Source organism: Tunturiibacter gelidiferens (assembly GCF_051013345.1).
GTDB lineage: Bacteria > Acidobacteriota > Terriglobia > Terriglobales > Acidobacteriaceae > Edaphobacter > Edaphobacter gelidiferens_A.
Genome location: NZ_CP132939.1, coordinates 1,660,203 through 1,890,888, shown reverse-complemented (window position 1 = coordinate 1,890,888; position 230,686 = coordinate 1,660,203). Strand labels below are relative to the sequence as shown.

Annotated in this window: 214 protein-coding genes, 6 tRNA genes, 1 other RNA gene and 20 pseudogenes (2 of these 241 only partly in view); 123 read left to right on the top strand and 118 right to left on the bottom strand. The window is 57.2% G+C overall.

What is annotated here, in order from left to right:
• On the bottom strand, window positions 1-1,852 hold the 5' portion of the coding sequence (locus tag RBB80_RS09385; RefSeq protein WP_433967950.1) for an MMPL family transporter. It extends 101 nt beyond the left edge of the window; only the first 1,852 of its 1,953 coding nucleotides appear in the window; the start codon lies at window positions 1,850-1,852; its stop codon lies beyond the left edge, outside the window.
• 250 nt (window positions 1,853-2,102) lie between these two features.
• Between RBB80_RS09385 and RBB80_RS09380 the strand changes: the two genes are divergently transcribed.
• A complete protein-coding gene (locus RBB80_RS09380) occupies window positions 2,103-2,525 on the top strand; it encodes a hypothetical protein (protein WP_433967949.1) in 423 nt (140 codons plus the stop codon).
• Between the two features lie 203 nt (window positions 2,526-2,728).
• Here RBB80_RS09380 and RBB80_RS09375 read toward each other — a convergent pair whose 3' ends face one another.
• The 3 genes from RBB80_RS09375 to RBB80_RS09365 are packed head-to-tail and all read right to left on the bottom strand — an operon-like array spanning window position 2,729 to window position 6,023.
• Window positions 2,729-3,238, bottom strand: coding sequence for a hypothetical protein (locus RBB80_RS09375; protein WP_433967948.1), 510 nt, complete (start codon window positions 3,236-3,238; stop codon window positions 2,729-2,731).
• Between the two features lie 8 nt (window positions 3,239-3,246).
• Window positions 3,247-3,837 carry an SDR family oxidoreductase gene (locus RBB80_RS09370; protein ID WP_433967947.1) on the bottom strand — a complete coding sequence of 197 codons (591 nt, stop codon included), beginning with the start codon at window positions 3,835-3,837 and terminating at the stop codon, window positions 3,247-3,249.
• The gene (locus RBB80_RS09365) at window positions 3,834-6,023 is read right to left on the bottom strand and encodes a fatty acyl-AMP ligase (RefSeq protein ID WP_433967946.1); all 2,190 of its coding nucleotides are present in this window, start codon (window positions 6,021-6,023) and stop codon (window positions 3,834-3,836) included. The genes RBB80_RS09370 and RBB80_RS09365 overlap by 4 nt, the downstream gene beginning before the upstream one ends.
• Before the next feature lie 423 nt (window positions 6,024-6,446).
• On the opposite strand from RBB80_RS09365, the gene RBB80_RS09360 reads away from it, so the two are divergent.
• The 4 genes from RBB80_RS09360 (at window position 6,447) to RBB80_RS09345 (ending at window position 11,119) form a co-directional block, all read left to right on the top strand.
• The gene (locus tag RBB80_RS09360; RefSeq protein ID WP_433967945.1) at window positions 6,447-7,589 is read left to right on the top strand and encodes a fatty acid desaturase family protein; all 1,143 of its coding nucleotides are present in this window, start codon (window positions 6,447-6,449) and stop codon (window positions 7,587-7,589) included.
• 173 nt (window positions 7,590-7,762) lie between these two features.
• The gene (locus RBB80_RS09355) at window positions 7,763-9,082 is read left to right on the top strand and encodes a cytochrome P450 (protein ID WP_433967944.1); all 1,320 of its coding nucleotides are present in this window, start codon (window positions 7,763-7,765) and stop codon (window positions 9,080-9,082) included.
• 52 nt (window positions 9,083-9,134) lie between these two features.
• A complete protein-coding gene (locus RBB80_RS09350; protein ID WP_433967943.1) occupies window positions 9,135-9,500 on the top strand; it encodes a copper resistance CopC family protein in 366 nt (121 codons plus the stop codon).
• Between the two features lie 11 nt (window positions 9,501-9,511).
• Window positions 9,512-11,119, top strand: a complete 1,608-nt coding sequence (locus RBB80_RS09345) for a copper resistance D family protein (RefSeq protein WP_433967942.1) — start codon at window positions 9,512-9,514, stop codon at window positions 11,117-11,119.
• A 48-nt stretch (window positions 11,120-11,167) separates the two neighbouring features.
• Here RBB80_RS09345 and RBB80_RS09340 read toward each other — a convergent pair whose 3' ends face one another.
• From RBB80_RS09340 to RBB80_RS09330, 3 genes are all read right to left on the bottom strand, one after another.
• Entirely contained in the window at window positions 11,168-12,178 is a 1,011-nt protein-coding gene (locus RBB80_RS09340) for a threonine/serine ThrE exporter family protein (protein WP_433967941.1), read from the bottom strand.
• Window positions 12,179-12,201: 23 nt separating this feature from the next.
• Window positions 12,202-12,420 (bottom strand): hypothetical protein, encoded by a 219-nt coding sequence (locus RBB80_RS09335; RefSeq protein WP_433967940.1) that lies wholly within the window; start codon window positions 12,418-12,420, stop codon window positions 12,202-12,204.
• A 278-nt stretch (window positions 12,421-12,698) separates the two neighbouring features.
• Window positions 12,699-13,031, bottom strand: coding sequence for a c-type cytochrome (locus RBB80_RS09330; RefSeq protein WP_433967939.1), 333 nt, complete (start codon window positions 13,029-13,031; stop codon window positions 12,699-12,701).
• A gap of 527 nt (window positions 13,032-13,558) precedes the next feature.
• Between RBB80_RS09330 and RBB80_RS09325 the strand changes: the two genes are divergently transcribed.
• From RBB80_RS09325 to RBB80_RS09315, 3 genes are all read left to right on the top strand, one after another.
• Entirely contained in the window at window positions 13,559-13,720 is a 162-nt protein-coding gene (locus RBB80_RS09325; RefSeq protein ID WP_433967938.1) for a hypothetical protein, read from the top strand.
• 251 nt (window positions 13,721-13,971) lie between these two features.
• Complete coding sequence (locus tag RBB80_RS09320) at window positions 13,972-14,466, top strand: hypothetical protein (protein WP_433967937.1); 495 nt, start codon at window positions 13,972-13,974, stop codon at window positions 14,464-14,466.
• 360 nt (window positions 14,467-14,826) lie between these two features.
• On the top strand, window positions 14,827-15,846 hold the full coding sequence (locus RBB80_RS09315) for an MBL fold metallo-hydrolase (RefSeq protein ID WP_433967936.1): 1,020 nt from the start codon (window positions 14,827-14,829) through the stop codon (window positions 15,844-15,846).
• A gap of 307 nt (window positions 15,847-16,153) precedes the next feature.
• Here the strand turns inward: RBB80_RS09315 and RBB80_RS09310 are convergent, their stop codons facing one another.
• The 5 genes from RBB80_RS09310 to RBB80_RS09290 all read right to left on the bottom strand — a co-directional run bounded on the left by RBB80_RS09310 (window position 16,154) and on the right by RBB80_RS09290 (window position 20,564).
• On the bottom strand, window positions 16,154-17,356 hold the full coding sequence (locus tag RBB80_RS09310) for an aminotransferase class V-fold PLP-dependent enzyme (protein WP_433967935.1): 1,203 nt from the start codon (window positions 17,354-17,356) through the stop codon (window positions 16,154-16,156).
• The gene (locus tag RBB80_RS09305) at window positions 17,353-18,207 is read right to left on the bottom strand and encodes a tryptophan 2,3-dioxygenase (RefSeq protein ID WP_433967934.1); all 855 of its coding nucleotides are present in this window, start codon (window positions 18,205-18,207) and stop codon (window positions 17,353-17,355) included. The genes RBB80_RS09310 and RBB80_RS09305 overlap by 4 nt, the downstream gene beginning before the upstream one ends.
• A 155-nt stretch (window positions 18,208-18,362) precedes the next feature.
• A complete protein-coding gene (locus RBB80_RS09300) occupies window positions 18,363-18,728 on the bottom strand; it encodes a hypothetical protein (protein ID WP_433967933.1) in 366 nt (121 codons plus the stop codon).
• 5 nt (window positions 18,729-18,733) lie between these two features.
• Window positions 18,734-19,438: a VWA domain-containing protein gene (locus RBB80_RS09295; protein WP_433967932.1), complete on the bottom strand. Its 705-nt coding sequence runs from the start codon at window positions 19,436-19,438 to the stop codon at window positions 18,734-18,736.
• Window positions 19,439-19,445: 7 nt separating this feature from the next.
• The gene (locus tag RBB80_RS09290; protein WP_433967931.1) at window positions 19,446-20,564 is read right to left on the bottom strand and encodes a hypothetical protein; all 1,119 of its coding nucleotides are present in this window, start codon (window positions 20,562-20,564) and stop codon (window positions 19,446-19,448) included.
• Between the two features lie 281 nt (window positions 20,565-20,845).
• Here RBB80_RS09290 and RBB80_RS09285 point away from each other — a divergent pair, with 281 nt between their 5' ends.
• The gene (locus tag RBB80_RS09285) at window positions 20,846-21,250 is read left to right on the top strand and encodes a hypothetical protein (RefSeq protein ID WP_433967930.1); all 405 of its coding nucleotides are present in this window, start codon (window positions 20,846-20,848) and stop codon (window positions 21,248-21,250) included.
• Between the two features lie 449 nt (window positions 21,251-21,699).
• On the opposite strand, the gene RBB80_RS09280 is transcribed toward RBB80_RS09285, so the two are convergent.
• From RBB80_RS09280 to RBB80_RS09265, 4 genes are all read right to left on the bottom strand, one after another.
• Complete coding sequence (locus RBB80_RS09280; RefSeq protein WP_433967929.1) at window positions 21,700-22,407, bottom strand: hypothetical protein; 708 nt, start codon at window positions 22,405-22,407, stop codon at window positions 21,700-21,702.
• A gap of 1,028 nt (window positions 22,408-23,435) precedes the next feature.
• Window positions 23,436-24,035 (bottom strand): fibronectin type III-like domain-contianing protein, encoded by a 600-nt coding sequence (locus tag RBB80_RS09275; RefSeq protein WP_433967928.1) that lies wholly within the window; start codon window positions 24,033-24,035, stop codon window positions 23,436-23,438.
• Window positions 23,950-25,875 carry a glycoside hydrolase family 3 C-terminal domain-containing protein gene (locus tag RBB80_RS09270; RefSeq protein ID WP_433967927.1) on the bottom strand — a complete coding sequence of 642 codons (1,926 nt, stop codon included), beginning with the start codon at window positions 25,873-25,875 and terminating at the stop codon, window positions 23,950-23,952. The genes RBB80_RS09275 and RBB80_RS09270 overlap by 86 nt, the downstream gene beginning before the upstream one ends.
• A 345-nt stretch (window positions 25,876-26,220) precedes the next feature.
• The gene (locus RBB80_RS09265) at window positions 26,221-29,472 is read right to left on the bottom strand and encodes a carboxypeptidase regulatory-like domain-containing protein (protein ID WP_433967926.1); all 3,252 of its coding nucleotides are present in this window, start codon (window positions 29,470-29,472) and stop codon (window positions 26,221-26,223) included.
• A gap of 685 nt (window positions 29,473-30,157) precedes the next feature.
• Here RBB80_RS09265 and cysD point away from each other — a divergent pair.
• The 10 genes from cysD to RBB80_RS09215 all read left to right on the top strand — a co-directional run bounded on the left by cysD (window position 30,158) and on the right by RBB80_RS09215 (window position 36,566).
• A complete protein-coding gene (cysD, locus tag RBB80_RS09260) occupies window positions 30,158-31,069 on the top strand; it encodes a sulfate adenylyltransferase subunit CysD (RefSeq protein WP_433967925.1) in 912 nt (303 codons plus the stop codon).
• Complete coding sequence (cysN, locus tag RBB80_RS09255) at window positions 31,070-32,743, top strand: sulfate adenylyltransferase subunit CysN (protein ID WP_433967924.1); 1,674 nt, start codon at window positions 31,070-31,072, stop codon at window positions 32,741-32,743. It abuts the gene before it with no gap.
• A 3-nt stretch (window positions 32,744-32,746) separates the two neighbouring features.
• The gene (locus tag RBB80_RS09250) at window positions 32,747-33,508 is read left to right on the top strand and encodes a phosphoadenylyl-sulfate reductase (protein ID WP_433967923.1); all 762 of its coding nucleotides are present in this window, start codon (window positions 32,747-32,749) and stop codon (window positions 33,506-33,508) included.
• Window positions 33,509-33,541: 33 nt separating this feature from the next.
• Window positions 33,542-33,955, top strand: a complete 414-nt coding sequence (locus RBB80_RS09245; protein WP_433967922.1) for a TSUP family transporter — start codon at window positions 33,542-33,544, stop codon at window positions 33,953-33,955.
• Window positions 33,955-34,305: a TSUP family transporter gene (locus tag RBB80_RS09240; protein ID WP_433967921.1), complete on the top strand. Its 351-nt coding sequence runs from the start codon at window positions 33,955-33,957 to the stop codon at window positions 34,303-34,305. The genes RBB80_RS09245 and RBB80_RS09240 overlap by 1 nt, the downstream gene beginning before the upstream one ends.
• A 132-nt stretch (window positions 34,306-34,437) precedes the next feature.
• Window positions 34,438-35,217, top strand: a complete 780-nt coding sequence (locus RBB80_RS09235; RefSeq protein ID WP_433967920.1) for an ATP-binding cassette domain-containing protein — start codon at window positions 34,438-34,440, stop codon at window positions 35,215-35,217.
• A gap of 62 nt (window positions 35,218-35,279) precedes the next feature.
• Entirely contained in the window at window positions 35,280-35,780 is a 501-nt protein-coding gene (locus tag RBB80_RS09230) for a sulfite exporter TauE/SafE family protein (protein ID WP_433967919.1), read from the top strand.
• Window positions 35,723-36,058: a sulfite exporter TauE/SafE family protein gene (locus RBB80_RS09225; RefSeq protein WP_433967918.1), complete on the top strand. Its 336-nt coding sequence runs from the start codon at window positions 35,723-35,725 to the stop codon at window positions 36,056-36,058. Before RBB80_RS09230 ends, RBB80_RS09225 begins: the two co-directional genes overlap by 58 nt.
• A 71-nt stretch (window positions 36,059-36,129) precedes the next feature.
• Window positions 36,130-36,405 (top strand): gamma-butyrobetaine hydroxylase-like domain-containing protein, encoded by a 276-nt coding sequence (locus RBB80_RS09220; protein WP_433967917.1) that lies wholly within the window; start codon window positions 36,130-36,132, stop codon window positions 36,403-36,405.
• A complete protein-coding gene (locus tag RBB80_RS09215; RefSeq protein ID WP_433969588.1) occupies window positions 36,294-36,566 on the top strand; it encodes a gamma-butyrobetaine hydroxylase-like domain-containing protein in 273 nt (90 codons plus the stop codon). The genes RBB80_RS09220 and RBB80_RS09215 overlap by 112 nt, the downstream gene beginning before the upstream one ends.
• A 90-nt stretch (window positions 36,567-36,656) precedes the next feature.
• Here RBB80_RS09215 and RBB80_RS09210 read toward each other — a convergent pair whose 3' ends face one another.
• On the bottom strand, window positions 36,657-37,211 hold the full coding sequence (locus RBB80_RS09210) for a TIGR00730 family Rossman fold protein (protein WP_433967916.1): 555 nt from the start codon (window positions 37,209-37,211) through the stop codon (window positions 36,657-36,659).
• Window positions 37,212-37,361: 150 nt separating this feature from the next.
• The gene (locus RBB80_RS09205; protein WP_433967915.1) at window positions 37,362-37,706 is read right to left on the bottom strand and encodes a hypothetical protein; all 345 of its coding nucleotides are present in this window, start codon (window positions 37,704-37,706) and stop codon (window positions 37,362-37,364) included.
• A gap of 296 nt (window positions 37,707-38,002) precedes the next feature.
• On the opposite strand from RBB80_RS09205, the pseudogene RBB80_RS09200 reads away from it, so the two are divergent.
• The 9 genes and pseudogenes from RBB80_RS09200 (at window position 38,003) to RBB80_RS09160 (ending at window position 47,722) form a co-directional block, all read left to right on the top strand.
• A pseudogene (locus tag RBB80_RS09200) lies at window positions 38,003-40,785 on the top strand (ATP-dependent helicase).
• Window positions 40,786-40,827: 42 nt separating this feature from the next.
• Window positions 40,828-40,983 (top strand): hypothetical protein, encoded by a 156-nt coding sequence (locus RBB80_RS09195; RefSeq protein ID WP_179636514.1) that lies wholly within the window; start codon window positions 40,828-40,830, stop codon window positions 40,981-40,983.
• 199 nt (window positions 40,984-41,182) lie between these two features.
• Window positions 41,183-42,664, top strand: coding sequence for an amino acid permease (locus tag RBB80_RS09190; protein WP_433967914.1), 1,482 nt, complete (start codon window positions 41,183-41,185; stop codon window positions 42,662-42,664).
• 44 nt (window positions 42,665-42,708) lie between these two features.
• Complete coding sequence (gene add, locus RBB80_RS09185) at window positions 42,709-43,749, top strand: adenosine deaminase (RefSeq protein WP_433967913.1); 1,041 nt, start codon at window positions 42,709-42,711, stop codon at window positions 43,747-43,749.
• A 604-nt stretch (window positions 43,750-44,353) separates the two neighbouring features.
• Window positions 44,354-45,607, top strand: coding sequence for an RNA polymerase sigma factor (locus RBB80_RS09180; RefSeq protein WP_433967912.1), 1,254 nt, complete (start codon window positions 44,354-44,356; stop codon window positions 45,605-45,607).
• A gap of 136 nt (window positions 45,608-45,743) precedes the next feature.
• The gene (locus tag RBB80_RS09175; RefSeq protein WP_433967911.1) at window positions 45,744-46,328 is read left to right on the top strand and encodes a YciI family protein; all 585 of its coding nucleotides are present in this window, start codon (window positions 45,744-45,746) and stop codon (window positions 46,326-46,328) included.
• 138 nt (window positions 46,329-46,466) lie between these two features.
• Window positions 46,467-46,895 carry a hypothetical protein gene (locus tag RBB80_RS09170; protein ID WP_433967910.1) on the top strand — a complete coding sequence of 143 codons (429 nt, stop codon included), beginning with the start codon at window positions 46,467-46,469 and terminating at the stop codon, window positions 46,893-46,895.
• Window positions 46,892-47,194, top strand: coding sequence for a hypothetical protein (locus tag RBB80_RS09165; RefSeq protein WP_433967909.1), 303 nt, complete (start codon window positions 46,892-46,894; stop codon window positions 47,192-47,194). Before RBB80_RS09170 ends, RBB80_RS09165 begins: the two co-directional genes overlap by 4 nt.
• A 117-nt stretch (window positions 47,195-47,311) precedes the next feature.
• Window positions 47,312-47,722 (top strand): YciI family protein, encoded by a 411-nt coding sequence (locus tag RBB80_RS09160; RefSeq protein ID WP_433967908.1) that lies wholly within the window; start codon window positions 47,312-47,314, stop codon window positions 47,720-47,722.
• A gap of 61 nt (window positions 47,723-47,783) precedes the next feature.
• Here RBB80_RS09160 and RBB80_RS09155 read toward each other — a convergent pair whose 3' ends face one another.
• The 13 genes and pseudogenes from RBB80_RS09155 to RBB80_RS09095 all read right to left on the bottom strand — a co-directional run bounded on the left by RBB80_RS09155 (window position 47,784) and on the right by RBB80_RS09095 (window position 58,798).
• Entirely contained in the window at window positions 47,784-49,349 is a 1,566-nt protein-coding gene (locus RBB80_RS09155; RefSeq protein ID WP_433967907.1) for an alpha/beta hydrolase, read from the bottom strand.
• A gap of 224 nt (window positions 49,350-49,573) precedes the next feature.
• Window positions 49,574-52,273: an AMP-binding protein gene (locus RBB80_RS09150; protein ID WP_433967906.1), complete on the bottom strand. Its 2,700-nt coding sequence runs from the start codon at window positions 52,271-52,273 to the stop codon at window positions 49,574-49,576.
• Between the two features lie 199 nt (window positions 52,274-52,472).
• Window positions 52,473-53,057, bottom strand: a complete 585-nt coding sequence (locus RBB80_RS09145; protein WP_433967905.1) for a hypothetical protein — start codon at window positions 53,055-53,057, stop codon at window positions 52,473-52,475.
• A 107-nt stretch (window positions 53,058-53,164) separates the two neighbouring features.
• Window positions 53,165-54,196 carry a YncE family protein gene (locus tag RBB80_RS09140; protein ID WP_433967904.1) on the bottom strand — a complete coding sequence of 344 codons (1,032 nt, stop codon included), beginning with the start codon at window positions 54,194-54,196 and terminating at the stop codon, window positions 53,165-53,167.
• Window positions 54,197-54,227: 31 nt separating this feature from the next.
• Complete coding sequence (locus RBB80_RS09135) at window positions 54,228-54,620, bottom strand: VWA domain-containing protein (protein ID WP_433969587.1); 393 nt, start codon at window positions 54,618-54,620, stop codon at window positions 54,228-54,230.
• 95 nt (window positions 54,621-54,715) lie between these two features.
• Window positions 54,716-55,030, bottom strand: a pseudogene (locus RBB80_RS09130) (VWA domain-containing protein); the annotation flags it as partial.
• Between the two features lie 47 nt (window positions 55,031-55,077).
• Window positions 55,078-55,707, bottom strand: a complete 630-nt coding sequence (locus tag RBB80_RS09125) for a pseudouridine synthase (RefSeq protein WP_433967903.1) — start codon at window positions 55,705-55,707, stop codon at window positions 55,078-55,080.
• A complete protein-coding gene (locus tag RBB80_RS09120) occupies window positions 55,704-55,904 on the bottom strand; it encodes a pseudouridine synthase (protein WP_433969586.1) in 201 nt (66 codons plus the stop codon). Before RBB80_RS09120 ends, RBB80_RS09125 begins: the two co-directional genes overlap by 4 nt.
• A gap of 127 nt (window positions 55,905-56,031) precedes the next feature.
• On the bottom strand, window positions 56,032-56,472 hold the full coding sequence (locus tag RBB80_RS09115) for a S4 domain-containing protein (RefSeq protein WP_433967902.1): 441 nt from the start codon (window positions 56,470-56,472) through the stop codon (window positions 56,032-56,034).
• Window positions 56,462-57,292 carry a prolipoprotein diacylglyceryl transferase family protein gene (locus tag RBB80_RS09110; RefSeq protein WP_433967901.1) on the bottom strand — a complete coding sequence of 277 codons (831 nt, stop codon included), beginning with the start codon at window positions 57,290-57,292 and terminating at the stop codon, window positions 56,462-56,464. The genes RBB80_RS09115 and RBB80_RS09110 overlap by 11 nt, the downstream gene beginning before the upstream one ends.
• A gap of 122 nt (window positions 57,293-57,414) precedes the next feature.
• Window positions 57,415-57,600, bottom strand: a non-coding RNA gene (gene ssrS / locus RBB80_RS09105) — 6S RNA.
• A gap of 206 nt (window positions 57,601-57,806) precedes the next feature.
• On the bottom strand, window positions 57,807-58,487 hold the full coding sequence (locus tag RBB80_RS09100; protein WP_433967900.1) for a class I SAM-dependent methyltransferase: 681 nt from the start codon (window positions 58,485-58,487) through the stop codon (window positions 57,807-57,809).
• A gap of 65 nt (window positions 58,488-58,552) precedes the next feature.
• Window positions 58,553-58,798, bottom strand: coding sequence for a cell division protein ZapA (locus RBB80_RS09095; RefSeq protein ID WP_433969585.1), 246 nt, complete (start codon window positions 58,796-58,798; stop codon window positions 58,553-58,555).
• Here RBB80_RS09095 and RBB80_RS09090 point away from each other — a divergent pair.
• A complete protein-coding gene (locus RBB80_RS09090) occupies window positions 58,745-58,963 on the top strand; it encodes a hypothetical protein (RefSeq protein WP_433967899.1) in 219 nt (72 codons plus the stop codon). The genes RBB80_RS09095 and RBB80_RS09090 overlap by 54 nt on opposite strands.
• On the opposite strand, the gene RBB80_RS09085 is transcribed toward RBB80_RS09090, so the two are convergent.
• The 4 genes and pseudogenes from RBB80_RS09085 to RBB80_RS09070 all read right to left on the bottom strand — a co-directional run.
• The gene (locus RBB80_RS09085; protein ID WP_433967898.1) at window positions 58,960-59,229 is read right to left on the bottom strand and encodes a hypothetical protein; all 270 of its coding nucleotides are present in this window, start codon (window positions 59,227-59,229) and stop codon (window positions 58,960-58,962) included. The two genes, RBB80_RS09090 and RBB80_RS09085, sit on opposite strands and share 4 nt — an antisense overlap.
• Before the next feature lie 499 nt (window positions 59,230-59,728).
• Window positions 59,729-59,971, bottom strand: a pseudogene (locus RBB80_RS09080) (phenylalanine--tRNA ligase subunit beta); the annotation flags it as partial.
• A 167-nt stretch (window positions 59,972-60,138) separates the two neighbouring features.
• Window positions 60,139-60,639, bottom strand: a pseudogene (locus RBB80_RS09075) (hypothetical protein); the annotation flags it as partial.
• 469 nt (window positions 60,640-61,108) lie between these two features.
• Window positions 61,109-61,860, bottom strand: a pseudogene (locus RBB80_RS09070) (phenylalanine--tRNA ligase beta subunit-related protein); the annotation flags it as partial.
• Window positions 61,861-62,377: 517 nt separating this feature from the next.
• Here RBB80_RS09070 and RBB80_RS09065 point away from each other — a divergent pair.
• The 5 genes from RBB80_RS09065 (at window position 62,378) to RBB80_RS09045 (ending at window position 65,089) form a co-directional block, all read left to right on the top strand.
• Window positions 62,378-62,749 carry a hypothetical protein gene (locus tag RBB80_RS09065; RefSeq protein WP_433967897.1) on the top strand — a complete coding sequence of 124 codons (372 nt, stop codon included), beginning with the start codon at window positions 62,378-62,380 and terminating at the stop codon, window positions 62,747-62,749.
• A gap of 1 nt (window position 62,750) precedes the next feature.
• A complete protein-coding gene (locus tag RBB80_RS09060) occupies window positions 62,751-63,014 on the top strand; it encodes a hypothetical protein (RefSeq protein WP_433967896.1) in 264 nt (87 codons plus the stop codon).
• 93 nt (window positions 63,015-63,107) lie between these two features.
• Complete coding sequence (locus tag RBB80_RS09055) at window positions 63,108-64,160, top strand: YncE family protein (RefSeq protein ID WP_433967895.1); 1,053 nt, start codon at window positions 63,108-63,110, stop codon at window positions 64,158-64,160.
• Entirely contained in the window at window positions 64,157-64,408 is a 252-nt protein-coding gene (locus tag RBB80_RS09050; protein ID WP_433967894.1) for a hypothetical protein, read from the top strand. Before RBB80_RS09055 ends, RBB80_RS09050 begins: the two co-directional genes overlap by 4 nt.
• A gap of 66 nt (window positions 64,409-64,474) precedes the next feature.
• Window positions 64,475-65,089 (top strand): alpha/beta hydrolase, encoded by a 615-nt coding sequence (locus tag RBB80_RS09045; protein WP_433967893.1) that lies wholly within the window; start codon window positions 64,475-64,477, stop codon window positions 65,087-65,089.
• A 93-nt stretch (window positions 65,090-65,182) separates the two neighbouring features.
• Here RBB80_RS09045 and RBB80_RS09040 read toward each other — a convergent pair whose 3' ends face one another.
• Window positions 65,183-65,350: a hypothetical protein gene (locus RBB80_RS09040; protein ID WP_433970149.1), complete on the bottom strand. Its 168-nt coding sequence runs from the start codon at window positions 65,348-65,350 to the stop codon at window positions 65,183-65,185.
• Between the two features lie 73 nt (window positions 65,351-65,423).
• Window positions 65,424-65,651 (bottom strand): annotated as a pseudogene (locus RBB80_RS09035) (hypothetical protein); the annotation flags it as partial.
• Window positions 65,652-65,853: 202 nt separating this feature from the next.
• Here RBB80_RS09035 and RBB80_RS09030 point away from each other — a divergent pair.
• Together RBB80_RS09030 and RBB80_RS09025 are read left to right on the top strand one after the other, a co-directional pair.
• Window positions 65,854-66,209, top strand: a pseudogene (locus tag RBB80_RS09030) (phage holin family protein).
• Between the two features lie 53 nt (window positions 66,210-66,262).
• Window positions 66,263-67,024, top strand: a complete 762-nt coding sequence (locus RBB80_RS09025; protein WP_433967892.1) for a hypothetical protein — start codon at window positions 66,263-66,265, stop codon at window positions 67,022-67,024.
• Window positions 67,025-67,179: 155 nt separating this feature from the next.
• On the opposite strand, the gene RBB80_RS09020 is transcribed toward RBB80_RS09025, so the two are convergent.
• The 3 genes from RBB80_RS09020 to RBB80_RS09010 form a co-directional block, all read right to left on the bottom strand.
• On the bottom strand, window positions 67,180-67,728 hold the full coding sequence (locus tag RBB80_RS09020) for a hypothetical protein (protein WP_433967891.1): 549 nt from the start codon (window positions 67,726-67,728) through the stop codon (window positions 67,180-67,182).
• Window positions 67,729-68,015: 287 nt separating this feature from the next.
• Window positions 68,016-68,810 (bottom strand): phytanoyl-CoA dioxygenase family protein, encoded by a 795-nt coding sequence (locus tag RBB80_RS09015; RefSeq protein WP_433969583.1) that lies wholly within the window; start codon window positions 68,808-68,810, stop codon window positions 68,016-68,018.
• Between the two features lie 290 nt (window positions 68,811-69,100).
• A complete protein-coding gene (locus RBB80_RS09010) occupies window positions 69,101-69,685 on the bottom strand; it encodes a hypothetical protein (RefSeq protein ID WP_433967890.1) in 585 nt (194 codons plus the stop codon).
• A 22-nt stretch (window positions 69,686-69,707) separates the two neighbouring features.
• Between RBB80_RS09010 and RBB80_RS09005 the strand changes: the two genes are divergently transcribed.
• The gene (locus RBB80_RS09005; protein ID WP_433967889.1) at window positions 69,708-70,562 is read left to right on the top strand and encodes a helix-turn-helix domain-containing protein; all 855 of its coding nucleotides are present in this window, start codon (window positions 69,708-69,710) and stop codon (window positions 70,560-70,562) included.
• 120 nt (window positions 70,563-70,682) lie between these two features.
• On the opposite strand, the pseudogene pheS reads toward RBB80_RS09005, so the two are convergent.
• The 3 genes and pseudogenes from pheS to RBB80_RS08990 all read right to left on the bottom strand — a co-directional run bounded on the left by pheS (window position 70,683) and on the right by RBB80_RS08990 (window position 72,204).
• Window positions 70,683-71,793: pseudogene (gene pheS, locus RBB80_RS09000) on the bottom strand (phenylalanine--tRNA ligase subunit alpha).
• A gap of 9 nt (window positions 71,794-71,802) precedes the next feature.
• Window positions 71,803-72,018 (bottom strand): type II toxin-antitoxin system HicB family antitoxin, encoded by a 216-nt coding sequence (locus tag RBB80_RS08995; protein WP_433967888.1) that lies wholly within the window; start codon window positions 72,016-72,018, stop codon window positions 71,803-71,805.
• Window positions 72,015-72,204 (bottom strand): annotated as a pseudogene (locus RBB80_RS08990) (type II toxin-antitoxin system HicA family toxin). Before RBB80_RS08990 ends, RBB80_RS08995 begins: the two are co-directional and overlap by 4 nt.
• 155 nt (window positions 72,205-72,359) lie before the next feature.
• On the opposite strand from RBB80_RS08990, the gene RBB80_RS08985 reads away from it, so the two are divergent.
• On the top strand, window positions 72,360-72,761 hold the full coding sequence (locus RBB80_RS08985) for a hypothetical protein (protein ID WP_433967887.1): 402 nt from the start codon (window positions 72,360-72,362) through the stop codon (window positions 72,759-72,761).
• 8 nt (window positions 72,762-72,769) lie between these two features.
• Window positions 72,770-73,003, top strand: a complete 234-nt coding sequence (locus RBB80_RS08980) for a helix-turn-helix transcriptional regulator (protein WP_433967886.1) — start codon at window positions 72,770-72,772, stop codon at window positions 73,001-73,003.
• A gap of 42 nt (window positions 73,004-73,045) precedes the next feature.
• Here the strand turns inward: RBB80_RS08980 and RBB80_RS08975 are convergent, their stop codons facing one another.
• Window positions 73,046-73,462 (bottom strand): CRISPR-associated protein Cas5, encoded by a 417-nt coding sequence (locus RBB80_RS08975; protein WP_433967885.1) that lies wholly within the window; start codon window positions 73,460-73,462, stop codon window positions 73,046-73,048.
• A 107-nt stretch (window positions 73,463-73,569) separates the two neighbouring features.
• Complete coding sequence (locus tag RBB80_RS08970) at window positions 73,570-74,910, bottom strand: UbiA family prenyltransferase (RefSeq protein ID WP_433967884.1); 1,341 nt, start codon at window positions 74,908-74,910, stop codon at window positions 73,570-73,572.
• 337 nt (window positions 74,911-75,247) lie between these two features.
• Between RBB80_RS08970 and RBB80_RS08965 the strand changes: the two genes are divergently transcribed.
• The 4 genes and pseudogenes from RBB80_RS08965 to RBB80_RS08950 all read left to right on the top strand — a co-directional run bounded on the left by RBB80_RS08965 (window position 75,248) and on the right by RBB80_RS08950 (window position 83,137).
• A complete protein-coding gene (locus RBB80_RS08965; RefSeq protein ID WP_433967883.1) occupies window positions 75,248-76,633 on the top strand; it encodes an efflux RND transporter periplasmic adaptor subunit in 1,386 nt (461 codons plus the stop codon).
• Window positions 76,630-79,786: pseudogene (locus RBB80_RS08960) on the top strand (multidrug efflux RND transporter permease subunit). Before RBB80_RS08965 ends, RBB80_RS08960 begins: the two are co-directional and overlap by 4 nt.
• A gap of 19 nt (window positions 79,787-79,805) precedes the next feature.
• Window positions 79,806-82,997, top strand: a complete 3,192-nt coding sequence (locus RBB80_RS08955; protein WP_433967882.1) for an efflux RND transporter permease subunit — start codon at window positions 79,806-79,808, stop codon at window positions 82,995-82,997.
• A complete protein-coding gene (locus RBB80_RS08950; RefSeq protein ID WP_433967881.1) occupies window positions 82,958-83,137 on the top strand; it encodes an efflux RND transporter permease subunit in 180 nt (59 codons plus the stop codon). The genes RBB80_RS08955 and RBB80_RS08950 overlap by 40 nt, the downstream gene beginning before the upstream one ends.
• A gap of 217 nt (window positions 83,138-83,354) precedes the next feature.
• On the opposite strand, the gene glgP is transcribed toward RBB80_RS08950, so the two are convergent.
• The 5 genes from glgP to RBB80_RS08925 form a co-directional block, all read right to left on the bottom strand.
• Window positions 83,355-84,623 (bottom strand): alpha-glucan family phosphorylase, encoded by a 1,269-nt coding sequence (glgP, locus tag RBB80_RS08945; RefSeq protein WP_433969581.1) that lies wholly within the window; start codon window positions 84,621-84,623, stop codon window positions 83,355-83,357.
• A gap of 832 nt (window positions 84,624-85,455) precedes the next feature.
• On the bottom strand, window positions 85,456-86,823 hold the full coding sequence (locus tag RBB80_RS08940) for a pyridoxal phosphate-dependent decarboxylase family protein (protein ID WP_433967880.1): 1,368 nt from the start codon (window positions 86,821-86,823) through the stop codon (window positions 85,456-85,458).
• 10 nt (window positions 86,824-86,833) lie between these two features.
• Window positions 86,834-87,133, bottom strand: a complete 300-nt coding sequence (locus RBB80_RS08935) for a hypothetical protein (RefSeq protein WP_433967879.1) — start codon at window positions 87,131-87,133, stop codon at window positions 86,834-86,836.
• 283 nt (window positions 87,134-87,416) lie between these two features.
• Window positions 87,417-87,734, bottom strand: a complete 318-nt coding sequence (locus tag RBB80_RS08930; RefSeq protein WP_433967878.1) for a hypothetical protein — start codon at window positions 87,732-87,734, stop codon at window positions 87,417-87,419.
• Window positions 87,735-88,140: 406 nt separating this feature from the next.
• Window positions 88,141-89,685: an adenosine deaminase family protein gene (locus RBB80_RS08925; protein WP_433967877.1), complete on the bottom strand. Its 1,545-nt coding sequence runs from the start codon at window positions 89,683-89,685 to the stop codon at window positions 88,141-88,143.
• Between the two features lie 320 nt (window positions 89,686-90,005).
• Here RBB80_RS08925 and RBB80_RS08920 point away from each other — a divergent pair.
• The 3 genes from RBB80_RS08920 (at window position 90,006) to RBB80_RS08910 (ending at window position 91,410) form a co-directional block, all read left to right on the top strand.
• Window positions 90,006-90,080 (top strand) — tRNA-Phe (locus tag RBB80_RS08920).
• A gap of 326 nt (window positions 90,081-90,406) precedes the next feature.
• Window positions 90,407-91,252 (top strand): tyrosine-type recombinase/integrase, encoded by an 846-nt coding sequence (locus RBB80_RS08915; RefSeq protein WP_433967876.1) that lies wholly within the window; start codon window positions 90,407-90,409, stop codon window positions 91,250-91,252.
• Window positions 91,253-91,263: 11 nt separating this feature from the next.
• Complete coding sequence (locus tag RBB80_RS08910) at window positions 91,264-91,410, top strand: hypothetical protein (protein WP_433967875.1); 147 nt, start codon at window positions 91,264-91,266, stop codon at window positions 91,408-91,410.
• A gap of 497 nt (window positions 91,411-91,907) precedes the next feature.
• Here RBB80_RS08910 and RBB80_RS08905 read toward each other — a convergent pair whose 3' ends face one another.
• From RBB80_RS08905 to RBB80_RS08895, 3 genes are all read right to left on the bottom strand, one after another.
• A complete protein-coding gene (locus RBB80_RS08905) occupies window positions 91,908-92,984 on the bottom strand; it encodes a tetratricopeptide repeat protein (RefSeq protein WP_433967874.1) in 1,077 nt (358 codons plus the stop codon).
• Window positions 92,985-92,991: 7 nt separating this feature from the next.
• On the bottom strand, window positions 92,992-94,074 hold the full coding sequence (locus RBB80_RS08900) for a protein kinase domain-containing protein (protein ID WP_433967873.1): 1,083 nt from the start codon (window positions 94,072-94,074) through the stop codon (window positions 92,992-92,994).
• Window positions 94,075-94,677: 603 nt separating this feature from the next.
• The gene (locus RBB80_RS08895) at window positions 94,678-96,123 is read right to left on the bottom strand and encodes a tannase/feruloyl esterase family alpha/beta hydrolase (protein ID WP_433969580.1); all 1,446 of its coding nucleotides are present in this window, start codon (window positions 96,121-96,123) and stop codon (window positions 94,678-94,680) included.
• Window positions 96,124-96,691: 568 nt separating this feature from the next.
• Here RBB80_RS08895 and RBB80_RS08890 point away from each other — a divergent pair.
• Window positions 96,692-96,946, top strand: coding sequence for a hypothetical protein (locus RBB80_RS08890; RefSeq protein ID WP_433967872.1), 255 nt, complete (start codon window positions 96,692-96,694; stop codon window positions 96,944-96,946).
• 358 nt (window positions 96,947-97,304) lie between these two features.
• Here RBB80_RS08890 and RBB80_RS08885 read toward each other — a convergent pair whose 3' ends face one another.
• A complete protein-coding gene (locus RBB80_RS08885; protein WP_433967871.1) occupies window positions 97,305-97,994 on the bottom strand; it encodes a retropepsin-like aspartic protease in 690 nt (229 codons plus the stop codon).
• A gap of 88 nt (window positions 97,995-98,082) precedes the next feature.
• On the opposite strand from RBB80_RS08885, the pseudogene RBB80_RS08880 reads away from it, so the two are divergent.
• The 17 genes and pseudogenes from RBB80_RS08880 to RBB80_RS08800 form a co-directional block, all read left to right on the top strand.
• A pseudogene (locus RBB80_RS08880) lies at window positions 98,083-98,379 on the top strand (winged helix-turn-helix domain-containing protein); the annotation flags it as partial.
• Between the two features lie 261 nt (window positions 98,380-98,640).
• Window positions 98,641-100,476, top strand: coding sequence for a hypothetical protein (locus RBB80_RS08875; protein ID WP_433967870.1), 1,836 nt, complete (start codon window positions 98,641-98,643; stop codon window positions 100,474-100,476).
• Between the two features lie 1,206 nt (window positions 100,477-101,682).
• Complete coding sequence (locus RBB80_RS08870; RefSeq protein ID WP_433967869.1) at window positions 101,683-101,901, top strand: hypothetical protein; 219 nt, start codon at window positions 101,683-101,685, stop codon at window positions 101,899-101,901.
• Between the two features lie 291 nt (window positions 101,902-102,192).
• Window positions 102,193-103,397, top strand: a pseudogene (locus tag RBB80_RS08865) (aldehyde dehydrogenase family protein).
• 1,341 nt (window positions 103,398-104,738) lie between these two features.
• A complete protein-coding gene (ndhC, locus tag RBB80_RS08860; RefSeq protein WP_433967868.1) occupies window positions 104,739-105,113 on the top strand; it encodes an NADH-quinone oxidoreductase subunit A in 375 nt (124 codons plus the stop codon).
• A 16-nt stretch (window positions 105,114-105,129) separates the two neighbouring features.
• Entirely contained in the window at window positions 105,130-105,768 is a 639-nt protein-coding gene (locus RBB80_RS08855; protein WP_433967867.1) for a NuoB/complex I 20 kDa subunit family protein, read from the top strand.
• 17 nt (window positions 105,769-105,785) lie between these two features.
• Entirely contained in the window at window positions 105,786-107,531 is a 1,746-nt protein-coding gene (gene nuoC / locus RBB80_RS08850; protein WP_433967866.1) for an NADH-quinone oxidoreductase subunit C/D, read from the top strand.
• A gap of 26 nt (window positions 107,532-107,557) precedes the next feature.
• On the top strand, window positions 107,558-108,022 hold the full coding sequence (gene nuoE / locus RBB80_RS08845; RefSeq protein ID WP_433967865.1) for an NADH-quinone oxidoreductase subunit NuoE: 465 nt from the start codon (window positions 107,558-107,560) through the stop codon (window positions 108,020-108,022).
• Between the two features lie 8 nt (window positions 108,023-108,030).
• The gene (gene nuoF, locus RBB80_RS08840) at window positions 108,031-109,302 is read left to right on the top strand and encodes an NADH-quinone oxidoreductase subunit NuoF (RefSeq protein WP_433967864.1); all 1,272 of its coding nucleotides are present in this window, start codon (window positions 108,031-108,033) and stop codon (window positions 109,300-109,302) included.
• Entirely contained in the window at window positions 109,299-112,013 is a 2,715-nt protein-coding gene (gene nuoG / locus RBB80_RS08835) for an NADH-quinone oxidoreductase subunit NuoG (protein ID WP_433967863.1), read from the top strand. The genes nuoF and nuoG overlap by 4 nt, the downstream gene beginning before the upstream one ends.
• Complete coding sequence (nuoH, locus tag RBB80_RS08830; protein WP_433967862.1) at window positions 112,010-112,963, top strand: NADH-quinone oxidoreductase subunit NuoH; 954 nt, start codon at window positions 112,010-112,012, stop codon at window positions 112,961-112,963. Before nuoG ends, nuoH begins: the two co-directional genes overlap by 4 nt.
• A gap of 12 nt (window positions 112,964-112,975) precedes the next feature.
• Window positions 112,976-113,491, top strand: coding sequence for an NADH-quinone oxidoreductase subunit NuoI (gene nuoI, locus RBB80_RS08825; RefSeq protein WP_433967861.1), 516 nt, complete (start codon window positions 112,976-112,978; stop codon window positions 113,489-113,491).
• A gap of 9 nt (window positions 113,492-113,500) precedes the next feature.
• On the top strand, window positions 113,501-114,121 hold the full coding sequence (nuoJ, locus tag RBB80_RS08820; RefSeq protein WP_433967860.1) for an NADH-quinone oxidoreductase subunit J: 621 nt from the start codon (window positions 113,501-113,503) through the stop codon (window positions 114,119-114,121).
• Entirely contained in the window at window positions 114,009-114,317 is a 309-nt protein-coding gene (gene nuoK / locus RBB80_RS08815) for an NADH-quinone oxidoreductase subunit NuoK (protein WP_433967859.1), read from the top strand. The genes nuoJ and nuoK overlap by 113 nt, the downstream gene beginning before the upstream one ends.
• Before the next feature lies 1 nt (window position 114,318).
• Window positions 114,319-116,193: an NADH-quinone oxidoreductase subunit L gene (gene nuoL, locus RBB80_RS08810; protein ID WP_433967858.1), complete on the top strand. Its 1,875-nt coding sequence runs from the start codon at window positions 114,319-114,321 to the stop codon at window positions 116,191-116,193.
• A 9-nt stretch (window positions 116,194-116,202) separates the two neighbouring features.
• On the top strand, window positions 116,203-117,699 hold the full coding sequence (nuoM, locus tag RBB80_RS08805; RefSeq protein WP_433967857.1) for an NADH-quinone oxidoreductase subunit M: 1,497 nt from the start codon (window positions 116,203-116,205) through the stop codon (window positions 117,697-117,699).
• 3 nt (window positions 117,700-117,702) lie between these two features.
• On the top strand, window positions 117,703-119,151 hold the full coding sequence (locus RBB80_RS08800) for an NADH-quinone oxidoreductase subunit N (protein WP_433967856.1): 1,449 nt from the start codon (window positions 117,703-117,705) through the stop codon (window positions 119,149-119,151).
• A 14-nt stretch (window positions 119,152-119,165) separates the two neighbouring features.
• Here RBB80_RS08800 and RBB80_RS08795 read toward each other — a convergent pair whose 3' ends face one another.
• Window positions 119,166-119,615 (bottom strand): CBS domain-containing protein, encoded by a 450-nt coding sequence (locus RBB80_RS08795; RefSeq protein ID WP_433967855.1) that lies wholly within the window; start codon window positions 119,613-119,615, stop codon window positions 119,166-119,168.
• Between the two features lie 515 nt (window positions 119,616-120,130).
• On the opposite strand from RBB80_RS08795, the gene RBB80_RS08790 reads away from it, so the two are divergent.
• Both RBB80_RS08790 and RBB80_RS08785 read left to right on the top strand, forming a co-directional pair.
• Window positions 120,131-120,430 (top strand): hypothetical protein, encoded by a 300-nt coding sequence (locus tag RBB80_RS08790; protein WP_433967854.1) that lies wholly within the window; start codon window positions 120,131-120,133, stop codon window positions 120,428-120,430.
• Window positions 120,430-120,879 (top strand): type II toxin-antitoxin system VapC family toxin, encoded by a 450-nt coding sequence (locus RBB80_RS08785; RefSeq protein WP_433967853.1) that lies wholly within the window; start codon window positions 120,430-120,432, stop codon window positions 120,877-120,879. Before RBB80_RS08790 ends, RBB80_RS08785 begins: the two co-directional genes overlap by 1 nt.
• Before the next feature lie 48 nt (window positions 120,880-120,927).
• Here the strand turns inward: RBB80_RS08785 and RBB80_RS08780 are convergent, their stop codons facing one another.
• From RBB80_RS08780 to RBB80_RS08765, 4 genes are all read right to left on the bottom strand, one after another.
• On the bottom strand, window positions 120,928-121,344 hold the full coding sequence (locus RBB80_RS08780; protein WP_433967852.1) for a hypothetical protein: 417 nt from the start codon (window positions 121,342-121,344) through the stop codon (window positions 120,928-120,930).
• Window positions 121,345-121,721: 377 nt separating this feature from the next.
• Window positions 121,722-121,856 carry a hypothetical protein gene (locus RBB80_RS08775; protein ID WP_433967851.1) on the bottom strand — a complete coding sequence of 45 codons (135 nt, stop codon included), beginning with the start codon at window positions 121,854-121,856 and terminating at the stop codon, window positions 121,722-121,724.
• Between the two features lie 925 nt (window positions 121,857-122,781).
• Window positions 122,782-122,858, bottom strand: a tRNA-Pro gene (locus RBB80_RS08770).
• Between the two features lie 38 nt (window positions 122,859-122,896).
• Window positions 122,897-123,439 (bottom strand): DUF4112 domain-containing protein, encoded by a 543-nt coding sequence (locus RBB80_RS08765; RefSeq protein ID WP_433967850.1) that lies wholly within the window; start codon window positions 123,437-123,439, stop codon window positions 122,897-122,899.
• Between the two features lie 65 nt (window positions 123,440-123,504).
• Here RBB80_RS08765 and RBB80_RS08760 point away from each other — a divergent pair.
• The 5 genes from RBB80_RS08760 to RBB80_RS08740 all read left to right on the top strand — a co-directional run bounded on the left by RBB80_RS08760 (window position 123,505) and on the right by RBB80_RS08740 (window position 126,201).
• Window positions 123,505-123,579 (top strand) — tRNA-His (locus RBB80_RS08760).
• 32 nt (window positions 123,580-123,611) lie between these two features.
• Window positions 123,612-124,412 carry a DUF72 domain-containing protein gene (locus RBB80_RS08755; RefSeq protein WP_433967849.1) on the top strand — a complete coding sequence of 267 codons (801 nt, stop codon included), beginning with the start codon at window positions 123,612-123,614 and terminating at the stop codon, window positions 124,410-124,412.
• Window positions 124,409-125,449 carry a YheT family hydrolase gene (locus tag RBB80_RS08750; RefSeq protein WP_433967848.1) on the top strand — a complete coding sequence of 347 codons (1,041 nt, stop codon included), beginning with the start codon at window positions 124,409-124,411 and terminating at the stop codon, window positions 125,447-125,449. Before RBB80_RS08755 ends, RBB80_RS08750 begins: the two co-directional genes overlap by 4 nt.
• 11 nt (window positions 125,450-125,460) lie before the next feature.
• The gene (locus RBB80_RS08745; protein ID WP_433967847.1) at window positions 125,461-126,060 is read left to right on the top strand and encodes a hypothetical protein; all 600 of its coding nucleotides are present in this window, start codon (window positions 125,461-125,463) and stop codon (window positions 126,058-126,060) included.
• 64 nt (window positions 126,061-126,124) lie between these two features.
• Window positions 126,125-126,201 (top strand) — tRNA-Arg (locus RBB80_RS08740).
• A gap of 25 nt (window positions 126,202-126,226) precedes the next feature.
• On the opposite strand, the gene RBB80_RS08735 is transcribed toward RBB80_RS08740, so the two are convergent.
• From RBB80_RS08735 to RBB80_RS08695, 9 genes are all read right to left on the bottom strand, one after another.
• Window positions 126,227-127,402 (bottom strand): MFS transporter, encoded by a 1,176-nt coding sequence (locus tag RBB80_RS08735; RefSeq protein WP_433967846.1) that lies wholly within the window; start codon window positions 127,400-127,402, stop codon window positions 126,227-126,229.
• Window positions 127,403-127,533: 131 nt separating this feature from the next.
• Window positions 127,534-128,700, bottom strand: a complete 1,167-nt coding sequence (locus tag RBB80_RS08730; RefSeq protein WP_433967845.1) for an acyl-CoA dehydrogenase — start codon at window positions 128,698-128,700, stop codon at window positions 127,534-127,536.
• A gap of 129 nt (window positions 128,701-128,829) precedes the next feature.
• Complete coding sequence (locus RBB80_RS08725; RefSeq protein WP_433967844.1) at window positions 128,830-129,492, bottom strand: tetratricopeptide repeat protein; 663 nt, start codon at window positions 129,490-129,492, stop codon at window positions 128,830-128,832.
• Window positions 129,471-129,737: a MerR family transcriptional regulator gene (locus RBB80_RS08720; protein ID WP_433967843.1), complete on the bottom strand. Its 267-nt coding sequence runs from the start codon at window positions 129,735-129,737 to the stop codon at window positions 129,471-129,473. Before RBB80_RS08720 ends, RBB80_RS08725 begins: the two co-directional genes overlap by 22 nt.
• A gap of 203 nt (window positions 129,738-129,940) precedes the next feature.
• Window positions 129,941-130,609, bottom strand: a complete 669-nt coding sequence (locus RBB80_RS08715; RefSeq protein ID WP_433967842.1) for a PspA/IM30 family protein — start codon at window positions 130,607-130,609, stop codon at window positions 129,941-129,943.
• A 64-nt stretch (window positions 130,610-130,673) separates the two neighbouring features.
• Window positions 130,674-132,092 (bottom strand): flotillin family protein, encoded by a 1,419-nt coding sequence (locus tag RBB80_RS08710; RefSeq protein ID WP_433967841.1) that lies wholly within the window; start codon window positions 132,090-132,092, stop codon window positions 130,674-130,676.
• Window positions 132,093-132,212: 120 nt separating this feature from the next.
• The gene (locus RBB80_RS08705) at window positions 132,213-132,794 is read right to left on the bottom strand and encodes a hypothetical protein (protein ID WP_433967840.1); all 582 of its coding nucleotides are present in this window, start codon (window positions 132,792-132,794) and stop codon (window positions 132,213-132,215) included.
• Window position 132,795: 1 nt separating this feature from the next.
• Window positions 132,796-133,350: a helix-turn-helix domain-containing protein gene (locus tag RBB80_RS08700; RefSeq protein ID WP_433967839.1), complete on the bottom strand. Its 555-nt coding sequence runs from the start codon at window positions 133,348-133,350 to the stop codon at window positions 132,796-132,798.
• 198 nt (window positions 133,351-133,548) lie between these two features.
• Window positions 133,549-133,923: a hypothetical protein gene (locus tag RBB80_RS08695; protein ID WP_433967838.1), complete on the bottom strand. Its 375-nt coding sequence runs from the start codon at window positions 133,921-133,923 to the stop codon at window positions 133,549-133,551.
• 236 nt (window positions 133,924-134,159) lie between these two features.
• Here RBB80_RS08695 and RBB80_RS08690 point away from each other — a divergent pair, with 236 nt between their 5' ends.
• The gene (locus RBB80_RS08690) at window positions 134,160-135,620 is read left to right on the top strand and encodes a PP2C family protein-serine/threonine phosphatase (protein WP_433967837.1); all 1,461 of its coding nucleotides are present in this window, start codon (window positions 134,160-134,162) and stop codon (window positions 135,618-135,620) included.
• Here RBB80_RS08690 and RBB80_RS08685 read toward each other — a convergent pair whose 3' ends face one another.
• The 4 genes from RBB80_RS08685 to RBB80_RS08670 form a co-directional block, all read right to left on the bottom strand.
• Window positions 135,621-136,106, bottom strand: coding sequence for a hypothetical protein (locus RBB80_RS08685; protein WP_433967836.1), 486 nt, complete (start codon window positions 136,104-136,106; stop codon window positions 135,621-135,623). It abuts the gene before it with no gap.
• A gap of 757 nt (window positions 136,107-136,863) precedes the next feature.
• Window positions 136,864-138,090 carry a Gfo/Idh/MocA family protein gene (locus RBB80_RS08680; protein WP_433967835.1) on the bottom strand — a complete coding sequence of 409 codons (1,227 nt, stop codon included), beginning with the start codon at window positions 138,088-138,090 and terminating at the stop codon, window positions 136,864-136,866.
• Between the two features lie 78 nt (window positions 138,091-138,168).
• On the bottom strand, window positions 138,169-138,942 hold the full coding sequence (locus RBB80_RS08675) for a hypothetical protein (RefSeq protein ID WP_433967834.1): 774 nt from the start codon (window positions 138,940-138,942) through the stop codon (window positions 138,169-138,171).
• Window positions 138,943-139,207: 265 nt separating this feature from the next.
• On the bottom strand, window positions 139,208-139,375 hold the full coding sequence (locus RBB80_RS08670; RefSeq protein ID WP_433967833.1) for a hypothetical protein: 168 nt from the start codon (window positions 139,373-139,375) through the stop codon (window positions 139,208-139,210).
• A 1,007-nt stretch (window positions 139,376-140,382) separates the two neighbouring features.
• Between RBB80_RS08670 and RBB80_RS08665 the strand changes: the two genes are divergently transcribed.
• The 6 genes from RBB80_RS08665 to RBB80_RS08640 all read left to right on the top strand — a co-directional run bounded on the left by RBB80_RS08665 (window position 140,383) and on the right by RBB80_RS08640 (window position 145,050).
• Window positions 140,383-140,637: a cupin domain-containing protein gene (locus tag RBB80_RS08665; RefSeq protein ID WP_433967832.1), complete on the top strand. Its 255-nt coding sequence runs from the start codon at window positions 140,383-140,385 to the stop codon at window positions 140,635-140,637.
• A gap of 23 nt (window positions 140,638-140,660) precedes the next feature.
• Window positions 140,661-141,428, top strand: coding sequence for an SDR family NAD(P)-dependent oxidoreductase (locus RBB80_RS08660; RefSeq protein WP_433967831.1), 768 nt, complete (start codon window positions 140,661-140,663; stop codon window positions 141,426-141,428).
• Between the two features lie 137 nt (window positions 141,429-141,565).
• Window positions 141,566-141,946: a DUF2255 family protein gene (locus tag RBB80_RS08655; RefSeq protein WP_433967830.1), complete on the top strand. Its 381-nt coding sequence runs from the start codon at window positions 141,566-141,568 to the stop codon at window positions 141,944-141,946.
• 67 nt (window positions 141,947-142,013) lie between these two features.
• Window positions 142,014-142,418: a (R)-mandelonitrile lyase gene (locus RBB80_RS08650; RefSeq protein ID WP_433967829.1), complete on the top strand. Its 405-nt coding sequence runs from the start codon at window positions 142,014-142,016 to the stop codon at window positions 142,416-142,418.
• A 742-nt stretch (window positions 142,419-143,160) separates the two neighbouring features.
• Window positions 143,161-144,150: an aldo/keto reductase gene (locus RBB80_RS08645; RefSeq protein WP_433967828.1), complete on the top strand. Its 990-nt coding sequence runs from the start codon at window positions 143,161-143,163 to the stop codon at window positions 144,148-144,150.
• A 3-nt stretch (window positions 144,151-144,153) separates the two neighbouring features.
• Window positions 144,154-145,050 carry an aldo/keto reductase gene (locus RBB80_RS08640; RefSeq protein WP_433967827.1) on the top strand — a complete coding sequence of 299 codons (897 nt, stop codon included), beginning with the start codon at window positions 144,154-144,156 and terminating at the stop codon, window positions 145,048-145,050.
• Between the two features lie 351 nt (window positions 145,051-145,401).
• On the opposite strand, the gene RBB80_RS08635 is transcribed toward RBB80_RS08640, so the two are convergent.
• The 3 genes from RBB80_RS08635 to RBB80_RS08625 form a co-directional block, all read right to left on the bottom strand.
• Window positions 145,402-145,734 (bottom strand): hypothetical protein, encoded by a 333-nt coding sequence (locus RBB80_RS08635; protein WP_433967826.1) that lies wholly within the window; start codon window positions 145,732-145,734, stop codon window positions 145,402-145,404.
• The gene (locus RBB80_RS08630; RefSeq protein WP_433967825.1) at window positions 145,710-145,961 is read right to left on the bottom strand and encodes a TetR/AcrR family transcriptional regulator; all 252 of its coding nucleotides are present in this window, start codon (window positions 145,959-145,961) and stop codon (window positions 145,710-145,712) included. Before RBB80_RS08630 ends, RBB80_RS08635 begins: the two co-directional genes overlap by 25 nt.
• Window positions 145,962-146,458: 497 nt before the next feature.
• On the bottom strand, window positions 146,459-146,848 hold the full coding sequence (locus tag RBB80_RS08625; RefSeq protein WP_433967824.1) for a hypothetical protein: 390 nt from the start codon (window positions 146,846-146,848) through the stop codon (window positions 146,459-146,461).
• A 70-nt stretch (window positions 146,849-146,918) separates the two neighbouring features.
• Here RBB80_RS08625 and RBB80_RS08620 point away from each other — a divergent pair.
• Both RBB80_RS08620 and RBB80_RS08615 read left to right on the top strand, forming a co-directional pair.
• Window positions 146,919-148,582, top strand: a pseudogene (locus RBB80_RS08620) (DHA2 family efflux MFS transporter permease subunit).
• A 117-nt stretch (window positions 148,583-148,699) separates the two neighbouring features.
• Window positions 148,700-148,984 carry a hypothetical protein gene (locus tag RBB80_RS08615; protein ID WP_433967823.1) on the top strand — a complete coding sequence of 95 codons (285 nt, stop codon included), beginning with the start codon at window positions 148,700-148,702 and terminating at the stop codon, window positions 148,982-148,984.
• A gap of 218 nt (window positions 148,985-149,202) precedes the next feature.
• Here RBB80_RS08615 and RBB80_RS08610 read toward each other — a convergent pair whose 3' ends face one another.
• Complete coding sequence (locus RBB80_RS08610; RefSeq protein WP_433967822.1) at window positions 149,203-150,246, bottom strand: hypothetical protein; 1,044 nt, start codon at window positions 150,244-150,246, stop codon at window positions 149,203-149,205.
• Between the two features lie 114 nt (window positions 150,247-150,360).
• Here RBB80_RS08610 and RBB80_RS08605 point away from each other — a divergent pair.
• The 3 genes and pseudogenes from RBB80_RS08605 to RBB80_RS08595 form a co-directional block, all read left to right on the top strand.
• A pseudogene (locus RBB80_RS08605) lies at window positions 150,361-150,496 on the top strand (transposase); the annotation flags it as partial.
• Window positions 150,492-150,671, top strand: a complete 180-nt coding sequence (locus tag RBB80_RS08600; protein ID WP_433970148.1) for a hypothetical protein — start codon at window positions 150,492-150,494, stop codon at window positions 150,669-150,671. The pseudogene RBB80_RS08605 and the gene RBB80_RS08600, both read left to right, overlap by 5 nt.
• A gap of 397 nt (window positions 150,672-151,068) precedes the next feature.
• On the top strand, window positions 151,069-151,245 hold the full coding sequence (locus tag RBB80_RS08595) for a tyrosine-type recombinase/integrase (protein ID WP_433967821.1): 177 nt from the start codon (window positions 151,069-151,071) through the stop codon (window positions 151,243-151,245).
• Window positions 151,246-151,318: 73 nt separating this feature from the next.
• Here RBB80_RS08595 and RBB80_RS08590 read toward each other — a convergent pair.
• Window positions 151,319-151,394, bottom strand: a tRNA-Thr gene (locus tag RBB80_RS08590).
• A 105-nt stretch (window positions 151,395-151,499) separates the two neighbouring features.
• Window positions 151,500-152,393, bottom strand: coding sequence for a LysR substrate-binding domain-containing protein (locus tag RBB80_RS08585; RefSeq protein ID WP_433967820.1), 894 nt, complete (start codon window positions 152,391-152,393; stop codon window positions 151,500-151,502).
• 260 nt (window positions 152,394-152,653) lie between these two features.
• Between RBB80_RS08585 and RBB80_RS08580 the strand changes: the two genes are divergently transcribed.
• Window positions 152,654-152,947 carry a PaaI family thioesterase gene (locus tag RBB80_RS08580; protein WP_433967819.1) on the top strand — a complete coding sequence of 98 codons (294 nt, stop codon included), beginning with the start codon at window positions 152,654-152,656 and terminating at the stop codon, window positions 152,945-152,947.
• Entirely contained in the window at window positions 152,922-153,413 is a 492-nt protein-coding gene (locus RBB80_RS08575) for a GNAT family N-acetyltransferase (RefSeq protein ID WP_433967818.1), read from the top strand. Before RBB80_RS08580 ends, RBB80_RS08575 begins: the two co-directional genes overlap by 26 nt.
• A gap of 685 nt (window positions 153,414-154,098) precedes the next feature.
• Here the strand turns inward: RBB80_RS08575 and RBB80_RS08570 are convergent.
• The 5 genes and pseudogenes from RBB80_RS08570 to RBB80_RS08550 form a co-directional block, all read right to left on the bottom strand.
• Window positions 154,099-154,836, bottom strand: coding sequence for a DUF6599 family protein (locus RBB80_RS08570; protein WP_433967817.1), 738 nt, complete (start codon window positions 154,834-154,836; stop codon window positions 154,099-154,101).
• Window positions 154,837-154,847: 11 nt separating this feature from the next.
• Window positions 154,848-155,174 carry a hypothetical protein gene (locus RBB80_RS08565; RefSeq protein WP_433967816.1) on the bottom strand — a complete coding sequence of 109 codons (327 nt, stop codon included), beginning with the start codon at window positions 155,172-155,174 and terminating at the stop codon, window positions 154,848-154,850.
• A 125-nt stretch (window positions 155,175-155,299) separates the two neighbouring features.
• A complete protein-coding gene (gene fliB, locus RBB80_RS08560) occupies window positions 155,300-156,562 on the bottom strand; it encodes a flagellin lysine-N-methylase (RefSeq protein ID WP_433967815.1) in 1,263 nt (420 codons plus the stop codon).
• Window positions 156,563-157,191: 629 nt separating this feature from the next.
• Complete coding sequence (locus RBB80_RS08555; RefSeq protein WP_433969579.1) at window positions 157,192-157,803, bottom strand: N-acetylmuramoyl-L-alanine amidase family protein; 612 nt, start codon at window positions 157,801-157,803, stop codon at window positions 157,192-157,194.
• Between the two features lie 620 nt (window positions 157,804-158,423).
• Window positions 158,424-158,639 (bottom strand): annotated as a pseudogene (locus RBB80_RS08550) (AMIN domain-containing protein); the annotation flags it as partial.
• Window positions 158,640-159,618: 979 nt separating this feature from the next.
• Here RBB80_RS08550 and RBB80_RS08545 point away from each other — a divergent pair.
• The 3 genes and pseudogenes from RBB80_RS08545 (at window position 159,619) to RBB80_RS08535 (ending at window position 162,156) form a co-directional block, all read left to right on the top strand.
• Window positions 159,619-159,861, top strand: a complete 243-nt coding sequence (locus RBB80_RS08545) for a hypothetical protein (RefSeq protein WP_433967814.1) — start codon at window positions 159,619-159,621, stop codon at window positions 159,859-159,861.
• Between the two features lie 203 nt (window positions 159,862-160,064).
• Window positions 160,065-160,709: pseudogene (locus tag RBB80_RS08540) on the top strand (metal-dependent transcriptional regulator); the annotation flags it as partial.
• A 109-nt stretch (window positions 160,710-160,818) separates the two neighbouring features.
• Window positions 160,819-162,156, top strand: a complete 1,338-nt coding sequence (locus RBB80_RS08535; RefSeq protein WP_433967813.1) for an Nramp family divalent metal transporter — start codon at window positions 160,819-160,821, stop codon at window positions 162,154-162,156.
• 109 nt (window positions 162,157-162,265) lie between these two features.
• On the opposite strand, the pseudogene alaS reads toward RBB80_RS08535, so the two are convergent.
• The 3 genes and pseudogenes from alaS to RBB80_RS08520 all read right to left on the bottom strand — a co-directional run bounded on the left by alaS (window position 162,266) and on the right by RBB80_RS08520 (window position 166,632).
• A pseudogene (gene alaS, locus RBB80_RS08530) lies at window positions 162,266-165,167 on the bottom strand (alanine--tRNA ligase).
• Between the two features lie 30 nt (window positions 165,168-165,197).
• A complete protein-coding gene (locus RBB80_RS08525) occupies window positions 165,198-165,611 on the bottom strand; it encodes a methyltransferase family protein (RefSeq protein ID WP_433967812.1) in 414 nt (137 codons plus the stop codon).
• A 178-nt stretch (window positions 165,612-165,789) separates the two neighbouring features.
• Entirely contained in the window at window positions 165,790-166,632 is an 843-nt protein-coding gene (locus tag RBB80_RS08520; RefSeq protein WP_433967811.1) for a hypothetical protein, read from the bottom strand.
• Window positions 166,633-166,710: 78 nt separating this feature from the next.
• Here RBB80_RS08520 and RBB80_RS08515 point away from each other — a divergent pair, with 78 nt between their 5' ends.
• Both RBB80_RS08515 and RBB80_RS08510 read left to right on the top strand, forming a co-directional pair.
• On the top strand, window positions 166,711-166,902 hold the full coding sequence (locus tag RBB80_RS08515) for a hypothetical protein (protein ID WP_433967810.1): 192 nt from the start codon (window positions 166,711-166,713) through the stop codon (window positions 166,900-166,902).
• Window positions 166,903-167,025: 123 nt separating this feature from the next.
• The gene (locus RBB80_RS08510; protein ID WP_433967809.1) at window positions 167,026-167,328 is read left to right on the top strand and encodes an RNA-binding S4 domain-containing protein; all 303 of its coding nucleotides are present in this window, start codon (window positions 167,026-167,028) and stop codon (window positions 167,326-167,328) included.
• Between the two features lie 184 nt (window positions 167,329-167,512).
• Here the strand turns inward: RBB80_RS08510 and RBB80_RS08505 are convergent, their stop codons facing one another.
• The 7 genes from RBB80_RS08505 to RBB80_RS08475 form a co-directional block, all read right to left on the bottom strand.
• A complete protein-coding gene (locus RBB80_RS08505; RefSeq protein ID WP_433967808.1) occupies window positions 167,513-168,133 on the bottom strand; it encodes a regulatory protein RecX in 621 nt (206 codons plus the stop codon).
• Window positions 168,134-168,169: 36 nt separating this feature from the next.
• Window positions 168,170-169,786: a S9 family peptidase gene (locus RBB80_RS08500; RefSeq protein ID WP_433967807.1), complete on the bottom strand. Its 1,617-nt coding sequence runs from the start codon at window positions 169,784-169,786 to the stop codon at window positions 168,170-168,172.
• Complete coding sequence (locus tag RBB80_RS08495; protein WP_433967806.1) at window positions 169,783-170,001, bottom strand: hypothetical protein; 219 nt, start codon at window positions 169,999-170,001, stop codon at window positions 169,783-169,785. Before RBB80_RS08495 ends, RBB80_RS08500 begins: the two co-directional genes overlap by 4 nt.
• Window positions 170,001-170,513 carry a hypothetical protein gene (locus RBB80_RS08490; protein WP_433967805.1) on the bottom strand — a complete coding sequence of 171 codons (513 nt, stop codon included), beginning with the start codon at window positions 170,511-170,513 and terminating at the stop codon, window positions 170,001-170,003. Before RBB80_RS08490 ends, RBB80_RS08495 begins: the two co-directional genes overlap by 1 nt.
• Window positions 170,514-170,575: 62 nt before the next feature.
• On the bottom strand, window positions 170,576-171,121 hold the full coding sequence (locus RBB80_RS08485) for a hypothetical protein (RefSeq protein ID WP_433967804.1): 546 nt from the start codon (window positions 171,119-171,121) through the stop codon (window positions 170,576-170,578).
• Window positions 171,122-171,247: 126 nt separating this feature from the next.
• Window positions 171,248-172,549 carry a sensor histidine kinase gene (locus tag RBB80_RS08480; RefSeq protein WP_433967803.1) on the bottom strand — a complete coding sequence of 434 codons (1,302 nt, stop codon included), beginning with the start codon at window positions 172,547-172,549 and terminating at the stop codon, window positions 171,248-171,250.
• Window positions 172,537-172,854, bottom strand: a complete 318-nt coding sequence (locus RBB80_RS08475; protein ID WP_433967802.1) for a hypothetical protein — start codon at window positions 172,852-172,854, stop codon at window positions 172,537-172,539. The genes RBB80_RS08480 and RBB80_RS08475 overlap by 13 nt, the downstream gene beginning before the upstream one ends.
• Window positions 172,855-173,140: 286 nt before the next feature.
• On the opposite strand from RBB80_RS08475, the gene RBB80_RS08470 reads away from it, so the two are divergent.
• The 4 genes from RBB80_RS08470 (at window position 173,141) to RBB80_RS08455 (ending at window position 175,992) form a co-directional block, all read left to right on the top strand.
• Window positions 173,141-173,896, top strand: coding sequence for a hypothetical protein (locus RBB80_RS08470; protein WP_433967801.1), 756 nt, complete (start codon window positions 173,141-173,143; stop codon window positions 173,894-173,896).
• 361 nt (window positions 173,897-174,257) lie between these two features.
• Window positions 174,258-174,884: a hypothetical protein gene (locus tag RBB80_RS08465; RefSeq protein ID WP_433967800.1), complete on the top strand. Its 627-nt coding sequence runs from the start codon at window positions 174,258-174,260 to the stop codon at window positions 174,882-174,884.
• Window positions 174,856-175,062, top strand: a complete 207-nt coding sequence (locus tag RBB80_RS08460) for a hypothetical protein (protein ID WP_433967799.1) — start codon at window positions 174,856-174,858, stop codon at window positions 175,060-175,062. The genes RBB80_RS08465 and RBB80_RS08460 overlap by 29 nt, the downstream gene beginning before the upstream one ends.
• A 183-nt stretch (window positions 175,063-175,245) precedes the next feature.
• Window positions 175,246-175,992, top strand: coding sequence for a hypothetical protein (locus RBB80_RS08455; protein ID WP_433967798.1), 747 nt, complete (start codon window positions 175,246-175,248; stop codon window positions 175,990-175,992).
• A gap of 349 nt (window positions 175,993-176,341) precedes the next feature.
• Here RBB80_RS08455 and RBB80_RS08450 read toward each other — a convergent pair whose 3' ends face one another.
• From RBB80_RS08450 to RBB80_RS08435, 4 genes are all read right to left on the bottom strand, one after another.
• The gene (locus tag RBB80_RS08450; RefSeq protein WP_433967797.1) at window positions 176,342-176,545 is read right to left on the bottom strand and encodes a hypothetical protein; all 204 of its coding nucleotides are present in this window, start codon (window positions 176,543-176,545) and stop codon (window positions 176,342-176,344) included.
• Window positions 176,546-176,795: 250 nt separating this feature from the next.
• Window positions 176,796-177,113, bottom strand: coding sequence for a hypothetical protein (locus tag RBB80_RS08445; RefSeq protein WP_433967796.1), 318 nt, complete (start codon window positions 177,111-177,113; stop codon window positions 176,796-176,798).
• A gap of 697 nt (window positions 177,114-177,810) precedes the next feature.
• The gene (locus tag RBB80_RS08440; protein ID WP_433969577.1) at window positions 177,811-178,470 is read right to left on the bottom strand and encodes an HNH endonuclease; all 660 of its coding nucleotides are present in this window, start codon (window positions 178,468-178,470) and stop codon (window positions 177,811-177,813) included.
• Window positions 178,471-178,538: 68 nt separating this feature from the next.
• Window positions 178,539-179,450 (bottom strand): ComF family protein, encoded by a 912-nt coding sequence (locus RBB80_RS08435; RefSeq protein WP_433967795.1) that lies wholly within the window; start codon window positions 179,448-179,450, stop codon window positions 178,539-178,541.
• 1,223 nt (window positions 179,451-180,673) lie between these two features.
• Here RBB80_RS08435 and RBB80_RS08430 point away from each other — a divergent pair.
• Both RBB80_RS08430 and RBB80_RS08425 read left to right on the top strand, forming a co-directional pair.
• On the top strand, window positions 180,674-183,046 hold the full coding sequence (locus RBB80_RS08430) for an OPT family oligopeptide transporter (RefSeq protein ID WP_433967794.1): 2,373 nt from the start codon (window positions 180,674-180,676) through the stop codon (window positions 183,044-183,046).
• A gap of 302 nt (window positions 183,047-183,348) precedes the next feature.
• On the top strand, window positions 183,349-183,813 hold the full coding sequence (locus RBB80_RS08425) for a hypothetical protein (RefSeq protein ID WP_433967793.1): 465 nt from the start codon (window positions 183,349-183,351) through the stop codon (window positions 183,811-183,813).
• 357 nt (window positions 183,814-184,170) lie between these two features.
• On the opposite strand, the gene RBB80_RS08420 is transcribed toward RBB80_RS08425, so the two are convergent.
• Complete coding sequence (locus RBB80_RS08420; RefSeq protein ID WP_433967792.1) at window positions 184,171-184,896, bottom strand: carboxypeptidase-like regulatory domain-containing protein; 726 nt, start codon at window positions 184,894-184,896, stop codon at window positions 184,171-184,173.
• Between the two features lie 258 nt (window positions 184,897-185,154).
• On the opposite strand from RBB80_RS08420, the gene RBB80_RS08415 reads away from it, so the two are divergent.
• The 3 genes from RBB80_RS08415 to RBB80_RS08405 all read left to right on the top strand — a co-directional run bounded on the left by RBB80_RS08415 (window position 185,155) and on the right by RBB80_RS08405 (window position 187,113).
• Window positions 185,155-185,625, top strand: a complete 471-nt coding sequence (locus RBB80_RS08415) for a MarR family winged helix-turn-helix transcriptional regulator (RefSeq protein ID WP_433967791.1) — start codon at window positions 185,155-185,157, stop codon at window positions 185,623-185,625.
• A 71-nt stretch (window positions 185,626-185,696) separates the two neighbouring features.
• Window positions 185,697-186,401, top strand: coding sequence for a pirin family protein (locus RBB80_RS08410; RefSeq protein WP_433967790.1), 705 nt, complete (start codon window positions 185,697-185,699; stop codon window positions 186,399-186,401).
• Window positions 186,402-186,534: 133 nt separating this feature from the next.
• Complete coding sequence (locus tag RBB80_RS08405) at window positions 186,535-187,113, top strand: YceI family protein (RefSeq protein WP_433967789.1); 579 nt, start codon at window positions 186,535-186,537, stop codon at window positions 187,111-187,113.
• 66 nt (window positions 187,114-187,179) lie between these two features.
• On the opposite strand, the gene RBB80_RS08400 is transcribed toward RBB80_RS08405, so the two are convergent.
• Window positions 187,180-187,584 (bottom strand): response regulator, encoded by a 405-nt coding sequence (locus tag RBB80_RS08400; protein ID WP_433967788.1) that lies wholly within the window; start codon window positions 187,582-187,584, stop codon window positions 187,180-187,182.
• Window positions 187,585-187,655: 71 nt separating this feature from the next.
• The gene (locus RBB80_RS08395) at window positions 187,656-188,564 is read right to left on the bottom strand and encodes a LysR family transcriptional regulator (RefSeq protein WP_433967787.1); all 909 of its coding nucleotides are present in this window, start codon (window positions 188,562-188,564) and stop codon (window positions 187,656-187,658) included.
• Window positions 188,565-188,703: 139 nt separating this feature from the next.
• Here RBB80_RS08395 and RBB80_RS08390 point away from each other — a divergent pair.
• From RBB80_RS08390 to RBB80_RS08380, 3 genes and pseudogenes are all read left to right on the top strand, one after another.
• A pseudogene (locus RBB80_RS08390) lies at window positions 188,704-191,882 on the top strand (efflux RND transporter permease subunit).
• 28 nt (window positions 191,883-191,910) lie between these two features.
• The gene (locus RBB80_RS08385; RefSeq protein WP_433967786.1) at window positions 191,911-193,170 is read left to right on the top strand and encodes an efflux RND transporter periplasmic adaptor subunit; all 1,260 of its coding nucleotides are present in this window, start codon (window positions 191,911-191,913) and stop codon (window positions 193,168-193,170) included.
• Complete coding sequence (locus tag RBB80_RS08380) at window positions 193,167-194,621, top strand: efflux transporter outer membrane subunit (protein WP_433967784.1); 1,455 nt, start codon at window positions 193,167-193,169, stop codon at window positions 194,619-194,621. The genes RBB80_RS08385 and RBB80_RS08380 overlap by 4 nt, the downstream gene beginning before the upstream one ends.
• Before the next feature lie 16 nt (window positions 194,622-194,637).
• Here the strand turns inward: RBB80_RS08380 and RBB80_RS08375 are convergent, their stop codons facing one another.
• Window positions 194,638-196,089 carry an ATP-binding protein gene (locus tag RBB80_RS08375; protein ID WP_433967782.1) on the bottom strand — a complete coding sequence of 484 codons (1,452 nt, stop codon included), beginning with the start codon at window positions 196,087-196,089 and terminating at the stop codon, window positions 194,638-194,640.
• 17 nt (window positions 196,090-196,106) lie between these two features.
• On the opposite strand from RBB80_RS08375, the gene RBB80_RS08370 reads away from it, so the two are divergent.
• Both RBB80_RS08370 and RBB80_RS08365 read left to right on the top strand, forming a co-directional pair.
• Complete coding sequence (locus RBB80_RS08370; protein WP_433967781.1) at window positions 196,107-197,261, top strand: histidine kinase; 1,155 nt, start codon at window positions 196,107-196,109, stop codon at window positions 197,259-197,261.
• Window positions 197,258-197,977 carry a response regulator transcription factor gene (locus tag RBB80_RS08365; RefSeq protein WP_433967779.1) on the top strand — a complete coding sequence of 240 codons (720 nt, stop codon included), beginning with the start codon at window positions 197,258-197,260 and terminating at the stop codon, window positions 197,975-197,977. Before RBB80_RS08370 ends, RBB80_RS08365 begins: the two co-directional genes overlap by 4 nt.
• On the opposite strand, the gene RBB80_RS08360 is transcribed toward RBB80_RS08365, so the two are convergent.
• A complete protein-coding gene (locus RBB80_RS08360) occupies window positions 197,978-198,949 on the bottom strand; it encodes a diacylglycerol/lipid kinase family protein (protein WP_433967776.1) in 972 nt (323 codons plus the stop codon).
• Window positions 198,950-199,096: 147 nt separating this feature from the next.
• Between RBB80_RS08360 and RBB80_RS08355 the strand changes: the two genes are divergently transcribed.
• Complete coding sequence (locus RBB80_RS08355) at window positions 199,097-199,771, top strand: DUF4339 domain-containing protein (RefSeq protein ID WP_433967774.1); 675 nt, start codon at window positions 199,097-199,099, stop codon at window positions 199,769-199,771.
• A 47-nt stretch (window positions 199,772-199,818) separates the two neighbouring features.
• Window positions 199,819-200,172 (top strand): DUF2752 domain-containing protein, encoded by a 354-nt coding sequence (locus RBB80_RS08350; protein WP_433969575.1) that lies wholly within the window; start codon window positions 199,819-199,821, stop codon window positions 200,170-200,172.
• 66 nt (window positions 200,173-200,238) lie between these two features.
• Here the strand turns inward: RBB80_RS08350 and RBB80_RS08345 are convergent.
• Window positions 200,239-200,768: pseudogene (locus RBB80_RS08345) on the bottom strand (bactofilin family protein).
• A 325-nt stretch (window positions 200,769-201,093) separates the two neighbouring features.
• Here RBB80_RS08345 and RBB80_RS08340 point away from each other — a divergent pair.
• From RBB80_RS08340 to RBB80_RS08330, 3 genes are all read left to right on the top strand, one after another.
• On the top strand, window positions 201,094-201,825 hold the full coding sequence (locus RBB80_RS08340) for a hypothetical protein (protein ID WP_433967772.1): 732 nt from the start codon (window positions 201,094-201,096) through the stop codon (window positions 201,823-201,825).
• 45 nt (window positions 201,826-201,870) lie between these two features.
• Window positions 201,871-202,080 carry a hypothetical protein gene (locus RBB80_RS08335; protein WP_433967770.1) on the top strand — a complete coding sequence of 70 codons (210 nt, stop codon included), beginning with the start codon at window positions 201,871-201,873 and terminating at the stop codon, window positions 202,078-202,080.
• Window positions 202,081-202,244: 164 nt separating this feature from the next.
• A complete protein-coding gene (locus RBB80_RS08330) occupies window positions 202,245-203,939 on the top strand; it encodes a SulP family inorganic anion transporter (protein ID WP_433967768.1) in 1,695 nt (564 codons plus the stop codon).
• Here RBB80_RS08330 and RBB80_RS08325 read toward each other — a convergent pair.
• A complete protein-coding gene (locus RBB80_RS08325) occupies window positions 203,929-204,381 on the bottom strand; it encodes a CBS domain-containing protein (protein ID WP_433967766.1) in 453 nt (150 codons plus the stop codon). The two genes, RBB80_RS08330 and RBB80_RS08325, sit on opposite strands and share 11 nt — an antisense overlap.
• Window positions 204,382-204,473: 92 nt before the next feature.
• Between RBB80_RS08325 and RBB80_RS08320 the strand changes: the two genes are divergently transcribed.
• On the top strand, window positions 204,474-205,163 hold the full coding sequence (locus RBB80_RS08320; RefSeq protein WP_433967764.1) for an FmdE family protein: 690 nt from the start codon (window positions 204,474-204,476) through the stop codon (window positions 205,161-205,163).
• 30 nt (window positions 205,164-205,193) lie between these two features.
• Here the strand turns inward: RBB80_RS08320 and RBB80_RS08315 are convergent, their stop codons facing one another.
• Window positions 205,194-205,472 (bottom strand): hypothetical protein, encoded by a 279-nt coding sequence (locus RBB80_RS08315; RefSeq protein WP_433967762.1) that lies wholly within the window; start codon window positions 205,470-205,472, stop codon window positions 205,194-205,196.
• Window positions 205,473-205,600: 128 nt separating this feature from the next.
• On the opposite strand from RBB80_RS08315, the gene RBB80_RS08310 reads away from it, so the two are divergent.
• The 4 genes from RBB80_RS08310 (at window position 205,601) to RBB80_RS08295 (ending at window position 210,775) form a co-directional block, all read left to right on the top strand.
• A complete protein-coding gene (locus tag RBB80_RS08310; protein ID WP_433967761.1) occupies window positions 205,601-206,380 on the top strand; it encodes a CHAD domain-containing protein in 780 nt (259 codons plus the stop codon).
• A 359-nt stretch (window positions 206,381-206,739) separates the two neighbouring features.
• Window positions 206,740-207,900 carry a YeiH family protein gene (locus RBB80_RS08305; protein WP_433967760.1) on the top strand — a complete coding sequence of 387 codons (1,161 nt, stop codon included), beginning with the start codon at window positions 206,740-206,742 and terminating at the stop codon, window positions 207,898-207,900.
• 174 nt (window positions 207,901-208,074) lie between these two features.
• A complete protein-coding gene (locus tag RBB80_RS08300; protein WP_433967759.1) occupies window positions 208,075-210,174 on the top strand; it encodes a capsule assembly Wzi family protein in 2,100 nt (699 codons plus the stop codon).
• Window positions 210,175-210,220: 46 nt separating this feature from the next.
• Entirely contained in the window at window positions 210,221-210,775 is a 555-nt protein-coding gene (locus tag RBB80_RS08295) for a capsule assembly Wzi family protein (RefSeq protein ID WP_433969574.1), read from the top strand.
• 71 nt (window positions 210,776-210,846) lie between these two features.
• Here the strand turns inward: RBB80_RS08295 and RBB80_RS08290 are convergent, their stop codons facing one another.
• From RBB80_RS08290 to RBB80_RS08260, 7 genes are all read right to left on the bottom strand, one after another.
• Window positions 210,847-211,752: a glycosyltransferase family 2 protein gene (locus tag RBB80_RS08290; RefSeq protein ID WP_433967758.1), complete on the bottom strand. Its 906-nt coding sequence runs from the start codon at window positions 211,750-211,752 to the stop codon at window positions 210,847-210,849.
• A 209-nt stretch (window positions 211,753-211,961) separates the two neighbouring features.
• A complete protein-coding gene (locus RBB80_RS08285; protein WP_433967757.1) occupies window positions 211,962-213,308 on the bottom strand; it encodes an SLBB domain-containing protein in 1,347 nt (448 codons plus the stop codon).
• A complete protein-coding gene (locus RBB80_RS08280) occupies window positions 213,305-214,741 on the bottom strand; it encodes an SLBB domain-containing protein (RefSeq protein ID WP_433967756.1) in 1,437 nt (478 codons plus the stop codon). The genes RBB80_RS08285 and RBB80_RS08280 overlap by 4 nt, the downstream gene beginning before the upstream one ends.
• Window positions 214,742-214,985: 244 nt before the next feature.
• Window positions 214,986-216,443 carry an Asp-tRNA(Asn)/Glu-tRNA(Gln) amidotransferase subunit GatA gene (gene gatA / locus RBB80_RS08275; protein WP_433969573.1) on the bottom strand — a complete coding sequence of 486 codons (1,458 nt, stop codon included), beginning with the start codon at window positions 216,441-216,443 and terminating at the stop codon, window positions 214,986-214,988.
• A gap of 11 nt (window positions 216,444-216,454) precedes the next feature.
• Entirely contained in the window at window positions 216,455-216,781 is a 327-nt protein-coding gene (gene gatC / locus RBB80_RS08270; protein WP_433967755.1) for an Asp-tRNA(Asn)/Glu-tRNA(Gln) amidotransferase subunit GatC, read from the bottom strand.
• Window positions 216,778-217,071: a DciA family protein gene (locus RBB80_RS08265; RefSeq protein ID WP_433967754.1), complete on the bottom strand. Its 294-nt coding sequence runs from the start codon at window positions 217,069-217,071 to the stop codon at window positions 216,778-216,780. Before RBB80_RS08265 ends, gatC begins: the two co-directional genes overlap by 4 nt.
• A 257-nt stretch (window positions 217,072-217,328) precedes the next feature.
• Window positions 217,329-218,069, bottom strand: coding sequence for a sugar transferase (locus tag RBB80_RS08260; RefSeq protein ID WP_433967753.1), 741 nt, complete (start codon window positions 218,067-218,069; stop codon window positions 217,329-217,331).
• Window positions 218,070-218,459: 390 nt separating this feature from the next.
• Between RBB80_RS08260 and rfbC the strand changes: the two genes are divergently transcribed.
• A complete protein-coding gene (gene rfbC, locus RBB80_RS08255) occupies window positions 218,460-219,047 on the top strand; it encodes a dTDP-4-dehydrorhamnose 3,5-epimerase (protein WP_433967752.1) in 588 nt (195 codons plus the stop codon).
• A 119-nt stretch (window positions 219,048-219,166) separates the two neighbouring features.
• Here rfbC and RBB80_RS08250 read toward each other — a convergent pair whose 3' ends face one another.
• The 4 genes and pseudogenes from RBB80_RS08250 to rfbB all read right to left on the bottom strand — a co-directional run bounded on the left by RBB80_RS08250 (window position 219,167) and on the right by rfbB (window position 222,669).
• Window positions 219,167-219,712: a D-glycero-alpha-D-manno-heptose-1,7-bisphosphate 7-phosphatase gene (locus RBB80_RS08250; protein WP_433967751.1), complete on the bottom strand. Its 546-nt coding sequence runs from the start codon at window positions 219,710-219,712 to the stop codon at window positions 219,167-219,169.
• Window positions 219,709-220,634: pseudogene (rfbD, locus tag RBB80_RS08245) on the bottom strand (dTDP-4-dehydrorhamnose reductase). Before rfbD ends, RBB80_RS08250 begins: the two are co-directional and overlap by 4 nt.
• A complete protein-coding gene (gene rfbA / locus RBB80_RS08240) occupies window positions 220,634-221,509 on the bottom strand; it encodes a glucose-1-phosphate thymidylyltransferase RfbA (RefSeq protein ID WP_433967749.1) in 876 nt (291 codons plus the stop codon). Before rfbA ends, rfbD begins: the two are co-directional and overlap by 1 nt.
• Window positions 221,506-222,669: a dTDP-glucose 4,6-dehydratase gene (rfbB, locus tag RBB80_RS08235; RefSeq protein WP_433967747.1), complete on the bottom strand. Its 1,164-nt coding sequence runs from the start codon at window positions 222,667-222,669 to the stop codon at window positions 221,506-221,508. The genes rfbA and rfbB overlap by 4 nt, the downstream gene beginning before the upstream one ends.
• 315 nt (window positions 222,670-222,984) lie before the next feature.
• On the opposite strand from rfbB, the gene RBB80_RS08230 reads away from it, so the two are divergent.
• The 5 genes from RBB80_RS08230 (at window position 222,985) to RBB80_RS08210 (ending at window position 225,422) form a co-directional block, all read left to right on the top strand.
• A complete protein-coding gene (locus RBB80_RS08230; protein ID WP_433967745.1) occupies window positions 222,985-223,209 on the top strand; it encodes a hypothetical protein in 225 nt (74 codons plus the stop codon).
• Window positions 223,210-223,444: 235 nt separating this feature from the next.
• On the top strand, window positions 223,445-223,867 hold the full coding sequence (locus tag RBB80_RS08225; RefSeq protein WP_433967744.1) for a hypothetical protein: 423 nt from the start codon (window positions 223,445-223,447) through the stop codon (window positions 223,865-223,867).
• Complete coding sequence (locus RBB80_RS08220) at window positions 223,855-224,592, top strand: PP2C family protein-serine/threonine phosphatase (protein ID WP_433967742.1); 738 nt, start codon at window positions 223,855-223,857, stop codon at window positions 224,590-224,592. Before RBB80_RS08225 ends, RBB80_RS08220 begins: the two co-directional genes overlap by 13 nt.
• A gap of 8 nt (window positions 224,593-224,600) precedes the next feature.
• Window positions 224,601-225,026: an ATP-binding protein gene (locus RBB80_RS08215; RefSeq protein ID WP_433967740.1), complete on the top strand. Its 426-nt coding sequence runs from the start codon at window positions 224,601-224,603 to the stop codon at window positions 225,024-225,026.
• Window positions 225,027-225,056: 30 nt separating this feature from the next.
• Complete coding sequence (locus tag RBB80_RS08210; RefSeq protein WP_433967738.1) at window positions 225,057-225,422, top strand: STAS domain-containing protein; 366 nt, start codon at window positions 225,057-225,059, stop codon at window positions 225,420-225,422.
• 48 nt (window positions 225,423-225,470) lie between these two features.
• Here RBB80_RS08210 and RBB80_RS08205 read toward each other — a convergent pair whose 3' ends face one another.
• A complete protein-coding gene (locus tag RBB80_RS08205; protein ID WP_433967736.1) occupies window positions 225,471-227,537 on the bottom strand; it encodes a SpoIIE family protein phosphatase in 2,067 nt (688 codons plus the stop codon).
• A 521-nt stretch (window positions 227,538-228,058) separates the two neighbouring features.
• On the bottom strand, window positions 228,059-228,736 hold the full coding sequence (locus RBB80_RS08200) for a hypothetical protein (protein ID WP_433967734.1): 678 nt from the start codon (window positions 228,734-228,736) through the stop codon (window positions 228,059-228,061).
• Between the two features lie 712 nt (window positions 228,737-229,448).
• Between RBB80_RS08200 and RBB80_RS08195 the strand changes: the two genes are divergently transcribed.
• The 3 genes from RBB80_RS08195 to RBB80_RS08185 form a co-directional block, all read left to right on the top strand.
• A tRNA-Ile gene (locus RBB80_RS08195) sits at window positions 229,449-229,524 on the top strand.
• 336 nt (window positions 229,525-229,860) lie between these two features.
• A complete protein-coding gene (locus RBB80_RS08190) occupies window positions 229,861-230,628 on the top strand; it encodes a tyrosine-type recombinase/integrase (protein WP_433967733.1) in 768 nt (255 codons plus the stop codon).
• Window positions 230,544-230,686: the 5' portion of a tyrosine-type recombinase/integrase gene (locus RBB80_RS08185; protein WP_433967731.1), read on the top strand. Its footprint extends 73 nt past the window's final position; 143 of the gene's 216 nt are visible here — the first part of the coding sequence; it begins with the start codon at window positions 230,544-230,546; its stop codon lies off the right edge, out of view. Before RBB80_RS08190 ends, RBB80_RS08185 begins: the two co-directional genes overlap by 85 nt.

The window sequence follows — 230,686 nt, the reverse complement described above, 5'->3', positions numbered from 1 at the left end:
AGACCAGGACGAGGGCTCCGAAGGAAGCTGCAACCGAGAGCAGATTCAGGGCAATGGCCTTCACGGCGGCGAAGAGTGATCGGAAGCCGGCCAGAAGTGCCAGGAGCGTCGCCACTACAACCATCGTCATTACGGACACGAAGCGGTCTGTAACAATCGTCTGATAATCGGCATTGAGCGCGGGGATGCCGCCGATTCGGAGTCTCGCTCCAGGCACTCCGGTGAGAGCTGCGGCGCCGGTCTTGCGGAGTTCCCGCACCCAGTCGACCTGATCGCGTAAGGAAACCGAAGTGGCGGGCAGCACCTCAAGCAGCGCCGCTTGCCCGTCACCACTTAGAAAGGTGCGTCGTGTTTCGCGCGAAAGGTCGGTCAGGGAGGCGCGGTTGTGCTCGGCAATGGTTGAGATAGAGATGACGCGGGCGCAACGGGGGTCGCTCGCGAGGCGTTGGCTGAGGCGATCGAGCGCGTTCCATCCAGCGTCTGTTTGTGCAATAGAGACCCCTGGCAGTTCGAGAATGATGCGCATCGAATAGACGATTCCGGCGCGGTCCATCTGCTCGAGCGTGTGCAGCGCATGGACCGATTCCGCCGACTCTGGAAGCCAGTTCCCTGTAGGGACGCTGGTATTCAGGTGCTTGGCTTGCCAGGCGAGTAGAAGCATGGGGGCTCCTGCCACAATCAGGGCGAGAAAGGGATGGGCGACGATGACCTTGCCCCAGCCCCTCCAGCGGTTTCCTGTACGTGCGGCCCGCTGCGCATCAAGTTTCGGAGTAAACGGCATCCGGCCAAGATCAATTCGCGCGCCGAGCAACGCCAACGCCGCTGGGACGAGAGTATTCGTGAGCAATACGCTGATTGCGGCAACCAGGAATCCTGCGATACCGATGGAACGGATCTCGCTGATGGGAACCGTCAAGAGTGCTAAGAATCCGATGGCTACCGTGGATGCTGAAATCAAGAGCGTGCGACCCGCCTGACGTGCCGCCACGACCGAGGCTGCGGATGCGCTGTGGCCTGCGGAGATGGCCTCCCGGAAGCGGCTGACCATGAGGAGCGCGTAGTCGATTCCCAAGCCAAGCCCAAGCATGGTGGCCAGATTCTGGACCAGAATGGACAAGTGCCAGTGGTGGGCCAGCAGCCCGGTAATCGCCAGAGTGGCCGCGATGGCAAGCTGGCCGACGGCTAATGGAATCAGGGCGGCGACCAAGCTCCCAAAGGCAACCAGCAGGAGTGCCAGGGTCGCAGGAATGACCAGACTTTCGCCGCGTCGCACATCGTCGGCGCTTGCTTTGCGAATGTCGAAGTTCAGTGGAAGCTCGCCCGTCAGTTCGAGCTTTACCGCCGGGTAACGGCCACGCAATTGGCTGGCGAGAGAGTTTGCCCGTGCGTGAAGCTTTGGAACAAACGACTCCACTGGGCCCTCGGTCGAGGACAAGCCGATCAAGACGAAGGTTCCGCCGCCTTTGCCCAGGAAGATCGGATCGCGCAGCTCGAGGTGGGAGACGACTCCGGATACGCCGGGTTCCGCTTTGAGTGCCGCCACAATGGTTGCTAACGCTTGCCCGCCTTCCTCCGAATCCGCGGGTGGAAGTCCCTGGATGACCAGGACGACGCGGTCAACGAATGGCGAACGAAAACGACTGGCCAACTCCTGCCGGACACTCTCCGCTTCGCTGCCTTCGACATGGGTTGCCGTCTCCAGATGGCGCTCGGCGTGAAAAGAAAATGGAAGAAGCGCAATGGCGGTGACAAGAACTACCCCGGCCACCCAGAAACGGCGCACATGCATGAGACCCATGATGTCATACAAAATAGTCGCCAGGTAAGGTGATATGGCATACTCCGATGGCATCAAAATTCTTGGGAGCTGGAATCCAGGTGCCCGACGCCAATCCAACCCGGCTTTCTCAGTCTGCTAAATTGGTTTCGTCAGATTAGGAGGATCAATTCTCAACTTCGTTTTGCTCGCACTGCTTGCCGCCTCCTCATCGGGAGCCGCTGATCCTCGCATTGGCTCCTGGACGCTCGTCTCCGCGCAGTCTAGCCTGAACCCTCCGGACAGGCTCTCCGTCACAGATCTCCATGACGCGGTACACGTGGTCATGTCTGGTCAGACTCATCTCGATTTCACGGCAAAATCGGGCGGACACAACACACCCGTTCCGGGCAATCCGGCGTTCAACCAAGTCGAACTGCGCAGGATCGATAAGAAGCAGGCCGAGGTGAAGGAAAAGAAGGATGGGGTTGCCGTGGCGACGGTTCGCGAGAAGCTCTCGAAGGATGGGAACGAGCTGACAATCACGACTGCGAGCACGGGCCATGCTGACCAGATCACAGTATGGAACCGGACCGGAGGCGCGAAGGTCGGCCGCGACTTACTCGCCGGCGAGTGGACGCAGGATCTCGGAAAGACTCGTATGCGGCAAGGGCTGGCGCTGAAGATTGAGCCGGACGGAAACGGTGCAGTCCGTTTTTGGGTGATTTCAGCTACACCGCCCGTTTCGATGGGAAGCAGTACGATCTGAAAAACTCCCGCAACGATACCGTGACGCTCGATCTCGTCGATTCTCATACGGTGGATTCAATTTACCGGCGGGACGATCAATTGACCCAAAAGGATCGGTGGGTAGTTTCGCCTGACGGGCAGCACATGACGCTAACCACCGCGGGCTCGTTGGAAACCGGCCAGCACCTAACCGAGAAGATGGTGTTCAAAAAGCAGTAGCGGTTATGCATCTGTGAAGGCGAGTGGTTCAGCGAGCGATGACGCAGTGCTGAGCTCACGCGCCGCAACCGAAATGATCCCCTTGCGGTGCATGAATTTCAAAATGCCGCCGACTGTATCCTCAAGTGACGGATCCGCAATGCCCCACGTAGAGGCATCGCGAGCCTCTTGATAGGAGGAACTCTCATAGCGCTTGAACTCCATCGCGGAGATGTTGTCCACCGAGCCAACCAGAAAATCCAGCAGAGGAAAGAGTAGATCTTCCTTCCGGCATCTCCGGATCAGTTCGGGAACGAACTCCGAAATGCTGAATATTTCGAACTGCCGCCCGGTCGACTTGGTAATGAGCCCGGTAATATCCAGCATGTTCGCATAATCGTCCCGCACCACATGGTAAGTTTTGTTCGCCGTACCAGGAGTAGTCGAGATGGCAACGATATTGTTGGCCACAATGTCGGCCGGAACGAAACTGACCTGGTTGAGAGCGTCGACTCCAATGCCGTGATTGACCATGAACGCCACTAAGCGAACGGCGATATCAAAGTTGTTGCCTCCCCCGTAACCGAGGGGCTGACGAGAGCGGGCCGGAAGATGCGAGTGGATAGTCCCCGGCTGCGCGCGTCTGCGACCACTTGTTCTGCTACCCATTTGGACTGGCTGTATCCGAAATCAAGAAGCTCCATCTTCTTGTTGAAGTCGGTCTCATACAGGACTGATTTGACAGCCCATCCGAACACGAAGGTAGTCGAGACGTAGTTGAATTCTTTGGACCTTCCTTCGAACGCCAGTCTCAAGACCTCATTGGTTCCCATCACGTTCGCGTCACGCATGCGGTCGTAGTTGAACAAGTAGTTCACGGTCGCGCCGTTGTGGAACACTGTGTCGATTTCACTGGCGAGGAAATCCCAGACGTCCTGCGTCAGGCCGAGCATTGGCTGCCCCAGATCGCCGCAGATGGGAATGACGCGAGCCTCAAACGTCTGCATCAGCCTTGCGGGGCAGGGCCCCATTGTTTCCATCGCCGCCCGCAATCGTTGCCTGCCTTGCACTTCGTCGGACGACCTGACCAGAACATAGATCTTCGCCCGCGTCTGTTCCAGCAGGCTCTTCATGAGGAACGGTCCGATGAAACCGGTGCCCCCGTCAGCAGCACATGATTCGGGACTGGTATCTGGGGCAAAGATGCAGGTACGGGAGGGTTGAAGATGAGATTTCTATCGTTGCTCATCATCTCTTTTTCCGCTGCACGCTGGCCATCGCGGAAAGCCGCCAAGGAATGACGCAGGTGAACCAGCGCCTCTTCAGGCGCACTCTCCAACTGTTCCGCCAGTCGAAACAGATCAGCTACGCTGACTTGCTGAATGACTCCGATGTCGACCTGCCGCGCCAGCATGTCTGCGCCTTTTTCCTTCAGGAGCTCCTTAAGCTCATGCATGAACACCACGAGATCCAGGGAGTCCAGCCCTGCTTCTACCAGGTTGTACGACTCCATGCCTGTCAGGTTGTACCGGGCCTTCAACTCGTCGAACGACGACTGCACGCCCGAGCCGGACTCGCACGACCCGGCGTCCTTCTCCCGCGAAAACTCGGAGAGAACGGTGAACCCACCTTCCAGCCACATGTGTTTGGTCTTATGGCGCATGATCTTGCCCGAACTCGTTCTCGGGATCGCGCGAGGTGCTATGAAGGAGATCAACGCCACTTCCACGTTGAGGTAATTGCGGACCGCGGCGGCAATCTTTAGCGCATCCGGAAGAGACTTAGGATTCTTCACTTCGGCCACAATTGCCAGCGCAGGCTCGCTGTCTTCGTGAATCTGGAACGCAGCGACGCAATTGTTCCGGATCAGGCCCGACGCTCGCTCCACGACGTTCTCGATATCCTGCGGATAATGGTTTTGCCCGCGGAGGATAATCATGTCCTTGATGCGGCCACAGACGAAGAGTTCTCCGTCGTGGAAGAATCCCATATCGCCGGTCCTGAGGTAGCCGTCGTCATAGGGGCTATCATCCACGAGCCGTGCACGAAACTGTTTCAGTGTCAGTTCCGGATTGTTCCAGTAACCCAAACACTTACCGCGTCCTGCGATCCAGATCTCACCGATGTGACCGGGCTTCAGAGCGACGTGTTGTTCCGGATCGACGATCTTGACGTCCATACCCGCGAGTGGAGTTCCGCAGCTGACAATCTGTGTTGCTCCGTCGATCTCCGAGACCTCTGTCGTCATGCGCGCCTTACCCAGCGCGAGGGCACGCTTGTTGACAGACACGATCGTGCGGCCGCCGAGTGAAACCGCGAGAGTATTCTCAGCGAGTCCGAAGGCGGCATAAAAGCTCTCTGAATTCAATCCGTAAGGTTCAAACGCCTCCAGAAAACGCGTGAAAGTATCCGCTTTCACGGGTTCCGCAGCACACATCAACACCCGGAGGGAGCTGAGATCGCACTCTTTCAGGCTCTCCTTGGAGAGTCTTCCGGCGCGAAGGCAATAGTCATAAGCGAAGTTGGGAGCCGCCGTCGCCGTGGCCCGGTAGGCTGTGATCGTATCGAACCACAGGATCGGCCGCTGAATGAAGTCCATGGAAGAGAAGCCGTAGGTGGTTCCGCCTCTCAGCGCAGGATAGAGGTAGCAGCCGATCAGACCCATATCGTGATACTGCGGGAGCCAGGATACGACGACCGGGTCAGAATGGTCGATCACGAGCGGACAGGTGTCGAGGATGTTTTCGTGCGTCACCATCACACCCTTGGGCTCCATCGTCGACCCCGACGTGTACTGGAGAAACAGGACCTGCGAAGTGTCGAAGAAAGGTTCGTTCGGAATCCTGTCTACGAACTCTTCGGTGACAATCCACGGGAGACCAGAGATGTAGTCGACGTCGACACCGGATGCCGAGACCCCACTTCGGGTGAGATTTGTCTTCAGCGACGCGTGGTAGTCTGCGCTGGTTAAGATCCCGGACGCCTGGCAATCCTTGGCGATGTGGACCATCTTGTAAAGTGCGCTCTGGAAGCCACGAGAGCTCGGAGGATATACCGGCACGGGGATCAGTCCGGCGCGCACGCAACCGAAGAACGCGCAGATCATCTCGAGCCCCGGCGGGTAGGCGAGCAGAAGCCGATCCTGCGATGCGAAACCACCTTCCCTGAGCAGGTGACCGGCGATTGCCTTCGTGCGCTCAATGAAAGACGCATACGAATAACACTCGATTGGGTTGCCGTTCAGGTCGAGATACGAATACAGGAGCTTGTGTGGGTGTTCCTCTCCCAGCCTATCCAGTTGATCTAAGATCGACGCCATAAGAGATCAGCAATACCCCCGAGGTTGAATAGCAAAACTCAGTACGCAAAAGACTAAAAACTTTTCGCTGCTCCCCAGTGTCCTGGTCAGGTGAAATATGACTGAGTCTCGGAGTGCGGAATTACAGTATGGCCGAATGTGAGAACAAAGACATAAACATTCTCTGCCTTGGCATCGTTCGATCCGGTTGCTTTATGTTAGCAGAGCTACCAAGCAATGCGGCAAGTCTCTGATTTCAGGATGGAGGCACGCCCCAAACCGGCTACCCCCGACCTAAATTCGCTTGATTGTCGTCGGATCTTCACGCTACTATGAAGTTTCGACACTGTCGGTGGTGGCCCACAGATATGTTGCTGCTCAAGGCCTTCCGATGCAACCAACCGGGATGCGCCGGGCAGACTAAACAGGATTGTGGAGGCTCCGGTGACGTCTGGCAACGAAGAAGCGGTGATCAGCCTGAAGCCGGAGATAGAGGATCTGGTACCACCTGAGGCCTGGCCACGGCAGTCCATGGGCGATCCGGCCGGTCCGTCTTCCTTCCCGAAGGTCCTACGCCGCCGACTCGACAGATTTTTTGCGGAACAGAAGCTTTCTCCTAAGGCCGACCGCACCATGTGGGTCAAGATCGCCGCGGGTCTCACGGTACTGGCAGGCAGTTGGATAGCCCTCTACGCGCTGAAGCCGGACTCGTGGAAGTTTTTTGCCCTCTATGCTTTGAGCGGTCTCGCCCAGACTTTCCTTCTGCTGAATATCGCCCATGACAGCAACCACAACGCTATTTCGTCTGTGCCGTCCATAAACAAGATCCTGAACTATGTCTTCGATGTTTGTGGAATCAACTCGTACATGTGGCGCATCCTCCATCATCGAGGCCACCACTCCTGCATCAATGTCCACGGTGAAGACGACGCGCTTACGGGACGGAGCATCTTTCGATTTACGCCCCATGAACCGCGCGCGCGCCTGCATCGGTTCCAGCACATCTATGCGCTCTTTTTTTACGCGATGTTCTCCCTGGACTATGTTTTCGTCAGGGACTTTGAGAGCTTCTTCTTCCCGTCCCACGACTATCTGAAACGCGACCGGCATCCGCTGCGGGAATACGTCATCCTCTTCGCGGGGAAGGCGTTCTACCTGACGTACATGCTCATTTTGCCAGTGGCGGTGCTCGGGAGATCGCCTCTGCTGGTCGCCGGGGCATTCGTGCTGGTCCATTTGATCATCGGGTTGACCGTATCGCTGGTATTCCAAACGACGCATACTGTCGACACAACGTACTTTCCTTCAAACCGCAGCGAGTTTGATAACGGCGTTTATCACATCTTCGCGACAACGGCCGATTATGCAACGGGCAACCCGGTCGTAGGCTGGCTCACGGGCGGTCTCAACCACCACATCGCGCATCATCTGTGCCCTTTCGTGTGCCACACCCACTATGCTCCGCTGACCCGGATTGTGAAGGAGACCGCCGAGGAGTTTGGCGTTCCCTATCGGCAGCATCGCACCATGACCCGGGCAATCTGGCATCATCTGATACTTTTGAAGCAACTGGGAAACGAAAACTAATTTTGAGCGTTTAGTCTTTTACCTATGGCTACCCGATCGCTTCAGGCAAACTACATGAAATTCCCCACTGTCCTACGCAGGTGTCTGGACCGCCATCTAGGCAGCGAGGTGTGACGTTGCCCACTCCAATACCCTCTGTCTCACGATCTCGTTCTTTTGCGGATTCGCGCGCCATGGCCGCCAATCCTGTGCAGGTGTTGTCAAAGTACACCGAACTCTTCGGCGACACATTCCAGTTTTATCTGGGTGGCATTAAAGAGGCCATCGTCACTACCAATCCCGCTGTCATTCAGCACGTCTTGAAGACGAATGCGGACAATTACCAGAAGTCCGAAATTCAAGTGAAGCGGATGGGCCACTTCCTGGGCAAAGGTCTTCTGACTACCCACGGGGAGCCCTGGAAAACACAGCGACGTCTTATCCAGAAGGGTTTCGACCGAAAGCAGCTTGAGGCTCTATCCGCGATCATGCAGGACTCCCTCGCCGAGTCGCTGCGGGACTTCGATAGACAAGTTCGTGTTGGCCCCGTCGACATCTACCCCCATCTGATGAAGATGACCTTCGCGATGGTCGCCCGTTCGCTTTTTGGCGCCAAGCTGAAGGACGAAGACATCGACGTCGTCAGCAATACGATCTGCACCGTCCAGGAATTTATAGTTCGGCAGACTCTTCAGCCCTACCTGAATCCGTGGTTTGAGGTCTCCGGTGAGTTGCGGAGACACGAGGAGATGCGGGCTCGCGCGGACGGCGTTCTTATGGAGTACATCAAGACACGCCGCCACCAGGCGCCCGGCACCGATCTGCTGCAGACCTTGATGGACGCCCGTTACAGTGACGGCGAAGGCATGAGTGATGAGCTGGTCCTGAGCGAGAGCATGCAACTCCTGGTCGCGGGCCATGAAACATCGTCGAACGCTCTATCGTGGCTTCTCTATCTCCTAAGCTCGCGTCCCGATTGTCTCGAGAGAGTACGGGAAGAGTTCCATTCCGTGCTCGGCGATGCGCCTCTGAGCTTCAGCGATGTTTCCAGGTTGCCCTTTACGACCCAGGTCATTCTGGAGGCGCTGCGCCTCTACCCACCGTTCTGGATGGTCGACCGCATGGCTGTCGCGGACGACCGCGTTGGCGATGTCGTAATACCCCGAGGATCTACGGTGATTGTGTTCGTGTACGGCGCGCATCATGCGCCGCGATACTGGGAGAACCCGGAGAGTTTCGAACCGGAGCGTTTTACCAAAGCGAACGAGAAGCTGATTACTCCCTTCACCCATCTGCCCTTCGGCGGCGGACCCCGGGGCTGTATCGGCGGTCACTACGCGATGCTGCAGATTCTTATGATTCTGAGCGATCTGCTTAGAAAGTACGACTTTCAGCTGATTCCAGGCCAGATGATTGAAGCGCGCCCTATGGTCATCCTACGGCCGAAGCACGGGATTCGCATGAGCTTCACGCAGGCAATCGCACGCACCGTCATGCAATCGTTTAGGGATTGAGTAATCGGGCCCAAGCACTTAGGGAGGGGACGATATGCGCAGGAACAGTCGGATGTTTACACCTTGTTCTGTAGCAGCGATCGTTGTTGCTTACGGTATCACGCTGTTTCTTCCCAGAGTTGCGTTGGCGCACGCCGTGTTGGTTAGCTCTCAGCCAGGCGTTAATAGTACCGTTTCAGGAACGGAGGTCGCCGTCCTCCTCAAGTACAACTCACGGGTCGACATAGAGCACTCAACTCTGACGCTGCTCGAGCCTGATGGAAAGGTGGAGAAGGTCGCCATCGAGAGCGAGCCCGAACCCGGTGTGCTGTCTGCCAAGTTGACCGGACTTGTCAAAGGGGCCTATGTATTGCGCTGGCAGGTGCTGGCAACGGATGGACACATCACGCGTGGTAAAGTTCCCTTCCAAGTAGAATAGAGGCCTCCCTCTTGATCTGGTTCTTGCGCGATATTGATCTGCTGAGTGTCTTAGCACGCGCGGCAACGCTGGCCTTCGAGGCGCTGCTCCTTGGAGGCGTTGCCTTTCTCCTGGCTGTGGTCCGCCCGGCGAGGGCAAGCGGGGCCGTCGAGGATCTTTGCCGCCGCGGTATCCGGATGGCGGCACTCGCGTTTGTGGTTGGACAATTGCTTCTGGTCTGCTTCTCTGGCGCCATCCTGATGAGCGGCTCTGATTTGACGTTCAGGGACGTGACGACTACCAGCTTCTTCCGCGCCGATCTCCTCGGAATCCTGTTCGCGATTGGACTCTGGATCTGCGCGCGATTCAAAAACAATATAGCGACGGTCGGGCTGTTTCCCTTAAGCCTGCTGCTGTTGGCGACAACCGTCTCTACCAGCCACGCGGCGGCCCGCATCGACCATCGCGTTCTGTTAGCGGTTCTTACGGCCGCACATCATCTCGGCACAGCGGCCTGGATTGGCGCAATGGCTTATCTTTTGACCTCCCTGGGCCGCGTCGAAGACTCGAGCGAGGCCCGGCAGTTGACTCAGCGTTACTCCAGGATGGCGCTGGCGGGTGCGGCGACGCTTGTGTTGGCCGGAGTAGGTATGGCTTGGTTTTACGTAGGATCGTGGAGCGGGATGTACACCACGGCCTACGGCATCATGCTGGCTGCCAAGATCTTTCTTTTGCTGGCGATGATTACGCTCGGCGCCGGAAATTGGTTTTTGGTTCGGCGGCTGGCCAGCGATCCCGAGCCTTTGCTGGTGCGGTTGCGCCGGGTCGTCGAGGCGGAGGTCTGTCTTGGGTTTCTCGCAGTGTTGACGGCGGCTTCGCTGACTGCACAGGCACCCGCGATCGATGTGAACGCTCAGGACCGGCTGACATCCCACGAAATCTACGTCCGCTTGCATCCGGAGACGCCGCGCATGAGCAGTCCCCCTTTGGCTGCGCTTGCTGCTCCGAGTTCACTTGCAGTGGCAGTCCAGGACAGTCAGTTCGTTGCCTCTGTCGGGAGCGACGACACCGACAGAGCATGGTCTGAGTACAACCATCACTGGGCAGGGTTGATCGTGCTCATCGCAGGGCTGCTGGCGCTTCTAAGCCGGCACCGCACGATGCGCTGGGCCCGCTTTTGGCCGCTGAGCTTTGCTGGTTTAGCGGTCTTCATCCTGTTGCGCGCTGACCCGGAAAACTGGCCTCTTGGCCCACGTCCCTTTTGGCAGAGTTTTGCAGCCCCCGACGTGCTGCAACATCGTGTAGGGGCGCTCCTGATCGTGGTCTTCGCCGCATTCGAATGTGCGGTGCAGGCAGGTAAGTTGCGAGCGCGGTGGGCAAGCTACGTTTTTCCGGCAATGTGTGCTCTCGGTGCTGCGCTGTTGTTGACACACGAACATTCGGCCAAGGACGTGAAGGAATCAATGCTTGCGGAGCTGAGCCACACCCCTGTTGCACTGCTTGGTATCACGGCGGGATGTAGCCGATGGCTAGAGCTGCGTTTACCCAGGAGCCGCATGGCCAGCATTACCAGCTACCTCTGGCCGCTATGCCTGGCACTGGTCGGCATCGTTCTGCTGAATTACCGCGAACTGCCATAACGGTTGTAAATCGCGTCGGGGAGTCTTGATCATTCCGGTGGCGTGACTTCACTTCAAAAGAGAAGATCGAGCACTCTCACTCAGGCGATCAATCACCAGCTTGGGAACGATGAGACCTAAGCTCATCGCTAAAATGATCGTGACGGCGGTCATGCCGTCAGCAACTGTCGCGCTTAGGAGCTCCGACGTCGGATGCGAGCCGCCGGCAAGTTGCACAACGCCGCTAGCCATCCTGAACAGGAAGACACCCGGAATCATCGATACGACCGAAGCGAAGCCGATGGCCGCAAACGGCATGTGCCAGCGGCGCGAAACTGGCGTAAGGATCAGCCCGACGACAAGACATGCGGCCATGGCGCCGGTCGCGGCGCTGGAACCAAATACAAAAATTGACCACCACCTTACAGCATGAGCCAGCATCCCAACGGCGACCGGCCACGCCAGCATGCGTAGCGGCGTGGAGAAGAAGACGCTGTACGCGAAGACAGCGACGCCGGCGGCGATCGTATCGAGCCACAAGGGTACGTCCCGGCTGGCTGGGTCTAAAGGAAAGGAGGCGCCAAGAAGGGCGAGTCCAAGCAACAGTCCGATTGAGATCGCCAAGGCCACGAGTCCCGCATAGATCAAGCGGGCGGTGCCCAGATCAAGGCGGCCCTTGATCAGATCCAATGCGCCGTTAAGCACATGCGGCCCTGGCACCAGGATCATGCAGGGGCAGACTGCGACAAGGCGCAGGGTTGAGCTCAACTGATACCGAACCGCCAGTGCGCCGATAACGCCAGCGAGCAACGAGGCGAGAAATGGTTGCACGAAAACGTTTGTGCCGTACTGAGCTAACTTGCGACGCAAGACGGCACCGGCACCCGCGCTTACGAAGATGAGGGCTGCCTCGGGCAGATGTTGGATTCCGAAGATGACCGCCAGGGCAACGGCGCCTGCCGCTGCGGCGAGCGTAAACAGCCATGTAGGCGCCGGGGACGCCTGTGAAATCGTCGTGATCGCCTCCGTTGCAGCAGCGAGCGCGATCCGGCCACCGCTGAGATCTTCTACCGCCCGCATCGTGGACGCCACGCGATCCATGTCTACACCGATAGGATCGGCCGCCACGGCGGCGAGAAGCCCAACATCCCCAGCCTTGGCCTGGAGTTGCAGCTCCCCCAGCGCGCGAAGATCTTGCCATGCAGCCCAACTATGTCGCCCACCCGCCCGGCCGCGTCCAGCGTCTGTTGCGTGGATTGACCATTCACGAACAGGACTCGAGCAAAGGCGAGGACAAGATCGCAACGCTCCTCGAAGTTCATACGGGCACCTCATTGCCATCATTCGAAAGTGGCAATTCGTTCTCTGATCCAGAAGCGAGTCACATTGAAAGATGAAGCCAACCCGAGGCGAGCCGAATCCGCTCGAACCTTGTGGAGGCCAGTGCTTGTTACGGACTATGGTCAAGGCAGCAGCCTACGTAACGCTTGACGATTTTCTTATAACCATACGCGGTCGAACTCATCTTGCATTGGCGGTGCAGGGCGGCTTGGTTGAGCACGATGTTTGTTGTCCAGGGCGTAATGCGCAATCTTCGATGCTACTTCGCCGAACCGCCATATACGGTCGGCTCACCGAGACTGCCGGCAGGCGGAAGGTGCCGAATGTAAAGCACGATGTGCCAAATATCGTCGTCGGAAAATTCCTTGTCAGAGGCAGGCATGCCGGAAGGAGAGATACCGTTCTTGATAATCCACCTCAGTTGCCCATCCGTATAGGCCTGAACCTCGGCGCTGGCAAGCGAGGGGATCGGCGGAGAGATCGACGCTGCGAAAGGCACGCCCGTATTCTGGCCATCAAGCCCGTGGCAAACCATGCAGTAGGAGGTAAAACTCTGTTTGCCGTCCTCGATATTCTCTGCACTCGCGGCCACTGGGTTGACGTCTTTTTTCCCCCAATCGTGACATGGTGCTTCGTCCAGTTGACGACATGAGTCTCCGCCGCGGACGGTGCGCTGACGCGGCATCCCGAAAGGCCAATCGACAAAATCGAGAGCAGACTCAGGGAAGGGAAACGAACCGGTCTCATCTCACTATTGAATCACATCACCCTCATCGTCATCGTTTTGTGTCCCACACCGCAGTAGACGCCACAGTCCGCCTTGAAATCGCCTGTCTGATCCGGCGTAAAGAGAACATCGTTAGACTCTCCGGCCTTCATCTTCGCATTCAGGTTGAGCACGTTGATGCGGAGACTATGCGGGAGTCGCCCGAGGTGGCAAAAGTGGATTGATGCGATAGAGAATTGCTATGGGAGTATTTTTTCTATGCACTAGATAAACGAATTCCATGTCGATCAAAAACCGATCAACCTTTGTTTTGATAGAAGGAAGCCAATTCAATCAGAACCTGTTCCTCTCCCATAAACCAGCGGGTGCTACGCGGAGTGTCTAGAACGATCATGAATTTAATCAATCATGGAAAAGCGAGCAGAGTCGGGTTTGCGATTGCGGCCAGCCTCATCGCCAGTGGACCGATGGCGGCTATCTCGTCACGAGGACAACAGGTGCTGCCGCCGGCAGCCACTACGTTACGGCCACCGAAGGTGGTTCGGACGGGGTGACGACCCCAGGCGTCGCTCGGCCACTCAGCGAACTCAGGCCAGAAACGATATACCCGGTTGAAGGTTCACCCGACTGGTCTGTGATGACCAGGGACTCGGTCTGGGTGTCAAGCGCGCGCGTAAATCACGTTGTGCAGCTACTTCCCTCAACCGGCAAACCGGGCCTTATCGCAACAGTGCAACGGCCCTGTTCCGGGCTCGCTTACGGCTGGGGGTCGGTGTGGGTTCCAAGCTGCGCAACGCATCAACTCGTGCGACTCGACGAAGCGACCGGCAAAGTGATAGCCGAGATTCCCGCAGACCCTGCAAACTCCGAAGGCGGTATCACGGTAGGCGATGGGTCCATTTGGATGGTCGTCAAGCCAGGCAAGTTGGTACGCGTTGACCCAAACACCAACGCGATCACCTCAACGCTTGAGCTGCCGACAGGTTCGGAGAATCCGGCCTTTGGGGATCGGTTTGTTTGGATCTCCTCCTTTGGTCACGATCAATTGCTGAAGATCGACCCGAAATCGAACAAAGTAATCGCAACGATCCAGGTCGGCCCGAAGCCACGCTTTCTTACGATTGGAGCAGGTTCGGTTTGGACGCTGAACCAGGGCGACGGAACCATCTCGCGGGTTGACATGAAGACTGACAAACTCGTCGCAACGATCGCATGCGGCATCCCCGGCGAGGGCGGAGAGATTACATTTGGCGCAGGTTCAGTATGGACGGCTCTGTTTGACTTCCCCTCACCCAGGTAGACGCCACGAAGAATCTTCCAGTTAAGCAATGGGCAGGCAAGGGCGGAGACGGCGTAAGGTTCGGGTTCGGTTCAGTGTGGCTTTCGAATTTGATGCAGGGTACCGTGTGGAGAATCTCTCCGGATCAAAGATGAAAGACCAGAAGGCACGCAACGATTGGCAATGGATTTCTCAGCGAGAATGTGCATTTTGCGCGAGCGTGCGCAGCCCAGGGATTTCATCCCTGGGGCCTGAACCGGAACATATCGAAGCATTCGTACTGAAGCACACCGCCCGGGATGCGCACCATATTCAGTGATGACTCCTTTTCGTGAGACGATCTATCTGCCTGTTCCACTATCAAGCTCTAGAATCGAGGTCATGATGTTTCGAGTTGCTCTGGCTGCAACGGCCCTGACCATTGCGCTGTCCCTCTCTTCTGGGTCCGTTCTGGCGCAGCTTCCGCAGCCAGATGGCGGCAACATTGAGCGAGGTGTTCTTCCTGCTCACTGGTTATCTCAGGAGCCGAAGTGCATGGAAATCCCCGAGTGGCAGGTCCATGAGTACAACCCGAACCTCTACATTCTCCGGCAGTCCCCTTGTACCGATTTTGAGAAACCCTTTATCTACCTCCTCTTCGGCAAGGATAAAGCCCTTCTCATGGACACCGGGTCGCGGAACGGCAACCTGGCGCCAGCGCTTCAACGAACAGTCAAGAACTGGCTCGCACGCAATGGGCGCACCAACATCCCGCTGATCGTGGTGCACTCTCATGAGCACGAAGACCACATCTGGGGCGACAAGGAGCTGCAGGCGATGAACAACCCCGCGATGCCGGTGACCTTCATCCCATCGGAGGTGGAAGCGACAAAGCGCTTCTACGGTATCGAACACTGGCCCACGGACATCGGACACGTAGACCTCGGCGACCGCATCATTGATCTCATTCCAATTCCCGGCCACAGCGCGGTGAGCGTCGCCCTTTACGACCGGAAAACGGCAGTCCTGCTCGCCGGAGACACCGTCTATCCAGGTCGACTCTACGTAGCAGACCTCCCTGCCTTCCAGGCCAGCGTGGAGAGGTTGATCAAATTCACCGAGGGCAAACCAGTCGCGCAGATCCTCGGCAATCACATCGAGCAGACCAGCACTCCGTATGTCGACTATCCGGTTGGCACCATGTACCAACCCAACGAACACGAACTTGCCCTCTCACGCGGCGCTCTGCTCGAGCTTGAGGATGCCCTGCTCTCCATGCACGGAACTCCAAGACGACTTGCGCTGCGGGACCTCTCCGTTTGGCCGGTCGGTTCAAACTTCATGAGCCCTGCAGAGGAAGCCCGATTCAAAATCCACGAAAAAGAAGAGAAAGACAAAATGTGGAACCACGCGCCTCAGTAGTAGGCGCAGCTAACCCAGCCCATTTACGCGAAATGGTGCGAGGCTGCGATATCAAAACGGGAACCCTGAAAATAAATGCGAAATCGATGGCGTACTTTTCGACCCTGGAAAACTGACCGCTGAAACACCATCTCCACCACGCATTCCACCACAACCACACCATCAAAACACCACATCCAAACACCTATTTTCGCCAAAATACCCAGCAAAAACCACCAAACCCAGCGCCAAAAAAATATCCCCAAACCCGCCGGTGCAAGGGTCCAAGCCGCCGACCTAAGGCTCGAACTGGCTCGGTAATTGTCGCTCAGACCGCAGCACGAATAGATGCCAGGGTCGCTGCCACTTCACGTAACGCACTATCTGGCGTGAGGTAGTCGGGTGAGAGCCTAAGCCGATTGCCGCGTGCATCTGTCGTAATGCCGCTGCGTTCGAGTGTCTCTGCAAGCGCCGCCGCCGCAGCGTCTTCTATCGTCAGGAAACCACCGTGTTGATCGTCCGCGCCCTCCGCTGTAATTCCAACATCCGCGAGATATCGTTTGAGGCGACTGAGACGGTCGACGCAATACGCCCGGATTCGCGTCACCCCCATCTGAAGAGCGAACTGCTGACCAGCCCGAGCCTGATAGTAGGTCAGGACTGGAGGAGTTGACTCGAGGAACGCATCTCCTCCATGCGCGAAGCGTGGTGGGTTGGGTCGATCGTAGAGAAAAGGTTGGTCTTTGGCGAACCACCCAATGTCGATCGGCTTCAGGTCATTGGAAAGAGCGTCCGGCGATATATAAAGGAAGGCCGCACCAGGGCCGCCACGCAGGTATTTGTAACTGCCCCCGATCATAAAGTCAGCCTTCATGTCTGCGACATTGACCGAGAAGACCCCGACGGAATGATAAGCATCCACGAGGAGACGAGCGCCCGCCTCATGGCAGTAGTCTGCGAGAAGATCAAGATCGGGCACGACCCGCCCGGTCATAAACATGACCTGAGAGATGACGACGAGATCCACACCACCATGAATCTTCTGCATCAGTTGTGAAAGATCGACACCGCCATCAGCCGCTTCGCAGGAGACAAACTGAAGGTTGATTCTTCCAACGGCTCCGTACTGCTTGAGGATCACATCGATTGAATCGAACTCTCCTGTCGTCGAGACGACTCGGGGAATACCGGGAAGTGCGTTGAGAACGGTTCGCAAGCCTTGTCCTGCTGAAGCCTTTGGGACCATACAGTCTGGCCTCGAAGCGCCAACGAGTTGAGCCAATCGCGCGCGATGCACATGCTCTTCTTCGAGCCAAGCGCCCCATGCCTCTCCAAGCTTAGTTTGCCAAAGGTGAAAGCCTTCGCGAAGATCCTCTTCCGTCTGATTGAGCGGACGGCCCAACGAGTGATTCGCCAAATAGATACCCGGTGCCGCGAGCGTGCCGGAGAAGAGCGGAAAAACATGATGGCGGAGAGTATCTTCTGTTAGCACACCTGGGCCTATCGCTGCGAGAGCATCTGCGAGACTCATTCCCGTGGTGCCTCGGTTCGCGAAGCAAGCAGTTCAGGAAAGAAGGTGAGCTCCAGCGCCTGGCGTAGAAAGCCTACGCCCGAGGAGCCGCCGGTACCGTGCCGAGAGCCGATGATGCGCTCGACCGTCTTGAGATGACGGAAGCGCCAGAGTTGGAAGTATTCCTCCACGTCCACCAACTTCTCGCACATCTCATACGCCACCCAATGTTGTTTTGGGTTCCGATATATATCGCGAAAGACTTCCACGAGAGCTTCATTCCTGCTGTGAGGCGTAGACCAGTTGCGATCGCGGCATTCGCCGGGAATGCGATAGCCGTGTCGAGCCAGATACCTCAAGAACTCGTCATAAAGGCTGGGAGCATTGAGGGTGCAAGTGAGATCCTCGTAGATCGCTGCATCATGCATGAACACTTTAATGTTGTCGAGGTTTTTATTGCCCAGGAGAAATTCCAGCTTGCGATACTGGAACGACTGAAATCCCGAAGCGCTTCCAAGAACGGATCGAAACTCCATATACTCCGACGGCGTCAGCGTTTCGAGGACAGACCACTGCTCGAAGAGTTGCATCTGGATGAGTTTTACGCGCGACAGAATTTTGAGGGTGGGTGGAAGTCTGTCACGGCGTATTTTGTCGATCGCGGCCGTAAGCTCGTGGATCACCAGCTTAATCCATAGCTCCGAAACCTGGTGCTGGACGATGAACAACATTTCATCATGATGCGGCGGCTGAGATAACGGTCGCTGTTGCGCAAGTAGGCCGTCAAGGGAAAGGTAACCCGAGTAGCTTAGTCTGTCGGAAAAGTCGCTTACGATGTCTGGTTCGACGGGACGTTGGTTGGAGTTTGTCATCTTCACCTACATACGAATACTAACTTCCCAGTGGAACAATTTGCGAGTGAAGGTAGGTGATGATGGCTACGCGTTGCGTATGGGATTGTTTCGTTGCAGAAGTACCCGTTAGAACTGGGATCTACGTAATAATTGCTGTTTCAGCTCCCACTGGATTATGGCGAAGCAGGATCCGGACCAGGCAACGGTAAATTGTCTGCAGACTGCGTCTGCTGAAGAAGGCGGTAACCATCCCGGGTCCGAATGTGATATTTTTGCAGATTTTTGCCAACGAGCTTTACCGTTATGGTGCGCCACCCGCGATTCGGATTGGGTTGTGGATAGTAGCTGAGAGTGTACAGATGAGCCAGGTCATCTCGAATGGAGGCAAAGGCCTGTTTCTCATCTCTCCAACTCTTCGAGAAATAGGCTTTACCGCCGGTGACTTTGCTCATTCGTTCAAAGACAGCTGTAGAAACTGGTTCATCTTCGGCTTGCTGAGTACTGATCATATAAATGATTGTTCCGGTGGATTGGGCCAATTCCGCTACATCCTCCGGTGGCACCAGGCTTGCATTGTCAGGACCATTAGAAAAGACGACGATAGCTTTTTTCCTGTCAAACGAGCGGCATCCTTTACCGTCAGCAAGAGGGAGTTATAGAGTGCAGCGTCATCACCGGCAACTGTATTGCGCACGCCACGTAAGGCTTGCGACCGGTCGGACGTAAGGGCAGATACGCGGGAAAGATCCCGACTGTAAGAATAAAGTGCGACCTTGCTAACGCCTTCAAGAGACCGGATGAAATCGGCGATGGAGTCCTGCGCGAATACGAATCCCCGATACATGTAGTTGCTGGTGTCGAAGAGAATAAAAACGTTGGCCCCCGCCGCCCATAAGTCTGGAGTCTTAACCTGATCTACCCCAGCTGACTTCTGCACTATCGTCACCGCACCTTTCCCTGCGTCCTGCGGAAGGCGGGCGCCCGACGGAGCAATGTCAATCAATCGCCTGGGTGGTTCGTTTCCCTCTTCGAAGGTGGCAGTTTTTTCGGGGATTTTATCCTCGGTGATAGAGAAGTCTTCCGGACTGAGACCGCTAACGTAGTTCCCCTTTCCGTCAGTTACGGCGATATTCAGTTGTACAAGCACGACGCTCACGCGAATGCGCGAAGTATCGTTTTGGGCGGCACCGGAGCCACCGCCGTAGAAGGGGAATGAAAGTAGCCAGAGAAATAGAAAATGTCGCTTCATATTCTTCCTAACGTGTGTTCGCATCGTTTTTCGCCTGCCCAGACATCGTAGAAGTGATATTGCTGCCTGGGAAACTGGCAGTTTTGCCTTGTCGAAACTCCTCTCCTGTTTCTTGAATGGCACGAAGGATTGCCGGCCAATCATCGGGCTCCGTGGCAAAGATCTTACTGATGGCACGTCGGCTCAGTTCTGGGACAAGGCTGTTCAGTGCCACAGGTGAATAACCCATCTCATCTGCAAGGCGAGCCCAATATAAGTTGCTGGACTCCCATGACTCTCCGAACAGGCGGCTGGAATAAGAGCCAAAGAAGGGAAAGGGTTTTACATTCAGCAGCTCGCAAGCGTTGGTTCGGGCCAGCGTCGGATGAGGCACGCCGAAGTCTCTCGATAGATGCTCCCAGCTTACTTCCACTGGATAGTGTCGTTGCAGCTCCTGAAGTTGTTGACTTGCGGGTCCCCAGGAACCGTTTTCTTCGGGAAACCTGGTGCCATACTCGGCAGCAAGGTAAGAGGTCTCGGCGGGCGTCATTCGCCGAAGCATCGCAGCCACATCCTCCGAACGAAACAGTGACAGTTGAACTCGTTCCAGTCGTTGCGACGTCAAACGATCAGAGAGGATGCCGACAACCCTCTCCCTGATCTGGGGATTTCCTGCAGACGCGGTCAATAACTCTTCTCCAGACTTCTGATAGAGGGTGACGGCATGAAGTTCAACCGGTGTCACTCTCCACCAGCGCGGCAGGGTTGCGCTAACCAAAAGTTCCGGCACTAAATCTTTCCAAATTAGTGCTTGTATGTTTTCTGGAGAGATGAAGTCCTGCTCCGTTGTTGCTAACGCGTAAGACAGATCAACTAAAGACCCAACCAGATACGCTCCGCCACCAGCAGGCGATCCTGCGCCCAACAGCATGGGAGCACTCCATAGTCGATCCGGGCTCTGTATCGAAACTCCGAGAAAGTCGTGCGAACGGACGAAGAGCGGATTATGGTGAAGCATTTGAGCGCCGGGGGGTTCATAGTACGCGTAGTTCAAACCAACCAGAGTGTCGCGCAAGAAGGGCGTGAGCTGGCCACGAGCTGTTTCAAGCTGAACGTGCGAACCGTGCTCTTTAATAACTTTGGTCAAATCCGTACGCACCTGTAGTTCCGCGTGATGGGCGGTATAGTTCGGAGGTGCCCAGCTGATCTTCTCACTGCTGGTGAAGATCGGGCGTGGCAGGTCAAATTCACGCAGTTCTGCCGCAAGTGGAAGCAGTGCGTCGCTCTTGCCTCTCCCCTGAGCGAGTTCCTTGAGACCGTCACTAAGAGCGAATAACGTGTCAAGGAGACCAGCCGCTGATCTTCCAGAACCGAATTGATTCTAGCGGCTAACGCGATATGCTCGCGTAGTCCGTCCGGGGTCACCTGATGAGGGCCAGCAAGCAACTCAACGAGATCTTCTTGAGAGGAGTCCGCCTTAGCGCCTGCCGCCAGCAGAAGTTCCTGGAGGGATTTCTGGGTACTGTCGAAGAGTTGTGTGGAGGAGGAGATCGTAGTGAATGGTTCGATCACTTTCTGCCAGGACGTGTTCAGTTCGCGCTCTGGAATTTGTCCTTGTCGGGCGAGGATCTGCCAGAGCCCGACAGTTGCCTGAAATGCTCCCAAGGCATTCCCACGCATTGTCTGGTTGGAGATTTTGTCGATTGCGTCCGTCGACCTCATGAAGCTGATAATGCCCGCTTCGTTCAAAGCTGGAAACTCAGCGAACATCAAGTACCAATTGTTCAGTTCTGCAAATCGATCAGCCAGTTGACGCACTCCTTCTGCGGATAAGTGATTCCCTGGCGGCCGTCCGCGGTCTAATTCACTCAATGTGAGATAAATCTGGAGCGGTCCGCTATTACTGTCTATCGAGGAAAGTGCGGTCATTGTTTCGAGCAACTGTTCTGGACGATTCCAGTTCCGGGCTCGTTTGACCCAGCTGCGAACAATTTTGGAGTCGGACTTTTGGAGAAGAATCTCTTTCCAAACTTCGAGATTTCCTGGCACGTAGGGATCGCCGTTAGACTCCCATTGAATGCGAGTAAACAGCACCAAAAGATCGGGTGCTCTCGGAAATACTCCTCGGACGGCATTGGTTCCGTTAGCCCCTTTCCGAAATACGTCGTAAAGTTCTTTTAGCCGCGGAGCTTCCGTAAGGTGTATTTGCTGCTTCCGACTGACACGTGACAAGGCATCATAGTAGGCAGCCAGCCAGCCGCTATCTTTGGCAAGCAAGTCGGTTATGAACTCCCCCGACGACGCTGGACTCGCGCCGACCAGCTCCTTCCAATCCGCGGAAGCACTCTCTCCCCGGGAACAATCACTCGTCCAGAGCGAACACATATCTGACTTCCATAAAAATCCAGGATGCTTCCAAACGGGAGCAGTTTCCTGAGACCAGGCGCATTCCGCAACGCGAGGGCCGTCTCGTCGTCTGTCTTAGCGAGGGCCCAGTAAAGGCGAGCTACAGAAGCGTCGCTGAGCAGCGCGTCTAGCAGACTGCCCGATCTTGACTTCGCACTTTGGCTTAGGCCAATCCAGTCGCTTTCGTGGAACAGCACCGGAACCCGAGATGCCGGATAGGGATAGGTAAAAGGTATCCCCTTCTGGAGAGATTCTTCGAGTTCAACCAGAGGAAAACCTGAATCGATGGTAAGAAAAGCTCTCTCCGGGTTTGCCGTCTCTAACGTGAAGTTTTTCTGACCACACCCTTCACGCAACCGATAACCAAGGATCTGGACCAGGGTGCCAGCGTCGTCACAACCGGCAACCCGGATCGTGCTGCTCGTTCCTGCCAGAACCTGCAGCTCTCTCGCCTGATTCACGTAACGATCAATCAAGATAAGAAATTCGGTCGGAGTGTTCTGCTGATAACCACGGAGATAGACGTTTCGGGCTAATAGGGCTAACACATCGTCTTCAGAGACCTTCTGGCTAATGCCCGCCATGCGGAGAAAAGATCGAAGAGGACCGGGGATTATGACATTATCCCTTTGAGAAGCCGACGCCTTTGTCGCGAGCGACTGAGTGTCCGACGGACCCGATAGGGCAGACGCCTGACTCGCGCTGCAGGGATGAGTCAGACAATAAACACTGAGACATAGCCATACCGCTGTGGGAATGGGCGATAGACGGAACGGGGACTTCATCGCTGGACACCTTCTAAGAACCGTGAAGAACTTATAGCGCCGATGAAACGGGTGTGACAACCAATCAAGGAACGAAGTCTAAATGAGTGGAAAACTAAGGACCGGCAGTCTACCGCGAACTCGGATTGATTTCACAGATACGCGATCTATCGGCTGTTCCCTTCGACGGGTGGGCGTGCCCTATCCGGTTTATGCCTCAACACCTCTGATCAAAAAGATTTACGGCATGCAGTGTTGGAGGGTACTGTACTACCTCTTTGCCGCCATTTGCCAGAGGAGAACAAACAAAATCCTAAAAAAGAATCCTTCAGAGGGAGACTCAGCTCCTGCATCGCCTGTCGCTGGCATCACGCTCTTCCAAGTTTCATATTTGGGTCTGCAGGATTGACCCGCAACGACATGTCCTGACACCAAGGGGAGCCTCGGGACGTCGACTTACGCGAATAAATCTCTTATTTTGTTATAGATATAAGATTCTGCCGTCGTTCCCAGGATTTAGGAAGCAATGGGGCTTTGCCTCAGTTATGAAAGACCGTTATCTAATACTGTGTCGATTCCTTTAATCGGCCTAATCGATTTAGCCGATTCAGCCGCACATTCAGAGTGTCTTGCTAGGATTACGCCGGAATGATGGGGAAAGACAATCTTGAGCCCGCAAAATTGGGGCTTCCGGTCTGATTGCCGACCCGAAGCTCCAATTCCGGTCTTGCGCAATCATGGCGCTGCTTTCATTACGCAGCCCACAACCGTGCACCGTCGCGACGAACGATTGCGGGCAGCGTTTCGACCGCGTTCAAGCCAATTTCTTGACGGCCTTGACAGGTCGACTAGTCGCTGACAGACGAGGTCAGAGACTTTTCAAGTTGGACTGTAATCTTCTGCTGGTTGTCTTGTGAGGAATCGCCCAAAGTCAGATCGTATGCTCCAGCGTCTGCCCGCCAGCTTGACGACTTGACATCGAAGTAACTAAAGCTGCGAGGGTCAAGGCTAAACGAGATGTGCCCTGTCTCGCCGGGTTGCAGAGCGATCCGTTCAAAACCTTTTAGTTCTTTTGCGGGGCGCTCTACCGTGGCTGAAGCCTGACCAACATACAGTTGGGCCACAGTAGCCCCTAAACGACTGCCTGTATTTGTGACATCGCACGTCACCGTGAGGTGACCGTCGGCCGAAGAAGTGCTTTTAAGCTTACTGAAAGAAAATGTCGTGTAGGAGAGACCGAATCCAAACGGGTACTGCGGCTCTACGTGATTATGCTCGTAGCCGCGATAACCTACGAAGATACCCTCTCGATAGACGATTTTGTTGGTGCCGGCATCCGGATAATAGTTGCGGTAACTGGGATTATCCGTGATCTTTTTCCCAGCTGATGGGCAGATGACCGGAAGGATTATCTTCTCCGAAAAGGAGGCGAGCCGCAGCGGTGCCACCCTCTTCCCCTGCATACCAAGTCTCGAAGATTCCCTGCACCTTATCTTTCCAGTTTGAAATATCGACACTGCCACCAGAGGTGATGAAGACGATCGTCTTCTTGCCGAGGGCGGCAATTTGCTGAATAAGCTCCTCCTGGCCGACGGGAAGCTCGAACGTGCGGTCTCCGCCTTCAGACTCTGATGATGCATTGAAACCCGCTGCGAGGATCACCGTGTCGGCGTGTGAAGCCATTTCGAGGGCATCTTTCTCTACGATCGTACTGAGAGGAGCAATGCCGACTCGCATGCCGGAGACAGAACCGAGTTGCTGGGAGAGTTGCTCCAAAACCACTTTATGCGGAGCCTGAGTGAGGTCCAGCGTTGTTTGGTTGAGGATGTATTTCGGGACCACGGAGCTATCGAAGACAACCGCGTCGTCCACTAGAAGCCGATATTTTCCATCGGTCTGGACGAAGATTGCGAACTTGCCGGCTTCGGCGGGGGTGTAATAACCGGTCCAACGGCTGCTGGTGGTCGTGCGCACGTAGGGAGATGCGCTCTTGTGGGAGGTAAGCGCATTCAGCTCTTGCTCTTCAGGTTCGCGGCGGGTGGATCCAGCAGTCAGCATTGCCGTCTCCGTGACGGTGCCAGTGACATCTCCTTCGAGGCTCGCCTTTGCGAAGGTGGTGTGCGTAACTCCCGGTATTGTGCCCTGCGAGTCGGTCGTAAAGCGTGTCAACCGTGACATCTGGTTGACGCTATGGATACCACGAGCGTAGAGAACTTTTGTCTGCGGGCCAACGAAATTACTTATGCCCACCAGGAGATTGGTGTTGGCGAAGCTGACTACCTCGCCGCTGCCACCACCGGTAGTGACGGTTTGGGTGGCCGTCGGTCCGATGACTGCGATCGTCTTGAGTACGGCTTTGTTAAGAGGAAGCGCGTTGTTGTCATTTTTGAGCAGGACTGCCCCTTCAAGCGCCGCCTGCAAAGAGGCCGCACGGCCATCGAGATTGTAACGGGGAATACTGGTGTCCATCTGTGGTCGGTCGAGCCAGCCGAAGTCGACTGCCACCCGGAGGATTCGGCGCACCTTCTCATCGATCTCAGCCTGAGTGATGGTGCCATCCTTCAGTAGCGGAAGTATCTTTTCTTTGGAGAGATAGACGCCAAAGGGCATCTCGAGATCAAGGCCGCCTTTGACAGCTGCAGCGGTGTCGTAGGTCGCGACCCAATCGGACATAATGACGCCTGGAAAGTGCCATTGATCCTTTGCGACGGTGATGTTAAGACGCCCGTTCTGCGTCATGTGCTCACCATTGGTGATGTTGTAGGAGTCCATGATTGCGCCTACTTTGGCAGTCTTCACGGCAGCCTCAAAGACGGGCATGTAGATCTCACGAAGTGTTCGTTCATCGATGATCGAGTCTGAATCGTGGCGAAGATACTCGGAGTTGTTACCCAGGTAGTGCTTGACCGTCGCCGACACACCTTCCTGCTGGACGCCTCGTATATAACCGACGGCGATCGCACTCGCCAGGAACGGATCCTCACCGAAGTATTCGAAGTTACGACCATTCATTGGCGCGCGATAGATGTTTACGCCTGGGCCGAGGAGAAAGGCCGCACCGCGAGAGCGTGAATCGCGGCCCAGTTGCTGGCCGACGCTGAGGGCGAGCGCCCTGTCCCACGAAGCCGCGAGACCAATGCCTGCGGCGTACGCAATAGTAGGTGCAGGGATGTGCGCACCCACAGGGCCGTCCGCCATTTGGAAGTAGGGGATACTCAATCGCGGAATGGAATGGGTCCGAAAAGGGGTGTCACCACCAATGAGATCGATTTTTTCATCGAGCGTCATCTTGGCAAGGAGATCGTCGACGCGCTTGTCGACAGCTTGCGGGTTGTTGCCAACGAACTGTGCAGAACTGGAAAGACTCGTCAGAAAGAGAGCGCCAACTGCGATGGCGTGGCATGTGAAAAGGGGCGGTTGCGCATGAACATTTCGAGGAGCTCCGGCCTAAGTGAATTGGTTCCAGCGGAAGTTTTTACGTTTCCAGCGGAAAGGGATTGACTGATTTATTCCCCCGGAGAAGTATATCTATAGATCCATCGCGATAGTTTCGCTGCTGTGGACCGCACAGCTCCAGTTCAGGATTGCCATCTTGCCTCGGTGTTCGGGCACTCTGTGAGAAACAGTTATGCCCTAAAAGATGACCTTGAGCGCGAGTTGGATCTGACGGCTGGTGGAGGCCGCGGTTACGACTCCGGCTGTAGGGCTTTGAACGGCGGCTGCGGCCTGATTGGCGACTGCGCCTTGAGTGGGCCCGCTTGTGTAAACAACTTCGTTGGGCGTCTGCAGGTTGGTGTGGTTGAGCACATTGAAGAATTCGGCGCGAAACTGGAGACGAGTTCTCTCCGTCAGGACGGTGGACTTTAGGAGAGAAAGATCCCAGTCGGCGTAGCCGGGACCGGTAAGAGTGTCGCGGCCAAGGTTCCCGATTGTGCCATATGCGGGTGCGGTAAAAGCGGTAGGGGAGAAGAATTGCGCCACGCGAGCAGAGGTGCTGCCACGAGCGTAAAGCCTCCCGTGGAAGCCGGGGTTGAGGTTGGGACGGACGGGGTTTCGGGTGTCACCTGAGCCGGTAGGGTTATAGCCCAGTTGAGGGCTGAAGGGAAATCCGGATTGGAGTGATGCGATGGTGCTGAGACTCCATCCAGATACCGCGTGGTTAACAAATGGCGACACGGTGGACAGGAGAAAGTGTCCACGGCCGACGGGCAGCTCGTAGGTGGCATTGAAGGCAGCGAGGTGGCGAATATCTGTCGCAGCGGGGCCGTAGTCAAGCGAAGGATTTGCCGGATAGGAGACAAATGCCGGAGTGTTGGCTGAAACACTCGTGTTCCAGGCAGAACCGTCGTCGAGATTCTTGGCGAAGGTGTAATTGGCTCGAAGTTGCAAGCCGTGTGCCAGATTGCGGCGAAGATCAACCTCGAGGGCGTTGTAGTTGCTGGAGCCGCCCGAGGTCCATGACGTGGTGTTGGCCACCAAAGGGTTCGCTTTGACTGTCGTAGGGTAGTAGATCGTTCCGGTCGAAGTGCCTGCAGGGCAGCTTGAGTTCGGAGAGCAGATGATGGAAGCGGGTTCGTTTTGATCCTCCGAAAGGATCTGGTGATAGCCGTGAGAACCTACGTATCCAACCGTGATTGAGGTTGCTTGATCGAGCTGCTGTTCGATGCTGAGTGCGTAGGAGACAACGCTCGGAGTCGAGATATCGGGTTGGACGTTAGAGGGAGAGATGAGCCCTGGAGCACCGCTGATCGGACTTGCGATAGGCACGTTCGAGTAAGAGAGAGTCGTGTTGTAGGGCGCGGCCTGGTCGAGGCGATAGTCGAGATTGTCGAGAAGTGAGTGGTGAAGGCCAACGCTGGAACGAAGCGAAGTTTTGCCATTGCCGAAGACATTCCATGCGACGCCGACGCGAGGTTCGGGAAGAATCTTCGCGCGGTTGTTCGACAGGGCCGAGGTTCCTGTGGTTGGAGTGGTATTGATGATGCCGTTGGTAAAGCCGTATTGCGAGGCACGACCGTGGGACTCGTTCCAGCCATTGGTGGATTCGAAGCGAATCCCGCCGCGAATCTCGAACACTGGCGTAAGTTGCCAGGTATCTTCGAGATAAACAGCGCTCATGAAGCTGCGCCAATTGAGCGGCGTGGGACTGGGCACCACGGTGAAGGTCTTGACAGTTCCCTGCAGGAAGGTAGCGAGTGAAGCGAAGGAGGCTTGGCCGTACTGGTTCTGGGCGAGATTATCGTTCGACTGAAGCGACTGAAGCCAAAGGCCGGCCTCAATCTGGTGCCGCGAGCGCGAATAGAAGACGTGGTCGTCGAAGGTGTAGAGATTGCGCGCTGTGGCATTGTTCGATCCAACGTTGGCACCGGCACCGGTGATCTGCGACGAGCCATTGGAGGCGGTCGAACCAGCGATCACGATAGCTCCGGTCGGCTTGCCCGCGAGGAAGCCGGGAGTGTCAGTCTGGATTGAAGAGGGAATATTGCCGAGGAAGAAAAAGCTGGCACGAGAGTAGCCAACACGAGCCGTATTTAGCAGGTGAGCGGAGAAGACGTGTTGCTCCTGGACGCTGACGACTTGTTCGCGAAGCGATTCGTTGATGAGCGATAAGGGGTTTTGCGTGGGCGTGTTGGCCGTGGAATCATCCACAGTGTAGACAGCAAAGAGGAGGTCGCGCGAGGTAAGGTTGGCATCGAAACGCGCGGTACCGAAGTCCTCGCGGATGTGTTGGGTGGGACTGGAGAAGGCTTCACCGATCCCGGTTGGGTTGCCCTTGGCGTCGAGTAGCTCTGGGCCGTTTTGTGCAGGCCAGAGGTTAAGCAAAGGCCGAACTCCGTTCGCGACGCCATAGTTCTTGCGAGGACCGCTCGGATTAGCCGGGTCCGGAAGCAGACCTTGTCGAGCCTGAGTGTCAGGGACAAGCGTGACGTCGGTGATCCCGAGATTCTGCCGGTAGCCTTCGTAGTTGCCAAAGAGAAAGAGCCGATTGGTGCGAATGGGGCCCCCGAGTGAGGCACCGTAGTTATTGCGCTGAAAGTTCGGGATGTGGGCCTGGTCGAAATAATTGCGTGCATCGAAGAACGAGTTACGAAGAAACTCGTACGCCGAACCGTGGACGTTATTAGTGCCCGAGGCCGTTACGATGGAGATCTGGGCTCCCTGACGCTTTCCATAACTTGCCGAGTACGTGTCACTGACGACATTGAACTCGCGTACCGCATCGACACCAAGAAGCTGACCGCTGGTGCCGCCCGGGGTGACGTTGATAAGCGACGCGCCGGTGTATTCGACGCCATTGAGCAGGTAGAGATTGTCCTGCGGGCGTCGACCAGAGATCGCAAACATACTACCCACGGAGGAGTTGGAGGTTCCAACCGATCCGCTACGCTGCGCTGTGTAGTTCACTGCCGCAGGATTGAGCGTGATGAGTTGATCGTAAGAGCGACCATTGAGCGGGAGGTCTTTGACTTGACGCTCGTTGACGAGGCCGGAGATCTGCTGGGTGGAAAGATTGACAGACGAGGGCACATCCGTAACGGTGACCTGCTCTGTGACGTTACCCGGATGCACCGTGAGATCGATGCGCGTGGCCTGACCTACAGTGAGAGAAATCCCGGCGCGTGTCTGCGGAGCGAAGCCCTCGCGCACAACTGAGATCGCGTACACACCAACGGGAATCGAGGGCGCAGCGTATGCTCCGGCTGCATCGGAGATGAGATGGCGCTCACCACCTGTCTCCTGATTGCGAATCGTGATCTGGGCATCGGGAATGACAGCGCCGGCGGGATCCGTGACAATACCGCTGATGGTCCCACCCACGATCTGGGCGCTGGAAATCGTTGCGAGTAGAAATGGGGCTATGAGAAAAATTGATCGATGGAACATCGAGGGTACCTCAAGTGCCTACAACAAGACCCGCATGTAGATGGGAAAAGATTGCTTTATAAATTCTCGAGGAGGGCGAGAGACTATCGGCAACAACAATTCGGCATTGTTTCCGAGAAGGAAATTGCGATGCGGATCTGTCGGAACTGCCTTGAGATTCTTGAATACATTGAATTACCGAAAGGCCATGACCCGCTTGGCAACAGGTTGCTGTAAGTTTTTTTGCTTGGGGAAACTAATTTCGTGTAGGCGAGAGGCGCAGACCTGCTTCACAACAACGACAGCCAGTAACGGCATAGTGGAAGGTCAGAGCCATAAACCGAATAGTAGCACAGAGACTTCTTTAGTCGGATCGCAGGCTCACTCTTCAGCGAGCAAAACTCTAACGGCCTTCCGTATTACGTCAGATAGCTGGAAAGCACCTTCGTTTATCAGCTTAGGACCGGCACCTTTGTCGGGGGGCTTTGAAGCGACCGGCCCAGATTTGCCTCAGTCTCTGCGCTTTGCTACTCTGGAGGGAGAAATGCGCATCTCATGCCAGCTCCGTTGTTGTTGTCCTTTCAACGTCGAGCAGGCGTGTCGACCCAAGCGCTAGTCTTTCACTCTAAAAACTGTTTTTTAGACACTTTTTCCCGAGCTTCTTGCTTTGGGGAAGTTGCACCCGAAACTCCCTCTGGAGTCAGTCATGGCATTGGCCGCACCGGTACTTACGCATCTGCAGCTTCTCGAAGCCGAGAGTATCCATATCCTTCGCGAGGTTGCGTCCGAGTTTGAACGCCCCGTGATGCTTTACTCCATTGGAAAAGACTCCTCTGTGATGCTGCGTCTCGCACAAAAAGCTTTCTTTCCGGCTCCGATCCCGTTTCCGCTCCTCCATGTCGATACAGGTTTCAAATTCCGCGAGATGATCGAGTTTCGCGATCGCATAGCAGCCGAAGTTGGCGCTGAGCTTCTGGTCTGGCGTAACGAGCCTGCCATTGCTTCAGGCGCGAATCCGATCGCGCTCGATACCAAAAGGTGCTGTGGCCTGCTTAAAACACAGGCGCTGCTCGATGGCCTTAATCATTACGGCTTTGACGCTGCGTTTGGTGGTGCTCGTCGCGATGAAGAGAAGTCTCGCGCCAAGGAACGCATCTACTCTTTTCGCGACAAGGCTGGCCAATGGGATCCGAAAGCCCAGCGTCCTGAGCTCTGGAACCTCTACAATTCGCGGATACATCCGGGTGAGTCCATCCGCGTCTTTCCACTCTCGAACTGGACCGAGATGGACGTCTGGCAGTACATCCTGCAGGAAGACATTCCCATAGTAGATCTTTACTTTGCCAAAGAACGGCTGATGTATGTTCGCGAAGGTGCGCTTCTTCCGGTCGAACAGAGCTTTATTGCCCGGCCCGGAGAGCGGCCGCAGATGGTGCTCTCAAGGCTTCGTTCGCTTGGCTGCAGTCCGTGCACCGGAGCGATTCGCTCGGCTGCCGATACGCTACCCAAGATTATCGAAGAACTGCTTTCCTTCCGTTCTTCCGAGCGTGCGAATCGTGTTATCGATCACGATCAGGAAGGGTCGATGGAACGTAAGAAGCGTGAGGGTTACTTTTAAATGCCTATCAGTGAATCCGTTCTGAAGATGGATGTCGAAGGGCGGTTCGAGGAAGACTCGAGGTTCTCTCTCTCCAGTTTTCTTGCAAACGAGCATGCGCGTGATCTGCTTCGCTTCGCCACCGCCGGTTCGGTCGACGATGGGAAGTCAACGCTCATCGGCCGTTTGCTCTACGATACGCAGAGTGTCTACGAAGATCAGGTCCGTTCGATCACGGGCAAGGGCTCCACGGGAGCGGGAAGCGTCGATCTCGCTCTTTTGACAGACGGGCTCCGTGCAGAGCGCGAGCAGGGCATAACCATCGATGTAGCCTATCGTTATTTTGCCACCGCCAACCGCAAATTCATCATCGCCGACACACCAGGCCACGAGCAGTACACCCGCAATATGGCTACCGGCGCCTCAACTGCTTCGCTTGCCATCGTTCTTGTCGATGCGCGAAAGGGCGTGCTAACGCAGTCTCGTCGTCACGCCTGCATAACCGCGCTGCTTGGCGTTCGCCACATCCTCGTTGCCGTCAATAAGATGGATCTTGTCAACTACGACAAACAAGTGTTCGACGCAATCCGGGCTAACTTCACCGCGTTTTGCGACGAATTGGGGGATTTGCGTCCGCCGCATCTCTACTTCGTTCCAGTCAGCGCGCTGACCGGCGACAATGTCGTCCGGGCAACCGCTGCGATGCCGTGGTACCAAGGACCCTCGTTGCTCGAAGTGCTTGAATCGGTCCCCGCAGCGGAGGCCGGAGTCGCTCACCCTTTTCGTTTCCCGGTTCAGCGTGTTCTTCGCCCCAGCCGGGATTTTCGTGGATTTTCCGGACAGATCGCAGCGGGAACAATCCGCCCCGGGGATCCCATCATGGTGCTCCCATCGCGCCAAATCAGCCGCGTGCGGAACATCGTTACCTTCGGTGGTAATCTTGCGCAGGCCCAAGCGCCCCAATCTATAACTCTTACTCTTACAGATGAATTGGACGTTAGTAGAGGCGATTTAATCGTCACTCCCGAATTTCCGGCTATCACGACGAAGAGCTTTACCTCTTCCCTGGTGTGGATGGATGAGAAGCCTCTCGAGCTTGCGCGCCGTTATTTACTGAAGCACACAAGCAAGACCATCCAGGTTCAGATCACTGATATTCAATATCGCCTTAACGTAGAAACTCTGGAACAAGACGCCGCCGAAACACTGAAGTTCAATGATATCGGCCTAGTAGATATTGAATCCCTTCTCCCGCTCTGTGTTGACAGCTATTCCACAAACCACATCACAGGAAGCTTCGTTCTGATCGATCCCGTAACGAATCTTACAGTCGCCGCAGGAATGATCCGATCTGTCGGCGCTGAAACGATTGCCAAAACAATAAACATAGTGACAGAGGCTGACCGACGCGAGCGTTGGGGCCACTCTGGGGCGCACATTCATCTCCGCAGCCCTGTTGACTTTGCCGATGCGGTGGAACGAACCCTTTTTCTTCGCGGTGCTTTCATCGTTCGCCCCGAGTTCCCCTCTAACGAATCCATCGCAGTGCTTATCACTGGAGGAGCTCTGGTCTTAACTCACGCTGCGTCCGAGGACAGGACAGTTCGTTTCGGCGAAAAGCAGGCTGTCGTATCTGACGTTGACGACTTCCTTCGTTTCCTTGAAGCCCGCGCCATCATAACGGGAGAAAAATAGACAATGACGAACTTTCCAAATTTGGCGCTCGCTCCCGATGTGTCTCGCAAAACAGCAGAACTGCCTCCAGTTCTATCCCCCATACTTGGGGCCAAACTAGCGAACGTCCGCGCACTTCTCGGCCGGGAGTTACCAGGAACACCTGCCGAGAATGCTGCCTGCCTCACTTGTAGCTTTCAGGCCGAAGATGTACTCCTCCTCCATCTCGTTCGCGAACTGTGGCCTGATATTCCAGTCCTCTTTCTGGATACGGGTTATCACTTCCCGGAAACCTACGCGTACCGCGACCGGATTGCAGTCGAATGGAAGCTGAACCTTACTAATCTTCTTCCAACCCACACAGTGACAGAGCAGGAGCTTGAACATGGGCTGCTCTACCAGACCGCACCAGACCGCTGTTGCGCCTTTCGCAAAGTCGAGCCTCTTTTCACTGCGGTCGCCAACTACAAGATCTGGCTTACCGGTCTCCGCCGCGAACAGGCACGTAGCCGCACTGCGCTTGAAGAGATCGCGGATTTCGCGCTGCCCAGCGGCATCACAGTTCGCAAACTCAGCCCCTTCGCGGACTGGACAACGCGGGACATCTGGCAGGCATGCGCTTCCTACGCCATTCCGCTCCTGCCGCTCTACGAACTCGGTTACACCAGCGTCGGCTGCGAGCCCTGCACCTCGATCCCCACAGATCCCAACGACCCACGCTCTGGTCGCTGGGCTGGTCGCAAGGTCGAGTGCGGCATTCACATTCAGGCCGCTCCGAACCGGTGATCCGCGTCGATACGGTCGCCGAAAGGAAGACTCATGGAATACGCCATTGGATTTATTATCGCCGTCTTCATTGCTCTGACCGGCGTCGGCGCCGGCACGATCACAACACCGCTGCTCATCTTGTTTCTCGGAGTTCCTGCACCTATCGCTGTAACCACAGGGCTCATGTTCTCTGCCGCCGTCAAACTTGTCTTGGTCCCATCGCAGATCGCTCGCAAACAGGTCTCATGGCGTGTCCTTAGTCTTATGTTGATCGGCGGTCTGCCAGGGGTTCTTATCGGCTCGCTCGTCCTCCGCCACCTTGATGTCCATGGCCCGCAACTTCTGCTGAACGGCCTTCTCGGCGGGGTATTGGTTCTAACAGCACTTTGGCAGATATTTTTTCGTTTCGACCGACGCGAACCGAGGCGCCACCGAGGGATCGCAGCCGCCTGCTACCTTTTCTGATGCTACCCCTTGGAGTTGAGGTAGGATTTTCTTCTGCAGGCGCTGGAGCGTTGGGTACTGCCGCGCTGCTTAGCTTGACTTCTCTCTCACCGGCGCAAGTAGTTGGAACTGATATCGTCTTTGGCTTCCTCCTCTCGCTCGTCGGAAGTGGTGCTCATGGCTTCTTTGATGGGACGAATTCGAGTCTTCTTCGGCACTTGATTCTCGGAGGACTCGCGGGCGTTGCTTTGGGAACAGTTACCGTGCGCTGGATACCCAAGAGGCCCCTGCGATTCGCTCTCTGGGTCTGGCTTCTGATCGTCGGATCGCAGTTCATCTATACGAATGCTTTCGCCGCATCGCACCGCTAGGGCCTGCGCTGAGCGATTCTCCTTTTGTTAGTCGGTAGCTCATTTGTGTCGACCGGTCCGTGCAATAGGTTTCAGCTGGCTACGCATTGGGCATTGTGAAGACGGACAGACTTCGGATGCTACCATCCGACTATGCCAATGGATGATAAGGCGCTGGTGCAGGCTCGTGGCCTGAAGAAGGAGTACGGAAGGGGAAGCCGAGTAGTGGACGATGTCTCGTTCGTGATCCGTCCGGGAGAGACGTTGGGATTGGTCGGTGAGTCCGGGTCGGGGAAAAGCACCATCGCACGCCTGTTGTTGCGCCTGGAAGAACCTTCCGCGGGCAGCGTGAGATACAGAGGGCGGGATCTACTATCCCTGACTTCACACGAGATGCAGGAAATGCGACGACACATGCAGATTGTGTTTCAGGATCCATACGCGGCGTTGAATCCTAGGATGCGGGTGAAGCAGATTTTGACCGAGCCATTTGAGATCCATCGGGCGAAACCGTTAGGAGGGCTAGCGTCACGGCTAAAAGAGATGTTGCGGACGGTCGGTCTGGACGAGTCGGCGCTAGAACGATTTCCTCATGAGTTCAGCGGTGGGCAACGACAGAGAATTAATATCGCGCGCGCGTTGGCTCTTAGACCCGAATTCGTGGTGTTGGACGAGCCGGTGAGTGCATTAGATGTTAGCGTAGGCGCGCAAGTTGTGAATTTGCTAAGGGACTTACAGAGAGAATATGGACTGACGTACCTGTTTATCTCGCATTCTATGCCTCTGGTGCGGTACTGGTGCGACAGGGTGGCGGTAATGCAAAGCGGGCGACTAGTGGAGTTGGGGGAGAGCGCGCAAATTTGCGATACGCCGCAAGACGAATACACGCGCCGGTTGATTGCAGCGACTCCAGTGATGCCTGCAAGGATGTGAAGGCTTAGAGTTGCGAGCCTTAGAATCGGCTGGCAAGCAGAACTCGATACAATAGAAGTTGGATGATATCGAGTCTTAGTTCGCATTTGCATTACCCTTGGCTGGTCACAGCGTCTCTTATTGCTGGCGTCATGAATGCGATGGCTGGTGGCGGATCCTTCATATCCTTTCCGGCTATGCTGTCGATCGGGGTTGCTCCCATCCAGGCGAATGCGACAAATACGGTCGCGCTATGGCCGGGACAGCTGACTTCGGTTGCTGCCTTACGCGGAGACTTGACACGGGATCTATTGCCGGTTGTCTGTGCGGCTTCCATTCTGGGCGGAGTAAGTGGGGCTATCGTACTGCTGAATACCCGGCAGATTACGTTTCTGCATTTGGTGCCTTGGCTGTTGCTGATCGCTTCTCTGTTGTTTGGAATCAGTGGTCCGGTATCGCAGTGGCTAAGGAAACGATCGACTGAGCCTCATGTCATGAAATCCCCTGCCGTGACGCCGCTTTTTTTGTGTTGCTGCCGGTATGCTTCTACATCGGCTACTTTGGTGCCGGTGCGGGCTTTTTGATTATGAGCGCCTTGGCGTTATTTGGAATAGAGGAGATGAACGCGCTGAACTCGTTGAAGGTTCTTGCGGCCTGTTTGTCTAACTTGTGCGCCGTAATCACGTTTGTATTAAGTGGCGCAGTCATTTGGCGTTACTGCCTGATCTCGATGATATTTGCTGGTGTTGGCGGATATGTCGGGGCACAGTATGCTCGCCGAATGAATGCGAATGTGCTACGAACGATCGTTGTGATTACAGGATGCGTGATGGCGGCTTATTTCTTCTGGCGAAATGGCTAAGGAGCGGAGCCAGAGGCAAGGAATTGAGATGTATTGTTCGATAATATCGGTAAGCAAGCGGAGAGTGCGTTATGAGTCATGAGGGAATTCGTATTGTTAGTGCGGAGCGGGCACGGCTCGAAGACCTGGAGCACGTACAGATGCCGGCAGATGCGATAACTCCGAAAAAGGTGCGGGTGAAGAAGACCGAGGGCACTGGCGTCGAGATTGAGTGGAAGGACGGGCACCAAAGCGAATGGAACTTTGCGTGGTTGCGGAACGCATGTCCGTGCGCCACCTGCCACGAAGATCGAGAAAAGACAGGCAGGTTACCGGGGAAGCAAAAGCTAAGGACCAGTCACTGCTGAAGATGTATGAGGCCCCGGTACGACCTCTGGAGGTGACGCCGGTCGGCAAGTATGCGCTGAAGTTCAAGTGGAGCGATGGACACGAAAGTGGAATCTACTCTTGGGATTACCTTCGACGGGTGTGCCGTTGCGACGGCTGTATGACAAAGCAAGCGTCGTAAGAGATCAATGAGTCTTGTAAAGAAAGAACCGCGGTTGCAGATTCTGGCGGCGCGGTGCGTGCCTTATGTGATCGCTTAGCGAACCACTCCTTATACGGATCGGTCGTCTAACTTCAACATCGTGAGCGCCTCTTCAACAGTATCTGCGACGAGAAGGAGTTGGCGGTTCTTCTGCTTGAGCATACCTTCGGTTACGCAGTGATCAAGAAAGGTGAGGAGCTTGTCGTAGAAGCTATGTGTATTGAGCAAGAGGATAGGTTTCGCGTGGAGCTTGAGGGTGTGCCAGGCGAGGACTTCGAAGAGTTCCTCGAAGGTGCCAAAACCTCCTGGCAGCGCGATGAACGCGTCGGCCTTTTCTCCAATAAGCGCCTTACGGGTGTGCATGGTGCTGGTGATGTGAAGTTCGGTGATGCCGTGATGGGCCACTTCGAGATCGACGAGCACCTCCGGAATGACGCCTATTACTTTGCCCTCGGCGGTTAGGGCAGCCTCAGCAACGGCCTGCATCAGGCCGACGTTTGCGCCTCCATAAATTACCCCAATATTGCGGGCAGCAAGGGCGCGCCCCAGGCGCTCGGCGTCCGCTCGGTAGGCGGAATGAAGACCATTAGCGGAAGCACAAAAGACGGCAACATTGCGAATCATACTGCTGAGAATATCAAGCGCGTCATGTCGTCTGATTGTTTGAGTCAATTACGTTAAGGAGGAGGAAGAAAGCTGCAGGCCGACCGGACTAATAGTAGCGGGTCGGCCTTCGGAGACAGTGAGCTGATATCGTCTTCGTCGTAAGTCCTCTTAGCGAATTGCGATCGTGGCACCTTTATGATCTTTAATGACTTCTTCGATGAGCGATCCTACCGCGTGGTTTGGCGTGGCGCTATTGGCGACGATGCGTGTTCCCACTGGAACGTCCAGGTTAACTAATTTGCCGGGCTCAAGCGTCATCGGTTTATCCCCTACCAGAACCTGCAGAGAAGTGCCGGTATCATTGCGAAGATTGAGTTTGATTGTATTGGTCTTTGTTTTGCCGAACATCGCATGAACGGGAGATGAGATGCTTGTAGGAGCCGCATATATGGCCGGAACTGCAAGAAGAGAGGTAGCGACAACTGCGACGGTCAAGAGATTGTGACGTTTCATACTACGCTCCATTACTTCAAGATTTCGACTGAAGTTCTCTGCCATGGATCAGGGAGCCCGTCGTGAGTTGAGTTACGCAGGTTGGACGAAACTAGTTCCGTGAAAAGTCACTTTGGTTTTCGAATTAATCATCCAGTCTTAATTTGATTTTGACTGCTGTCCATGAGTGGACAAGCTGTTCGCAAATGAACAACGGCTATAAGCTTTGAAAGCTTCAGGCGAGCTACTGGAGAGCCAGCCTCTGGGAGCTTAAAATAGATATTGGAGCGTGCGCGTTGAGTCGACTTTTAGAGAATATGAATCCGCAACAGCAAGAGGGAATCCAGGCAGTAGATGGGCCTGTTCTTCTACTTGCAGGCGCGGGATCTGGCAAAACGCGCGTCATCACACATCGCATCGCCTATCTGATTCAAGAACGGGGCGTGCCGGCCGATGCAATTCTCGCTGTAACGTTTACGAATAAGGCCGCCAAAGAAATGGCCGAGAGGGTGGATAAGATTTTAGGGCACAGCAGTCTGGCGAAACCAATGCTGGCCACATTCCATAGCTTTTGTGTTCGCGTGCTCCGGCGAGATATTGAAGCGCTCCGAGTAGGCGGGGTTGGGTTGACAAAGACTTTCGCAATCTACGATGAGACCGACCAACAGGCTGTAGTGAAGCAGGCTCTGAAGCGGCTTGCCATTGATGACAAGTCTCTGAAGCCGCGTGTTGCGCTTGGGCGGATCTCATGGGCGAAGAACCACATGATTGATCCACAGGAATATTTTCTTGCGAGCACTAACCCGATGGAAGAGAAGATTGCTCACATCTTTGAGATTTACAAGAAGGAGCTATTTAAAGCGAATGCGTTGGATTTCGACGATCTGCTCCTGGAAACTGTCCGCCTGCTAAAGTCGTCGCCGGAAACGAGAGAAAGATACAATCGGCGCTACAAATATCTTCTGATCGACGAGTACCAGGATACGAACCGACCTCAGTATGAGCTGATGAAGCTGCTGGCCGGGCCTGACGCTAACGTCTGCGTGGTCGGTGATGAGGATCAGTCGATCTATAGCTGGCGCGGCGCAGACATTAAAAACATCCTGGAGTTTGAGAAGGACTTTCCCGAGACAAAAACGATCCGTCTCGAGCAGAACTATCGCTCGACACAGGTGATCCTGGAGGGTGCCGGCGCCGTTGTGGCGCAGAATACACAGCGGAAGGGCAAGAATCTGTTCACCACGCGAGAGGGTGGAAGTCTGATTGGCTACTACGAAGCTCCAGACGGAGAGAACGAAGCACTATTTATTGCCGATCGGATTCAGCGGTATCTGCGCGAGGCTGGGGGACAGGTAGATTTGCCGAGATGCGCGGTACTCTACCGGACCAACTCGCAGTCGCGGCTCGTTGAAGAAGCTCTGCGCCGGTATCAGATTCAGTACCACATGGTGGGCGGATTCAGCTTCTACGACCGTGCCGAGGTGAAAGACATTCTGAGCTACCTGAAGCTGGTCCAGAATGTGCATGACTCGGTCGCTCTGGGAAGAGTGGTGAACTCGCCTCCACGCGGAATTGGCAAAACAACGATGGAGATGTTGGCGCGGATGGCTCTGTCAAGCGGCATGAGCACCTGGGATGCGATAGGACACGCCATTGAAGACAAGTTGCTCCCTGCGCGGGCATTGCAGGCTCTGGGTAGCTTCAGACGACTGATTGAGGATGCGCGGGCAATGCTGGGACCTGGGTTTGCGGAGAAGCTGGCTGACGATATTGCAACGGAGAATAACACTTCCCTGAACTCCGATGCGGCCGAAGACACGGAAGCAGAGGTTTCATTCGAATTTGGAAACCCAGCATCTGAGGACACGGGCGCGAATACTTCGTTCGACACGAGCTTCAACTTCGGGTTCGACTTCGGTCCAACCGAAGAGATTTCCACAATTGCGGCTGAAAACGCTTCAGATTCGGATGCTGCACACGGAATCGATTCGGCGAATTTCAATCCATTTGCACCGGTGTTACTGAAGAAGTCCGCAGGGACGACAATGGACAGAGTCGCAGAAATTCGCATGGCTGATGAAAAGCCGGCGTTTCGGAAACCGGGGGATGCCGCCACGCTCCCGGAACTGATCAAGTTCCTGAATGACCGGAGTGGATACATTCGGGCGCTGGAGGAAGAAGCGACCCCAGAATCATTCTCGCGGATCGAGAATCTGAAAGAACTTGCCAACGCGGCCCAGGACGCCCAGGAGCGCGGAGAGACACTGCATGAATTTTGGATCACGCCGCCCTGGTCAGCGATGCAGATAGTTACAGCGAAGAGGCCAGGGTGACGCTTATGACCTTGCACGCAGCTAAGGGTTTGGAATTTCCTCTTGTCTTTTTGACTGGCATGGAAGAAGGGCTCTTTCCTCACTCTCGGACGCTGACCGATCCAACGGGACTCGAGGAAGAGCGCCGTCTTTGCTATGTCGGAATGACGAGAGCGATGGACACGCTGATCATGACGCGCGCCAGATATCGGCGGCGGTATGGAAGCGATATGCCGGAATCTAGCATCGCCTCACGGTTTCTTGAAGAGGTTCCCAGCCGGCTTGTGGAGGATTTGGGAAGTCCGCCCGCTCGGCCGCAGTTTTCGGGATCTGATTATGGTTCGGGGTATGGGGGCGCGTACGCGACGCCCTATCCCAAGGCAAACAGGTTTGGTCGTCCAAGTACCGATCAAGGTGATCGGCATTACAGCTATGAAGACGAAGACCAAAGCGGTGATCGAACTTCGGCTCGTGTTTCGGGGCTTCCTGGAGTGAACAATCGTCCCGTACACTCTGCGAAGACTGCCTTGCCGGGACAGTCAATAGATAACATTGCCAGCTTCTTCGCCGGGCGGGGACAGAAGATATCGCGCCCCAAGCCAGAGGTTCAAGAGCAAACAGGTAAGACCGGCCTAAAGCAAGGTTCGCGGGTTAGGCATCCCAAGTATGGCGAAGGAACTGTCTTTCGTCGCGAGGGTGATGGGGATGATGCGAAGATTACAGTACAATTTCAACAGCACGGCGTAAAGAAGCTGGTGGAGAAGTTTGCTCAGCTGGAGCGCCTCTAAAGTTTTGAAAAATCGCAGTCAAAGAAAGATTGGCACAGATACATGGCAAATACAAAGAGCATCACTGACACCCAAGAGCGCAAGAAGGTAAAGCGCGCAGCACGCAAAGCCGCACCAGCAAAGGGTCCGCGCACTGGTGCCCGTGGCGAGAACAAGCAAAAGGTCAAGAAGGCGGCTCGCGGTCAGAGCAAGCGATAACTGATCTTCTGTTGGGGCCGTTCGGACGATGTGGCCGCGCGGCCGCCCTGACATTAAGTATTCTGATCTCGCATTGTGTAGTCGGAAACGCCCCGCACCAATTCATTCGCAGGCAGGAGCGAGCGCGCTGGCCAGGCAAATCTTTGCAACCAAGTCGATCGACAAACTGATCTCTGAATCGGAGCGGCCCGAGCACGCGTTGAAGAAGACGCTGGGGCCGCTCTCTTTGACCGCACTGGGTATTGGTGCCGTGATTGGTTCCGGCATCTTTACCGTTGTTGGAACCGCCATTGCGGGCGAGAAGTTCGACACAACTTCGATCCTGCGGGCACCTGTGCTGGACTATATGATTCATCACTCAGCTCTGGCGGGTCGGCCAGGAGCGGGGCCGGCACTCGCGATCTCCCTGGTGCTTGTTGCCATCGTCTGCGGTCTGACGGGAGTTTGCTACGCGGAGTTAGCTTCGATGATTCCGATTGCGGGATCTGCCTACACTTATACTTATGCGACTCTGGGAGAACTGGTTGCCTGGATCATTGGGTGGGACCTGATCCTGGAGTATGCAGGCAGTAACATGGCTGTCTCGGTTGGCTTCGCAGCCCACATGGTGGATCTGCTTGACTGGTTCGGATTCCATCCCGCTTTGCGCTGGATCTCGCCCGCGTTTCTTCCGGGTGGATTGCAAGACCTTCAGGGACATGATCTCTATCTCCCAGGATGGCACTTCGGCTTCGATTGGCCAGCGTTTCTGGTAGTTATGCTGCTCACTGTGGTGCTGGTGCGCGGGATTCGGGAGTCAGCGCGAACCAACAACATCATGGTGCTGCTGAAGCTCGCCGCGATTCTGCTGTTCATCTTCGCTGGCGCGCACTTCATCAAGCCTGCGCTTTATCACCCCTACTCGCCGAACGGCTGGTCAGGTGTGTTGACGGGTGGATCGATCATCTTCTTCACCTATATTGGGTTTGATTCGGTATCGACCGCTGCGGAAGAGTGCAGGAATCCCCAGAAGGACGTCCCGATTGGGATCATCGCCACGCTGGTCGTGTGCACGATTCTGTACATCGGTGTAGCAACGATCCTCACTGGGCTGGTGCCTTGGCAGAGCATGGTCGATGATGCTGCTCCGGTGGTGAATGCGCTGAAGAAGCTGTCATTGCAGCCGGGCGGCCACAATCTGCACTGGGTGAGGTTGGCGGTTCTGCTGGGCGCGATGATGGGGATGATCTCGTCGATCCTGGTGTTTCAGTTGGGTCAGTCGCGGGTCTGGTTTGCCATGTCGCGGGATCGGTTGCTTCCTGCGTTCTTCGGGAAGGTTCATCCCAAGTTCCGGACGCCTGCGGTTGCGACCTGGGTGGCTGGAATCGTGGTGGGAATTCCTGCTGGGTTGTTTGACATCGGGACATTGACGGATCTGTCGAATATCGGGACGCTGTTCGCGTTTGCTCTGGTTTCGATTGGGGTGGTCATTCTGCGGTATCGCGAACCGGAGCGAAAGCGCAGGTTTCGGGTTCCGTTTGGGCCGGTGATTCCGATGCTTTCGGTGACCTTCTGTGTGCTGCTGATGATGGGATTGCCGATTATTACCTGGTTACGATTCTTCGTGTGGCTTGGACTTGGGTTGCTGATCTATTTCTTCTATGGCCGCAAGCGGAGTGAGTTCTACGCGCCTAAAGTTTAGCCACGCCGGCGCAACGAGGCTTGTAACAAGTCTAGGATAGATAGATGGCGCGCAAACAGACGAGACAAGACGCTGAGATCGATGTAGTTGAGTGGCTGCGAAAGCTGCCGAAGGTTGAGCTTCATCTGCACCTCGAGGGAACGATTCAACTTGATACTTTGCTGGAGTTGAGCAAGCGGCACGATGCGGAGCCGCTGACGAGCGAGGCGGCGAAGAAGCTTTATGTCTACGAGAATTTTCTTGGATTCATGGATTCGTTCAAGGCGGTTTCGGCTCGTTTGGTGGGGCCGGACGATTATGAATTGATTACTTACAACATGGTTCGGGACCTGGCGGCGCAGGGGGTGGTTCATGCCGAGGTGTATATCTCGTTCGGAATTATCTATTTCTGGAAGAACCAGGAAGTGGAACCGTACGCCGAGGCGATGGAGCGTGGGCGGGTACGGGGTGAGAAGGACTTTGGGACGACCGTCTATTGGTTGATCGATGCGGTGCGGCACTTTGGGGCGGAGGAGGCCGTGAAGGTGTTTCGGAAGGCGGCGGAGTTGCGGAAGCTGTATCCGAGCATCGTTGGAATCGGGATCGGCGGGGACGAGGCTCGGGGGAGTGCGGACCTTTTCAAGGAGTCGTATGCGGAGGCGAAGACGGCCGGACTTCGGCTGACGGCACATGCTGGCGAGACCATCGGGCCGGAGAGCATCTGGGCCGCGATCAACATCGGGGCAGAGCGTGTGGGGCATGCCCTTTCGGCGCAGCATGATGCGGAGTTGCTGGAGGTGCTGGCGGAGAGACAGATCCCGCTGGAGCTGAATGTGACCAGCAACATTCGGACGGGCTGCTGCAAGAGCTTCGACGAGCACCCGGTGAAGCACTACTTCGAATCAGGGCTGATGGTGACAATCAACTCGGACGATCCTCCGATGTTCGGGAGCAATCTGCTGGAGGAGTACGTTCTGGTGCAAAACCAGTTCGAGTTTTCTCTGGAGCAGATGCGGGAGCTGGCGGCGAATGCGGTCGAGGCCAGCTTTCTGCCACCGGAGCGGAAGCTTGAGCTGCTGCGACGGGTGGAGCAGTACGGGTACTAACCGGGGGTCCCCGGGGGTATCATTCGCTAAAATTCTCATTTCAAACGGCTTAGAGAAATTGCTCTTTTGTAAAATTCTTATTCCAAAAGGGTTAGCGCCAAATATTTATAAACAAACGGGTTACGAGTCGGCGGTCTCCTTCTTCAGTGGTCACTTCCTTAAAATAGAAAGCCCCGGAGGTCCGGGGTTTTTTGATCTGTTTCCAGTATACCGGTTTGACCCTAACTGATACGCCACGCGAATCTGCGTGATTGGCGCGGGTTTTGGCGACTTTGGGGCTTGACAAGTTTTTGGCGCCGACGAAGGCTGGGGGTCTCTTCGGTGGCCAGTAGGGATTCGACCGGCACCTGATGGCATCAGCAAGACGTGTAGGCCTTCCGGTGTTATTTGAGATTCTCGCTGAGTGCGTTGGGGATAATGCGCCCATCGAGATTTGCAGGTCGAGCGATGGGTTTCGCCGGAGCGAAGGGCCTTTGGAGGCCCTATGCTGGTTGCACCAGCTCAGGCCGCCCTGAATCAGCGCATTGGTCTCTTATTGAATTTTGGATAAACAGCGAGCCGGGCGCAGTTGTGTGGAGTACGTTCGTTTGTTAGTTTGACGTGCATGCCGCAGGATGTTCCCGAAGAGCTCAGCAAAACCATAGAGACGCTTTACCGATCCGAATCGGGCAGGATTCTTGCTACGCTGGTGCGCCTGCTCGGAGATCTTGATGTCGCCGAAGAGGCCATGCACGAGGCCTTTGCGACTGCGCTGAGCTTGTGGCCGAGGAGTGGAGTACCCGATAACCCGCGACCATGGTTGATTTCGACGGCTCGATTCAAGGCCATTGATACTTTTCGTCGACGGGCACGATTGGATGCGTCTCAAGACGAGCTCGTGCGATATCTCGAAGCGCAATGGAGTTCGGCGGAAGGGTCCAAGGAAGAGGACATCATTGAGGATGATCGGCTGCGCCTGATCTTTACCTGCTGTCATCCGTCTTTACCGCCGGAAGCGCGCGTTGCGCTCACCTTGCGTGAGGTGTGCGGGCTTGCGACCGAGGAGATTGCGAAGGCGTTCCTCATTACTCCGCCTACGCTGGCGCAGCGCATTGTGCGCGCAAAGGCAAAGATTCGAGACGCACCGATTCGGTATGAGGTGCCGTCGCCGCAGGAGTTGCCAGAGCGAATGGACGCGGTGCTTCAGGTCATCTATCTCGTCTTTAACGAGGGCTACTCTGCTGCGGCAGGAGTGGAGGTAACGCGGGCCGAGCTAACCGGCGAGGCGATTCGACTGGGCCGATTGCTGACCGAACTCCGGCCAGAGCCGGAAGTCATTGGGCTGCTCTCCCTGATGTTGCTACAGGAATCCCGTCGCGCCGCGAGAACCTCTCCGACTGGCGAGCTGATTTTGCTGGAGAATCAAGACCGTTCACTCTGGAATCGGGAACAGATCGCGGAGGGAGTGGCATTGCTGGAGAGAGCCCTGAAGTCCCGCCACTTCGGCTCTTACACACTGCAGGCTGCGATTGCGGCTGTTCATGCGGAGGCGGAATCGGTCGCTGGAACCGACTGGCGGCAGATTGTTGCGCTTTACAACCGATTGGAACGAATTCAGCCTTCACCAGTTGTACGGCTGAATCGTGCCGTGGCCATTGCAATGCGAGATGGTCCAGAGGTCGGCCTGACACATATCGACGCGGTGTTGGAGCATGGCGAATTGGCAAATTATTATCTAGCGCACTCAGCCCGTGCTGATATGTACCGCAGGCTCGGCAGAACGGCAGAGGCTCGGTCCTCTTATGAGAAAGCTCTGGCCCTGACCCAACAGGAACCAGAGCGGCAATTCCTGCAGGAGCGGATTCGCCAGTTGCAATGAAAAAGCGCAGAAGAAGCATTTTTTGGACGCTTTGTCGAATTCCAGTCTGGCCGTTCGACTATGTAGTGAATACGGGGCAAACGGCCCGCTCGAAGACAGTTACACGATAAGGGAGAGATCATGCCGCAGTATTTGGTTGCGATTCACCACTCCGAGAACTACGACCCGTCCAGATGCGAAGCGATCCAACAGCGCTCTCAATCTGAGTTCACCGGTTAGCCAACAAATAGCTAAACCCGAAGGCAAGCCACCCAACCATCGCTCAACCCAAAGGAGATTCCGCAATGCGATTCATGGTCATCGTCAAATCAACCCCAGAGGCAGAGAAAAAGGCCCCCTCTCCGATCCGCAGATGCTGCACGAGATGGGCAAGTACAACGAAGAGCTCATCAAGGCTGGCGTCGTGCTCGCCATGGATGGCCTCCATCCCAGCTCCAAAGGCGCACGCGTCAAATTCTCCGGCAAGTCTCGTACCGTCGTCGATGGCCCCTTCACCGAGGCCAAGGAGCTCATCGCCGGCTTTTGGATCTGGCAGGTCAAGTCCCTTGAAGAGGCCATCGAGTGGGTCAAGCGTTGCCCTAACCCCCAAGGCGGCGACTCCGAAATCGAAATCCGCCAGGTCTTTGAGATGGAAGAGTTCGCCCCCATCCTGTCCAAAGAGGAGATTCAGTACAAAGTAGCGAAACGGGCTGAGCTGCCGAATCAGCCCGTCAGCAAATAGACGCACTTGCATCCGTGGATTGAAAGCTGGTGGCGAGGCTCACTGAAGGACGGCCTCCGCCTGCTTTCCGAGTCTGCGCCGATATCGTTGCTCGCAATAAGCCGGCGGTCACGGATAGCCCATTCTCAAGAGGGAAAAATGCGAAAAAAGAAGGTTCACGCAATCGCAATCAAGAGCTTCGCACTGCTTGTTGTGCTGAGCATGGCGCACCAGGCGATGGCACAGGATGCCACGACGCCGTATCCGAAGATGGCTCCGATCGACCAGTACCTCATGGCGGATCAGGGTGCGGAAATAGCTCTCGCGCGAAGTGCGGCGCCGGGGTCCATTTCACGCGACGCAGAAGTGCTGGTTCTCCGACGTCATGGTTTCGAAACAGGGGTCCAGGGCAAAAACGGCTTTGTGTGTATCGTGGGGCGTGGATGGTCAGCCGCAACGGATGCTGACTTCTGGAATCCGAAAGTGCGGGTTCCCATGTGTCTCAATGCGGCAGCCGCGCGTACCTACCTTCTACGCCACACGAAAATCACCGACCTGGCCTTGGGGGGCGAACGCTGGCTCAGGTGAACGAGGCCATCGTCGCCGCCCTCGCCAAGAAAGAACTGCCGCCGATGGAGCCAGGGGCGATGTGCTACATGATGTCGAAGCAAGGATACGGTGGCGATAGCGCGCCACACTGGCCTTCCCACCTCATGTTCTTCTATTCCGACACCGACCCCGCGATCTGGGGAGCCAATCTGCCGGGTTCTCCTGTCATTGCGGTTGCTGACCCCCTGGAGCACCTGACGCAGTTCGTCATTACAACGCAACGATGGTCAGACGGAACGGAAGATCGCGAAGGCTCCGTTCCCGAGCATCATCGTTAGCACCTATTTCCTCACGAGGCAAAAAAGGCAGCTGTCGATTTTCCGTCTCCCGCACGACTATCTGATCACAGAATGACGAGCCAGGCTCTCTGTGTCACAGGAAACAAGGAGGAATCGATGAAATATATCTGTTTGGGATACATCGAGCCAGGAAAATTTGAAGGGATGACCGAGGACGAGCGAAACGCAGTGTTCGACGAATGCTTTGAGCACAACGACCATCTGCGCGCCAGCGGACATCTTGTCACCGAAGTGGCTCTTCAGTCTCCCGAGACCGCAATGACGCTGTACTGGAAGAACGGCAAAGTGGCGACGACCGATGGCCCCTATGCGGAGACGAAGGAACAGCTCGGCGGCCTTCAAATCCTTGAGGCGCGAGATCTCAATCATGCCATTCAGCTTGTCTCACAGCTTCCAGGATTTAAGTATGGACTTGGACCGATTGAGATACGGCCGATTGCGGATTTGGCCGAGATGATGAAGGAGAGCGAGCAGAGGCGACGAAAGAACACGGCGCGGGCAAGCTGACGATTGGCGCAACTACAGGCCCGGAACAACTTCCAATACTGGAGGAAAGAGGTTTCGGCGGTTATGCCTTGAACATGTAATAGACGCCGTCGGTGCCGGTTGTGGAGCGGAGAGCGAATCGCTTCGAGGCAGGCTTGTCATCGGAGAGGAGCTCGTAGATGTCGGAGAGAAGCGGGTAGGTTCCGGCGAAGTAGGAGTGGGCAAGGAAGTCACTTGCGACGGCGGACGCGTCGATGCTTTCAACGTTCGGGAGCACGAGGACCGGGATGCCTCCCGCTCTTGGATATTTGTGCAGCTTGGCGGAGGCCGCGAGTGCTTTGTCTTTGGAAGAGGCGTAGAGAGTGATGTGATCGGAGACCAGGCGCAGGGCCGATGCCAGTTGACGGAAGGTCTCGGCATCGATATCCGGGGCGGCGAGCACCAGATGGTGCAGCAGGGGATGGGGTTGCGCCGTGTGGTCGTAGCTTAGCGCCTGGAGAGCGTCACATACGGCGCGATTGCCCATGCTGTGGGCGATGAGGTGGATCTTGTTTGCGCCGCTGCGAGCCTCAAGCAGGCGCAGGAACCGCTCGAGATGGCTTGCTGTCCAGCCGACGTTTGCGGCATCGCTGGCATAGTCCTCGAAGGTGCCGTTGGAGGGCCAGCTGTAGAGGATGGGAGCTCCGATGAAACCGAGATCGAAGGCGAACTGGCCTGTCCGGCGAGCGGCGGTTTCGAAGTCGACGTTGTATCCATGGACGAAGACGAAGGCATCGCCGGCGGGGGAGTTGCTGACCCGTTGCTTGATGCTGTCGAAGAACGCATCTTCCTCGAGAGTGGTGACCTCCTGCAGCACAATGTGTTTTTCGGGGTTGGGCCGGAATTCGAATCGCAGGAAGGAGGGAGATTCGAGTTCTCCGAGCTTGTGGGTGGCTGGAATGCTCACGGTGCATTGGCCGTAGTGGAGGTCTTCGTCGGAGGAGCGTTTTGCGGTGAAGCTGAAGCCCAGCTTTTTGTCCTCTTTGCGTTCGCGGTCTGTCGCATAGAAGATTTGAACGGCGGTGCAGTTGTGGGGGAGCTTGACTGGGGCGGCAGGTGGCGGTGCGGCGACCGCCTTCCTTAACGTCCAAGCGGGCGGTGCGGCGGCTCGTGCCGGAGGAAGCAGACTTTCCACTCGCGGCAGGAGGGCTGCACTGGACTGATCGGTGGGGAGTCCTGTGAAGGTGAAGTAGTCGTACTGCTGTTGTTGTTCCTGCTGCTGCTGCTGTTGTTGCTGCTGCTGCTGTTGTTGTTGCTGCTGTTGTTGTTGCTGCTGTTGCTGCTGTTGTTGTTGCTGGCGCGGGGAGTTGGAGAGGATGACGCCTGCAAGACGTTCGGCCAACGATCGCGGTGTCTGGCTGTCCCTGTTGATGATGAGGATTTCGGAGGCCTGTTGCTGGGCTTTGTCGGCTCCCATCGGCCTGTGGCTGTTGAGGCTGATGAGCTCGGAGAACAAAGGTTCGGCCATCTCGTAGAACCGGGAGAGGGAGTAGCCGCTTAAGAGCGACACGACGGGTTTATATTCCCAGCCTGAGTCGTCTCCGAGGAACGGCTTGAGAGCGACAAAGAGGAGGTTCAGGACGTACCGTTCGAAGGCTGTCTGATCCATTCACAGCTCCTGTGCTTGGTCCGAAGTGCGCCCAGACATTATGCGACGATCTCCGCCTTGTCGGATAGTCATGGTCTTCCAGTCACGGCCTTCGACAACCGCAGATCCCCTTCGGGGATGACAACCAAAGGAACAGACAACAGCAACCGGAGATCCCTGCGGGATGACAACCAAAGGAACAGACAACCGCAAAAGCACCGGTCCTCTTTGGCGGAGCGACGACCTTACGGTTGATTTTTTGCGAGGAGCTTTTCTACTTCGGCATGGAGGCGGGCGGTGATGGCAGCTTCGGTCTCGTCGGGGGAGAAGCGGATTGGTTGGCCTAGGCGGATCTGGAGGGTGCCAGAGCGAAACCAGCGGCGGCGGCGGGTTTTTAGTTCGCCTAAGCCTTGGATCGCCATGGGCAGGACTGCCGCGGAGGATTGTTTTACGAGCAGGCCGATTCCGGGGCGGAAGGCGGCTAGCGTGCCTTCGGGGGAGCGGGTTCCTTCGGGGAAGACAACTACGTGGAAGCCGTGATCGAGCGCTTTGCCGATGTGGGCGAAGCTGCGTTGGAAGTCGCGCAGGCGCGGGAGGGGAAAGACGTTGAGGAGTGCGGTGAGGAGGAGCCAGGTGGGCGGCCCGAGGGGGTTTAGCCAGCTTGGTTGTTGGTTGCGGGCGTGGCGGAAGTCTTCGAGGATCTCGCCGGACATGGCGACGGCGGTGTGGAGACGGATGGGGCGCGGGAGGGCGTAGAGGAGAAGCGGCAGGTCGTAGGCGGTGACGTGGTTGGCGATGATCAGGAGTGGTTGGGTTGGTTGCGGCTGTGTTGGAGGGGGTGCTGTTGCTTGATGCGGCTGGTTTGTTGGAGAGACGCGGGGTGCGGCTAGAAACCAGACCAGGGGTTGGGCGACGCACTCCAGGAATGCGGCGCGAATCCAGCGAATGGGGAGCGACCAGGGCCACTGGGGATAGAGGTGGTGCGTGGTGGCCGGTGCGGTTCTGGGTTCGGGGAGTTGCGCGGCTTCGGATCTGTGAGGCGTGGCTGCGCTGGAGGTGATGGATGATGGAGTGGTGTTCGCGGGCGGTGGCTGGGTTGGTTCGAACGCCTGGTTGCTGGAGTGAGTGAGGAGCTGCCGTAGCTGGGTTAGCGTCTCGGCTTTGTCGAATTGATCTTGCGGGAGCGCGGTGCCCAGGCGCTGCTCGAGGGCGTCCTGGAGTTGGACGCGGCCCAGGCTGTCGAGGCGCAGGTCTTCGGCGAGGCGGAGGTCTTGATTTGAGGCTTGCTGCTCGGCGGGGATGGCTTCGCGTGTGATTTGGGCGATGAGGGTGAGGAGCCAGTCGGTGGAGGGGAGTGCGGATGTCGATGTGGCTGCGCCTCCGTTGTTGGCTTCCCTGCTGGCCAGCCACTTGGCTACGGCGGCGCGTTTGACTTTGCCGGTGGAGGTGCGGGGGAGATCGGGCTCGGACCAGATGGCCCAGCGGCGGATGCGCTGGAACTCGGCGAGGCGGGTGTTGGCGCTCTGCAGGATGGCGGGGGCGCGGTCGGGTGTGGTGCGAAGGGCGAGGACGGCGCAGGGCTCGGGGCCGGTGGGGGTTTGGATGGGGACGACCGCGCAGGCTGCGACTTGGGGCTCGGGTTCGAAGGCGGCTTCGAGGTCTTCGGGGTGGAGGTTGACGCCGGTGGCGGTGACGATGGTCTCGCTTTTGCGGCCGAGGAAGCGGAGTTCGCCGGTGGGCTGGGCTTCGGCGAGGTCGCCGGTGGCGAGCCATTCGTTGGTGCGGGGTTGGAGGGCGCCTGCGGACCAGGTGGCGGGGGAGATCATGGGGCCGCGGACGAGGACTTCGCCGTCGGGTTGGAGCTTGACCTCGCGACCGGGGAGGGGTTTGCCCATGGTTCCGCGGGCTACCTTGAAGGGGTGGTTGAGGGTGATGAGGGCGGAGGTCTCGGTCATGCCGTAGCCCTGCACGAGGACGAAGCCAAGGGCGTTCCAGAACTGCTCGGAGGGGGCGGGGAGGGCGCCGCCGCCGGTGACGAAGGCCCAGAACTTGAAGCCGAAGAGGGAGTGGATGTCGCGGAAGCGCCACCAGCGCTTTTGTGCGGAGATGCCTTGAGCTGCTGCGATGCGCGCGGGGAGGTTTGGGTGTTCGGTTTCGAGGTGGGTCTTGAGCAGCGCGAGGACGCGGGGGACTCCGGCGAGGACGGAGATGCGTTCGCGGCGGATGGTTTCGATGAGGCGGGGGGCGCTGAGGCGGGATTCGAAGTGGACTTCGGCGGCGAAGATGGACGGGACCCAGAGACCCATCATCTGGCCGAAGACGTGGCTGAGGGGGAGGGTGTGGAGGAAGCGGAGGGGATGGACGATGCGCTCGTAGCGCATGTAGGGCTGGGCGGCGTTACGGATGGGCTCGAAGCTGGAGAGGATGTTGCCGTGGGTGTGGACGATGCCTTTGGGGTCGCCGGTGGTGCCGGAGGTGAAGAGAATCTGGAGGGGTGTGTCGTGGGAGAGGGTGGGGATGGGGCTGGCTTGCTCGATTGGGAGGGTGGTGGGCCAGTCTTCGAAGGTTAGTTTTGGCCAGACGTTGGGGAGGGTTTGGAGGAGAGTGGCGTCGCCCGTGATGAGCGCTGGCTTCACGTCTGCCGCTACGCGGGCGGCGAAGTCGGGTGTGCCGTAGGCGTCGAGTGGGACTGCGATGACTCCGCGGAGAATGCAGGCGTGGAAGGCAGCGACCCATTCGGCGCTGTTCTGCGCCCAGAGTATGAGGCGGTCACCTGGCTGGAGGTTGCGCTGGGTCAGGAGTGCGGCGAAGCGTCCGGCGAGGGTTGCTATTTCTCGGTAGCTGGTGGCTTTGCGGCGATTGCCGGTGTACTGGACGATGGCTGTCTGGTGGCCGAAGCGACGGAAGTCGTCAAGCAGTACGGCCAGGTGGGGGCGGGTGGGCATGGGTGGTCAGCTAGACCAAGATAACCTATGCGGCAAGTGCGCCCTGCGCGGGCCGGGGTCACTTCGTGACTTGTGTACCCCTTCGGTTGGCGCTCCCGTTGGTCGCGAGGAAAGATCTTGTGCCGACCATCGGAAGGCCCCGGGCGAAGCCGGTATACACGTCACGAAGTGACCGCCGCCCGCGCAGGGCGCCCGTCCGTTAGCGGCCTGGGGGTGCGGGGACCATGACGGCGCCGGGGTCAACTTTGGGGATACCAAAGTGGCCGCTGAGATGGATGAGGTCGAGGGGGCGGAGTTCGCAGGCGATCTGGATGATGCTCATGTCGCGGGCAGAGCGGTTGAGGACAGTGACGCCGGTGATGTCGGGGCCGGCGAAGTGCAGCCAGAGATCGGTGACGGTGCTGTGGGGCTGCGCCGTGTTGGCGGAGTTCTGGTTGGCGTTGACGAGATGCTTCCAGCCCGCGGCATTGTAGGAGGCGATGATGGCGTCCATGGCCTCAGGGGTGTAGAAGGCCGGGCGGGGATAGCGGTAGTTGTCGACCGAGATGCCGGTGAGCGCAGCGGGAGCACGGTTCGCGTCGAGGCCGTTCGATTCGAGGAGATTCTGGGCGATCTGTATCATGCTGCGGTCGAAGCTGAAGGAGGTGTGAGTGGCGGGCTGGTCGGCGAGATTCATGAGCGCGCCCTGGAGGTCGAGCGGTGGGGGCGGCGGGCCGGCGGGTGGTTGCGCGATGGCAGCAGCGGTAGAGAGGGCGAGGGCTAATAGGACGGGACGCAGTTTCATGGTGAAAACCCCTGGGTGATTAGACACGGTTCGGAGGCCCGAGTTTCCCTGATTTCAAGTATTATTCGGCGTTCGCGGGAGACGCAGACGGAATTTGGGCAGATCCTCTACTCGTCTTGCAGGGTGTAGATCCATAGTTCGGCTCCATGGTCGGCACGGGCGGGGACGGCTAAGTAGAGGCGGTCGAAGCCTTTTCTGCCTTTGCCGAAGTATCCGGCAGTGCGTGCGCCGAGGCTCGTGGGGAGCCTGGTGATTAGCTTGTAGTGGTCGGGATCGTCCTGTTGGAAGACGCTGATGAAACCTTCTCCGCCGGGGATGTAGAGGCGTTTGCGGGTGGAGTCGAAGTAGAGATCGTCGGCATCCTGAACGGCGGGGAGGGCGGCGACCATGCGGCCGGTTACGGTGTCGAATACGGCGAGGCGGGCTGGTGTGCGGGTGACGACAAAGAGTCTGTGGCTGGCTTCGTCAAGCGCCATGGGGAAGTTGCTGGCAAACTGCAGTGGCCAACGAGAGACGGCCTGGGTGTGACGATTGATGACGGCGATCTGCTTGAGGTCGGGGAGGTTTACATAGATCTCCGGGCTGGAGGAGGCGAGTTGGAAGGACTCGGGGTGGGCACCGAGCTTGAACTCTTCGGGGAGACGCTGGTTGGAGGTAGCATCGACCATGGCGATGGCGCCGGTTTTTTCGTCGCCGTAGCCGATGTAGACACGCTTGTCGGCGGGGTCGTAGCGGAGGTTGTCGACGTCATCGCCGAAGTCTAGAGTGGCGAGGAGCGCGAAGGTCGAGCCGTCGTAGATATAGAGCTTGCCCTGGTCGCTTCCGACGAAGAGCTTGTTGGTCTCGGGCGAGTACACCACGCCTTGCGGGGCGGGGACGCCGGAGATGGTGTGAGTGACGGTCTGTGCGCTCAGGCTGACGATCTCTTCTGTGTTGTTGCCGAGGGCTGAGACGAAGAGGCGGTTGTGTGCAGAGTCAAACGCAAAGTGGTCGATGCGGCCTTTGACGTTCAGCAGCGGGATGGCTCCAGTGAGGATCAGCGGAGCGGTGGGTGCAGGAGCGGAGTTCTGCGCTTGGGAAGATGGAGGGGAGAGCGTGATCAGGGCGAGAGAAAGAGCGGAAAGATAAAACTTCTTCATTGTTTCTCTGCTCCCTCGCAGGCTTCGGTTTTTAGTTGCGGGCTCCGGCCTTACTGGGGTGGGCGGGGGAGAAGTAGCCTTTTTGGGCGCGGACCTTAAAGCGGGGGTCGTTGGCCTGGAGGTAGATGGTGCGGAAGGAGCCGTCCATGCGGAGGTCGGCGGGGCGGTAGACGAGGTGGTACTGACTGCGTAGCTCCTCTTCGATGTTGTGGAAGCCGATGGCTACGTCTTCGAGCCTGGTGGGGTAGAAGGCCTGGCCGCCGGTGGCGTCGGAGATGGCTTTGAGGACGTCGTCACCCTTGTCTTTGCTGGGGCTGATGTTGGTGCTGATGGTGTAGACGATGGTGTCGGCGCGCTGGCACATCTTGATGGCGTCGGACTCCTGGGCGCGGGAGTAGTTGTCGTCACCGTCGGAGACGAGGATGAGGGCGCGGCGGACAGCTCCTGTCTCCTTAAGGGGAGCATCTGGTCTTTGCAGGTTTTGTAGAGGGCGTCGAAGAGGGCGGTGCCTCCGCCGGGACGGAGCTTTCGGATGCCTTGATTCAGGAGGTCGACGTTGTTGGTGAAGTCCTGGGCGACGTCGGTTTCGATGTCGAAGCCCTCGACGAAGGCGCGGTCGTTGAGGTGGAGGATCTGGAGGAGGAACTCGATGGCGGAGTCCTGCTCGAACTGGAAGCGCTGACGGATGGAGCTGGAGGTGTCGAGCATGATGCCGACGCGCAGGGGAGATTGGTCTGCTGGGTGAAGCGGAGGACGGCGAGGGGGACGGCCGTCGTCGAGGAGGCCGAAGTTTTCGCGCTTGAGGCCGGTGATGAACTTGCCGTGCTTGTCGATGACGGTGAAGATGAGATTGACTTCGTTGACCTGGACCTGGAGGGTGGTTACGGGCTCGTCGACTTGTGGGCTGGTCTGGGCGGGAGCCTGGGCTGGGGTCTGCGCCGGCGTTGCGGCCGGCTGCTGGGAGACGGTGGGAGCCGGGGTAGCGCCGGGTTGAGCAGAGGATGGTGCGGGGTTTGCCGCCGGGCTGGGCCCTGAGCTGGTTTGAGCGTTGAGAGGCGGGGGGCAAGGATGAGAGAGAGAAGGAAAACGGGGAGCTTGAGCCCTAAGACACGGTTCATTCGGTTGGCAGCGATCACTCGGATGATTCTACTCAATTGTGGACGAATTCGTGCGAATTGCTTGCAAAAACGTCTCAAGCTCGATAGGGAGGGGGCTGCGAGATCCAGGGGTTTGTTGGTCTGTGGATGAGTGAAGGAGAGATGAGCGGCGTGGAGGAAGTTTCGCTCGAGGTTGAGGGAGGGGTCGAGGCCGGGGATGACGTGGGGGGCGCCGTAGAGGGTGTCGCCGACGACGGGGTGGCCGAGGGATTGGGCGTGAACGCGGATTTGATGGGTGCGGCCGGTCTCGATGCGGACCTCGACCATGGTGAAGGGGCCATAGGCAGTGGTTAGACGTTCGAGAACATGGAAGTGGGAGACGGCGGTGCGGCCGTCGGCTCGCCGAGTGGTCATGCGGGTGCGGCGGATGAGGTCGCGCGCGATGGGGAGGTTGACCGTGGTGTCGTCTTTTTGACGTGGCCGTGGAGGAGGGCAACGTAGGTCTTGGTGACCTGGCGGCGGGAGAACATGTCGCCGAGTTTGCGGTGGGTGCTGTCGTCTTTGGCGACGAGGATGAGGCCGCTGGTGAGCTTGTCGAGGCGGTGGACGATGCCGGGGCGGAGATCGCCGCCGACGTCGGAGAGCTTGGCGAAATGGAAGAGGAGTGCGTTGACGAGGGTGCCGCGGTTGCGGGCGTCTAAACCACCAAGGGGGCGGTGCCGGCTCCGGCGTGGACCATCATGCCGGCGGGTTTGTTGATGACGGCGAGGTACTTGTCTTCGTGGAGGATGTCGAGGGGGATGTCTTCGGGGATGGCGTGGAGTGGCGCTGGCTGGGGGAGCCTTCGATCTCGATGGATTCACCGCCGTGGAGTTTTTGTTTGGGCTTGGCGGGGTTGCCGTCGACGCGGACCTGGCCGGCTTCGATGAGGAGTTGGACGCGGGCGCGGGAGATGTCGGGGAGTGCCTGGGCGAGGTAGAGATCGAGGCGCAGGTTGGCGGCGGCGGGGTCAGCGGTGAAGGTGCGGATGGCTGGAGCGTCGGAGTCCTCTTCGACTTCGTCGAATTCGAGGACGGGGACTGGGGGCGGAGTTAGTTCTTCGACCCCGCGGGTGGCGCGGTACTCGGGTTTTACGGTGCGGCGGCGCTGGCCCTTGGGGAGCATGTTCTTAGACGGCATGGGTGACCAGCTTTCTTGGCAGCAGCAGGATGACTGCCGCTACAACGATCATACCGAGGGCGATCCACTGAATGGGGTCGAGGAGAACGTAGGTGGCGCTGCTGGTGTACGGGTAGGGTTGGCGAAAGAAGGTGAGGAGGAACTGGAGGGTGCCTGCGGCGGCCAGGGCCACGAAGAGGGTGTCTCCGGGCTGGCGGCGGTTTCGGAGCTGCTGCAGGAGGATCAGTGTGAGGATTGCTGCGGCGATGGCGGCGTAGAGGGGGACCGGATGGAGGTGGATGCGGTCGGGCGGAATGCGGATGCCCCAGGGGAGGGTGGTAGGGAGGCCGGCGTCGCTGCCTTCGGCGAAGTGTCCGAGGGCGAGGAAGGCCCAGATGAGCGCGGCGCAGGGACTCCAGGCGTCGAGGATGTCGAGGAGGGGGAGGTGGCGGATGCGGAGATAGATCAGCGCGGCGAGAAGGGTGAGGAGGATTCCGGTGGGGGTGAGGGAGGGTACCGTGAGCAGAAGGATGGGGTAGACGAGAAAGTTGTGGAGATTGGTGGCGATAAGAAGGATGCGCGAGAGAGCAAAGGCGGTGAGGAGGGTGAAGAGGCCGGCGTTCCAGAGCTTGTCGGGGTCGAGACCGACGATTGCGGCGGTGCGCAGGCTGAGGGTTAGGGCAGCCATAAGGCCAAGGGCGGCGAGTACGCCGAAGGTGGGGAGGATGAGATGGCCGGAGTGTAGGAGGTAGGGGTGCACGTTCTTGATGATGACAGGCGAGGGAGCGGTTTGTTTTGTTGCTGCTGTTTTGGTGTGGTTGTTTTGGTCGCCGAATGGCAAAGACGAAATACAGGGATCCTTCGACTGCGCGGCTCACAAAGTGCGTGAGCCACTTCGCTCAGGATGACGGGTCTGATTTTTCCTCAGATGGCAGGAAGGATTCGCGGGGTGTGAAGGAAGAAGACCGACCCACTGGGCCGTACGTCGAAGCGCTGGTGAACCCGTCCTAAGACGGCGGGACCCTGCCGTGGCTCTTTAGGCGTTCCTGACTGGAGGACTGCACACCGAACCATGTCTACGAGCCAGGCCCCTGTTCAATGAATGTTGGTTCAACCAGCGTTGTTCGCGTACCTGCTTTGCAGGCCGGCGTTCTTAGTTTGGATGTTAACGGTAGGGTCAGAGAATGGCAAGTCGGCCACATCGAGAGCTGTCCATCTCGACGTGGACATGGAATTTAGCGTGAGGATGGACAAGGCCGCTATAGGCGAAGATCAACTGGTCCCAATGGATTCGACTGGGCGAATTGGGGGTGGAATGGCGTTCGGCAATTTCTTCGCGTGGCCTACCGGATACGTTAAGTCCTGGTCAACACAAAAATTTGCCGGTATGAGGGATTTCCATCCGTATTCCTTAGTATTTTTTCTATGAGCCGGGGTAAAGACCTAGACATTCGGCCCGTGATACGGACAAATAGCAGGTTCATCTCTCGCTTCATCAGCCACTTGTGAAAGCTCAGGCTCTCATTGCTGAATTGCTCAACCTTCCATCCGGGCAGATTGGTGAACAGGCCAGGTTCGGGGAAATCGGCTTCCATATGCTCCTCGAGCCACTCGGGAACTTTGAGATTTTTGTCCAGATATTCCTGTCGCAGGGCTCTGTCGGAATCGTGGGCCTCTTTTCCGCAAGGGAACCCAAAGATCACGAGCTTGTCGGCCACCCGGAGTGCTTCGCTGATCACCTTCATTCGGAGAGGTGGAGGGATGTGCTCCAGGACATCCGAGGCGAGCACAATATCAAAAGATTTGTCGCCGACAGGTAAATCAGCGGCTGATGCTGCCAGCTGTGTCATTGGCCACTGTTCTTTGTCTGCGAAGGATAGGTCGCATCCCGTAAACGGGACTTTGCGAAACGTTCCAATACCAAATGGTCCAGATCCGATTTCTAGCAGCGTTCCATTTTCAAGAAGACCATGTTTCTTGATGGCGCGAAGGATAGGGAAATAACGTGCAGCCCAATTTAACAGAGAGCCCTCCAAGGGTTCTCTAAGGTTATCACCTGCCCTATCCAGCTTTATAGGGGACTCGAGTACCCGCGGTACGATCAGCCGACTTTGCGGTCTTCGAGGAGTTCGTCGAGGAGGTGGGAGAGGTCGCCGGCGCGGGAGCGGAGGGATTGCTGGGAGTTCTGGAGGCTGCCGGCGAGGTTGTCGCTGCGGTCGCGGGCGCAGCAGAGTTCGTCGGCGATGTTGAGTGCGGCGAGGACGGCTACGCGGAGGCTGTCGACGGTGTTGCCGTGGGCGGAGACGGCGCGCATCTTGGCGTCGACGATGGTGGCGAGGCGCTCGATGTAGGCGGGGTCGGTGCCGCGGAGGTGATAGATCTGGTCGTAGATTTCGACGGCGATGGACTGGCTCTGCGTGAGCTCGGCGGCGGGCTGTTGAGTGGCCTGGGGGCTTCTCGAGTCTGCGCTTCTAGAGTCTGGTTCATCGGGTCTCCTTGCGGTGAAGTTTAGAGGAGTTCGTCCATCTGTTGGAGCATCTTTTCTACGCGCTGACGGACAGCTTCGCGCTCTTTGGTGAGGGTGGTGAGTTCGGATTCGACCATGGTGGAGAGGGTTTGCTGCTCGGCTAGCTGGGCGCGCAGAGTGGCTACTTCTGCTTCGGCGGCAGCACGGGCTTCGCGCTCGCGCTTGACGACTTCTACGGCGCGGAGGACTTTTTGTTCGAGGGCCTGGAACTCATCGACGCTGATGTTGGAGCTAATGGTGGAGGTGCTCATGCTTTTCAGTATAGACGGCGGAGGGGTGGATATTTGCTGGGGAAAAGCGGGGTGGAATCTATTTGGGTGCGTGTTTTTTGCGGATTAATTTGTGGTTGTGGTGGATTGGCTGTTTTTTCAAGGGGTTTTTGCGATTATGCGGGTTTTGATGTGGTGAATCTGTGGTGCAGTTGTGGTGATTTGTGTGGCTGAGTGTGGTTGTTCGCCGTCACGTTTTCGGCGGTGAGAAATGTGACAGGGTTTTCGGATTTATTTTCTGGGTGGGTGAAGCCGTGGCATACCTCGGCGGAACGGCAACTACAACGGCAGGTTCCTTTCCCGTTCGACTATCCCTCTGGATGCGGAATGACAAACAGAAGAGCAGGCAATGGCAAAGGCGGGAAGGGGTGGGTTGAAAGGGACGAGCGGTCGGGGCAGATTAGAGTGTTTCGGGATCCTTCGCTGCGCTCAGGATGACGGCGTAAGGGGGTTGGTCGGTTGGTGTGGACATGCAGGATGACTATGACGCGGTCGCGGCGCCGTCGCGGATGGTGCCGCCGAGGGCGGTGAGGGTGGCGATGATGCGGGTCCACCAGTCGGTGAGCTCTTCTTCGCGGAGGGTGCGGTCGTTGGACTGGAAGACGGTGCGGAGGAGGAGGGAGTAGACGCCGGGGTACTTCTTCGCGTCGCGGAAGACTTCGATGGGCTTGAGGCTTTGCAGCTCGGGGATCGCGAGTGCGTGGATGGCGGAGGAGACCGCTTGCCACTGGGTGGCGTCGGGGAAGACGAAGGAGAAGTCGCGCTCGACGGCCTGGTAGCGGGAGAGGTCGTGGGCTGTGATTTTTTCAGCGGGAGTTCGTAGAGGGCGGCGAGGTCGAGTTGCGCGAGGTAGACGGGTTGGCGGAGCTTGCGGGCTTCTTTTTGTGTGTGGACTAGTTCGCCGAAGTGGGCGATGGGTTGGTTGTTCAATAGTGCTGTCGCGCTGCGGCCTGGCTGGAGCCACGCTGGTGCTTCCGCCGAGAAGGTGAGCGGCTGCACGGACGAGATGCGGGGGTCTCTCCGCTCCGGCGGCAAAAGCGCCGCCTCCGGTCGAGATGACGACTCTTTTGAGGATGCGAGAACGTCGGGTGGGAAGGAGTCTCTTGCCGCCTCCGGTCGAACGTGGGGTGTGAAGGTGCTCGTTGCGGCGTTCAGGGCGAAGAGGGAGAGGAGAGACTCGATGGCGCCCTTGAGCTCGAAGAATGGAGCGTCTTCGGCGGAGTAGAGGTTGGAGTATTTTGCGGCGGCGGTGGTGAGGCCCAGGGAGAGCTGGGGGGACTCGTGAACGTCGGAGATGAAGTTGCCGTCGGCTGGGATGGCGGCGGTGAAGACCTGGCCCTGCTCGAAGAGGCGGACCTCGCGGACGTCGCGGTTGAGGTTGTGCGCGAGCATGGTGACCATGCCGGGGATGAGCGAGGGACGGAGGAGGGAGGCCTCTTCGGAGAGGGGTTGTCGAGGGAACCGGGATGGTTGCGGCGGTTGAGGAGGGCGGATCGCTGTCGCGATGGCCCACCCGTGACGGTGAGGCTGTCACGTAGGGGGCACCCGGATCTGTGGCCACGCTTGAAGAAGACGGCTCGCTTTGCGAAGAACCCACCCTTTGCGATGCGACAGCAAAGGATGGAGCACCCGACGTTGGTGGCGGCGCGAAGAGGTCGGCGTCGTGTTGGGAGGCGAAGGTGCTGGAGATGGATTCGCTGAAGCCTAGGGCGAGGAGGCGGGTGCGGACGGCGGCTTCCCTGGCTTCGGTGGGTTGCGTGAGGACGACGGCGGGGGCGGGGAGAGTGTTGGCGAAGCGGTTGTAGCCGTAGACGCGAGCTACCTCTTCGATGAGGTCGATCTCGCGCTCGAGGTCGAGACGCCAGCTTGGGAGTTTGGTGGCGTAGACGGCTTGATCGTGACGCAGGCCGTGGAGGAGGAGCTCGCAGCCTAGCGAGGTGAGGTATTGGGCGACGATCTCGGAGGTGATGCCTCGGGGGTCGATGGTTGCGCCGAGGTGACGCTGGACCTGTTGGACGGAGAGCTCGATGGGGGGACGGTTCGCGGTGCGGGCGGCTACCTCGGGGTCGATGAGGTCGATGAGTTCGCCTTCGAGCTTTCCGTTCTGCTGGCCTTCGGCGCCTCCGTGCTGGGCAGCGCCAGCGCTCTGGAGGATGAGCTGGGTGACGAGGGCGTTGGCGACGGGGGCGGCGTTGAAGTCTGCGCCGCGCTCGAAGCGGTGGGAGGCGTCGGTGTGGAGGCCGTGTCGGCGCGAACTGCGGCGGACACTGGCCTGATCGAACCATGCGGCTTCGACGAGGATGTTTTTTGTCTCGGGGGTGATCATGGAGTCCCAGCCGCCCATGACTCCGGCGAGCGAGAGGACTTTTTGTGATCGGCGATGACGAGGTCGTCGGCTTCCAGGGTGCGGTCGGTGCCGTCGAGGAGCTTTAGTTTTTCTCCCTTGTGGGCGAGGCGGACGACGATGCCGCCTTCGATCTTGTCGAGGTCGAAGGCGTGGGTGGGATGGCCCATGCCGTGGAGGACGAAGTTGCTGGCGTCGACGGCGTTCGAGATCTGCTTCTGGCTGAGGAGGGTGAAGTACTCGGCGACCTGGTGGGAACTGGGGCCGATGGTGACGTTGCGGATGACCTGCGCGGTGAAGCGGCCGCAGAGGCCTTTGGCTTCGGGGGCGATGCGGACGGAGAAGGGCTCGTCGACGAGGGTGCCGATGGGGAGTCTGGTGTTGAGGGGGCCAGCGGCAGGTTGTAGATGGTGGCGGCCTCGCGGGCGATGCCGTAGTGGTTCATGGCGTCGACGCGGTTGGTGGTGATGTCCATCTCGAAGAGGTGGCCGTTGTTAGGGCCGAGGGAGTGGACGCCCTCTACGGCGATGCCACGGAGGGTGAGAGCTTCGGCGAGTTGGTGATCATCGACCGGAATGTTGGGGACGTAGGTGCGCAGCCATGCGGTGAGGATATTCATGATTAGCTTCTTTAGTCTAACGGTTTCTAGTTTTCATGAAGTGGCTGCAGGTTGAGTGTTTGGCATCTTCTTTCACGAAAATAAATTCGGGGTTAGGGCGGGATTCGGAGGAGAATGGCTGGCATGAGTGGTCCGCCTTCACGTAAGTGGCCGGTCAACAAGATGGTGTGGGCTATCTTCTGTTTTGTGTTTGCCATGTTTCCGCTTTTTTTGCGTGGATGAGCGACGATATGGGCGATACAAAGAGCGGGCTTCAAGAAGTGATCGAACGAGGGGACGTCTACCTGATTTGCGTAGCGCTGGTTGGGGATAGCCTTGGGCGGTTCGCGATGGTCGACCAGAAGAAGGTCATCGACATGATCGGATTGGGGTTTGCGCTTGCCTTTGCGATGATGATGTCCTTCGAGTTCGGAACACTCAATTCCATGTTGCATGCAACGCGGCCTGTGCCTGCCGGAATGGTGTTCCACCATAGTGTGGTTTATGTGGCATCCATGTTCATCCTTGGCTTAGGCGCTGTGATAAGGACTGAGGACTGATATGCCGTGGATTGATTTCAGATCGGGCTTTGCGCTGGTGGGATCGGTGGTGGTTCTGGTGGGAAGTATTGTGACCCGGAGGAACAGCATGCGGCCTGAGGATCCGGGCGGGCCGGTGGTGCCGGTGGTGCCGGTGGAACCAGTGGAACCGATCAAACCTGAGCCGATGGCTCCTTCGGAGTTTTTGACGGGCACGAGACGCAGGATTTCGGTTTGGAATCCGTTTAGGTTTAAGAAACGAACTCCACCGACGGGGTCTGCTTGAGCGGCCGGATTGTGCGGGTGCTGCGTGCGGATGCGGCTTGCTTCCGCATGATGCTGGCAGCGATGATGGGTGCGTGGTTCGGGAGGTTTGCCGATGCGGCGAGCTTTGGTGGCAGGGGTGATGTTGGCTGGTTGCTGTGTGATGTGGGGGCAGAGCGCTTCTTTGCTGGTGCTTTCGAAGAGGGCGCATACGCTGTCGATTGTTGATCCGGTGAGTTTGAAGGTGGTGGCGAGTGCTCCGGTGGGGAACGATCCGCACGAGGTGATTGCTTCGGCGGATGGGAGGACGGCGTACGTTTCGAACTATGGCGGTGGCGCTTACAACACGCTGGCAATTGTCGATCTGGTGGAGCGTAAGGCACTGCCAGCGGTGGATCTTGGAGCTTTGCGAGGGCCGCATGGTTTGGATTTTGTTGGCGGGAAGGTTTGGTTTACGGCGGAGGGAGCCAAGGCGATTGGGAGCTATGACCCTGCGAGTGGGAAGGTCGACTGGATTATGGGGACGGGGCAGGACCGGACGCACATGGTTTATGTGGCAGAGGATCTGAAGTGGATGGTGACGACGAATGTAAGTTCGGGTACGGTGACGATTCTGGAGAAGAGCACGCGGCGGCAGGGACCACCACCGCCTCCGCCGGGTTCGGGTGGGATGCGGCCGCCTCCGCCGGGCGGTGGGCCGATGGGCGCGCCGGGAGGGAGTTGGGATGAGACTGTGATTCCGGTCGGGCGAGGGTCGGAGGGTTTTGATGTGTCGCCTGATGGGAGAGAGATCTGGGTGGGGAATGCGGGGGATGGAACGATTTCGATTATTGATCGGGCGACGAAGAAGGTGATACAGACGCTGGAGGTGAATGTGGAGGGAGCGAATCGGCTGAAGTTCACTCCGGATGGAAAGACGGTGCTGGTGTCGACGCTGTCGGGAGCTGATCTGGTGGTGCTGGATGCGGCAAGCAGGCGGGTGATGAAGCGGGTGAAGATTGGACATGGCGCGGCAGGGATCCAGATGAATCCGGATGGGTCGAAGGCGTATGTGGCTTGCTCGCCGGACGATTACGTTGCGGTGATCGATTTGAAGACGCTGGAGGTGGTGGGGCATATTGAAGCTGGTGGTGAACCGGATGGTCTGGCCTGGGCGGTAAGGCAATGACGAGGACGCTGCGTGTGTGGGGAGTTGTGGCGTTTTTGATGGTGGTTGGTTGGGGCGTGGGGCAGACTTCGAGTTGGCCGCCGGGGCCGGAGCATGCGGTGGTGAAGCTTTGGCCGAAGGGGTTCCGGGTGCGGCCACCGTTGCGAGGGGCCGGAGGTAGATACTTCGACGCCGGCGAGCGAGAAGATCGCGGGAAGGCCGCTGGTGCGGTTGGGGAATGTGTCGGTGCCTACGCTTACGGTGTATGAGTCGAAGGGGACCGGCAATGGCGCGGGCGTGGTCGTGTTTCCGGGGGCGGATACAACATTCTGGCGATGGATCTGGAGGGGACTGAGGTTTGCGAGTGGCTGAACTCGCGGGGCGTGGCCTGCTTTCTGCTGAAGTATCGGGTGCCGGGGACGGGGCCTTATCCGAAGTCGGCTGCGGCGCTTGAGGATGCGCAGAGAGCGGTGGGGATGGTGCGGGCTCGGGCTGGGGAGTGGAAGGTTGATCCAAAGAAGATTGGGGTGCTGGGGTTTTCTGCGGGCGGACATCTGGCGGCGGCAGTGAGTACCCACTATGAAACGAGGCTCTACGCGAAGGTGGATTCGGCAGACGAGTTGAGTTGCAGGCCGGACTTTGCAGTGGTGGTGTATCCGGGGGAGCTGGCCGATCCGAAGAAGGGGATGGAGTTCAGTGCGGATATTCCGGTGACCAAAGATACGCCGCCGACGTTTCTGGTGCAGGCGGAGGATGATTCGGTGCATGTGGAGAATGCGGTGAGTTACTTTTTGGCGCTGAAGGGCGCAGGTGTGCCGACGGAGCTGCATGTGTATGCCGAAGGTGGCCATGGTTATGGACTGCGGCGGACGAAGCTGCCGGTGACGGGGTGGCCTGACCTGGTAGATGAGTGGATGAAGACGATTGGAGTGACGACGGGAGCGCAGTGAGGAAGCTGCGTGAAGACACTCGCGCTGAGCGATTCGCGGCGGTGGAGTCTTGTTGAAAAGCACAAAAGTTGTGATGTAAACGCGGCGTTGCGGTCAACTGTGCAGAGCGACACGGGGCTGCTCGTTGAGGGAAGGCTTATTGAGGGTTGCGGGTTTCTTGTTGCCGAGACGCTGGCCCTGGCGGATGAAGGGCTCCTCCACGCGGAGACAGAAGAGCCACGCGAGGAGGAGGGTGGCGGTGAGGTAGAGGGGAAACTGCACCCAGGGTGGAGAGGGTGTTGGGCAGGGAGAAGGTAAGTGCCAGCAGTACGGGGACGTGGATGAGATAGAGGCTGTAGGAGACTCTGCCGAGGAAGCGCGGTATGGACGAGAGAAGAAAGCGCTGGACTGGTGCAGCGTTGAGGCCCACGACGATGAATCCGATCGCTCCCGCGGCTACGAGCCATTCGACTGCGGTCATCGTCCAGGGACGGCGGAAGTCCCACAGGAGTGGGACGCTGAGGTTGTAGAGGGCGACGAGACGGCGGCGATGCCTAGGCGAATGAACGAGGGAGGATACCATACGGCGGACGGCAAAAAATTGTGCAGAACACGAGGTATCTACGGGCTGGGACGCAAGAGTTATGCCGAGGTGGGCACGGCGGCGTGATTGGTTTTTGAGGCGTTGTTCGGGCGGAAGTTGTGGCGGAGGTTGGGGGCGTCGGATATGCTGGTCGCTACTCCGTATATCAAATTCCGCTGAACACTTTAAACGAGGATAGACGATGCTTCGATTGTTTCTGCACTGGATTCTGAATGCTGTGGCCTTACTGGTGGTGGCGCACTTTGTTCAGGGCTTCGACGTGAGTAACTTCGTGTCGGCGCTGATAGCGGTGGTGGTGATTGGGCTGTTCAACGCGACGATCGGGTTGTTTTTGAAGATCGTTACGCTGCCGCTGAGCATTCTTACGTTCGGGATATTTTTCTTGTCGTGAATGCGGTGATTCTCTGGTTCTCAAGCAAGTTTGTGCCGGGGTTTGCGGTGACGACGTTCAAGGCGGCGTTTCTTGGGGCGCTGGCGCTGGCGGTGTTGCATCTGATTTTTGGGTTCTTTGGTTCGGCTGCGAATCGGAGGTCTTAAGCGGGCTAAGAACAGATGTTGCCCAGGAGAATAACGGTGTTGGAGAGTGGCGAGTGAGGAACCTTTTGGACCATCCGTTGATGTTGTCTGTGATTGCATTTTTTGTGATGTGGTTTGCGGCCTGGGTGGGGAGGCGGCTCAGCCAGCGGCGACCGGATTTTACTGAGGAGACGCGGACAGACTTCGGCGTCGTGCTTGCCGCTACGCTGACGCTGCTGGGATTGATTATCGGGTTCAGCTTTTCGATGGCGACGGCCCGTTACGATCTGCGCAAGATGGATGAAGAGGCCGAGGCGAATGCGATTGGAACGGAGTATGTGAGGGCGGATCTGCTTCCGGCGGCAGATGGAGCGCAGCTGCGGGGACTGCTGAGGCAGTATACGGATCTGCGGATTCGGTTTTACAGGACGCGGGACTCTGGGGATTTGGGTCAGATCAATTCGGAGACGGCTCGGGTGCAGGGAAACCTTTGGGCGGCGGCTTCGAAGCCCGCGGCAGCACAGCCTTCGCCGGTGATTGCGCTCGCGGTTGGGGGAATGAATGATGTGCTGAACTCGCAGGGGTACACGCAGGCGGCGTGGTGGAACAGGATTCCTGCGGCAGCGTGGTGCCTGATGTTTACGATCGCGACTTTGAGCAATGGATTGCTGGGATATGGGGCGCGGCGGATGGAATGGAGGTTGTTCACGGTGCTGCCGCTGGTCGTGGCAATCTCGTTTTTTCTGATTGCGGATATCGATAGTCCGAGGGGCGGGATGATTCAGGTGCGGCCACAGAATCTGGTCAGCTTGCGGGCCGGATTGGGAACGGAGTGAGTTGCGACACAGTGTGGGTGATTCTTTTTGGGGATGAGCTTTTTCGGTGAGGCTTCGCCGGTATGAAAGAGGTGGTGGCGGCGGAGATTGCGATCTTTGAAAGAGCCTGGAATCCGTCTCGGCTTGCGTCGGTTTGTCAGACCGCGATCACGTGATCAGCTTTTTGTTTGCTTGTCATCGCAGATGGTGCGGATCGTGTCGGCGTAGTTCAAGGGATTTGAGGAGAGTTCGAAGCAGATGGATGCGTGACCGTCAGGCAGGTCGAGGACTAGCTGGTAGAAGTTTCCGTAGCCGACGAGGACAAACTTTGCGCCGCCGCAGTCGAGATTACCGCGCTGTCTTGCAAGGGTGAGAAGAGTTGGATTGACGAAGAGCTCTTCGTAGCGATCGGACTCCGAGGCAGAAGCGCCGGAGATCGCGGAACGTTGACGGGATGTTAGCTGGCCTTGCCGGTAGAGAGCCACGTAGCGAATGGTGGAGGAGACAGCGAAGATTTGGTCTATGGTGTCGGGGGAGACGGCATGAGCGATTTTATCGCTGCGTGTGTTGCAGGGGATGGTGGGTGAAGTGGTGCATGGAACAGTGGGTTCCAGCCACTCCGTTGCGCTCCGGTCGGAATGAAAAATGGTAATGGGAAATGCGGCAGCAGATTCCTCCGCTTCGCTGCGGAATGACAACAAAGTAACAAGCAACGGCAACAGCAAATACGGGGTCTCTCCACTGTGCGACGGACGGTGAGACTGTCCGTCGCTTCGGTCGAGATGACGTTGTTTTGTTTTGGGAAAGGGGTGACTGCGAGAACGACGACCGCAGATCCCTACGGGATGACAACAAAAGAACAGACAACCGCACGCGACAAATTTAGGGGTTCGGGTGTCCGGTTCAGAGGTCCGGGTGTCCGGTTCAGGGTCCGGGTGTCCGGTTCAGAGGTCCGGGTGTCCGGACCCCTTGCCTAAATTGAGGTCGTTCGAGGGATGAGATGTTTACTCGACTACCAGGGGTCTAGTCCCAGGAGCTTGCAGCCTAGTGGGGTTAGTTCGGCGGTCTTGTATTTGGTGCGCTCCCACTCGCGGGGGTCGCCGGGGAAGGCGAAGCCCTCCGGGGCGCTGCGCTCGCGCCAGGAGTCGATGCGGCGCTGGCGGATCTCTTCGTTGCCTCCGTCGGCTGGAGTCATGGAGATGTACTGGGCCATGCGGGCTTTGTCTTCTGAGGTGTTGGGGCGGATGCCGTGGGTGAGCAGGCTGTTGAAGATGAGGAGGTCGCCGGCTTTCATGAGGACGGGTTTTAGTTCGTAGCCGGTGATGTCGGGTTTGAAGCCGTCGCGGTCGGCGGGCTGGGTCTTCTTCCAGGCTTCGAAGTTGCGGAAGATCTCGGGGACGCACTGGAAGCCGCCGGTGGATTCGTCGGTGTCGACGAGGGACAGGACGCCCTGGACGTTGACGGGGAGGGGGTCGAGGGTGGTGTCGACGTCGTTGTGGATGAAGCCGGCGAAGGCGCGGCCGCTGCGGTTGGGGGTGTTGAGGTTGGCGCGGTCGATCGTGACCCAGAGGCGCTCGTCGTCCCAGATGTCGACGAAGGCGTGGTAGACACGGGGCTCCTGGCGGTTGTCCCAGAGGGTCTGGTGGTTGTAGACCTCGACCATGCCGCTGTTGTTGAGCTCCTTCATGGCGTGGTTGCGGAGCTGGGCCGCGTTCCATGTGGCGGTGTCGTTCGGGTCCATCTCCTGAAACTCCCACAGAAAGTTGCGGGTGCGCTCGACGTTGGCGGAGGGGACGGCCTGGCGGATGACGACGTAGCCGTAGGTCTGCCAGTGGTCTAAGTCGGCTTGCGAGAGAACGCGGAGGGGAGCTTTTCTTGATCTCGCGGAGGGGCTGGCGGGCGACTTCGATGTTGAGGGAGTTTTCGCCGGGCTTGCCGACGACGTTGTGTTCTAGGACTGCGGTTTGGGTTCTCATGTTTGGGTTCCGATCCTTTGCGCGGGTTGCGTACGAGAGAACTTTAGAGCGAGGGGAGGGGAGTTGTTGGCTTTGGGTGCCAAATACTGGTACTGGAATCTCATGTGGGTGGGGGTTGTGGCTATAATTGCGTCGGCTTTTGGGGTAAGAGAGACATGCAACGGCAACAGCAACCGCAGATCCCTACGGGATGACAAACAAAAGGGCAGACAACAGCAACGGCAACTGCAACGGCAAAAGCAACGGCAAAAGCAACGGCAAAAGCAACGGCAAAAGCAACGGCAAAAGCAACGGCAAAAGCAACGGCAAAAGCAACGGCAAAAGCAACGGCAAAAGCAACGGCAAAAGCAACGGCAAAAGCAACGGCAAAAGCAACGGCAAAAGCAACGGCAAAAGCAACGGCAAAAGCAACGGCAAAAGCAACGGCAAAAGCAACGGCAAAAGCAACGGCAAAAGCAACGGCAAAAGCAACGGCAAAAGCAACGGCAAAAGCAACGGCAAAAGCAACGGCAAAAGCAACGGCAAAAGCAACGGCAAAAGCAACGGCGGGGTCTCTCCACTGCGCGATGGACGATGAGACTGTCCATCGCTTCGGTCGAGATGACGGATTTTCTAAATTGAATAACCGCAACCGCGATGACGGATTTTTGTGTTGAGGTTGGAGATGTTTGAAGGGGCGGGATGAAGCCGTTTTGGAGCACATCAAGACGTCGAAGGATTCTTCTTGGGTGTTGTTTGATCGGCGGCTGCCTGCGATTCCGTTTGAGTGGCACTACAACAGCGAGTATGAGTTGACGCTGACGTTGAATAGCCGCGGGCAGAGGTTTATTGGAGACAACATCTCGCGGTATGACGATGGGGACCTGGTGCTGATTGGGCCGAAGATTCCGCATACTTGGTGCTCGACGGAGGATGTCGTTACGGGCGCGCAGCATCAGGCGCTGGTGCTTTGGTTCAGCGATGCGTTTGTGAAGGGGATGATCGATCCGCATGTGGAGCTACGGCCGATTCGAAGGCTGCTGGAGCGGTCTTCGCGGGCGCTGACGTTTTCTGATCCGGTGAGGGAGAGGGCGCGGGAGATTATTTGCGCGATGATTGAGCAGGGTGCGGGGGCGAGGCTGACTGGGTTGCTGAATGTTTTGTTGTTGCTGGCGGAGGATGCGGGGAGTTTGCCGCTGGCTTCGGAGGCGAATCAGAGTGAGAGCTTTGCCGAGGCGACCGAGGAGCGGATTGGGAAGGTGATCTCGCATTTGCATGAGCACTATCGCGATGAGATGGTGGTGGAGAAGCTGGTGAAGGTTTGGGCGCTGAGCCGGAGTTCGCTGCATCGGCTGTTCAAGCGGCAGACGCGGATGACGATGGGGATGTATGTGGCGCATCTGCGGGTGGGGCACGCTTGTGCGCTGCTGCTGAATAGTGAGAAGCCGATTGCTGTGATCGCGGATGAGGTTGGGTATGGGAATCTGGCGAATTTCAATCGGCAGTTTAAGGAGCTGAAGGGGCAGACTCCTTGGGAGTTTCGACGGGCGTTTCAGCGTGTCCTGCCGGACGGGCCGCCTGCGCGGCGCGCGGTCACTTCGTGACTTGTGTACCCCTTCGGTTGGCGCTTCCGTTGGTCGCGAACAACAGCTTTGCCGACCATCGGGAGGCCACGGGCGAAGCCGGTATACATGTCACGAAGTGACCGCCGCCCGCGCAGGGCTTCAAGCGAATTGCTCGAGGAAGCGCATGTCGCCGGAGTAGAAGTGGCCTATGTCGGAGACGCCGTGGAGCATCATGGCGATGCGCTCGACACCCATGCCGAAGGCGAAGCCGGTGATCTTCTCGGGATTGTAGGCGTCGTCTGCCGGGTTTAGTTTGCGGCGCTCGGTGGTGACGGCGGCGAAGACTGCGGGGTCCACCATGCCGCAGCCTAGGAGTTCGATCCAGCCGCTGTGTTTGCACTTGCGGCAGCCTTTGCCACCGCAGAAGATGCAGGAGATCTGGACGTCGGCACTGGGTTCGGTGAAGGGGAAGAAGCTTGGGAAGAAGCGGGTTTTTACGTCGGAACCGAAAAGGGCCTTCATGGCGTGGTCTAGCGTGCCCTTGAGGTCGGAGAAGGTGATGTTGGTGTCGACGCAGAGGCCTTCGATCTGATGGAAGATGGGCGAGTGGGTGGCGTCGGCGGCGTCGTTGCGGTGGACCTTGCCGGGGATGACGATGCGGATGGGTGGGGCCTGCGCGATCATGGTGCGGATCTGGACCGGGCTGGTGTGGGTGCGCATGAGGAGGCGGTCGCGTGAGGGGCGCCCGTGCTGGTTGGCGATGACGAGGGTGTCCTGCGTGTCGCGCGCGGGGTGGTTGGGGGGAAGTTGAGGGCTTCGAAGTTGTAGAAGTCGGACTCGACCTGGGGGCCGAGGTTGGTGCTGTAGCCGAGATGGTGGAAGACGGAGACTATCTCGTGCATGGTTTTGAGGAGTGGGTGGGGGATGCCGGGGGCGCGGAGGGAGCCGGGGAGGGTGATGTCGATTCCCTGCACTGCCTGGGCTTTGGTCGAGGCCGGGGTTTCGAGGGCGGCTTCGATCTGCTGCTTGAGCTGGTTGAAGCGGATGCCGAGGGCTTTTTTGGCTTCGGGGGTGCGGATTTGAGCCACGCTTCGCTGATGAGCTTTAGGCGGCCTTGTTTGCGGCCTAGCCAGTCGACACGGAAACGCTCTTGATCCTCAGGAAAGGTGAGGAAGGTGGCTTTCGCCCGCACTTCGTTCTCAAGTTTGCTGAAGGCGGTGTCGAGAGTGGCTTCGTCGTAGGAAGGAAGTTCGGGGATGGCTTCGTTCATGAATTTTTATCAGGCGGAGATGGGCATGCGGGCTACGCGGGTGGTGGGTTCGGGGATGGGGTCGCCGTCGGCGCGGAGGCCTTCGATGTGGAAGACGATGCCCTCGCGGATGAGTTGCTCGGTGGCTTCGTAGGTTGGGCCAGCTACGCCGAGACCGGGCAGGTCGGGGACGTAGGCACTCCAGCCGGTGGCGGTCTGCTCGAAGATGACGGCGTACTCTTTCATGGGTTTATCCCTGCCTGCTTGAAGATGCTCTTGCGGGTACCTTCGTCCATGTCTTCTGAGGGATGACCGGCGATCGTGACTCTTCCCCGGCTTGGCAGGGTGCTTGAACTGGCGGTGACTGCCGCGTTGCGCAACCTGGTACCAGCCATCCTCTTGAATCAGCCTCAGAATATCCCGCGTCTTCATTAATTCTCTACGCCCTAAGTGTATCGCAGCAGGCTTTTTAGGTTGAAGAAGGCTGGCTGGTCGATGGGCAGGACACTATGTGTAAATAATTATATACAATATGTATGTTTTACTTTACATTTAGTTCGTTGAATCTGACTTTATCGGAGGTCGATATGAGCTATCAGGAGAAGTTGATCTGGGGGCAGTTTCTTCCACCGTTGTTGGGCTGCGCCTATTTTTTTGGGATTTTGGGCGTCGGTGTGCGGCCTTGGTCCTTGCTGGGCAACATCATTTTGGTTGTGGTCTTGCAGATTGGATACCTGATTGTGGTCGCGATCTTTTCGAAGATCGAGGACCGCGACGAGCGGGATCGGTTGATCGAGTACAAGGCTTATAAGGTGAGCTACATTTCGCTGACGGTCCTGGGCGGGATCTGGGTGTGGGCGCTGGTGGCGCAGTGGTTCACGGTAGGGCAGCTTACGTCGCCGACACTGATTATTATGGCGTGGTTTGCCGTGGAGGCTCTGAGGACCGGGACGCAGTTGGTGATGTATAGGATGGGCGTGTCGGCGTGAAGGCGAAGATGAAGATGAAGATGAAGATTGAGAACCGGGTGCGGCGGCTGCGGTTCGATCATGGGGAGATGACGCAACAGGCTTTGGCCGACAAAGTCGGAGCAACGCGGCAGACTGTGCTGGCGATCGAGGCGGGAAAGTACGCTCCTTCGCTGGAGCTGGCTTTTCGGATTGCGGATGCGTTTGGGGTAGGTGTGCAGGAGGTGTTTCAGAGGGAGTATGAAGAACAGCCCTGTCGCTGAGGCTTGGCCTTTTGAGCGATCAGGGCCGTTTAGGGTGTTCCACTAGAGGCCTGACCGGTTGGCTTGACCGGTGGCTGTGGGGTTTATCGCTTTGCTTGTGATGGGCGTTGATTTGATAAGGATGGGACCGGATTTGGTCTCTTTTCGCCAGATGCGGATCATCTCAAGCGTCTCGGCCTGGGTTAGCTTGGCTAACTTGGTGAGTGGATCGCCGGCCTTGGCGTTCATCGGACGAACGATGGTTGCCTCGTTAATCCCGGGACGAATTCTGAGGAAGACTCCACCGACTTGCCTTGGATTTGGAGTAGGCGGCGTGGTTGCCATTCTGAGTTCGCCGTTCGGCTTCATGTTGTTGAGCGCGTATACGGCGCAGTTTCCATCTTTGAGGAGTTCACGAACCAGATCTTTGACGAGCTCCGACTGATTTGAATTGAACTCGATACCATGCACATTGGGCATTTTGCATGCCTCCCTTCTGACTTCTACGCTCATGCTATTGAGTCGCGCATAAGTAGTTCGTAAATAGCAATTTGGAGCGCGGTCGGGGGGCGGCAGAGGTGTGATTTTCAGAGTGCGGAGAGGACGATGAGGACTACGAGGAGGCCCAGGAGGAGGCTGCGGCGGTCGGTAATGGCGTAGACGACGGGGTCTTCGTCGAGCTGGCCGCGGGAGGCGGTGAACCAGAGACGGCTGATCCAGAGGAGAAGGACGGGGACGAGGAGCCAGAGGCGGTTGGTGTGGTGATAGAGCTGGGCGGCGTCGAGGTTGGAGATGTAGAGGGTGAGGACGACGACCGAGGCGTAACCGCTTGCGGTGCCGAAGCTGCGGAGCTGTTCGATGTCGGAGACGTGGTAGCCGCGGCCGCCTACCGTGGAGCCGCCGCGTTCACTGAGATTTTCGAGCTCGGCGAAGCGTTTGACGAAGGCCAGGGAGAGGAAGAAGAAGATGCTGAAACCGGCGAGCCAGGTGGAGACGGGGATTCCGGTGGCGGCTGATCCGGCGATGATGCGAACGGTGTAGAGACCGGAGAGGACGATGACGTCGACCAGGACGGAGCGTTTGAGGCGCAGCGAGTACGCGAGGGTGGTGACCAGGTAGATGCCCAGCCAGAGGAGAAAGTGGTGGGGCCGAATCAGGCTGGCGTCGGGGGAGATGGCTGAGATGACAAGCGGAACGAGAAGTGCCAGGGCGAGGGAGGTTGTGAGGAAGAGGGCGATGACGGCGATTCCGGAGAGAGCGGAGAGATCTCCTGAGGCGAAGGGGCGGCGGCGCTTGCGCGGGTGCTGGCGGTCGGCCTCGAGGTCTAGGAGGTCGTTGACGATGTAGGTGGCGGAGGCGCAGAGGCCGAAGCTGAAGAAGGCCAGGGCGGCACCGGCGAGGATGCCGGGGGTCCAGTTGTGGGCGAGGAGGAGCGGGAGGAAGATGAGGACGTTTTTGGCCCATTGATGCAGGCGGATGGCTTTGGGCCAGGCTTTGAGGGGGAGACGGTCTCGTCGAAGGTGCGGGCGGGGGTGACGCGGGCTTTGCGAAGGGCGGCGCGGAGAGCGGGGGTGGGGTTGGCGACCATGGGCTCCTTGCAGCTTTCGAGGAGGGTGAGGTCGGGCATGGCGTTGCCGATGTAGGTGAAGTTGTCGCCGAAGTGGGAGCGGAAGGCGGCGAGTTTGTTCTTGCCGGCGAGGTTGAGCTGGCCGTCGGAGGCGAGGACGCCGGTGAAGAGGCCGAGGTGGGCGGCGACGCGGTGGGCGGTGTCGGCGTCGGCGGCGGTGGCGAGGTAGATGGGGCGGCCGATGGCGTGCTGCTGCTGCAGATACTGAAGGAGTTCGCGGTTGTAGGGGAGGTGGGCGACGTCGAGCTGGACGGTGGCGGCGAGGTGACGTTTGAGGGCGGCTTTGCCCTGAAGGAGCCACGAGGGAAGTTTGAGGAGGGCTAGCGGGTGGTGGCGGGCGACGGCTAGCGCGGAGTCGTGCAGGGTGTCGGATTTGACGAGGGTGCCGTCGAGGTCGACGCAGAGGGCCGGGAGCGCGGCGGTGTCGATTTCAGAGGCCGGGAGAGGCAAAAGTGTCCTTTCGTACGTCTAACCAAAATATCTGGACTTAGGCGCATCACGTTGCACAGTGGTTCGGCTGGCCGTCAAGCAGTGAAGTGCTTGGTCGACCAACGTCATTATCATTTATTCTTAGATATCTGGCACAGTAATCAATTTGTTCGTGCCGTGAATTTTACCGAGAGAGCAGAGACCACTTCATGCTGTCAACGCAAGTAAACGAGAAAGAACGACAAGATGGGGTAGCGGCGGATGAGTCGCAGAGAGTTTTGCGGCATGCCGAACCGTTGCCAGAGGAGCCGAAGGGTTCGCCGGCGCGGAAGTGGGTGGTGGTTTTGGTGATACTCGCGGTGGTGGGCGGTGCGGTGTGGAAGATCCGCCGGAACACGAGCGAGCAGAACGGCGTACAGATGATGATGGCGGCGCAGGCGGACCGGCCGGCTTCGGTGCAGGTGTCTGCGGTGCAGCAGAAGACGATGCCGATCTTCCTGACGGCGCTGGGGACGGTGACGGCTTACAACACTGTGACGATCAAGTCGCGTGTGGATGGGCAGCTGATGCAGGTGCCGGTGCGCGAAGGGCAGGCCGTGCGGCAGGGACAGACGCTGGCTGAGATTGACCCGAAGCCTTACCAGGCGGCGCTGGAGCAGGCGCAGGGACAGTTGGTGAAAGATCAGGCGAATGCGGTGAATGCCCGCGCGGAGGCGGCGCGATATGAGGCGCTGCTGTCGGCTGGGGTGGTTTCCAAGGAGAGCCAGCAGGCGCAGGCGTCGACGGCTGGGCAGGCGGAGGGTTCGATCGCTTCGGACCGCGCGGCGATTGAAGCCGCGAAGGTGAACCTGGGGTATACGAAGATTTTGTCGCCGATCAATGGCGTGGTTGGGCTTCGGCAGGTCGATGCGGGAAATATTGTGCATGCGGCGGATACAAATGGGTTGCTGGTGGTGACACAGCTCCAGCCGATTGCTGTGATCTTTACGTTGCCTGAGGATCAGCTGCCGGAGGTGTTGAAGAAGACACGCGCGGGCGACAAGCTGGTGGTCGAAGCATATGACCGGGCTGCGGCGACTCACCTTGCGAGTGGCAGTCTGCTGACGGTCGATAACCAGATTGATACAACGACCGGAACGGTGAAGGCAAAGGCTGTCTTTGAAAATAAAGATGGTGCTTTGTTTCCGAATCAGTTTGTGAATGTTCGATTGATTTTGCAGGAGAAACGCAATGCGGTGGTGATTCCTGCTTCGGCGTTGCAGACGGGGACGCAGGGGAACTTCGTCTATCTGCTGAAACAGGGGCAGCCACCGCCGGATCCGTTGGCGAAGAAGAATGCTGATGGCCCGACGATTGAGCTGCCAGAGAACCAGACGAATTTTTACGTTGAGGCACAGACGGTGAACGTGGAGCTGACCGAGGGGACGCAGGTGATCCTGAGCGGTGGTGTGAAGCCGGGAGACCAGATTGTGGTGGATGGGCAGGAGAAGTTGAAGAATGGAAGTAAGGTGTTTCCGAAGACTGCTCCGGCGAAGGCTGGAGATGGGACTACTGCGGAGTTGGGAATGACGGGCAACGTGGGGCAGCCCTCGTGAGTCCTTCGAAGCCATTTATTCTTCGGCCGGTGGCCACCTCGCTCTTGATGGTGGCCATTTTGCTTGCGGGGTTTGTCGCGTATGAGCAGCTGCCGGTGTCGGCGCTGCCGCAGGTGGACTATCCGACGATCCAGGTGCAGACGTTTTATCCGGGGGCGAGCCCGGAGGTGATGGCGTCGTCGGTGACGGCACCGCTGGAGCGGCAGTTTGGGCAGATACCGGGTCTGAGTCAGATGACTTCGTCGAGCTCTGGGGGCGGCAGTGTGATTACGCTGCAGTTTTCGCTGGCCGAGTCGATCGATATTGCGCAGCAGGACGTGCAGGCTGCGATCAATGCAGCGTTCAGCTATCTGCCGAAGGATTTGCCGAATCCTCCGGTGTACAGCAAGGTGAACCCTGCGGACGCCCCGATTATGACGCTGGCGCTGACCAGCGATACTCTGCCACTGGCGAAGGTGGAGGATCTGGCCGATACGGTGATCGCGCAGAAGATCTCGCAGCTTTCGGGCGTGGGATTGGTGTCGATCAATGGTGGGCAGAAGCCGGCGGTGCGGATTCAGGCGAATCCTACGGCTTTGGCTAATTATGGCCTGAGCCTCGAGGATATTCGGGCTGCCATCGGAACGACGAATGTGGACCAGGCGAAGGGAAATCTGAATGGAGCGAGTCAGTCGTACACGATCGGCGCGAACGATCAGCTGCCTTCGAGCGGGGCTTATAACAATGTGATTATTGCTTACCGGAATGGGTCGCCGGTGAGGCTGTCGGATGTAGCGAATGCGGTAGACAGCGCGGAGAACCTGTTCCAAGCGGCGTGGATGGGGACGGCGGCACAGTCTGGTACTGGCGGGCAGCAGGCGCGCGAGGCGGTGTTGAAGCCGGCGGTGATTGTGAACATCCAGCGGCAGCCGGGGGCGAACATCATCGGCGTGGTGGATGAGGTGCAGAAGATTCTGCCGCAGCTGCGCTCGACGATGCCGGCGACTGTGCAATTGCAGGTGCTGACGGACCGGACAAATACGATTCGGGCGTCGGTGAAGGATGTGCAGTTCTCGCTGGTGCTGACCATTGGACTGGTCGTGATGGTGATCTTCCTGTTTCTGCGGTCGATTGCTGCGACGATTATTCCTTCGGTTGCGGTGCCGCTGTCGATTGTGGGGACGTTTGGAGTGATGTACCTGCTGGGGTACAGCCTGAATAACCTGTCGCTGATGGCGCTGACGATCTCTACCGGGTTTGTGGTGGATGACGCGATCGTGATGATCGAGAATATCTCGCGTTTTCTGGAGCAGGGGGATTCTCCTCTGGAGGCGGCGTTGAAGGGATCGGAGCAGATTGGATTCACCATCGTGTCGCTGACGGTGAGTCTGATTGCGGTGCTGATTCCGCTGTTGTTCATGGGCGATATTGTAGGCAGACTGTTCCGCGAGTTTGCTGTAACGCTGGCAGTTACAATTCTGGTCTCGGCGCTGGTTTCGCTGACGCTGACGCCGATGATGTCGGCTAAGCTGCTGAAGCATACGCCGGAGAGCGAGCAGAATACTTTTACAAGAAGAGTGAAGAGTTCTTCGAGTACGTGATTGCGAAGTATGCGGTGGGTGTGCGGTTTGTACTGCGTCACCAGACTGCTACGTTGCTGGTGACGCTGGCTACATTTGCGTTGACGGTGTATCTATTCCTGATCGTGCCAAAGGGCTTTTTCCGGTGCAGGATACGGGTGTGCTGCTGGGAATTACAGAAGCTCCGCAGACGATCAGCTTCAACGCCATGAGTTCGAGGCAGCAGGCGCTGGCGAGGATCATTCTGCAGGACAAAGACGTGGAGAGCGTTTCATCGTTCATCGGAATCGACGGGACGAACTCTACGTTGAATAGTGGACGTATTCAGATCAATCTGAAGGATCGGGAGCAAAGAAGTTCTACTGCGCTCGAGGTGATTCAACGGCTGGAGCCGAAGGTTGCGAGGGTGGATGGGATTCAGTGCTTTCTGCAGCCGCTGCAGGATCTGACGGTGGAAGATCGTGTGAGCCGTACGCAGTACCAATATTCTCTGGAGGATGCGAATGTTGAGGAGCTGACGATGTGGACCGGCAGGCTGGTCGGAAAGCTCAAGCAGATTCCGATTCTGAACGATGTGGCGAGCGACGAGCAGATGAGTGGGCTCGAGGCGCAGCTTGTGATCGATCGCGATACGGCTTCGCGGCTCGGGATTACGCCGCAGAATATCGATGACACGCTGGATGACGCGTTTGCGCAGCGGCAGGTATCCACGATTTTCACGCAGCAGAACCAGTATCACGTGGTGTTGGAGGTGGCTCCGAAGTACCAGCGGAATCCGGCGTCGCTCGACAACATTTATGTGAAGAGTTCCAACGGAACGCAGGTGCCGCTGTCCACGTTTACGCACTTTGAAGAAAAGCCTACGGCGTTGGTGATCAATCACCAGGGGCAGTTCCCTGCTGTGACGATCTCGTTCAATCTTGCGCCGGGCAAGTCTATCGGCGATGCGGTGGATGCGGTGAACAAGGCCCAGGCGGAGCTGCATATGCCGCCGAGCGTGAAGGGTGAGTTCCAGGGTTCGGCGAAGGCCTTTGAGTCTTCGATTGCGAATGAGCCGCTGTTGATTCTGGCTGCGCTGATTGTGGTGTATATCGTGCTGGGTGTTTTGTACGAGAGCTATATTCATCCGATTACGATTCTTTCGACGCTCCCTTCAGCTGGAGTCGGCGCGATTCTTGCACTGCTGTTGTTCCATGTGGACCTGAGTGTGATTGCGCTGATCGGAATCATTTTGCTGATCGGCATTGTGAAGAAGAACGCGATTATGATGATCGACTTTGCTCTGGAGGCCGAGCGCGAGCAGGGAATGACGCCGACGGAGGCGATCTATCAGGCGTGTCTGCTACGGTTTCGGCCAATTATGATGACGACGATGGCGGCGCTGCTGGGCGGTCTGCCGCTGGCACTGGGTACCGGCACCGGCAGTGAGTTGAGACGGCCGCTGGGCATCACGATTGTGGGTGGATTGATTGTGTCGCAGGTGTTGACGTTGTTTACGACGCCTGTGGTTTATCTATTCTTCGACCGGATTGCGCGCAGGTCGCGGCGCTCGAAGGATGTGGAGATTCACGCGCATGCGATGTCAGCTGATTGATGGTTAAGGATTAGGGATTATGCATTTTTCAGCTCCATTTATTCGGCGTCCGGTAGCGACGTTTCTTCTGTCGATAGCGGTGATTCTGGCGGGCGCGGTGGCCTATACGCTGCTGCCGGTGGCCAGTCTGCCGCAGGTGGAGTTTCCGGTGATCTCGGTGGGTGCGAATTTGCCTGGTGCGGATCCGGAGACGATGGCCTCATCGGTGGCGACGCCGCTGGAGCGACAGTTCTCGAAGATTGCCGGCGTCAACGAGATGACGTCCTATTCTTCTACAGGCGTGGTGGGGATTACGCTGCAGTTCGATCTGACGCGCGATGTGAATGGAGCGGCGCGGGATGTGCAGGCGGCGATCAATGCGGCGCGGAGTCAGTTGCCTGCGAATCTGCCGAGCAATCCTGGGTACTACAAGGTGAATCCGGCGGACTCGCCGATCATGATTATCGCGCTGACCTCTGACACGATGAATGTGCCGCAGTTGTACGACGCTTGCGACAGCATTCTGGCGCAGAAGATCGCGCAGATACCGGGTGTGGGGCAGACCTTCTGCGGGGGTAGCGCGAAGCCCTCGGTGCGGATTGAGGCGAACCCGATGCAGCTGGCGCACTATGGGGTGGGACTCGAGGCTCTGCGGGCGGCGATCGGCACGGTGAATGTAAATCAGCCGAAGGGGTATCTGCAGGATGACACGCGGCGGTGGAGTGTCAGTGCGACGGATCAGTTGTTTGGTGCGGCGGCGTATGCTCCGCTGATTGTGGCAACGGATCGCGGGCCGGTGAGCTCTGCGGCTGCGAGTTCGGGGTTGCCTGCTTCGGTGGCGAGCGCGTTGACGAGTAATCCGCAGGCGGTGAGTGGAGGCACAGGTTCGACTGGCAACGCGGCCGCTGCGAATGGAACCGCTACAAACAATGGGACAGCAGCTGTTGCGGCACCTGCAGTTGCTAGTACCGGGATGCGCGCCGGGCCGGGGACGGCGCATGGTGCGGTTCGGATTCAGGATGTAGCACAGATCGTCAACAGTGTTGAGGATGTTCATGCTACCGGAGTGTTCAACGGGAAGCCTGCGATTCTTGTGATCGTGTTCAAGACCTCGACGGCTAACGTGATTGAGACCGTGGACAACGTGAAGAAGATGCTTCCTCTGCTGGAGGCGTCGATACCGCCAGCGATCTCAGTACATGTGGCACTGGACCGGACGACGACGATTCGCGCTTCGGTGAAGGATGTAACGCGAACACTGGTCATCTCGATTCTGCTGGTGATCCTGGTGGTGTTCCTTTTCCTGCGGGAGGTGCGGTCGACTTTGATTCCGACGGTCGCGGTGCCTTTGAGTCTGCTGGGGACGTTTGCGGTGATGTACCTGCTGGGATATACGCTTGATAATCTTTCGCTGATGGCGCTGACGATCTCGACGGGGTTTGTGGTCGATGATGCGATTGTGGTGATCGAGAACATCAGCCGGCACCTTGAAGCTGGGATGTCGCCGTACCAGGCCGCGATGGTGGGTTCGAAGGAGATTGGGTTTACGGTGGTGTCGATGAGCACGTCGCTGATTGCGGTGTTCATTCCGATTCTGCTGATGGGCGGGATTGTTGGGCGGCTGTTCCGTGAGTTTGCGGTGACGCTGTCGGTCGCGATTATGGTGTCGCTGGTGGTGTCGCTGACGACTACGCCGATGCTGAGCGCAAAGTTTCTGGAGCCGCACGGCAGGCGTAAGCATGGGTGGTTCTATCGTTCGGGCGAGCGGGCGCTGGAGTGGATGGCGGCGGAGTATGAGCTGGGACTGCGATGGGTGTTGAAGCATCAGAGGCTGGTGCTGGTGATTACGGTGCTGACGTTTGTGCTGAACGTCTATCTGTACATCCTGGTGCCGAAGGGATTTTTCCCGGAGCAGGATGCGGGGCGTATCGGCGGGCAGGTGCAGGGGCAGCAGGATGTGTCGTTCGCGCAGATGAAGAAGAATGTGCTGGCGCTGGCGGCGATCGCGCAGAAGGACCCCGGCGTTGAAGATGTCACAGCGTTTGCGGGTGGGCGCGGAAATTCGAATGGTGGCTTCATGTTCATGTCGCTGAAGCCGGATGCAGAGCGCAAGAAGACGGGAGACACGGCGCAGGTGATCGTCAACCGGCTGCGGCCTAAGGTCAGCAACTTGCCTGGCGTGATTATGTATCTGCAGGCGTTTCAGGATCTGCGGATTGGCGGGCGGAATACGGCAACGGAGTACCAGTACACCTTGACCGGAGACAATCTGAAGGAGTTGAACGAGTGGGGTCCTAAGCTGAAAGATGCGATGGACCAGCTGCCGCAGATCAAAGACGTCGCGACGGACCAGCAGCAGCAGGGGTTGCGGGGGCAACTGGTGATTGATCGAGCGACCGCGAGCCGGCTGGGGGTGTCGCCGTTGACGATTGATTCGACGCTGTCGGATGCGTTTGCACAGACGCAGGTTTCGACGACCTACATGCCGCTGAATCAGTATCACGTGGTGATGGAGGTTGCGCCGCAGTTTCAGGAAGATCCGGATGCCCTGAAGAGTATTTATGTGAAGAGTACGACGGGGGCGATGGTGCCGCTGTCGGCGGTGACGCACTTTGAGGCACAGAGGATTCCCCTGGCGGTGAATCATCAGTCGCAGTCACCGGCTACCACGTTGTCTTTCAACCTTGCACCGGGGGCTTCACTGAGTGAGGCGACGCAGGCTATTCAGCAAGCGCGGGTAAATATCGGGATGCCTTCGGCTATTCATGGCGGTTTTGCGGGGTCGGCGCAGGCGTTCAAGGATTCGCTGAAGAGCGAGCCATGGCTGATTCTGCTGGCGCTTATTGCGGTCTATCTTGTGCTGGGCATTTTGTATGAGAGCTTCATTCATCCGCTGACGATTCTGTCTACGCTGCCTTCGGCTGGGGTGGGCGCGATTGTGGCGCTGCTGCTGTTCAAGGTAGACCTTAGCGTGATCGCGATGATCGGGATCATTCTTCTGATCGGGATCGTGAAGAAGAACGCGATTATGATGATCGACTTTGCGCTGGTGGCGGAGAGGGAGCATGGCAAGACGCCGCAGGAGGCGATCTTCGAGGCTTGTATGCTGCGGTTTCGGCCGATCATGATGACGACGATGGCGGCTCTGCTTGGGGGCTGCCTCTGGCTCTGGGTCGCGGGACCGGGAGCGAGATGCGGCGACCGCTGGGGATCACGATTGTGGGTGGGTTGATCGTGTCGCAGGCGCTTACGCTGTTTACTACGCCGGTGGTTTATCTGTTCTTCGATCGGGTGAGGGGAAGGTTTGCCCGGGCGGTGCGGGGGCGACGGGCCGGGCGACGGCGGGTGGCAGAAGTTGTAGCCGGGGATTAGCGATCGGAATTTTTTAAACGCAACCGCAGATTCCTCCGCTTCGCTGCGGAATGACAACAAAAAAACTAGCAACAACAACGACAACGGCAGCAACAATAACATTGGCACAGCGGCAACAACGACAGCAAGGGCAACAACAGCAAGGGCAACAACAGCAAGGGCAACAACAATAACAACAGCACGGCAACAGCAGCGGCGAAGGTTTTACATTCCCACCTTAGCGCGATGAGACTGCGCTAAGATGGGGCACCCTTCGATTTGGGGAGTGAAAAGAGAACAGGCAACGACGGTAAAGATTGTCGTTGCCTGAGACGTTGTTCGCGGGTTCGGTTAGACGAGAGCTGGTTCGGGGACTACCGCGTCCGTGGAGCGTCGGTGCTCGAGGTAGTTGGTCTGGATCGGGGAGCTTGGCGCGGGGGAAGTATGAGTTTTCGAAGTACTGCGCCAGCATGCGGTGGGTGTTGAAGAAGCTGCCGTTGATTGCGATGCAATGCTGCTGCATACGAGCCCACGCATGGGGATTGGCATACATGGGGGCGATCGATTCTTCCAATTTTTGGTAGAGGCTGGTGGCTTCGGCAGCTTCGTCTTCGCCGTTTTCGATGGCCCAGCCAGTGGTGTTCTCGGCACAACCTTCGATCCACCAGCCGTCGAGAATGGAGAGCGATGGGACACCGTTGAGGGCGGCCTTCATGCCGGAGGTGCCGGAGGCCTCGTAGGGGCGGCGCGGGGTGTTGACCCAGACGTCGACGCCCTGAGTGAGGAGAGCGCCTAGCTCCCAGTCGTAGTTTTCCATGTAGAAGATCTTGAGGGCCGAGGAGTTGAGTTTTGCGGCAGAGGCGAATACTTCGCGGATGAGGCCTTTACCGGCAACGTCGGCGGGATGGGCCTTGCCGGCGTAGAGGATCTGGAGGCCGCCGATTTTTTCGGCGATCTCGACGAGTCTTTTGGGATCGTGCAGTAAGAGGCTGGCGCGCTTGTAGGTGGCGACTCGGCGGGCAAAGCCAAGGGTGAGGACGTTGGGGTTGAAGTGATGCCCGGTGCGTTTGGCGATGGCGCTGAAGAGGCGTAGCTTGCCCTTGTTGTGAGCGGCGGCGATGCGTGCCGGGTCGATGCCGTAGACCGAGCGGAGGTACTGGTTGTCGGTGCGCCAATGGGGGATTTCGTCGTCGAGAAGCTCCTGAAAGTGAGGCGAGAGCCAGGTGGCGGCGTGGACACCGTTGGTGATGGAGTAGACCTTGTAGTCGGGGAACATCTGCTGGGAGACCTTGCCGTGCTGCATGGCGACGCCGTTGACGAAGCGCGAGAAACGGAGGGCGATGTAGGTCATGTTCATCAGTCCGTTATGGAGACAGCCGAACTGCTCGATAGCGGCGGCGCGGTCGTTTCCGAGGACCTGGTACATCTGGTCGACGCCGAACTGATCGTGGCCGGCCGGAACGGGAGTGTGGGTGGTGAAGACGCACTGCTGACGGACAAAGTCGATGTCGGCTTCGGTTGCGTCCTTGAGGGGGTGCCGGCGAGGTGGTCTTCGAGGAGGCCAATGGCGAGGAGGGCGGCGTGACCCTCGTTCATGTGATAGACCTTCGGTTTACAGGCAAGGGCGTCGAGGAGCGCAACGCCGGCAAGCCCTAAAACAGTCTCCTGACAGAGACGATAGTAGGTGTCACCGCCATAGAGGTGGTCGGTGAGGCGGCGGTCCCAGGGGTCGTTGCCTTCGACGTCGGTGTCGAGGAGGAAGACGGGGATGATGTGGCCGGTGACGCCAACGACGTCGAATCGCCAGGCGCGGACCAGGACCTGACGGCCCTGCAGCGTGAGGGCGACGATCTGGTTCGCGCTGGGGAGGGTGGTCTCGGGGGACCAGGTGACGTCGGCTTCTGTCTGCTGGCCGACATCAGAAAGCTTCTGGCGGAAGTAGCCGCAACGGTGGGCGAGCGAGATGGCGACCATGGGGGCCGCGGTGTCGGCGGCGGAGCGGAGGGTATCGCCGGCTAGCATGCCGAGGCCACCTGAGTAAGTCGGCAGAGCTGGAGAGAGAGCTATCTCCATGGAAAAGTAGGCGATGGTGCGGGTGGAGAGGTCGGGCGCTGAAGCAGATGTGGCGGCGGAGGGAAGATTCATTGCGTTGATCGGTCCTTATCTCATCCGATTTGGTATCTCTTGCGTCGATGGCCCGAGTTGCGACGTCATCGTTTTCTATCGGCTGAGATGCGCTACACGAGATCCGAAGAAGATCGTTGAAGCGTCGAATTTATGGCTGATTCTACCAAACGGTCCTCCTCCAAAAGATGGAACTCCGGTTAGTTACCCTGATGCTATCGGGGTATTGACGAGACGTGGGGGAGTGCGGCGGCCTGGAGGCGCTGCCATAAGTGGTCTAACCAAAGGAGATGTTCTGGCTTCATCAGGACGGACCGGAGGCAAGTAACTTTTTTCTGAGTTTGGTGGGGGGTATCTTCCCATGCATCATGTGGAAAAAAACGGGTTGGAAGTTTGGCGAGAGCAAGGTGAAGATTATTTTTGGCGGCTTCATCGAAGATTGACTGAGCCCGGTCTGAGGACGCTTCGGGGGTGGGGGCGTTGACGGCCCAGAAGACGATGTCGAGTTGGGGCGGGTTGAATGGAGTGAGGAAGTGCGCGGATTCGCCTAAACGGCGGTGAAGTTCGAGGGCCGCGGCGTGACTGGATTCGAGGCCCTGAGCAAAGGTGCCACCGGGGGTGTAGGGCAGAAGCTGCTGGGTCGCCCAGAGAGCTACGGCGGATGCTCCGGCGCGGGAGCACTCGAGGGAGATCTCGCCGAGGTGAAGATCTTTCGAAGAAAAGTAGGTGTAGGGGGAGTCGTGTTTATAGAGGCGGCCGACGGCTGGGTCGCGAAAGAGGATGGAGCCGCAACCATAGGGTTGGAGGCCGTGCTTGTGTGGATCGATGACGATGGAGTCTGCGTGCGGAATGGCGTCGAAGGCTGCGCGGGTCTCGGGGGATAGGTTGGAGGCGAGGGTGAAGTAGCCGCCATACGCAGCGTCGACGTGGATGCGGAAACTATATTTTTTCTGCAGGGGGAGAATCTGGTCGAGTGGATCGACTGAGCCGATGGCGGTGGTGCCGAGCGTGACGACGACGGTGCCGATGTTTTGCGTTGCGAGGAGATGCTCGAGGGCGGTGAGGTCCATGCGACCGCGGTCGTCGGAGGGGACGGTGGCGAAGGGCAGGCCGAGGACGCTCGAGATGCGGCTGTGAGTATAGTGCGCCTGGTCGGAGGCGGCGATTGCCTTACCGGGCATGAGCTGGCCGGCGACCCAGAGGGCTTCCAGATTCGCGAAGGTGCCGCCGCTTGAGAGGTGGCCGAGGTGCTGCGGCCAGTGAAACATCTTTGCGAGAGCGGCGACGGCTTCAATCTCCATAGCGGAGCTGGCGCGACCACCGTCGAGAGCGTGGTTGTTCGGGTTGACCGACATGGCGAGCGCGTAGGCGGCGCGGGCGATGGGGTGCGGCGGCTTCAGCATCTGGCCGGCGTAGAGCGGGTGGGCGTAGGGGTAGTTGTCCTGAAGTCGATCGGCGACCTGGTGGAGGATCGCAGAGGCTGGTTCGCCCAGCGGGGGCGTTGAGTACGAAGGGAGGTGGGCCGATCCGGCATCGAGGCGGCGCTGTGTGTCGCTGAGGAGTTGGAAGAGATCGTCTGACATGAGTGAATTCTTAGAAGGTGGAGCGGGTGAGGAAGCCGAACTTCATCATGAATCCGACAATGGCTGCAAAAACAAAGGCGACTGTAGTCCAAGGCGCGGAGATCCGGAGACGCTTCATCAAGAGTTCGATGAGGACAATAAGGAGATATACGACGAGTGCGATGAGAAGACCATCGGCGATAAAGATGCGCGTACCGGCCGGGGTTGCACCGAAGACGTGCTCGATGTGGAACGGCGGAAAGAGCGAAAAAGCTCCGAAGACGATCAGGAAGAGAAAGAACTCGAGGATGGTGATGATGGCTTTTTTCATGGGCTCTGGAGATGAGTTTAGCGCGGGAGCCGGAGATGCAGAGACTCAAAAAACACGGAGGCCCTGGCGGCGTTGTCCTCGCCGGGAGATCCTTAGTGGCACGGAGCTTCCGACGACGCCGAGACAGTTCTTGGAAGCAGTAAGCTGAATCTTATAATTATGTAATTATTTTAGTTACATAACTGCGGAAATCAGGGCTGTAGTTGGCTTCGGTCGAAAGAAACTTGTTTTTGGGAGAGTCAGGAGTCGGTGGCGATCAGAGTTGGCCGTCGCCACCGAGCGGTTAGGGAAGGTGCTTACGCCATATGTTGGCCGAGAAATTCCTTGGCCTTGACGATCTCGGTATCCCACTTTTAAGTTGGTCTGGGTTGAGGAAGCTGACCACATTCTGGCGAATCTCTTCGCGGCGGCTTACTAGTTCTTTGCCGATGTCAGCCTTCGTGACGTTTGGATGTTGTTGCATGTAATCACCCAGCTTTCCTCGAGCACTCTGGAAAGCATTTTGCAGTTTCTCCTTCTGATCTGAGTTGAGTTGCAGGTCTGCTGAAAATCTCTTTACTTCCGAAGCGACTTGCTCACGTATTTCTGGTGTCAGATTCATGACTTACTCCTATTCCTGGCCATCTGGCGATTCCGGATTCAGGACTCGAACGTCGTACGCAATTTTGAGTCTTGGGAAGCCGAATTAGATGGGCCAGGGGTCGTTCTCATCCGAGCCGCGACACACCGGGTGCGATACCTCACCCGACGAACCGAAGGCCGGATGACAGGTTATTAAACGGTTCACGTGTTTCGCAGTAGGGCCCTTGCCATCGAACCGTTTGGGGAATAACGGATGGCACACGGACTATAGGCCGCAGAGACGATATTTGGCAATGGCGCTCTCGCCTTTTGGGTTCGACTGTACATGCATGCTGCAAACACAGCGCTTAGCGAAGCCAGCCGATGAGAAGGCTGGCCAGGTGTCGGATTTTTATCCACAGAGTCTAGTGCGAGAGAACCGGAAGCTATTGCAGGCTGGATTCGAAGAGATCGTAACGGTGTTCGAGTTCCCACTGTTCGGCGGCCTTTTCGCTGGATTGTAGAAAGCTCAAGCAATTTGGGGTGGGATTTGCGCCTCCCAGAGGCTGTCCGGCGCAGGCGCCAACGGTTTTGGTGAAGACATCGGGCTGCTGCCAGAGGCTGGGTCCGGGAAGGAAGCTGTGCTCGAGGCTGGTGCGGGCGGATTGCTTGAGGTCTAAGTAGGAGAGGTTAAACTCCATTGCGGCGCGCGTGTACTCGTTTGTGAGATCGATGCGGGAGACGCCCTCGTCATCGGTGGAGAGGGCGATGGGAACGCCGGCGGCGCGATAGGACGGAAGCGGATGCCAGGGGGCGGTGACTCCGAGGATGACGTCGTTCGAGGTGAGGTTGATCTCAACCATGATGTGACGGTCGGCCAACTCTTTCAGCAAGGCCTGAGGCTCGTTCTCGTACATGACGTCGACGCCGTGGCCGATGCGTTCGGCATGGCCAAGGTCGACGGCTTCGCGGATGTGGAAGCGAAGACCGCCGGGAGGGACCAAGCCTGGTGCGATCTCGCCTGCGTGAAGGGAGATGTGAACTTTGGGGTAGACGCTGTGGAGATAGTCGAGCATTAGCATCTGGCGGTGATACTCAGACATAGATAGATAGGCGTCTTCGGGCTGCACGAAGTTGAGCCCGACTACGCGAGGGTCCACTGACGCGACCTCGAATGCCAACAGCGTCTGCGCGAAGACGTGTTGCGGAGGGAAGGCTCGCAGGACCTGATAGAGGAAGCGAATTTTTACGGAGCAGGCCGCTCGGGCACTAGGCTGGCCGCAGTTTTCGATGCTGTCACGAGCGTCGAGGACGTCGTCTAATTCTTTGCGATCAACGGCGACTTCGTCGCGGAGGCCTGCACTGAGGAGGGTTTCGCGAAGATGGCTGAGGTCCTCACGGCTAGTACCTGTTGCGTCGCCGGTGCGGTTTTGTGCGGGATCTGCAGGAGTGGAGGGCCAATCAATTTTTGAGACGATCCTGGAGAGGTCGGTGAAGATGGGGGTCTCCATGACCTCGAGGTATTGCTCGTTCTGCGCCGCGGCGCGAGTGGCAACTTCGTCGAGCCACTCTCCTGTGTGAGATTTGTTGAGATTGCGGAAGCGGTCGAAGGTCGCGAAGAACTGGTCGTGCCCGCTGACGCCCGCGCTAGGAACGAAGGCGCGCATGGAGAAGGAATCGACGAGAGCGTCGTAGAGCTTCTGATCTTTGAAGGCTTCTTCGGCGCGAACATGGCCCTCGCCACAGACAGGCTGCGGCGGGATGCTACGGGTGGTACCGATTGGCTTGATGAAGCTGTGCGTGGTGGGGTCCACGCAGAGAAGATCGGCGGCTCCATCCTTGATGAAGGTCTCGGCGTAGATTGCTCCTGAGAGATGCATGTGCAGGTCGGCACCCTTGGGCATGCGAGTGAGGAAGGCATTGAGTTGGAGAGGACTTTGCCGCGCGGTATCGAAGATCTTGATGGCCCGCTGTTCGCGCGGCGTGGCCACAGCGGTTCTTTTTGCAACGACCGATACGGTTGGTTGTGTTGCGATTTGCGCGTGTGCTGCAGCGACGAAACAGAAAAGAAATGATGCAGGCGTGAGGTTTCGGAGACGACGGATCATTGGCGTCCTTGCAGTTCGAGTATGAGAAAGAATAGCTTGAGATGGGCGAGTTGGCGGTAAGGCTCGAGATTGCTATACTTAGAATGCGTTTGCGTTGCTGGTTCCCTACCGGCGATGGGCTCCCCTGAAAAGCCGGGGCGACAGATGTAGCATTAGCGCACGGCGGTTCTTGGCGATCTCCGATAATAAGCGTTTTATGCCAAGGCCAGATAGCTCAGTGGTAGAGCGCGGCCCTGAAAAGGCCGGCGTCGGCGGTTCGATCCCGTCTCTGGCCACCATTTAAAATAAAAGACTTAACCGACTTTCGGAAAAGTGCAAGAGGGTTGCAAGAGAGTAATGCTACTCTTTTGCCATGCACCCGTTGAAGGCTGTCTCCCTCCGGCCCAAGACCCAAACTGTCTCCGTATATACACGCCATTCTGCCGACTGCTCCAAGAAGGGGTAGGCGCAGTGGAGACGTTGCAAGTGTGCGAAGTACCTCTACCTGCTCCGAGACGGGAAGGACAAGACTATCTCCGCGAAGACCCGCTCCTGGGAAAAGGCCGAGCAACAGGCCCAGGATATCCGGGAGAGTTGGGATCCAGTCAAGCAGAGGCTCCGTGAGTTGGATGAACTCAAACAAGCCCGGGAGCTTGGCGATGTCACGATCACCCATGCTTTGGAACGGTGGCTCGCGTCAGTTAAGGCAGACAGCGACTCGGGCAACGAGCATACACATAGCAAATATCGGACTGCCGCCAAACATATCGGTGCCTGGGCGCACGCAAACCATCTGATCCGCCTCAGCCAGATTACGCCGGATGCCCTCGACCACTGGAAGAGCTCATGGTCACCGAAGGCGAAGAATCCTGATGATCGCATCGGCAAGACGACGGCGGGTAGGCGGCTGGAGAAGGTCAAGAGATTTCTTGGCTACTGCGTGAAGATGCACTGGCTTGCGGCAAACCCCGCCACAGAGTTGAAAGCCATTAAGCCTGACCCAAGCGTGACGTGGCCGTTATTGAGTGGCCGTTATGAAAAGGTGATTGCCGCCACATTCGAGTACGACAAGAGTGCACGTCGTCCCTCCGACCAATTCGGAGCCGAAATGAGAGCGATCATCGAGTTGATGCGATGGACAGGTCTGCGGATTGGCGATGCCCTCATGTGCGCCAAATCAAGGATTCAGGGAAATCGTTTCAGCCTCACAACCCAGAAGGGCAAATCTGCCTTGACCGTGCTCATTCCGGACCACGTCATCGCCGCTTTGAACGCTCTTCCTACTCGAGCAGATGTTCATCCGGACTATTTCTTCTGGAGTGGAAATTCTAAGCACAAGTCCCTGACCGGTCGATGGCAGCGCAAACTAGAGCGTTTGAACGACTATCTCTCGATCACGAAAGACGATGGAACACCCATGAAATTTCACTCGCACCAATTGCGCGACACCTTGCTGTCACTCAGCTTCTGAGTGGCACAAGCATGCAGGATTTGTCGAAGATGCTGGCCCACAAATCAGTAAAGATTACGGAAAAGTACTACTCTCCGTGGGTCCCTGAAAGACAGGCGGCACTCGAGCGACGAATGGCTGAGGCATTGGTCCAGATGGGCGTTTCGGTCAGTCTGTAGGTTCTCGGTCGGACTGACTGGGATAGCTTGGGAAAGCTTCTTCAGCTTTTCCATCAGACGCGGCATATCCACGGGTCCTTACTTTTTCTGTTTGAGTATTTCCACGGATATCTTTTCACTCATGCGCCAACGGTCCAAAACCGTCGCTATGGACTGCGGACCACCAATTGTGAATGTTTCCTTCGGAGGCCACATCAACGATCGCGGGTCGACGGGCCATGTCTGGGTTAGCAGATTGTCCCAGTGACCCGGTTTGGGATTCGGGTCAGGGATGACCCCACGGCGGCGGCGAAAGAAGGCGCATCAGGCCGTTGTAAATGAGCGCGTCGTTATAGATTGTTGGGGAACCTGAACGGAACGGGCAGGGGAACCGAGAAGCGTTATTGATAGTAAGCGGCGGCGGCCACCCGGGCCGCACAGCACAGGGGTAGGAAGAGCCCAAGCGCCAAGATGGCAATCGGCTTCATAAATTTGCCGCCCTTTGGACCTTTCGCAAATTACGCCGGTGTGCCTCTGTCCGAACCAGACAGACGCAGCAGTCGTGCTAATCGAGGCCACTCGCCGCAAGCAACGTAGTGCTTTCGAATGGGGCCGCACGTTAGGGGAAGGATATGGGGATGATGCTCCTCAATGCCCTTCTCGGCCCAGTCTGCCGCCTTGTCGAATTCCTTCCGAATGTAGTGATAAATGTTGAGACCGATTGGTACCCCATAGGCAGAGAAGTCGCCTAACTCACCCAGGAGCTGTCCGGCACGTTCGGGGTCGCCCCTTCGTGAAATCAGACCCGCCAGCGCTCCAACACTGCCGGGATTCTTCGGCTCCACCGCATAGGCCCGCTCGGCAAAGGCAAGGCCCTGCTTGATGTTTCCCAGTTCAGCCTGCCAAATTGCCTGCACCATCAAAGCAAGCCAGAAGTTTTCGTCAAGTTCGAGGACCTGGCGGAATTGTGCCGACGCCTCGTCATGTGAACCGGCTTCCCAATGCAACACGGCGAGTTGTGTCCGGCACAGAGTATTGAGAGGGTCTTCCGTGAGGGAACGTTCCAATTCCGCAATAGCTTCTCGAATTCGGCCTAGCGGCATCAGATAGTAAAAGCCGTACAGATGGCTCACGGCGGCAGGAATCGGGTCATGAGCCATCGCCAGCCGGAGATGGTGCCCCGCCATTTCCCAGTCGTAGTCAAGAAAGAGCGCGACGGCGGCCAGTTCCGCATGGGCCTCGGGTAGAGCGGGGTCAATCTCGAGCGCTCGTTGGGCAAAGGTGCGTGCCCTGGGCAGTGCCTCGACCGCGGTCTCCACCTGCCAGCCCGCGCCGTCGCGCAAGCAGGCCGCGAGTTCGGCGTACGCGAGCGCAAAATCCGGATCCAGCGCGATTGAACGCTCCAGGCACTCCCGCGCCCGCCTGTACGACTCTGGTGTACCTTTTCTTTGGAAGTGCCGCGCCTTGAGGAATGCTTCGTACGCCGGAATTCCGGGAGTGTGCCGCCTCGTCGCCGCCTCCGGCGAAAGCTTCACCTTCAACGCCGACGCAATCGCGTGGGCAATCTCGTCCTGAATCGCAAATACGTCTGCCATTTCCCGGTCATATCTCTCCGACCAGAGGTGGTACCCGTTCGCGGCATTGATTCAACTGGACCGTTACCCGGATCCGGCTTCCCGACCGCCGCACGCTGCCCTCGAGTGTGGTCTGCACGCCCAGCATCTCGGCTACCTTCCGGATGTCCAGATCCTTGCCACGGAACGAAAACGAAGAGGTGCGGGCGGTAACGTTCAGGCCTGGCACGTGTGCCAATGCATTGATAATCTCCTCGGCAAGACCGTCGCTGAAGTACTCATCTTCCTTGTCGGCGCTGATGATCGAGAACGGCAAGACCGCCACCGATGGCTGCTTCTCAGCACACTTGCCCGAAACCCCTTCGAGCTCACTCCGCACCTCCGACATGCTCTGAAAGCGCTCCGCCGGCCGCTTGGCCAAACATCGCCTTACGATGCGTTCGAGCGCCGGTTCGACCAGCAGTGGCCCTGGTTCTTGGTATAGGACAGCACTCAGCACCTGCGCAGTCGTTCCGCCGCCGAATGCCCGTTTCCCACTCACCATCTCGTACAGCACTGCGCCAAAACTGAAGACGTCCGAGCGTTCATCAAGTGTCTTGCCCTCAGCCTGCTCGGGCGACATGTAGGCCGGCGTGCCCAGCACCGAACCCTCTACCGTCACGGCTGTCGCCTCAGGGGCATCCTCCATCATCTTGGCCAGTCCGAAATCGAGCAGTTTGATGGAGCGCTCCCGCGTCATCAGGATGTTCGAGGGCTTTAGATCGCGATGGAGAATCCCCTTAGCGTGCGCGGCCTCGATGGCGTTCACGATTTCAAGCGCCAGCTGAAGCACTACGTTCGGTGCCAGCGGACAAGGAAGCGGCTGGCCTTCAACGTATTCGAGAACCAGGTAATCTGGGCCTATGTCATACACTTGGCAGATATACGGGTGGTTCAGAGCGGCAATTGCGCGGGCTTCCTGACTGAATCGCGCACCGTGTTGTCCCGTCAGCGTCTTAATGGCCACAATGCGCATAAGTCGGGGATCGCGCGCCTTCCACACCTCACCCATGCCACCGGCGCCGATGAACTCGAGCAACTCATAGGGGCCCAGTTGCGTACCTGGCTTCATAGAGTGCTGATTTTACCCGAACGACACCGGCGTCGAGCAAGTTCCATCGAACACGATCACTCGAATAGCGTCAATCGACCTCATCACAGCACGCCCGACGTTCACCGCACCAACCTCTCCAGAACGACTCCTGGTGGAAGCGAGTGGATCTAGTGTCACCGATTGCTGAATACAATCAATTCTGCCACCCAGTGCAGCGTTATGCTGCCACTTAGTGTGCAAAGTATCATCCACGTTGAAGGCGTGCGGTGCCGCGGTTGCGGTTCGATCAGGACGCTGTCCGGTTCAAGCTCGGGAGAGTAAGGTGCGGTTAGCCGACAATTCGGAACTTATCTCAGATGGGAGAATAGGGCTTGTCACAAAGGTGAACGGTTCACGGTTATGGACGGACGTTATCGAATTTCATTCGTCTCGCCCGACCGGGGTTCCATGGAGTTCGATGCAAAAGAGAAAGATTCCTTCTGAACACCCTGAAGGGAAAACTACTTCCAAATTCGAAGAGAATATTGCGATGAGCCCGCAAACGGGCCGCCACCCACTTGGGGTAGACGCCCATTTGCCGATGGGACACGCGGCAGGACGGGTACGCAAGGCGATGGAATTTCAGCGTTTTGTGCAGGCGAAGTTGGCGGCGTCGTCGGTGCTTCCGCTCCCCTTGTACTTTGCGACCTCTGGATAAGGGCAGAGTGGACGGGAGCGATCAGGCTTGGTGGGTGGAGCGTTTGGGGGAAAGTGGAGGGCGAGGATCGGGCCGGGGGCCTTGTTGTCTTCGATCCACGCCGCGAGGGGTGTGTCGAGATCGAATATGTCGGGGCCGTCACCTCCGTAGCAGTGCCCCATACCGGGGGCCAGGTAGAGGCGCATGGAGGCTGCTGCCGCCGGGCCGGTGGTTTTGAGGACGGCATTGTAGTAGTTGATGGTGTTCTGCGGTGGGATGAGGCCGTCGGAGAGACCGTGGTAGAGGATGAGTTTGCCGCTGTGGGCGAAGAAGGGCTTGAGGTTGGTGTTGGTTGCGGTGAGAGTTCCGTTGTCGACCTTCTCGGCGATGGCTATGTCGGTGTCGAAGTTGAGGCTGCTGGGGTCCCACTTGGGGTCTTTGAAGACGATGTATCTGAAGTGAGAGGCTCCAACCGGCAACGCTGGAGTGGCGAAGGCGTACCAGGTGATCTCACTACCGGGCTCGAGGCCGGGGAAGATTTTTTCGTGGGTGCGGGGATTGACAGGCCCGGCTAAGATCTTGCGCGCGGCTTCGACTTGTTCGGGAGAGAGACAGGCGAGGGTGTCAGTGCCTTTGCATTGGGTGAAAGCGGGATCGAAGTGGCAGGAGAGGGGATCTCGGATGACACCATCCTTGACACCGTCGGATGCGTCGCAGGCATCGAGGGCGGCTTGATGGAGGATGGCGAGCTTCTCGTTCGGCAGAGAACTGGCTGGCGTGAGGTGGGTGGCCTGTTCGATCCAGATGGCACTGGCCATGAGGCGTTCCCAGTTGTTGGCGGGGGCTCCGGCGATGATGCCATCGAAGTCGTCGGGGTAGCGCTGGGCTTCCATGAGGCCCTGCTTTCCTCCGGAGGAGCAGCCCTCCCAGTAGGCGCGCTTCTGAGGCTCGCCGTAGAAGGCGGCGATGATGGCTTTGGCTTTTACGGCCGTCTCGTGTTCGGAGCGATAACCGAAGTCGTTGACCTTTTCGGGATGGCCGAGGGCGAAGCTGGCGTCGGCGGCGTCGCCGTGGTGACCGGTATCGGTGGAGGCGGTGGCGTATCCGTTGCGGAGTGCGGCTGCCATGAAATGAATCCATGGTGCTCCGGAGAAGACTCCGTTGCCAACCTCGAGAAACCTGTGGTTCCAGTTGGAGGTGGGCATCCAGACCTCGAAGCCGATGACGGAGTCGGGGACGGGCGAGATGGTTCCGGCGACGCGACAGAAGGGCGGGAGCCCCTTGAGCGGGGGCCGGGGGTCTGGTTGTCCAGGGCGGAGAGGTCGCCTTGCTCGGTGCGTGCGAGGGTGATGGTGGTGTTCGGGAGCTTGAGAGTGCTGAGGCTCTCGCAGGTGGCTGCGAAGATTTTAGGAGAGGAAAGAAGAAGGATTGAGAAAGTGATGCTGCGAGCGGCCCGCAGACGTACGGCGAGTGATCTCTGCATGGGGTTCTCCAGTGCGGGAATTGTAGCAGCGGAGATCTTTGCCCGCGACGGCGGGTCTAGCGCAAGAACAGAGGCTACTTAGTGGCAGCCTCTGTCTGTTCCAGGTTGAATCTGGACTTACTTGTAGGACTTTTCCACCAGGCGGCTAAGTAGTCGGGCCACGGTATGCGATTTTTGGGCTGTTTTTGAAGAAATTCTCTTTAGAAAGCTGAGGCTACGGATAGTAAGGCCAATGCAAAGACGACGACAATGGCAATCGTTTGGGCGCTTCGCTCTCCGGCCTCGCTCCGGTCTTCGCCAAAACGCTAACCCGCTTTGCGACGGTTGTTGCGTTACGGCAGCCCTCACTTAGCGTGATGGCTATTTGAGAATAATTGCTAACTTCCTGTTTGCCGACAACCCAAGAGTTGGGGGAAGTGGCCTCGTGTGAATGTCCGATTAACCGGTAATACGGCCACATGAAAGGATGCGCAATTATGGCGATGGGCTCTACAGGCTCACGCGATGCGATACCGGTGCTCCTGGATTACCTGATAAGCCCAGACATTAATATCAGCGATCGAGCCAACTACACCCTGCAACTTCTGACTCACCGCACCTCTGTGCGAGATCAGTTGAACCGGGATCGGCAGACCGAATCCGCCAAGTGGTCGCAATGGTGGAAACGCGAAGGTGCGACCGCTCGCATCTACAAGGGCACAGAATGCGGGGAGATGATTCCACTGCCTTAGGTATGCACCGACTACGATGGGCGAACTGCCCGCAATGTCAGGCGGGCTCAACCGGTAGCGGCCTTAGTTTCCGATACCCCGTTTCCCGGGAAGTTCAACCAATTATCGAGCCAATAGAACGGTGTCGGCAGTTTCCTGCAATTTGCGAGAGTCTTTTTTGGGGTTGACGATGATGTACGAGTTTGCGTGGCTGATGAAGATCTGCTTAAAGAGATGTGTTGGAAGCAGACAGTCGGTATCGGCAGCTTTACGTGTCATGTTTCCGCAGGAGAACACCTCAGTAGCGGGAAAAGCGCTGCTACCAATGATCAGACCTGCCCCCGCGACGATGCATCGGTCTCCGGTGAGAGTGGCCATTTCAGATGGGTGGTCGAGAACTTGCAGACGCCAAGCCTGGCTTTTTCAAGGAAGAGAAGGGGGAGCTTGCTCCGCTATCGACGGCGCAGCGGAGCGGCTGCTGAAGGTAACTGGGTATCTTCAACTCGACGACAATCCTGTCGCGAGTACGACCTGTTTCGCTCATTCCAAAGCGGGAAAAAGGTAGTTGTTCCCCAGCGAGCGATTCGGCCAGCCGCGATGTTCGATCAAGAACGAGTATTTTCTTCTCATTATCGAGAAGTATGTCGAAGTGCTTAAGGAAGCTTTCGCCAAGAATGCCCGAAATGCGCTGATGGTTTTGGCTGAGTACCCTGGGGTCAAGGGTGTAAACATTCATCTGCAGAACGGTGAGGCCACCAACGCTCATACTCTCGACGGTCGTCTTGCGCTCGTGAATGCTACCGCCCGTCGCAGTATCGATAACAAACTGGTCCTCCAGTGGAATGGAGAGCTCGGCGAGAACCTTCCGCTGAACAGCGCTGTAAGTGGCTCCGGTATCGAGAAGGAAGTCGTAGGGGCCCTTGCCGTTGAGCGTGACCTGGACGACGGGGGCACCATCCACCATTCGAATGGGGACTGAAGTTGTGTCTGCCGTTTGTGCTGCAGCAGAGAAATGAAAGAAAAATATACCGACTGTAATGAAACCGGAGCAGAATGTGAGAGAGCGCATGGCAATCCTCCTCGATCAGTGCCCATGAGCCTGGCGGAGACGGAGAGGAATGTCGTTGTAGGGTTCGTTTGGTTTTTGTGAGGATTTTATTCAGACAAGTAAAGGTAGATATGGTCTATCTTTTCAACCACTTCGAATTGCGCGAGAAAGATTTCTGCCTTTACGAGAAGGGGAACGGACCGCACTCGAACCAAAGGCGTTGCGGGTTCTTCTGCTGCTGGTAAGCAAAGCCGGCCATCTGGTGGAAAAGGACTATCTTCTCGAGACGGTTTGGAACGAGACGTTCGTTGAAGAAAATACCTTGACGCGCACGATTCTGGTGCTCCGACGTGCCCTTGGTGACAATCGGCGCGACCGGATACTGATCGAGACGGTTCCAACGAAGGGCTACAGATTCGTCGCCGAAGTTCGACAGGTCCCTGAAGAGGGTGACCTGGCTCAGGCTCCGGCGGGGACGTTACAAAAAGCGGGAGGGATGAAAGAGATCCGCGCGACGGAATCTGGCCGCGCAATGGTTTCGCCTCTCGAGGTTGCGCCCAAATCCGTTGCACGGAAGAGACGGTGGTGGATTTTCGCATCGGCGGCAATTCTGGCAGTCGCGCTTGCTGGAGGAGCGCTTTTCCTGCGCAATCGCAAGGCGCACGCCATGAGCGAAACGGATACCGTCGTGCTGGCCGACTTCGCTAATTCCACTGGCGACGCCGTCTTCGACGACACGCTCAAGCAGGCACTTGCTGTTTCGTTGCGCCAATCACCATTTCTTAACGTTCTTTCGGACGAAAAGGTCATCACGACACTCCGACTGATGACCCTACCGCCGAACACGCCGCTTACGCCCAAAATTGCAGGTGAGGTCTGCCAGCGTGCCGAGAGTAAAGCCTATATCGCGGGCTCTGTCGCGAGCATTGGGAACGAATACGTGATCGGGTTAAAGGCCGTGAACTGTCAGAGCGGTGACACGCTTGCGCTCAAGCAGCTGCATGTGAACGGGAAGGAAAAAGTTCTTGATGCTTTGGGTAAGCTAGCCGCAAAACTCCGCACCGAACTCGGCGAATCTCTCAGTTCGGTGCAGAGATTTAATACGCCCATCGAGCAGGCCACGACATCTTCATTCGATGCTCTGAAGGCCTACAGCCTGGGTATGAAGATCTGGAACGAAAACGGTGAGGTTCAGTCGATTCCAGCCTTCAAACAAGCGATAGAACTGGACCCTGACTTTGCGATGGCCTACGGCCGCCTTGGAGAGGTGCACGAAATTCTGGGAGAAAGAACCAAGTCCTTCGAATACCTCACTAAGGCGTTCCAGTTGCGCGACCGTGTGACGGAGCCGGAAAAGTACGATATATCCTCCCAGTACTACATGGCTGTCACCGGGGAGATCGAGAAGAGTATCCAGATCAGCCAACTGTGGGCTCAATCCTACCCGAGAGACTCCGAACCTCACCATATCCTGGCGGTTGGTTATGTCCTGTTCGGACAAATTGAGAAAGCAATCGCGGAAATTAAGGAGGGTCTCCGCCTTGATCCTGATAACAGCATTGGTTACGCCAATCTGATACAGGGCTATGCATCCCTGAATCAGTTGGGCGAGGCAAGAGCCACGTATCAGGAGGCTATCAAGCGCGAACCTGACAACGGAGGCCCGCACTTATATATGTATGGGGTTGCTTTCCTCGAGCGCGACGAGAAGGAGATGGAACGCCAGGCGAACTGGGCAGCGGATAAGCCGGAGTTCGCGGATAGCTTGCTCGCTTATCAATCTGACACCGAAGCGTTCTTTGGCCATCTCAAAAAAGCCCGGGAACTCTCCCAGCGCGCAGTCCAAATCTCCTACTTGAATGATCTCAAAGAAGGGGCGGCTGAGGAGGAGATGAATGAAGCACTGCGAGAAGCGGAGTTCGGTAATGCGGCACGCGCTAACGAGCGGAGTACTTCTGCATTGACCATGGCTTCGACCCGTGACGTGCAGATTCAAGCGGCTCTGGCGTTTGCACGGGCCGGCGATTCCACACGAGCGCAGAGATTGGCAGACGAGGTGCAAAAGCAATTCCCGTTGGATACCATCATCGGCAACTATTGGTTGCCAACCGTTCGAGCAGCCATTGAAATCAACCGCAATAACCCCTCCAAGGCCATCGAGTTTCTCAAAACCGCAACTCCATACGAACTGGTCTACGTAGCGGACATCGAATTTGGGGCCTATTTTTATCCTGTGTACCTTCGCGGGCAAGCGTATCTGCTTCTCCATCAAGGAGCCGAAGCGGCAGCAGAGTTTCAGAAATTTCTCGACCATCCCACCATGGTCGCAAACAATCCGCTCTCCATACTCGCCCATCTCGGCCTTGCCCGCGCACATGCGTTGCAAGGCCATACCGACAAATCCCGTGCTGCCTATCATGATTTCTTCACCCTGTGGAAAGACGCCGACCAGGACATTCCCATCCTGAAACAGGCCCAGGCAGAGTACGCGAAGCTTCAGTGATCGTGGTCTGCAGTCTCGATGGAGCACTCATGCCAGAATTACGGGCAAACCGGAAGCTATCCGTAGTTCTCGCAGAGTCGGCTTTTGAGTAAGTTCACTCGGCCAGTGGGGTTCGGCGCGTCGAACTTGGTGAAATCCTCTGTTTTCGGGAGCTTCGGCTCGCGCCTAGAATTGGGACTGGCGTTCCGTGGGTTAGTAACGCAACGGCGTTTATGAGTACCAATCCGGCAAATGAAGAGAAATCCGCTTCCAGGCCATTGATCGCGGTGTAGCGTAGTGCCGGTGCAGGAACAAAGGATCCAAAGAGGGTATCTAAGGGAGCCAAGAATCGGCCGCAGAATAGTGGCAACAGTTCTCACAGCGTTGGTCGGAAGCTTGCTATTGAGTTCCTGACCCGCTGTCGCGCAATCCGCAATCAGATGCGCGCTTTTAGGAACTCCACAGGTTAGTCCTGTGTTTGTAAGTTTAGAGAATCTGACAACCGGCTCTGTCTACCCGAGAGATGAACGGATTCACGTGATTCTGACCCTGCGAGCTGGAGCGAAGGGGGCTTACCTGCTAACTTTTTCGGGGCTTTTCAGCAAACATGCAGTCACGGTTTTGCTACCGAGGTCCTGACTCTACACGGCAGAGCGGCAGATCCAAACGAACCAGGCTGCGCCTACGTGGGTTCATCGCCTAAGGTCGTATACGCAGAGCTTAATCCGGGAGAGACCCGCAGCTGGAGCACCGATCTTCAAACGGAGTCTATTGCTCCGGGCGTTACTGCCTGTACGCGGAATATCTGATTTCTGAACAGTTGATCGACACAGCTTTGGGTTTACCAAAAGACAAAATTGGTAGCCAAGGGTCGCATCGCAGCCACGCCTGTACCAATTGAGATTCACTGATCGTTGAGTATTCTCCTCTCGGTTCCGACGCATCATAATGACAGTAATCAGGAGGATTTATGCATACATTCTCTCTCCATTTCCGTCACGAATCTCCAGACGGTCCATGGATCGCCTCATGCCCCGTTCAACCCAACCTGGAGGGCTTTAGCAATCTCTTCAAGGGCAAAGGACGTAGTCTTCTGTAATCGGAGGAGGATGCCATGCACCTGGTCTGCCGTCAGTGCTCCACGCGATTCACCACAGAACTGCAGTTGGTTCCATTCGATCCGCGGACAGACGCCGTAGAGGAGGAATTCTCGACCGTGGAAATCTGATGCAGGCGGAAAAATCCTTCTACTTCGACACCAATGTTGGGAGCTTCATCGCAAACATCGCCGACACGCAGCACATGAAGCTGACTTCCGACCATGGCCGCCTACAGGGTCGTTGCGGCTTGGACGGGGGTAACGGACCCAACCTGCAATGTGAGGTCTGCGGCACCTATGTCGCTTGCCAACCCCAACTTTCGACCTTATTGTTGGGAGAGTTCTAAGCGTGTATACCAGCATGATCACATTCATCGGACGGCAAACTACCGATCGGAGCTAGAGGCCATGCCGCAACTCACCGACGTGAGCACGAGGATCAATGACGAAACGACTCTGGATGCAATACGTGATCTGTTCCGAGCGCAACGCCTTGCGTCTCGAACTGTGCCAACGCTAACGATCAAGCAACGTGTGAAGTCCCTCAACACTATTCGTGCCCTGATCCTCGAAAATGGCGAGGCGATTCAAAAAGTATTTGCAATGATTTCGGAAATCGGTCGACTACCGAAACCGAGATGCTCGAAATGATCCCGGTCTTGAACGCGATCCGCTATACCCGTCGAAATCTTGGCGCGTGGATGCGTCCTGAGGCACGACCCGTTGACCTAACGTTCCAACCTGGACGTGCCTGGATCCGTTATGAACCGCTAGGAGTCGTAGGCATCATCGCGCCCTGGAACTACCCGCTACTACTGAGCCTCTCACCGCTTGTCGACGCGATCGCCGCAGGGAACCGTGTCATGATCAAACCTTCTGAACTCACGCCCTGCTTCTCAGAACTCCTCCACAAGCTCATCTCATCCCACTTCGATACCACAGAGGTAACGGTAATCACTGGTGGCTCATGTATCGCCCGCGAGTTCGCACTCCTTCCCTTCGATCATCTTCTTTTCACTGGGTCAACGTCTATAGGACGCGAGGTGATGAAGGCGGCAGCGGAAAATCTTACGCCTGTGACGCTCGAGCTTGGCGGAAAGTCACCAGCAATCGTTTGCGCCGATTACTCCCTGAAGAAGGCAGCCCGAAGCATCGCTTTCGGAAAGTTCCTGAACGCGGGACAGACTTGCATTGCCCCTGACTATGTTCTTGTTCCATCGGATCTGTGTCGCGAATTTGCCGAGGAGGTCATCACTCGAGCACAACGAGCTTATCCGACCATCCAAGAGAATCCCGATTACAGCACCATAATTAATGAGCGTCATCGGGCGCGGCTCCTCGATGCTTTAGCCGAAGCAAAAGCGGGGGAGCAACGTTGCTCACGACAAAGCCAGAGATCCAACAGGCGGCGATTGCCCCTACGGTAGTACTCGGTGCCCCCGCGGGCTGCTCGTTGTTACAGGATGAGATATTTGGGCCAGTCCTGCCGATTGTTTCTTACGGAACGCTAGAAGAGGCATTCGATTTCATCAATGAGCGACCAAAAGCACTGGCACTCTACTGTTTCAGCAATGACAAAAATACGCAGAATAGGGTTCTCGAACGAGTCAGTTCCGGTGGCGTCACAATCAACGGGACTCTTCTCCATATTGCACAAGACGGGCTGCCGTTCGGTGGCGTCGGCACGAGCGGCATGGGTGCCTATCACGGGCGCGATGGGTTCCGACGGTTCAGCCACATGCGTTCGGTTTACAAGGTAGGAATGCTGAATGTCTTTGAACAGCTCGGGCCGCCCTGGGGAGCCCTCGCGAAGCGAGTGGCAAGCGTACTGAAGCGTCGGTAGCATCTTGTTCGAGACCTATCGTCATAATTGGCGCTAGACTGCGATGGCCAGACGTCCAATCTCGTCGGATTCACGAAACCGCATTGGCCGCTCGGGAGGACCTCGCGAAACTCACGGACTAAATTTGCAAGAGATTTGCAAGAACGTTTGGGCATTCTGGCACTTCTAGCGCTTCCTGCACCTTTTAGAATCTGTAAGTTACAGATTCCATTAGCGGCGCGGGAGACCGATCCCGTCTCTGGCCACCATTTAAAATCAACAACCTACAAGATTCAATCTTGAAGCATCCCTTTGGGAGGTTTTTATGTTCCAAAATAGGTTGTTTATTTCAGCATATAGAAAATGCCGCTTCCTGGCCGTGAAAAGGCTGGCGTCGCTCGTTGGATAATCGCAACTATATCAAAATGATAGACTTACGGCTTGGGAGTTTTGGACTTTAGAGTCGCGAACAATACGCGAACATTGGCACATTTTTAAACGAACATCGGCACATTTTTAAAACTAAAGATTCTTCACTATTCAGCGATGTTTGCGGGGATGACGACGTCGTCGTCTCCTAACCACTACTGGGTTACGAGAGCCAGCCAAAAGCCACAGCGGTGCTGATGACCGAAGCTAGGACACGTGCGAATATGTTCCCGGTCAAAGGCGAATGTGTTGAATCGTTGCTCTTCCTTACGTCGCAAGGCGCGCCAGGAAATGGTTCGCGGTCTTCTGCAAGATCTGGATGAGGCCCATACCACGAAGTTTGTTTCTTCCTGCACCGTGACCGACGGAGCAGAGACGATCGCGAACCGTATTTCAAGCGCGCTCAAACTCCCCGAGCGACACACAGATTGGGCAATATAGCCGACGACTTCTTCAAGCAACTCAGAGCGGCAGCCGAGACACTTGGGGTCTTCGTTCTCCTTGTGGGCGATCTTGGTTCACATCACTCTGCGTTGAGCGAAGAGGTTTTTCGCGGATTCGCGCTCGCAGACCCGGTTGCACCTTTTATCGTCATCAACGACCATGACGCAAGAACAGCACGTTCGTTCACACTGATGTCGATCTTGATGACGATCAGATTCTCGCTGTCCTTGTTGTTCAATGACTTAGTACGTTTGTTCCCACAACCGGCCGTTGAACAGGTTCGCTTCGGCCAACGGTTCGAACTTTAACGTCCAGGAGTGACAGAGTATCAAGGGCCGGTAGGCAAAAAGTGCCGGGCGAATGTCTCGCGAAATATATTCAAGAGAGTGCGTTTACGCCATGCGTCGAGACACTTTGCCACCATCATCTTATTTAAGATATAATGCCGCGTCAGTGCAGCGCAGGCGGGTTGCATCGAGGCAGGGGACCATGAACTTTTGGCCGCTGGCAGTGTATATCGCCCTCGTTGGTATGCTCGTCGTTGTCATGCTGAGCTTGTCGTTTGTCCTGGGTCAACGGCACACGGACCGGGCTACGGGTTCGCCCTACGAATCTGGCATTCTCTCGGAAGGTTCCGCGCGAGTGCGGTTCTCGGCCAAGTTCTACCTGGTCGCGATGTTCTTCGTCATCTTCGATCTTGAAGCGGTGTTTCTATTTGCGTGGGCGGTCGCTGTCCGTGAAACCGGATGGACTGGCTACGCCGAGGTTCTGCTGTTCATCACGGTACTGCTCGCGACGCTTGCTTATTTGTGGCGCGTCGGCGCTCTCGATTGGAGACAAGGAAGCAGACGGATGGTGAACTAGCAACGGGTGGTGTGCCATGCGCTGGTCGATCAGTCGGCCTGATGCTTTGCAGCAGGTCGAGAGGGCCGATGGGAATCTTGAGGGGGCGATCCGCCGTACTCTTGTTCTGTCCCGTTTGGATGATCTTGTGGCGTGGAGCCGCAAGAACTCTGTCTGGCCGTTCAACTTCGGCCTCTCCTGCTGTTTCGTGGAGATGGCCACGAGCATTACAAGCAAATATGACATCTCCCGGTTCGGCGCTGAAGTGATTCGTGGCACGCCACGAGAGGCTGACCTTATGGTCATCGCGGGTACGCCATTTATCAAAATGGCGCCGGTTATTAAGCGCCTTTATGAACAAATGATGGAGCCTCGGTGGGTCATCTCAATGGGGTCCTGCGCTAATTCCGGCGGCATGTACGACATCTACAGCGTGGTGCAGGGCGTAGATAAAATCCTCCCTGTCGACGTCTATGTCCCCGGTTGTCCGCCTCGGCCGGACGCGTTTCTCGAAGGCGTTCTGTTATTGCGCGACGCGATAGGAAAGGAAAAGCGGCCCCTAAGTTGGGTCATCGGGCCGCAAGGAGTGCAGCGACCTGATATGCCTTCGATGCGTGATGCGAAATGGGCACAGCGGCAATCGCTTACTGTGCTCCGGACTCCCGATAGCGTTTAGCCGTACCGGCGGTGTGTATGATGGGCAGCCTTGTCGTCGATCAGGAGCTACGGAATGAACTGGGTCCCACGCCTATACCCCAGTCTGTCTGCGACGCAGTTCCGACGTTCTGGGTTTCGAAGGCCGACATCCACGAGGCCATTCGCTCGCTCTACTCAGGCATTCCAGAACCGTACAGAATGTTTTATGACGTTACGGCGATTGACGAACGCGGCCGCACGCATCGCGACGGCCAGCCGCCGAGTGACTTCACCGTCGTTTACCACCTCTACTCGCTTGAGAGGAACGAGTATGTTCGGCTAAAGGTAGCGCTCAACCAGGATCAACTCTCACTCCCCACGATCACTGACATCTGTCCTGCTGCCAACTGGTATGAGCGCGAGGTGTGGGATATGTTTGGTATCGTCTTCGAGCAACACCCGCATTTGACGCGCATTCTCATGCCGCGGACGTGGTTGGGACATCCGTTGCGCAAGGAGCATCCGGCACGCGCCACGGAGATGGGCCCCTTTACTCTGCCGGACGAAAAGCAGGACGCCGAACAGGAAGCATTGCAGTTCCGCCCGGAAGAATGGGGCATGTCGCGAGAAAACGAGGATTCCGATTTTATTTTTCTGAATATTGGTCCGCAACACCCCGGCACACACGGGGTTCTGCGCATCATCCTGCAGTTGGATGGCGAAGAGATCGTCGATGCGATCCCGGACATTGGCTTTCATCACCGCGGTGCCGAGAAGATGGGCGAGCGCCAGACGTGGCATACCTATATTCCATACACCGACCGCGTGGACTATCTGGGCGGCGTGATGAACAACTTCGCGTACCTGACAGCCGTCGAAAAGTTAGCGGGCATCACGGTGCCTCCGCGTGGACAGATGATTCGGGTCATGATGGCGGAGCTTTTCCGTATCATCAGCCATCTGGTTTGGTACGGCACGTTCGCACAGGATCTTGGCCAGATGTCGCCTGTGTTTTATATGTTCAACGACCGCGAACGCGCGTTCGGTATCGTTGAAGCGATATGCGGTGCACGCATGCACCCCAACTGGTTCCGCATTGGTGGTGTGGCCCAGGATCTGCCCGGCGGATGGGACCGCCTGTTCCGAGACTTCCTGCATTACCTGCCGGCCAGGCTCGACGAGTACGACCGCACTGTCATGCGGAACCGTCTGTTCCAAGCGCGCACGAAGGGTATTGGAAGCTGCACCATCGAGGAAGCAGTTGAGTGGGGAATGACAGGTCCAAATCTGCGCGCGTGCGGTCTCGATTTGGATTTTCGCAAGAAGCAACCCTATGCCTGCTACGACCAACTCGAATTCGATATACCTGTTGGCCGCTCGGGAGATTGTTACGATCGTGCGACTGTGCACGTTGAGGAGATGCGTCAGAGCCTCAGAATTCTCCAGCAATGTGTCGACGATATGCCGGGCGGCCCATGTAATGCCGATCATCCGCTGGCCACACCGCCACCCAAGCTGCGCACCATGCACGACATCGAAACGCTCATCCACCATTTCCTTGGTGTGAGCTGGGGTCCTGTGATTCCGGCCGGCGAAGCCATGGCGGCAATCGAAGGTACCAAAGGCAATAACGGCTACTACCTGATCAGCGATGGAGGCACTGGTTCCTACCGGACTCGTATTCGCGCACCATCGTTTGCACACATGCAGATGCTGCCGCTGCTGTGCCGGGGATTGATGATCCCAGATCTTCTGGCGATTCTGGGAAGTCTTGATTATGTACTCGCAGACATCGACCGGTGAACAGAAAGAGGGGGAGAGGTGGAGCGATGTTGACTGTGGAGGAACGAGAGGAGATCGAGGCGAAACTTGCCGACTATCCGACCACTCAGGCCGTGGCTATCGAAGCGATACTGATCATTCAACGGCACCAGGGATGGGTATCGGATGAGAAACTGCGCGATCTCTCAGACTTTCTGCGGCTTTCCGTTGCCAACCTCGACGGTGTAGCGACGTTTTACAACTTGATCCGCCGGAGGCCGGTCGGGCAGCACGTCGCACTTATTTGCGACAGCGTTTCGTGTTGGATCATGGGCTCTGAACGGATGCGGGATCACCTTTGCAGTAGGCTGGGCACACCGCTTGGCGGCACAACTTCCGATGGGCAATTTACTTTGTTGCCGATCGTTTGCCTGGGGGCGTGTGATCACGCGCCAGCCATGATGATCGACGGTACGTTACATGAGGACCTCGACGAACCGAAGATTGACGAAATATTGGCACACTACACGTAGGTACATCTATGGAAAAGCCTCTCACAGGCAATTTTCGGCCTGACAAAACTGCGGTGAGCCTTCCGGAGTACGAGCGCGCCGGCGGATATCAAGGGCTCCGCAAGGCACTCACTATGGAGCCGGCTGAAGTTACTGAACGCGTGAAGAAATCGAACCTTCGCGGGCGGGGCGGGGCGGGTTTTCCGACCGGCATGAAGTGGAGCTTCGTGCCCATGGGAAAGGAAGCTCAGCATCCGAAGTATCTCGTTGCGAACGCTGACGAAATGGAACCGGGAACGTTCAAAGATCGCGCGTTGATGGAGCGTGACCCACACCAGTTGATCGAAGGCATGATCGTGGCCGCGTACGCTATTGAGGCCGATATTGGTTACATATTTTTGCGAGGTGAGTACGAGTGCTCCAATCAGTGCCTTTCCAGAGCGATCGCCGAAGCAAAGGCAAGCAACTATCTCGGCCGCAACATCCTCGGGTCGGGCTTCGGTCTTGAAATTCATCTTCACGCCAGCGCTGGTCGTTACATCTGTGGCGAAGAGACGGCTCTACTGAATGCACTTGAAGGGAAGCGAGCGCATCCGAGAGCGAAGCCTCCTTTCCCCCAGGTTTGCGGGCTCTGGGGAAAACCGACGATCGTCCAGAATGTGGAAACGCTCTGCAATGTTCACCACATCGTGAACAAGGGCCCTGATTGGTTCCGAGGTTTGAGCCTAACCGAAGATGGAGGTACGAAGCTGTTTGGCGTCAGCGGCAAAGTCAAGAGGCCGGGACTCTGGGAACTTCCCATGGGCACGCCGCTGCGTGAGATCCTCGAGGACCACGCCGGAGGAATGCGCGACGGCCTTCGTTTTCGCGGGCTGCTGCCGGGTGGAGCGTCTACCGACTTCCTTGTAGAGGAGCATCTGGACACGCCGATGGACTACGGGAACGTGCAGAACGCCGGAAGCCGACTGGGCACGGGCACCATGGTTGTGCTGGACGATCAGACGTGTCCCGTCGGGATGGTCTGGAATCTCGAACACTTCTTTGCGCAGGAATCGTGCGGCTGGTGCACCCCTTGTTGGAGTGGGCTGGCGTGGACGGAGAAGATCCTGCTCGCAATGGAGCAAGGCCGTGGGAGCGCCGGTGATCTGGACACGCTGATGTTCCAGACAAAATTTCTTGCTCCCGGCAACACGTTCTGCGCCTTTGCACCGGGGGCAGTCGAGCCACTTCAGAGTGCGCTGAAATATTTCGCTGAAGATTTCCGTCGGCACATCGACGAACACCGTTGTCCCTGGAGATGACTGTGGCGACCATTTACATCGACGGCAAGCTCAGACAGGCGAATCCAAAACAGAACCTGCTGCACGCCTGTCTTTCACTAGGTTATGATCTTCCGTATTTCTGCTGGCATCCAGCATTGGGCTCGGTGGGTGCGTGTCGCCAGTGCGCCGTTAAGCAATTCCGCAACGAGCAAGACACGGCCGGCAAGCTCGTCATGGCCTGCATGACACCAGCCGCCGAGAGCACACGTATCTCCATCGTCGATCCTGAAGCTGTGGCCTTTCGCGCCGCGATTATTCAAGGCTTGATGCAGAACCATCCGCACGATTGTCCTGTATGCGACGAAGGCGGCGAATGTCACCTCCAGGACATGACGGTCATGACCGGACACCGGTCACGCGTTTACAGTTTTGGCAAAAGAACGTTTCGCAACCAGTATCTTGGTCCGCTGGTGAATCATGAGATGAACCGCTGCATTCAATGCCAGCGATGTGTGCGCTTTTATCGCGAATACGCGGGTGGTGACGATCTGAACGCGTTTCATTTGCGCGACACGATCTACTTTGGGCGACACGAAGACGGCGTGCTGGAAAACGAGTTCAGCGGCAACCTAGTTGAAATCTGCCCGACGGGTGTATTTACCGATGCGACGCTCAAGCGCCACTACACACGCAAGTGGGATCTACAGATGGCGCCGTCTATCTGCGTTCACTGCGGGCTGGGCTGCAACACCACTGTTGGCGAACGATATGGAACACTGCGCCGCATCGTGAATCGCTATAACCACGAGGTGAACGGGTACTTTCTTTGCGACCGTGGACGGTTTGGCTACGAGTTTGTGGAGAGCAATCAGAGAATCCGCCATCCACTGCTGAACGGCAAAGCAGCAACGAAAAGTGAGGCATTGGAACGATTCGGCACCATCTTGCGCGAGGGCAAGGTGCTCGGCATCGGATCGCCACGGGCCTCCCTGGAGGGCAACTTCGCACTGCGCACACTGGTTGGTCCCGATCGTTTCTTCGCTGGAACTTCCGACCAGGAGTTGCAGCTCCTTTCGACCATGCTCCGCATCCTGCGCGAAGGCCCGGCGCGATCACCGTCGCTCAATGAAGTGGAGCACTCGGATGCGGTGTTCGTGCTTGGCGAAGATATCACGAACGTCGCACCGATCATGGCTTTGCGGCTACGACAGGCCGTCCGTCAGTCCCCCATACAAATCGCGGAGAAGCTGCACATTCCTGAGTGGCTCGACCATTCCGTGCGTGAGGCTGTGCAAGAGGAGAAGGGCCCGCTCTATATTGCTTCTCCTTACGCGACGAAGCTCGATGACATCGCGGCGGCCACTTATTGCGCTGCGCCAGATGACCTGGCACGGTTGGGTTTCGCTGTGGCCCACGCGATCGATCCCGGTGCTCCCGTTGTGACGGGACTACTGCCGGACCTTGAGAAAATGGCGACGGATATAGCTTCAGGGTTGCTTGGCGGGCGGCATCCGTTGGTTGTTTCCGGTACGAGCTGCGGTAGCCAAAGTGTCATAGAAGCGGCGGCGCAGGTTGCATGGGCTCTGTGTAAGGTGGGGCGCCACGCAGCTCTCAGCTTCACGATGCCGGAGTGTAACAGCCTTGGTCTTGCGTTGATGGAACCGCGTCCACTCTCTGAAGCCGTCTCCGCAATCAAGAGCGAACCAACAAAGACGTTGGTCGTCCTTGAGAATGATCTGTTTCGCCGTGGTCCCGCAGGTGCAGTGTCATCCTTGCTGAAAGATGCCCATCACTTTGTCGTTCTCGATCATCTGGATAACGGCACAACGGAGGCAGCCGAACTTGTGTTGCCCGCGGGCACCTACGCCGAATCTGATGGAACGATTGTGAACAACGAAGGGCGCGCCCAGCGATTCTTCCAGGTTTTTGATCCCAGTACCGACGTACAGGAAAGCTGGCGATGGTTACGCGAAGGGGCGATTGCGGCGAATTCTGAGAACGGGGCGCCGTGGCAGAGCCTCGACGATCTCACGACGGCTATGGCCGCAGAAATGACCGTATTTGCGTCGATTCCGCAAGTTGCTCCTCCGCGGAAAGCTGGTGGTAAGATCGCACGCGAGCCGAACCGATATAGCGGCCGCACTGCGATGCTAGCCAATATCAGCGTGCATGAGCCAAAACCGCCTAACGATCCTGATTCTGACCTCGCGTTCTCGATGGAGTCCGGTCTCGAATCGGCCCCTCCTTCGTTGATCCCTTTCTTCTGGGCGCCCGGTTGGAACTCCGTTCAAGCGACCAACAAATTTCAAAGCGAAGTGGGAGGGCCACTACGCGGCGGGGATCCCGGTATTCGTCTGATCGAGCCGTCGCTGGAGGCAGGCTGGCAATATTGCTCCACGGTCCCCGCGGCTTTTCGACCGCAGCCGGACGAGTGGCTGCTCGTCCCGATATTCCACATCTTCGGGTCAGAGGAACTGAGCCGCAACGCGCAAGGCATCGCTCAACTGACCCCGCTCCCCTATGTAGCATTGAACCCAGTGGAGGCTTCACAGAGAGGGGTGAACGCCGGCGAGCGGATTAAGGTGTCAATTGAAGGGTCGCTATTCGAACTAGAGGTGACGTTGCGAGCCGATCTGCCTCGCGGTGTAGCCGGCTTGCCCGTCGGGCTGTTGCCAGTCGGGGGTATCATCCTGCCAGCTTTTTGCAGGCTTGCACCGATTCTGACTGAACCATCCAGAGGTGCCCTATGACTTGGAATCTCTTTCCCCTGGTCATCATCGCAGTGGTTCTGTTTGTGATACTCAATCTGGCAGCGGGGTTGATTTGGGTGGAGCGCCGTCTGCTTGCATTGTGGCAAGACCGATATGGCCCCAACCGTGTGGGCCCGTTCGGTTTGGGCCAGGTGATAGCCGATTCAGTGAAGATGTTTACCAAAGAAGACTGGATACCTCCGTTCGCCGATAGACCGGTCTTCGTCCTAGCCCCTGCCATTATTGTTGCTACGGCGCTGCTCTCATTCGCAGTCGTGCCATTTTCTCCGGGATTCGTCATCGCCGACCTCGACATTGGGGTCTTGTTTCTCCTGGCGATGTCCTCCCTGGGCGTCTATAGCGTTGTTCTGGCAGGTTGGGCTTCGAACAACAAATACTCGCTGCTCGGTGGGATCCGCGCAGCCGCGCAGATGCTGAGTTACGAGGTCTTCATGGGGCTGTCACTGTTGGGTGTGGTAATCCTTGCCGGCTCGTTCCGGATCTCGCATATCGTCGAAGCGCAGCGCGGGCTGTGGTTCGTGGTGCCTCAATTCCTTGGCTTCGTTTTGTTCCTGATCGCGGGCGTGGCGGAGACGCGCCGGCTGCCATTCGACCTCGCCGAAGCCGAGAGCGAATTGGTAGCAGGCTTTCACTCAGAGTATTCGGGCATGAAGTTCGGCATGTTCTTCGTCGGGGAATACATAGGTGTGATCCTGATCTCGGCAACAATTGCGTTGCTGTTTTTCGGTGGCTGGCTAGGACCTGTGTTGCCGGCCCCAATCTGGTTTGCAGCCAAGACGATGTTCTTTATCTGTCTGTTCATCCTGTTTCGCGCGGCGCTTCCCAGGCCGCGCTTTGATCAGCTAATGTCTTGGGGCTGGAAGGTGATGCTGCCCCTTGCACTGCTGAATTTGCTTGTGACCGGGGCCGTCGTGCTGGCCCGGATGTGAAGGAGGCTTTTTGTGATCAGCCTTGTGCGCTCTTTGTGGGAGGTCTTCCGGCATGCCTTTGCGCGGCGCGTGACAGTTCTGTATCCGGAGGAAAAGCCCTATCTCGCGCCTAGGTATCGGGGTCGCATCGTTCTCACGAAGGATCCCGACGGTGGGGAACGCTGCGTCGCGTGCAATCTCTGCGCCGTGGCCTGTCCGGTAGATTGCATCTCTCTCCAGGCGACGGAGGACGAGCACGGCCGGAGATACCCGGAGTTCTTCCGAATCAATTTTTCCCGCTGCATATTCTGCGGCTACTGCGAAGAAGCGTGCCCCACGTACGCGATTCAGCTAACGCCGGACTTCGAGATGGGCGAGTACAAGCGGCAAAATCTCGTGTACGAGAAAGCCGATCTGCAGATTGAAGGTCCGGGAAAGTATCCCGATTACAACTTCTGGCGCGTGGCGGGAGTCGCAATCGATGGCAAGGATAAAGGAGAAGCTGAGAACGAAATTGCGCCGGTCGACACCCACAGCCTGATGCCTTGAGGATGCGCTATGGTCACGCTTTTCTATCTCGCGGGTATTGTTGCCGTCATCGCGACGCTGCTCGCCATCACGCAGCGTCATGCGGTTCACGCACTGCTTTATCTGGTCGTGTCGCTTCTGGCCGTCGCGGCGGACCTGTATGTCCTGGGTGCGGTCTTTGTGGCTGCGCTTGAAGTCATGATTTATGCGGGCGCCATCATGGTGCTCTTTGTGTTCGTCGTAATGATGCTCAACGTGGCCGGGCATGCGATGGAAGTGGAACGCGAGTGGCTGAAACCTCGAAACTGGTACGGCCCTCTCGCCCTCTCGCTGATCTTGTTAGCAGAACTGGCCTACTGTACCGTCACATCCGGCAGCACGCCCTCGCTAGCTAACGCCGTAAGTCCAAAGCAGGTTGGCGTGGCGCTATTCAGGACTTACTGGATCGGAGTCGAATTCGTGTCTCTGTTGTTGACGGCAGGGCTGGTGGGCGCATGTCATCTAGGAAATCGTGAAATCACAAGAGAGGAGGTGCAACATGCTACAAGTGCCGATGCAGCACGCGCTGATTCTGGCGGCAATCCTGTTCACGTTGGGCCTAGCGGGACTTCTGACGAGGCGGAACCTGATCTTCACGCTCATGTGCATTGAGATCATGCTCAATGCAAGCGGCTTGGCATTCGTAGCGGCTGGCTCCCGCTGGGGGCAGCCGGACGGTCAGATAATGTTTCTGTTTATTCTCGCAATGGCGGCGGCTGAAGTCTCTGTCGGATTGGCATTCGTACTCCTGTTCCATAAGAAGCAGGCCGCATTGGATGTGGACGCGGCCAGTGAGTTGAGAGGCTGACATGTTTCAACTGTTATGGCTTGTTGCGGCCATTCCGTTTGCCAGCGCTGCCTTGCTTGCGCTGTTCGGTTCCCAGTTGCCCCGCAAAGTGGTCGCGATCGCGGGTGCCGGGTCCATTGGGTTTGCCGCGGCGCTCACTCTGCTGATTGGCTCCGAGTTCATTGCGTCGCCACCTGCCGGCAACTCTTATGTCCAGCACCTGTGGACGTGGATGAATATCGGTGGATTCCAACCCGAGGTCGCGTTCTATCTCGATTCTGTTGCGCTTCTAATGCTTCTGGTCGTCACGTTTGTTGGCTTCCTGATTCATCTCTATTCCGTTGAGTACATGCGTGACGACGAAGGGTACGCGCGATTTTTTGCTTACATGAACCTCTTTGCGGCGTCGATGATCACGCTTGTGCTCGCGAATAATCTGCTCTTGCTGTACCTGGGTTGGGAAGGTGTAGGGCTCTGCAGCTTTCTTCTGATCGGCTTCTGGTATCGGGATCCGGTGAACGTACGTGCAGCGCGCAAAGCCTTTATCGTAACCCGGGTTGGCGATACCGCCTTTGCCGTGGGGTTGTTCCTTTTGTTTACCAAGCTGGGAACGCTGGACATTCAGGAGCTGATGCATCGCTCCTCGGCGCAATGGAACCCGGGCAGCGGGATTGCGGTGGCAGCAGCAGCGCTGCTATTGGGCGGGGCGGTTGGTAAATCCGCGCAATTGCCGCTTCAAACCTGGTTGCCGGACGCGATGGCCGGCCCCACCCCCACGAGCGCACTCATTCACGCCGCGACCATGGTGACCGCGGGAGTTTACCTGATTGCACGCACGCATGTGCTCTTCACGCTGGCTCCTCCCGTCCAGTTCGCAGTGGCAATCCTTGGAGCCGCCACGATGCTGCTGGCGGCCTTCAGTGCGCTTGCCCAGCATGATTTGAAGCGAGTGCTGGCGTACTCCACTATCAGCCAGATCGGCTACATGTTCCTCGCGCTCGGACTGGGTGCCTGGTCGGCTGCCCTCTTCCACCTTATGACGCACGCCTTCTTTAAGGCGCTTCTCTTCCTGGCTGCAGGAGTTGTCATTCACGCAACACATGAGCAGGACCTCTACCGTATGGGCGGGCTTCGCTCTGAACTGCGGCTCGCATTCTGGTCGTTCGTGATTGGCGGATCGGCATTGGCCGGCCTACCACTGATAACCGCCGGTTTCTTCAGCAAGGACCTCATCCTATGGCAATCCTGGGCGGGCCCGAATGGAAGTGCGTTGTTCTGGATCGCAGGCATGACGGGAGCCATGCTGACCTCGCTCTATACCTTCAGGATGATCTCGCTGACCTTCTACGGTCCGCAGCAGGCACACGTGAAAGCGGAAAGCGGCGCGGCTGTTCGCATCTCCCTCGTCGCACTTTGCGTATTGTCGCTTACAGGCGGATATGTCGATACGCCGCCACACTTTGGCGGCGTCCCCGCACTTTCAAACTTTCTAAGCAGCGCCTTGCCTCCGCTCGAAGAGGTTCACATAGGTCCTATTACTGAAACCATCACTGCGCTCTGTGCCAGTGCTGCGTTCGGGCTCGGCCTCGCGCTGGCGTACCTTCTCTACGGTCCGCACCGTTCGCGGCTTCCCGCCCAGGGCTTCCTGCCAAGGCTCTGGCTCGCAGGCTTGGGCTTCGACCTTGTGTACGACCGTCTGTTCGTCCGCCCGTTCCAGTGGCTTACCCGGAAGAGCAAGAGCGACGTTGTGGATGTGCCCGTCCAGGATGTGGGGCAGCTTGTCATGCTTGGCTATCGGAGCTTGCATCGGATGCAAACTGGCCACGTGCGTTGGTATGCAATGGGAATTGCCATGGGAACCGTTGCGATCCTCGCGATCGCATTCTTTGCCCGATGAGGTATCGTGATGATCCTACTCAGTCTGATTCTGATTCTGCTCGTCGGCGGCACCTCCTCCTGGATCGTCGCCCGCCGACATGTAGCGTCTGCGCGTTGGATCGCCATGGCCAGCGTGGGAGCCGATCTGGTGCTCACCCTCGGGATATGGATCGCCAACACCGGACGGTCTCGGCCTGCAACACAACGCTGGCTGCAAGAGTGCAACTTCCCCTGGATCTCGCAGTTCGGCATCCGCTTCCATCTCGCACTCGACGGCCTTAGTCTGGCGTTGCTGCTCCTCACTTACTTTCTAGGCATTGTGGCCATTCTTTCCTCGTGGACGGAGATCCGGCAGAGAGTCGGTTTCTTTCACTTCAATCTGCTCTGGGTACTGGCAGGTATCACCGGCGTGTTCCTGGCTGCGGATCTGTTTGTCTTCTATCTTTTCTGGGAGTTGATGCTCGTGCCGATGTACTTCCTGATCGGCATATGGGGCCATGAACGGCGGATATACGCTGCGACGAAGTTCTTCCTCTTCACGCAATTGAGCGGCCTGCTGATGCTGGTCGCGATCATTTCGCTGGCCGTTCTCCATCAGCACGCGACCGGCGTTTTCACCTTCGACTACGAACAGTTGCTCAATACAACGCTATCGCCCCGCTCGGGACGTCTCTTGATGCTTGGATTCTTTGTTGCGTTTGCGGTTAAACTGCCCGTATTCCCCTTTCACACATGGCTCCCGGATGCACATACGGAAGCTCCCACCGCCGGTAGCGTAATCCTTGCCGGACTTCTCCTGAAGACGGGCGCGTACGGACTCATCCGTTTCGTTTTACCTCTCTTTCCAGGCCAGTCGCGCGAATTGGCTCCTCTCATGATGACCGTCGGCGTCATCGGAATCCTCTACGGCGCGATACTTGCTGTCGGCCAAACCGATCTCAAGCGCCTCGTCGCCTACACCAGCGTCAGCCACATGGGATTCGTTCTCCTCGGAGTCTTCGCGGGAAATGAAATTGCGCTCGAGGGAGCCGTAATCCAGATGATTAGCCATGGAATCAGTACGGGCGCGCTGTTCGTCCTTGCCGGCCTCCTTCAGGAGAGGATGCACACCCGTGAGATATCAGAGATGGGCGGCCTTTGGGAGACCATGCCTGTCCTCAGCGGGGCGGGTCTTCTGTTTGCCATGGCCTCGCTTGGACTTCCAGGACTGGGCGATTTTGTGGGTGAATTTCTCGTCCTTCTTGGGGCATACCGGGCCAACGTCAGCCTCACCGTCGTCGCGACGCTGGGTCTTCTCGCGGCAACTCTCTACGGATTGAAGTTCGCTCAAGGCGTGTTCCACGGCCCGAACCTGCACCATCTCAGCCTGCCGGACATGCGCTTTCGCGAGTGGATGATTCTGGGACCGATGATCCTTTGTCTCCTCTGGATCGGCCTGTATCCGCAGCCCGTCTTGAACACGTTACGGCCCAGCCTCGCCGCCATGCATCAAAGTGCGTTCCCGCAGCAGATCGTCAGGAGATGAGATATGAATGTCGCTGATTTTGTTGCGCTGCTGCCGCTGCTTACGATTTCGACGACCGCAATCGTTGTGATGATCGCGATCGCAATCCGGCACAATCACAAAGTTGTCTTTGCGATCTCGCTGATCGGCGTGGCAGCCGCCCTGGCGAGCCTTCTGCTTGCTGCATCCGCTGCACCGCGCCAGATCGCCACCCTGTTGATTCTCGATTCCTATTCGCGTCTCTACATGGCGATTCTCCTCGGTGCGGCAGCATTTGTATTCCTATTCGGCTACGACTACCTGAAGCGCCGCCAGGAACGCCCGGAGGAATTTTATCTTCTTGTGCTGCTCGCGACGACAGGCGCAATGGTGCTTGTGATCAGCCGCAACTTTGCGTCGTTCTTTCTTGGGTTGGAATTGCTGAGCGTGGCGCTCTACAGCCTGATCTCCTACGTGCGAACCGAGAGTTCATGTATCGAAGCGGGGATCAAGTACTTGATTCTTGCTGCGTCATCATCCTCCGTTCTGCTATTTGGTCTCGCGTTGATCTATGCGGAGTCAGGGTCGATGGAACTCTTTCAGTTCTCGGCGGCGATGACCCGCGCCTCCGAGCCCACGAGCCTATTTCTTCTGACTGGCCTGATGCTCGTGCTCACGGGAATCGGTTTCAAACTGGCGGTCGTTCCATTTCAACTCTGGACGCCGGACGTCTACGAAGGCGCACCCCTGCCGGTAACGGCGTTCATTGCCACCGTATCGAAGGCTGGGATGTTTGCATTTCTTTTGCGCTGGTTCCACGTGCAAGACGCAGGAGTGGCAGGAGCGCCGGGGCTGGTTCTCACGATCATTGCGATCGCTTCCATGCTGACGGGAAACCTTCTCGCGCTGGCGCAGACCAACGTCAAGAGGATCCTGGCATTTTCATCGATCGCTCACATGGGCTATCTGCTGGTTGCGTTGCTCGCCGGCGGAGTACTCGGCGCTCCGGCGGCCACCTACTACCTCATCGCCTATGCAGCGACGATCCTCAGCGCCTTCGGCCTGATGACCGTCCTGTCCGGCCCGCGACTCGAAGCTGCCTCCATCGACGACTACCGTGGACTCTTTTGGAAGAGGCCCCTCGTCGCAGGTGCATTCACTACAACACTTCTTTCCCTTGCCGGGATTCCGCTCACGGCAGGATTCCTCGGTAAGTTCTACGTCATCGCGGCCGGCGCTTCACAATCCCGATGGCTACTTCTCTTCACCCTCGTCGCCAGCAGCACCATCGGTTTGTTCTACTACCTGCGCATCATTGTCGCCATGTACTCCCAGTCGGAAGGCCCTGGCCTAGAGGAAGAGTCATCTATACAGCCATTGTCTCTCCCAGCTACCCTGGCGCTCACAGTTCTCACTGGTCTCATACTTCTGCTAGGCGTCTACCCCGCACCACTTTGGGATGCCATCATAGCTGTCACACACGATCTCGGCTGATCCTATCAGCCGGCCTAGCAAGGGTATTTTCCCTCGATGTAGTGCTCGAGGTGTTCGATCGTCTGGTCCTGCGCGAAAGCCATCCAATTCACAAGGTCTCCGATTGAAATCATCCCAAGAATTTTTCCGTCGCAAACCACAGGAAGATGGCGAATCCGGTTCGTTGTGATAAGTCGCATGGCTTCGTCAACGGAACACTCTGGGCGGATGGTAATCGGCGATGCAACCATGATCTCGCTCACCGGGGTATCCTTTGAGCCTCGTCCCAGGAGGATGACCTTTCTCGCGTAGTCTCTCTCCGAAACGAGGCCCACTAGTTGGCCTTGATCGATGACCAGCAGCGCGCCCACATCCTTATCGGCCATCATCTGCATAACGGAATAAACTGTCGCATCGGAGGGTACGGACCAGATATCAGAACCCTTCTTGCGTAAAATGAACGACACGGGGTCAAGCACTCTCATGGCTAGCTCCTTACACGCAATTCAAGACTCAAGGTAGCGCTTTAGAGGGAGAGACAAGCTAGACGCCGAACCCCAGTAGCTGCGTGTCGGGAGCTGGAACGCGGCGATTGCTGCAAGAATGACAAATCTTTAGAGCTACGCTCGTACTGCCAAACGAAGAAAGCCGTCACTCGGCGTCGAACTATACACCCGCACCCCAACAATTGCAAAGTGTCATTATCAACCCTTTCCACCGGTGCTTCTCTGCTCAAGGGCGTTCTTGAACAGGCCGGGAAAACAGGTGTCTGGATTGCCACTTATGCTCACATTCTCTTGATTATCAACACTTAAAAGAATGACAACTGGGTGCGGATCAAGCCGACCAGGATGGCGACTCTGCCGCTGCAGTGAACAGTGCAGAGCTCGACGATCGGGCCGTCGCGTTCATTACGTCTTTCTTCCAAGATGGTCGAAGAATCAAGTTGCAGCTTTCAGATATTCTGGATATATTACTGGATATAGATTGGAGGCCAGACATGAGCAATACTGCCCAGAAACGCGCTGTGAAGAACTTCAGAAGCCGTCTTCAGAAGAAGGGATTGGCACGGTTCGAAGTACTTGGTCTCGACACGGATCGCAATCTGATTCGTTCCCTAGCAAAGAGACTTGCGCAGGACGACCCGGAGGCGAGCCGTATTCGTCTAGAGATGATGAGAACGGTCGCTGATGTTCCCCAGAAAGGCGGAATTCTTGCGGCACTCCGGCGTTCGCCTTTGGTTGGAGCTGATCTGAAGATCGAAAGGCAGCTGAATACGGGCAGGAAAGTCGATCTCTGATGCAGCATCTCCTTGACACCAACATCATCAGCAACGTTACCAAGCCCTATCCATCCCAGCCGTTACTCGAATGGATGGCGGACCAGGCAGACGGAGACCTCTTCATCTCTTCATTAAGCTTGGCGGAGATCTGGCGAGGCATCCTGGAGAAACCCGCCGGGAAAAAGCGGAGAGAACTCGAAGAATGGTTTGGGGGCGCAGAAGGTCCTCAGGCCCTATTTCGAGGCCGTGTGTTGCCGTTTGACGAACACGCGGCCCTCGTATGGGCTCGCCTCATGGCCGAAGGCACATCGGTGGGCAGGCCACGAAGCGCGTTCGATATGGTGGTTGCCGCCATCGCCGAGGCCAATGACTGCGTTGTCGTGACGGACAATGAAAAGCACTTTCCAGGAGTGCGCCTTTTCAATCCGCTTCGCAGTGCCAGACGCAAAGGTTCGGGCGATCGCTAACGTCTTTGACCAACCACCAGGGCTGCGGAAGCCGCGAAAGGGTTTGCTCTACTCGGAATGGTCGAGGTTCCAATGCTTCTGTAGGAGGGCAGAAACGATCTGAGCCCGGCAATCGTCGATAGAGGCATTCCGAATTCGACTTGGTATTTCCTCGATCTCCAGTTCTTCGCGTTTTGCGACCGTTTTGATGATTTCAGAGGAAATGTCCAAGTTGTGGACTACCGATGAATTGATGACGACCATACCGCCGCTTGCGATGGCTCCCATGGCAAGCTCTTGCTGCCCTGGGACTCCAAGCTTACGAACGATGAAGATGTCCAGCGGAAGGTCAGTTCGCGTGCAACCATAGGCGACCGGCACACCGCCACGAGGCAATCCAAGCACAATCGCATCTCTTAGATCGTGCAGCTTTGCGACGGTTCGGGCCAGCACGCGGCCAGCATCTCTGCGATCCCGGAACAGCATCTCCAGCAATCCTCGTGTTAAGCGATGCAATCCAACCGATCGCAGATGCCCGGCGATGCCGGGCATTGTCCTGGCCAAAGTGTGACGCAGATTAAGCGAGCCGTGTCCGTTGCGATTCGACCCACCACACATAGGTCACAGGCAAGGCCCTCTTTGCGTTTTTTGGACTGCATCTCGCATGAACGCCAACTTGCCACTACGAACCTCCTCGTAGGTGCTAGACACTGCTTTAGCCATAAACGGAGCCGTTCCTGCTTTTAAGAGGCCCTGTTCTGCCTGCTCGCTATTGATCTCCACAACCCGGATCGGCTGGCCCGTCGCGCGCGAAACAATGCCTATCTGTTCAGGCACGGTGAGCAGTTCATCCCCTGTAACCTCTAGGATCTCTGGGGCGTCGGGTTTGTCAGCACCTGAACTGCCACAGCGGCGATGTCCTGAGGAGCCACCGGTGCCGTCTTGCCTTCTCCCGCCGCGTTATAGACCACGCCTTCGCTCTTGATGATCTCAAGCAACCAAAACGTGTTCGTCCTGAAATTTCCAATCTCAGGGCATCGATATCCTCCAAAGCCGAATCGCCTTTTCAGTGTGCGCCACGGCAAATTTGGAGGAGATTTCTGCGAAGTCTCTCATGCGAATTTCGCTGCATGTCATCGGTCTTGACCTCGCGCTACAACTCTCTATTTGTCAGATAGATACGCAGGCTCTATCTGCCCCACTTTGATCGCCGAGCGTTCCTCGACTCGAACATAATGTCCTCCAACGATTTTGCGATGGAGATCGACGAAGCGGGGACGGTCCTTCTTCCACGAGTTTCGAAACACCTTGCGCCTCCAAGAACGTCAGCACGCACGCGAACTTGTTGTGGACAGTTCGTGGCGCAAGCTTTTTCTTATCTCGCAGGAATGCAGAAAAACGTAACAGGTCAATGCGCTGGATGTCCTCAAGGTGCGTCCTGTCACATGATTCCTGAAAATACTTGAGCGCGATCTTGTAGCCGCGCCATGTTTGTCCTGCTTTGTGAGTTGCACTTCTTCCAGAAAGTCATGCACCGCCACTTTGACATGATTCTTGTTTGCTTCCTCTTCGACATCTGTGACGACTAGTCCTTGGGAGAGTGCGCGCAGCTCAGCTAGTTTTTGCATCTGGCGCTGATGCGCTGCGTCTGATTCCCTGCCAACAGAGAGACGCTGGCGCTTCCCATTCTCCCGCCAGTCCAGATAGTAGATTCAGGTTTCGCGTTTTTCGGGCCTTCCATTTACCAGCACCCAATTTGGCTTTACGCGCCCGTTAGCGGCGATTACGACCGAGACGTATCGCCTTCCTTCTCGAGTCTCGATCCGTTTAGTGAGATTGACTTCCATAGCTGCAAAGCGGTATCCCCTGCGGTATCCATCGCTGAGAAAGCCATGTAAGTTATAGAAATAATTGTTGTTTTGATGGTCGGGGCGGAGGGATTCGAACCCCCGACCCTCTGGTCCCAAACCAGATGCGCTACCAGACTGCGCTACGCCCCGACTCTTTTTAGTTTATCGCATCGAACGTGCTACGGCGATCACAACGTTCGAAAGAGGCCGTGGCTGCTGGTCCCGAAGAGCGTATGGAAGAGACCGTCAAAGACCCAGGTGAGTAGAAGTAGCGGCAAAATTACCAGTGCGGCCAACACAAGACAGACGGCCCCAAGAAAGAGCCAGCTCTGCAACGTGTGTTTGCGCGGCTCATCGACACTGCCGACGAGAAGAGCGTAGTTACGTCGGTTAGCGCGCCAGGCGATATCGAACATATCGCCGAGAACCGGAATCGAGCCGACCACGACCTCAATCGCAACATTGGTCACCATACGCGCAACGGTGACATAGGAGACTCCGCGTACCCAGGCCGCGACGATAATGATGCAAGAGGCAATGCCGCCGATCAGATCTCCGATGCCGGGTATGAACCCCACAATGCCGTCCAGACCGAAGCGGATCGAGGTGCCGGGGATCCTGATGAAATCGTCTAGAACGTGCGAAAGCAGATCGAGATTCTCGTCATCAAAGGCTTTTCCCCCGCGCTTGATGCGGGGTGACAGAACCTCGGGTTTCGCGGTAAACGGCATCGGACCCTCTCGCCCCCACCGAGAGATTGCCCCGCAGGCGGCCAGTGCTATAATTCCAGTATACGGCGGCTATAGTTCAGTGGCAGAACGCCGCTCTGTGGCAGCGGATGTCGTGGGTTCGAAACCCACTAGCCGCCCCAAACTTCTCAAATCTTCAGACTGCGGATCAACCTTGTCCCGCGTTCCTAAAGCTTCCTCAACGCCCGTACCGGTCGCCGCTCCTAGAACCTTGGCGCGCCTATACGCCGGGACATCGGGCTGGGCCTATCCGACCTGGAAGCCCGAATTCTATCCTGCGGGGACGCCAGCGAAGAAATTCCTAGAGTTTTATGCCTCGCAACTCACCTCGGTGGAGGTCAATTACACCTTCCGTGCCTTGCCGACGGCGAAGATACTAGAGGGCTGGCTTGCCGCGACGCCGCCAGACTTTCGCTTCAGCTTCAAGGCGCCCCAGCGCATCACCCACCTCAAGCGCTTACGCAACTGCGAAGAACTTGTAGCCCAGTTTGTGGCAACGCTTGAGCCAGTTCGTCAGGCGGACAAACTTGGCCTGCTGCTCTTCCAGCTTCCTCCTAACTTCAAGGCTGACGCCGAACTTCTCAGCACCTTCCTTTTTCTTTCCGCGCTTCACGAAAAGGCCGCCCCGCCGATCGCTTTTGAATTCCGTCACGAATCGTGGTTTGACGAGAAGATTTACTCGATTTTGCGCGAGCATAACGCGGCGGTTTGTATTGCCGAGAGCGATGACCTGCTGACGCCAGAGGTGCATACTGCGGAGGGCCATACCTGCTATCGGTTGCGGCGGAGCAGCGGTTATTCGGCAATTGAGCTTGACGCCTTCGCGCAGCGTTTCGCAACTCTCGCCCAGCAGCGCGACGTCTACGTCTACTTCAAGCACGAGGACGAGCCAACCGGCGCACTCAACGCCACGCAATTTCTTGCCCGCATCCAAGCTCTAGCGGAGAAACAGTGACGCCGACAGCCGAGATCGAGAGCATCGAAAGCCACGCTGCTGAGTTTCAACCTCGCCGTTTCATCATCAACGGACATCTGCAAACGATCATGGGCAACTACTTGCCGCGACTCAATAGCCTGCCCGCGCCCGAGGCGACCTTCGTCGAGGTTTCGCCGGCCACAGCCCGCCAGATCGCAAGCCAGGTTCTTTGCCACTGCCACTGGCAACCGGAAGATGTTCGTTCTTCACGACCAACAGCGATCATCGTGCATGGGCTGGAAGGTTCCTCGGATTCGCAGTACGTCGTTGGCAACTCGAACAAGCTGTGGCGTGCCGGATGCAACATCATTCGGATGAATATGCGTAACTGTGGAGGCACCGAGGCGCTCACGCCGACGCTCTATCATTCGGGCCTCTCCAATGACGTACTCGCCGTGATGAACTTCTTCGTGGCACAACGCGGGCTCCGGTCGATGTCGTTGATCGGTTACTCGATGGGCGGAAATCTCGTCCTCAAGCTTGCCGGCGAGCTTGGCACCGCAGCTCCCTCAGAACTGCATTCCGTAATCGGCGTATCGCCCGCGCTCGATCTTGGCCCTTCGGCCGATGCTCTGCACCGTAGGCGAAACCGACTTTACGAGTTGAAGTTTCTTCGCGCCCTCTTGAGCCGCTATCGTCGCAAGGTCGCACTGTTTCCTCATGTCTACGATCCAAATCTCGCGATCGGAGTACGTTCTCTGCGCGAGTTGGACGACCGCATCACTGCACTCTACTCCGGGTTCGCTGGCGCCGAAGACTATTACTATCGCGCCGCTGCAGCCCGCGTCATCGACCAGATCGCTGTGCCGACGCTCATCCTCCATGCGCTGGACGATCCCTTCGTCCGCATTACCGATGAGAGTTGCGGCAGACTCGAGGCGAATCCGAATATCCGGCTGATCACGACTCACCACGGCGGCCACTGCGCCTTTCTCGCCCAGCCCGACGCCGATACCGGGTACGATGGCTACTGGGCCGAGCACACCCTGCTGCGTTTCCTGCTCGCCAACGCATAAGATAGTTTCTAATGCTCTCTGACTGGTCCGCCGAATGTTCTTCAGACGATCCTGTGCTTGTGGTTCCCTGGTCTGACCCATCCGATCCCTCCGGCAATCGCCGATTCATCGATCTCCGCGAGAACCCCTACGACCTCGATCATCTCCCCGAAGTCGAGCAGCATCCACCGCTGATGCATGCTCTGCGTGCGCTCAACGCGCCGCGATCTGCGGTCTTCACCGCGAAGTGCGATGCATGGCTGCTGAATGCGGAGGAACTCGACAACCTTCGCGCAAACCTTGACGTGAGTTCCGACGATGCCCCGGCAGGCTTCGGCAGCTACATCGACATCCTTTGGCGCGAACGATCTCTCTTCGCCTCCTACCATCAGATGGAGCAAATGATGCACCGTTTGACACGCCACTCGTCTCCGCTGGATCAGCCCTATGCCATGCTCGACTGCGTCATCCGCCCTGCACTCGTCGATCTCACTGGTCCACAGGAGGGTTTCGCGGTCAGCCTCTATATAAAGGCCGTCGGTCATGAGTCCCAGACTGCAGAGCAGAACTGGGCCTCGGCTCTGGACGCTGTCGTCGCACTGTTGCGCAGTAAGGATCTTGCCTTGGGCTAGGCACCCGCCAATTTTCCAAACCCTAAGGCTCCCCTTCCCCGATACAATCGATCTAGACGCGCGCGGGCGAGTAGCTCAATTGGATAGAGCACGAGCCTTCTAAGCTCGGGGTTGTGGGTTCGATCCCCGCCTCGCCCACCACCGCACACTGCGTCTACGGACTTGCTCAGGCTTCCAGCAAGATTTCGACTTCCTCTACCCGGTGGTGATCTGCTTTAGTATCGCGGTTTCCGGTCGCATGCCGCAGACCGGCCAGTGCGATGAAGCCGATCGCCAGACCGCAGACTCCATTCCACTTCCAATGCGCCCAGGCAATCGTAGCCAGCGCTGACCCAACCGCTGCCCCGCTAAAGTACACCGTCATATAAACCGTATTGATCCGGCTGCGCGCAGAGGGCACCAGCCCGAAGATCCGCGTCTGGTTGGCTACCTGCGTCATTTGCGCTCCTATATCCAGCACCAGCACTCCAACCGCCAGGGCGATGATGTGGATTGTCACCGGCAGCTTGATCGGCTCTTCCAACCACAACAAAACGTAGGAGAACGTCAGCAACCCCATCCCAACCGAGATGACCCATCGAGACCCATGCCGGTCGGACAGCCTGCCCGCAAGTGGTGCGACCAATGCTCCCGCCGCGCCGACCACACCAAACGTGCCGGCGACGCCCGCGCCCAGCCCGTAATGACTGTGCAGCACGAAAGCCAGCGTCGTCCAAAAGCAGCTGAAGGACGCAAAGACAAGCGCGCCGACAACGGAGGATTCTCTCAATAGAGGCTGCGTCCGAAAGAGCGTCCATAGCGACTTCATTGCGTCCGCGTAGCGCAATCGTTGCTTCGGGGGCAGTCTGGGCATCACCCTCCCCATCAGCGGAACAAATGCTGCATTCACCACCGCAGCCACCACAAAGACCCATCGCCAGCCATGGATACCGCTCACCCAACCCGCGAAGGTGCGGGCCAGCAGAATACCCAGCAACAGCCCGGTCATGACCGTACCGATAGCCCGGCCGCGCTTTTCATGAGAAACCAGATCGGGCGCAATCGGAAGCGCAACGTGGGTGACCGACGCGAAGAGTCCGAGCAACACACTCGCAGCAATAAGCCAGGTCAGTCCAGGGGCAAGCGCGACCAGCAGAAGCGCAACCGCCTCCGCGCCATACATTCGCATCATCAGCGCGCGGCGCTCCAGCACATCGCCCAGCGGAACGAAGGCCAGCAAACCACACGCGTAACCGACCTGGGTCGCCACCGCGACGAAGCCAACATGGCCAGCCGTAACGCCGTAGGATCGGCCCATCTCCAGCAGAAGCGGCTGGTTGTAGTAGATCGTCGAAACACCCACCGCGCAGGCCAATCCTAGAAAGGGAGCGGTGCGCGTTGTTCTGATTTTAGTAAAGTGGTCATACCAATGCTCTCTTCCAGTGTAGAGCATTGGGTCATATTCGACCAGAGGCCGGAATCGACGTGGAGGCGCTAAACCTTGCCCAACGTCAACTTAGCGATAGTAGCTAACTGCATGAACGACGTGCCCTCATAGATCTTTCCGATCTTTGCGTCGCGATACAACTTCTCGACGGGGTAATCCTTCACAAAGCCCGATCCCCCATAGACCTCGACCGCAAGACTGGCGACGCGCTCAGCGACATGCGACGTGAAGTACTTGCACATCGCCGCCTCGGTCAGAAAGTCGAGCTTCGCGTCCTTCAGCCGCGCCGCGTTATAGACCATCAGTCTCGACGCCTCGATCTCTGTCGCCATCTCGGCAAGTTGAAACTGCATCGCCTGAAACTCCACCAGCGCCTTGCCAAACTGCTTGCGCTCTTTCGCCCACTTCGCCGCATGGCCCCACGCGCCTTCGGCCAGCCCGAGCATCTGCGAGCCTATCCCGATACGACCTTCATTCAAGGTCTCGATAGCGATCTTGTATCCCTTGCCAGGCTCGCCCAACACCTGCGCTGCAGGAACAACGCAGTCATTAAAGATCAGCTCGCACGTACTCGACGCGCGAATACCAAGCTTGTCTTCTTTCTTGCCGAGCGTAAATCCGGGCGCGCCTTTCTCTACCAGAAACGCCGTGATCCCCTTGTACCCTGCCGCCGGATCGATCGTCGCAAAGACGATAAACAAGCCGGCCTCTTTAGCATTTGTAATCCAGAGCTTCTGCCCGTTGAGAAGGTAATCCTCGCCGCGTTTCACTGCCCGCGTCTGCAACGCAAAGGCATCAGACCCCGACGACGCTTCGCTGAGCGCATACGATCCGATGGTGTCTGTCGCAAGGCGTGTCAGATACCTCTTCTTCTGCTCTTCATTCGCCCATCGCACCAGCGCATTGACGCAAAGCGTGTTCTGCACATCTACCATCACTCCTACAGACGGGTCGACCGCGGAGAGCTCCTCGACCGCGAGAATCGCGTTGAAAAACGAGCCCCCTGCCCCGCCGTACTCCTCGGGAATCTCGATCCCCATCAACCCAAGTTCGAAGAGTTTTCGGATAAGCCCGGCGTCCATCTGCTGCGACTCGTCCATGCCTCGCACCAGCGGGGCTATCTGCTCCACGGCAAAGCGTCGAATCGTATCGCGAAAAAGCTGCTCCTCATCCCCCAACTGCGTCAACGCCATCGGTCCAACCTGCTGCGACATCCACTCACCTCAACCCGTATTCAGGAAAAGGTGAGTCTAGCATTTCGGACACACTACTGAATAGCCATTCACTCAACCTGTTGAACGAAGACTACCGGGTCGAAGGTGCACGCGAAAATGAGCAAATCGCTATCCAGCAACCTTCACCAGCCGCCCGCGTCGGCTGACAATCGAGAGTTTCTCGGTATTCAAAATCTTTCGAGCCTGCTCTTTCGCATGGTTTGCCCACGGCCCAACGGGATCAAGTCGCACATAAGCCAGCCAGTGCCGCAACGCCCGTCGACGCTGCCCCTGCCGCTCATATGCCAGGGCCAGATTGTAGTGTGCATCCGCATACTGGGGAACCAGCGCAACAGCTTTCTGGTAGGCAGTCGTCGCCTCAGCCAGTCGCTGCATCTCGTCCAGCACATTGCCCAGGTCAAAGAATGCGAGCGCGTACTCCGGGTCGGCCAGTGTTGCCTGCCGATAAAGCCCTTCTGCTTCTTGAAATCGGCGCAGGTTGTAGTGGATCGTCCCGAGATTGATCAACGCCGGAGCATGCTGCGGTCGCATCACCAGAATCGCCGAGTAGATCTCGGCAGCCTCGTGGATCGTAGCCGGATTTTCCTCCAGCTGCACGGCCCGCAAAAACATCTCTTGAACCTCTGCGGCCTGCCGCAGGGCAGCGTCTCCACTGCCCACGACGCGAAGTTGACGCGCTGGCGCAGTTTCAAAATCAAAGGCAAGCTGCTGCGTCACTGGATCCATCAGCGCGCCGCCATGCCGGAAGCTTAACCGCGATCCACGACGCACAAAACTCGCCTCCAGCAGCGGGTTTCGCACTCCCCGAGCCGCTGCATCGCATCTACCGACGCTCGTATATTTTTTGCAGAAATCTTCGTCGTCGCCTGTAGATCGCGCAGCCTTCGCAGTTGGCCCAACGCTTCAAAGGAATAGTCGTCGTGGGGAGAGATCAGTCCCGCTCGCTCCCACGCCGTCAGCTGGCGTGCCTGCAAGTGAAGGATCCGGATTACGTCTTGACGGCTATATCGGGTCACAGTGGTGTCTCAGTTGGCACCGTCTTACAAGTTCATCCTGCGAACTCTCTCTGGAGTATGCCCTCGAAACCCGCACCAATCAAGACCTAAGTCTCTCAACCCCACCAATAACAGTGGATAACTTGTACCAAAACGGGTTCACTCTATGACGAAGCAAATACGCTCTGAAAAAATAGCTCCCGAACCTTCCAGAACACCGGCCATCAAGTCAGCCTGGGTTGGCGACTCTTGAGATCCTCAAGAAGGCGCTCGATCTGATCCTCTCTTTCCAGAGTGTTCAGTTGATCTTCGAGCGACTGAGCTTCAAGGATCATGTGGCTGGCGGCATTGTTGGCTTCGTTGCGCTGGATACTAGAGCGCAATCGGTTCATGGCAGTCGATCTCTCATGCGACGCAGCGATCGTGCGAGCCGCGTTGGCCTTGCCTACGGTTCGGGCGCGACGCTGCTGGGCGATCAACAACTCGCAAGCCGATCGCGTTTCGGACAGCTTTTGTTGAAGGCGATGGAAGGCGTTGCGAAGAGTTTCAGTCTCAGCATTCTGATCTTCAAGTTGCTGGGCAAAGTTCGCCGTCAGCCGCTGGTTACTCAAACTGCGCTCGAGTGCGGCACGGGCCAGATCGTCCTGCTGTTTCTGGACGGCAAGTTCGGCTTTGCGATTCCACTGGCTCATGGCATCTTCGTGCTCCTTCAGTTTCTTCTGCAAAAGATGCTGATCGGCGATGGCGATGGCGACCTGTGTCTTGACCTGCAGAAGCTGATTTTCCATATCAAGAACAAGTTGCTTTGCGAGCTTCTCAGGATCTTCAGCTCTCTCAATGAGGTCGTTAATATTGGCTCGTAGAAGCGTTCCTACACGTTCGAGCAGTGCCATGGGAGTCCTCCTTTACTGCGGTAATGCGCCGGCGCGAAGAGAGTTCTCCGCGCCGGCTAACGGGTCAGGCCTGTGGACTGTTTCCATCGTCGCGAGGTCTCATCGCTTTGACGTTGGACATCAAATCATGAATGTTCATCCCGGAAAGAGCTTCGAAGAGCGCAGGAACCTGAGCGGCGATCTTCGTCATCTCGCCTGTGATCCTGTTGGCTCCTGTCGCCCCATCGTTCCCAGTTGAAACGATGGTGATCTTGTCAACTTTGCTGAGAGGCTCCGCCATGGCGCGAACAACATCGGCCATATTGGTAATGAGTTTGTCGACGACAGCGGCCTGCGTCCACCCTTGGTAGGCTTCAGCCTTTACATTCATCGCCTTCGCCTCAGCCTCGCCCTTCTGAAAGATGATGTTGGCCTCCGCCTCGCCCTGCAGTTTAGTCGCTGCGGCGCGACCCTCCGCCTCCATCATGATCCGTGCCTTATCAGCCTGAGCAATATTCTCAATGCGCTGACGCTCAATCTCGGAACCCTTGAGGATCGTCGCGATGAGCTCCTTCTCATGACGCAGGATCTCCGCCTCCTGTACCTTCACCTGCTCCTGCTTCTCTACCTGTTGCACGCGGACCTGCTCGGCAACAACCTTCTGTTGCATGACGTTGGTCTGCAGTTCATAAGCTTTGTCGGCCTGAGCCTCCTGACGACGGCTCTGCTCGGTGAACTGCGCCTTCTGGATGTCAAGGTCGCGCTGAGCTTCGGCCTGTTTCGCGAGCGATGCCGTCTCTGCAATCACGCGATCCTGATCAGCGGAGGCCTTGGCGACTGCTGCCTCGCGTAGCGCAATGGCACGACGAATCGCCGTATCACGCTCGGCCTCTGCCGCCGCAATCTCAGCATCGCGGCGGATGCGAGCGACATCGGGACGGCCCATGTTGGTGATGTACTCGTTCTTGTCGCGCACTTCGCGAATGGTGAATGAGATCACCTCAAGCCCCATCTTGCTCATATCGTCCATGCACGTAGAGCGCATCCGTTCGGCCACCATCTCGGGCTCTTTAACAATTTGCTCAACGGTGAGCTGGCCGATGATACCCCGAAGATGGCCCTCCATCACAAGGCGGATAAGGCCTTCGCGCTGGTCAGGAGACTTCGTCAGAAACTGTTCAGCCGCAGTGAGAATGGACTCTTTGTCTGACCGGACTTTGATCTGAGCGACAGCTTCCACAGTCACCGCAACGCCTTGCTTCGTATAGAGATCCTGCTGTGGCGCGACGTCGAAGCTCATCAGCTCCAGCGAGAGCTGACGAGAGTTTTCAACGACCGGAAAGATCACCGCGCCGCCGCCCTTGATGACGCGCGGGCCGCGAAAACCATAGACAATAATCGCTTCGTTGGGGCCTGCTTTGCGAAACATCTTAGCCATGAGAAGGGCTAAAGCGAGAGTGGCGAGAACTACCAGGCCAACAATAATAATGACTGAGTTCGGCATATCGTTCCTTTGTCCGAGACAGACGAGAGAGCGTGTGATGTGCTTGCCTCAAGAGAGGGAAGGAAGGCGGGTGAGTTCCTCGGCAAGTGAGGCCGCCTGTGTCGAAAGAAGATCAGTGAGTTACGGCAGTCCGTTCGTGAGTTCGTCCCAGCGGCGAACGTATGCCACGCCACGGTCATATCGAATGACAACAACCTCCACTCCGCGTTCGATCGCGCTGCCGTCTTCGCTCCGGGCAGCAGCAGCACGACGAGCTCCGGCTTGCGAAAAGATGATTTCTCCCATGCCGTTGCCATCACGAATCGAGTCGCTTACCTGAGCAAGTACGCCGGCCATCTCCGTCTCTTCCGGTGTCAAAACACGCTCTCGAGGAAGAAGCAATTTGAAGAGAACAGCCCAGATGAGCCCGGCTCCAGCGACACCGCTTACTAAGGCGATAAGCAAGACCAGCACACCTCCAAATATGCTGGAGTGGTGCAGTAGATACCCAGCGCCACCAAACCAACAGAGAAACACCGTAATCGTGAAGCCGTTTACCGCAGAGATTCCGGATCCTCGATGCGCTCCGCCGTGTGCCGCATGGCCATGTGCCGCATGACCGATGTGAAAGCGGCCGATGTGCAGATGGGCGAAGCCTCCGACAACGGAGATCAGGCTCAGAACCAGACCGACACAGAAACAGATGAGATAGAAGGAGTCCATATTATTTGGTGCTCCGTTTCGCAGCTCTTTTTGGAGCTGGTTGAGTTGGTATAGCCATCAGCGAGGAACTTTCAGAACGAAGAACCTGAAAGAGGCGGTCCAGTAGCGCAGGTGTCTCGAGAATGCTCTCGATCAGAAGAAAACAGCGCCGTGAATCGCTATGGTTAGCCAGCGCGAGCAGGGCCTGACAGAGTGCGGGGTCTCGACGGAAACGTTCCGCGCCGCCAACCAGCCAGAGGTCGAGCTTGTCTTCGGCGGTGCGTAGGTCAGAGATCAACTCGGAGTGATAGCCCTCGGGATCATCGACCAGGTAGCCGGGATGAACCTTGAAGAACTTTGCCAGCAGCAGCCGCGTCGTATTCGTCAGGTGGGGACGCGTTCCACTCTCAATCTGAGACAGATATGACTGGCTAATTGTTGCTTTGTTTGTCTTTTTGCCCGTGCCATTTTCCTGTTGAATCGCACGGACCAGCTCCTGCTGAGTCATAGCGCGGTTGAGACCGCGGAGGTTGCCCTCAACTTCGCGAAGATAACGGATTTTGTCGCTGAGTTTCATTTGTTATTACAAATCGCAATATTTATATCGCAATTTGTAATAAAAATCAAGAGCGTTCTCAGGAGATTCAGTTCTTGAACACTGCGACCTCCGACAGCGCTTTCGATACCTCAGAGTCGGAAACCCAGCGTATGCTGGCCACATGCTTCGGCCTGCCTGGCGTCTCTCACGTTCATGCTGTCTGCCCGCACTCCTGCTTTACGCCTCCTGCTTCCTCGCATTTTTGACGGGACTGGCCGCCGGACAAGCGCCTGCCGTGCCGCCTTTATCCGCATCTGGAATGAGGATCGAAGGTCTAGGTAAAGCGGTTGCACCCTCGACGGTCCCTGGCGGTTTCATCTGGGCGACGATCCCGACTGGGCCTCGCCATCCTTCGACGACTCTCGTTGGGAACAGCTCACCGCAGAGAGGCCCTGGGGCGAGCAGGGGCACCCCAGTTACACCGGCTATGCCTGGTATCGCCTGCACCTGTCGCTCAATTCTGCACCGGGGAATCAGAGCGACTTCGCCCTCCTTGTGCCGCACCTGGACGATGTGTACGAGATCTACTGGAACGGCAACTCCATCGGCCACAGCGGGAAGTTTCCTCCCTATCCCATCTGGTATCGATCCTCAGACGCACCGATCATCTACCCACTCCGCCCACGGACTCCTGAGTCCGAACCGAAACTCGATCAACAACTTCATGGCACCCTTGCCGTCCGCGTCTGGAAAGCGCCCCTTATGTCAGATGACTCCGGACGATCGGGCGGCTTCGAGCGAGCCCCGTTATCGGTTATCCCGAACCTCTCGCCGCTTATAAAACCACGTTGGACTACCAGTGGCTCCGCGCCAATCAATTCTCTTTCAGCGAATACCTGCTCTACGGAATCGCCGGTCTTCTCGGCTTCCTGTCCTGGCTTCGGGATCGGCAGCAGAGAACTCTTTTGTGGATGACCGGATTCGCCCTGAGCCCGCTCATTCGACTAGCCCTCTACGGAATGCGCATCACCTGGCCGGTGGGTCTATCGAACGCAATAGGACCGCCCGTCTCGTCGATTCGCGACATCTCTCTTTGGTTTCTGCTGCTCTGGCTTCTGCACCTTGACGACAACCTGTCACTCATCCGATTTGTCCGTCGCTTCGCCTTTGTCAGCCTGTCTGTCAGTATTCTCGATGGTCTTCTATCGCTGTTGGATGCCAGCGTGGGATGGTTCTGGATAATTCAGATAGCCGACGCGATTCTCACCGGGATCTACTTCATCACCGCGGGGATACCGCTTGCATTAGTCGCCCTCGCCGTCAAACAGCGACGCCAATTGGATTTGGCTCGCAGGCTGCTTGTCATCGCCGCGTTTCTCTGGGGCATGATTCAGGTTGTGCAGGGGTTAGCTCCCCAGGGAAGTCGCTTCACACACTGGACCCTTGCCGATAAACTGCGCCAGCCCCTCTTCCACATCTATGGCAATGCAGTGTCGTTGCCTACGCTCACCGGGATCTTCCTGCTCGTCGCTCTGCTCTACGCCGTCTATCGCACTTCCATGGACGACCGCCGTCGTCGGAGCCTTCTCGAGCAGGAGATGAGCAGCGCCCGCGAGCTCCAACAGGTGCTCATCCCCGAAACATTCCCGTCGATTCCGGGCTTCGGAGTTACCAGCGCCTATTGTCCTGCGCTTGAAGTTGGCGGAGACTTCTTTCAGATCATTCCCCTCGATGGCGATTTCACCCTTGTCATTCTTGGCGATGTCAGCGGCAAAGGCATCAAGGCTGCCATCGCGGTCTCACTCATCGTCGGACTGGTGCGCGTCCTGGTAGAAAACACGCAAAGCCCCGCTCAATTGTTGACCGAGTTGAACCGACGATTGTGTGGTCGCTTGCAAGGCGGTTTTGCCACCTGCGTGACTCTGCGCATTGATCCTCACGGCGACTGCACTCTGTCCAGTGCGGGCCACCCACCTCCCTACCTCAACGATCGAGAGTTAGCCATCCCCGGTTCGTTCCCGCTCGGCCTCTTTCCTGCCGTCACCTACGAGGAGAGCCGCATACGATTGCAGCTTAAGGATCACCTCGCGCTCTACACCGATGGATTGCTCGAAGCCCGCAGCAAGACCGGCGAACTCTACGGCTTTGAGCGAATAAGCGACCTCTTCGCAACACTCCCGGACGCCGCCCGAGCCGCAGAAGCCGCGGTACGCTTTGGCCAGGATGACGACATCACTGTCGTCACCCTGGTCCGCGTACCCATCGGAAAAGAATCGACCGGCAGCCCAGTAGACACTCGAATAATCTAGCTACGAGTCGCCCGACGAGCTATCGTCGGCTCGCCGAATCGTGTCCTTAAGCACATTTCTTTTCTCGTCAAAAACTTTCTCTGTTCCCTCTCTCACTTTCTTCGCAATGTCGGTCCATACCGGGTTGATCGTCTTGAGATCCACCTCTTCCTTCTCTAGGGCTTCCTCAAACTCCTCAGCCTTTATCAATCCATTCGTGTAACTCGACATCTTCTTCACGATCTCGAACGCCGAAGCAATCACGACGCCGACATCATCTTTATGCTCATCTGACACGCCTTCGTAGACTTCTTTTTTGTGCTCGTCGATCCACTGAAACACGATCGGAATCACAACCTCGCAAACCCATCGGTTGTAAGCGTCCAACCCTTCAACTCCCGCAATCCAGGATGGGTGCATCCCCCAATCCGGATAAGCCCCGCACAGTCCATCTCCGTTACATTTCTTCACAATATGCTGAGTGGTCCATTTATTAAGGTTTGACATACCCTCTCCTCGTTATTTGGTTCATCTCTAATTGAATTGAGATACAAGGGCCCACAACCCGAAGAATTACTGCCACAACTCATCCGTCGAAACCGTGCGACCTGGAATAGATACGGAGCCACTTCGATCACAAAGCTAAGGTGCAGTGTTTATAGCATTGATTCAAGCACCGCTGCATATTTTCAGCTTCGCGCCTTTGCCATGCCCCCGCGCCAACATCTAAGGAAAGACGTCCCGCCCATTTTGTTCTTTTCAAGAAAAGGATGTATCTAGTCATCCCAACACCGTTACGCTCGCTGCAGTCGTCGACCGAAGACGACTCTGGTCGCTCACTCGGTGCAGTCATCCAGTCAAGCCGAACCCACAACGTCCTCCGGCAGAAGGACGACCGATATCTAGATTTGAAAGTAATCGAGCCGCTGATCTACTGACTACCAATTTGCCATTCGCAAATATAAGTTATTGATAAATAAGGGAAATCTGTTGCGAACGCCCGGAACACGAGAAAGCTTCCTAGATCCCTCGGCCTGCAGATCGGCGCGATGCCAGCTTAGCTAATAATTTTCAGCTCAACGCGTCTGTGATAAGTCGCCAATTCACTTCGTCTCGATTCGCGCTATCCACGAAACGAACAGCCTTTATGCACACCTCCCCGACATTTTGACGAAATAGAAGGTCATCATCGTTCTTCCGGTGTTCGTAATGCCATGCAGCACGTCTGCATTTCTTCGATTCATATCATCACCTCTCAACGGATCTATCGGTTCAATCTTTGCGGATACCCTTTCGTGGAGGCAGTAGAAGACAACGCGCCAGATGACTCACTGCCGTCGACGACGTCTGTCCAGACGCCGCCTGTCGCGGCGCTGTTCAGCATCGCTCCCAGCACACATGCTGTGCGAGTGGCGTCGGCAAACGTGCACAGCGTGGCGGGCCGATAGGAGGCGCTTCCAGAGCGAATGACGTCGTAAATATCGCGGATCACGTTAGCAAACGCATCCGCCCAGCCCTCCTGGTGGCCGGCCGGCAGGTGCACGTACGGGCGGGCAGCCGCGGACAGCAGGGCAGGGTCCTTAGTCACGATAGTGTTTGCCGCGTCATGCCGACCGATCCAGAGCTCGTTCTGCTGCTCCTGTTGCCAGCGCAGTGAGGCAGTGCGACCATTGAGCTCCAGCTGCAGATCGTTCTTATGTCCGGGTAGTACCTGACCCACTCTGAGGGAGCCCCTGGCGCCGTTGTCGAAGCGCAGCAGCACGGTGGCAAGATCCTCGCCATGAACGGTGATTGGCGTCCGTGTGGCATCGGACGAACGAGCGAAAGCCTCGCTTGAACCGCTCGCCGCAAAGCGGGTTCGCACCACCGTCGTGAGTTCAGCAAGCACGCTCACAATGCGGAGGCCAGAGACGTGCTCCGCAAGATCGCACCAGTGCGAACCGATATCGGCCAGCGCCGAACTAACACCGCCTTTGACCGGATCCATGCGCCAGGAGTACACATTGGCATCGGTCATCCAGTCCTGCAGGTACTGGCCGTGAACGGAGACGAGTTCTCCGGCTTCCCCGGCAGCGATGCGGGCACGTGCCTCCTGCACCATGGAATTGCCGCGGTAGTTGAAGGTAACCGCGTTGATCACGCCAGCCGCGGCAGCTGCGTCGCGCAACTGGGCGCATTCAACGGCCGTCATTGCTAGTGGCTTGTCGGTGATCACATGCTTGCCCGCGTGCAACGCAGCCAGTGTTACGGGAACATGGAGGTAGCTGGGGGTGGTGTTGTGGACCACGTGGATCGATTGATCGTTCACCAACTCTTCGAAGGTCGCGTAGCTGCGGTCGACTTTCAGTTCTTCCGCTTTGCGCTGTGTGGAAGCAAGCGTTGACCCAGCAATGGCAACGACATCGACATCGCCAAGTCGGCGCACCGCGTCGATGTGATGCTGCGCTATGAACCCCGGTCCCACCAAGCCCATCCCTATGCGTCGTCCCATCACGTTCTTCCCTTCATCTCCCTTTGACCGCTCTTCCTGTGCAGACCATCTCGCAAGGATACCCTCCCTACTCACTCATCACTCCGCGCGCGTAGCGTACACACCTTTTACTTCGTCTGTCGAGCGCCCGGTGCCCGGGTAATCGCAGTCGATATAGAGCTCTACCGGACTATGTGCGCTGACGAGGAACTCGAGTACTTGCTGCATGTGCGCATCACCAGTGCCAAAGGGAACGCTGCCTCCACCGGAGACGGCGTCTTTCAAGTCGATTGACGAGATGCTATTGAGGTGCTCCTTGATGAACTCGAGAGCGGATACACCTGCCTTTGTCAGGTCGCCGAGGTCTGGATCGGCTCGCAACCGTGGCGATGCCCGCAGTTGCAGCGCCAGAATCCGCTGATCTGAAACCTGAATGCCAACGAGCAAGCGGTGCCGCTCAGCCGCGGCCGCGACAAGATCAGTCTGAGCTTCCGGCAGCCGGGTGTTGACCACGGTGGCGCCCATGGTTTTCGCCATCAGAAACACACGATCAACCTCCTCGGCAGAACCCCCAAGTGGCGTGGCGTATGCGCGAATCGTGAAACCTTGCTGCTCGAACCGCGCGCGCAGCGCTTCGAAGTACGCCATCGGCACAGAAAGCCGCCATGCCGTGCGGGCTTCGGATTTGCGCTTCTGCTCGTCCCGGTCCTGCGCTGTCGGGGCTTTTGCGGCCCCGCCTAGCATGGAAGCGAAATCGGGATCGAACTCTTCAGGCTCAGCGTGACTAAACAGAAGCTGGCAGTCCCGCATCCCTGTTTCTTTCATGACGCTTAAGATCGCTGGGATTGCCTGGTCACGCTTCAGCGCCCGCAAACTCCACGTATTCAATCCTAAGGGCGGGACTCCTGATGGGGTCGCAAAGCCCGATGGACAAGCATTCCGGACAGGGAAGACCCACTGAGCGACGTTAACGTGTCGACCGGTGCAAGTCCCGCGAGCAAGCTAGGCTTGAGGGAGAAGGCAGCCGCCGCAATGGGAAGGTTGCACAGAAGCGCTTTGGAAAACTTGCGTCGCGAGAAAGCCATCGTATCTCCTGAATAGCTGCGGGGCCTGCGGGGAAGAGGTGCGATAGGTCGCTCTACTGGCCGAGTTCCTCGAGGTATTCGACCTCGAGCGCAGCCATGCAACCTGCACCGGCAGCGGTGATTGGCTGGCGATAACGCCTCTCCTGCACATCTCCGCAAGCATACACGCCATGTAGCTGCACACCCTGCCGAGTCGTAACAACATTGTGTTCCGTTTTCACGTAACCATCGTCGTCAAGATCTATCTGGCCTCTGAACATATCGGGCATTCGGTTCGTGGCCAATTCCGAGAAACATGAACTGGACTTCCAACTCCGAGTGTTCCCCTGTTTTTCGATCCAATAACCTAAGTCCACGGACTGCTTTCTCCTCAACGCCGAGTAATGAAGCTTATTTCCAAACGCCACAAGCCTGCCATTTGCTGTCCGTTGGTGACGTCCCACAAGCACGGTGCGGAGGCATGCATTACGTTGCAGTTCTCTCATACCCTGAAAAATGCCATAGAGAGAAGGTCATGTGACTGTGTTAGTTAGGCCGGATTGAGCCAATCTCATTCTGTCTTTGGCCTGTGATATGGTTGGTCCCCTGGAGGTTTGGGGTGCCGGTAATCAGTACAACGCCGAGTGTGGATCTGACGAGCCGGTACATATCCTGCTCGGCGCCTACGCTCTCGATTTCCCGTTTTCCGACGCTCCGGTGCAGCCGGAAGAAGTTAGCAACTCTAGCGTATCGACAGCGGCTTCGGTCATAACAACTCACATTTGGCAGCAAAAGCCTCATGACGGGTTAGCTCCAGCCTGATCCTACGGTTCGGCAACACCGCTTCTGTTTCATTATCCTTCGCCTTCAAAATAGCGCAATCCCAGGCAACCAGTCGTATTCATCAAATACATCGACCAAACAGGATCGCGTAAACAATTGGCAGGATCAGGGAAGCCCCGGCCCCCGTAACTCGTTAGGCTTGGCAAGGTAAGAAGAAAGGCAAGAACATGAGGAAGTCGATTACGGCTTTGGCCCTCTTGCTCATTTCGGCGGTGCTAACTGGCGCGGCTGCTGCCCAGACGAGCGCACCGCAAATCACGATTACCCCGGCAAGTGCGCAAAAGGTGATTGCAGGCGCCCCCGATCGCTTTACTGGTTCTGTCCGTGTCCAATCGCTCTTCGATGCGACTGATCCGAGCCGGACAAGCGGTGGAGCGGTCACATTCCAACCGGGTTCGCGGTCCGCGTGGCACACACACCCCTTGGCCAAATTCTGATTGTGACGGACGGCGTGGGCTGGATACAGCAATGGGCCGGTCCCGTTCAAGTGATCCGCAAGGGCGATGTTGTTTGGATTCCGGCTGGTGTGAAGCATTGGCATGGAGCCACGCCGACCACCGCGATGACACATATCGCTGTACAGGATAGCCTCAACGGCGTCGCGGTTAATTGGCTCGAGCAGGTCACGGATGAGCAATATCAACATCAAGTCAGCAAGTAAGACAACAATATGGAGATCTGAAGATGAACATTTCATTTGAGAACAAAGTTGCACTCGTGACAGGAGCTGCGTCCGGTCTGGGCTTTGCTACAGCCAAGGCGTTTGCGGAAGCGGGTGCGTCCGTGGTGCTGGCAGACTGGAATGAGAAAGAAGTGCAGGCTGCGGCCAAGAGTCTAAGCGGTAAGGGGCACAATACACTGGGCATCCGCTGTGACGTATCGGATGACTCCCAGGTTGAAGCGATGGTGAAGCAGACAGTTGACACCTTTGGTCGGCTTGACGCAGCCTACAACAATGCCGGCGTCCAAAATGTGTTGGCCGAAACAGCAGACTCTCCTCGCGATGATTACGACCGCGTTATGGGAGTCAACCTGCGCGGCGTGTGGAGCTGCATGAAGTTTGAACTACAGCAGATGCGCAAACAGGGCAGTGGCGCAATCGTGAATTGCTCTTCGCTGGGTGGTCTTATTGGCGGTGCGCAGCGCGGCACGTATCACGCCGCTAAGCATGGCGTGATCGGCTTCACCAAGAGCGCCGCTCTTGAATATGCAGCGCGCGGCATTCGCGTAAACGACGTGTGCCCGGGAATGATTGAAACGCCGATGTTCGACAAGATGATCGCGGAAGGTCAGGGAGAAGAGTTGAAGCATATGCTGAAGACCTTCGTCCCGATGGGCCGCATGGGCAAAGCCGAGGAGATCGCCGATGCCGTCTTGTGGCTCTGTAGCGACGCGGCCAGCTACGTGACCGGTCAATCGATCTCGGTCGATGGTGGCTATGTGATGCGCTAGAGGTATATAGGTATGCGTGGAACTGTACTTCACGGAAGGGAGAACGCCCGACTCGAGGAGGTTTCCAACCAATCGTCAGGGCGTGACGTGAAAGGCGGCAGAAGCAATACTGATATCGAAACGGGGAGATCGCAAGTATGAGTTCTTGGCCGAAAGATGAATTGAAACAAATCGCCGAAACCGACGATCTGTATATCTCACCGTTCCGGGAGGATGGCGTCACGTACGGTACTCCGACCTGGATTTGGTCGGTTGTCGTAGACAACGGGCTGTATGTGCGAGCGTACAACGGCACATCTTCGCGTTGGTATAAGGCCGCGATGCAGCAAAGGCGTGGCCGAATCAGAACCGCGGGGAAAGCTACGGACGTTACATTCGCGCCGGTCGAAGACGGACTAATCAACCAGCAGATCGACGACGCTTATCGGGCAAAGTACAAGAACAGCCGATATCTTCCCCCGATGATCGGCAGGCAGACCCGTTCCGCCACAGTGAAGATCGAACCCCACAACACCTAAGAAGACCATCAACTGTTCCAGCCCGAGTTGTCGAAGGCATGGAGCCCTAATAACTGGAGATAAGATCTTGGACATCAAAAGAGCTGGAACGCAGGCATCCGGCAAGGGGCCGGCAGATTGGTTCACCGGAAACGTGCGCATCGATCCACTGTTTCAAGCGCCTGAACCGGCGCTCGTGTCGGGCGCGAGTGTGACGTTCGAGCCAGGCGCACGGACAGCGTGGCACACTCATCCCCTTGGTCAGACACTCATCGTAACAGGAGGCGCAGGTTGGGTGCAGTTGGAAGGCCAACCGATCCAGGACATCTGTCAGGGTGATGTCATCTGGTTTGCACCCGGTGAGAAGCACTGGCATGGAGCGACTTCTAAAACAGCTATGACCCACATCGCTATCCAGGAAAAACTCGACGGAAAGGTGGTCGATTGGATGGAGCACGTTACAGACGAGCAGTATCTCAAGGATCGCGGATAGTAACGGCAGTGCTTGACCGGATGAAAGAGGAATATCCGCTCTGCTTTTCCTAACGCGACAGTACAGTGAATGATCGCCCGTCGATCAAGTCACTTGTTCCGAACAGCATTTGCGGTTGGTGATCAGCGCCACGACGCAATTGTCTGGCGTGAGAAGTCCTTTTTCGCTACGCTTCGATGTTCCGTTATTTTGAGACATATCGTTTCTCCGTTGGCTTAGTAAAGTTGCATTTTCAAAATCGCTCGTTGTAGTCGTTTGTAATGTCCATGTCTTCGCAACCATTGCGCCTCCGAGCAAAGGCGCAGTGACCCGGCGATACTAGCAACGCTGGGGAGCGAAATAAATTACATGGTGCTGTAAGCCATCCTGGGATTTATCATTCGCGGACCAAGGTCCATTGCGGACGGTGCATTCGTGCAGGATGCAGCTCTTAGTGCGTTGAACCACACGGCAACTTTTGCCATTTAGGTCGGAGTGTGATGTTGAGAAAGGCGAACGCCAAGTGCTTTGGGAAATCGCCGGATACTGGCATTTGGTTCACATGATCTGGATCGAGGCACCTAGGACATGGCGGGCGGTCAGGAACTCGAGAAGTACCGCCGCGATAAGTACAATTAGTGGCGCAGACATGAATACAAGTCGAAGGGACTTTCTCAAAGTCGGTGCGGGTGCTGTGGCTGCGATATCCGGCGTTCCGGGTATCGGGGAACGAACACCAGCGCCAGCAGGGGAGGCGCCAGACATGATTTATCGGAAATTTGGAAGCACGAATGCGCACATTTCCGCTATCGGGCTCGGTGGTCATCATCTCGGCGATTTGCCGACCCTGGACGAGGCAGTGCAACTCATCCACGAGGCGATCGACGCGGGCATTACTTTCTTCGACAACGCCTGGGAATACTACAACGGCAAAACTGAGACCATCCTGGGCAGAGCACTCAGAGACGGGCGCCGCGAAAAAGTTTTCCTGATGACGAAGGTTTGCACTCACGGACGAAGCGCGAAATTAGCCATGCAGATGCTCGAAGATTCGCTGCGTCGCTATCAAACCGATCACCTCGATCTCTGGCAGATCCACGGCATCGTCTACGACAACGACCCCGAATTGGCCTACGCTCAAGGCGGCGTCCTGGAAGCATTCGACCAGGCAAAAAAAGAAGGAAAAGTCAGATTCGTCGGCTTCACCGGTCACAAGGATCCCGCATTTCATCTCAAGATGCTCGAACTCGGTTATCCATTTGACTCAGTGCAGATGCCGCTCAATCCCTTCGACGCCAACTACCATAGCTTTGAGAAGCAGGTCTTGCCCGAGGTGAATCGGCGAGGCATGGCCGCGCTGGGCATGAAGAGCATGGGTGGTACCGCCTGGGGGATAAAAGCCGGCGTCGTCAAGGCTGAGGAGATGTTGCGCTACGCGATGAGCCTGCCCGTCGCGACCACAATTTGCGGCATGGACTCGCTCGACGTGCTCCATCAGAACCTGGGCGTCGTGAGCAGCTTTCAGCCGATGACTGAGACCGAGATGGCAGCGTTGCGCGCTCGTTGCGCGCCGACGGCCGCCGATGGCCGCTTTGAGCCATACAAAGTATCGCTGCGGTATGACAACCCGATGACCCGCATGCCTCATGGATTCCCCTTCGACCACACGCAACGAGAGGTCACAGAGATGCTCGCCAATGCCGACGGCCCCTGGTTAGTGCCGGAGACAACCCCGGAGACCTCGAGGAGATGAACGATGACAGGGCAAATGACAAACAGCAGCTCTCAACAGATTCCTCGCAGGCCGCTCGGAAAAACTGGCGAACAAGTCTCCATCATCGGTCTTGGCGGATATCATCTCGGGGCAGTGCAATCGCGCGAGTTGGCCGTGCGCTTGGTTCAGGAGGCGATCGACGCGGGAGTCACTTTTCTCGACAACGCATGGGAGTACAACGATCACCGTAGTGAAGAATGGATGGGACTTGGTTTGCAGGGAAGGCGAGATAAAGCTTTCCTGATGAGCAAGGTTTGCACCCACGGCCGAGATAAGAAGGTAGCCATGCAACAGTTGGAGGAGTCCCTGAAGCGGTTGGGAACCGATCATTTGGACTTATGGCAGATCCACGAGGTCGTCTACGAAAACGACCCGGACTTGCATTTCGCAAAGGGTGGTGTAGTCGAGGCGCTGGATGAGGCGAAACAGCAGGGCAAGGTTCGCTTTGTTGGCTTCACCGGACATAAGAGCCCGGCGATACATCTCAAGATGCTCGCACATGATTACGCTTTCGATACCGTGCAACTGCCGCTCAACTGTTTTGACGCGACCTACCGTAGCTTCGAGCAGCAGGTGCTTCCTGAACTTCAGCGGCGAGGGATTGCAGCGCTTGGCATGAAGAGCCTCGGGGGTGACGGCCAGCCGATCGTATACGGCGTCGTGAGAGCGGAAGAGGCGCTGCGTTACGCAATGAGCCTGCCAGTCGCGACCACAATTTGCGGTATCGACTCGCTGGACGTGCTGCAACAGAACGTGAAAATTGCCCGCGGCTTCAAACCGCTGACGTCTCAGGAGATGCATGAGCTTCGTGTGAGATGCAGACCTTCTTCGGGGATGGCCATCTCGAGCTGTACAAAACAACAAAAAATACGACGGTAGAGTTGGCCGAGAACAGCATGGCTATCCGCCGCCGGAACAACTCCCGCTTTGAGCCGACCAGTGAAGTACTTCACATCTGGGCGAGATGCAGTATCTAGCGATGGGAGCCGATGAAGTCTGCGTCCGCATCGCCGCCTCTGGACTGCCCCGGGGATTTGTCAAGAAGCGTCAAGACGCCGTTGGATTCGGGAGGCCGTGGCTTTCCCCACTGGAACTCTACCGCTTTGGCCTTCGTTTGGGAGTAATGAGTGGTGATCGGTGGAATAGTGCTAAATCGACAGCACCCCTCTACTAAAGGCATGTTTCCAAATCAATCGTCGCATTGATGGCATTATTGTGCCAGCCGACTATTCATGCGGACGATATCAAATGATCAAACAGCGATTGGATCAGGGTGCGCGTGCTCTTTTGAGAGAGTTCTGCGCCAAGGATTCTCTGGGTGACTGCCAGACCGTGAGCAAGATTGATGATGACCGTGATGAAATCATCCGGCTTCAGTTTCGAAGTGACTTCGGGAGATCGTAGGAGGTCCCTGACAAGCTCGCCTCCGTCGCGAATCTGCTGTCGATGCACTTCAACAAAGCGTTGTCGGATACACTCGCTTCGGAGAGCTCCGGCCTCGAATTCAGCACGGAGCACGATCCAATCATGGTCCGTCATCAGGTCGGCAATGGCGTCCCGCATTTTTTCAGCCGCTTCTTGCCTGAAGGCTCTTCGTTGAGCAAAGAACGAAGGAAATTCAGGTGAAGCGCCTGCTCCTCTTGGAGTACAGCGAGGAACAGCTCTTCCATGCCATCGAAGTTGGAATACAAAGCGCCCCGGGAATAACCGGCATCCTCGGCGATCTTCTCCGCCACCGCCCCACCAAGCCCGTAACGCAGAAAGTGCCTACGCCCCTCGGCGATCAACATAGCACGAGTCTGCGCTCTGCTCTCCTCGCGCGTAAGCCGTTTCCTCGGTTTTGCGCTTCTCACAGGCATTCTACTCCTCTCGGTAGGCACAAATACGATGCATCGACTGGTCCCAAAGAGACGTATGCTACTACCGCGAACGTCTGAATCGAAGTTGCGCCACACGATCCTAAACGCAATGAACACTCTGCATCCAGATACCAAGATAACTTATTTTCTGGAGGTCTTACCTGGACAGCCATTTCCTGGAAGGATTCGGTTGAACCGGCCTTACACCCCAAAGTCCATCACGCGAGATTTTAGGCAACTAAACAATCGAACGAGGGAAACCACAGCTGTGACCGCAATCTCCATGATTGCGAGAGGCCAGGTATGCCATTTGCGATATCTTCCAGGTCGGCTTTCATTCTGGTTTTCACATTGCTTCCTCCGTTCACCTTGCGAGCGGAGACGAGAGAATCGCAATTGCCCGCGGCCTGCTGAAAACTGAAAGGCGGTCAGAGGTGCGCCCATCCCCGGCGTATCAGCGTTACGCCGAATCCGACGCACACAATTGCTGTTACGCGCATCGTTGGTACATATAGCGATCCCAGCCATGCCATGTAAGAAGAAAGCGCAGACTGTCCAGACTTTATACAAAGGCCCCAGATCCCGAAGGCCATGCAGATCAAGCCCAAAACGAAGCAGATCCACTGCTCAACAATCCTGGCGGGTGGAGCGCCTTGCCGTTCGGTCCCTTCCTTCTTCCACGTCCTCCGTCCGGCACTCGATGCGTCGCGGTCGAGGTATCCAGCATCTGCGCGCAGACTGTCGGGGCCGCGATCGAAGACTTGAACTGGATATTTGTCTTTGGTCGGCAATGTTCGGCTTGCGCCTGAATGAGCCATCGTGGCACCTCTTACGCAACAACTCTTACCCTAACATACAATACGATTTCAAATACATGCTGTATATAATATGAATCCATATAGCTTTGGGATACATCGTGTATCCGTAGATCCAGATATTTCCGCCACAGAGAGGAAACCGAATAGTGGCGAAGGTAAGCACCAGCGAGCAATGGAAGCCAAAGGCCAACCCGTGGCTGATCGCGGCGACGGTTGCCTTGGCTGCATTCATGGAGGTCCTCGACACCTCCATTGCCAATGTCGCCCTCCCCACATTGCCGGCGACCTCGGCGCCAGCACTGATCAAGGGACCTGGGTCCTCACCAGCTATCTGGTCTCCAACGCGATCATTCTGCCAGTGGGCGCATGGGCCTCCAGCGTCATCGGCCGCAGAAACTTCTTTCTGCTGTGCATCACCATCTTCACGGTCGCAAGCTTTCTTTGCGGTATCGCCCCGACGCTCCCGGTTTTGCTCCTGGCACGCGTCCTTCAGGGTGTCGGGGGTGGCGGCCTCCAGCCGATGGCGCAGGCCATCATGGCGGATTCCTTCGAAGAAAAAAGCGTGGCCAAGCCTTCGCGCTCTACGGTCTTGTGGCAGTGCTTGCGCCATCCCTTGGGCCGACGATCGGCGGTTGGATCACCGACAACTACTCCTGGCGATGGATCTTCTACATCAATCTGCCGGTTGGCATACTCGCGTTCTTTCTGGTTAGCCGTCTGGTCCAGGATCCGCCGTGGATCAAAGCCGATCGTGCCAATCTCAGGAAACTGGACTACATAGGCCTCGGATTGCTCACAGTCGCCATGGGCGGCATGCAGGTCATGCTCGATAAGGGGGAAGAGAACGACTGGTTTGCCTCTAACTTCATCCGCATCTTCTGCCTTCTATTCGTGGCGGGTATGACCGGCCTGATCTGGTGGCAGTGGCGGGCTAAGAATCCCATCATGAATCTACGGCTATTCAAGTACAAGAATTTCGCTATCTGTTGTTTCCTCATGATTCTGGTCGGCGGCGTCCTGAATGCCGCAACCGTACTTGAGCCCCAGTTCCTGCAGCAACTGATGGGCTACACGGCAACCCGCGCCGGAGAGGCGCTCGCAGGCGGAGGACTTGCCCTGCTCGTCATTATGCCCCTTGCAGGAATAGCTACCGGCAAATTTCCTGCGAGAAACATGGCTGCATTCGGTTTCGTCTGCTTCGCGGGCGCGTTCTATTACACATCCACGCACTTCACACTCACAATGACCTTCGGCTTTGCCTCGTGGTTGCGAATTCTTCAGATGTTCGCGATTCCTTTTGCCTTCATCGCCATTACCACCGCCGCTTATGTCGGGCTTCCAAAGGAGGCGAGCAATCAGGTCTCCGGGATTATCAATTTCGTTCGGAACGTTGGCGGCAGCATCTTCATCGCCATCACTGGAGCGATCGTCACCAACCGTTCTCTCTTCCACCAGGCGCGTCTGCAGGAGTCCATGCAGCCCGGCAATCCCGCCTTCGTCAACCAGGTCAACGCGCTTACCTCCTACTTTGGCGGTAGCGGCAAAGGGCCCGGGCCCGGCCACATGGCACAAGCTGCTATTTATCAGCAACTCAATCAGCAGGCTGCTGCGCAGGGTTATCAGGACATCTACCGTCTGCTCTCTTGGATGGCAATGGGCATGGTGGTATGCGCCTTCATTCTGAGCAAGAACAAGCCTGGACAGGGCGCCCCTGCAGGAGAAGCAATGCACTAGCAACAAAATCTAACCATCAGATCATTACCGCCGCGCGAAATTGTATTTCTAAAGGCTCCGAAATGGTGTCAGAGGCAAAAAACTGACGGACGTTATTCCAACCAGGAGATAGGTTCCATGTGTGATAAAAAAACTAACTCGATTGTTCACGCTCAGAAGGAACCTGTCGAACTGGTTGCCGAGTTCACGATGAAAGCGGAGAGGGAGTTGGCAGCCTTTTACGAGGCAGTATTCAGACGATATGGCTTAGAGGAAGCGAGGATGGCCGCACAGGACTGGATCGAAGAATTGGAGACGATGGACTGGCCCGCCGCGTGGGCCTTTCCGAACTGGCGTCATGTGACGATCGCCGCGGCTGATTGCTTTGCCTTCAGAATCATCGACCATTCTTCAAGCCGATGAGGACCGACCGACCTCCCATCCGCGCTTAGAGTTGATGATGAGCAATGCGGAATTCAAGTAGTCACCGGGATTGGTAATGAGAAGCGCCCATGTCATCAGGAGCGATTATCGGTTGATGACAAATCCCCGAGTCACTCCTCGACGATCAGACGCCTATCCGTACTTCACGAAAACGGGTTATGAGAAACTTCGACCTTGAACTTGTCGCAGATCGGACTTCAAGGGAACTTAGTGGCTCGCACAATGGTGGGTTTTCCGTTTGTGACTTGAAGATACAGAAAATCATGGCCTCCCAAATAGCACATCGCCGATCCAATGAAGTTCGGCGGCATTTCATAGAAACCTTCAGCTTCACCGCTTACAGGGTTGACCATCAACCAGGTCTGGGTTACCGGACCAAAGTACAGCCCCGACGGTTTGTCAGATCCGCTTGCGCTTGCTGAGGCACTGGCGGCCGCAGTGTCGGGATGCGCAAACTCAACAGCAATATGAGCGTCTCCAAATTCAAGGCCTACGATCCAAGAGTCCAGACTAGGTTTTGGAAGCCGGAAGGTTTGGATCAGATCTCCACGAGGGCTGAATTCGCTAATTGCGGAGCCAGTGGTAGCGACGAAGGTGTGAAGTCTACCTGTAGCAATGAAACTCTCAGAGCGGAAGAACAATGGATTGATCGGTTCTCCAAGCACCTCCTGCCGAAGGACTCGCCCGTCAGGAGCGAGCCATACAAGGAGAGGTGCCTCCTTGGCGACAACTGAAGTCTTGCCCACCGGGATAGAACCGGCGACCATCAAGTTTCCTTCGGGAAGGACTGCAAAGGAATGCACGTGGAAGTATCGGGGCAGTTGAAGGGTGGTACGTCTCACCTCCTCGTTGGAGGTCGAAAGTTCGATCAATCGATGATCACTCGCCTCCGAGAAGATGGCGTACAGCGCACCCTCGTAAGTGACGGAATAGTGCCACTCGCCATGCTTGCCGAGATCAGTGGGCAGGCGGGCCTGGTCTAGGTGTTGACCGTCGGCGGAGGCGCGAAGGATATTACCATTTGCAATCTTCCGCCCTAACAGATCGAAGAACACATCTCCTCGGCCATCGCATTGAGTGGAAGTGAAGGAGAAGGGAGCCGTTGAAATGGAATAAGAGTCCTGATGATTCAACACGATTGTTGGTAGGGCCTGACCATTAGGTTGCTGTCCAAGCAACACAGATGCCGAGTGCCAGATTAGTAGAGCGAGGGTAGGTGAGGAGAAATGCGTTAACACCATGAGATGACCTCACGATTCTTTTATAGTGTGAGGTTAAAGCAGATCAATCCCCATGAACGAAGGTCTACGTCGTGGAAGCGTGGCTTTCGGCGACTTCGGCCGTCGGCCTCCAAGGGACGCGAGTTCGCGGCTTGGATGGGCCTGGTGCCCAAGCAGCACTCGACAGGCGGCAAGGCGAAACTATATGGAATTACCAAGCGCGGCAACCTCTACCTCCGCAAGATCTTGATCCATGGTGCTCGTGCGTGGTGTCGCGATCGAAGCGAGACTGCATCGCGATGGGTGCATGGATGACGGCGCTGGAGATGCGAGCGCCGCGTAACCTGCTGATCCTTGCTATGGTGAACAAGCTGGCGCGGATCGCGTGGGCGGAGCTCTCAACCGGCCAGGACTATCGGACTGTTCCGAATGCGATCTCTGCCTAGCCAAGCGTAACAACGATCGATTCCAAGCTCTCCCACCAAGGTCTGCACAGGCGAGTGAAGATGAAAGAACAGTCACAACGGCTTGCCTGAAAACTGTTTTCCGATGAGGCACTCACACGACCGATCGGTTTCGAAGGAAAGGCACGCGGCGTATCTCATCCTGGCCAGGAGAAATACATCTCCACACAAATGCCGGATACATTGACGCAGACTTTCTTCCTCTCAACACTTTTCCCTTGCGGTCAGACGGCGGACCATACATTCCGGCAAGTTCGAATTTTTCCGGCACTCGCCAAACAAGGGACCGCGACCGTCGAGGCCGTCAACCCTCGTCGGCGCCGAACAGAAGCTGCTTCCGATCTCCCCGAACCTCAAACTCTATTGCGCCCGCCACACCTTGGCCACTGACATGCTCGCTGAGGGCATGAATCTAGCTGAGGTCAAAGAGCTGATGGGGCACGAGGATGTGAAGACCACCATGAAGTATCTGCACCCCAATACCAGTAGGTCAGCTGCTGTCGTCAACAAGAGGAATCACTCGAAGTCGCTGCACCTGCTGGAGGCAACAGGCTAAACAGACTCCCACAAAAACTCCCACAGTCGTTCCGTGGGAGGTGAAGAAAATAGCTGTAAGTGATTGGAGGAAATGGAGCCGATGAGCGGAGTTGAACCGCTGACCTACTGATTACGAATCAGTTGCTCTACCAACTGAGCTACATCGGCCTGTCCTTCTATTCTAGCGGCTTCGTGGCCATCCCGCCAAATCTCTGTTTCTCGTCCTTATCAACTCGCGCCACAAGCCCAGCGCGCGCGACCGCCTCGTCGGGGTCAACCCGCAAGATGTTGATTCGCAATCTCAATGAAATTGCTCGCAAGGACACTCTCCGCTCCCACCTTGACGCCGAGATCAACCGAAGTCCGGCACGCCGCCTTCACCTCTCGATACACAGCCCCTGGCATCGCAACCCTTCCAACACAGGCTGGTGCCAGCGACACGCCGAGCCCGGCAGCCACCAGACGCACTAGCGTCAACCACTGCGGCGCATCCTGAACTATGTTCGGACGAAACCCGCTCCGTTCGCAACAGGCGATCGTTCGATCATAGGCGAGCGGCCCCATACGCCGCGCGAACATGATGAACGGTTCTCCCTCCAGCGCCTTCACGCTCAAAGTTCTTCGCCGAGCCAGCGGATGTGCCTCCGGCAATACAGCCACATACTTTTCCTTCAGCAGCGTAGTGATTCGAATCCCCTCAGTCGGGTCTCCATCTCGCAAAAACGCAAGGTCAATCTGACCATTCAGCAGCGCAACGATCTGCGCAGATGTTACGAGTTCGCGCAGACGCAGCTCCACCTTCGGATACCGACGTCGAAAGCTTTGGATAGCAGCGGGCAACTCCGTAAACATCACTGAGCCGCTGAAACCAACTGTCAACGTCCCTTCCTCTCCGCGTCCCAGCCGGCGAACCTGGGCGAGATCCTCGTCCACCTTCTCCATCGTGCTTCGCGCACGTCTGGCGAGCAGATGGCCGGCAGCGGTCAACTTCACCCCGCGTGTCGTCCGCTCAAAGAGAGCGTGACCAAGCATCTGTTCCAAGCGTTTAATCTGCTGGCTCAGCGGAGGCTGCGCCATCCCCAGACGCCTTGCCGCCTTACTGAAATGGAGCGTCTCGGCAACTGCCAAAAAGTAGCGCAGATGGCGCAATTCGATGTGGTCACTCATACGTCGATGATATAGATCTCGATCTTTCAGCTATTGGACATCCCGCGAAACTCCTCGTAGCGTTTAGTTCAGGAGGCGTCGTCAGTGACTCTTTCCGGAACGAAAGACACAACCTGCTTCGTCTGTGGCCCAGACGATCCGCTAGGCCTGCAGGTCCCCTGGAGCCCGTTGGCGAAGCCCGAAGCTCCGCAATATACATCGCGCCCAAAGAGCATCGTGGTTGGAACGGCATCCTCCACGGCGGCATACCCTCCTCCCTCATGGGCGAAGCCTTTGCTTGGTGTCTCTACTTCCAACGCATCCCCGCGGTCACAGCCCGCATCGAGACCAGCTTCCACCAACCCATTCCCATCGGAACGCGCCCGCACATCCGAGCCTGGATTACAGGTCAGCGTCGCAAGCTCTTCGATGCCAGAGCCGAGGTCAGGATAGACAACGCCAATGGCCCGCCCGCTGCAGAATCGACTGCCGTACTCTACCCCGTCCCCCGACAGCAATCCGCAGACCGCAGAATTCAGTGGAGGCTTCATGAACAACACAGCTCTGGAAGTTAAGATCCGAGAGTTTGAACCAGGAGACGAGATCGCCTTCCGCCTCCTCAACGAAGAGTGGATCACCCGCGAGTTCGTCCTCGAGCCGAAAGACGTATACTCCCTCTCCGACCCTCAAGCAACTATCCTCGACCATGGTGGCCGAATCTTCTTCGCCATTCAAAACGGCGAAACCGTTGGCTGCTGCGCTTTGGTCGCGATGAAACCCGGTGAGTTCGAAGTAGCCAAGATGGCAGTGACGCAGGCGTGCCAGGGAACCGGAATCGGACGCAGACTGCTCAAGAGCGTTGTCGAAGAAGCAAGAGTCTCAGGCGCAACTCGTCTCTATCTCGAAACCAACCACAAGCTGACCCCTGCCATCCACCTCTACGAAGCGGTCGGCTTCAGGCGACTCCCGCCGGAGCGTGTCGCACCGTCTCCCTACGCCCGGGCAGATGTCTCGATGGAGCTATCGTTCCCCACTCCCTGACTAAAGTGCCACTCGTCTTCGTTCGACGACTCAGACTCCACGCTCCAAAATCCAGACAAACTAAGCTGCGCGCTCACGGGTCACGGAGGGTCGATACGATCAGAGTCCTCCACTCTAAGATCCATCCCGTCTGCCGGCTCAATGGGCCACACCAGGATCGCGAGAACCGCCGGAGCGATAGCAATTTGAAGCGCCGGATTTAGACCCTCAGACATAAACCGCCCCTTCACGCGAAGAGCCTACTGTCCCTCAGGTCTGCATCGGCCTCAATGTCCCTGCCATCACACAACTCCCACACCTCGCCTGATTTGCTTCCCTGCGCTCTCCCACTTTGGTAACCAATCCCCGCGGAAAATAACCTCCAAAATCCCGTCCGGAAAAGCGAAGAGGCCACCCGGCAACGAGGTGGCCTCTTCTTTAGGGAGAATAGTTCCAACGGAGGCAAAGCCATCAGAACTTTCTGGCGAAATACTAAGTTTGGCGATATGACGTGTCAAGGCCAAAACTCAACTCCTGTAAGTCCCTATTTCTCAATGTTTACGGGGGTTACTAACCTGTCAACAAGTCGCTTTGTTTTCGCCTAATATTCGCTTTAAACCCTTTCGTCAAGACCCCAACGACATTCCTATCAGCCGCTTAGCTCGGCCGCTGCACCAATCTCAGTGCAGATTTGGCACCCGCTCGATTATCCTCCGTGCTCAACCCCGGACCCCTCGGTATGAATCCGAGCCGCACTTCCGCTCAAATCGATCCGGAGAAACTCCGGCTCAGTCGCCGCCGGCTTACCCTGAAGTACCCTGATCGCAGCCCGTCCGCCACCCAGAAACAACGCCAGAATCACCGCCGCCAAAGCCCCCAACCCGCAGAACACCAGGATGCTGGTCAGCAGGCTCACAGTCTTCCTGATCTCCGCATGAAACTCCGGCGGCATCGCCTTGTTCCACGTCACCTCGCTCCGCAGATGAATCCCCTCCACGAGCCTCTGCGCCTCGGCCGCGTTCCATGCGCCTGTCGTCATCAGCACCAGCGGCCCCTCACGCCTCAGCTTCACGGTCCCGGCGGCACCACCCTCCTGGTTCATCTCCGCCTCAATCTGCCGCCCGTGGTCGCCCGCAATCTGCGGCGTCGGGTAGAGCAGCATCGTCAGCGTACCCTTGCCCTCGTACTTCGCCGTCACCACCTCGGCAGCCTTGTCGAAGCCAATAATCTCCGGCGGCAGCACCCCGCCCATCGCCCTATACCCCACCGGCCCCACCGCATACCGTTCCGAGCCTTTCTCCAGACCCTTCGTCGGCAGATAAGTCGGCAGCAGTGGAGACATCCCCTTCGGTCCCCCCACCTTCGGCAGCCCGACCTCCACCGTCCGCAGAAGCGCCTCAGCCGAAGCCGGACTGCCCTTCAAATTCGCGACCACGACGGACACCCCACTCCGCACTACATAGGGCGCGCTCTTATGCAGATAGTCATACGCCGCGGCCGCCCCGTAGCATCTTCAAACTGGTAAACCGTTACCGTGCCGTTTGCGCCCGGACTCTGCGGCCCTCCCCGCTCAAACCGGCGAATCCCATCCTCCACCAACACCGGCCCATCGGCCCCACTCCACGAAGGAGCACCGGTACCCGCATCATGATCAACCACTCCCCGCAGCGACTCCGGCAACAGCGGCGTCGGCGGCTCCGCCAACAGCACCTGCGGCGTCTGTCCCTCCAGCGAAGTCACAGAGGCGCCCATCACCACCAGCCCCAGCACGGCCGTCGACACAACCCGCATCCGAGAAAGAAAACCCATACGTTGGTCAGACTACACCAGCGCCCGAACGTAAGCCTAGAGCCTCCTCCCTCAGTTCCATGCCGCTCAAAACCCGAGAACGATCCACCAACCTCATCCTAAGAAAACTTCAAAAGTGTCGCGATCCCCTGCGGATCTCCTAATCCCCTGCTCTCTATCAATTGATTGATCTCTTTTAAATAGCTCGGACTATGCTCCACGGTCTTCGAGAAAGACTGCACCAGCCTGACGACGTGCTCCTCCCCAAACGCATCCCGCGCATGACCCGCCATCCCAACCAGCAGACCGTATACCATCGCATACTGAGTCACCATCAACAGGAACTCCCCAAAGATTCCCTGCGGAGTAATGTGCGCGCTCGCCTCGCGGCCAAAGGGAAACAGCGTCCGATAGACATAGTTCAGCAGATAGTTCTCCAGAATATGCGGGCGCTCGGCAAAGAACGGCGCACAGTACTGCGCCTCCGCTTCCACATAGTGCAGCGCATCACTCGCCGAAGTGGATCCCGCTGAGTACCCAATGCCCTGCAGAAACTCGTCGAAGCACTCCAGAAAGCGTTGCCCGCATGAGCCCGCCCGAATCCTCTGGTCAATCAGCCGAAGCACCACATCCAGCTGCACCGCAGGCTGCACCGGAACCATCTCCAGTTTGTCGCGCAGCGCCCCACTCTCCAATAACTCCCAATAGCTGCCGAGTATCTGCGGGACGGCATCGTCCTCCTGCGCCGTAGTCACTTCATTCAGCCGCTTCGAAAGCATCCCAAGCAAAAACAGCCGCTGCCACATCGGGCGCCCGCGATCCTGAATCATCGCCACCACCAGATCCCGAACCTCCCAGAAGTACCGGATCGGTTTATGAATCGAACCCTCCCCGGTAGCCAGACGCGAAAACTGATCACTTCGAAAGTGAGCCGACGAAGCATCGCCCACCGCCCGCGTCGAGTCCGCATCGAGCAGCACCTGCCGAGCCGCCTGCGGGCACGACAGATATAACGAAATCTCAAGCTCGTTCTCCACGCTGTTCAGCGCGCGAGGATAGGTCGAACAGGTAGCCGACAGATGTGCAGAGCCATACTCCTTCTGCACGCCGCAAAGCCGCTCGGCCGAAAGAAACGGACACCGGCCCGATGCGTTCGGCTTGATCCGCGCATAAAGCGATTCCGTAGCGCCAACGGGAAGAATCGAGACATACTCCTTCACCAGCGCACCCAGATTCTCCTCCGGAAACTCCTGATATCCCTCGTAAGTCTTCTTGTCCACAAGAACGCTCATGCCGTGACAACAGGAGTCCTCGCACTCAGTCCCAATACAGTGAAAGGCACTCCCGTACTGCGGTTGAATCTTCTGCGTCTCAGGCCTCATGGACCTCCTCACTGAAGAACGCCATCACCGCGTCGAAACAACGAGGCAAGCTGCGCATCTTCATGCGGAAAATCTCCGCGACGAGGTAAAAGCAAACGCGCCGCCATCCCTGAATCATCCAGATTGGAAGAATCTAAGAATCGCGCACCCATCGCGCCGCCGAATCTTCCTCCGTATTTAATAGTCGTGTCTTTTTGTTGTCATTCCGCACCCTGAGCAAAGTCGAAGCGGGAGGAATCTGCTTTTCGCCCGCCCAAAAACAAACACCGTCATCTCGACCGAAGCTGTTCACAGCCTCATCGTGAGCCGCGCAGTGGAGAGACCCCCGTATTCGCCGTTGTCGTTGCCCGTTTTTGTTCGCCTTCTCCAGCCTTTATTGATTGCCCTAAGCAACACACGCATCTAGTGTCACCGCAGCGCAGCGGAGGAATCCGCTTCTCGCTCGCTCCCTAACAAACACCGTCATCTCGACCGAAGCTGTTCACAGCCTCATCGTGAACAGCGCAGTGGAGAGACCCCGTATTCGCCGTTGTCGTTGCCCGTCTTTGTTCGCCCTTACGCAGCGAATTTATTTGCACTCCACCGCCACGGAGGATCTTGTCTCACCCGCCACAGCACAACCCAGAAAATCAGTTCCCTCTCGCCCGCTCCGAAGGCGTCTTCGCCCCACTCAGCCCACCCGCATACTTCGCGACACCTTTGTAGAGACTCTCGGCCACCCGCTCCCGATACTCCGGCTGCTGCAGCTGCCGAGCATCCTTCGCATTCGTAACAAACGAGATCTCCGCCAGAATCGAAGGCATATTCGCACCAATCAGCACCACAAACGGAGCCTTCTTCACCCCGCGGTCTTTCAACCCCGCATTTCCCCTCTGCAGCCCGCCATACAAACTTTGCTCCACATCCCCCGCAAACTCCCGCGACTCAGCGATCTTGTCCTTTAGCGCGATCTTCTTCACCAGGTCGCTCAGCTGATGAATCGACTGATCCGACACCGCATTCTCACGCGCCGCCGTCTCCAAAGCATCCGGCGACGAAGTGAAGTTCAAATAGTAAGTCTCCACCCCACGCGCACTCGCATCCGAGGAAGAGTTCGCATGGATAGAAAGAAACAGATCAGCCTGCGCTTTATTCGCAATCGCCGTCCGGGTCTCCAGCGGAATAAACGTGTCATCCGACCGCGTATAAATGATCTCCGACCCCAGCCTGTCATGCAGCAGCTTGCCCAACCGCAGCGCCACATCCAGCACAACGTCCTTCTCTTCAATCCCATCCACGCCCAGCGTCCCCGAGTCGTGCCCCCATGGCCCGCGTCAATCACAATTCGCCCAACCTTCAACCCCAGCGCCCTTACCATCGAGGTCTCGCCATCCGCCGTAGGAACCGCCGCGCGCGCCGGCACAGCATCCGCATCTTTAGCACCTTTGCCGTGTCGCAGCTTCCTCGTGCTCGGCACAGGCACCGCCACCTCAGCAGAGCTCGTCGCTACTCCCGTCGAGCTACCCGTCCCCAATGCACCATCGGCCCCCTGAACCCTGAGCCCTGAACCCTGAGCCCTGTCCGAAACCACCGCCGAGATCGGCTGCGACGTAGGCTGCGTCGTCGCCTCCACCCTGCCCGGCTGCGCACTCACCGCCGCCACATCAAACGAGCTCCCCGACTTCACCGCCGTCGTGTTCGGAACCGACGGTGCAGGAGCCGCCGCCCTCTGCATCGGTACGCTCACCACCGCCGCGCCCGGCTCCGCCTTACTCCCGCCATGAATGTCAATAATTAAGCGATAAGGGTTCGGCAGCAGAAACGCCGAGTACTCCGTGACATCATTAACATCCAGCACCACGCGCGTCATATCATTCGAAAACTGCGCCGCCCGGATCTTCTTCAAAAAGCCATCATCAGTCACAGCGAAGCTCTTGCCCACCAACTCCTGCGCCAGCCTCGTCCCATGCAAATCAAAATAGATGCGATCCGGATTCGGTACCCGCGCCGCCTCATACGTCACATCGTCCCCCAGGTCGATCGCCACCCGCGTATAGTTCGGCGTCGACCAGTGGCGAATCCCGGTCACCTGGGCCATATGCCCACGCCGCACAGCCTTCGCCACATGCATCGGCGCCACACTCTGCGCTCCCGCATTTGAACTCGAGGCCAAGCCCGGAGCAGCATCGATCGCCTCATCCATCGGCGTCGCAATCCCACGCCTCTCTGCAACTCCCGCCTGACCCGCCGAACTCACACCCGACACCTGAGCATCGCGCCCATCAGACGCACCCGCCGCCGCCAACATCCCGCCAGCTCCAGCCTCCTTCGCAACCGGAGCCGCATTCGAAGAAACAGAAGACCCAACCGGAGCCGCCGCAGCGCCTCCCGTCGCACTCTGATCGTTACGCCCACTCTGATCCAGCGAAGCCAATCCAGCCCGAGCCTCTTCCGCCATCTCACTCCGCGGATACTGCTTCACCAGCAGCGCATATCTCTCCCGCGCCGACCCCGCATCATGCAGATCGTTCTCATAAATCTGTCCCTCCGCCAGCAGCGCCCCCACCCGCAGCGAGCTTCCCGGATACTGCGTCCGCAAAAACTCATACTGCCCCACCGCCGCCTTCAGACTCTTCGCATCATGCAGTCCACGCCCTTGCTCCGCCAGCAACTCTGCCACCGCATTCACGCTGTCGGGAGCATGCAAATCCCCCGGAGCCTCGTGGTACACCGCACGAAAACCGTCCATCGCCCGCGCGTAATCCGCCCTCGTCCGCGTCCCCTCCGGCATCGCCTCGAGCGTCTGCCGCCCCCGCTCGGCCTGCTCCCACTGAGTCAACTCCGCATGCCGCTGGTGTGCCGTCTTCGCAGGCAGAACCTGCACCATTGCGCAGCCCAGCACCACCGCGCAACTCCCGCCCCACCAAGAACTACGAATTATCTTCCCCAGGCCCATTTGTCTTCTTCAAAAATCGACAGACTGCCTAAGTTTAAGAGAGCCCACCCCCCAACGCGTGTGAAAAGAAACCCGGTATTCCCCCCGATACCCCCAGCCACCCCCAGCCACCCCCAACCCCTTGCGCTCCTCCCGCATCAAGCCTCCATTCAGCCCCGATCACAGCAACCCATCCTGCGGTAAACTCACACGCATGGTAGACATCGATCTTCTCGTCGAAGCTATTCGCAAACGGGGACACACCGTTGAGAGCGTCTTCTCCGTACCGGACAACGCAGGCGTCTATGAAATCGTCGTAGACGGCAACCTCCTCAACCTCGAAGAGGCAAGACAGCTTCTCGAAGACGAGGAAGAGTCGAAATAACCAGTGCCCTCTTGAGTCGAACGGGAAGAATCCGCAGTTTGTTCTTGTCGTCATCCTGAACGGAGTGAAGGATCCCGACACCTTCCGCCTACCCATACCGTTCGAACCTTCCAACCCAAACGCTCAAGCATTTGCCGCTCTTCCCCACCTAAAAATCCACTCCTGCGATGACAAATCTTCTTTACCATGGTTAACTTGCAGTCATGTCGCAGGAAATCACAGTCTCGAAGGAAGATTACCTCAAGGCGATCATCGAAGCCGAGAGCGAAGGCCACACTGTCATCGCCGCCCTGCTCGCCCAGTGGCTGGAGGTCTCCGCTCCCGCCGTGACCAAGGCCGTAAAGCGCCTGCGCGAAGACGGCTACATTGAAGCAGGCCGCGAAGGCGCCCTCAAACTCACCGCCAAAGGACGAGAAGCTGCCCACCGTACAGCCCTGCGTCACCATCTCGTCGAACGCATGCTCTCCGAAATGTTCGGCATGGAGTGGCATCAAATCCACACCGAAGCCGAACGGCTCGAACACGCCATCTCTCCCGCATTCGAAGCCAAGCTCATCGAGAAGCTGGGCGAAGCGGGCGACTGTCCCCACGGCAACAAGGTCCTCCCGGAAACCCCCGCGCAGATCAAGCGACGAGGACTAGTCGCACTCTCCGAAGCAACCGAAGGCGCCAATTACGTGGTGGCAAGTCTCTACGAACGAGACTCCGGCCTCCTCGAGTTCCTCCACGAGCTCGGAATAGGTCCAAAAGTCGCTCTACGCGTGCTCAAACGCAACTACGACGACACCATCCAGGTGCAGACCCCAAACGGCTCCGTGACGCTCGGCCAATCCGCCACCATCAGGGTTTGGGTGCGTCCAAGCTCAGGATCGAGATCGGTGGATGAACCAAGGCGACGTAAAAACGTAACCTCGGTTAACTCGATGTGGCATACTGGATCTAAGACTGCACGTACCCATGCCGCCTATGCCAACTCTCCAGGAACTCAATCGGGACCAGCGCCCCTCCTTGCCCGAGGTGTTCTCTTCGGTGCGCCTCACACAGTCGCCCGGCTTCTGGCGGCGCCTCTTCGGCTTTCTCGGTCCCGGCTTCCTGATCTCCGTCGGCTACATGGACCCCGGCAACTGGGCGACCGACCTCGCCGGCGGATCCAAATACGGATACACCCTCCTCTACGTCATCATGCTCTCCAACCTGATGGCGATCCTGCTCCAAAGCCTCGCCCTCAAGCTCGGCATCGCAACCGAACGCGATCTCGCACAGTCCTGCCGCGAGACCTACAGCCGCCCCGTCAACATCCTTCTCTGGCTCTTTGCCGAGATCGGAATAGGCGCCTGCGACCTCGCCGAAGTCATCGGCTCAGCCATCGCCCTCCAATTGCTCTTTCACATTCCGCTTCTCCTCGGCGTCCTCATCACCGGCACCGACGTCCTGCTGATCCTGCTGCTTCAAAACCGCGGCTTCCGCTACCTCGAAGCACTCGTCATCACCCTCATCGGCACCATCGCCGCTCTCTTCGGCGTCGAAGTCCTGCTCTCTCATCCCGAGTGGCTACCCATCGCCCACAACCTTTTCATCCCCTCCCGAGCGATCATTACCAACCCCGACATGCTCTACATCGCCATCGGAATCCTCGGCGCCACCGTCATGCCGCACAATCTTTATCTCCACTCCTCCATCGTCCAGACGCGAAACTACCCGCGAACCGAGCAGGGCAAGCGAGAAGCAATCCGCTTCGCAAACATCGACTCCGCAACCGCCCTCATGCTCGCCCTCTTCGTCAACGCCGCAATCCTCATCCTCGCCGCCGCCGTCTTCCATCGCGGAGGCCACTACGAAGTCGCCGAGATAGGTGACGCCTACAAGCTCCTCACCCCCATGCTAGGCTTCGCCGGAGCCAGCACCATGTTCGCTCTCGCCCTGCTGGCCTCCGGACAAAACTCCACCATCACCGGAACCCTCGCCGGCCAGATCGTCATGGAGGGGTTCCTCCACCTGCGCCTCACCCCCTGGCTACGCAGGCTCATCACCCGTTCTCTTGCTATCATCCCCACGGTCATCGTGACCTACTTCTACGGCGAACGCGGCACCTCGGACCTGCTCGTCCTAAGTCAGGTCATTCTCAGCATGCAGTTGAGCTTCGCCGTCTTCCCACTCGTGTCATTCACCAGCGACCGAACGAAGATGGGCCCCTTCGTCAATCGCACTTCGATCAAGTTTCTAAGCTACGCCGTAGCCATCCTCATCGCCGGACTCAACCTCTGGCTCCTGATCCAAACCTTCCGACACCATTAGCCACCGACCGAAGGGAGGACCAACAAACTCCGCCTCTCCTCAACAAGGTATACAAGTCACGAAGTGACCGCTGCCCGCGCAGGGCGCCCGTCCGGCAGGACACAAACATCTAACCCAGCAACCCGCCCACCACCTCAGCCGCACTTTTCAACGCCGCATCCAGCGAACCCACATCGCTCCCGCCAGCCTCCGCCAGATCAGGCCGCCCACCGCCCTTCCCACCAACCTGTGCCGCAAGCTGCCCAACAATCTTCCCTGCCTGCACCCGCGAGGTCAGATCCTTCGTCACGCCGCAAATCAGAGAAACGCCCAGCGAACCCTTCCCATCCACCACCGCCGCTCCCAGCACAACCACGCCACTCCCCAGCTTGATCCGCAGCGAATCCACCAGCTCCCGCATCTGAGCCTTCTCCACACCATCCACCCGCTGCGCCAGCACCTTCACGCCCTTCACCTCAACCGCTGACGAAGCCGCATCCGACACCGACGAAGCAGCCGCCTTCATCCGCACCGCATCCAGCTCCCGCCGCAGCTTCTTCATCTCCTCCTCCTGTGCCGCAATCCGCGCACGCAGCGCCTCCGCCGGAGTCACCTCATCCGACGAGCCCCCCAGCATCGCCCCCACCACACGAGCAACCTCAAAATCCCTCCGGAACTCATGCAGCGCACCCGTCCCACTCACCGCCTCCACGCGCCGCACGCCCGAAGACACCGACCCCTCCCCCACCACCTTAATCACGCCAATCTCGCCCGTAGCTCCCGTATGAATCCCACCGCAAAGCTCCGTCGAAAAGTCACCGATCTTCACCACCCTCACCTTCTCGCCATACTTCTCGCCAAACAGCGCCATCGCCCCCAGCTCATTCACCGCCACGTCGATCGGCACATCCACCAGCGTCTCCACCTTCGTATTCCCCATCACCTGCCGGTTCACAATCTCCTCAACCTCGCGCAACTCCTCCTCGGCCACACCCGTGAAGTGCGAAAAATCAAACCGCAGCCGCGTCGCATCGTTCAACGACCCCGCCTGCTTCACATGCTTCCCCAACACCTCGCGCAGCGCCGCATGCAACAGATGCGTCCCCGTATGATTCCGCGTCGTAGCCGCCCGCGTCGCACCATCGACCACTGTATCCACGATATCGCCCACCGCAATCGTCTGATTCGCCCTCACCTTATGCGCAAACACCCCCTGCACCGGCTTGGTCGCGCCACTCACCTCAGCGACCACAGCATTATGATCCCCCGAGTACAACCACCCCACATCCCCAACCTGCCCACCCGAGTCCGCATAAAAACTCGTAGCGTCGAGCACCACCTCACCCGACTCCCCGGCCTTCAGCTCCGGAACGCCAATGCCACCGGCGACCAGCGCCAACACCTTCGCCCCATCCACCCTTAGCGTCGAGTACCCTTCAAACTCCGTCTTCGGCAACTCCCGATAGACCGGCGCCGCCGACTTCTGCGACCCACCCTTCCAACTCGCACGCGCCCGCTGCTGCTCTTCTTCCTTAGCCGCCTCAAAGCCCTCTTCATCGAAACCGATATCTGAATCTCTTGCGGCATCAGCAATGAAGTCTCTAGGCAATCCAAAGGTTTCGTAGAGACGAAACGCAGATGTCCCACTCAGAACCGCTTGACCGCTTTCAAGGTGATTGACGTGACGGCGATATGCTAAATAAAGGTTCCGAACATTGCTGAAGATGTCGAGGTTTAGAGCATTGAAAGGCGTGTCCAGACCCTTATCGAAATAATCTGTCGTATATGCCTGCCTAAGCACGGCTTCACTACTCGTACTCAAAAGTCTCTTGAGAAATGCGCTTTGTGCTTCGAAGATTTCTTCGTCTAGGCGGCGTGAACCCGACTCCAATACCCGAGCAAACTGCTGCTCCTCCGCCAGCACCACCTTACTAACCCGTTCCGCCGTCTCCTTCAACTCTGGATAAGCCACCTGCATCTCATCACGAACCGCAAACACCATCTCATGCATAAACGGCGTCTCCTGCCCCAGCAGCCGTCCATGCCGAATCCCACGCCGCAGAATCTTCCGCAGCACATACCCTCTGCCATCGTTCGCAGGATTTACCCCATCCGAGATCAAAAACGTAGCCGCCCGCGCATGGTCCGCAATGATCCGCAGTGAAGCTCGCGACCTCTCATCCACCTCGTGCTCCGGTTCCACCTTATGCCCGGTTAACTCCTCCGCGCGTTTGATCAGAGGAGTAAACAGATCCGTCTCAAAGTTCGACAGCACCCCTGCAGCACCGCCGCCACCCGCTCCAACCCCATCCCCGTATCGATAGAAGGCTTAGGCAACGGCGTCAGCGTACCATCACTGCTCCTATCGAACTGCATAAAAACCAAATTCCAAATCTCAACATACCGCTGCTCATCGAGCGGAAACGGCTTGTCAACACCAGCCTCCTCGGCCGCCTCAATCCCCAGGTCGTAGAAGATCTCCGAGCAAGGCCCACAAGGCCCTGTATCCCCCATCTGCCAGAAGTTATCCTTGGCCGACATCCCAAAGATCCTCTCCTTCGGCACCCCAATCTCAATCCAGAACTTCTCCGCCTCATCATCCCGCGGAACCTTCGCATCACCCTCAAAGATCGTCACGTACAACTTCGACGGATCAATCCCAAAGCAATGATCATGATTCGAAGTCAGCAGCTCCCACGCATAGGCAATCGCATCCTTCTTGAAGTAATCCCCAAACGAAAAATTCCCCAGCATCTCAAAAAAGTATGGTGCCGCCGCGTGAACCCAACGTTCTCTAGATCGTTGTGCTTGCCACCTGCACGCACACACTTCTGCGAGCTAACCGCCCGCGTGTAATCCCGCCTCTCGTTCCCAAGAAAAACATCCTTGAACTGATTCATCCCCGCATTGGTAAACAGCAGCGTAGGATCGTTCGCCGGCACCAGCGAAGAAGAGTGCACCCGCCGATGCCCCTTGCCCTCAAAAAACCGCAAAAAATCTTCCCGAATCTGGCTGCCCGAACGATTGATCATAGACTTAAAGTCTACCAGCGAGCCCACCCCTCAAAACCACGTCCGGCTCTTGTACCGCGCGTACTCCTCCCCAAACGCCCCAGCCAAAACCCGTTCTTCCCTGCGAGCCCTGACGATCTGCAGCGGCACAATCACCAAAGCCACCACCAGCGGTCCCCACACCGAAACGAAGAGCGACAGCCCCACCGTGAACAATCCCCCAAACAGATAAATAGGATTCCGAATCCGCGAATAAAGCCCCGTAGTCACCAGCCGGCCAGCCTTCGCCCTCACCGAAAACGAACTGCCAAGCTGCCACCGAGCCAGCACAAACAATGGAAACGATATCCCACAGATCACCGCCCCAATCACCTTCGTCGTAGTCCACACAACCTCAGGCGCATACCCCAACAGCAGAGCAATCATCGAAACCGCAACAGCAAGCGTCAGCAGATTTGCTCTCATGGCACTTCCGCCCCCGCCTTCAGTGTAGCCGCCGCCCGAGTGCCCCATATCTCGACTCTAAGATGTGGGCATTCGCGCCACACGCGAACCGCTCTCCTCCACAAGCCCTATCGCTAAACGATCAACCCCGGCACCCAAGTCTGCCCCTCCATCCGAAACACCTCATCCTCCGTCTTCCTCAACCCCGCAAACTCCCCCGATGCTCCACCATCACCATCGCCGTCACCAGCGCATCAAACGCATCCTCCGAAGCCCGCGCCTTCGCCATCACCAGCCTCGACAACCCCGCATACAGCGCACTCTCCCTCCGCTTCTTCGCCAGATAAGCCGTCCGCGCCGCCTCCGAGCTCTTCGTCACCGCCCCCGTCATCAGCCGCGTATAGATCTCCACCACCAAAGGAGCACTCTGCACAGAAGGCTCATCATAAGGCCAGATCCGAAACCCAGCCGCCCGCAACACCAGCAACCCCGGCATCCCCCGCAGCGAAGCCGTCCCCACCGCCCCCGCACCACCAATCTGAAACACAGACTTCGGTGCAATCCCCGCAATCCTCGCGATCTGCAGCGGGTCCGTCATCTCCGCCCTCACCTTCAATACCGTCTCCGCCCGCCGCAACATCCTGTGCGCATGCTCCCCACTGAACTCCGCCGGCTTCTTCCCATGCCGCATCGGCCCCACCCTCCCCCAGAACCGCACATCCTCACAATCCCGATGCAGCCACTCCTCCCCTCGCCCTCCCGCCACCAACTTCCAAAACTCCGGCGCCGACCCAATCCCCAACTCCCGCAAAAACCACGCCGGATAGCTAAACGTAAAATCGAACCCCACCACCATCCGCGGAGTCTCCCGGCTCATCTCCACCAGCCAGGCCATCAACTCCTCCCGCGTCCGCCCACTCTCCAGCGTCACCCGCCCAGTAGACGCCGTCCAAACCCCCGCCCAGATCTTCCTCCTCTGCCCCGGCCCTTTATCGCCCGACCAGTCCACCCCCACCACCCGTTGCAACCCGCTCTCTGCCATCCTTCTATCATCCATCAAATCAACTCACGGGAACTTTTCCCCACGCCCCACGTTTAATCTCCCAGGAGAGAAACACCGATGCTCAATCTTCTGCTCTTTTTGATCCTCATGGTCGTCTGCTGGCCCCTGGCCCTCGCAGCCCTCCTGCTCTACCCACTAATCTGGCTGATCCTCCTACCCTTTCGCCTCGTCGGCCTCGTAGTCGGTGGCACCTTCGAGCTCATCGCCGCTCTCTTCTACCTCCCCGTCCGCATGCTTCGCGCCATCTAACACCTGCCCGCAAAAGTAGAAGAAAATAGATCAAAATAGATTCATGACCGGCACCCGCATCGACAAGTGGCTCTGGGCCGCCCGCTTCTTTAAAACCCGCGAGCAGGCCTCCAAGCCTGCGACATGAACCGCATCACCTCGAACAACCTCGCAGCCAAGCCCTCGCGCGAGGTCCGCCTCGGCGACATGCTCCGCATCAAAAACGAAGCTGGCGAGTTCGAGGTAGAAGTCCTCGCCCTAAGCCAGCAGCGCGGATCCGCCGCCATCGCCCAAACCCTCTACCGCGAAACAGAAGACAGCAAGGAAGCTCGCCGCAAAGCCGCCGAAGAACGTAAACTCCTCGGCCCCATCGCCTATGCCGCTCCTTCCAAACGTCCCAGCAAGCGCGATCGCCGCCTCATCCACAGCTTCCGCGGCGACTACTAAAGACCCACTGCGCGTGGGGCGGTCACTTCGTGACGCGTATACCGGTCGTGGTTAATCATCATCCGCGTCGGGCCTCCCGTTGGTCGGCGCAATCTCCCTTCCGAGCATCGCGAGGACCCATTCAAGGTATACAAGTCACGAAGTGACCGCCCTCCGCGCAGGAGGCCCGTCCGGCAGGACACAATCATTCCTCTTCATTCTGCTTCGCGTAACTATCCGAGTCCCCCGCCCGCTCCTCCCGCTCTGCATAAGAATCCGAATCCCCTCCACCCTCCTCCACTCCCGCCAAAGCCTCCTCCGGAAGCTCCCAAGCCTTCAGCACCTTAAAGATCGCATTCGAAGAAAACCCCGCTCGCATCAACCGGTTCATCGTCCGCACGGTCTCCTTCTGCGCATTCTCCCCACTAGGCTTCTTCATCCTCTTCCGCGCGATATACTGCCGTGCCAGCACCACCTCATCCACATCCTCATACGCCGACTCCAGCGTCGAGGCCACCAACTCCTTCTCCACACCCTTCATCATCAAATCCTGCTGCACACGTCTCTTCCCGAACTTCTCATGCTCCTTGCGCACCCGCGTATAGTCCTCGGCAAACCGCGTATCGCTCAGATAGTTAAGCTCCTTCAGTCGCACGATCACCGCATCCATCGCGCGCTCCCCAGCCTCACCCTCCTCCGCGCGTGCCTTCATCAACCGCCGCAGATCCCGCACCGTCCGCATCCGCCGCGCCAGCGTCCCCACCGCATACTCGAACAACCCGGCCTCACCCACCGGCTCCCGCTTCTTCGGTCGTGCAAACGCCATCGCAATCCCTCGAACCCATTCTCGCCCAGCCAGTCCTCAGGGAACCACATTCAGCGTAAGCTCATTCGACCGCACCACCACACCACTCTTCGCATCCTTGCGAAACACCTGCACGGTGTACCGCCCCGGCCGGTTCATATTCACCAGCTTCTCCAGATGCGCCGTCTGCACCGCGGCCTTCCCCGGCTGCACATACTCCACCGTGCGGCTCTCCTCCTGCTGATGCTGCAGCGCCTCGCGCCCATACGCGGTCTCCTCCACCAGCTTGCCCGCCGCATCCTTCACCACAATGCGATACGAATACTCAGGATTGTTCGCACCCGGCCGATGCGCAAACATAACCGGATGATCCGACACATTCCTCAACGCAATCGTCACCTTCGCATCCGAACCCACCTTCACCTGATCCTGCGGAGTACCGATCGCAACCGTAAAGTCCTCACCCTCTCCAGGCCGCTGCGACAGATCTCTCTCACTCGAAGTAGTTGTTGTTGCCGTAACCGCTGAAGACGGCGCAACCTCTGCAGGCGCGGCCGAAACCGCTGGAGCTGCAGCCTTACCCGTTGTCCCCTTCCCTTTCGCTCCGTCCTTCGCAGCAGGCGCTCCCGGCGCCGCTCGATAGTTTGCAACCGCCGCATACAGATTCGTCTTCGTCCACCTGTCGCTCCAATCCCCCACCGTCTCGTACCAGAGCTTCGAGTTCTGCGGCTTCAACACCCAATGCCCTTCATCCGGAAAATACAGCATCTTGCTCGGCACATTCAGCCGCTGCAACGCCGTAAAAAGTTGAAACCCCTCCGACACATCCAACCGATAATCTCGCTGCGAATGAACCACCAGCGTAGGCGTCTTCGCACTTTGAATCGAAAGCATCGGCGACCACCGCCTGAAAGGATCATTCGCAGCCGGCCCCGCCGCATACCTCCACGGCTGTCCTGGCGCCACCTCGCCCGTCCGCCGGAACTCCCACTCGTTAAACCAGATCTCCTCGGTCGTTCCATACGCGCTCTCAGGATTGAACATCCCATCATGCGTCACAATGCACGCAAAGCGATCCGTGTGCGTCAAAATCCAGTTCGCCATAAACCCGCCGTAGCTCGCACCCAGCGCACACTCCCGCGTCTTATCGATAAACGCAAACTTCGACTCCGCAAAATCCAGACCCTTCATCAGATCGACATAAGGCTTTCCGCCCCAGTCGCCGTTCACACCATCGACAAACGCCTGCCCATAACCCGTCGAACCGCGCGGATTCACCATCACCACCACGTATCCGCTTGCCGCCATCAACTCCGCGTTCCACCGATAACTCCAGGCATCTCCCCACGCCCCCTGCGGTCCACCATGTATCAAAAACTTCACCGGATACTTCTTCGTCGCATCGAACTTCGGCGGCGGAATCATGAAACCCTGCACCGGCGCACCCTCCGCGCCGCTAAACGTGAAGCTCGTCATCTTCGGCAGATCGAGATGCTCCTCCAGGTCATCGTTCAAATGCGTCAGCCGCACCTCGGTCGTCGCAATCTGACTTGAGACACTCGGAATATCTCTATCCGCAGACGCCTTGACGTCTCCACGAAACAGCGCCACCACCGCAGACGGCGACTCCACGGTCATCTTCGTCGCCACCAGCTCATAGCCAACGTCTTTCAACGCCGCAAACTGCAGCTCTCCATACTCCCCTTCCCCGGCAGAGCGAAGAGCGAGTCGCCCAGATTTGGATAAGTGCAGAAGATGCGCTCCTCCCCATGGTCTGCAGTCGTAAAGCAGATCTCCGGATTCGCCGGGTTCCACACAAACTCATCCACCCAGCGATCCAGCTTCGGCAACAACTCCTTCGCCGTGCCGGCGAGACGATCGAACAACATCAACCGAAACCGGTCGCTCTCATACGCCGCCCTCGCCTGCGAACGAAACGCAAGGTACTTCCCATCGGGAGAGTAAGCCGGCGCATCGTCGCTCCCCTGCGATGTCGAAACCTTACGCGGCCTGCCCCCGCGTCATCCAGCAGCAGCGTAAACACATCATTATTTGTGCTCGCAGCAGGAACAGGATCAACATTGGTTACATAAGCAATCTCCTCCGAGCCAGGCGCCCACGCATACCCAATCGGGCCGCCAAGAGTAAACGTCGGAGCCTCCGCATCTCCAATATCCCCTCGCGGAGTCAGGTCACGAACAGCGTTTCCATCCGTCGCCGACACCACCAGCACATGACTCCGCTTCGGCCCTAAATAACTATTCCAATGCCGGTACATCAAGTGCTCGAAGACCTGCGCCTTCACCGGATTTGCTGCCGCAGCATCCTCTTTCTTTTTATTGCAAAGATCCTCATCCATCCACGAGGCCTCGTCACTGCACTCCGGATACACCCGAGACATAAACAGGATCCTCTGCGAGTTCGGCGACCAAACCGCGCCATCCGCCTCCGTGCTCACACTGGTCAGTCGCTTCGGCGTCCCCAGCGTCCCCGCTGCATCATCCCACGCCGCCAGAAAGATCTGCGAAAGTCCCGTCGCGCTATCAGTCGCAACAAACGCAACCTGCTTCCCATCCGGCGAAAACCTTCCCCCCGACTCCCCTCCTTCCAGAACGTCAACTGCCGCTCAGCACGGCCTTTCACCGGACCATCGGGGCCGCCTTTCCTGTCACTCCGCAGCGCAGCGGAGGAATCTGCTTTTCCCACGCCGTCCGCAGGCGCAGCCGCCATCGGCACCACCCAAAGATGATTCACCTTCGTGTTCTTCTCAAGATCAACATCCGTCGCCGAAAACATCACCCACTTGCCGCTCGGCGAAACCTGCGGATCACTCACCCGCTTCATCCGCTCGAGATCCGCAAACGTCATCGGCCGCTGTCCCGCCGCCCCACCCGACAAGGAATCAGAGTCCGGACCAAACCCCTGCGCCCACACCCTCCCACAAGTCCAGCCCCAAACCCCAGCCATCGCCGCCGCCAGCAAGCCGGCCCTGATCCCGCACTTCTTCATCGCGCCAGTCTACCCCCGCAACTCAAGGATCGAACCGGAAGAGGAACCACAGAAGAAAATCCCCGCCAAAGTTTAACGTCTCAAAAATAAATCCAGAAGACGTGGCACTTTTTTCAACCACAAAATTCACCACGCAAAACACCACACCAACACCACGTCTACCACGCATTCCACCACGTCCTGCACCACAAAAAACTGCAAGCAAAACCGCCTATCCCCCAACAGCGGCGCGGCGAATCGCCTCCTCCACCACCCCGGATTTTTTTCCGCCCCCATCCTCACCGGCAACTCCACCGCCACCGCCGCCCCGTGCGGATGCATATTGAACGCACTGATCTCCCCACCATGCTCCTGCACAATCGAGTAGGAAAGACTCAGCCCCATTCCCGCGCCATCGCCCGCCTCCTGCATCGTGTAAATCGGATCAAACATCCGCCCCGGCTCACGAAAACCCGGCCCGGTATCACTCACAATCAGGTGAACCCTCCGCCCATCCCCACCCGATCCACTATCAGCAGTACCCCCGGAACTACTGTCCAAGCCGCTCCCCGAGCAACTCAAAGACATACGAATCAACAACTCTTCGCCAGTCTTCGTCTCCCGCACCCCAGCCAGCGCCTGCGCCGCATTATTCAGCAGATGTTCCAGCAACTGCCGCAGCCTGTGCCTGTTTCCCAACACCTCGGGCACCTCGCTGCCGGCCTGCACCACCAGCCGAATCCCCCTGCTCTCAAGCTTCTCTCCACACGCCGCCGCCAACTCCCGCACCAGCTCCGTCAAATCGACCAGCTCGTCGCCCTGCCCTACCGGCCTCCAGAACTCCAGCAGCGACTCCACCGTCTGCCTCATCCGCAGCGCCTCCCGTACGATGATCTCCGCATCCGTCTTCACCCGCGCCTCGCCCGTCGACCCCGCAATCAGCTCCGCAAACCCGAGCACCGCCGTCAGCGGATTGCTCAACGCGTGCGCCATCCCTCCAGCCAGCATCCCCATCCCTGCAAGCCTCTCCGCGCGCATCAACTTCTCGGCCAGAGCAGCGTTCTCCATCGCCCGCGCCACCTTCACACCCAGCGCCTCGAGCGGCCACAGCACCTCTTCAAGCTCCCTCTGCCGCACGCTCAGCAGACCGTCCGCGCCCACCGCCAGCGCCCCCATCATTCTCCCGCCGGTCGTCCACAGCGGAATCACAATCGCCCCGCGCGCCTCCTCCCCAAATCGCGCATTCTGCCCCCTTCCCGCCTCCCCATCCCTTCCCAGACCCGTTCCGCCTCCGACTCCAATTCCCCTTCCCCTCCCCATCCCGAAGACCACAGCAAACGCATTGTTCTTTATCCGCCTCCCCAGGCCACCCTCCCCCCGCCGAGTGCCAATCCCACCCCGGCGCTCAGCCTCCACGACACCCTCCGCCCAGGCATTCAGCGAGTCCACCGTGGCCTCCTCCATCCCCGCGCTGCCCGCCACCGCAAGCAGCCCCCCGCGTCCCGAACCAGCACCGCCGTCCTGCGGAAGACGCTCTTCTCCGCCATCAATTGGCTCACCCGCGTCGCCAGTTCCGGCATCCCCGCGTCACCTCCCAGCTGAACATCCAAACCCGCATAGGCCTGCAACTCCTCCTGCTCGCGTCTCTCCCGCCTGCCCTCTGCCACCCGAGCCTGCATCCGGCACCAGAACGCCCAAAGGCCCCCGCCCGCCAGCGAAAGCTCCATCCAGCGCAGCACGATCAACCCGCTCATCTCCCTCGCTCCAGGCCACATCACCAAACCTCCCAAATCGCGTCTATTCTTAGTAGCGTGCGGGGCAACGCAGGCAAGACACACACAGCCCCGCCCATGGAGTTCTCCCACATGAAGCCCAGCCGCGCCTCTGCCTCCGCGACCCTACGTTTTGTTTCTGCAAGCGTCCTATCCCTCCTGCTATCGGCCCCGCCCACCGCGGCCATCGCCGCTGTCGCAAATCCAGACGGAGCCGCCCCCAGGACCCCGCAGGCTTCGGCCCCCTAGACCCCGCACCCCCACCGGCATGACCCCCCAGCAGATCATCGACAAGTTCGCCGCCCGCGAAACCCTCTTCAACCTCGCCCGCCAGAACTACACCTTCCGCCAGACCGTCCGGGTCGACACCCTCGCCGAAGACACCGACCGCGTCGACGGCGAGTACCAGCAGGTCACTGACATCACCTTCGACAAGGACGGCAAGCGCGCCGAACACGTCGTCTTCGCCCCCCAGAACTCCCTTGAGCGCGTCCAGATGACCCCCGCCGACTTCGACGAGATCGAGCACCGCCTCCCCTTCATCCTCACCACCGAAGACCTGCCCAAATACGACATCACCTACCTCGGCCGTCAGCACATCGACGAGCTCGACACCTACGTCTTCTCCGCCGCCCCCAAGACCTTCGAAAAAGGCAAGCGCTACTTCCAGGGCAAGGTCTGGGTCGATCAGCAGGACTTCCAGATCGTCCTCGTCAACGGCATCACCGTCCCCCAGGACAAGCGCAAAGGCCACGAAGACCTCTCCCCGCCCTTCACCACCTACTACGAGCAGGTTGACGGCAAGTACTGGTTCCCCACCTACACCAAGGCCGAGGGCAACCTCCACTTCGTCGCCCAGGAAGGCGCCCTCGCCAACGACGTCCACATGCGCAACATCGTCAAATACACCGACTACAAGCAGTACCACGCCACCGCGCGCATCATCTACAACGGCGAAGACATCACCGACAAGAAGGACACCACCCAGCCCCCGGCCAATCCACCCCAGAAGCCCAAACCGTAGCGTATGGCCTGCCGGACGGGCGCCCTGCGCGGGCGGCGGTCACTTCGTGACTTGTAATGGCTTCGCGGGGTGCTCCCGTTGGTCGCAACCTGGATTCCGTGCCGACCAACGGGAGGCCCCATGCCCGCACCCACCAAGACCGGTATACACGTCACGAAGTGACCGCCGCCCGCGCAGGGCGCCCGTCCGGCAGGACCTGTCTCGCAGCGGCTCCCGCGAGAATTCATCAAAGTTACCGAAGATTCGCTTGCCTGCCCGCGACGTCGAGCTTAGGATGACTTTTGTTCCCGTATTCCACGGATTCACGGGCCCCTGTGTAGCGGATGATCGTCGGGAACGATCGCACTCTCGGGAGGCCGCCGTGCTCGCCAAATTCCTTCTCAGAACCACCTGCATCTCCGCCCTCACCCTCGGCTACACCCTGGCCCAGACACCCGCGCCTGCCCCTGCCCCCGCACCCGCAGCCGGCCCCGCCGACGGCATCACCATGGACATGATGCCCATTACTCAGGAGCAGCTCACCCAGTGCCGCCAGCAGGCCTCCAGTCAGCTCACCGATGAGCAGAAGACCCTGCACGACCGCGAGCACGGTCAAGACAAGGACAAGATGGCCCAGGGCGGCATCACCGGAGTCACAGGTGCAGCCACCAGCGCCATCTCCCGCAAGAACGGTGGTTGGTGGGGCTACGGTAACAATAACGGCGCCCAAACCGCCGCCGCCACCGGTGCCACCCAGCGCACCAATCGCAACAGTCAGGATGTCGCCAGCACCACCGCCACCAGCCAGACCGTCGGCGTCGATGCCTATCAGCAGTGCGTCAATGGCATCAAGGGGCCCGAGTACGTCCACTTCCGCCAGACCGGCCAGATGACCGCATACACCGGTGCTCCCCCACCAGCTCCGCCGCTCCCGCGCCTACACCCGGCCCCGCCCCGTAGCCACCGTGGCCCCCGCACCGATGCCGACCAAGTCCCCCGTACAGGATGAAGGCGATGGCAAACACTTCGTCCTCACCGCACCCGGCCAGACCGACGCCCGCGAGGTCACTCTCGTCCCCGGCAGCAAGAACTCCTACATCGAAGACGCCACCGGAGACAAATACATCGTCATGCCCGACGGCTCGGTCAACCGCATCCCGCACGTCAAGAAGACCGCGACCAAGTAAATCGTCTAGTCTCGCATTCTCGTCGACCACACGAAAAAGGGCCGTCCTCACAGATTTGCGGAACTGCACTCGTCTCTGCCTGCAGATCAAGCGGCAACCTCACGAAGTCACACGCAATCTGTCACGCCTGAAAGATTTGCAAAATCCCCGGTCGGCCATGATTCAAATTCAAAGGAGTTCTAGATGGACCGACCCACGGCAAACAAATTATCGCTTCCTCATCCACAGAGCGCGTTCATCGCAGCGGCTCTGTTCGCTTTGTTTCTCTTCACAACCAACCGCGCAAACAGCCAGGCGGCAGGCGGCGATCTGCAAGAGAAAGTAGCGGCCCTGAAGCAATCGGTCGCCGCAAATCAGCAGAAGCTGCATCAATACCGGTGGATCGAAAACACACAGCTCACGCTCAACGGCGACGACAAGCCCCCCACGCAATCCATGTGCCAGTACGGTCCCGACGGAAAAGTACAGAAGACCCCTATGAGCCCTCCGCCGCCGCCACCCAGCGGCGGTCGCCTCAAACAAAAGATCATCGCCAAAAAGAAAGAAGAGGTGAAGGATTACATGGGGCAGGTCAAGACCCTGCTCGCGATGTATGTTCCGCCTGACCCCCAACGCATGCAGCAGGCATTTCAGGGAGGAAAAGCCTCTGTCAACCCCGACCCGGACTCAGGCATCGCGAAGATCGTCTTCAAGGACTACGCTCAACCCGGCGACCAGATGACCATCTCCTTCAGCACTGCAGATAAAAAAATCAGCGCATTGAACGTCAACACCTACATGGACGACCCGAAGGACGTCGTCACTCTCGCCGTAAATTTCGCCAGCCTGCCCGACTCCACCAACTACGTCCAACAGTCTGTCCTCAACGCCACCGCCAAAAAGCTTCAGGTCACCACCACCAGCTCCAACTACCAGCCACTCGCCCAATGAAAACCAGAAATAGAGTCAAAGTGAAGCCGTCATCCTGGACGCAGTGAAGCCGTCATCCTGAACGAAGTGAAGGATCCCGACACACTCCATTGACCCATACGATTCGAACTTTCCAACCCAAACAGTCCAGTCGTTGCCATTTTTCCCAAGCCAAACAATCGCAATCCGTCGTGAGCCGTCACCTCGACTCACCCCAAGATTCGTTATCCCGACCAGAGTCGCGCAAGCGTCAATCTCGCGACGCAGTGGAGAAACCTCCGCATTTTCGTTTGCTCTACTAACCGCAGACATCAACGCGAAGGCACCATGCGTTTCGCAACATGACCCATCGGTCAGTGCAGAAACCCGCTTACTTCGTCTCGCAGTGCGAATCCGGCTCCGCATGCTGCTGCGTCATCCACCGATCCATCAACGTCCCTGCACACCGCGCCCCGCACAGATGCTTCACCCCAGCCGAGTGCGCATGGTGATGTTGCCACCGCGTCAGTTTGATCAGGGGCTGATCCTCTTCCGGCTTCTCCCCGGAAAACAATCCACCCAGGCCAGCCACCAATCCCCGCCCTCGCCCTTCTTATCGCCACACACGTCGCACTGGTAACTCTCGATATAAGACATTCGATCTCCTGCCGCTCAAACTATCACATCCCCGTTTCAACTTGCAGCCCCAGAAGGCTGTCCTCGCAAAATCGCAGTCGCTCCAATAGCTTGTCACTCCGTGGCCGTTGTCTGTTGTTTTGTTGTCATTCCGCAGCGCAGCGGAGAAATCTGCGGTTGCACTTCTGCCGTTGTCTGCTGTTTTGTTGTCATTCCGCAGCGCAGCGGAGGAATCTGCGGTTGCACTTCTGCATCTTTCTCCACGGAAAAATCGTCACTTCGACCGAGGCAGCCACAGTCTCATCGTGGCCGCGCAGCGGAGAAACCGCTGTTATTTCGTCTAACCGCACATCGAACGCAAGACAGACCAAGCCAGCAAAAATAAATCGACAAAAACCGCTTAATCCCCAGATACGGCGGAATCTGAACCCCGCCGCATCGCGTTCTTTACCTGGGAGGCAAATGCGATGGATAAAAAAACTGAACCATTTTTCCCACACCGCCGAATGGAGGATGGCAATCTTCAATCGATCTGTTTGACCTGTTTGAGAACCGTCGGCTTAAGCAAATCGGACGCGGAGCTGACCGAATTGGATAGAGCGCATAAGTGCAAAGCGGTACCTTATTCTGCCCGAGTGCCGCGTCCTTACAGAGCCGGAAATCGGCTCGATTGGCCTGACCCTCAGGAGTAAGAGAACGATCCTAAGTACTGTCCTGCCGGACGGGCGCCCTGCGCGGGCAGCGGTCACTTCGTGACCAATGATCGCTCTGCATGGTGCTCCCGTTGGTCGCAATCCGGATTCTGTGCCGACCAACGGGAGGCCCCATGCGCCCACCCACCAAGACCGGTATATAAGTCACGAAGTGACCGCGCGCAGGGCGCCCGTCCGGCAGGACACAGGCTCGCAGATAAGAGCTGTCAAGCCCCGAAAAGCCATAAACCATTACGGATCAGCAGCTTCCGCCTGACGCATGAGTTACCTCAGGATCTTTATAATGGAATCAGAGGATAGGAAGAGCGCCAAGAAAAAGGCCAGGGCTTTCGTCTCCAAGGAAATCCTTTCCACGTTAAACCATTTATTTACAATATTTTAGGAGTAACCAGTTTGGTATCAATATTTTGCAGACACTGACCCTATGCAAGCCATTGATAATAAATGTTTTACGTGCAGGATACCCGGGGGGAGGGGTATCCATCCCCCAGCATGAAGCACACGAAAAATGCTAAGCTGCCGGTTCAGCCTCGAAGTAGAGATACTTCCGCCACGCAGCGTCCGCGCTTCCGATCATCCTCATAATGTGCCGGGAGGTATGCAAAGAAAACGGCCGTGGTTCCCGCTGCAGCTTCATGTCCGTCAGCTCGTGCAGCAGTTGGTTCCCCTTGCGTCGGTTGCAGTTGTGGCAGCAGGCGACAAGATTCTCCCAGGTCGAAAGGCCGCCACGTGACCGCGGTATGACATGATCCAGCGTCAACTCCCCCGCGGTCAGGATGACGCTGCAGTACTGGCACGAGTTTCGGTCGCGGAGAAGAATGTTCTTACGGCTCAGAGCCCGCGTCTGGTGCGGAATCCTGCGGTACTCCAGCAACCGGATCACGCTTGGCATCGCCACCCGCATCCGCGCCGCATGCAGCACCGCCCCCTGCTCCTCCTCGGTACGCGCCACGCCCTTCAACACCAGCACCAGCGCCCGCCGAGCCCCGCAAATATTGATCGGCTCATACGACGCATTCAGCACCAGCACCGGAGTCTGCATCGCCGGCTGCCGAAACACGCCAACCCGAACCTCGCGCTCCGTCGTAATGCGCCCGGCCCCATGGCCCCCGCCGTGTCCCGCGTGTCGCTTTCCGCCCAGCCCTTGCTTCCGCATCTTCCCCGATTGCATCTCAAAACCCCCGGTTCCAGCTACTGTTAGCACTCCGCGCTAAGCTTCTCTGACCATTTCCGACTCCACTAACCAGCCCACACGGCACCACGAGAACCGGCATCCCCCGGCCTTCCATCTGCCGAAACTACCTCCTCGGATTCCCAGGAAGCCGCATCCCAGGAAGCAACCATCTCTGCCTGGGCCCGCGACGCAGTCGCCACCCAAACCCTGCCGGGCCCGGCTCGCCGCAAAACCTGCGCACAAGCGCGGGCCGTCGCCCCAGTCGTATAAATGTCATCCACCAACAAAACTTCTCGCCCCGCCAGCGCCGCACGATCGTCTACCTTGAACGCGCCCTGCAAATTTCGTCGCCGCCCCTTCGGAGTGAGTTCAAACTGGCTTCGCGTATCCTTCACCCGGCGAATCACCTCATGCGCCGAAATCAGCTTCCACCGCGGACGAGACCTCTTCAGCTCCGCAAGCGCAGCATCAGCCATCAACACCGCCTGGTTGTAGCCACGCTCCCGCTCCTTCGCAGGAAACAACGGCACCGCAACGACAAGCAACTCACCGCCAGCCTCACCCTCCAGCATCTCAATCGCTCGCGCCAGAAACCTGCCCAGCGGTTTGGCCACCGAAGCCATCCGCTCATACTTCAGCAGATGCACCATCTCCCTCAACTCATCCTCATACACGGCATACGCCACCGCTCGCTCGAATTCCGGCGGTGCCATCCGGCAAGGCGAACACACCAGCCCCTCCACAGGAAACTGCCCCGCGAACCGCACGCCCTCCATGTCGAGCGCCTCACCACAACGCACGCACAGCGTCATCGACTGCGCCTCAACGCCTTCTATACATCTGTCACATACAGGAGACAGCCCAGCTGTCAGCAGAGGCCCACCGCAAGCCCTGCAATCGGTCGGATACAACGTGGTAACCAGGTCATCCAGCACAGCCCGAGCAGCCCGACTCGGTCCTCGCCACCAGCGAGACATCACGCGCCCCTCCCCCACCCTACCAGGCGGAGAACCGGGCGGACCCCGGAACCAATCCCGAGCGCATTGTCATTCAAGCAATCGCTGAAGACTCACCTCACTCGCCGGCGCTCCAGGTCCATCGGACCGCGCCATTTCACGCAGTATAGCCCCTTAGTCACACCAGCCGTCAACAATTCTGCACCATAAAAGATGCGCCTATGCTACATCTAGGCCATGCTCAAAGTTGTCACATGGTGCGCCAAATGCTTGTTTCTATACTTGCTGGTCGCAGTGTTCGCGATCCGATTCTCATGGGTCGTTACAACACCGGTTTGGCAATTGGCTACCAGGATGCACTGGACCAGCCTGAACCGCATTGGCTACGTGTTGAGCTACTTCCTACCTATCTTTGCGATCACTGGATTTCTGCTCGGCCTCATTCCTTTCGGCAAACTAGGTAAAGCGTTGGGAGATCTCTTCCAGTCCGTTGCTCCTTCCTCATCTGCCAGGCTAGCTCCAGAGTCCGAGGCCGTACCCCCATCCTGTGGGCGTGGTTACCAGTTACCATTGCCTTCCTTATCCGTTTCGCTACTTGGAAATCTCGAGCCTCGAGCGTATTCGACACGCACCGATCTGTCGGTCGCATCGAACGCTTCTTCGGCCCTCTCTATGGACAGACCACCGGCCTGCTCGACAACAAATGGATTACAGACCGCTTCCTCTTCACCGGCCCTATGCTGTTCCTCATAGCCTGCGCTCTTGCGGCCTTACTTCGTTATCACCTCACTGGCCTGCGCAAACCTCAGGCGAAAACGGAAACAGGTGACTCGGCCTGATACTCAGGATCTCTCCAGCCTACAGAACAGTACGCTCTCCGGGAGACATTCTATACAGTTCGGCTCGTCTGACCCTGAGTTGTAAAAAGACAGCGACGAAAATCAAAGTAGCTTCGATAGTTGTTGCCAAAGCTGAATCAGAGAACGAGTGTTCGCAGGTGGAGGGTTCCGTAAACCAACTTCAATTCTTCGTCGACAGTCCGGCTTTTCGAGAAGTATCAAACTCCAATTGTGTTGATTGGTTCCGAGCAGCGCGACGTTGACCTAAGACCGGGTTTGCGACACCTCCCCACGATCCCAAATTCAAACCGGCCAACTTCAAAGCAAAAAGACTCAACCTACACCCCCGCTGATACACTCCATCGAAGCCAAAACAAAGCTCGAGCAAGCCGGAGACGCACCACCATGGCAACATCTACACCGACCAAGCCGACCTTCAAACCGTTCGTCCCCGCCACAGAAACCCGACCGGAGCTCTCTGCCCGCGCGCTCATCCTCGGCGCTGTCTTCGGCGTCCTCTTCGGAGCTGTCACCGTTTACGTCGGTCTCCGTGCTGGTCTCACGGTCGCCGCATCAATTCCCATTTCAGTCCTGTCCATCTCCATCCTGCGAGCCTTCGGCAAAGCGAGCATCCTCGAAAACAACATCGTTCAAAGTACAGGTAACGCGGGACAGTCGATCGCCTCGGGCGTCATCTTCACGCTCCCAGCTTTGATCTTCCTCGGCTTCGACCTCGAGGCTTCTCGTATCTTTGCCCTCGCCCTCTTCGGCGGATGGCTCGGTGTTCTCTTTATGATTCCCCTTCGCCGCCAGCTCATCGTGGAAGAACACGACAACCTGATCTATCCCGAAGGTACAGCTTGCGCCGATGTTCTCATCGCCGGTGAACGCGGCGGCTCATTCGCCTCTCGGGTCTTCCTCGGCCTCGGTCTTGGCGGCGTCTACACCCTCTTCCAGAATGACAACCTCTTCGCACTGTGGCCCAGTCAGCCCGACTATCAGCCTGATCTCGGCGCCCAGCACCTTCTCAAAGGCTCAGCCATCCGTGCTGACTGCACTCCCGAATATCTCGGCGTCGGCTATATCATCGGCATCCGCGTCGCCGCCATTATGCTCGCCGGTGGAGTCTTTTCGTGGCTGGTCCTCATGCCTGCGATTTACTTCTTCGGCTCGCACCTCTCTACCCCACTCTACCCCGGCACCATCCTCATCACGCAGATGTCTCCCTCCGATCTCTGGCGAACCTACGTCCGCCCCATGGGAGCCGGCGGAGTCGCCGCCGCCGGTCTCATCACCCTCCTCCGTACCCTGCCCACCATCGTCGGAGCACTCACCCAAGGATTTAGGAAGACCGGCACAGGTAAATCCGCTGTTTCGCAACCCTCTCGCACGGAACACGATCTCCCTCCCATCGTGGTCTTTGGCGGCTCCTTACTCCTCATCCTGCTGATGTTTCTATTCCTGCAGTTCAAGCCGATCCCCGGTGCCCAGGTTGGAGCACTTGCTAACATCGCCGCTGCTCTTCTGGTGGTCGTCTTCGGCTTCCTCTTTGTCACCGTCAGCGCGCGCATTGTAGGGATCGTTGGCTCGTCAGCCTCGCCCGTCTCTGGCATGACTATCGCGACTCTCATGGCAACTGCCGCCATCTTCTTGGGCAAAGGCTGGACTGCTCCAGCCTTCGGAGCGCTGGCAATCACGATTGGCGGAGTCGTATGCATCGCCGCCTCGAATGCAGGAGACACCTCGCAGGATCTGAAGACCGGCTACCTCATCGGTGCAACGCCGTGGAAGCAACAGATCGCAATTATGATTGGCGTCATTGTCTCGATCTTTTCGATCGGCGCAACGCTTAACGCGATGAATAAAGGTCTTGAGACCTTTCAGCGTCTCCCGAAACCAATCGTCTTCTCGCTGGATCGTTTGCCGGACGGAGTCCAGAACAACGGTCACTTCGCGGGTAGCGACAAGATCACTCTCACTTCTCACAATGCCGACAACCAGGCAAAAGAGGAGCTTTCGAACGCTAAGGAATATGTGCTTCTCAATGCAATTGGGTCCACGACGCTCGATGACGGAAAGTATCTCTATAATCCGACGACCGGTCAGATCGAAGTCCAGTGGATACAGGGTATTGGCAGCGAGAAGGCGGCAGCTCCGCAGGGGCGTCTGATGGCGACTGTCATCAATGGCATCCTTAGCCGCAAACTACCTTGGGCTCTTGTCTTGCTGGGGGTTGCCATCGTGGTTGTTGTTGAGCTTCTTGGCGTTCGTTCTCTCACCTTTGCAGTGGGCGCATACCTCAGCATCGCTACTACCTTGGCGATCTTCGTGGGCGGCGTCGTGCGTTGGATGGTGGATCGCGCTATGCTTCGCCACGCGGCGGAGAAGGCACGGCTTGAACACGATGCTTCTTTGGCCCTTTGGCATTCGGACCGGGATACGTGGCTGGCTCAACATCCCGACTTTGACCCAACTAATCCTGCACATGCCGATACCAGCGGTCTTCCTATCTTCACTAACATCACGGCGCGCGATGTGACTATTGAATCTGAGGTTTCTCCGGGATCGCTGTACGCTTCGGGGCTGATTGCGGCTGGTGGAATCGTTGGATTGCTGGGGGTTTGCGTGAAACTCTATGAAGCTGCTACTGACAGGTCGATTCCGCGCTTTAGCGGACGTAATCCTCTGCACCACGATCCGGTCAGCGTCGTGATGTTTGCGTTGCTGGCGTTTTCGCTCTACTACTTCGCACGGAAACCGCTTCAGAGTGAGGGTTGATTTTTGGTTTTTGCGGAGAAAAATTTCTCCACGTGGTGAAAGGGGCTTTTTGCAGGGGTTTTTGATTTTCAGGGGTGTTTCTGGATGGTAAATCGTGGTGTAGTTGTGGTGATTTGCGTGGCTGACGTGGTGTTTTGACCGTCACTTTTCGGGAGCGAAAAAACACGCCAGCTTTTTGGACTTTATTTTTGGGCGTCAGCCGTCGAGTGCATCTTTTTCGGGTTCGCACTGGGGCGGGGCGGCTGGCGGTACTTCCAGGGGTGTCATGCTGGCCGTTAGGATCGTTGAAGGAGATTGCAGAGATGAGTCATGTGCTGGTTATCTTTCAGGCCGATACGGAGCATACGGAGCAGCTTGCACTGGCGGTCGGTGTGGGTGCGGTAGAGGCTGAGGCGGGCATTCGATTGCGACGTCTGAGGAAGCCTGGCGCGGTGGAGGTGGGGCATAAGGGTTACGGAACGCTGAGGGAGGCGGATCTGCTGTGGGCCGATACCGTTGTGGTCGGGTTCGAGGATGAACGATCAGAGACGGAGGAGGTAAACGGATTGCTTGCGGTCCTGGCGGGATTGGATCCGGGACAGATGGTGGGAAAGACCGCCTGGACCTTCGGTATTTCTCCGTCAAAGACAGAGGCGCAAAGAGTTGTAGACGAGGCTTTGCTGGCGGCTGGTATCACGCCGTCAGATGCGGTGGTTTCGGAAGAAGTGGCGGACGCAATGGAGCGGATGAAAGAGATCGGACGCCGGCTTGGCCGTCAACCGGTTTGAGGAGCCGGTCAGCAGCTGCAATGAGCTCGCGGCTGCAACCCGCTCAAGGGTGCAACTAGAGCGGATTTGCTGTTGGTGTAGAGGAAGGCAAACGCAGATTTCCTTCGGGAATGACAACAAGAAGGACAGGCAACAGCAAGAACAAGTGCAACGGCAAACGCAGATTCTCCTTCGGGAATGACAACCAAAGGACAGGCAACGGCAAGAACAAGTGCAACGGCAAACGCAGATTCTCCTTCGGGAATGACAACCAAAAGGACAGGCAACAGCAAGAACAAGTACGACGGCAAACGCAGATTTCCTTCGGGAATGACAAACAGAAGGGCACGGCAGACTCTACGCCACTGCTACTTTGCTCTAGAGGAGCGATCTAACGGTGAGGACGTTCTCTGCCGGAGTTCTTGCCGGAGCCCGGATCGCGCGGATCTTACAGGCGTGCTGCATATCGATTTGCCGGGCGTAGTCGGAGTCCTGAGCGAGGTGGATTCCGTAGATTGTGAAGGTCTGGAAGCCGGGGACCTGGACACTCAGGGAATAGATTCCGTCGGGGAGCTTGTGAAACTCGTAGCTTCCATCGCTTCCGGTTCGCGTTCTGAAGACAGCTTCGGTTCTCTGATTGACGACAACGACTCTGGCGTCCTGGATGGTTGAGCCTTCCCGGTCGTCTACCGTTCCCCGAATGCGGGGCGAGAGGTTTGCTGCGCTTGAGGATGGGATGGCAGAGAGAGAAAAGAGTAAGGCGACCGCCAACAAGCAGGACACCAACAATCCATTGCGTTCTCTTTTGATCGTAGGGATCGGAATCGTCACGAGGATTGCGAGAGCCAGGCAGAGGCGATAGATCGAGGCGTTAGCGGGATGCAAGGAAGCAAGATGAAGAACGACGGAATTATCGGCTGCGCCGTGAAACGACAACAGAAGAGCAGACCAAGGTAGCGGTGATAGCACCGATAGCAGAAACACCGCCGCACAAAAGATCAGCAAGGGTACGGGCAGAGCAATCAGCGACAGAAACGGTAGAAGCATCAGCACTGGAAAGCCTCCTGTGGGCGGCATATAGGAGGTTGCCTGAGACGCGCCCATAGATCATCGATCTCTCAACTCAACTTAGGGCCGCATGGTCGGGATTCCAATGGCCACCCCCGAAAATCTTCACATAGCCACTCCGGAAGCACGACGAGAAGATGATTGGTCCGTCCAGTCATCTTCAGCGAAGCTAAAGGTGCGCCGTCTTTAGACCGCTAATCTTATGAGTACAAGCAAGATAGAGGAGGGGATGGAGGTTTTGAATCTTATCTCGATGTCGAGATATCTTATATCGTAGGAGTTGAGGAGGCTGAGATGACAGATGAGCGAAATATAGTTTCGGCCCCTCGACTCTGGTTGGTTCTGGCTCGGGCCCATGGTTCCATCGTCGATTTCATCGAGGGCGCTATCACGGCCCAGGGATTGGGAATCAGTGACTTCATGGTGATGGAGGTCTTGCTGCACAAAGGGCCGTTGACGATCTCCGTGATTGGGGAGAAGGTGCTGCTGGCGAGCGCTTCCATGACGTCAGCGATCGATCGGCTGGAGAAGCGCAGCCTGGTGCGGCGGAGAAGCTGTAACTCGGACCGGCGGATTCGTCTGGTCGAGCTTACCGCGGAGGGTAAGAGTTTTATCGAAGAGATCTATGCGCGGCATGAGAAGGATCTGGAGTTTGTGATGGCCGGACTCTCCGAGGAGGAGCGCAGGACGATGTATGAGGGGTTGAAGACGGTTGGGCTGGCGGCGAAGTCCGCGGTTCCGACGCAGAAGCGCAAGACCGCTTGACGCACCAAAGCTGGATGCAGGACACACGGCCCTAAGCAATGAGCCGGTGAAGAAGTAAGAAAGGAAGCATTATGTTGACTGTTCGGAAGAGTAAAGAAAGAGGCCATGCAGATCACGGATGGCTGGATTCACACCACACGTTTTCCTTCGCCAACTATCATGACCCGAAGCATATGGGGTATCGGTCGCTGCGGGTGATTAATGAGGATCGCGTGGCCGAGGGGCGTGGATTTGGAGCGCATGCGCACCGCGATATGGAGATTCTGAGCTATGTGCTGAAGGGCAAGCTCGCCCACAAGGACAGCATGGGTCACGTGGAGGTGCTGGGGCCGAACGAGATTCAGAAGATGTCGGCCGGCAGCGGCGTGGTGCATAGCGAGTTCAACGGGTCGGAGACGGAGCCGGTTCACTTTCTGCAGATCTGGATTGAGCCGAAGAGCCGGGGCACGCAGCCGAGCTATGAGCAGTTGAAGTTCGAGGCGGAGGAGAAGCTGGACCGCTTCAAGCTGCTGGCTTCGCCGACGCCTGCGACCGGAGCGGCAACGATCAACCAGGACACGAGCGTGTCGGTTGCAGAGTTGACGCCGGGCAAACAGATTACCTATCCGCTGGGCAGCAAGCGCCATGCGTGGCTGCATGTGATCCACGGAGAGGTGACGGTGAACGGCAAAGCGCTGGAGACGGGCGATGCTGTTGCAGTCGATAACGAAGAGGCGCTTGAAGTAAGCGGGCAGGGAAAGGCTAATAGCGAGATACTGTTGTTCGATCTTGCATAACCCATTCGCGGTACCTGACAGCGGGCTAATAAATTTCTACACAAATGCAACGGTGACCGGCACATATCTTTGCGCCGTTCACCATAACAAAGACATCTCACAGTAGCCTTACCCATTTCCGAGGAGAACAATTATGAACCGTCGCATCTTTACCGCCGCCCTCTCTGCCCTGCTCCTGACCGGAGTCAGCGCGTTCGGCCAGAGCTCAACCTGGACGATCGACAAGAACCATACCCAGGTGAATTTCGCAATCCAGCATATGGGAGTCAGCACGGTTCGCGGGTCGATCAGCGGTGTGACCGGCACGATCGTGTGGGACGACAAGAACCCCAGCAAGTCGACCGTGGAAGCAACGATGGACGCGACGACTGTGTCGACGAACAACGACAACCGCGACAAGGACCTGAAGTCTGCCAACTTCTTCAATGTCGAGAAGTTTCCGACGCTGACCTTCAAGTCGACCTCGGTGTCGGGCGCGAACGGGAAGCTGCAGGTTGTCGGCGATCTGACGCTCGCGGGTGTGACCAAGAGTGTAACGCTGGCTGTCGATGGACCAACCGCTCCGCAGAAGGGCATGGGCGGCAAGACTGTGATCGGCCTTTCGGCTACCGGGACGCTGAAGCGTAGTGACTTCAACTTCGGTTCGAAGTATGCCGCGCCTATTCTGGGCGACGACGTTCAGTTCACAATCGACATCGAAGCGAACAAATAAGCAATAGCACGACGGCCCTCCACTTCGCGGAAGATTGCGGAGTGGAGGGCTTTTCGTTTGGCTGGATTACGAGAGAGTTTCGCGGCTGAGCTGTTCGTTGCGTCTTTCGATGGCGGCCGAGGCCTCGGGTTTCAGACCGCGAAGGATCTCGAGAAGCTTTGCAGGATCGAAGGATTCGAGCTGATAGTCGGCTGAGGGACAGACATTGGAGCCGGGGGTGGTGATTACGATGACAGGAACCTTCGGCTGAAGGGCTTTGATCTTGTCGGAAACTTCTTCGCAGGACAGGTCGTCGAGACCACCGTCAAGTACGACGCCGCTGACGGCTGGAAATCTAGTGAAGACCTCGAGGGCTTCCTTGCCGCTGTAGGCTGTGAGGACGTTGAACTTCGCAGTTTCGATTACCAGCTTGCGGGTCGAGATGCTGCCGGGGAACTCCCGGTCGATGACGAGGAAGCATGGTCTGATCATGGACAGCATTAGACACTAAAAGTACCGCAGAAGACGATTCGGAACGGGCTTGAGAGCCCGGAGTACGCGGTTCAGAGGCCGTGAGTGCGCTGGATGCGATCCTTGTTCTCTCGAACCAGACGGAGGAAGTTCTGTTGGATTGGGTCTTCATTTTGGGGGTTCCAGGCCACGGATAGTCCCATGTAGAGGTTTTGCGGCACAAGCGGGGAGATGACGACTCCGGGAGGACGGAGGTATCGGACCCCCGAGGGAACAAGGGCGACGCCTTCGCCGGATTCGACCAGAGTGAGGACGCCGGACCAGGTTGAGGAGGTGTTGACGATATTGGGCGAGAAGCCTGCCGTAGAGCAGAGAGCTACGATGCCGTCGAAGAGTGCTGTCGTCATCTGGCGATCGCAGAGGACGAAGCGTTCGGTGACCAGGGAGCCGATCGAGATGGGTTTGCCCGCAAGGGGATGGTCGCGGGGAAGAACGACGACGACGGGGTCGCGATAGAGCAGCTCGGCGCGGAGGGTCTGGTCGAAGGGAGGCTCGAGGGGGCGGGCGAAGGCGATGTCGATCTTACCGGTGAGGAGGGCTTCCATCTGCTCGGGCGTGCGCATCTCATAGAGCGAGAGCTTGATATTGGGGTGGAGTTTGCGGTAGTCGCGGATGATGCGGGCGAAGAAACCGCCGGCGCCCCAGAGGAAGAATCCGATGTTGAGGGATCCGACTTGTCCGAGGAGGGAGCTTTGGGTGATTTCGAGGGCTCGGTCGGCGGCTGCGAGAGTTTTACGAGCTTCGGCGAGAAATATCTGGCCCTGGGGGGTGAGGCGGGTTCGGCCTGGGCTGCGGTTGAGAAGCTGGCCGCCGACTTCGCGTTCCAGATCTGCAATCTGCTCGCTGATGGCTGATTGGGATACATGCAGACGACGGCCTGCCTCGCTGAAGGTGCCGTGCTCGGCAACCGCACAGAGATAACGCAAGTGTCTCAGTTCCATGAAGGTTTATCCCTCTGCTGTCAGGATATCGGTCTTTCCGATGGCAGTTCTCGGAAATACCTGTGAGACCTAAACGTGGCAGGGAATGTCTTACTCTATACAGGGAAAGATTTACCCGAAGCGGAAGAGGGTTCGTCGAATGTGGATCGTAAAAGTAGCTCTGAGCCGACCGTATACCTTCATCGTGCTGGCAATCCTCATTTTGATTGCTGCGCCTGTGGTGATCTCGAGCACGCCGACCGATATCTTTCCGAACATCAATATTCCGGTGGTGTCTGTTGCGTGGCAATACACAGGGCTGAATCCGGAAGAGCTTGAAGGGCGACTGACAACACCGTACGAGAAGGCGCTGACGGTGCTGGTGGATAACATCCAGCATGTCGAGTCGACTACGTTTGCGGGCCAGGTGATTGTGAAGATTTACCTGCAGCCAGGAGCGAGCCTGGATACGGCAAACTCGCAGGTGTCTGCCGCTTCTGAGTTTCAACTGAGGCAACTGCCTCCGGGTATTTTGCCGCCGCAGATTATTAACTTCAGCGCCTCGAGCGTGCCGATCATACAGCTGGGCTTGTCTGGAGCGGGACTGAGCGAGCAGCAGCTGAACGATCTTGGCGCGAATTTTGTTCGTCCACAGCTGATCTCGGTTCCTGGCGCGGTTATTCCGAATATCTATGGCGGCAAACAACGGTCGATTATGTTGAATATCGATCCGAAGCAACTGCAGGCCAAGGGACTGTCGCCAGTTGATGTACTGAATGCTGTGGGACAACAGAACGTGGTGCAACCGGGCGGAACGGCGAAGATCGGTGAGGCCGAATATGACATCCACATCAACTCTTCGCCGGTGACTCTGGAAGGTATCAGCAACCTGCCGATAAAACAGGTGAACGGAACAACGATCTATTTGCGCGACGTTGCGACCGTGGCGGACGGAAGCATTCCGCAGACGAATATCGTGCGACAGGATGGGCGCCGCGGAGCGCTGATGGTGATTCTGAAGTCCGGAACTGCCTCGACGCTGTCCGTGGTGAGCGGTGTCAGGGATCTGTTGCCCAGGGTAAAGCTGACTGTGCCGCCAGAGCTGAAGATGACTCCGATCGGGGACCAGTCTGTCTTCGTTCGCGGATCGGTTCAGGGTGTCATCCGGGAGGCTGTGATTGCAGCGGTGCTGACGGGATTGATGATTCTTTTGTTCCTGGGAAGCTGGCGCAGCACAATCATCATCGCGATTTCAATTCCGTTGTCGATCCTGTCTTCGATCATCGTGCTGGGTCTTCTGGGGGAGACGATCAACATCATGACGCTGGGCGGGCTGGCGCTGGCGGTCGGCATCCTGGTGGACGATGCGACGGTGACGATTGAAAATATTGAACGCTACCTGGAGGAAGGCAGAGAGTTGCACGACGCGATCCTCGAAGGCGCCGCTCAGATCTCGGTGCCGGCACTGGTATCAACCCTTTGCATCTGCATTGTGTTTCTACCGATGTTCTTTTTGAGCGGGGTCGCGCGTTATCTCTTTGTGCCGTTGGCGGAGGCCGTGGTCTTCGCCATGCTGGCTTCGTATGTTCTCTCTCGTACGCTGGTTCCGACGCTTGCGATGTACCTGCTGAAGGCACACGATCACCATGCTGTTCCTTCGAAGAACATTCTTGCGCGGTTCCAGCGGGGATTTGAGCGCGTCTTTGAGAAACTGCGCACAAGTTATCAAGATCTGCTTGGTCGGCTGGTGGCGGCGCGAATTTTCTTCGTTCCCATCTTTTTGTTACTTTGCCTGTGTGCCTTCGCACTGCTGCCGTTCCTTGGACAAAACTTCTTTCCAAGCACAGACAATGGGTCGTTCATCCTTCACGTTCGCGGCAAGAGCGGCATCCGCATCGAAGAGACTGCCAAGCTGTGCGATCTGATTGAACAGGACATCCGGAAGACGGTGCCGACCGCCGAGATGGATAATATTCTGGACAACATCGGCCTGCCCTACAGCACGCTGAATACTCAGCATGCAACATCGGGGCTCATCGGTGCGGGAGACGCGGATATTCTGGTCTCGCTGAAGGAAGATCACCATCCGACTGCCAATTATGTCGAGGCACTGCGCAGGGATCTACCGCGTGCCTTCCCGGAGTCACGTTCTACTTCCTGCCATCGGATATCGTTACGCAGATTTTGAACTTTGGTCTGCCTGCGCCAATCGACATACAGTTCGAAGGCTCCGATATTGCGGCTAATCGGAAGGTTGCGAACCAGGTATTGAGCGAACTGCGCCAGGTTCCAGGTCTGGTGGATCTTCGCATCCAGCAACCCGATGACTATCCGGTGTTGGACGTTGCGGTAGACCGGACGAAAGCGGCGCAGGGTGGTTACTCCGAGCGCGATGTGGGCAGCAGCCTGCTGAACATACTTGGCGGCAGCACACAACTGAACCCGATGTTTTATCTGAACTGGTCGAATGGCAATACGTACAACATCGTGGAGCAGACACCGCAGTACCAGATCAGCTCTCTGAACTCGCTGGAGAATATTCCGATCTCGTCTCCCACCGCGAAGAAGCCGGAGATTCTGACAGATGTCGCGACGATCAGCCGCAGTAACGAACTGGAAGTGGTGACCCACTACAACGTCCGACGCACGCTCGATATCTATGGCAACGTCCAGGGACGCGATCTCGGTTCGGTGGGCCGAGACATCAACAAAATTGTTGCGAGAAATGAGAGGTCCCTGGTACGCGGCAGCTTTGTGAGAGTGCGCGGACAGATCGAAACGATGAACAGCTCCTACTTTGGACTGCTCGCCGGACTGGCGTTTGCCATTGTGCTGGTCTACCTGCTGATCGTTGTGAACTTCCAGTCGTGGCTCGATCCGTTCATCATTATTACGGCTCTGCCCGCGGCGCTGGCGGGTATTGTGCTCTTTCTGTTTACGACCAGGACGACATTGAGTGTGCCTGCGCTGATGGGCGCGATCATGTGTATGGGCGTTGCGACAGCGAACAGTATTCTGGTGGTATCGTTTGCGAAAGAACGCCTGCTGCATCATGGGGATGCGATCGAAGCTGCGATCGAAGCGGGAGCGACACGGTTCCGACCTGTGATGATGACGGCACTGGCGATGATCATCGGCATGATTCCGATGGCGCTGGGCGCGGGAGAAGGCGGAGAACAGAACGCGCCGTTAGGTCGCGCGGTGATAGGCGGACTGTGCTGCGCTACGGTTGCGACTCTTATCTTCGTTCCCGCCGTCTTTGCTTTGCTGCATGGCTCGGATAAGAAAAATACTGTTGGCAACGAAAGCCGCGAGCACCAATTGACAGCCGGCGACTGAAAGAACTTTTAGGCACCAAGGAGAATGCATGACGAGCGGAACAAAGGCGGAACCCAGGATGAATGCGAATGAGACCACGCCGTCCGGTGAGCGGCCAGCCGCGGAAGTTCCAGAGCCCGGCCTGACCAAGGGTACGTGGATCGGAGTGGTCGTCATCGCGGCGATCGTGGCCCTGGTTGTACTGTTCGGAATTGCCGCGCGCCGTCGGTCTGAGAGCACGCTGGAGACCGACACAAAAGCTGCATCGATTCCTTCGGTAAATGTAATTCACCCTGTCAGCTCCGTACTGTCCTCAGGTTTGGCGTTACCGGGAAACACGCAGGCTTATGTGGACACACCGATCTATGCCCGCACGAGCGGATACTTAAAGAGCTGGCACTTCGACATAGGCGCGCATGTTCGCAAGGGACAGCTGATGGCCGTAATCGAGACGCCCGAGCTCGATGAGCAACTCCAGGTGACACAGGCGGATCTGAAGAGCGCAGAGGCCAATCTCAACCTGGCGAATACGACGTCAGCGCGCTATCAAAACCTTCTGACGACCAATTCAGTGTCGAAGCAGGAGACCGATGTTGCAGTGAGCGATGCTGCCGCCAAGAAAGCGGCGGTGGATGCATCGACGGCAGCGGTACGTCGACTGCAGCAACTGCAATCGTTCGAGAAGATCTACGCTCCTTTCGATGGAATTGTGACGGCGCGCAATGTCGATATCGGCGCATTAATCCAGGCCGGCGAGAATACAACACCGAAGGAGTTGTTTCATCTTGCCGCTATTCAACAGATTCGCGTGTTCGTTTCGGTTCCTGAAGCCTACTCCACCTCCATCAAACAAGGCGGTAAAGCGACTTTGACTCTGGACGAGTATCCGGGCAGGGAGTTTGAAGGCTCGGTTGCACGCAACTCGAACGCAATCGATTCGGCGACTCGTACACTGAACGTTGAAGTGGACGTCGACAATCCTAAGGGCGAGTTACTACCGGGCGCCTATGTATTTGTTCACTTCAAGGTGCCAGAGCGCACGTCGAATTTGATGATCCCATCGAACACGTTGTTGTTCCGAGCACAGGGACTGCAGGTGGGAGTTGTGCGTGATGGACGCGTGCAGCTTGTACCAGTGACGATCAGCAAGGACCTGGGCGCTAACGTTGAAATTGCCTCAGGTCTGACCCCGAATGACGCCGTAGTTCTGGATCCTTCCGACTCACTGGCTAGTGGGCAGGAGGTTCAGGTGAAGAGCCGGGATAATGAGAATGCAAAACAGATGCAGAAGAAAGCGGGGGCGCAGTGAAGTTACGACCCACTGCTCTGGCCAGTGCCGCTGTAGTTCTGCTGAGCGGATGCATGGTCGGACCGAAGTATGTGAAACCATCGGTTCCCATGGCTCCCGGGTATAAAGAAGCAGGACCGGACGCTTACAAGGAAAACTCGGACTGGCAGGTTGCCCAGCCGGCCGATGCGGCGCTGCGCGGAGAGTGGTGGACGATCTTCGGCGATGCGGAGTTGAATCTTCTGGAGCCGCAGGTGGCGGAGAACAACCAGAATCTCAAGGCGGCGGATGCTCGGTTCCGTGAGGCACGGGCCTTGATCCGCTTCAACCATGCATCGCTGTATCCGACCGTTGGGGTAGCGCCTTCCGCCGGAGGCTTACGCGAGTCGTCAAACCAGCCGTACTTCAATGTGAACAACATCCAGGGAAACGGCGTTGGTGTGATTCAATTACCGGTGGATTTGAACTATGAGATTGATGTGTGGGGGCGCGTTCGCCACACCGTAAGTGCTGCGCGGGAGGAGGCGCAAGCGAGCGCGGGAGATAGACAGACGGTGCTGCTGAGCCTGCAGGCTGAGCTTGCAATCGACTACTTCGAAGCTCGCAGCGCCGATGCCCAGGAGAAATTGTTAAACGATACCGTGAAAGACTTCGAAGAGGCCTACCGGATCACGAAGAACCGATTTGAAGGAGGCGTCGCTCCGAAGTCGGACGTCGATCAGGCGCAGACACAGCTTGAGGCGGCAAAGGTTCTGTCGCGTGATATCACATTGCAACGAGCACAGTTCGAGCATGCAATCGCAATTCTTCTCGGAAAGCCTCCGGCGTCGTTCGCCTTGGGGAACGCTCCTCTTGACGCGCGACCACCGATGATTCCGACTGGGCTGCCTTCGGAGCTGCTTGAGCGACGCCCGGACATTGCGTCAGCGGAACGCCGCGTCGCTGAGGCGAACGACCGTATCGGCATAGCGCGAGCTGCGTTCTATCCGACGATTTCATTGAGCGGAACGGTTGGCGTGGAGGGGACCTCGTTTGCAAACCTGTTCGACCCGGCGAGTCTGCTGTGGTCGCTTGGACCTACACTCTCGCAGACGGTATTCGACGCGGGGCGTAGAGCCTCTGTCTCCGAACAGGCTAATGCCAGCTACGATGAGACCGTCGCGAACTACCGTCAAACCACTTTGACGGCTTTTCAACAGGTGGAAGACAATCTGGTCGCACTGCGCGTACTCAATCAGGAGGCGGGGCATCAACGGCAGGCTACGATGGCGGCACAGTCTGCCGCGCAGATATTCAACAATCGATATGTGGGCGGGCTCGACACCTATCTTCAAGTTGTAACCGCTCAGACCACTGAGTTGAATAACGAACGTAACGACATCGACATTATGCGCAGGCAGATGGATGCAAGCGTGCTGTTGATCAAGGCGCTGGGTGGTGGCTGGAACGTGACGCAGTTGCCGAAGCTATAGTCTCAAGGAGGGAGTCTTAGCGGCCGGAGAGATTCAGGGGCAGGTAGAAGGAGAAGACTGAGCCCTGTGACGGCTGGCTGGTCACGTCGATGGAGCCGCCGTGGGCTTCGACGATGGCCTTCGCGATGGCGAGTCCCATGCCTGTTCCCTGCACGCGATACCTCTGCCCCTGGCCACGGTAGAACTTGTCGAAGATCATCATCTTCTCCAGATCATCAACCCCTGCGCCACGATCGGCGACGCTGGTGACAAGCTGGCCTCCGGTGACTTCAGCGCTGACGAAGATGGGGCTTCCCTCAGCCGAGTATTTTGCTGCATTCTCCAGCAGATGTTGCAGCACTTTGGCGATGCGCTCGAGGTCTATCTGCACGGGAGGAAGGGTGTCGGGGAGACGGAGCTCCAGGGGATGGTTCTTGAGCGGCCCTTGTACAGCCTCGAGCGCGAGATCGACCGCCTCTCGCATGGAGTGCATGCGCAGGTCGAGCTTGATGTCGTTTGCATCCAGCTCTGCCATCTCCATCGCCTGACCGACTAGCCGGTCAAGACGTGCGGCTTCCTCTTCGATGACCTGCAACATCTCTCCACTTTGCTCGGCATCGAGTGAGGGCTCGCTGCGCAAGGTAGTGACGGCGGCTGTGATTGAGGTCAGAGGCGTACGGAGCTCGTGCGCCACGGAATCCAACAGCGCGTTTCGGAGGCGCTCGCTTTCACGTGAGGCTTGGACTCGGGTCAGAGTCTCGACGGCACCGGCGCGTTCGATCGCGATAGCCGCCAGGCCACAGACTGCGTCGAGTGCCTCGGGTGAGGTCCTGTTGCCCGTGATTCCTACTGCGCCGATGGGACGCGTTCCGAGGAGGATGGGAACGAGGGTGACGGCGCGTGTTTCATCATACCGATGGTCGCGGGTAAACAATGCATCACGCAGCTCAGAAGCCGTCACGTCCATATAATCCGGACTTGAGCGGTAGATGCGGTCCTTTTCGCGAAGATAAACCGCGGCTCCCGTGAGGTTGAAGGTCACGGCGATCATCTGCGGCAGGACATTGAGAAGATCGATCACGTTGCCGGTCACCAGCATCTGCTGGCTGAACTCGTATAGTCGTTCAGCCTCGCGCTGGCGGCGGCGCGATATCTTTGCTTCGCGTCGCGCACGTTCCGCAAGCTGGCTGGCGACGATGCCCGTTACTAGAAATGCGAACAGGGCGACCCAGTTGCGACCGTCCCCAACTGTGAAGGTGAGGACTGGGGGAAGAAAGAAGAAGTTGAAGGCAGCCGCCGAGAGAATGGACAGGTAGATGGAGTGACGAAGACCCCAGTTCGCGGCTACGAGAAGGATGCCGATCAGGAATGTCAGAGCTACCGTGGTTTCGTTGACATGCAGCCGGAGAAAGTAGACGGCTACAATGACAGCTGCGCTCGCTGTGGAGATACTGTAGCGGACGATACTGCGTATAAGCTTTCGCTGCACTCCATTATCTTATCCTTATGGGCACTCGCGATAACTCGAATCCGGCGCTGAAGAGCCCGGAAGAATGGCTGGAGAAGGTCGCGCCGGAGAAGATGCGAGGAACCTTCAAACTCTTCCTCGGCTACGCGCCCGGCGTAGGCAAGACATACAACATGTTGAGCGAGGCGATCCGTCGGCATCAGCGTGGGGAGGATATTGTCATCGGGGTGGTGGAGACGCACGGCAGACCACGTACTGCAGAGTTGGCCGAGCAACTGGAGCAGGTTCCGCGTAGAAGGATTGAGTATAAAGGCGTGGTCTTCGAGGAGATGGACCTTGAGGGTATCCTCAAGCGGCGGCCGCAGATCGTTCTGATCGACGAACTGGCACACAGCAATATCGAGGGCAGCAAACACCGCAAGCGCTATGAGGATGTACTCGACGTTCTGGCCGCCAACATCGACGTACTGGCCACGATGAACGTGCAGCACATCGAGAGTGTCGCGCCAACCGTCCAGAGTGTCACCGGGGTGATCATCCGCGAAACTGTCCCGGATTGGCTAGTCCAACGCGCGGATGAGATCGTGATGGCCGATCTGACGCCCGAAGCTTTGCAGACACGGATGCGGCGCGGAGATGTCTATGGGACGGCTCGTGCTGAGAAGGCCCTGGCTAACTTTTTCCGTCGCGGAAACCTGATCGCGCTCCGCGAGCTTGCGCTGCAGCATGTGACCAAGGCGGTCGATCGCACATTGACTGCGTACATGGATGCGAAACGCATTGAGGCGCATTGGGCGGTCCGCGAACGCGTGGCGGTCTGCATCAGCTCTAGCAGTTCCTCGCAGATGTTGATCGCACGGGGCGCGCGGGTAGCGGAAGGTGTAGGGGGCGAGCTGTTTGTTCTGCATGTCGACGACGATGAAGACCTGCTTGAAGAAGAAAAAGCTACGCTGGCGGCCAACATCCAGTTCGCACGCAATATGGATGCGCAGGTGTTCACCGTTAGGGGAAAGAGCATCGTCCATGCTGCGGCCAGCTTTGTTCGCGAGAAGCGCATCACGCATATCGTCTTCGGCCGCCCCGCCGTTCACGGCTTCCGCAAATATCTTTACTATTGGGCTATTCAACACTTTCTCAAAGAATCGCCGAATGTAGATGTCCACATCGTTACGCAACATCCGGAGCGCGAATGAAACAAAACCTGGAAGGCCAGCAACATGCAAAGATTCTCATTGTGGACGACGAAGCTCAGATTACTCGCGTTCTTCGCACGGCGCTTTCCACGCAGGGTTATTCGTTGCGCATCGCCGCGAATGGTGTTGAGGGAATGGAGGCTGTGCATGCCTGGAAGCCGGATCTGGTCGTCACGGACGTCTCCATGCCTGAGATGAACGGGATTGAGCTTTGCCGCGAGATTCGAGCTGTATCCAAGGTTCCGATCATTGTTCTTTCGGTCCGCAATCAAGAGGCTATGAAGATCGAAGCGCTGGACGCCGGGGCGGACGACTACGTGACGAAACCGTTCAGCATTCAGGAACTGCAGGCTCGCGTCCGCGCGCAACTCCGCCGCAGTTCCGCCACCGAGTCCGAGGCTCCGCAGGTTATTTCAGCAGGCGACTTTTATATCGATATTCCGCAGCACCGTGTAGCGGTTCGTGGACAAGATACACACCTAACGCCGAAGCAGTTCGACCTTCTCGTGTGTCTGGCGCAGCATCCTGGACAGGTTCTTACGCATCGAGCGTTGCTCCACGCAGTGTGGGGCACAAACGCCGATCAACCGGAGTACCTGCGCGTCAACATTGGCCAGTTGCGGAAGAAGATCGAGCTCACAGAGGAGCCCGCGTATATCGTCACCGAGCCCTGGATCGGCTATCGTTTTCGTCCCACCGGCAACGACGAGTTCTAATCATGATCCCTCTGGCTGTTTCGTGCTGCGCTGTGCCGCGTTGTTCCTGGGGATCAACAAGGAGATGGCATTCGGTAAGAGGCGGACGGACATGGGAAGCTGGCCGATCCACTCGCCGTCGAGTTCTGCGTGGATGCGATGATTCGGCTCAAGAGGTGAACAGCGGAACTCGGAGACTCGAGCCTGTTCCAGCCACGGATTTTGCGTGTTGAGTCTAACGTGACTAAAAGCGAACCAGGCCGGTAGACCGATTCTGGCCGGGGGTTTCACGATGGAGAGGAGAAGATCGCTCTCGTTCGCGGAACTACCTGTTGCCAGACGACTGAATATGCCGCCAAGATTTGCAACGCGAGAGCAGATAATCCCGACGCCGCGTCGCTCTACCCACTGATCGGAGTCGCTTCTTCGATAGTCCACTCGAAACGCCGGAAAGCTCCGCGTCAGGAAGAGTCTCAGCGAATGGGCGTAGTAGACGTTTCGACCGAGCTTCGATCTCTTCCCGCCGAGGAGCCGATACACGAGCGCACCGTCAGGACCGGCTCCTGCCATGACGATGAAGTGTCTGGTCACTTCGGATCCTTCGGCGGCGTAGCGCGCCTCGCCGACCGGGATCGGGCGTGACTCAAAGCTTAGCTGCTGTTGGAGAGCTTTTAGCGGATCGAGCGACAACCCGAGATTGCGGGCAAATGCGTTTGCCGTCCCGAGCGGTACGACACCAAGCGCGGTTTTCGTGCCCACAAGGCCTTGCAAAACCTCGTGCACCGTGCCGTCGCCACCACATGCGAAGACCGTATCGCATCCCTTGGCCGCCGCATCAGCAGCAATTGACTGCGCCTCTCGGGCTGCTGTAGTCAGAATTGCGTTCGCCTGCGCGCCAGTTTGTTCAAGAGCCTGCACGAGAGCAAGGACTGTAGCCCGCAGGTTTTTGCTTCGCCCGGCCGACGCGTTGATGATTAAAGTGGCTCGATGCACAGTGCAAGACTCTCATATCTGAATTCGAAGGAACAGAATCGGCGTTATCGGGGTTGGGTCTGCGAATCTGATTGTGTGGAACCGCCTCTCCGTGATTTCATCGATTCTGCAGATACGTTGCAGTCCTCGACCACTCAGGAGATTTGCATGACCTACCAGGTTTCACGCAACGGACAGATGTATGGACCGTATACTCTCGAAGATCTTCGGCGCTATGTCGCCTCGGGAAACGTCCTGCTGACCGACATGGCCAGGAGTGACACGATGCCCGATTGGGTGCCGGTCGCCCAAATTATCGGCTCAGCGGGTGTCCTGGCGACACCGGTCTACGCTGCTCCTGTTGCGTATTCGCAGTCGGGCAGCACCTATCCTGACCCGCCGAATCTGAACTGGGTGTTTGAGCTGCTGCTGGGTTTTCTTACTTGTGCGCTCTTCGTGGTGGTGTGGAATCTGGTGATAGCGGCGTGGGCAAACCGAGTGCAACCGGCGAGCAAAGCCCTGATGTTTTACATTATTGCCACCGTGCTGGTTGTGCTGCACTTCGGTGGGTCCTTGGGGCTCGTCATCGCGATGAGCCATCACCAACAACCCCATCAAAGCTTCGTGGGAGGATTTATCGGCATTGCCTCCTGGGTCGCTCGCCTCATCGCCCGCTTTACGCTGCGAGATACGCTTGAACAACACTTCAATAGTACGGAGCCGCTTGGGTTGCGCCTGAGCGCCGTTATGACCTTCTTCTTCGGAGGCATTTATTTTCAATATAAGCTGAACGAGATCAACCAGCTGAAGCAGAACCTTCGCTACCAGAACGTGGCTCGATGACATAGCTGATTCGGGGCGGCCGCGTCGCGCGAACGGCTGCACCGTTGGTGATCGTCGGGGCGGTTGCTGGAGTTCTGCGGCGCTTTTCTCCTGCACAGAACAGCCTTTATCCACGATGCCCCATCTATGAAGTTGTTCATCTGAAGTGCCCTGGGTGCGGCGGCACACGTGCTTTGGCCGCGCTGGTCCAAGGTCGTTTCATCGAGGCTATGCACCTGAACGCCCTTACGACCCTCTTGCTCCCGATAGCAGCGGCCTATAGTTTCCAGTGGTATTGGCGTTTTGCACGGAGCGGCGTCGATCGGTGGCCGCCAGTTTCGCATGCGGCTGTCTATGCTGCACTTGCTGCGTCATCGATATTTACAGTTCTTCGCAATCTTCCGCTTCGGCTGTTCCAATAAAAAGCAAAACGATCCCTGTGATTAGCAGGGACCGCTCGACTCGATAAGAAACGACGTCACGAAGCGTTACGCCTCGACGGCGACGGGTTCGATGGAAGCCGGGGTAGCGCTGCCACCCTTCAGGTCGGTTCCGCCGGGTTTGCGAATGTCGATGCCGCCCTTGAAGAACGCGCCATCTTCAATCGAGATACGCGCTGCGATTACGTCGCCAGTGAGCGAGCCTTCGCTGCGAATATCAACGCGGTCGCTGGCCTGGCAGTTGCCGCGGACCTTACCGAGCACAACGATCTCGCGTGCCACGATGTTCGCCGCAACCTGGCCGTTCCGGCCTACGGTAACGCGGTTGCCGGGGAGGTTGATTGCGCCTTCGACTTTGCCGTCGATGTAAAGAGACTCGAGCCTGTCAGCTCACCCTTGACGATGAGGGACTTGCCGATGGTGGCCTGTTCGCCGGTTGGTACAGCGGCTGCTGCATTGCCTGCGCCGACGGTCGCGGGACGGGTTGGGCTCGCCTCGAAGTTCGTCGCTGGAGTCGACGGACGCACCGGTTCAGGAGTCGAGGGAGAGTTGCTTCCAGGCTGATTCGGTTTCCACATGTTCGTTTGTATCCTTTCGTACTGCTTCAAATGATCCGCCGCGGTCTGTCGCACGCGCTACCACGACGGCAGCACGCATACTTTCCACGATACTACTCTGCAAAGGCCCGTGGATTGCCCCGTATTCACAATCTATTCCACAACCTTTGTACCTTTTCCGTTACCTATGGAGTTCTTTCCGACTTCACTGAAGTTTTTTCTGCCTTTTCTGCCTTTTATTCCACCCTAAAAGTGTTATGCGTTCTGAAGTCCCTACGGCATAGAAAAGACTATGCGTCAGGTAGGATGGCAACAACTGAAAATCCCCCTGTGAGAGCCCTATCCCTTGAGTTCGACTCCCCGCACGACCCACGCCAGACTGCAACTCTTTCATCTTCTGGGGGCGCTGTTCTTGTTGGCTTCACCGTCAATTTATTCGGTACGCCCGCTGTTGGCGGCCGGTCCGAAGGTTCATACTGTCACGCTGGGGCCGTACCGCAAGGTTCCCTACACGCAGCCGGATGCCACTCCCGACACCAAAGTGGATGAGACCAGCAGCCTTAAGGTTCGCCCGCTCTTCGTGGACGACCGCCAGAAGGAGTGGACGACTGGCGAGATCCACGACGTCACGGACCGCACGTTCACGGTGCGTCGGGCGCTTCGGCTCAACGACGCCCTGCCGAATGACGCTGCACCGCATTGGATCTGGCAGCCTGGACCTTGGCTCTCGGTGGATCGCGTCACGGGCCACGTTACAGTGCTCCACCTGCCCGACTTCGACTTCGCTGTCTCCGATGTGGTCTGGTTCCGCGACTATGCGGCGTACTGCGGCATTGCAACGACGTCCAAGGGAGGCCTCTATGCTGTCGTGGCGCAACTGGGAGCGCATCGGCCTGTGGTTCAGAAGCAGATTGGAAAATGGCCCGAGGCTGACCACTTTATCCCGGTGTGCCAGCCTGCTCAGTGGCAACGGTTGCCCCTGCGGGTCACGTTGAAGCCGACTGGCGGTGAAGCTGCCACTTACGACGTGGTCGGCACCGTTTCGCTGCTGGAAGAGGGCGATAATTCGGACGAATAGTAGAACGTCTCGCCGGGAGAACTAGTATTGGACCAGGAGTTTTCCGTGCGCTATCTGGACAAGGCCGCCCTCGGCCAATTTGAAGACTGGTATGGCAACAACGCTGCAGTCCAGTGCACCTCGTGCGGTAAGGTCTTTATCGTCTCCGCCGTGCTGCATCGCAAGGGGCGAAGCTGCCCGGCTTGCGGGAGATGCACAGCGACCATCACGAAGCAGCAGGTCTCGATTAGCGAGCCATTCGATGGTGCGGTATAGATCTCTCAGTCGTTGTCTGGTCTGACGCCGCCCTTTGACGAGTTTGAGTTTGCGGTTTGGCCTGTGGCAGTGGGTCAAATACGGAATATATGGTTTAGCATCAACGTCTACTCGCAATGCGACAGCGGCGAAGCTGCGCTGCTTCCCGTGCAGGAGTTTTGAATTTGAAACTGTTCCAGGGCATTAGACCGATAAAGCGAAGTGGCGTTATACGAGACGCTGTTGCCGGTGTTGCGTTCGCCGCGATGGACATTCCCCAGGCGCTCGGGTATACCCGCATCGCAGGAATGCCTGTCGTCACCGGCCTCTATTCCCTTCTTTTGCCGATACTTGCATTTGCGGCCTTCGGCTCGTCGCGGTTTCTGGTTGTTGCCGCTGACTCGGCGACTGCGGCCATACTTCACAGCGGTCTGGCTGGAATGGCTCCGACTGCAAGCACCCGATATGTCGCGCTGGCAGGTCTGGTGGCGCTTCTCACAGCCGCATTCCTGCTGGTGGGGCGGTTGTGCAGGTTGGGTTTCATCGCCGACTTCCTCTCGCAAACAGTGCTTGTCGGCTTCCTGACGGGCATAGGATTTCAGGTCGGCATCGCGGTTCTAGGCCAGATGCTTGGCATTCAGGTCACCTCGCGCAGATCGATTCTTCAACTCGTGGAGATCGGCCGCGAACTCCCGAGAGTGCATCTGCCGACGCTGGCGGTGACCCTCGCGGTGCTTACGTTCGTCTTTGTTCTCCGCTGGTCTGCGCCTAAGGCACCCGGGCCGATGTTTGCAGTCGTTCTGGCCACAGCGGCCAGTGCGATGTGGAACTTTGCCGGGCATGGCGTCGCCGTGATCGGCGCGGTGGCGGGAGGCCTGCCGCACCTTGCGATGCCAGAGGTTCGTTGGAGTGACATTAGACCGCTGCTCTCGGTCGCCGGGTCGTGCGCGGTCATGATACTGACCCAGAGCGCTGCAACCTCGCGAATTTACGCAGCGCGCTATCATCAACGGCTGGACGAGAATCAGGACCTGATTGGCCTTTCCGCGGCCAACGTGGCTGCTTCCTTCAGTGGTACGTTCGTCGTCAACGGCAGCCCTACGCAAACCGCCATGGTGGAAGGCGTGGGCAGCCGGAGCCAGATCGCGCAGGTCACCGCTGCGGCAGTCGTCGCGCTCGTCCTGCTGTTTCTTACCAGGCCACTTCAATACCTGCCGCAGTGCGTACTTGGCACACTGGTTTTCCTGGTCGCGATCGGGCTGATCAAGTTGCGCAGCCTGCAGGATATCCTCCGTGAAAGTCCTGCCGAATTCGCGCTTGCCGTGACAACCACCATCGTCGTCATTACTGCAGGCGTCGAAGTGGGTATTGTTCTGGCGATGGTCCTGTCGCTGCTGCGCATCGTGCACCACAGCTACCATCCCCGAACAGGAGTGATGATCCCGGATGAGGACAATGTCTGGAAGCTGATCCCTCTGACTCCAGGCACAGTGACTGAGCCGGGGCTGGTGATGTACCGCTTCGGTGCCGCACTGTTCTATGCCAACGCGAGCCGCTTCTCGGACGAGATTCTCGGACTGGTAGGCCCCTCGCCGACCACCGTGCGCTGGGTCATCGTAGATGCCGAGGCTATTACCAACCTGGACTACAGTGCCGCGCGAGTGGTTGAGGAGTTGAAGAAAAATCTGGCAGATGCCGGCGTCCAGTTGGGATTTGCTCGAGTGCCCTGGAACACAAGAGCAGACTTCGACCGCCATCACCTAACGGAGGTCATCGGCTCCGCGTGGATCTTCAACCGATTGCACGACGCACTCGAGGCCTACGAGTCAACGAAACCGAACTTGTCCGTTGCGACGGCCCAACCATCCGCTACGTCGTAGCTGCGCCTGAGATGTACGCTTCGAGGTGCCGGATCGTCATCTCCTGCTCGCTGATGACCGTGTTCACGAGATCGCCGATCGAAACTACGCCGACGACTGCACTGCCCTCGACCACCGGCAGGTGCCGGATGCGATTTTTGGTGATGATGCGCAGGCACTCGCCGACGGTGTGCTTTGGCGACACGGAGATCACCGGGCTGCTCATGATCTCCGCGACCTCGGTTTCCTTCGACGACCGCCCCTGCAGAATGACCTTCCGCGCATAGTCGCGTTCGGAGATGATTCCCAGAAGCGACTGCTGCGTCATCACCAGCAGCGCGCCTACCTGCCGCTCTGCCATCATCTCGATGGCCTGATAGACGGAGGCATCGGGCGCGATAGACGCAATAGGTCCGGACTTTTGCTTCAGCACCATACCGATCGTCATCGCAAATTCACTCATGGGGCACCTCGGGCCTCGAATAGTACCCCGGCTGCGTAACCTCGCGCAAATACTAAAAAACGCGTTGATGCCTCCAGCAGTATCATCAGATTATGCAGTCTTTCGACGCACTTCTCCGTGAAGCCGAGATCGCCCACGGTCACCTTTGTGCTGGTCAGATTCTCGGTGTTCGCATGGCCATGTTGGGTTGTGAACGCCTTGGTGTTGAAGATCCCAAGGGTGCCGACCGCAAGCGCCTGGTTACTTTCATTGAGATCGACCGCTGCGCGACTGGCGCTATTGCCGTCGTCACTGGCTGCCGCCTGGGCAAACGCGCCATCAAATTTCGCGACTGGGGAAAGATGGCCGCCACATTCGTCGACCTTACGTCACCCCTTGGACCGCAGGGCGACGCTCCTGTTTTCAAAGCTCTTCGTATTGCGGCGCTCGAATCGTCCAAGCAGCGTGCTCGTGAGCTTTTCCCGCACATTGAGAACAAGAACGACCAGCAGATGCTTGCCTACCGCGAGTTGCCTAACGAAGATCTCTTTCACGAAGAGTGGGTGGCCGTGCCTATCCACCTGCGTGAGATGCCCGGCTACAAGTCGGCGCGCATCACCTGTGCGCAGTGCGGCGAAGGCATCAACTATGATCGCGAGCATCTGCGCGACGGACGAACACTTTGTCAGGGGTGCGCCTTCCCCGAGGCCCGCTACTATCGAACGCTTACGGAAGCGGAGCTCTCTAGCAACAGCAAGGCCGGCGCGGGAACCTCTCCGCAACCGGCCTGCGAACATTGTTAGGCGCTGCAAAACTGCAGCCTTACGCGTGGACTACCAGCGTCCGCGATGATCGTGGTGGTAGCGTTCAAACTCGTGCGCTCTCACCCACTCGGCATGTCGACGTTCCTGTTCGAAGCGCTGACGAGCATAGTAGTCGGGCCTATAGTAGCCGCGAACGGGATAGCCATAATAACCCGGATAGCCAGCCCGTACTCCCACTGCGAACTGCTGTGCGTCAGCCTTTGCCGGCGCTGCCAACACAAACGCACCTGCAAGTAAGCCAACCGTTACACCCTTTGCTACCATCGCTTTTACGTTTGTGATCTTCATAACAACCTCCTGCCTACACCCAATGAAACCCGCCTTACTGGCGCCGGTTGCGCGCAACTATCGCGGCGATCCGGGGTCGTGAAGCCCTAATCCGCAAAAGATGCATCTGTAAGAAGGCAGGGTGTCCCATGCCGCAGCCGGTCATGACGTTTTTCCGTCATTCGCTCGACTTGAAAGCAGCACTAGCCGATTGCGTTGACGATCCAAAGCCCAGGGCTGTACACCGGCTCCGCTCGAGCACGCGTCGGCTGGAGGCTGTGCTTGAAGTATTGGCTAACGCTGCAGAGTTGCCCGATCTGGCAAAGAGGTCGAAGCAGTTCAGGCGGTCGCTCGGTGACATCCGGCGGAGCGCCGGGGCTGTTCGCGATCTAGACGTTCATGTCGAGCTTCTAAAACATCTCGGAGCAACCGATGGGGTGGTAAAGCTGGAGAAGGAACTGCAGAGTTCGAGGAAGAAGAAGGTGAAAAAGCTGCAACGGAGGATCCGCGCCGGTCAAGACGAGATCCACGGAGCCCTCGACAGAGTTGAGATGGATATTGCAGGTCAGGTCGATCTCAACCTGAGTGGAGCAAAGCTTATCAATGTAGCGCGAAGCTGGATGGCTCCCGAGGTGCACGGTCTCGATCCCAGTCGAGATGAGGATCTTCATTCGATACGCAAGGTCTGCAAGACGGCGCGATATATGGCTGAGATCGGCAGCGAAGCGTCGAAGGCCGCGGCGAAGTTTGCAAAACGCCTGGAAGACGTGCAACAGACTACCGGCGCGTGGCACGATTATCTTCTTTTGCTGAACCATGCCAACGCGAGACTGCCACAGGCAAGTGCTATCACTGAAAAGCTTTACGCCAAGGCCGGACTGCTGCGGCGCCAGGCTGAGTCGAAGGCAGCGCACCTTTTGAAAGCCTGAACAGCCGAGCGCTCCCACCCTACTGGTGTACACTGAATTCTGACATGACGGTCTTCCGCCAACTCGCGCCGCTGCACCTCATGCCTACTCGTTGTTGTTGTAGCTAGTCCTTCCTTCGCAGTACCCCCTTTTCTAAAAGTTCAGTGTTGTAGCCTACACGTCGCTTCGTGTGCACCACGCTTCCTCCAAGGAGACTACTCCATGTCGATCCCTCGTACCCGTCTCTCTTTATCTACCGACACCTGGGCAATTGTGTTGTCTCTTGCTCTCGCCGCTATCATTCGCGCCGGCCTGCTCAAAACCGTCGCCTGGTAAGCATCGACGTCTGCGCCCCAACGAATCTGCACGAAGGAGAGTCTATGGCCAGCTCAATCGATCTACCCGATCTTCGCACTGAGTACCCACCACACGCTCCCGGCCGCGTTCCAGCCGAGCACTCCTCCCTCCTTGGCCTGCTTCCGGGCATCGCACTTCTGGCCGTCGTCGGCTACGCGGGCAAGTTCGTCGAGCACTTCATCAACACCTACGGGAAGACTCACCACTACGTCCTACCCAACATCGAATATGTCCTGTGGGCCATTCTCTTTGGGATCCTCATCGCCAACACTGTCGGGCTACCCCGAATCTTTCGCGCAGGAGTCGCCACCTACGAGTTCTGGCTAAAGGCAGGCATCATCCTGCTCGGGGCACGCTTTATTCTCGGCGACATCCTCAAACTAGGCGGCATCTCACTCGCCCTGGTCTTCGTAGCTTTCGCATTCTCGCTGACCTTCATGACATGGCTGGGCCGCACCTTCAAACTAGGTCCCCAACTCACTACGCTGCTGGCCGTTGGCTCCAGCGTCTGCGGCGTCTCTGCCATCATTGCTACGCAGGGCGCGATCGACGCCGACGAAGAGGACTCCTCGACCGCCATCGCTGCCATCCTGGCCCTTGGCGCGATCTCTCTATTCACCTTTCCGCTTATCGGCCACGCGCTGCACATGAGCGACCGCGCCTACGGTCTCTGGGCGGGCCTCGCGGTCGACAATACCGCCGAAGCCACTGCCGCCGGAGCCCTTTACTCCGATGCGGCAGGCAAGTTCGCCGTACTCGCCAAGACCTGCCGCAACGCTCTCATCGGCTTCGTTGTGCTGGCGTATGCAATTCAATGGGCTCGCAAGGGTCTCGCCAGCCGCGCCGCCACGGCACAGCTCGAGAACAAAGCTGCATTCCTTTGGAAGAAGTTCCCCAAGTTCGTCCTCGGCTTCCTCTTTATCTCGCTGCTGGCGACCCTGGGCTCCTCGACCAACCCTCATGTAGCCGCGCTGGGCTTCTCGAAACCTCAGCTCACAGCGTTAGGAAACCTGAGCCGCTGGGCCTTCCTGCTCACCTTTGCCGGCGTAGGCCTGCGCACAAACCTGAAGGATCTTTTCAAACAGGGAGCCCGGCCATTCATCGTGGGAGCGGTCGGCGAGGTCGCTATCGCTGCCATCACCTTGTTGTTGGTCCTGGGAGCCAACCATTTTTTCCATCTTTAGACCACCACCTTGTGGATGCTCCCGCTTCGCCCGTTGACTTCGAGGGAAAGCGGGAGTTTCAAATGAGAAAGTATTGTCACGCTTTGGTCACCGTTCCGTCAGTCGGCGTCCGGCTATGGTAGCCTCCAGCAAGGGGTTGCATTATGCGAGCACGCTTACCCCGGACCCTTGCCGATGCTTGTAGATCACCCAAAACCTGGTCGATACTTCCTCCTCGCAGCACTCCTTTTGCTATGGATCGGGCCATCGTGCTTCGCTCAAGACGCGGCCTCAGAGCCACCAGCTGCGAATGTTTCAGCGGACTCCTCCAGCTCTCTGCCGGATGCACCTGAGCCGCAAGTCGCCGGCAAGTCTGCACCTAAGTCAACGGGAGCGAAGGCCGGCAGCGAAGACATTACTTTCGCTGGCACCCCACGGCGCATCCTGGCCGATCAGAAAGCGATCTGGACCAGCCCGCTGCATCTACGGCCAAGCGACGCAATCTGGCTGGCACCCCTGGCCGCGACGACAGGTGTGTTGATCGGCAGCGACCAACACACCATGACATCGTTGATAAACATCAACGCGAACGATCGCAGCCACTTCAATACCTTTTCGAACGCTGGTGTCGCGGCGCTCGGGGCATTGCCGGCGAGCATGTACCTCTGGAGCTTGTTCGACGATGCGCCCCAGGCCCATGAGACCGGCTTGCTGGCCGGAGAAGCACTGGCAGACAGCCTGGCGGTCAGCGAAGTGGGTAAATTCGTATTCCTGCGTGACCGCCCGCTCGTAAACAACGCCAAGGGAGACTTTTTCAGTTCCAGCCCCTCCGCAGCCGGCTTCCCTTCGAATCACGCTACGGCTGCATGGGCCTTGGCTTCAGTTGTTGGCGATGAATATCCCGGCTGGATCGCTCGCACAGCGGTCTACGGACTGGCCGTCGGGGTAAGCGTCAGCCGCGTGCTTGCGGAACAACACTTCCCATCGGATGTCCTGGTCGGAAGCGCGACAGGATGGCTGATCGGTCATTACGTCTATCGTGCGCATCACAACTTCAGCCTGAACCCCTTCGATTCCAAACCGATGCCGGGAGACTTCGGGGTACCACGGACCCACAAAACACAGCAGACAAACGGAGCAGCTCATCCGGTTAGCGGAGCACCCCAGCCGGTTAGCGGAGCAGCTCAGCCGGTTAGCGAAGCACCCCAGCCGGTTAGCGGAGCACCCCAGCCAGTAGCCGTCGCCCGCCACCCGCCCCGCCTCTTTACGGAAGATGACGACCCCGACACCATCGGATCGACGAATGTCCCCATGGACAGCTGGGTCTATCCAGCACTCGAAAGACTGGCTGCGATGGGTTTCATTCCTGGTCAGAGTTCTTCCATCCGCCCGTGGACCCGGCAGGAGTGCCTCCGTCAGCTCAAATTGGCGGAGGATCAAGTCGACATGGATCAATACAACAGCCCCGGGCTAGTTTCTGAGGCTCGTCGCCTTATAGCCGATCTCCATGCTGAATTCGAAACCGAACCCAACTATTACGAGTCGTTGAGTCTCGAATCTGTCTACGCGCGGTATGGCACGATTGCGGGTCCCGCGTTGACCGACAGCTTTCACTTCGGCCAGACATGGTGGAACGACTTCGGCCGCCCGCTTGGCCGAGGCGGCAGCGCAATTGCCGGGTTTTCGTTTCGCGCCAACCATGGGCGGCTCTTCTTCTACGATCGTCAGGAACTGCAACATGGCCCTGGTAACCCGGCCGAATCAGAGGCCACAAATCAGCTGATCAACCGACTCGATCAGATACAGCCAGACTCCGATCCGCACATACAACCGATACCTGAACGATCAGCTTACAATCGCCAACGACCGATCGAGCTATATGGAGGCGTTGCCTTCGCGGGCAATGCGCTTTCTCTCGGCAAACAAGAGCTCTACTGGGGGCCTACCACGATGGGTCCACTCGCTTTCTCCAGTAACGCAGAGCCAACGTACAATCTGCGCTTCGTATCGACGCGTCCCCACCCCATACCGCTCCTGCCATCCCTCGGTACCTACCGATTCGACATCGTGTTGGGAAAACTCTCCGGACATAGTTATCCAGCACGCCCCTGGTACAACGGGCAAAAGATGGACTTTAACTTCGGAGACAACCTCGAGATCAGCTTCACGCGCTGGTCAATCTTCTGGGGGTTGGACACCCGATTACGCTCCATAGCTTCAAAGCCAACGTCTTTAGTTTTAACTCAACTGGCGGCGGAGTCGGAGGGGAGGAGGAAGTTTAGGCTATGGAGATAGAGGGGATCCTGGCGACCGTAAAAGCAACTTCGACTTTACCTATCGGCTGCCTTTTCTAAGACGGCTGGTTACGCTCTACGCAGACGCGTACTCCGACGATGACCCAAGCCCCATCGCCGCGCCGCGCCGCGCGGTTTGGAATCCAGGCATCTATTTCGCGAGACTACCCTTTTTGCCGCACATGGATTTGCGCGTTGAAGCGGTCAGTTCGGAGGGGCTTGCGCATGACTACGGTGGGACTCACTACTTCATCAACAATCAGTACCTTGATGGAAATACCAACAAAGGCTTTTTGCTTGGGAACGCGATCGGTCGCGATGCTCGCGCGATCGAAGCCCGCTCAGGCTATTGGTTCTCTGCCCGCACACGAGTTGAAGCCGGCTATCGCCAAAGCTGGGGCGGAAACTTGTTCCTTCCTAATGGAGGCAGGATCACCGATGGATTTGTGAACGGATCCTTTGCCATCAACCGCCACTGGCAGGCACAGGTGTTCACTCAATACGAACGGTTTCTCATTCCCTCCTACATGAGCGGTTCACAACATAACACCAGCGGATGGTTCCAGATTGCCTGGACACCGGAGTTGCATCTGCATCGCTAAGAACGATTCCGCATTCCAAGCAGACCGCACAGGCAACCCGGGAGGAAGCCGTGAACCCGTTCACAATTTGATTAGTTCCAGAAAAGACGATTCATACTCAAACGGCGCTTCAAACCAGTGCTGAACAGATTCTCAACTCTGCCGAGTCGATAGCCCAACAGCTTAGCCACGGTGTGGATCAAAGCGGCGGGGATAAGCCACCAATACCGGGGCCAGAGATACCGCAGTTCCGATCGAACAAAACGCCCTCCCTCACCTCCAGCGTCGCCAAATTCATCGAGCATCCAGCTCTCCCGGTAGTGCAGCACACCAATATCAAAGTATCGTCGGAACTCCTGTTTCCAGGTGTAGCTGTGAGAGTGATACACCTTCGCCTCGGCCACGTAAGCTATCTTCCATCCCGCGAGCAACAGTCTGGCGGCAGTGACTGTATCTTCCCCAAAAATGACGTCGCGTGGAAATCCGCCTACGGCCATTAGCGCTTCTCGCCGATAAGCAGCAAATGAGTTTGAGATAAAGATGGCCTTAAAACCAAGTTGCTTGCGGCTGGACAACGTACGCACGCCGGACTGTGCGGGGTAATTATAAAGACGGGCATGAGCTTCCACCGGGGTTGCGCCGCGACGCGGAAGCTGACGCCCATAGGCCGCCGCAACGCTTGGTTCGGAGAATGCTTCAAGCAAGCGACAAATGACGTCGGATTGCGCCAGTTCAATATCCTGCGTCAGGAAAACGAGGATCTCTGCGTCCGGCAATAGCTCAGCCGCCAGTTGCCTTGTTCCGCCATGATTGAACTCAGCTCTTGCAATCGCATGCACCCGAAAGCCCGCAGTCCGCGCCAAACTCGTTGTTTCATCAGCAGAAGAAGAGTCGAGAATCAGGACCCGGTCCGGAGCGATGGATTCCAAAAGCAGCGCCGCAAGCCGCGGCCATCCCTCGGCTGCATTCAAAGTAGGTACAACTACGAAAAAATTCACCTGTTAGAGGTTATCACTATTGAAACAGCCGTTCATGGAGACGTAGCTATCTCGTCGGGTTTGGGAGTCGTCGGTGTATGTGTCACTCCTTCGCCACACTCTCGGTCCAGAATCTTGGTGACCGAACCGACCACTCCTATATCCGCACGATGCCGTTGGCAGGGATTCGTGGCGATATTTGAATTTTATCTTGTGACCAGACTGCATCTCTAGAACACGACATTAGCTGCAGCTATCGCTAATCCAAACTGACCGACGATCTGTGCAATATCGACGATCAACCGTATGGTATTGCCTTTCGTCAGATTCAGAGGAACGACAACCGTGTCGCCTGGATACAGATGGAGCGAGTCAAAGTTGTTTCCTCGTAGGGAAGAGCTGTATTGTTTGCTGATTACAGATCCACTCGCTCGGATAACATAAGCCCGGCTCTTATCTGCATCTCTATTTGTTCCACCGGCTAGTCTTATATAACCGCCAAGCCTCCGCTGCGTTTCGAACGCGAATGAATTCTGGTTATAGACCGCCCCATCCACGCTAACGGTAGAAGGAACACGCGGCACGATGAAACGATCCCCATCCTCGAGCGGGAGGTCAGGTATTTGCGAGAGATCGTGACTATCAGGTTTCAAATCCAACACAATGCGGCCAGTAGCCCTTGCTTGGCGCAAAGTGGCTACAATCGCTTGGTTCTGCGCCTGAGACGCAGCTGCAGCTGCAGTGTCAGAAGCGCTTATAGCTCGACCCGCGTTGTTGGTTGCGTTTGTGCTCACCTGTAGAGCTATCTCATCGACATATTGATTCAGGCGCTGTTGCTGGACGCGACGTGTAGATTCGCGTGTGAATTCTGAGCCGTAGAGATACGCTTCTGACGTAAACCCGCCGGCACGTTCTACGAGATGCCGCAAGGTCTCGCCTGGCAGAACGCTATAGACACCCGAGGAGGCAAACTCTCCCTCCAGGCGTACGAATCGCGTCTGTTGCTCCTGCGGCACACGGATATCAGCCTTCGAAAAGATCGTAACTACATCCCCGGGAAGCAGCTCAAGATTCTGAGTATTATCTTCTTCCAGGATGGCCTTACCAAGGTTGAATGGAAGAAGAGATGTTGTCAGGTTCACTTTGCTCTGACGCTCGATAACAGCATAGCTCCAGTCGATATCGGGCTCACTCAGCTTCACATTGTTCCGCGGCCGAAATTCTCCGGAGGATGCGTTTGCGACGGTTGAACCCAAACTTGCGCTGGCTGCACTCATGCGATTCGAAGGTGCTGGGTTCGATTGGGAACCATTTTGCAGAAGCCCCGACGTGTTGGAGTTGCCACCGTTGGAGTTGTTTTGATTGTTTGTGGAATTTGTTCCATTGGCTGCATTGGCAGCATTGGCTGCTGTAGGTTGAGTATACCGATCGTTGATTCCACTCAACGCGGTCTGCGATGCGGGAATTTTCATGCAGTCAAGTCCGCCATCGGTCGAAGCATCCGTTTCGCTGTCCGTTTCTCCATCTGCCGTTCGATAGCTACTTCCCTCTTCGCTTCCGAAAGCCAGGCCAATCAAATTCGGATTCCTGGTTGAGGAGTATCTCCAGTTCGGATTCGACCCCTCTTCTCCAACCGGAATTCCATAACGCAAATTTGGAACGCCGTAGGGGTCAAAGGAAGGCATGTGGGGATATAGGTCAGAGTGGGTTGACCAAGTTGGCTTCGCTTCAACCAGTAGTCGCGGGTAATCAGCGCCTCCTTGTCCGGCAGCAGATCGCGGACGCGCATTCCCGGCTTCCAGGTGTAGCGTCCAGGACTCGCCACATTTCCACGAAGCGTCACCGCATCCTTGTATTGGCTGACCACTGCGTTCAGCTCCAACAGGTCGCCATCCTGCATCACGGTGGCCCTTCCCTGCGCGTCAAGAGCTATATCAATCATGCTGCGCCTACGGCGCTCATCCACTCTCTCTAACCGAACCCTCTGTCCTGAAGCAACGTTCGTTAGACCTGCGGCCAACTCTAGAACATCACCAATGGTCGTACTATCGGAGGACTTAAGCTCGTAGATCGCTGGCGCGCGGATGCTGCCCGCGACAGCTACCTGCGGACCGACGGGCGGAATGTAAATCACATCACCGGGTAACAGCTGCTCGTCCTTCGATTTATCGCCGCGCTGCAATAGGTCGTACAAATCGAACTCGACTACGACTTTACCTCCACGTTTCAATTGGATATGTCGCAGGCTACCCTGAGGGGTGGGGCCGCCAGTGGCGAAAAGTGCGTTCGTCAGAGTGCTCAGCGAGCTAATCGTGTAGCTGCCAGGCCTACGCGCCTGCCCAACGACAAAAACCTGGATCGACCGAAGCTGACCCAGATTCACATTGAGATCGAAGTTCTTGAAGACCCTCGCAACTTGGCTCTTTAGAAAGTCGTGCATCTGCTCAAACTTCACCCCAGCCACGTGAACCGAGCCCACCTGCGGCACGAAGATACTTCCAGATCGGTCAACCAGAAAACGGCCGTTCAGTGTGACCTGTCCCCACATCTGGATAAGCAACTCGTCTCCTGGCCCAACCACATAGTCTGGTGTTACCGGAACCATGTTCAGCGGGGCAAAGGTGGACGGGAGGTTGCGAAAGAGATTAACTCCGTAGATTGGCAGCATCTTGCCAATCGAATTGGCAACTAAGAGCTGAAATTCAGTTGGTGAATCCAGCGGAAGACGGGTCTCAAGATTCTGATTTTGCTGCTGGGTCCGATTGTTGTTTTGCGTATTGGTCTGAGTATTATCCTGTTGTCCAGGCACGATGATCTGTGGAGTTAGAGTCTGCTGCTGATTAACCGAGGGATTCCGTACCTGAAGGTTGCTTTGATCTACTGAAGACTGACAGGTTGGATCGTTTGGGTCACAAGATTGCTGTTGTCCCGCCTGTCCAGTTAGAGCCTGACCAAATTGGTCGAACTGAGCCGATGACGTAAGCGTCCCGAACACGGTGATCAGAAGCACATATCCAAACCTGCATAATCTAGGGGAACTACCAAACTGCATCTGCTCTAATCCTCGCAACCTTCTTTTGCCTGATATCGTTCATCATACAAGCAGCAACCAGTAAACTCGCTGAAATGAGCTGTTGTGCATGACGATCGCCTGGCATTCACATCAGGATCTCGATACTACAGCCTACTCATCCATCCAGTTCGATCCGCACCCGATGATGGAGTGCGCCGTCGCCAGCACAAACGACACGGCCTCAGGTAGCAGATTCCCGGTGCGCACGTTGCCGTGTCTCTACGGCCTGCGCTACTCGAAACAGAGTCGATTCGTCGAAGTGCTTTCCCATGATCTGCACTCCGATCGGCAATCCTTCCTTCGTTTGCCCACAGGGCACGGACACACCGCAAATCCCCGCCAGACTTGCCGCCACTGAGTAAATGTCCTCCAGATACATCTGAACAGGGTCGTCCGTCTTTTCGCCCAGCTTGAACGCCGGGGTCGGAGTTACCGGAGCCACCAGCACATCAACATCGGCAAATGCCGTCAGAAAGTCTCGTGTCAGAAGAGTTCGAACCTGCTGCGCCTTGCGGTAGTAGGCGTCATAGTAGCCCGCGCTCAGCGCATACGTGCCCAGCAGAATCCGCCGCTTAACTTCGGCGCCGAAGCCTGCGTCTCGAGTCTTCCGAAACATCGCCGACAACGTGTTCGCCTCTTCAGCCCTCAACCCGAATCTGACCCCATCGAACCGGGAAAGATTAGACGATGCCTCGGCCGTCGCGATGACGTAGTAGGTCGGAATCGCATATTTGGTGTGGGGTAAACTGACCGGTTTTACCACGCATCCCACCAGCTTCAAACCATCGAGTACACCATCGATTGCACTACGAATCTCCGGATCCAGCCCATCTTCGAAGTATTCCTTCGGCACGCCGACCCGCAGACCTTCAACAGGTTTCGCCAATCCGCCGACATAATCAGCCACCGGCTTGGTCGATGAGGTTGCATCCATAACATCTTTTCCTGCAATGACTTGCAAGATGGTTGCAGCATCTTTTACCGTTTTTGTAAGCGGCCCAACACGGTCCAGCGAAGAGGCAAATGCAATCAATCCATAGCGACTGACCCTCCCGTACGTCGGCAAAACACCGACTACGCCGCAAAAGGCCGCCGGCTGCCGGATCGACCCGCCAGTATCGGTTCCAAGGGTCGCTACTGCGAAATTCGCCGCTACCGCAGCCGCCGAGCCGCCGCTCGAGCCTCCCGGAACCCGGTCTATTGCCTTTGGATTCAGCACCGGTCCATACGCAGAGTTTTCGTTCGATGAACCCATTGCAAACTCGTCGCAATTCAACTTTCCCAGAAGCACCGCCCCGGCTGCTTCAAGCTTCGCGACTGCAGTCGCATCATACGGAGGTCGGTAACCTTTCAGAATGAGCGAACCAGCAGTCGCCGGAGCTCCCCTCATTGCCAGAACATCTTTAATCCCCACTGGAACCCCCGCCAGGGAAGGCAGCGGCTCACCCTTGGCGACCGTCTCGTCGATCTTCTGAGCTTGGGCCATCGCCCGCTCCCGACTTAGCGCCAGAAAGCTGTTGATTTTGCCATCCTGAGAGGCGATACGATCATAGTGCAGTCCTGCAAGCGCAGTTGCCGTCGTTTCACCGGAAGCGACGGACTTATGGGCGGCATCGATTGTCAGGTTTTCCAAATTCACTACTTTTACACTCACCGTTCGATCACCTTCGGAACCTTGAAAAACCGCCCATCGGTCTCGGGAGCCTGGGACATCACTTCAATCCGATCCAGCGACGGCCGCACTTCGTCCATCCGCAACGCCTCTCCACGATCGAGCACCGTGTCGCCCAACATCTCGCTTACCTGTGCCATCGCGGGGACCCCAGAAGTATCCAGCTCATTCAATTGATCGATATGGCCAAGAATGGCGTTCAAGTCTCTTTGCATCCTTGGTTCTTCCTCCGCCGTTAGCTCCAGATTCGCCAACTCTGCGACCCGCCGCACATCGTCCAGAGTTACCCCGGCCTGTTCCTTCATCGCTTGAAATACCTCTTCTTGAAGTGTATCTCGTTCACGGTTACACCTGAAATACGTGCGAGCTCTCGGGCAAGCTGTCGACGCATACTGATCAACTGCTGCAGCCACGCGCCATCGTCCACATCTATTCGGACTACGCCGTTCTCAAATCCTACGACCTGCCCCCGCTCCGCCATCGCCCTTCCGCACGCAACTGGCCAGGCAGCAGCCAGTCTATCCTCCTCCTGAAGCCCCTGCAGGCTCTTTCCCAAAGAACCTCTCAACATGTCACGCATACCTTCTAAAGACATCAGCAAACTCCGATCAAGTCGTCACTGTCGAGATCACGAGCGGATTTTAGGGAATTTCCCTGCTAGAGCTCGCCATATTCCAACTCCATGACGCTGGTCTTGAATCACGGCAAACCGATGCAAAGATGTCTCGTCTGAGGGATGGCCCGCGGGAGCAAAGTCAAAAGGCGAGCCCTCGAAACGAAGAAATCGATCCCCCTCGTAGAGGACGCGGAGACAATTTCGGGGGCACCGCTCTTCATTTCATGAGAGTGAGATTAATACGCGCCGTCCTGGTTAACTACTGACGCAAACGTCTTCATCAGGATCAAAAGGTCTCTCATGAGCGACCATCGTTCAACGTATTCACAGTCAAGTGCGACACGTCTCTCGTAGCTCAATGCACTGCGTCCCGATACTTGCCAAAGCCCCGTCAATCCAGGCTTCACCCTGCAATAGCAATCGAAGCAATCACCGTATTTCTCTACCTCCGCCGCTACAATCGGCCGAGGGCCCACGAGGCTCATTTGTCCAGCGAGCACATTCCAGAGCTGAGGTAACTCATCCACGCTATATCGCCGGAGAAAAAGCCCCAGTGGAGTAATCCGTGGATCTTTACGAAGTTTGTGGGTTCTGTTCCATTCCGCGCGCGCCTTTGGGTTTCGCGCCAGATGAGCCTCCAGGACTTCAGCCGAGTTGATACACATGGTACGGAACTTCCACATCGAGAAAAAAGCCCCACTCTTGCGTATCCGCCGATGCGAATAAAAGATTGGTCCCGGAGAGCTCAATTTCACAGCTGCAGCCACAAAACCCAGCATTAACAGCACAATGGGCATCGAGATCAGAACCAACGCGACGTCGACGCAGCGTTTGATCACCCGGTATCGGAAAAACTCGAACGGAGTTTCGTCTGCTCGATGCGATATCTCCAGCGAACGGCCAACCGACTCCGGGTACGAATAAGAACCTTCGATAGCCGCTGTCCGCGACTCGGGAGATTGATATTCAGCCTGCATTCGAATCCTGTATCTGTTCGGCTCGTATGTGCGCATGTTGTGCATCACATCAGCCGGACCGGTTCTTGCTACACGCCATGTGTCGCGGTACTTTCTCTAAATCCGCTCCTGGAGCCTGACGGAACCAGGAAAACGGCCGCGCTTCCACTTCACTTCACCTGCTTGCTCATATCTACCCGTACATGGACCTTACGATGGTCTCTTTGAAGAACCGGGTTGGACCAAGTTGACGACTGGGGAACACAGCGCATTGATACAACTTCATCATTCTAACCGACGGAATTCTGAAAACCGAGCCTGCCTCTATAAGATTCGCTTTTTGTTCGTTCCACTTTGGGACGACTAAGCATGGCTATTTGCATGTAGCGGCGCGCCCACTAAACTAACCAAATGCGAGTCCTGGAAACGCCTCTACGTGACGTTAAGCTAGTTCAACCCCAACGCTTCGGAGATAGTCGCGGTTGGTTTGCAGAGGTATTCAATCAATCAACTTTTACGGCCGCCGGGTTGCCGGCGCACTTCGTGCAGGACAATCAATCCTTCTCAGTCAAAGGGGTACTTCGCGGCCTCCACTATCAACTCGGGAGACCGCAGGGTAAGCTCATCCGCGTTCTCTCCGGCCATATCTGGGACGTCGCGGTCGATCTCCGGCGGGAATCTCCCGATTTTGGCAAATGGGCCGGATTTCATCTGAAAGCCCAATCCTCCGCTGACGAACTGCGACTCCTTTGGATTCCGGAAGGTTTCGCCCACGGCTTTCTTGTCCTCTCGGACACCGCAGAAGTGTTCTACAAAACCACAAACCTCTACCACCCGGCGGGAGACCGCTCCATCCTCTGGAGCGACCCCGTCCTCGCCATTGATTGGCCTCTCGAGGCGCTCGATGGCATTCCTCCCTCGGTTAGTCCCAAGGACGCCCTTGGCAAGCACTTTCTTGATGCCGAGCTTCCGCCCGTTGAAGTGGCCCACCTTGTCTGAGAACTCCACAAGTGACACCTCCGCACTGAGAAAATCATGGACGCTTTGCTTATTGGCAGACTTCAAAAATCTGGTCGCTGCGGAACTTTGAGCGAAGTTCGTCCGGTCATGCCGCCTGCTTACCCGTGCGTCACCAGCCAACGTTCCACCTCGGCCAATGACTTCACCTTCAGATGTTCGCCGTCACATCCGTGAGCCTCAGTGCCACTGATCAAAAAGGCCTGCCGCAATCCAGCTGCATTAGCAGCCGCTACATCCGAGCATCGATCCCCAACCATCACACTCTCGCTTAGCTCCACCCCGAACTGAACTGCTCCACGTCGCAGCATACCCGTGCCCGGCTTCCGGTCCTCGTGCTCCCGTTTGTACTCCCCCACTCCGTGTTCAGGATGGAACGGGCAAAAATAAACAGCATCGAGTTCAATACCTTCCTCACGAAGCTTTCCGCGCATGAACATCATCAGCGCTTGAAAATCGGCCTCCGAATAATAGCCTCGCGCGATTCCCGCCTGATTCGTCACGACGATTAGTCGATATCCAAGCGCCACCGCGGCCCTGCAGAGCGAAAAGATTCCATTGACAAACCGTACCTCGTCGGCCCGGTGCAGATATCCCACCTCTTCATTGACAACACCATCTCGATCTAGAAATAACGCCCGCTTCATAGCTCCGACAGCACCTCTCGCAACGAGTTCCGCCAGTCCATCATGGTCCATCCGAATCGTTGCATCAGCTTGCTACAGTTCAACCTTGAGTTCAACGGCCGCTTCGCAGGAGTCGGGTATTGATCGGTGGGTATTGCCTCGACCGCCGCAAGCCGCACTCCGGGCTCCATCTCGTACCGCAATTGAAGCGCCTCAGTTGCAAATTCGAACCAGGTAGTTTCACCGCCCCCAGCCGCGTGGTAAACCCCACTCGCGTCCTGAAGTGCGGCCTCGAATCCTGCTGTCTGTGCAGCGGCCTCGAATCGCTTGATCACGTGTGCTGTCATCCTTGCGAGATCACGGCTCCAGGTCGGCGCACCATGCTGGTCGGCCACTATTCGTAACGTCTCGCGCTCGCGCGCTAACTTGAGAATCGTCAGCAAAAATTCTTCCCACTGGTTCCGTAGACCCAGCTGGTGCGGAAGATCATATGCCCTGCGCCGCTCTCACCAAGCGCCTTCTCTCCGGCCAGCTTACTCGCGCCGTAGACACTCACCGGCTCGGCCGCATCAGTTTCAGCGTATGGCTTGTTCCCTAAGCCATCAAAAACATAGTCCGTAGAGAAGTGGATGATACCGGCACCAAGCGCTCGCGCCTCTTCTGCTATTACTCTAACGGCCTCGGCATTAATCGCGTATGACAACTCCGGCTCGCTTTCGGCTTTGTCCACCGCCGTGTAGGCTCCGGGATTCACGATCCACCTGGGCCGTACTGCCCGAATCGTCTCCCGGACCGAAGCCGCATTCGCAAGATCCATCGATGCTCGTTCTGGGGCGACCACGTCACCCAATGACTTGAGGGTTTTTCTTAGCTCACCACCGACCTGACCCGTCGCTCCCGTCAAAAGAATCCGCTCCCCCAATGGCAACTTCCCGAACGCCATCAGTACACCATCTCTTCCAGAAGTCGTAGCAGATATTGCCCATACGTGCTCTTCGCGATCTTCGATGCCAGTGTGCGCAGCTGATCGGCGTTTATGTAACCGAGTCGGTACACAATCTCTTCGGGGCAGGCCACCTTAAGGCCCTGCCGCTTCTCGATCGTATGGATGAACGTAGCCGCTTCCAGCAGAGAATCGTGTGTCCCGGTATCCAGCCACGCGATTCCGCGTCCAAGCACCTGCGTGCGCAATTGCCCGCGCTCGAGATACCAGCGATTCACATCTGTGATCTCGAGTTCCCCGCGCGGCGACGGTTTTAGCCCCTCCGCAACGCCGACCACCTGCGCGTCATAAAAGTAGATACCCGTCACCGCGTAGCGTGACTTCGGCTTTAGCGGCTTCTCTTCAATCGAGATCGCGCGTCGATGCTCGTCAAACTCCACCACCCCATACCGCTCCGGGTCAAGAACAGGATACGCGAACACTGTCGCGCCTGGACCGCCAGCAGCAGCCTCGCGCAGTGTTTTGGCGAAGTCATGTCCGTAGAAGATATTGTCCCCGAGCACCAGGCAACAACCTTCTCCTGCAAGAAACTCCTTCCCGATCAAAAACGCCTGTGCCAGGCCGTCCGGAGATGGCTGTACGGCATAGTGCAGCGTGATGCCCCACTGCTCGCCGCTTCCCAGCAGTTGCTCGAAACGCGGCGTGTCTTCGGGTGTTGAGATCACGAGAATCTCGCGAATACCCGCCAGCAGCAAGGCCGACAGCGGATAGTAGATCATCGGTTTGTCGTAGACTGGCAGCAACTGCTTTGAAACAGTCTGCGTCACGGGATGCAATCTTGTTCCTGAGCCGCCCGCGAGAATAATCCCCTTCATCGAGCTCCCTCGCCAGCCTGGGTTATTGAGCGACCTTCACCAAGAGCGACCTTCTCTCCGCGCCCAGAGTAGTTCTGCGTCATCCACTGTTGATACGCGCCACTGGTCACATGCTCCACCCACGATGCGTTTCCCAGATACCACTCCACCGTCTTCCTCAGCCCCGTCTCGAAGCTCTCCTGTGCTCGCCAGCCGAGCTCACCCTCCAGCTTGCGCGCATCGATCGCATACCGTCGATCATGTCCAGGTCGGTCGGTTACATATTTCACCAAGTGCAGATGCGGTTTGAACTTCGATTGAGGTACCAGTTCATCCAACAGCGCGCAAACCGTCGTCACCACCTCGAGATTGCTCCGCTGATTGCCGCCGCCGATGTTATAGGTCTCGCCGAGTCGTCCCCGCTCTAAGACCGTGCGCAACGCACTGGCGTGGTCTCCGACATACAACCAGTCTCTTACCTGTTGGCCGTCTCCGTACACCGGCAGCGCCTTGCCCTGCAACGCATTCGCAATCATCAGCGGGATCAGCTTCTCTGGAAACTGATACGGCCCATAGTTATTGGAGCAGTTCGTGATGATGGCCGGTAAGCCGTACGTATGCACCCACGCCCTCACCAGATGGTCTGATGCTGCCTTCGACGCTGCATAAGGACTGTTTGGAGCATAAGGTGTCTCCTCATGAAAAGCCGGCGCTTCCGGTGTCAGGGTGCCATACACTTCATCGGTCGAAACGTGCAGAAAGCGGAACCTCTCCCGATCTGTATTTGCCAGCTCGTCGTGGTATGCGCGTGCCGCTTGCAGCAACGTAAACGTCCCATCGATATTAGTTCGCAGAAACGCTTCTGGTCCTACAATCGAACGGTCAACATGGCTCTCCGCAGCAAAATGAATCACTGCTCGCGGACGGTATTTTTGCAGCAAGCCAGCCACCAACTCCCCATCACAGATATCACCCTGCACAAAATTGTAGGCCTTGGTGTGCTCAACAGACGCCAGATTCTCTGGATTCCCCGCATAGGTCAACTTATCCAGATTAACGATTGGCCCATGGCCTGCAGCCAACCAGTCCAGTACGAAGTTGCTCCCTATAAACCCGGCTCCGCCAGTCACTAGAATGGAATCGCTGCATGCGATCTCTTCAGCCTTCACTGCTAATCTCATGTTGCTGCTAATGCCTCCGCGTACGTTTTCCTAAGCTTTTAATATAGGCTACTTAGCCTGCAGCGGAGGCAAGGAGCCAGAAGCCGTTCGTGACGAGGTCTGGTTAACGATTGCTGTATCGCTTACGGCTGAAAGATTCCATCGCTAAGTCTTCCATGAAGAACCCACTGCTGCCTAAGAAGGTCCAATGTCATAGACCCTTCTGAAGGCTACAACCGTTTGGAGCTCAGGTGGCGATCTCGACCTCGCAACGACCCGGGCAACTACAAGCTCCACCATCCTCTCCAATGGGGTTGAGACTCGAAAGGTGACCTTATGTCCACGAATGATCAACAATCGAAGCAAACCAGCTATCAGACGCCTCCTACCAACTCAAAAGATGCCGTCGAACCATCGGGGCCCAAGGGCGATAACCCGTCTACCGCAGGCCCGGGACCCACCGAGGTCAGCTCTAACACTCCGGAAAACAGTCAGGGTCACATCAATCCATCTGCGCCGGAAGATGCAAACACCACCCCAGGCACCGCAGGCAAGAAATAAGAATGTTCTGTTCAATGTCTACCATCCGTGATATCTCCTGAAAGGACCAATAAGACGTCGATATCTCGTAGCCGTCATAGCTCTAGTCAAACTTCCGCCACTGTTTACATAGCGATTCAACAGAAGAGCCCACAACGGGCGGCGGATAACGAAGGCAGCGAACTCTTCGCTGGCCTATCGGCAAAGATTTGAGAGCTCTATCGTCGTCCGACCGGTCACATGAAGGAGCAGTTCCATGGAAATCGAAAGCAGTCTCCACCTGCAACAGCAAATTGCGCGGTTACAGGCACTCCTCGACACGACCCATAGAATCCATAGCACCATCGAATTGGATAGTGTGCTGCGTAGCGTCCTGCAGATCACCGTGCGCGAACTCGAGATGGCCGGTGCGTTCTTCACGGCTTTTCCCTTTTCGTACGGAGAGATTCCACCACGATTCCTCTTACATCCTCCGTCTTCCGATCCGAAGCGTGGTTGTTACCGCTTCCCTTTGCTGGACCGCCACGGCGCTGTCCTTACCGAAATGGTCGTCATCACTCGTGATGGCGCGCCGTTATCCTCTTCGAGCAGGACTTCCTGGAACATCTTGCAGTCCAGGCCGCCGTCGCCATCGAAAACGCCCGCTATCACGAACAAACCCTGGATATGGAGCGGGTAAAGCAGGACCTCTCCTGTGCTCGGGACATCCAGAGAAGTCTCCTTCCCCAGACCTTTCCGGATATCTCGGGTTACAGTATTGCGGGTCGCTCGCAGACCTGCTATGAAGTCGGCGGCGACTACCTCGATCTCATTGAACTTTCATCGGGAGAACTGATGATTGTCGTCGCCGATGTCGCAGGCAAAGGTCTCGCCTCGGCTTTGGTTGGCAGCTCGTTTCGGGCAGCATTGCGAGCCATTGCAAACTCAGAGATGCCGCTCGCCGACATGGCGACCCACCTGAACTACCTTCATTACAAAGAGGGTGAAGAGTCACGCCGCCGCTACGTCACGGCCATGTTTCTTAGACTCGATCCAAAGACACATACTGTCGAAGTAGTAAACGCGGGGCACAATCCGGCTTTTCTCCTCAACGGCAGCGATACGCCTGAGTTGATTGAAGCCAGCGGAACCCCGGTCGGGATGCTTCCCTTCTCTGGTTACTCCGCAGAAAAATATGTGCTGTCTGAGAAGGCGAAGCTGCTAATCTACACCGACGGAATGACTGAGGTGTTTAAAGGTGACGAAGAATTCGGCCAGGATCGCCTTATGGAGGCATTCCGCACCTGCCGCCTCTCGGATGCAACTGGAACACTGAACTCGATCTGGCAGACTCTGGATGCTTTCTCCAATCAGGAAAACCAATCAGACGATATGACCGCACTCGTAATTGGACGGAAGCCGTAGGAGGGGAAGTGGACGGTAAGAACGTGAACAGCATCGAACTGCGTCTTCCTTCGCGTCTCGGCTTTGAAAAGATTGCAATGAGTACCGCCTCCAGCGTCGCGAAGCTGATGGGCTTTGCTCCAGATCGTGTCGAAGATCTCAAAACCGCTGTCGCCGAGGCCTGCATCAATGCGATGGAGCATGGAAATAAACTCGACGAGTCTCTAATCGTAGGCGTCATTCTCTCCATGAATGAAACTTCGCTCGAAGTAAAGGTCCTCGACACCGGGACTGGCCCCCTGGTGGCGTTCATACCCCGGATATGGATAAGAAGATGCACGGAGAAGAGGCCAGTCGCGGTATGGGAATGTTTCTCATTCAGTCTCTGGTGGATGAGGCAGAATGGGTCAGTGCGCCTCTCACTGGAAGCTACGCGCGACTCGTCATACGCTTAAGGAAAACAGAGGATTGAAGGAGACATCACCATGGCGGAGTTTAGTACGAAGGTCAAAATGGAGCAGCTCAAATGCGCTTCGGGGGATCCAATCACAGTGCTGCGTTTCGCCGGTGATATTACGAGTTCCTCCGAGCCCGCGGTATTAGGTACGTATGGAGGGCTGTCACCCGAGACGTCCAAACGCATTCTGCTCGACTTTTCAAAAGTGGAGTATCTCAACTCCAGCGGTATAGCACTGATCATTCAACTGCTCTATGCCGCAAGTCAGAAGGGACAAACCGTCCAGACGTTTGGCCTGACACCGCACTTCCAAAAAGTCTTCACGATGGTGGGCATTACGAAGTACACCAAACTCTACCCGGATGAAGCCGCCGCGTGTGCAGGCTTCGAATAACCCCAGGCTTTACTAAGCCGCCGAGTCTCATCCCTTGAAATCCGCCGTCTAGGTCGCCGTCAGAATACCCCTCTCATCAGGAACGTTCTCTGGCTGAAGCCTCCGCTGAATCCGCAGCACGAGAATGTCATCCTCCTGCCCAAAGTCCTGAGCAGCTGAGGCCAATTCCGCGGCGGAGATAGGCTGCTGCAGCATCTTCTCGATGCGTTCAAACCCAAACAGCTGCTTCTGTTGATCCTGTGCTTCAGCGACTCCGTCGGACATCAGCATCAACGTGTCCCCCGGCTCTAGCGTGAAGTGCGAGACGAAGAACTCAGCACCTGGCACCACTCCGATCGGGAGCGAGCCTCCCATCTCAACCTCTATTCCATTCAGATACGGCGGCAGGTGTCCCGCATTGGCCAATGTCACCCGTCCGTCGGTGCGGATCTGGAGGATGAGGCAAGTCGCACTGGCCCGTCCTCGACCCCACAGTCGATCGTTAAGGCTGTTCATCAGGATCAAGGGGTCTGAGTCGTATTGAACCGCCGTCCGTATCGCACCAACAATCAGCGCGACCAGCATTCCAGCCTGAAGACCCTTCCCTGTAACGTCACCAACCACGATCAGTACGCTGCCATCGTCCTGCACGGGGAGGATTTGGAAAAAGTCCCCGCCAACTTCGCGCGCCGGACGATACTCACTTTCGATAGCAAGACCAGGTGTTTGTGGTAGATGCTCTGGAATAAGCACCTGTTGAATCTGCCGGGCCTGTTCGATCTCCGCCTTCCACTGCTCGCGTATCCGCTGAGTATGCAGGAATCGCCGAACCAACATGACCGTAATTAGGAAGAGAGAAAAAATCGTCGAGATGGTTCCCAACCCAACGGCGAATCCGAGCACGTCAAACGCCGTCTTTATATGGAGAAGACGGAGTTGGGACTGAAAGAGAGCAATCGCAACTAAAAGCACTGCCGAGAAAGCCAGCCAGCCCTCAGTCTTTTGCTTCCGGATGCCTTGAACGGTGATTGCGCATAAGAGCACTCCAAAGCACAGTCTCAGCCCAAGCAAAATAGGCGTCAGATAAACGGCCGCATGCACGGGAATATGCTCGCCGTAGATCGGAGCACTCATCATGGCCGTTCCGAATATCGTAAGAGCGACCAATCCCCACACTATGCGATGAATCCATTGCATCCGACCAATCCGAAACCAGTAACCCCAGAAGATGACCCAAAGCCCGATCCGGATTGGACTAATGATAACGAACTGTAAAACTATCCCGGCCGTCAGGGCAATCCACGGCACAAAACTGACGATCAGAACGACGCCATTCTCCAAAATTGTGACCGCGCAAACCAGGCTTAGCCACAGATACGAAGGCTCCGTGCGGTCCATCGAGAGAAGGCTGACCGCCACCATCCACGCAAGGAGCAGAATCAGCATCTCGAGAAAACCGCTGCCGACAACATGCGCGGTGTCGTCCCAGTCCAGTTGAATCAGGGTTCCGATTACTCCGGCATGACCAAGAACCGGGGGTTCGTGCATCCCTCCGGCGTCTGGTGCAAGGAAAATCGATGCGCTGTCCATCCACGTTCGAATAGCAATGGTGATTGGTCCATTGCGGAGTTCCCTTGGTAGCTTGAACGCTCGGGGAAGTGTGCTGTACGCCGTTGCCTTGTGCTCGCCAAACCTGCCGAGCTCCCCAAGTAGTTGACCATTCACGTAGAGTTGATACGCATCGTCTACTTGGTTCGGCATCTTGATCGCAAGCCTGCCGTGGGAACTCTGAACGTTAACTCGCAGCCGATACCATGCGAACCCTGTATGTTTCGGATATCCGTTCGCTGTCCAGCCAGGAATGTAACCGCTGCTGCCCAGCTCAGGATTTGCGGACCCTGCAGGCGGCGTTAGATCTTGAGTCCCCCAACTCGAATCATCGAAGTCCTGCCCCGCCCAGGACATATCGTCGCCAAGATGGAACTTCCAGAGGCCGGAAAGTTCGACAGTGCCGTCGCCGAGCGTAGCCTCAAGCTGCGGTCTCGGTGCTGGGCCTACCGTGGGTTTCTGTCCCCGCAGGCCCGTCGCAAAACCAAAGAGCAGCAACAACACAACCGAAGTTCCTGCATAGCGCATAGGTGCAACTCTCAAGACCTGTTCATGAAATCCATCAGCTGGCCACTTCGCCCCGTCAATTGCAGTACGCAAACTGAAATTACTTGAAGGCATCAATTCTCGCCGTCTTATTCGCTTGAGGACTGCTGGACTGCCCGCCCGCTCACTTCGGACCGCGCTGCAGTTCCCCCGGGATCGCCCTCACGGCCAACTTTCGTATTTTCAGTGACGCCTCTCAGGGCTTTCAAGAAGCCTCTCACACCGAGCGCCAAGCAGAGAAATTCTAGAATGAGGAGTTAGAGCCCAAGGGGATGCCTGATCCGCAGGTTACGCAAATCGACGCTCCACTGTCAACGTCATCCTTTTGACATCATGAGACTTTGCGGGCACGAACGTCGATTTCACCAGTTCACGGCGCCAGCCATTTCTTACTGGTTATAAGCGGCCGGCCAACATCTTTGGCGTTCCTCAGACAAGAAAGCCCGGGACTGAGCCCGGGCTTCTCCGATTGTCCAATCCGAAGTCTCTCAACTTCGTTTGCTTCAGCGGTTGCCGTCAGCCGACTTTCCGGCGGCCGTCCAGATGCGACGTGACATATACAAGCCAGCCATCATGACACCGGTCGAAAACAGCAGTAAAGAGTCTGGCTCAGGAGTAACGCCGATCGTTGCGGAGCCTCCCTGAAAATCGTTGGGATCTTCTCCCTGCTCAAGGACGATAAGAGCGTTCCCAGGAGCAACACCCGCGCCACCCGCAAAATCCAGAGCGTACTCCAGAGGGTTATTGAGATCCGGAGCACAGCTCACAACGTTTAGTGCGCTCGCAACAAAGTTGTCCTGATTATTAGTCTGACCGGAACTGTCGCAGCTGGGAGTGGTAACGAGGGGTGCAATAAGAAAACCAAGCTCGATCGAGCTAATAGTTGAGCCCGATTCATTGTCCACAACGAAGCATCCGTAGGTGCCTGGAGTGAGGCCGTTGCCAAACCCAGCCCCGTTGCAAGCAGCCTGCGAAACGTTAACCGGAGAGATATCTCCACCAGTGAAGATTGTGCAATTCGTGTTGCCCGGAGATCCAACGGGAACGCCAGCAGGATTGCAAACGGCTTCCGCCGGAGGGTCAAGGACTGTCATGCGGAAATCGATGCCGTCTGCATGGGCAAAGCTGGAACCGCCGCAGAGCAGGGCCACGACAAAAAGGACGCGAAGAAGATATTTCATTTTCTGTATTCCTCCAGAGAATTCACTTGGCGATTCTGCAATCGCAGTCGGATCGGGGAAATTGCGCCGCAACCAGGGGTACAAAGCGCTTGTGACTAGTAGTTGTCTTCTCAATAAGCACTTCCCATGCCAAATAAAAACCTCAAAAATCAGGCCAATGACGAGCCTTCACCGTTTCAAATGCGCAGAATATTGCATGGCAAAAGGAAGTATTTCGTACCTTTCAGGGAGCGCCTCAAACAATAGAAAGATCACGTTCGGATGGTGTTGGCCCCACAAGACGATCTGTATACGCCGGATACGCAGAAACGGGAGCGCACATTGAGAATTTTGCTCAGTGTAGGGCTGGGAAAGCGATCCTTCCATTTCATCTTTCATAGCAAGGACGAAACCCCTGTTTCGAGGTGGCTCATCGAATGGCCCGATCTAACTTTCCTACCGTTGAAGGTCGATCGCAGCTCTTGATCGTCGCGCGTAAACGACGCTAGGGGCTGATGCGTTTACAATTATCTAGTTGGCTTGACACTCCAGCGTGACGATCTCAGCTGTACGTGCATCCACGAGTGAAGCGGCACACGCCTGCCTTTGATTGGGAGGAGACACTCAACTTTGTGCGCCGGAAGCTCCCAAGATGGCTAAAAGATAATCATTTTTCGACACAGGAAGTTCCGCGCTTCCGCATTTATCTCGTAAGTTATCGATTACAAAAGTAGGGCCTGTAGCTCAACGGTTAGAGCAGGGGACTCATAATCCCTTGGTTGGGGGTTCAAATCCCTCCGGGCCCACCAAATTCCCGATTCAGCAAACCACGATTAGTAGTTGTATATTATTAATTTACACTGCCCCGTCTCGGGGCCGGTCGATTGGGTCCAGGATGAGGCTAACTGTACTTTGGCTCAAAGGTACAATTTCGGTACAGTGCTGTCCCCCAACACTGTACCGAAAGGGCCTATGGCGACCATTGTCAGAACATCAGCTGGAAGCTCTGATCCCTAAGACTGGCTGGCCCACAACATCGAAAACGTTCCGCACGAAACGAGATGCCGATGACTGGGAGCGCCGTACTGAAGTTGAAATGGTGCGCGGTGCTTACGTGCAGAGGGCATCTGCGGATCGAGTGACCGTTGGACGCTCTCAAGCGCTACGTCGCCGAAATCACTCCGACCAAGCGACTCATGACGCAGGTGGCCGAAAAATGGCAAGCAGTGATCCTGCTCAAGCACCTTGGCAAGTATTCGCTTGCAGCAATGACACCGGAGATCATCGCCCGTTTCCGCGATATGCGTCTCGCCGGGGAAGACCGCAAAGATAAGCAAGGCAAATCCCTGCCGCGCGCTAACAACACGGTCTGGCTCGACCTGGCATTGTTAGGCCATCTGTTCACCGTTGCCATCAAAGAGTGGGGCGTCGGGCTTCCGTCGAACCCAGTATTGAACATCCGCAGGCCCGCTCCGGGACCGGGACGCAATCGTCGTCTGTCTCGAGAAGAAGAGTTACGCTTACTCGCCGCTGTAGATAAGCATTCGAATCCAATGCTCCCGTGGATCGTCCATATCGCGCTCGAAACCGGCATGCGCTCGTCTGAAATCGTCACATTGCGCCGGATGCAAGTCGATATCAAACGGCGCATCGTGCGTCTGCTCGAAACTAAGAACACCCTTCCTCGCACTGTGCCATTAAGTACAGCTGCAACCGAACTCTTCCGCGAGTCTTTAAGTCATCCAATTCGCCCCATCGACACAGACCTGATTTTCTTTGGAGAACCAAGACGTGATGGAAAGCGCCATCCATATCAGTTCAATCCTGTTTGGCTGAACCTCAAGCGAGAGCAAGGCCTAGCAGATGTTCTCGCTTCCACGATCTCCGCCACGAAGCGGTTAGCCGCTTTGTAGAGGCTGGCTTTTCCGATCAAGAAGCCTCAAGTATTAGTGGACACAAGTCGATGCAAAT

Coding starts and splice junctions, on each gene's coding strand:
- RBB80_RS09380 (WP_433967949.1), top strand. CDS start 2,103: ATGTCTGGTCAGACTCATCTCGATTTCACGGCAAAATCGGGCGGACAC.
- RBB80_RS09375 (WP_433967948.1), bottom strand. CDS start 3,238: ATGGTCAATCACGGCATTGGAGTCGACGCTCTCAACCAGGTCAGTTTC.
- RBB80_RS09370 (WP_433967947.1), bottom strand. CDS start 3,837: ATGAAGAGCCTGCTGGAACAGACGCGGGCGAAGATCTATGTTCTGGTC.
- RBB80_RS09365 (WP_433967946.1), bottom strand. CDS start 6,023: ATGGCGTCGATCTTAGATCAACTGGATAGGCTGGGAGAGGAACACCCA.
- RBB80_RS09355 (WP_433967944.1), top strand. CDS start 7,763: ATGGCCGCCAATCCTGTGCAGGTGTTGTCAAAGTACACCGAACTCTTC.
- RBB80_RS09350 (WP_433967943.1), top strand. CDS start 9,135: ATGTTTACACCTTGTTCTGTAGCAGCGATCGTTGTTGCTTACGGTATC.
- RBB80_RS09340 (WP_433967941.1), bottom strand. CDS start 12,178: ATGCGGGCGGTAGAAGATCTCAGCGGTGGCCGGATCGCGCTCGCTGCT.
- RBB80_RS09335 (WP_433967940.1), bottom strand. CDS start 12,420: ATGAACTTCGAGGAGCGTTGCGATCTTGTCCTCGCCTTTGCTCGAGTC.
- RBB80_RS09325 (WP_433967938.1), top strand. CDS start 13,559: ATGAATTTAATCAATCATGGAAAAGCGAGCAGAGTCGGGTTTGCGATT.
- RBB80_RS09315 (WP_433967936.1), top strand. CDS start 14,827: ATGATGTTTCGAGTTGCTCTGGCTGCAACGGCCCTGACCATTGCGCTG.
- RBB80_RS09310 (WP_433967935.1), bottom strand. CDS start 17,356: ATGAGTCTCGCAGATGCTCTCGCAGCGATAGGCCCAGGTGTGCTAACA.
- RBB80_RS09305 (WP_433967934.1), bottom strand. CDS start 18,207: ATGACAAACTCCAACCAACGTCCCGTCGAACCAGACATCGTAAGCGAC.
- RBB80_RS09295 (WP_433967932.1), bottom strand. CDS start 19,438: ATGAAGCGACATTTTCTATTTCTCTGGCTACTTTCATTCCCCTTCTAC.
- RBB80_RS09285 (WP_433967930.1), top strand. CDS start 20,846: ATGAGGGCCAGCAAGCAACTCAACGAGATCTTCTTGAGAGGAGTCCGC.
- RBB80_RS09280 (WP_433967929.1), bottom strand. CDS start 22,407: ATGGCGGGCATTAGCCAGAAGGTCTCTGAAGACGATGTGTTAGCCCTA.
- RBB80_RS09270 (WP_433967927.1), bottom strand. CDS start 25,875: ATGACGCTCGATGAAAAAATCGATCTCATTGGTGGTGACACCCCTTTT.
- RBB80_RS09265 (WP_433967926.1), bottom strand. CDS start 29,472: ATGTTCCATCGATCAATTTTTCTCATAGCCCCATTTCTACTCGCAACG.
- cysD (WP_433967925.1), top strand. CDS start 30,158: ATGGCATTGGCCGCACCGGTACTTACGCATCTGCAGCTTCTCGAAGCC.
- cysN (WP_433967924.1), top strand. CDS start 31,070: ATGCCTATCAGTGAATCCGTTCTGAAGATGGATGTCGAAGGGCGGTTC.
- RBB80_RS09250 (WP_433967923.1), top strand. CDS start 32,747: ATGACGAACTTTCCAAATTTGGCGCTCGCTCCCGATGTGTCTCGCAAA.
- RBB80_RS09245 (WP_433967922.1), top strand. CDS start 33,542: ATGGAATACGCCATTGGATTTATTATCGCCGTCTTCATTGCTCTGACC.
- RBB80_RS09240 (WP_433967921.1), top strand. CDS start 33,955: ATGCTACCCCTTGGAGTTGAGGTAGGATTTTCTTCTGCAGGCGCTGGA.
- RBB80_RS09235 (WP_433967920.1), top strand. CDS start 34,438: ATGCCAATGGATGATAAGGCGCTGGTGCAGGCTCGTGGCCTGAAGAAG.
- RBB80_RS09230 (WP_433967919.1), top strand. CDS start 35,280: ATGATATCGAGTCTTAGTTCGCATTTGCATTACCCTTGGCTGGTCACA.
- RBB80_RS09220 (WP_433967917.1), top strand. CDS start 36,130: ATGAGTCATGAGGGAATTCGTATTGTTAGTGCGGAGCGGGCACGGCTC.
- RBB80_RS09215 (WP_433969588.1), top strand. CDS start 36,294: ATGGAACTTTGCGTGGTTGCGGAACGCATGTCCGTGCGCCACCTGCCA.
- RBB80_RS09210 (WP_433967916.1), bottom strand. CDS start 37,211: ATGATTCGCAATGTTGCCGTCTTTTGTGCTTCCGCTAATGGTCTTCAT.
- RBB80_RS09205 (WP_433967915.1), bottom strand. CDS start 37,706: ATGAAACGTCACAATCTCTTGACCGTCGCAGTTGTCGCTACCTCTCTT.
- RBB80_RS09195 (WP_179636514.1), top strand. CDS start 40,828: ATGGCAAATACAAAGAGCATCACTGACACCCAAGAGCGCAAGAAGGTA.
- add (WP_433967913.1), top strand. CDS start 42,709: ATGGCGCGCAAACAGACGAGACAAGACGCTGAGATCGATGTAGTTGAG.
- RBB80_RS09180 (WP_433967912.1), top strand. CDS start 44,354: ATGCCGCAGGATGTTCCCGAAGAGCTCAGCAAAACCATAGAGACGCTT.
- RBB80_RS09170 (WP_433967910.1), top strand. CDS start 46,467: ATGCGAAAAAAGAAGGTTCACGCAATCGCAATCAAGAGCTTCGCACTG.
- RBB80_RS09160 (WP_433967908.1), top strand. CDS start 47,312: ATGAAATATATCTGTTTGGGATACATCGAGCCAGGAAAATTTGAAGGG.
- RBB80_RS09155 (WP_433967907.1), bottom strand. CDS start 49,349: ATGGATCAGACAGCCTTCGAACGGTACGTCCTGAACCTCCTCTTTGTC.
- RBB80_RS09150 (WP_433967906.1), bottom strand. CDS start 52,273: ATGCCCACCCGCCCCCACCTGGCCGTACTGCTTGACGACTTCCGTCGC.
- RBB80_RS09145 (WP_433967905.1), bottom strand. CDS start 53,057: ATGAAACTGCGTCCCGTCCTATTAGCCCTCGCCCTCTCTACCGCTGCT.
- RBB80_RS09140 (WP_433967904.1), bottom strand. CDS start 54,196: ATGAAGAAGTTTTATCTTTCCGCTCTTTCTCTCGCCCTGATCACGCTC.
- RBB80_RS09125 (WP_433967903.1), bottom strand. CDS start 55,707: ATGACCACTCGGCGAGCCGACGGCCGCACCGCCGTCTCCCACTTCCAT.
- RBB80_RS09115 (WP_433967902.1), bottom strand. CDS start 56,472: ATGCCGTCTAAGAACATGCTCCCCAAGGGCCAGCGCCGCCGCACCGTA.
- RBB80_RS09085 (WP_433967898.1), bottom strand. CDS start 59,229: ATGAGCACCTCCACCATTAGCTCCAACATCAGCGTCGATGAGTTCCAG.
- RBB80_RS09060 (WP_433967896.1), top strand. CDS start 62,751: ATGCCGTGGATTGATTTCAGATCGGGCTTTGCGCTGGTGGGATCGGTG.
- RBB80_RS09055 (WP_433967895.1), top strand. CDS start 63,108: ATGCGGCGAGCTTTGGTGGCAGGGGTGATGTTGGCTGGTTGCTGTGTG.
- RBB80_RS09050 (WP_433967894.1), top strand. CDS start 64,157: ATGACGAGGACGCTGCGTGTGTGGGGAGTTGTGGCGTTTTTGATGGTG.
- RBB80_RS09045 (WP_433967893.1), top strand. CDS start 64,475: ATGGATCTGGAGGGGACTGAGGTTTGCGAGTGGCTGAACTCGCGGGGC.
- RBB80_RS08995 (WP_433967888.1), bottom strand. CDS start 72,018: ATGAAAGAGTACGCCGTCATCTTCGAGCAGACCGCCACCGGCTGGAGT.
- RBB80_RS08985 (WP_433967887.1), top strand. CDS start 72,360: ATGAGCTATCAGGAGAAGTTGATCTGGGGGCAGTTTCTTCCACCGTTG.
- RBB80_RS08980 (WP_433967886.1), top strand. CDS start 72,770: ATGAAGATGAAGATGAAGATTGAGAACCGGGTGCGGCGGCTGCGGTTC.
- RBB80_RS08975 (WP_433967885.1), bottom strand. CDS start 73,462: ATGCCCAATGTGCATGGTATCGAGTTCAATTCAAATCAGTCGGAGCTC.
- RBB80_RS08965 (WP_433967883.1), top strand. CDS start 75,248: ATGCTGTCAACGCAAGTAAACGAGAAAGAACGACAAGATGGGGTAGCG.
- RBB80_RS08955 (WP_433967882.1), top strand. CDS start 79,806: ATGCATTTTTCAGCTCCATTTATTCGGCGTCCGGTAGCGACGTTTCTT.
- RBB80_RS08950 (WP_433967881.1), top strand. CDS start 82,958: ATGCGGCGACCGCTGGGGATCACGATTGTGGGTGGGTTGATCGTGTCG.
- RBB80_RS08940 (WP_433967880.1), bottom strand. CDS start 86,823: ATGTCAGACGATCTCTTCCAACTCCTCAGCGACACACAGCGCCGCCTC.
- RBB80_RS08935 (WP_433967879.1), bottom strand. CDS start 87,133: ATGAAAAAAGCCATCATCACCATCCTCGAGTTCTTTCTCTTCCTGATC.
- RBB80_RS08930 (WP_433967878.1), bottom strand. CDS start 87,734: ATGAATCTGACACCAGAAATACGTGAGCAAGTCGCTTCGGAAGTAAAG.
- RBB80_RS08910 (WP_433967875.1), top strand. CDS start 91,264: ATGCAGGATTTGTCGAAGATGCTGGCCCACAAATCAGTAAAGATTACG.
- RBB80_RS08905 (WP_433967874.1), bottom strand. CDS start 92,984: ATGGCAGACGTATTTGCGATTCAGGACGAGATTGCCCACGCGATTGCG.
- RBB80_RS08900 (WP_433967873.1), bottom strand. CDS start 94,074: ATGAAGCCAGGTACGCAACTGGGCCCCTATGAGTTGCTCGAGTTCATC.
- RBB80_RS08890 (WP_433967872.1), top strand. CDS start 96,692: ATGGCGATGGGCTCTACAGGCTCACGCGATGCGATACCGGTGCTCCTG.
- RBB80_RS08885 (WP_433967871.1), bottom strand. CDS start 97,994: ATGCGCTCTCTCACATTCTGCTCCGGTTTCATTACAGTCGGTATATTT.
- RBB80_RS08875 (WP_433967870.1), top strand. CDS start 98,641: ATGAGCGAAACGGATACCGTCGTGCTGGCCGACTTCGCTAATTCCACT.
- RBB80_RS08870 (WP_433967869.1), top strand. CDS start 101,683: ATGCAGGCGGAAAAATCCTTCTACTTCGACACCAATGTTGGGAGCTTC.
- ndhC (WP_433967868.1), top strand. CDS start 104,739: ATGAACTTTTGGCCGCTGGCAGTGTATATCGCCCTCGTTGGTATGCTC.
- RBB80_RS08855 (WP_433967867.1), top strand. CDS start 105,130: ATGCGCTGGTCGATCAGTCGGCCTGATGCTTTGCAGCAGGTCGAGAGG.
- nuoC (WP_433967866.1), top strand. CDS start 105,786: ATGATGGGCAGCCTTGTCGTCGATCAGGAGCTACGGAATGAACTGGGT.
- nuoE (WP_433967865.1), top strand. CDS start 107,558: ATGTTGACTGTGGAGGAACGAGAGGAGATCGAGGCGAAACTTGCCGAC.
- nuoF (WP_433967864.1), top strand. CDS start 108,031: ATGGAAAAGCCTCTCACAGGCAATTTTCGGCCTGACAAAACTGCGGTG.
- nuoG (WP_433967863.1), top strand. CDS start 109,299: ATGACTGTGGCGACCATTTACATCGACGGCAAGCTCAGACAGGCGAAT.
- nuoH (WP_433967862.1), top strand. CDS start 112,010: ATGACTTGGAATCTCTTTCCCCTGGTCATCATCGCAGTGGTTCTGTTT.
- nuoJ (WP_433967860.1), top strand. CDS start 113,501: ATGGTCACGCTTTTCTATCTCGCGGGTATTGTTGCCGTCATCGCGACG.
- nuoK (WP_433967859.1), top strand. CDS start 114,009: ATGCTACAAGTGCCGATGCAGCACGCGCTGATTCTGGCGGCAATCCTG.
- nuoL (WP_433967858.1), top strand. CDS start 114,319: ATGTTTCAACTGTTATGGCTTGTTGCGGCCATTCCGTTTGCCAGCGCT.
- nuoM (WP_433967857.1), top strand. CDS start 116,203: ATGATCCTACTCAGTCTGATTCTGATTCTGCTCGTCGGCGGCACCTCC.
- RBB80_RS08800 (WP_433967856.1), top strand. CDS start 117,703: ATGAATGTCGCTGATTTTGTTGCGCTGCTGCCGCTGCTTACGATTTCG.
- RBB80_RS08795 (WP_433967855.1), bottom strand. CDS start 119,615: ATGAGAGTGCTTGACCCCGTGTCGTTCATTTTACGCAAGAAGGGTTCT.
- RBB80_RS08790 (WP_433967854.1), top strand. CDS start 120,131: ATGAGCAATACTGCCCAGAAACGCGCTGTGAAGAACTTCAGAAGCCGT.
- RBB80_RS08785 (WP_433967853.1), top strand. CDS start 120,430: ATGCAGCATCTCCTTGACACCAACATCATCAGCAACGTTACCAAGCCC.
- RBB80_RS08780 (WP_433967852.1), bottom strand. CDS start 121,344: ATGCTGTTCCGGGATCGCAGAGATGCTGGCCGCGTGCTGGCCCGAACC.
- RBB80_RS08765 (WP_433967850.1), bottom strand. CDS start 123,439: ATGCCGTTTACCGCGAAACCCGAGGTTCTGTCACCCCGCATCAAGCGC.
- RBB80_RS08745 (WP_433967847.1), top strand. CDS start 125,461: ATGCTCTCTGACTGGTCCGCCGAATGTTCTTCAGACGATCCTGTGCTT.
- RBB80_RS08730 (WP_433967845.1), bottom strand. CDS start 128,700: ATGTCGCAGCAGGTTGGACCGATGGCGTTGACGCAGTTGGGGGATGAG.
- RBB80_RS08715 (WP_433967842.1), bottom strand. CDS start 130,609: ATGGCACTGCTCGAACGTGTAGGAACGCTTCTACGAGCCAATATTAAC.
- RBB80_RS08710 (WP_433967841.1), bottom strand. CDS start 132,092: ATGCCGAACTCAGTCATTATTATTGTTGGCCTGGTAGTTCTCGCCACT.
- RBB80_RS08705 (WP_433967840.1), bottom strand. CDS start 132,794: ATGGACTCCTTCTATCTCATCTGTTTCTGTGTCGGTCTGGTTCTGAGC.
- RBB80_RS08700 (WP_433967839.1), bottom strand. CDS start 133,350: ATGAAACTCAGCGACAAAATCCGTTATCTTCGCGAAGTTGAGGGCAAC.
- RBB80_RS08685 (WP_433967836.1), bottom strand. CDS start 136,106: ATGTCAAACCTTAATAAATGGACCACTCAGCATATTGTGAAGAAATGT.
- RBB80_RS08680 (WP_433967835.1), bottom strand. CDS start 138,090: ATGGGACGACGCATAGGGATGGGCTTGGTGGGACCGGGGTTCATAGCG.
- RBB80_RS08660 (WP_433967831.1), top strand. CDS start 140,661: ATGAACATTTCATTTGAGAACAAAGTTGCACTCGTGACAGGAGCTGCG.
- RBB80_RS08655 (WP_433967830.1), top strand. CDS start 141,566: ATGAGTTCTTGGCCGAAAGATGAATTGAAACAAATCGCCGAAACCGAC.
- RBB80_RS08645 (WP_433967828.1), top strand. CDS start 143,161: ATGATTTATCGGAAATTTGGAAGCACGAATGCGCACATTTCCGCTATC.
- RBB80_RS08640 (WP_433967827.1), top strand. CDS start 144,154: ATGACAGGGCAAATGACAAACAGCAGCTCTCAACAGATTCCTCGCAGG.
- RBB80_RS08635 (WP_433967826.1), bottom strand. CDS start 145,734: ATGCGGGACGCCATTGCCGACCTGATGACGGACCATGATTGGATCGTG.
- RBB80_RS08630 (WP_433967825.1), bottom strand. CDS start 145,961: ATGTTGATCGCCGAGGGGCGTAGGCACTTTCTGCGTTACGGGCTTGGT.
- RBB80_RS08625 (WP_433967824.1), bottom strand. CDS start 146,848: ATGGCTCATTCAGGCGCAAGCCGAACATTGCCGACCAAAGACAAATAT.
- RBB80_RS08615 (WP_433967823.1), top strand. CDS start 148,700: ATGTGTGATAAAAAAACTAACTCGATTGTTCACGCTCAGAAGGAACCT.
- RBB80_RS08610 (WP_433967822.1), bottom strand. CDS start 150,246: ATGGTGTTAACGCATTTCTCCTCACCTACCCTCGCTCTACTAATCTGG.
- RBB80_RS08585 (WP_433967820.1), bottom strand. CDS start 152,393: ATGAGTGACCACATCGAATTGCGCCATCTGCGCTACTTTTTGGCAGTT.
- RBB80_RS08580 (WP_433967819.1), top strand. CDS start 152,654: ATGGGCGAAGCCTTTGCTTGGTGTCTCTACTTCCAACGCATCCCCGCG.
- RBB80_RS08575 (WP_433967818.1), top strand. CDS start 152,922: ATGAACAACACAGCTCTGGAAGTTAAGATCCGAGAGTTTGAACCAGGA.
- fliB (WP_433967815.1), bottom strand. CDS start 156,562: ATGAGGCCTGAGACGCAGAAGATTCAACCGCAGTACGGGAGTGCCTTT.
- RBB80_RS08535 (WP_433967813.1), top strand. CDS start 160,819: ATGCCGCCTATGCCAACTCTCCAGGAACTCAATCGGGACCAGCGCCCC.
- RBB80_RS08525 (WP_433967812.1), bottom strand. CDS start 165,611: ATGAGAGCAAATCTGCTGACGCTTGCTGTTGCGGTTTCGATGATTGCT.
- RBB80_RS08520 (WP_433967811.1), bottom strand. CDS start 166,632: ATGGCAGAGAGCGGGTTGCAACGGGTGGTGGGGGTGGACTGGTCGGGC.
- RBB80_RS08515 (WP_433967810.1), top strand. CDS start 166,711: ATGCTCAATCTTCTGCTCTTTTTGATCCTCATGGTCGTCTGCTGGCCC.
- RBB80_RS08510 (WP_433967809.1), top strand. CDS start 167,026: ATGAACCGCATCACCTCGAACAACCTCGCAGCCAAGCCCTCGCGCGAG.
- RBB80_RS08505 (WP_433967808.1), bottom strand. CDS start 168,133: ATGGCGTTTGCACGACCGAAGAAGCGGGAGCCGGTGGGTGAGGCCGGG.
- RBB80_RS08495 (WP_433967806.1), bottom strand. CDS start 170,001: ATGTTGTTCGATCGTCTCGCCGGCACGGCGAAGGAGTTGTTGCCGAAG.
- RBB80_RS08490 (WP_433967805.1), bottom strand. CDS start 170,513: ATGTCTCGGGTGTATCCGGAGTGCAGTGACGAGGCCTCGTGGATGGAT.
- RBB80_RS08485 (WP_433967804.1), bottom strand. CDS start 171,121: ATGAAGAAGTGCGGGATCAGGGCCGGCTTGCTGGCGGCGGCGATGGCT.
- RBB80_RS08475 (WP_433967802.1), bottom strand. CDS start 172,854: ATGAGCGGGTTGATCGTGCTGCGCTGGATGGAGCTTTCGCTGGCGGGC.
- RBB80_RS08470 (WP_433967801.1), top strand. CDS start 173,141: ATGACCCCCCAGCAGATCATCGACAAGTTCGCCGCCCGCGAAACCCTC.
- RBB80_RS08460 (WP_433967799.1), top strand. CDS start 174,856: ATGCCGACCAAGTCCCCCGTACAGGATGAAGGCGATGGCAAACACTTC.
- RBB80_RS08455 (WP_433967798.1), top strand. CDS start 175,246: ATGGACCGACCCACGGCAAACAAATTATCGCTTCCTCATCCACAGAGC.
- RBB80_RS08440 (WP_433969577.1), bottom strand. CDS start 178,470: ATGCAATCGGGGAAGATGCGGAAGCAAGGGCTGGGCGGAAAGCGACAC.
- RBB80_RS08435 (WP_433967795.1), bottom strand. CDS start 179,450: ATGTCTCGCTGGTGGCGAGGACCGAGTCGGGCTGCTCGGGCTGTGCTG.
- RBB80_RS08430 (WP_433967794.1), top strand. CDS start 180,674: ATGGCAACATCTACACCGACCAAGCCGACCTTCAAACCGTTCGTCCCC.
- RBB80_RS08425 (WP_433967793.1), top strand. CDS start 183,349: ATGAGTCATGTGCTGGTTATCTTTCAGGCCGATACGGAGCATACGGAG.
- RBB80_RS08420 (WP_433967792.1), bottom strand. CDS start 184,896: ATGGGCGCGTCTCAGGCAACCTCCTATATGCCGCCCACAGGAGGCTTT.
- RBB80_RS08415 (WP_433967791.1), top strand. CDS start 185,155: ATGACAGATGAGCGAAATATAGTTTCGGCCCCTCGACTCTGGTTGGTT.
- RBB80_RS08410 (WP_433967790.1), top strand. CDS start 185,697: ATGTTGACTGTTCGGAAGAGTAAAGAAAGAGGCCATGCAGATCACGGA.
- RBB80_RS08405 (WP_433967789.1), top strand. CDS start 186,535: ATGAACCGTCGCATCTTTACCGCCGCCCTCTCTGCCCTGCTCCTGACC.
- RBB80_RS08400 (WP_433967788.1), bottom strand. CDS start 187,584: ATGATCAGACCATGCTTCCTCGTCATCGACCGGGAGTTCCCCGGCAGC.
- RBB80_RS08395 (WP_433967787.1), bottom strand. CDS start 188,564: ATGGAACTGAGACACTTGCGTTATCTCTGTGCGGTTGCCGAGCACGGC.
- RBB80_RS08385 (WP_433967786.1), top strand. CDS start 191,911: ATGACGAGCGGAACAAAGGCGGAACCCAGGATGAATGCGAATGAGACC.
- RBB80_RS08370 (WP_433967781.1), top strand. CDS start 196,107: ATGGGCACTCGCGATAACTCGAATCCGGCGCTGAAGAGCCCGGAAGAA.
- RBB80_RS08365 (WP_433967779.1), top strand. CDS start 197,258: ATGAAACAAAACCTGGAAGGCCAGCAACATGCAAAGATTCTCATTGTG.
- RBB80_RS08355 (WP_433967774.1), top strand. CDS start 199,097: ATGACCTACCAGGTTTCACGCAACGGACAGATGTATGGACCGTATACT.
- RBB80_RS08325 (WP_433967766.1), bottom strand. CDS start 204,381: ATGAGTGAATTTGCGATGACGATCGGTATGGTGCTGAAGCAAAAGTCC.
- RBB80_RS08320 (WP_433967764.1), top strand. CDS start 204,474: ATGCAGTCTTTCGACGCACTTCTCCGTGAAGCCGAGATCGCCCACGGT.
- RBB80_RS08315 (WP_433967762.1), bottom strand. CDS start 205,472: ATGAAGATCACAAACGTAAAAGCGATGGTAGCAAAGGGTGTAACGGTT.
- RBB80_RS08310 (WP_433967761.1), top strand. CDS start 205,601: ATGCCGCAGCCGGTCATGACGTTTTTCCGTCATTCGCTCGACTTGAAA.
- RBB80_RS08305 (WP_433967760.1), top strand. CDS start 206,740: ATGGCCAGCTCAATCGATCTACCCGATCTTCGCACTGAGTACCCACCA.
- RBB80_RS08300 (WP_433967759.1), top strand. CDS start 208,075: ATGCTTGTAGATCACCCAAAACCTGGTCGATACTTCCTCCTCGCAGCA.
- gatC (WP_433967755.1), bottom strand. CDS start 216,781: ATGAAGGAACAGGCCGGGGTAACTCTGGACGATGTGCGGCGGGTCGCA.
- RBB80_RS08265 (WP_433967754.1), bottom strand. CDS start 217,071: ATGTCTTTAGAAGGTATGCGTGACATGTTGAGAGGTTCTTTGGGAAAG.
- RBB80_RS08260 (WP_433967753.1), bottom strand. CDS start 218,069: ATGCAGGCTGAATATCAATCTCCCGAGTCGCGGACAGCGGCTATCGAA.
- rfbC (WP_433967752.1), top strand. CDS start 218,460: ATGCGAGTCCTGGAAACGCCTCTACGTGACGTTAAGCTAGTTCAACCC.
- RBB80_RS08250 (WP_433967751.1), bottom strand. CDS start 219,712: ATGAAGCGGGCGTTATTTCTAGATCGAGATGGTGTTGTCAATGAAGAG.
- rfbA (WP_433967749.1), bottom strand. CDS start 221,509: ATGAAGGGGATTATTCTCGCGGGCGGCTCAGGAACAAGATTGCATCCC.
- rfbB (WP_433967747.1), bottom strand. CDS start 222,669: ATGAGATTAGCAGTGAAGGCTGAAGAGATCGCATGCAGCGATTCCATT.
- RBB80_RS08230 (WP_433967745.1), top strand. CDS start 222,985: ATGTCCACGAATGATCAACAATCGAAGCAAACCAGCTATCAGACGCCT.
- RBB80_RS08225 (WP_433967744.1), top strand. CDS start 223,445: ATGGAAATCGAAAGCAGTCTCCACCTGCAACAGCAAATTGCGCGGTTA.
- RBB80_RS08220 (WP_433967742.1), top strand. CDS start 223,855: ATGGAGCGGGTAAAGCAGGACCTCTCCTGTGCTCGGGACATCCAGAGA.
- RBB80_RS08210 (WP_433967738.1), top strand. CDS start 225,057: ATGGCGGAGTTTAGTACGAAGGTCAAAATGGAGCAGCTCAAATGCGCT.
- RBB80_RS08205 (WP_433967736.1), bottom strand. CDS start 227,537: ATGCGCTATGCAGGAACTTCGGTTGTGTTGTTGCTGCTCTTTGGTTTT.
- RBB80_RS08200 (WP_433967734.1), bottom strand. CDS start 228,736: ATGAAATATCTTCTTCGCGTCCTTTTTGTCGTGGCCCTGCTCTGCGGC.